This is a genomic window from Pseudoxanthomonas sacheonensis, from assembly GCF_010093305.1.
GTDB classification, from domain to species: Bacteria; Pseudomonadota; Gammaproteobacteria; order Xanthomonadales; family Xanthomonadaceae; genus Pseudoxanthomonas_A; species Pseudoxanthomonas_A sacheonensis.
The window spans coordinates 1-230,686 of record NZ_PDWS01000001.1 but is presented as its reverse complement, the minus strand read 5'-3'; the positions used below and the strand labels follow the sequence as shown (position 1 = coordinate 230,686).

At 64.5% G+C, this 230,686-nt stretch carries 185 protein-coding genes, 1 tRNA gene, 1 other RNA gene, 2 pseudogenes and 1 riboswitch (1 of these 190 cut by a window edge); of the genes and pseudogenes, 93 read left to right on the top strand and 96 right to left on the bottom strand.

Annotation, left to right across the window (positions count from 1 at the left end; translation table 11 throughout):
• The 9 genes from gcvT to CSC73_RS00900 all read right to left on the bottom strand — a co-directional run.
• On the bottom strand, window positions 1-79 hold the 5' portion of the coding sequence (gcvT, locus tag CSC73_RS00940) for a glycine cleavage system aminomethyltransferase GcvT (RefSeq protein WP_163838588.1). Its footprint begins 1,058 nt before the window's first position; only the first 79 of its 1,137 coding nucleotides appear in the window; its start codon is at window positions 77-79; the stop codon falls past the left edge of the window.
• A gap of 174 nt (window positions 80-253) precedes the next feature.
• Window positions 254-763 carry a hypothetical protein gene (locus tag CSC73_RS00935; protein WP_163838587.1) on the bottom strand — a complete coding sequence of 170 codons (510 nt, stop codon included), beginning with the start codon at window positions 761-763 and terminating at the stop codon, window positions 254-256.
• 3 nt (window positions 764-766) lie between these two features.
• Window positions 767-1,198, bottom strand: coding sequence for an NfeD family protein (locus CSC73_RS00930; RefSeq protein ID WP_163838586.1), 432 nt, complete (start codon window positions 1,196-1,198; stop codon window positions 767-769).
• 26 nt (window positions 1,199-1,224) lie between these two features.
• On the bottom strand, window positions 1,225-2,178 hold the full coding sequence (locus tag CSC73_RS00925; protein WP_163838585.1) for an SPFH domain-containing protein: 954 nt from the start codon (window positions 2,176-2,178) through the stop codon (window positions 1,225-1,227).
• A 135-nt stretch (window positions 2,179-2,313) separates the two neighbouring features.
• Window positions 2,314-3,252 (bottom strand): DUF6607 family protein, encoded by a 939-nt coding sequence (locus CSC73_RS00920; RefSeq protein ID WP_163838584.1) that lies wholly within the window; start codon window positions 3,250-3,252, stop codon window positions 2,314-2,316.
• Window positions 3,249-3,893, bottom strand: a complete 645-nt coding sequence (locus tag CSC73_RS00915) for a ChuX/HutX family heme-like substrate-binding protein (RefSeq protein ID WP_163838583.1) — start codon at window positions 3,891-3,893, stop codon at window positions 3,249-3,251. The genes CSC73_RS00920 and CSC73_RS00915 overlap by 4 nt, the downstream gene beginning before the upstream one ends.
• Before the next feature lie 5 nt (window positions 3,894-3,898).
• Window positions 3,899-6,106, bottom strand: a complete 2,208-nt coding sequence (locus tag CSC73_RS00910; RefSeq protein ID WP_163838582.1) for a TonB-dependent hemoglobin/transferrin/lactoferrin family receptor — start codon at window positions 6,104-6,106, stop codon at window positions 3,899-3,901.
• A 148-nt stretch (window positions 6,107-6,254) separates the two neighbouring features.
• A complete protein-coding gene (gene hemP / locus CSC73_RS00905; RefSeq protein ID WP_163838581.1) occupies window positions 6,255-6,470 on the bottom strand; it encodes a hemin uptake protein HemP in 216 nt (71 codons plus the stop codon).
• A 78-nt stretch (window positions 6,471-6,548) separates the two neighbouring features.
• Window positions 6,549-7,523, bottom strand: coding sequence for a potassium channel beta subunit family protein (locus tag CSC73_RS00900; protein ID WP_163838580.1), 975 nt, complete (start codon window positions 7,521-7,523; stop codon window positions 6,549-6,551).
• 305 nt (window positions 7,524-7,828) lie between these two features.
• On the opposite strand from CSC73_RS00900, the gene CSC73_RS00895 reads away from it, so the two are divergent.
• From CSC73_RS00895 to CSC73_RS00865, 7 genes are all read left to right on the top strand, one after another.
• Entirely contained in the window at window positions 7,829-8,398 is a 570-nt protein-coding gene (locus CSC73_RS00895) for a TMEM165/GDT1 family protein (protein ID WP_211840780.1), read from the top strand.
• Between the two features lie 78 nt (window positions 8,399-8,476).
• Window positions 8,477-9,775 carry a NupC/NupG family nucleoside CNT transporter gene (locus CSC73_RS00890; RefSeq protein ID WP_163838579.1) on the top strand — a complete coding sequence of 433 codons (1,299 nt, stop codon included), beginning with the start codon at window positions 8,477-8,479 and terminating at the stop codon, window positions 9,773-9,775.
• A gap of 4 nt (window positions 9,776-9,779) precedes the next feature.
• Window positions 9,780-10,745, top strand: a complete 966-nt coding sequence (locus CSC73_RS00885; protein WP_163838578.1) for a ribokinase — start codon at window positions 9,780-9,782, stop codon at window positions 10,743-10,745.
• A gap of 102 nt (window positions 10,746-10,847) precedes the next feature.
• On the top strand, window positions 10,848-11,183 hold the full coding sequence (locus CSC73_RS00880) for a YegP family protein (protein WP_163838577.1): 336 nt from the start codon (window positions 10,848-10,850) through the stop codon (window positions 11,181-11,183).
• An 86-nt stretch (window positions 11,184-11,269) separates the two neighbouring features.
• Window positions 11,270-12,268 carry a tRNA dihydrouridine synthase DusB gene (gene dusB / locus CSC73_RS00875; protein ID WP_163838576.1) on the top strand — a complete coding sequence of 333 codons (999 nt, stop codon included), beginning with the start codon at window positions 11,270-11,272 and terminating at the stop codon, window positions 12,266-12,268.
• A 211-nt stretch (window positions 12,269-12,479) separates the two neighbouring features.
• The gene (locus tag CSC73_RS00870) at window positions 12,480-13,313 is read left to right on the top strand and encodes a class I SAM-dependent methyltransferase (RefSeq protein WP_163838575.1); all 834 of its coding nucleotides are present in this window, start codon (window positions 12,480-12,482) and stop codon (window positions 13,311-13,313) included.
• A 265-nt stretch (window positions 13,314-13,578) separates the two neighbouring features.
• On the top strand, window positions 13,579-13,941 hold the full coding sequence (locus tag CSC73_RS00865; RefSeq protein ID WP_163838574.1) for a hypothetical protein: 363 nt from the start codon (window positions 13,579-13,581) through the stop codon (window positions 13,939-13,941).
• An 81-nt stretch (window positions 13,942-14,022) separates the two neighbouring features.
• Here the strand turns inward: CSC73_RS00865 and CSC73_RS00860 are convergent, their stop codons facing one another.
• From CSC73_RS00860 to olsF, 3 genes are all read right to left on the bottom strand, one after another.
• Window positions 14,023-15,054, bottom strand: coding sequence for a metal-dependent hydrolase (locus CSC73_RS00860; protein ID WP_163838573.1), 1,032 nt, complete (start codon window positions 15,052-15,054; stop codon window positions 14,023-14,025).
• Between the two features lie 129 nt (window positions 15,055-15,183).
• Window positions 15,184-15,990 carry a UDP-2,3-diacylglucosamine diphosphatase gene (locus CSC73_RS00855; RefSeq protein ID WP_163838788.1) on the bottom strand — a complete coding sequence of 269 codons (807 nt, stop codon included), beginning with the start codon at window positions 15,988-15,990 and terminating at the stop codon, window positions 15,184-15,186.
• Window positions 15,991-15,995: 5 nt separating this feature from the next.
• Window positions 15,996-17,714 (bottom strand): bifunctional ornithine lipid synthase OlsF, encoded by a 1,719-nt coding sequence (olsF, locus tag CSC73_RS00850; protein WP_170299047.1) that lies wholly within the window; start codon window positions 17,712-17,714, stop codon window positions 15,996-15,998.
• 224 nt (window positions 17,715-17,938) lie between these two features.
• On the opposite strand from olsF, the gene metK reads away from it, so the two are divergent.
• The 6 genes from metK to CSC73_RS00820 all read left to right on the top strand — a co-directional run bounded on the left by metK (window position 17,939) and on the right by CSC73_RS00820 (window position 25,464).
• Entirely contained in the window at window positions 17,939-19,150 is a 1,212-nt protein-coding gene (gene metK, locus CSC73_RS00845) for a methionine adenosyltransferase (RefSeq protein ID WP_163838572.1), read from the top strand.
• 221 nt (window positions 19,151-19,371) lie between these two features.
• Complete coding sequence (locus CSC73_RS00840) at window positions 19,372-20,919, top strand: SDR family NAD(P)-dependent oxidoreductase (protein WP_163838786.1); 1,548 nt, start codon at window positions 19,372-19,374, stop codon at window positions 20,917-20,919.
• Window positions 20,920-21,251: 332 nt separating this feature from the next.
• Window positions 21,252-21,878, top strand: a complete 627-nt coding sequence (locus tag CSC73_RS00835; protein ID WP_163838571.1) for a CDP-alcohol phosphatidyltransferase family protein — start codon at window positions 21,252-21,254, stop codon at window positions 21,876-21,878.
• 4 nt (window positions 21,879-21,882) lie between these two features.
• Window positions 21,883-22,476, top strand: coding sequence for a lysophospholipid acyltransferase family protein (locus CSC73_RS00830; protein ID WP_163838570.1), 594 nt, complete (start codon window positions 21,883-21,885; stop codon window positions 22,474-22,476).
• Window positions 22,473-23,462 carry a phosphatidate cytidylyltransferase gene (locus tag CSC73_RS00825; RefSeq protein ID WP_163838569.1) on the top strand — a complete coding sequence of 330 codons (990 nt, stop codon included), beginning with the start codon at window positions 22,473-22,475 and terminating at the stop codon, window positions 23,460-23,462. Before CSC73_RS00830 ends, CSC73_RS00825 begins: the two co-directional genes overlap by 4 nt.
• Before the next feature lie 127 nt (window positions 23,463-23,589).
• Window positions 23,590-25,464: an ATP-binding cassette domain-containing protein gene (locus tag CSC73_RS00820; RefSeq protein WP_163838568.1), complete on the top strand. Its 1,875-nt coding sequence runs from the start codon at window positions 23,590-23,592 to the stop codon at window positions 25,462-25,464.
• Window positions 25,465-26,051: 587 nt separating this feature from the next.
• Here the strand turns inward: CSC73_RS00820 and ppc are convergent.
• Window positions 26,052-28,760 (bottom strand): phosphoenolpyruvate carboxylase, encoded by a 2,709-nt coding sequence (gene ppc / locus CSC73_RS00815; RefSeq protein WP_163838567.1) that lies wholly within the window; start codon window positions 28,758-28,760, stop codon window positions 26,052-26,054.
• A gap of 282 nt (window positions 28,761-29,042) precedes the next feature.
• Window positions 29,043-29,123, top strand: a riboswitch (S-adenosyl-L-homocysteine riboswitch).
• Between the two features lie 35 nt (window positions 29,124-29,158).
• Here ppc and ahcY point away from each other — a divergent pair.
• The 4 genes from ahcY (at window position 29,159) to CSC73_RS00795 (ending at window position 33,305) form a co-directional block, all read left to right on the top strand.
• On the top strand, window positions 29,159-30,589 hold the full coding sequence (gene ahcY, locus CSC73_RS00810; protein WP_163838566.1) for an adenosylhomocysteinase: 1,431 nt from the start codon (window positions 29,159-29,161) through the stop codon (window positions 30,587-30,589).
• 205 nt (window positions 30,590-30,794) lie between these two features.
• Window positions 30,795-31,622, top strand: a complete 828-nt coding sequence (metF, locus tag CSC73_RS00805) for a methylenetetrahydrofolate reductase [NAD(P)H] (RefSeq protein ID WP_163838565.1) — start codon at window positions 30,795-30,797, stop codon at window positions 31,620-31,622.
• A gap of 57 nt (window positions 31,623-31,679) precedes the next feature.
• Window positions 31,680-32,270, top strand: a complete 591-nt coding sequence (locus CSC73_RS00800; RefSeq protein WP_163838564.1) for a hypothetical protein — start codon at window positions 31,680-31,682, stop codon at window positions 32,268-32,270.
• Between the two features lie 123 nt (window positions 32,271-32,393).
• The gene (locus CSC73_RS00795) at window positions 32,394-33,305 is read left to right on the top strand and encodes a branched-chain amino acid transaminase (RefSeq protein ID WP_163838563.1); all 912 of its coding nucleotides are present in this window, start codon (window positions 32,394-32,396) and stop codon (window positions 33,303-33,305) included.
• Window positions 33,306-33,647: 342 nt separating this feature from the next.
• Here CSC73_RS00795 and CSC73_RS00790 read toward each other — a convergent pair whose 3' ends face one another.
• The 9 genes from CSC73_RS00790 to CSC73_RS00750 all read right to left on the bottom strand — a co-directional run bounded on the left by CSC73_RS00790 (window position 33,648) and on the right by CSC73_RS00750 (window position 56,121).
• On the bottom strand, window positions 33,648-34,976 hold the full coding sequence (locus CSC73_RS00790) for a sensor histidine kinase (RefSeq protein ID WP_163838562.1): 1,329 nt from the start codon (window positions 34,974-34,976) through the stop codon (window positions 33,648-33,650).
• Complete coding sequence (locus CSC73_RS00785) at window positions 34,969-35,646, bottom strand: response regulator transcription factor (RefSeq protein ID WP_093282672.1); 678 nt, start codon at window positions 35,644-35,646, stop codon at window positions 34,969-34,971. Before CSC73_RS00785 ends, CSC73_RS00790 begins: the two co-directional genes overlap by 8 nt.
• Window positions 35,647-35,659: 13 nt before the next feature.
• Window positions 35,660-36,145, bottom strand: coding sequence for a hypothetical protein (locus CSC73_RS00780; protein WP_246197252.1), 486 nt, complete (start codon window positions 36,143-36,145; stop codon window positions 35,660-35,662).
• Between the two features lie 331 nt (window positions 36,146-36,476).
• A complete protein-coding gene (gene rimK, locus CSC73_RS00775) occupies window positions 36,477-37,373 on the bottom strand; it encodes a 30S ribosomal protein S6--L-glutamate ligase (protein WP_163838561.1) in 897 nt (298 codons plus the stop codon).
• A 223-nt stretch (window positions 37,374-37,596) separates the two neighbouring features.
• The gene (locus CSC73_RS00770) at window positions 37,597-38,961 is read right to left on the bottom strand and encodes a hypothetical protein (protein WP_163838560.1); all 1,365 of its coding nucleotides are present in this window, start codon (window positions 38,959-38,961) and stop codon (window positions 37,597-37,599) included.
• On the bottom strand, window positions 38,961-42,683 hold the full coding sequence (locus tag CSC73_RS00765) for a hypothetical protein (protein WP_246197251.1): 3,723 nt from the start codon (window positions 42,681-42,683) through the stop codon (window positions 38,961-38,963). Before CSC73_RS00765 ends, CSC73_RS00770 begins: the two co-directional genes overlap by 1 nt.
• Window positions 42,684-42,701: 18 nt before the next feature.
• Window positions 42,702-50,744, bottom strand: a complete 8,043-nt coding sequence (locus CSC73_RS00760) for a DUF7507 domain-containing protein (protein WP_163838559.1) — start codon at window positions 50,742-50,744, stop codon at window positions 42,702-42,704.
• Between the two features lie 547 nt (window positions 50,745-51,291).
• Window positions 51,292-53,136: an NPCBM/NEW2 domain-containing protein gene (locus tag CSC73_RS00755; RefSeq protein ID WP_163838558.1), complete on the bottom strand. Its 1,845-nt coding sequence runs from the start codon at window positions 53,134-53,136 to the stop codon at window positions 51,292-51,294.
• A gap of 93 nt (window positions 53,137-53,229) precedes the next feature.
• Complete coding sequence (locus CSC73_RS00750) at window positions 53,230-56,121, bottom strand: TonB-dependent receptor (RefSeq protein WP_170299046.1); 2,892 nt, start codon at window positions 56,119-56,121, stop codon at window positions 53,230-53,232.
• Between the two features lie 134 nt (window positions 56,122-56,255).
• Here CSC73_RS00750 and CSC73_RS00745 point away from each other — a divergent pair, with 134 nt between their 5' ends.
• Complete coding sequence (locus CSC73_RS00745; protein WP_163838557.1) at window positions 56,256-57,035, top strand: DeoR/GlpR family DNA-binding transcription regulator; 780 nt, start codon at window positions 56,256-56,258, stop codon at window positions 57,033-57,035.
• 142 nt (window positions 57,036-57,177) lie between these two features.
• Here CSC73_RS00745 and CSC73_RS00740 read toward each other — a convergent pair whose 3' ends face one another.
• A complete protein-coding gene (locus CSC73_RS00740; RefSeq protein WP_163838556.1) occupies window positions 57,178-58,302 on the bottom strand; it encodes an amidohydrolase family protein in 1,125 nt (374 codons plus the stop codon).
• Window positions 58,303-58,416: 114 nt separating this feature from the next.
• On the opposite strand from CSC73_RS00740, the gene CSC73_RS00735 reads away from it, so the two are divergent.
• The 5 genes from CSC73_RS00735 to CSC73_RS00715 are packed head-to-tail and all read left to right on the top strand — an operon-like array spanning window position 58,417 to window position 64,836.
• Entirely contained in the window at window positions 58,417-60,513 is a 2,097-nt protein-coding gene (locus CSC73_RS00735; RefSeq protein ID WP_163838555.1) for a glycoside hydrolase family 36 protein, read from the top strand.
• The gene (locus CSC73_RS00730; protein WP_163838554.1) at window positions 60,510-61,436 is read left to right on the top strand and encodes a DMT family transporter; all 927 of its coding nucleotides are present in this window, start codon (window positions 60,510-60,512) and stop codon (window positions 61,434-61,436) included. The genes CSC73_RS00735 and CSC73_RS00730 overlap by 4 nt, the downstream gene beginning before the upstream one ends.
• A gap of 16 nt (window positions 61,437-61,452) precedes the next feature.
• The gene (locus tag CSC73_RS00725; protein WP_163838553.1) at window positions 61,453-62,742 is read left to right on the top strand and encodes a D-tagatose-bisphosphate aldolase, class II, non-catalytic subunit; all 1,290 of its coding nucleotides are present in this window, start codon (window positions 61,453-61,455) and stop codon (window positions 62,740-62,742) included.
• Entirely contained in the window at window positions 62,723-63,889 is a 1,167-nt protein-coding gene (locus CSC73_RS00720; RefSeq protein WP_163838552.1) for an SIS domain-containing protein, read from the top strand. Before CSC73_RS00725 ends, CSC73_RS00720 begins: the two co-directional genes overlap by 20 nt.
• Window positions 63,886-64,836, top strand: coding sequence for an N-acetylglucosamine kinase (locus CSC73_RS00715; protein ID WP_163838551.1), 951 nt, complete (start codon window positions 63,886-63,888; stop codon window positions 64,834-64,836). The genes CSC73_RS00720 and CSC73_RS00715 overlap by 4 nt, the downstream gene beginning before the upstream one ends.
• Window positions 64,837-64,845: 9 nt before the next feature.
• Here CSC73_RS00715 and CSC73_RS00710 read toward each other — a convergent pair whose 3' ends face one another.
• Together CSC73_RS00710 and CSC73_RS00705 are read right to left on the bottom strand one after the other, a co-directional pair.
• Entirely contained in the window at window positions 64,846-66,231 is a 1,386-nt protein-coding gene (locus CSC73_RS00710) for a HAMP domain-containing sensor histidine kinase (RefSeq protein ID WP_163838550.1), read from the bottom strand.
• Between the two features lie 2 nt (window positions 66,232-66,233).
• Window positions 66,234-66,905 (bottom strand): response regulator transcription factor, encoded by a 672-nt coding sequence (locus CSC73_RS00705; RefSeq protein ID WP_163838549.1) that lies wholly within the window; start codon window positions 66,903-66,905, stop codon window positions 66,234-66,236.
• 142 nt (window positions 66,906-67,047) lie between these two features.
• On the opposite strand from CSC73_RS00705, the gene CSC73_RS18385 reads away from it, so the two are divergent.
• The 6 genes from CSC73_RS18385 to CSC73_RS00675 all read left to right on the top strand — a co-directional run bounded on the left by CSC73_RS18385 (window position 67,048) and on the right by CSC73_RS00675 (window position 77,236).
• Window positions 67,048-67,743: a hypothetical protein gene (locus CSC73_RS18385; RefSeq protein ID WP_211840779.1), complete on the top strand. Its 696-nt coding sequence runs from the start codon at window positions 67,048-67,050 to the stop codon at window positions 67,741-67,743.
• Between the two features lie 131 nt (window positions 67,744-67,874).
• A complete protein-coding gene (locus tag CSC73_RS00695; protein WP_163838547.1) occupies window positions 67,875-69,014 on the top strand; it encodes a TolC family protein in 1,140 nt (379 codons plus the stop codon).
• A complete protein-coding gene (bamA, locus tag CSC73_RS00690) occupies window positions 69,011-71,443 on the top strand; it encodes an outer membrane protein assembly factor BamA (RefSeq protein ID WP_163838546.1) in 2,433 nt (810 codons plus the stop codon). The genes CSC73_RS00695 and bamA overlap by 4 nt, the downstream gene beginning before the upstream one ends.
• A gap of 68 nt (window positions 71,444-71,511) precedes the next feature.
• Window positions 71,512-73,020: an efflux transporter outer membrane subunit gene (locus CSC73_RS00685; protein WP_343042669.1), complete on the top strand. Its 1,509-nt coding sequence runs from the start codon at window positions 71,512-71,514 to the stop codon at window positions 73,018-73,020.
• Window positions 73,021-73,067: 47 nt separating this feature from the next.
• Window positions 73,068-74,144 (top strand): efflux RND transporter periplasmic adaptor subunit, encoded by a 1,077-nt coding sequence (locus CSC73_RS00680; RefSeq protein ID WP_211840778.1) that lies wholly within the window; start codon window positions 73,068-73,070, stop codon window positions 74,142-74,144.
• Window positions 74,141-77,236 carry an efflux RND transporter permease subunit gene (locus CSC73_RS00675; protein ID WP_163838544.1) on the top strand — a complete coding sequence of 1,032 codons (3,096 nt, stop codon included), beginning with the start codon at window positions 74,141-74,143 and terminating at the stop codon, window positions 77,234-77,236. Before CSC73_RS00680 ends, CSC73_RS00675 begins: the two co-directional genes overlap by 4 nt.
• 212 nt (window positions 77,237-77,448) lie before the next feature.
• On the opposite strand, the gene CSC73_RS00670 is transcribed toward CSC73_RS00675, so the two are convergent.
• The 6 genes from CSC73_RS00670 to CSC73_RS00645 all read right to left on the bottom strand — a co-directional run bounded on the left by CSC73_RS00670 (window position 77,449) and on the right by CSC73_RS00645 (window position 86,033).
• Window positions 77,449-78,501, bottom strand: a complete 1,053-nt coding sequence (locus tag CSC73_RS00670; protein WP_246197250.1) for an MlaA family lipoprotein — start codon at window positions 78,499-78,501, stop codon at window positions 77,449-77,451.
• A gap of 192 nt (window positions 78,502-78,693) precedes the next feature.
• Complete coding sequence (locus CSC73_RS00665; RefSeq protein WP_163838543.1) at window positions 78,694-79,509, bottom strand: MipA/OmpV family protein; 816 nt, start codon at window positions 79,507-79,509, stop codon at window positions 78,694-78,696.
• A gap of 154 nt (window positions 79,510-79,663) precedes the next feature.
• Complete coding sequence (locus CSC73_RS00660) at window positions 79,664-81,004, bottom strand: sensor histidine kinase (protein WP_163838542.1); 1,341 nt, start codon at window positions 81,002-81,004, stop codon at window positions 79,664-79,666.
• Window positions 80,997-81,677 (bottom strand): response regulator transcription factor, encoded by a 681-nt coding sequence (locus tag CSC73_RS00655; RefSeq protein WP_211840787.1) that lies wholly within the window; start codon window positions 81,675-81,677, stop codon window positions 80,997-80,999. The genes CSC73_RS00660 and CSC73_RS00655 overlap by 8 nt, the downstream gene beginning before the upstream one ends.
• Before the next feature lie 106 nt (window positions 81,678-81,783).
• A complete protein-coding gene (locus tag CSC73_RS00650; RefSeq protein ID WP_163838540.1) occupies window positions 81,784-84,885 on the bottom strand; it encodes an efflux RND transporter permease subunit in 3,102 nt (1,033 codons plus the stop codon).
• Window positions 84,882-86,033 (bottom strand): efflux RND transporter periplasmic adaptor subunit, encoded by a 1,152-nt coding sequence (locus tag CSC73_RS00645; RefSeq protein ID WP_211840777.1) that lies wholly within the window; start codon window positions 86,031-86,033, stop codon window positions 84,882-84,884. Before CSC73_RS00645 ends, CSC73_RS00650 begins: the two co-directional genes overlap by 4 nt.
• 972 nt (window positions 86,034-87,005) lie before the next feature.
• Between CSC73_RS00645 and CSC73_RS00640 the strand changes: the two genes are divergently transcribed.
• Complete coding sequence (locus CSC73_RS00640) at window positions 87,006-87,656, top strand: hypothetical protein (protein WP_163838538.1); 651 nt, start codon at window positions 87,006-87,008, stop codon at window positions 87,654-87,656.
• A gap of 272 nt (window positions 87,657-87,928) precedes the next feature.
• Here CSC73_RS00640 and CSC73_RS00635 read toward each other — a convergent pair.
• A tRNA-Gly gene (locus CSC73_RS00635) sits at window positions 87,929-88,002 on the bottom strand.
• Window positions 88,003-88,091: 89 nt separating this feature from the next.
• Window positions 88,092-89,924, bottom strand: a complete 1,833-nt coding sequence (locus tag CSC73_RS00630; RefSeq protein WP_163838537.1) for an autotransporter domain-containing protein — start codon at window positions 89,922-89,924, stop codon at window positions 88,092-88,094.
• A 148-nt stretch (window positions 89,925-90,072) separates the two neighbouring features.
• On the opposite strand from CSC73_RS00630, the gene thiS reads away from it, so the two are divergent.
• The 5 genes from thiS (at window position 90,073) to CSC73_RS00605 (ending at window position 94,422) form a co-directional block, all read left to right on the top strand.
• Window positions 90,073-90,273 (top strand): sulfur carrier protein ThiS, encoded by a 201-nt coding sequence (gene thiS / locus CSC73_RS00625; RefSeq protein WP_093282836.1) that lies wholly within the window; start codon window positions 90,073-90,075, stop codon window positions 90,271-90,273.
• A gap of 203 nt (window positions 90,274-90,476) precedes the next feature.
• Window positions 90,477-91,271: a thiazole synthase gene (locus CSC73_RS00620; RefSeq protein ID WP_163838536.1), complete on the top strand. Its 795-nt coding sequence runs from the start codon at window positions 90,477-90,479 to the stop codon at window positions 91,269-91,271.
• A 1-nt stretch (window position 91,272) separates the two neighbouring features.
• Window positions 91,273-92,022, top strand: coding sequence for a tRNA (guanosine(46)-N7)-methyltransferase TrmB (trmB, locus tag CSC73_RS00615; RefSeq protein WP_163838535.1), 750 nt, complete (start codon window positions 91,273-91,275; stop codon window positions 92,020-92,022).
• A gap of 129 nt (window positions 92,023-92,151) precedes the next feature.
• Window positions 92,152-94,011 carry an SLC13 family permease gene (locus tag CSC73_RS00610; protein WP_163838534.1) on the top strand — a complete coding sequence of 620 codons (1,860 nt, stop codon included), beginning with the start codon at window positions 92,152-92,154 and terminating at the stop codon, window positions 94,009-94,011.
• Window positions 94,012-94,017: 6 nt separating this feature from the next.
• A complete protein-coding gene (locus tag CSC73_RS00605) occupies window positions 94,018-94,422 on the top strand; it encodes an ACT domain-containing protein (RefSeq protein WP_163838533.1) in 405 nt (134 codons plus the stop codon).
• Between the two features lie 65 nt (window positions 94,423-94,487).
• Here the strand turns inward: CSC73_RS00605 and CSC73_RS00600 are convergent, their stop codons facing one another.
• Window positions 94,488-94,823 (bottom strand): Rieske (2Fe-2S) protein, encoded by a 336-nt coding sequence (locus tag CSC73_RS00600; protein ID WP_163838532.1) that lies wholly within the window; start codon window positions 94,821-94,823, stop codon window positions 94,488-94,490.
• 88 nt (window positions 94,824-94,911) lie between these two features.
• Here CSC73_RS00600 and CSC73_RS00595 point away from each other — a divergent pair, with 88 nt between their 5' ends.
• The 4 genes and pseudogenes from CSC73_RS00595 to CSC73_RS00580 form a co-directional block, all read left to right on the top strand.
• A complete protein-coding gene (locus tag CSC73_RS00595) occupies window positions 94,912-95,196 on the top strand; it encodes a hypothetical protein (RefSeq protein ID WP_163838531.1) in 285 nt (94 codons plus the stop codon).
• Window positions 95,197-95,273: 77 nt separating this feature from the next.
• Entirely contained in the window at window positions 95,274-95,984 is a 711-nt protein-coding gene (locus tag CSC73_RS00590) for a fumarylacetoacetate hydrolase family protein (protein WP_163838530.1), read from the top strand.
• Between the two features lie 62 nt (window positions 95,985-96,046).
• Window positions 96,047-96,448: a large-conductance mechanosensitive channel protein MscL gene (gene mscL / locus CSC73_RS00585; RefSeq protein WP_163838529.1), complete on the top strand. Its 402-nt coding sequence runs from the start codon at window positions 96,047-96,049 to the stop codon at window positions 96,446-96,448.
• Window positions 96,449-96,616: 168 nt separating this feature from the next.
• A pseudogene (locus CSC73_RS00580) lies at window positions 96,617-97,957 on the top strand (M28 family peptidase); the annotation flags it as partial.
• A 199-nt stretch (window positions 97,958-98,156) separates the two neighbouring features.
• Here CSC73_RS00580 and CSC73_RS00575 read toward each other — a convergent pair.
• The 7 genes and pseudogenes from CSC73_RS00575 to cysD form a co-directional block, all read right to left on the bottom strand.
• Complete coding sequence (locus tag CSC73_RS00575; protein ID WP_163838527.1) at window positions 98,157-99,017, bottom strand: TrmH family RNA methyltransferase; 861 nt, start codon at window positions 99,015-99,017, stop codon at window positions 98,157-98,159.
• The gene (locus tag CSC73_RS00570) at window positions 99,007-99,549 is read right to left on the bottom strand and encodes a GNAT family N-acetyltransferase (protein WP_163838526.1); all 543 of its coding nucleotides are present in this window, start codon (window positions 99,547-99,549) and stop codon (window positions 99,007-99,009) included. The genes CSC73_RS00575 and CSC73_RS00570 overlap by 11 nt, the downstream gene beginning before the upstream one ends.
• A complete protein-coding gene (locus CSC73_RS00565; RefSeq protein ID WP_163838525.1) occupies window positions 99,542-102,682 on the bottom strand; it encodes an efflux RND transporter permease subunit in 3,141 nt (1,046 codons plus the stop codon). Before CSC73_RS00565 ends, CSC73_RS00570 begins: the two co-directional genes overlap by 8 nt.
• Before the next feature lie 7 nt (window positions 102,683-102,689).
• Entirely contained in the window at window positions 102,690-103,784 is a 1,095-nt protein-coding gene (locus CSC73_RS00560; RefSeq protein ID WP_163838524.1) for an efflux RND transporter periplasmic adaptor subunit, read from the bottom strand.
• 120 nt (window positions 103,785-103,904) lie between these two features.
• On the bottom strand, window positions 103,905-105,770 hold the full coding sequence (cysN, locus tag CSC73_RS00555; RefSeq protein ID WP_170299045.1) for a sulfate adenylyltransferase subunit CysN: 1,866 nt from the start codon (window positions 105,768-105,770) through the stop codon (window positions 103,905-103,907).
• Window positions 105,763-105,927 (bottom strand): hypothetical protein, encoded by a 165-nt coding sequence (locus CSC73_RS18335; RefSeq protein ID WP_170299044.1) that lies wholly within the window; start codon window positions 105,925-105,927, stop codon window positions 105,763-105,765. Before CSC73_RS18335 ends, cysN begins: the two co-directional genes overlap by 8 nt.
• A 153-nt stretch (window positions 105,928-106,080) precedes the next feature.
• Window positions 106,081-107,004 (bottom strand): annotated as a pseudogene (gene cysD / locus CSC73_RS00550) (sulfate adenylyltransferase subunit CysD); the annotation flags it as partial.
• Between the two features lie 208 nt (window positions 107,005-107,212).
• On the opposite strand from cysD, the gene CSC73_RS00545 reads away from it, so the two are divergent.
• From CSC73_RS00545 to CSC73_RS00525, 5 genes are all read left to right on the top strand, one after another.
• Complete coding sequence (locus tag CSC73_RS00545; RefSeq protein ID WP_163838521.1) at window positions 107,213-109,051, top strand: assimilatory sulfite reductase (NADPH) flavoprotein subunit; 1,839 nt, start codon at window positions 107,213-107,215, stop codon at window positions 109,049-109,051.
• Window positions 109,052-109,180: 129 nt separating this feature from the next.
• Window positions 109,181-110,884, top strand: coding sequence for an assimilatory sulfite reductase (NADPH) hemoprotein subunit (gene cysI, locus CSC73_RS00540; RefSeq protein ID WP_163838520.1), 1,704 nt, complete (start codon window positions 109,181-109,183; stop codon window positions 110,882-110,884).
• Window positions 110,881-111,603 carry a phosphoadenylyl-sulfate reductase gene (locus CSC73_RS00535; RefSeq protein WP_163838519.1) on the top strand — a complete coding sequence of 241 codons (723 nt, stop codon included), beginning with the start codon at window positions 110,881-110,883 and terminating at the stop codon, window positions 111,601-111,603. The genes cysI and CSC73_RS00535 overlap by 4 nt, the downstream gene beginning before the upstream one ends.
• Window positions 111,604-111,950: 347 nt before the next feature.
• Window positions 111,951-113,381 (top strand): MFS transporter, encoded by a 1,431-nt coding sequence (locus CSC73_RS00530; RefSeq protein ID WP_163838518.1) that lies wholly within the window; start codon window positions 111,951-111,953, stop codon window positions 113,379-113,381.
• Between the two features lie 145 nt (window positions 113,382-113,526).
• Window positions 113,527-114,834: an acetamidase/formamidase family protein gene (locus CSC73_RS00525; RefSeq protein ID WP_163838517.1), complete on the top strand. Its 1,308-nt coding sequence runs from the start codon at window positions 113,527-113,529 to the stop codon at window positions 114,832-114,834.
• 45 nt (window positions 114,835-114,879) lie between these two features.
• Here the strand turns inward: CSC73_RS00525 and CSC73_RS00520 are convergent, their stop codons facing one another.
• Window positions 114,880-115,128, bottom strand: a complete 249-nt coding sequence (locus tag CSC73_RS00520) for a DUF1272 domain-containing protein (RefSeq protein ID WP_163838516.1) — start codon at window positions 115,126-115,128, stop codon at window positions 114,880-114,882.
• A gap of 639 nt (window positions 115,129-115,767) precedes the next feature.
• A complete protein-coding gene (locus tag CSC73_RS00515) occupies window positions 115,768-116,751 on the bottom strand; it encodes a LysR family transcriptional regulator (RefSeq protein WP_163838515.1) in 984 nt (327 codons plus the stop codon).
• 169 nt (window positions 116,752-116,920) lie between these two features.
• Between CSC73_RS00515 and cysG the strand changes: the two genes are divergently transcribed.
• Entirely contained in the window at window positions 116,921-118,408 is a 1,488-nt protein-coding gene (cysG, locus tag CSC73_RS00510; RefSeq protein ID WP_163838514.1) for a siroheme synthase CysG, read from the top strand.
• A gap of 21 nt (window positions 118,409-118,429) precedes the next feature.
• Window positions 118,430-119,389 carry a cysteine synthase A gene (gene cysK, locus CSC73_RS00505; RefSeq protein WP_163838513.1) on the top strand — a complete coding sequence of 320 codons (960 nt, stop codon included), beginning with the start codon at window positions 118,430-118,432 and terminating at the stop codon, window positions 119,387-119,389.
• A gap of 62 nt (window positions 119,390-119,451) precedes the next feature.
• Here the strand turns inward: cysK and CSC73_RS00500 are convergent, their stop codons facing one another.
• The 10 genes from CSC73_RS00500 to gap form a co-directional block, all read right to left on the bottom strand.
• Entirely contained in the window at window positions 119,452-120,066 is a 615-nt protein-coding gene (locus CSC73_RS00500) for a ribosomal protein L7/L12 (RefSeq protein WP_211840776.1), read from the bottom strand.
• A 51-nt stretch (window positions 120,067-120,117) separates the two neighbouring features.
• Entirely contained in the window at window positions 120,118-120,504 is a 387-nt protein-coding gene (gene gloA2 / locus CSC73_RS00495) for an SMU1112c/YaeR family gloxylase I-like metalloprotein (RefSeq protein ID WP_163838512.1), read from the bottom strand.
• 246 nt (window positions 120,505-120,750) lie between these two features.
• The gene (locus tag CSC73_RS00490) at window positions 120,751-121,755 is read right to left on the bottom strand and encodes a class I fructose-bisphosphate aldolase (protein ID WP_163838511.1); all 1,005 of its coding nucleotides are present in this window, start codon (window positions 121,753-121,755) and stop codon (window positions 120,751-120,753) included.
• Window positions 121,756-121,936: 181 nt separating this feature from the next.
• Complete coding sequence (gene pyk / locus CSC73_RS00485) at window positions 121,937-123,403, bottom strand: pyruvate kinase (RefSeq protein ID WP_163838510.1); 1,467 nt, start codon at window positions 123,401-123,403, stop codon at window positions 121,937-121,939.
• Between the two features lie 201 nt (window positions 123,404-123,604).
• Window positions 123,605-125,884 carry a tetratricopeptide repeat protein gene (locus CSC73_RS00480; RefSeq protein WP_163838509.1) on the bottom strand — a complete coding sequence of 760 codons (2,280 nt, stop codon included), beginning with the start codon at window positions 125,882-125,884 and terminating at the stop codon, window positions 123,605-123,607.
• Window positions 125,881-127,917, bottom strand: coding sequence for a DUF3857 domain-containing transglutaminase family protein (locus CSC73_RS00475; protein WP_163838508.1), 2,037 nt, complete (start codon window positions 127,915-127,917; stop codon window positions 125,881-125,883). The genes CSC73_RS00480 and CSC73_RS00475 overlap by 4 nt, the downstream gene beginning before the upstream one ends.
• Window positions 127,918-128,026: 109 nt before the next feature.
• Window positions 128,027-129,205, bottom strand: coding sequence for a phosphoglycerate kinase (locus tag CSC73_RS00470; RefSeq protein ID WP_163838507.1), 1,179 nt, complete (start codon window positions 129,203-129,205; stop codon window positions 128,027-128,029).
• A gap of 181 nt (window positions 129,206-129,386) precedes the next feature.
• Entirely contained in the window at window positions 129,387-130,766 is a 1,380-nt protein-coding gene (locus CSC73_RS00465; RefSeq protein WP_163838506.1) for a DUF3999 domain-containing protein, read from the bottom strand.
• Complete coding sequence (locus CSC73_RS00460) at window positions 130,763-133,477, bottom strand: DUF2339 domain-containing protein (protein ID WP_163838779.1); 2,715 nt, start codon at window positions 133,475-133,477, stop codon at window positions 130,763-130,765. Before CSC73_RS00460 ends, CSC73_RS00465 begins: the two co-directional genes overlap by 4 nt.
• A gap of 180 nt (window positions 133,478-133,657) precedes the next feature.
• On the bottom strand, window positions 133,658-134,662 hold the full coding sequence (gene gap, locus CSC73_RS00455; protein WP_163838505.1) for a type I glyceraldehyde-3-phosphate dehydrogenase: 1,005 nt from the start codon (window positions 134,660-134,662) through the stop codon (window positions 133,658-133,660).
• Window positions 134,663-134,850: 188 nt separating this feature from the next.
• Between gap and CSC73_RS00450 the strand changes: the two genes are divergently transcribed.
• The 8 genes from CSC73_RS00450 to CSC73_RS00415 all read left to right on the top strand — a co-directional run bounded on the left by CSC73_RS00450 (window position 134,851) and on the right by CSC73_RS00415 (window position 141,929).
• Entirely contained in the window at window positions 134,851-135,495 is a 645-nt protein-coding gene (locus CSC73_RS00450; RefSeq protein WP_163838504.1) for an OmpW/AlkL family protein, read from the top strand.
• 82 nt (window positions 135,496-135,577) lie between these two features.
• Window positions 135,578-136,420, top strand: a complete 843-nt coding sequence (locus CSC73_RS00445) for a S1/P1 nuclease (protein WP_163838503.1) — start codon at window positions 135,578-135,580, stop codon at window positions 136,418-136,420.
• Between the two features lie 8 nt (window positions 136,421-136,428).
• A complete protein-coding gene (locus tag CSC73_RS00440; RefSeq protein WP_163838502.1) occupies window positions 136,429-137,295 on the top strand; it encodes an MBL fold metallo-hydrolase in 867 nt (288 codons plus the stop codon).
• Between the two features lie 7 nt (window positions 137,296-137,302).
• The gene (locus CSC73_RS00435) at window positions 137,303-137,806 is read left to right on the top strand and encodes a molybdopterin-dependent oxidoreductase (RefSeq protein WP_163838501.1); all 504 of its coding nucleotides are present in this window, start codon (window positions 137,303-137,305) and stop codon (window positions 137,804-137,806) included.
• Entirely contained in the window at window positions 137,803-138,585 is a 783-nt protein-coding gene (gene modA / locus CSC73_RS00430) for a molybdate ABC transporter substrate-binding protein (protein ID WP_163838500.1), read from the top strand. The genes CSC73_RS00435 and modA overlap by 4 nt, the downstream gene beginning before the upstream one ends.
• A gap of 6 nt (window positions 138,586-138,591) precedes the next feature.
• A complete protein-coding gene (gene modB / locus CSC73_RS00425; protein WP_163838499.1) occupies window positions 138,592-139,281 on the top strand; it encodes a molybdate ABC transporter permease subunit in 690 nt (229 codons plus the stop codon).
• On the top strand, window positions 139,281-139,898 hold the full coding sequence (locus CSC73_RS00420) for an ATP-binding cassette domain-containing protein (protein WP_163838498.1): 618 nt from the start codon (window positions 139,281-139,283) through the stop codon (window positions 139,896-139,898). The genes modB and CSC73_RS00420 overlap by 1 nt, the downstream gene beginning before the upstream one ends.
• A 72-nt stretch (window positions 139,899-139,970) precedes the next feature.
• The gene (locus CSC73_RS00415) at window positions 139,971-141,929 is read left to right on the top strand and encodes an acetyl-CoA hydrolase/transferase C-terminal domain-containing protein (RefSeq protein WP_163838497.1); all 1,959 of its coding nucleotides are present in this window, start codon (window positions 139,971-139,973) and stop codon (window positions 141,927-141,929) included.
• Window positions 141,930-142,093: 164 nt separating this feature from the next.
• On the opposite strand, the gene CSC73_RS00410 is transcribed toward CSC73_RS00415, so the two are convergent.
• The 15 genes from CSC73_RS00410 to CSC73_RS00340 all read right to left on the bottom strand — a co-directional run bounded on the left by CSC73_RS00410 (window position 142,094) and on the right by CSC73_RS00340 (window position 161,964).
• Window positions 142,094-143,491, bottom strand: coding sequence for a virulence factor family protein (locus CSC73_RS00410; RefSeq protein WP_163838496.1), 1,398 nt, complete (start codon window positions 143,489-143,491; stop codon window positions 142,094-142,096).
• Window positions 143,488-146,073, bottom strand: a complete 2,586-nt coding sequence (gene mprF / locus CSC73_RS00405) for a bifunctional lysylphosphatidylglycerol flippase/synthetase MprF (RefSeq protein ID WP_163838495.1) — start codon at window positions 146,071-146,073, stop codon at window positions 143,488-143,490. Before mprF ends, CSC73_RS00410 begins: the two co-directional genes overlap by 4 nt.
• A 133-nt stretch (window positions 146,074-146,206) precedes the next feature.
• A complete protein-coding gene (gene tkt / locus CSC73_RS00400; RefSeq protein WP_163838494.1) occupies window positions 146,207-148,225 on the bottom strand; it encodes a transketolase in 2,019 nt (672 codons plus the stop codon).
• A 175-nt stretch (window positions 148,226-148,400) separates the two neighbouring features.
• Complete coding sequence (locus CSC73_RS00395; RefSeq protein WP_163838493.1) at window positions 148,401-149,690, bottom strand: dicarboxylate/amino acid:cation symporter; 1,290 nt, start codon at window positions 149,688-149,690, stop codon at window positions 148,401-148,403.
• Window positions 149,691-149,851: 161 nt separating this feature from the next.
• Window positions 149,852-151,522, bottom strand: a complete 1,671-nt coding sequence (locus tag CSC73_RS00390; RefSeq protein WP_163838492.1) for a BatD family protein — start codon at window positions 151,520-151,522, stop codon at window positions 149,852-149,854.
• Window positions 151,519-153,285, bottom strand: coding sequence for a VWA domain-containing protein (locus CSC73_RS00385; protein ID WP_163838491.1), 1,767 nt, complete (start codon window positions 153,283-153,285; stop codon window positions 151,519-151,521). The genes CSC73_RS00390 and CSC73_RS00385 overlap by 4 nt, the downstream gene beginning before the upstream one ends.
• Entirely contained in the window at window positions 153,282-154,298 is a 1,017-nt protein-coding gene (locus CSC73_RS00380; RefSeq protein WP_163838490.1) for a vWA domain-containing protein, read from the bottom strand. The genes CSC73_RS00385 and CSC73_RS00380 overlap by 4 nt, the downstream gene beginning before the upstream one ends.
• Window positions 154,295-154,747 carry a DUF4381 domain-containing protein gene (locus tag CSC73_RS00375; protein WP_163838489.1) on the bottom strand — a complete coding sequence of 151 codons (453 nt, stop codon included), beginning with the start codon at window positions 154,745-154,747 and terminating at the stop codon, window positions 154,295-154,297. The genes CSC73_RS00380 and CSC73_RS00375 overlap by 4 nt, the downstream gene beginning before the upstream one ends.
• Window positions 154,747-155,655 (bottom strand): DUF58 domain-containing protein, encoded by a 909-nt coding sequence (locus CSC73_RS00370; protein WP_163838488.1) that lies wholly within the window; start codon window positions 155,653-155,655, stop codon window positions 154,747-154,749. The genes CSC73_RS00375 and CSC73_RS00370 overlap by 1 nt, the downstream gene beginning before the upstream one ends.
• A gap of 120 nt (window positions 155,656-155,775) precedes the next feature.
• The gene (locus CSC73_RS00365; protein WP_163838487.1) at window positions 155,776-156,798 is read right to left on the bottom strand and encodes an AAA family ATPase; all 1,023 of its coding nucleotides are present in this window, start codon (window positions 156,796-156,798) and stop codon (window positions 155,776-155,778) included.
• Between the two features lie 157 nt (window positions 156,799-156,955).
• Window positions 156,956-158,854, bottom strand: a complete 1,899-nt coding sequence (locus tag CSC73_RS00360; RefSeq protein WP_163838486.1) for a type IV pilus secretin PilQ — start codon at window positions 158,852-158,854, stop codon at window positions 156,956-156,958.
• Window positions 158,855-158,868: 14 nt separating this feature from the next.
• Complete coding sequence (locus tag CSC73_RS00355) at window positions 158,869-159,411, bottom strand: pilus assembly protein PilP (protein WP_163838485.1); 543 nt, start codon at window positions 159,409-159,411, stop codon at window positions 158,869-158,871.
• Window positions 159,412-159,413: 2 nt separating this feature from the next.
• Window positions 159,414-160,124, bottom strand: a complete 711-nt coding sequence (locus tag CSC73_RS00350) for a type IV pilus inner membrane component PilO (RefSeq protein WP_163838484.1) — start codon at window positions 160,122-160,124, stop codon at window positions 159,414-159,416.
• On the bottom strand, window positions 160,121-160,906 hold the full coding sequence (locus CSC73_RS00345) for a PilN domain-containing protein (protein ID WP_163838483.1): 786 nt from the start codon (window positions 160,904-160,906) through the stop codon (window positions 160,121-160,123). Before CSC73_RS00345 ends, CSC73_RS00350 begins: the two co-directional genes overlap by 4 nt.
• Window positions 160,906-161,964, bottom strand: coding sequence for a pilus assembly protein PilM (locus tag CSC73_RS00340; RefSeq protein ID WP_163838482.1), 1,059 nt, complete (start codon window positions 161,962-161,964; stop codon window positions 160,906-160,908). The genes CSC73_RS00345 and CSC73_RS00340 overlap by 1 nt, the downstream gene beginning before the upstream one ends.
• Window positions 161,965-162,184: 220 nt before the next feature.
• On the opposite strand from CSC73_RS00340, the gene CSC73_RS00335 reads away from it, so the two are divergent.
• The 6 genes from CSC73_RS00335 (at window position 162,185) to CSC73_RS00310 (ending at window position 167,233) form a co-directional block, all read left to right on the top strand.
• Window positions 162,185-164,677, top strand: coding sequence for a penicillin-binding protein 1A (locus CSC73_RS00335; protein WP_163838481.1), 2,493 nt, complete (start codon window positions 162,185-162,187; stop codon window positions 164,675-164,677).
• 138 nt (window positions 164,678-164,815) lie between these two features.
• Window positions 164,816-165,469 (top strand): hypothetical protein, encoded by a 654-nt coding sequence (locus CSC73_RS00330; RefSeq protein WP_163838480.1) that lies wholly within the window; start codon window positions 164,816-164,818, stop codon window positions 165,467-165,469.
• 66 nt (window positions 165,470-165,535) lie between these two features.
• Window positions 165,536-165,889, top strand: a complete 354-nt coding sequence (locus CSC73_RS00325) for a hypothetical protein (RefSeq protein WP_163838479.1) — start codon at window positions 165,536-165,538, stop codon at window positions 165,887-165,889.
• A gap of 67 nt (window positions 165,890-165,956) precedes the next feature.
• Window positions 165,957-166,382: a ribonuclease E inhibitor RraB gene (locus CSC73_RS00320; protein ID WP_211840774.1), complete on the top strand. Its 426-nt coding sequence runs from the start codon at window positions 165,957-165,959 to the stop codon at window positions 166,380-166,382.
• Between the two features lie 45 nt (window positions 166,383-166,427).
• Window positions 166,428-166,697 (top strand): hypothetical protein, encoded by a 270-nt coding sequence (locus tag CSC73_RS00315; RefSeq protein ID WP_163838478.1) that lies wholly within the window; start codon window positions 166,428-166,430, stop codon window positions 166,695-166,697.
• Between the two features lie 113 nt (window positions 166,698-166,810).
• Window positions 166,811-167,233, top strand: coding sequence for a hypothetical protein (locus CSC73_RS00310; protein WP_163838477.1), 423 nt, complete (start codon window positions 166,811-166,813; stop codon window positions 167,231-167,233).
• 85 nt (window positions 167,234-167,318) lie between these two features.
• Here the strand turns inward: CSC73_RS00310 and CSC73_RS00305 are convergent, their stop codons facing one another.
• From CSC73_RS00305 to CSC73_RS00275, 7 genes are all read right to left on the bottom strand, one after another.
• The gene (locus CSC73_RS00305) at window positions 167,319-168,608 is read right to left on the bottom strand and encodes a citrate synthase (protein WP_163838476.1); all 1,290 of its coding nucleotides are present in this window, start codon (window positions 168,606-168,608) and stop codon (window positions 167,319-167,321) included.
• A 225-nt stretch (window positions 168,609-168,833) separates the two neighbouring features.
• Entirely contained in the window at window positions 168,834-169,082 is a 249-nt protein-coding gene (locus tag CSC73_RS00300; protein WP_093283098.1) for a type B 50S ribosomal protein L31, read from the bottom strand.
• Window positions 169,083-169,155: 73 nt separating this feature from the next.
• On the bottom strand, window positions 169,156-170,094 hold the full coding sequence (locus tag CSC73_RS00295; protein ID WP_163838475.1) for a nucleoside hydrolase: 939 nt from the start codon (window positions 170,092-170,094) through the stop codon (window positions 169,156-169,158).
• Between the two features lie 90 nt (window positions 170,095-170,184).
• Window positions 170,185-172,290 (bottom strand): ATP-dependent DNA helicase RecG, encoded by a 2,106-nt coding sequence (gene recG / locus CSC73_RS00290; RefSeq protein ID WP_163838474.1) that lies wholly within the window; start codon window positions 172,288-172,290, stop codon window positions 170,185-170,187.
• Window positions 172,291-172,394: 104 nt separating this feature from the next.
• Entirely contained in the window at window positions 172,395-174,839 is a 2,445-nt protein-coding gene (locus CSC73_RS00285) for a TonB-dependent receptor (RefSeq protein WP_163838473.1), read from the bottom strand.
• Between the two features lie 74 nt (window positions 174,840-174,913).
• Window positions 174,914-176,056 (bottom strand): SO2930 family diheme c-type cytochrome, encoded by a 1,143-nt coding sequence (locus CSC73_RS00280; protein ID WP_163838472.1) that lies wholly within the window; start codon window positions 176,054-176,056, stop codon window positions 174,914-174,916.
• Window positions 176,057-176,062: 6 nt separating this feature from the next.
• The gene (locus CSC73_RS00275; RefSeq protein WP_163838471.1) at window positions 176,063-177,298 is read right to left on the bottom strand and encodes a parallel beta-helix domain-containing protein; all 1,236 of its coding nucleotides are present in this window, start codon (window positions 177,296-177,298) and stop codon (window positions 176,063-176,065) included.
• A gap of 152 nt (window positions 177,299-177,450) precedes the next feature.
• Here CSC73_RS00275 and CSC73_RS00270 point away from each other — a divergent pair, with 152 nt between their 5' ends.
• Complete coding sequence (locus tag CSC73_RS00270; RefSeq protein WP_211840773.1) at window positions 177,451-178,497, top strand: AraC family transcriptional regulator; 1,047 nt, start codon at window positions 177,451-177,453, stop codon at window positions 178,495-178,497.
• A 165-nt stretch (window positions 178,498-178,662) separates the two neighbouring features.
• Here CSC73_RS00270 and CSC73_RS00265 read toward each other — a convergent pair whose 3' ends face one another.
• The 5 genes from CSC73_RS00265 to CSC73_RS00245 all read right to left on the bottom strand — a co-directional run bounded on the left by CSC73_RS00265 (window position 178,663) and on the right by CSC73_RS00245 (window position 183,915).
• A complete protein-coding gene (locus CSC73_RS00265) occupies window positions 178,663-179,043 on the bottom strand; it encodes a RidA family protein (protein WP_163838470.1) in 381 nt (126 codons plus the stop codon).
• A gap of 145 nt (window positions 179,044-179,188) precedes the next feature.
• A complete protein-coding gene (locus tag CSC73_RS00260; protein WP_163838469.1) occupies window positions 179,189-181,357 on the bottom strand; it encodes a RelA/SpoT family protein in 2,169 nt (722 codons plus the stop codon).
• 480 nt (window positions 181,358-181,837) lie between these two features.
• On the bottom strand, window positions 181,838-182,137 hold the full coding sequence (gene rpoZ, locus CSC73_RS00255) for a DNA-directed RNA polymerase subunit omega (RefSeq protein ID WP_093283131.1): 300 nt from the start codon (window positions 182,135-182,137) through the stop codon (window positions 181,838-181,840).
• A gap of 173 nt (window positions 182,138-182,310) precedes the next feature.
• Window positions 182,311-182,922 carry a guanylate kinase gene (gene gmk, locus CSC73_RS00250; protein WP_163838776.1) on the bottom strand — a complete coding sequence of 204 codons (612 nt, stop codon included), beginning with the start codon at window positions 182,920-182,922 and terminating at the stop codon, window positions 182,311-182,313.
• Window positions 182,923-183,054: 132 nt separating this feature from the next.
• Window positions 183,055-183,915: a YicC/YloC family endoribonuclease gene (locus CSC73_RS00245; RefSeq protein ID WP_163838468.1), complete on the bottom strand. Its 861-nt coding sequence runs from the start codon at window positions 183,913-183,915 to the stop codon at window positions 183,055-183,057.
• Between the two features lie 67 nt (window positions 183,916-183,982).
• Here CSC73_RS00245 and rph point away from each other — a divergent pair, with 67 nt between their 5' ends.
• The 14 genes from rph (at window position 183,983) to CSC73_RS00175 (ending at window position 194,883) form a co-directional block, all read left to right on the top strand.
• Window positions 183,983-184,711, top strand: a complete 729-nt coding sequence (gene rph, locus CSC73_RS00240; protein ID WP_163838467.1) for a ribonuclease PH — start codon at window positions 183,983-183,985, stop codon at window positions 184,709-184,711.
• 99 nt (window positions 184,712-184,810) lie between these two features.
• Window positions 184,811-185,203, top strand: coding sequence for a VOC family protein (locus tag CSC73_RS00235; RefSeq protein WP_163838466.1), 393 nt, complete (start codon window positions 184,811-184,813; stop codon window positions 185,201-185,203).
• Window positions 185,200-185,796, top strand: a complete 597-nt coding sequence (gene rdgB / locus CSC73_RS00230; protein WP_163838465.1) for an RdgB/HAM1 family non-canonical purine NTP pyrophosphatase — start codon at window positions 185,200-185,202, stop codon at window positions 185,794-185,796. The genes CSC73_RS00235 and rdgB overlap by 4 nt, the downstream gene beginning before the upstream one ends.
• A 20-nt stretch (window positions 185,797-185,816) precedes the next feature.
• On the top strand, window positions 185,817-186,113 hold the full coding sequence (locus CSC73_RS00225; protein WP_211840772.1) for an antibiotic biosynthesis monooxygenase family protein: 297 nt from the start codon (window positions 185,817-185,819) through the stop codon (window positions 186,111-186,113).
• Window positions 186,083-187,264, top strand: coding sequence for a radical SAM family heme chaperone HemW (hemW, locus tag CSC73_RS00220; RefSeq protein ID WP_163838463.1), 1,182 nt, complete (start codon window positions 186,083-186,085; stop codon window positions 187,262-187,264). Before CSC73_RS00225 ends, hemW begins: the two co-directional genes overlap by 31 nt.
• A gap of 92 nt (window positions 187,265-187,356) precedes the next feature.
• Window positions 187,357-189,792 carry a DUF1631 domain-containing protein gene (locus tag CSC73_RS00215; protein ID WP_163838462.1) on the top strand — a complete coding sequence of 812 codons (2,436 nt, stop codon included), beginning with the start codon at window positions 187,357-187,359 and terminating at the stop codon, window positions 189,790-189,792.
• On the top strand, window positions 189,789-190,136 hold the full coding sequence (locus CSC73_RS00210) for a PilZ domain-containing protein (protein ID WP_163838461.1): 348 nt from the start codon (window positions 189,789-189,791) through the stop codon (window positions 190,134-190,136). Before CSC73_RS00215 ends, CSC73_RS00210 begins: the two co-directional genes overlap by 4 nt.
• A gap of 98 nt (window positions 190,137-190,234) precedes the next feature.
• Complete coding sequence (gene pepQ / locus CSC73_RS00205) at window positions 190,235-191,563, top strand: Xaa-Pro dipeptidase (RefSeq protein WP_163838460.1); 1,329 nt, start codon at window positions 190,235-190,237, stop codon at window positions 191,561-191,563.
• Window positions 191,564-191,573: 10 nt separating this feature from the next.
• A complete protein-coding gene (locus tag CSC73_RS00200) occupies window positions 191,574-191,903 on the top strand; it encodes a low molecular weight protein tyrosine phosphatase family protein (RefSeq protein ID WP_163838775.1) in 330 nt (109 codons plus the stop codon).
• Window positions 191,904-191,999: 96 nt separating this feature from the next.
• The gene (locus CSC73_RS00195) at window positions 192,000-192,455 is read left to right on the top strand and encodes a nuclear transport factor 2 family protein (RefSeq protein WP_163838459.1); all 456 of its coding nucleotides are present in this window, start codon (window positions 192,000-192,002) and stop codon (window positions 192,453-192,455) included.
• Between the two features lie 176 nt (window positions 192,456-192,631).
• Entirely contained in the window at window positions 192,632-193,381 is a 750-nt protein-coding gene (locus CSC73_RS00190; protein WP_163838458.1) for a transglutaminase family protein, read from the top strand.
• A complete protein-coding gene (locus CSC73_RS00185) occupies window positions 193,374-193,652 on the top strand; it encodes a hypothetical protein (RefSeq protein ID WP_163838457.1) in 279 nt (92 codons plus the stop codon). Before CSC73_RS00190 ends, CSC73_RS00185 begins: the two co-directional genes overlap by 8 nt.
• Before the next feature lie 32 nt (window positions 193,653-193,684).
• Complete coding sequence (locus CSC73_RS00180; RefSeq protein WP_246197243.1) at window positions 193,685-194,350, top strand: RHS repeat-associated core domain-containing protein; 666 nt, start codon at window positions 193,685-193,687, stop codon at window positions 194,348-194,350.
• Window positions 194,351-194,352: 2 nt separating this feature from the next.
• Window positions 194,353-194,883: a hypothetical protein gene (locus CSC73_RS00175; protein WP_163838456.1), complete on the top strand. Its 531-nt coding sequence runs from the start codon at window positions 194,353-194,355 to the stop codon at window positions 194,881-194,883.
• Between the two features lie 79 nt (window positions 194,884-194,962).
• Here CSC73_RS00175 and pepP read toward each other — a convergent pair whose 3' ends face one another.
• On the bottom strand, window positions 194,963-196,288 hold the full coding sequence (gene pepP / locus CSC73_RS00170) for a Xaa-Pro aminopeptidase (protein WP_163838455.1): 1,326 nt from the start codon (window positions 196,286-196,288) through the stop codon (window positions 194,963-194,965).
• Window positions 196,288-196,830 carry a UPF0149 family protein gene (locus CSC73_RS00165; RefSeq protein WP_163838454.1) on the bottom strand — a complete coding sequence of 181 codons (543 nt, stop codon included), beginning with the start codon at window positions 196,828-196,830 and terminating at the stop codon, window positions 196,288-196,290. Before CSC73_RS00165 ends, pepP begins: the two co-directional genes overlap by 1 nt.
• Window positions 196,831-197,026: 196 nt before the next feature.
• Between CSC73_RS00165 and CSC73_RS00160 the strand changes: the two genes are divergently transcribed.
• The 7 genes from CSC73_RS00160 to rpiA all read left to right on the top strand — a co-directional run bounded on the left by CSC73_RS00160 (window position 197,027) and on the right by rpiA (window position 202,307).
• A complete protein-coding gene (locus CSC73_RS00160; protein WP_163838453.1) occupies window positions 197,027-199,249 on the top strand; it encodes a putative bifunctional diguanylate cyclase/phosphodiesterase in 2,223 nt (740 codons plus the stop codon).
• Window positions 199,250-199,429: 180 nt separating this feature from the next.
• A complete protein-coding gene (locus CSC73_RS00155; protein ID WP_093283188.1) occupies window positions 199,430-199,648 on the top strand; it encodes a TIGR02449 family protein in 219 nt (72 codons plus the stop codon).
• Window positions 199,645-199,947: a cell division protein ZapA gene (locus CSC73_RS00150; protein WP_163838452.1), complete on the top strand. Its 303-nt coding sequence runs from the start codon at window positions 199,645-199,647 to the stop codon at window positions 199,945-199,947. Before CSC73_RS00155 ends, CSC73_RS00150 begins: the two co-directional genes overlap by 4 nt.
• 125 nt (window positions 199,948-200,072) lie before the next feature.
• Window positions 200,073-200,257: non-coding RNA, 6S RNA (ssrS, locus tag CSC73_RS00145), on the top strand.
• A 208-nt stretch (window positions 200,258-200,465) separates the two neighbouring features.
• Window positions 200,466-201,083, top strand: coding sequence for a 5-formyltetrahydrofolate cyclo-ligase (locus CSC73_RS00140; RefSeq protein ID WP_163838451.1), 618 nt, complete (start codon window positions 200,466-200,468; stop codon window positions 201,081-201,083).
• Entirely contained in the window at window positions 201,076-201,543 is a 468-nt protein-coding gene (locus tag CSC73_RS00135; protein ID WP_093283202.1) for an EVE domain-containing protein, read from the top strand. The genes CSC73_RS00140 and CSC73_RS00135 overlap by 8 nt, the downstream gene beginning before the upstream one ends.
• Before the next feature lie 110 nt (window positions 201,544-201,653).
• Window positions 201,654-202,307 carry a ribose-5-phosphate isomerase RpiA gene (rpiA, locus tag CSC73_RS00130; RefSeq protein ID WP_163838450.1) on the top strand — a complete coding sequence of 218 codons (654 nt, stop codon included), beginning with the start codon at window positions 201,654-201,656 and terminating at the stop codon, window positions 202,305-202,307.
• 291 nt (window positions 202,308-202,598) lie between these two features.
• Here rpiA and CSC73_RS00125 read toward each other — a convergent pair whose 3' ends face one another.
• The gene (locus CSC73_RS00125) at window positions 202,599-202,985 is read right to left on the bottom strand and encodes a transcriptional regulator (protein WP_163838449.1); all 387 of its coding nucleotides are present in this window, start codon (window positions 202,983-202,985) and stop codon (window positions 202,599-202,601) included.
• A 187-nt stretch (window positions 202,986-203,172) separates the two neighbouring features.
• On the opposite strand from CSC73_RS00125, the gene CSC73_RS00120 reads away from it, so the two are divergent.
• The 4 genes from CSC73_RS00120 (at window position 203,173) to CSC73_RS00105 (ending at window position 206,920) form a co-directional block, all read left to right on the top strand.
• Window positions 203,173-203,607, top strand: a complete 435-nt coding sequence (locus CSC73_RS00120; RefSeq protein WP_163838448.1) for a hypothetical protein — start codon at window positions 203,173-203,175, stop codon at window positions 203,605-203,607.
• A 76-nt stretch (window positions 203,608-203,683) separates the two neighbouring features.
• Window positions 203,684-205,174: a DNA polymerase Y family protein gene (locus CSC73_RS00115; protein WP_163838447.1), complete on the top strand. Its 1,491-nt coding sequence runs from the start codon at window positions 203,684-203,686 to the stop codon at window positions 205,172-205,174.
• A 54-nt stretch (window positions 205,175-205,228) separates the two neighbouring features.
• Complete coding sequence (locus CSC73_RS00110) at window positions 205,229-205,675, top strand: DUF192 domain-containing protein (protein ID WP_163838446.1); 447 nt, start codon at window positions 205,229-205,231, stop codon at window positions 205,673-205,675.
• Window positions 205,676-206,074: 399 nt separating this feature from the next.
• Window positions 206,075-206,920 carry a SirB1 family protein gene (locus CSC73_RS00105; RefSeq protein WP_163838445.1) on the top strand — a complete coding sequence of 282 codons (846 nt, stop codon included), beginning with the start codon at window positions 206,075-206,077 and terminating at the stop codon, window positions 206,918-206,920.
• Between the two features lie 94 nt (window positions 206,921-207,014).
• On the opposite strand, the gene CSC73_RS00100 is transcribed toward CSC73_RS00105, so the two are convergent.
• Window positions 207,015-207,206 carry a rubredoxin gene (locus CSC73_RS00100; RefSeq protein WP_093283224.1) on the bottom strand — a complete coding sequence of 64 codons (192 nt, stop codon included), beginning with the start codon at window positions 207,204-207,206 and terminating at the stop codon, window positions 207,015-207,017.
• A gap of 68 nt (window positions 207,207-207,274) precedes the next feature.
• Here CSC73_RS00100 and thiE point away from each other — a divergent pair, with 68 nt between their 5' ends.
• From thiE to CSC73_RS00080, 4 genes are all read left to right on the top strand, one after another.
• Window positions 207,275-207,913, top strand: a complete 639-nt coding sequence (gene thiE / locus CSC73_RS00095) for a thiamine phosphate synthase (protein ID WP_163838444.1) — start codon at window positions 207,275-207,277, stop codon at window positions 207,911-207,913.
• A gap of 179 nt (window positions 207,914-208,092) precedes the next feature.
• A complete protein-coding gene (hemL, locus tag CSC73_RS00090; protein WP_163838443.1) occupies window positions 208,093-209,385 on the top strand; it encodes a glutamate-1-semialdehyde 2,1-aminomutase in 1,293 nt (430 codons plus the stop codon).
• The gene (locus CSC73_RS00085; RefSeq protein ID WP_163838442.1) at window positions 209,382-210,014 is read left to right on the top strand and encodes an HAD-IA family hydrolase; all 633 of its coding nucleotides are present in this window, start codon (window positions 209,382-209,384) and stop codon (window positions 210,012-210,014) included. Before hemL ends, CSC73_RS00085 begins: the two co-directional genes overlap by 4 nt.
• Complete coding sequence (locus CSC73_RS00080; protein ID WP_163838441.1) at window positions 210,004-211,128, top strand: trans-sulfuration enzyme family protein; 1,125 nt, start codon at window positions 210,004-210,006, stop codon at window positions 211,126-211,128. The genes CSC73_RS00085 and CSC73_RS00080 overlap by 11 nt, the downstream gene beginning before the upstream one ends.
• A gap of 138 nt (window positions 211,129-211,266) precedes the next feature.
• Here the strand turns inward: CSC73_RS00080 and CSC73_RS00075 are convergent, their stop codons facing one another.
• From CSC73_RS00075 to CSC73_RS00050, 6 genes are all read right to left on the bottom strand, one after another.
• Window positions 211,267-212,502 carry an acetylornithine transaminase gene (locus tag CSC73_RS00075; protein WP_163838440.1) on the bottom strand — a complete coding sequence of 412 codons (1,236 nt, stop codon included), beginning with the start codon at window positions 212,500-212,502 and terminating at the stop codon, window positions 211,267-211,269.
• 17 nt (window positions 212,503-212,519) lie between these two features.
• Window positions 212,520-213,059, bottom strand: coding sequence for a cysteine hydrolase family protein (locus tag CSC73_RS00070; RefSeq protein WP_163838439.1), 540 nt, complete (start codon window positions 213,057-213,059; stop codon window positions 212,520-212,522).
• A gap of 197 nt (window positions 213,060-213,256) precedes the next feature.
• Window positions 213,257-214,954, bottom strand: coding sequence for a S8 family peptidase (locus tag CSC73_RS00065; protein ID WP_163838438.1), 1,698 nt, complete (start codon window positions 214,952-214,954; stop codon window positions 213,257-213,259).
• Between the two features lie 381 nt (window positions 214,955-215,335).
• Window positions 215,336-215,923, bottom strand: coding sequence for a metal-dependent hydrolase (locus CSC73_RS00060; protein ID WP_163838437.1), 588 nt, complete (start codon window positions 215,921-215,923; stop codon window positions 215,336-215,338).
• Between the two features lie 34 nt (window positions 215,924-215,957).
• Window positions 215,958-216,395 (bottom strand): VOC family protein, encoded by a 438-nt coding sequence (locus CSC73_RS00055; RefSeq protein ID WP_163838436.1) that lies wholly within the window; start codon window positions 216,393-216,395, stop codon window positions 215,958-215,960.
• Window positions 216,396-216,430: 35 nt separating this feature from the next.
• Entirely contained in the window at window positions 216,431-217,249 is an 819-nt protein-coding gene (locus CSC73_RS00050; RefSeq protein WP_093283268.1) for an SDR family oxidoreductase, read from the bottom strand.
• 310 nt (window positions 217,250-217,559) lie between these two features.
• On the opposite strand from CSC73_RS00050, the gene CSC73_RS00045 reads away from it, so the two are divergent.
• A complete protein-coding gene (locus tag CSC73_RS00045; RefSeq protein WP_163838435.1) occupies window positions 217,560-219,575 on the top strand; it encodes a bifunctional DedA family/phosphatase PAP2 family protein in 2,016 nt (671 codons plus the stop codon).
• A gap of 449 nt (window positions 219,576-220,024) precedes the next feature.
• On the opposite strand, the gene CSC73_RS00040 is transcribed toward CSC73_RS00045, so the two are convergent.
• From CSC73_RS00040 to CSC73_RS00030, 3 genes are all read right to left on the bottom strand, one after another.
• The gene (locus CSC73_RS00040; protein WP_425502254.1) at window positions 220,025-220,642 is read right to left on the bottom strand and encodes an LON peptidase substrate-binding domain-containing protein; all 618 of its coding nucleotides are present in this window, start codon (window positions 220,640-220,642) and stop codon (window positions 220,025-220,027) included.
• Between the two features lie 120 nt (window positions 220,643-220,762).
• Window positions 220,763-222,229, bottom strand: a complete 1,467-nt coding sequence (mpl, locus tag CSC73_RS00035) for a UDP-N-acetylmuramate:L-alanyl-gamma-D-glutamyl-meso-diaminopimelate ligase (RefSeq protein ID WP_163838433.1) — start codon at window positions 222,227-222,229, stop codon at window positions 220,763-220,765.
• 137 nt (window positions 222,230-222,366) lie between these two features.
• A complete protein-coding gene (locus CSC73_RS00030; RefSeq protein ID WP_163838432.1) occupies window positions 222,367-222,945 on the bottom strand; it encodes an adenylate kinase in 579 nt (192 codons plus the stop codon).
• Between the two features lie 125 nt (window positions 222,946-223,070).
• On the opposite strand from CSC73_RS00030, the gene CSC73_RS00025 reads away from it, so the two are divergent.
• A complete protein-coding gene (locus CSC73_RS00025) occupies window positions 223,071-224,327 on the top strand; it encodes a 6-phosphofructokinase (RefSeq protein WP_163838431.1) in 1,257 nt (418 codons plus the stop codon).
• A 377-nt stretch (window positions 224,328-224,704) separates the two neighbouring features.
• On the opposite strand, the gene CSC73_RS00020 is transcribed toward CSC73_RS00025, so the two are convergent.
• On the bottom strand, window positions 224,705-226,633 hold the full coding sequence (locus CSC73_RS00020) for a sigma-54-dependent Fis family transcriptional regulator (protein ID WP_163838430.1): 1,929 nt from the start codon (window positions 226,631-226,633) through the stop codon (window positions 224,705-224,707).
• A gap of 245 nt (window positions 226,634-226,878) precedes the next feature.
• Here CSC73_RS00020 and exaC point away from each other — a divergent pair, with 245 nt between their 5' ends.
• Entirely contained in the window at window positions 226,879-228,408 is a 1,530-nt protein-coding gene (gene exaC, locus CSC73_RS00015; protein ID WP_163838429.1) for an acetaldehyde dehydrogenase ExaC, read from the top strand.
• A gap of 82 nt (window positions 228,409-228,490) precedes the next feature.
• Here the strand turns inward: exaC and CSC73_RS00010 are convergent, their stop codons facing one another.
• Together CSC73_RS00010 and CSC73_RS00005 are read right to left on the bottom strand one after the other, a co-directional pair.
• On the bottom strand, window positions 228,491-228,994 hold the full coding sequence (locus CSC73_RS00010; RefSeq protein ID WP_163838428.1) for an REP-associated tyrosine transposase: 504 nt from the start codon (window positions 228,992-228,994) through the stop codon (window positions 228,491-228,493).
• Between the two features lie 755 nt (window positions 228,995-229,749).
• Window positions 229,750-230,686, bottom strand: a 937-nt coding sequence (locus CSC73_RS00005; RefSeq protein WP_163838427.1) for an RHS repeat domain-containing protein, incomplete at its 5' end; no start/stop codon positions are given.

The window sequence follows — 230,686 nt, the reverse complement described above, 5'->3', positions numbered from 1 at the left end:
GCATGTCCCAGCCGCCGAAGTCGACCATCTTGGCGCCGAGCGCGCGATGGGTGTCGTTGAGGATGGTCTTCTGGGTCATGGCGGCGCCTTGTGAAAGATCGCCATTATCCCAGATGGAGCCGACGCCGGGAGCGGCCATGGGAGCGGCGTCCCGCCGCGAGCTTTCGATCTTGCGCCCTCTTCTTGGATATCCCCGAAGCAAAAGCTCGCGGCGGGACGCCGCTCCCACAACCACCCCACCACTGCCCGCAGATTACGGTTCGCCATAGCCTTCGTTGACGCAGTCGACGCGCGTGGGGTCCAGCACGGAGAACTTGCCGCTCTTCAGATCCAGACGCCTGGCCCAGGCGACGTCGGCCAGGTATTCCTCTTCAGCGCCCTGCCGCACCACCGCGATGACCTTGGCGTCGTCCACCTTGTCCACGCGGCAACTGCCGGCCTGCCAGAAATATCCCTTCTCCACCTTGGGATAAGCCTGCGCATCGGTGATCTTCCACAGCGCCAGCGGCCCTTCGCGGCCGGCCATGCGGCCGGCGACGACATAGCGCAGCACAGGCTCGGCGCCGGGGTCGGCACCGGCGTCGGCCAACAGGCCGATGGAGAAATCGCACACGTGCGCCGGGTCGGCCGAATCGGAAAGGCACGAGCCGCCGACATCCCGCAAGCCCGGCGGATACGGCGGCATGGTCTTGCCGACCAGCTCGACCGCACTGGCGGCCATCGGCAGCATCGCAAGCACCAGCGAGACGGCCCGGACAGGCATGGCTCAGGCTTCCTGCACCTTCAGGACCATGCCGTCCACCGCGACGACGCGCACCGGCGTGCCGGCGGGAAGATCGGCGCCTTCCACCACCCAGAACGCATCGGCGATCTGCACGCGTCCGCGGCCATTGACGATGGCCTGGTCCAGTTTGGCCACGTGCCCGACCAGCGTGTTGGCGCGCTGGTTGAGGTGCGGCCGGTCGCTCTGCGGTTCGTTCTTGCGGAACCAGCGGCGGTAGATCTGGATGGAAACGAAACTCAGCACGACGAAGGCCGCCACCTGCGCCAATACCGGCACGCCGGGAATCAGCAGCACGCCGACGAACACCACCGCCGCGGCGAATCCCATCCACAGCATGAACGCGCCCGGCGCCATCGCCTCGGCGGCGAACAACAGCAGCGCGATGGCTGCCCAGCTAACCACATCCCAACGCATGGCGTTCTCTCCTTGGCCCGGATGGCTCAGCGCAGGGCCGGCGGCTTGCCGGCGATCTTGGCTTGCTGTTTCTCCAGCGATTCCTTGGCCAGCTCGGCGATGCCCGCTATCGAGCCGATGACGCCGCTGGTCTCCATCGGCATCATCACGAACTTCGCATTGGGCGCGATGGCCAGTTCGCGGAACGCTTCGACGTATTTCTGGGCGACGAAGTAGTTGATCGCCTGCACGTCGCCCTTGGCGATCGCGTCGCTGACCATCTGCGTGGCCTTGGCCTCGGCTTCGGCCAGGCGCTCGCGGGCTTCGGCTTCGCGGTAGGCGGCTTCGCGCTTGCCTTCGGCCTGCAGGATGGCGCCCTGCTTCTCGCCTTCGGCGCGCAGGATCTCGGACTGGCGCACGCCCTCGGCTTCCAGAATGGCGGCGCGCTTGTTCTGTTCAGCCATCTTCTGCTGCTGCATGGACTGGATCAGGTTCTGCGGCGGCTGGAGGTCCTTGATCTCGATGCGGTTGACCTTCACGCCCCACGGGCTGGTGGCGTGGTCGACCACGCCCAGCAGCTTGGCGTTGATGGTCTCGCGCTGGCTCAGCGACTCGTCCAGGTCCATCGAGCCGATGACGGTACGGATGTTGGTCTGCACCAGCGCGATCATCGCCTGGTCAAGGTTGGACACTTCATAGGCGGCCTTGGCCGCGTCCAGCACCTGGAAGAACACCACGCCGTCCACGCGCACCACAGCGTTGTCCTTGGTGATGACGTCCTGGGAGGGAACCTCGAACACCTGCTCCATCATGTTGACCTTGCGGCCGACGCCGTACATCACCGGAATCAGGAAGTGCAGCCCGGGCGACATGGTGCTGGTGTACTTGCCGAAGCGCTCGACCGTCCATTCGAAGCCCTGCGGCACCATGCGCACCGTCTTGAACAGCACGATGACGCCGGCCACCAGCAGCACGATGGCCAGGAAACCTGTCTCGAACATGCGTTTCTCCCCTTTCCTTAGATAGGGGAGAAGTATAGACGGTAGGTCGGGGCGGCGCCCGACGCTTTCCGGTAGGTCGGGGCTACGCCCCCGACGCACGGAACCCGTGCAAAGCGTCGGCGGCGTAGCGCCGACCTACTTCGCCGACGCCGGCTCCACCCACTCGGCGAACACCTTGTCGATGTCCTGATCGGCGACCTGCTTGCCTTCCTCGAGCTCGCCAGCCTGGGTGAACAAGGGAATGATCATGGCCATGCCGTCGATCTTGGTCTTCAAGTGCACGCCCGGCGGCTTGGACAGGAACGCGTCCCAGCGCATCCGTACCTTGCCCCAGAAATCCCCGGTCGCTTTCCAGTACTTGTAGGCGGGTTTGAAATCGACCTCGGTAGTCTTCTGATAATCGTTGAAGCCGAACTCGCGCGCCAGTTCCACTCGGCTGCCATCGGGCTTGCGCAGCACCTTGGTGTTGAACTGCTCGTGGGTCCAGCCGTTCGGAGTGATCGTATGCCGGTTGATGGCCGATACCGCGTTGTAATCGCTGCGCTTGGTGTACTCGCGGCGCGGCAGCGGACGCCAGCTCAGGTCGCTGGTCCAGGTGGCTATGCCGTTGACGTAGTCCCAGCGCCCCGTGCCGCAATAGCGCGGTGCGTCGCTGACCTCGAACACGCACTGGGTCCAGGCGCCCTTGTTCCTGTCGGCCGGAATCGTGCGCACCTGCCAGGTCTGGTCGGCGCTGAATTCGAAGCGGCTGGACGCTTCGTACACCCAGTCCTGCCGCCAGTGCTTGGTCACATGGCCGCTCTTGCCATCCACCAGGATGTGTTGCAACACGATCTTGGTGGGCGTGTCTTCGACCACGATCACCGTCTCGTTGCCGCTGCTGCGCATCGCCGCGGCGCGTTCGTAGCCGGGCTGCAGCAGCACGGTTTCGTCGAATGCGAAATCGACGATGTACTCGCCTTGCATGGCGAGAATGGACTGGCGGTCGCGGGCGGTATCGGCGGCGGCCTGCGCACAGGCCAGGCCCGCGGGCAGCGACAGAGACAAGGCGGCGATGGCTAGCAGGTTCTTCATGTTTTTTCCCTGGGATTCAACTTGATCAATGGAATTTCGCCCCCGCCGCTGCCGGCGGAACGGGCCCGAATGTTGCGTGCGGCCAACGCCGAGCGGGCGCAACAGCAATCGTCGAATACCGCACTCTCTTCCGCGCCTTCGGCCTCGACGATGCGCCGTGCGATGCTGGCGCCCAACGGAGAAAGCGTCGCGAGGCTGGCAGCCAGCACCGGCTGCCGGGCCGCGGAAGGCAGCACATGCAGCATCAGCACGCAGGCCCGCCACTGCTCGCCCAGCAAGCGGCCCGCGAGCTTGCGCCACAGCCGTTCGCCCACGCCGGTGGCGGGTTCGACTTCCTCGCGCGCAGGCAGGCATGCCAGCAGGCGGTCCCAGGCCAGAAAATCGCTGTCCGGCAACAGGAACAGACGCCAGCAGCAGCGTCCGTTTTCGTCGAAGAAGGCCAGGCTTTCGCGCAGACCGTCGCTGTCCACTCCGGCTTGCGATTCGGCGCAGCTGGCCTGTGCCCAGCCGGAAAGCTCGCCACCGTGCTGCGGCCGATAAAGACACAACACCGTGCCCAGCGCGGCCAGTTGCTGCGCGCGCGGCAGCAGCGGGGCGGCATCGGCCGCTCCGAAACTCCCACGCGTCAGCGCACCGCTCATGCCTGCTACCACTCGACCGACAGACTGGCTGCCAGGCTGCGGCCCGGTCGCGTGTAGCGGTCAAGTACCAGGCTGGTGGCGGCGACGCCGTTGACGTCGGCCCAATCGGTGTACTTCTTGTCGGTGACATTGATCACACCGAAGTTGAATTTGGCGCCCGGCGCGAAGTTCCAGTGCGCGAGCAGATCGATCACACCGTAACCGGCCGGCCGGTAGTAGGTCGCCACGCCCGGCCGCTTCTTCTTTTCGGCGAACGTGCCCACCACTTCGGCGCCCCACGCGTCGCGCTGGTAGCCAAGTCCCAAGGTGCCGCGCAAGGGATCGATCGAGTTGAGCGGAGTGTCGGCCGTCTTGTTGTCGCCCCGGGCGTAGGCCACCGAGCCGCGAAGCGAGAGGCCATCGAGGGACTCGTTCAGCGCACCGAAATCCACGCCGGCCTTGAACTCGGCGCCATAGATGCGGGCGTCGGCCACGTTCTGCGACTGGAACACCATCAACGGCGTCTGCGGCGGCGCGCTGACCAGCACGAACGACTCGATGAAATCCTTGTAGTCGTTGTAGTAGGCGGTCAACCCCGCGTAGAAGGCTTCGTTGGCGAAACGCAAGCCCAGTTCGAAGCCATCGCTGGTCTCCGGCTTCAGATCCGGGTTGGCGATCACCGTGTAGCCGCCCACCAGATTGGTGAAGCCCACATTGACGTCGCCATAGGGCGGCGAGCGGAAACCGTGCGCATAGTTGCCGAACAGCGACCACTGGTCGTTGAAGCGCCAGATGCCGCCCAACTTCGGCGAGACGCTGGTCTCGGTGAGGCCTTCGACCGCAACCCCCGGATTGTCTTCGGCGAAGATGTTGTCCAGGGTCGGGTCGAGCTTGTAGTAATCCACGCGCAAGGCGGGGATCAGGCTGAACCTGCCGTCGGCGAACTTCATTTCATCCTGCACGTAGGCGCCGATCCTGGTGGTCTTGCTGATCGGGAAATCGCGGACCGGAAACAGATCCTGGCCCACCAGCGGCGTGGTGGCGCCGGTGGCCAGGGTGACCGACACGCCGTCGCGCTTTTCCTTGCTGTCGGTGACCGAGGCATCCAGGCCGTAGGTCAAGTCATGGGCCACGCTGCCGGTCTGGAACGCCTTGAAGAACGTTCCCTGCACGCCATAGACGCGCTGGTCGAAGTTGTGTTCCAGATCGCGGCGTGTTCCGTTGCTGCGGGTTTCGAACGTGCGGTTGGTGCTTTCGCTGTCCTGGCGATAGAGCTTCCAGTTCAGGCTGTCGGCGAAGCCGGCTTCGAGACTGTCGATCTCGTGCTCCAGCGAAACGCGGGCACGGGTCTGGTGATCCTTGCCCAACTGGGACAGGACGGTGGCCGTGACGCCGCTCAGCGCATCGACGTCGGCGTAGTCCTCGTTGCCTTCGACGGTCAGCTTGAAACGCTGGCTTCCGCTGGGCGCGTAGACCAGCTTGGTCAGCAGACTGCGGCCGTTGCTGCTGACCGGATTGGAAGCGGTGCGCAACGCGCCCTTGGCTTCGTTCTCGCCCTGGTTTTCGGTTTCCTTGCCCTGGCGATGGCTGACGGCGGCCATGCCGCTCCAGCGCTCGCCGCCGAAAGCGGCCGTAGCGCCGCCGAACAGACCTTCGGATTCGCCTTCGAAACCGAACTTGAGGCCAAAGTAGGCATCCTTGCCGTCCTTCAGATAATCGGAAGGGTCCTTGGTAACGTAGGCGACCACGCCGCCCAGCGCGTCGGAGCCGTACAGCGAACTGGCCGGCCCGCGCACGATCTCCACGCGCTTGAGCGTGTCCAGGTCGACGAAGTTGCGGTTGGCGTTGATGAAGCTGCCAAAAGAGAAGGAATCTGAAACGGCGATGCCGTCGGTCTGGATCAGCACGCGGTTGGCGTCCAGGCCGCGGATGCGGAAACCGCCCAGCCCGTTGAAGCGTCCGAAACCGGAAGTCACCGATACCCCAGGCTCATAGCGCACCAGATCCTTGATGTCGCGGATCAAACGGTCGTCGAGCTGTTCGCGGTCTATCACATCGACGGTATTGGGAACGTCGGAGATCGCGCGTGCGGTACGCGTTGCGGTCACCTGCACGCGTTCCAGTTCGTTGATCGAGGCGCCTGCATCGGCGGAAGTGTCGGCGGCGGTTTTCGCATGGGCGGTGGCGGCGAGCGCGAGCCATAGCGCTGAAACGAGCAAGGTGGGACGGTTCATCGGTTCTACGGGTCCTGTGCAAGGTGTGACCCGGTGAGCTGGCGAACCGATGGCTGGCGCTCGGGTGGAGAGAGGCTTTGGTTTCGTGGTGCGGCAACACACGCCACGATCCCCGCGTGGCGCGATCCTGTGCGGATCGGGAACTGGATTACTTGGTCAGGATCAGCTTGTCGTTGCTGGTATGGCGCAGGCGGTAGACGCGATCGCCATGGCTGATCAGGATTTCGCGCCGCCCGTTGAGCAGAAGTTCGCTGCTGAGGGTTTCTTCCACGCGTACCGGCTGGGAGACGATGCGTTCAGGCGGAACCCCGGTTTCCGGATGGAGATGTCCGGGGCGGGAAAAGAAGACCGGTTGGGCGCTCATCTGGGTAGCTCCTGTGGGAACAGGATTAGATGATAATGATTCTCATTACTACGTCAAGACCCCGCCCTGTAACCTGGCTCATTCGGCCGTAGCCACTTCCAGCCGCGCCCATACCGTATCGTCGTAACGGCCGGCCAGCTCCAGCGCGCCCAGGTTTTCCAGCAATTGCGAGGTGCGGCTGGCGCCCAGCATCACCGTGGACACGTGCGGATTGCGCAGGCACCAGGCGATGGCCAGTTGCGAAGGCTTCTCGCCCAGCTCCGCCGCCACGGCGGTGAAGCGGCGGACGCGGTCGATGCGCCTGCTCCCTTCATCCCCGATCACCATGCGCTGCAACCACGCATTGTCTTTCTGCCCCAGCCGCGATTCCGCGGCCACTCCTTCGTTGTACTTGCCGGTCAGCAGGCCCGAGGCCAGCGGCGACCAGATGGTGGTGCCCAATCCCAGCTCGGAATACAGCGGCGCGTATTCGAGCTCCACGCGCGCGCGGTGCAGCAGGTTGTACTGCGGCTGCTCCATGGTCGGCGCATGCAGGTGGTGCGCACGCGCGATGCGCGCGGCTTCCTTGATCTGCGCGGCGGGCCATTCCGAAGTTCCCCAGTACATCACCTTGCCCTGGCGGATCAGCGCGTCCATGGCCCAAACGGTTTCCTCGATCGGTGTGTCCGGATCGGGGCGATGGCAGAAATACAGGTCCAGATGGTCCACGCGCAGGCGTTGCAATGCCGCATGGCAGGCTTCGAATACGTGCTTGCGCGACAACCCACGCTGGGTCGGCCCGGGATCTTCCACCGCTCCGAAGAACACCTTGCTGGATACGCAATAGCCATCGCGCGGCAAACGCAGGTCGGCGATCACATCGCCCATGACCTTCTCCGCCTCGCCTTTCGCATAGACCTCGGCGTTGTCGAAGAAATTGATGCCGTTGTCGTACGCGGCCGCGATCAGGTTGCGCGCTTCGCTGCGTCCGATCTGGCCGCCGAAAGTGACCCAGGCGCCGAAGGACAGCGCCGAAAGCTGCAGGCCGGAGGAACCCAGGCGTCGGTATTGCATGCGTTTGCTCCAAAGCGTTCTGGCGAATGAGAAGAGTTTACCCATGCCGGGCGGGGCCTCTGTACAATCGCCGCACTTTCCTCCTCCGGGGAGTAGCCCACCCGCCGCGTGCGGGGTCTGCGCGTCAACATACTTGGCCGTGTTCTTGAGGGAATCTCCCGATGGAATCCTCGCCATGGCGCGCAGGGCCGAAGCTTCCGCTTCGTCGCCGGGCAAGACCGTAGGCAGGCGTTGCGCTCACCCGGACCGGGCCGCGCGGCGTTTGCCTTCGCGTCCTTCGCGAATGCCCGGTCCCGGAGTCATGAATGTCCACCCTGCAAGCCCTGCTGGTTTCCACCGGAACGGTGGCGCTGGCCGAAATCGGCGACAAGACGCAATTGCTGGCGCTGCTGCTGGCGGCCCGTTTCCGCAGACCGTGGCCGATCGCCTTCGGCATCCTGGCGGCCACGCTCGTCAATCATGCGATATCGGCCTGGCTGGGCGCCGAACTGTCGCAATGGCTGTCGCCTGAAGTCCTGCGCTGGATCGTCGCGGGCAGTTTCCTGGCCGTGGCTTTGTGGACGCTCAAGCCCGACAAGCTGGACGAAGGCGAGCGGCTGCCGGCGCACGGGGCGTTCATCGCCACCACCATCGCTTTCTTCCTGGCCGAAATCGGCGACAAGACCCAGGTGGCGACCGTGCTGCTGGCGACCAAATATTCGCCCCTGTGGGAGGTCATCACCGGCACTACGCTGGGCATGCTGATCGCCAATCTGCCCGTGGTCTGGCTGGGCCATCGTTTCGCCGACCGCCTCCCGCTGAAACTCGCCCGCAGCGTGGCCGCAATGGTGTTCCTGGTCCTGGCCGTGTGGGTGGCTGTGCGCGGAATAAGCTGAAGCGCGGACTTATTTGCCTTGCCCAGCCTGCTGCCCTGCTCTAGTCTGCTTCGATTCGGGGACTAGGCGGGGCTGCACATGCTGGAAGGTTTGGGGCGAATCGGATTCGGGTTGTTCGGGCTGGCGGTGCTGATCGGCATCGTGTTCCTGTTTTCCAACAACCGGAAGGCCGTCGACTGGAAGCTGGTGGTCACCGGCATCACCCTGCAGATCGGCTTCGCGGCACTGGTGCTGCTGGTGCCGGGCGGACGCGAAGTGTTCGACTGGCTGGGCCAGGTCTTCGTCAAGATCCTGAGCTTCGTCAATGCCGGCTCGTCGTTCATCTTCGGCAGCCTGATGGACGTGAAGACCTACGGCTTCATCTTCGCCTTCCAGGTGCTGCCGACCATCATCTTCTTCGCCGCGCTGATGGGCGTGCTGTACCACCTGAACGTGATGCAGGCCGTGGTGCGCGCGATGGCCTGGGCCATCACCAAGGTCATGCGCGTTTCCGGCGCCGAAACCACCAGCGTCTGCGCCAGCGTGTTCATCGGCCAGACCGAGGCGCCGCTGACCGTGCGCCCGTACATCCCCAAGATGACCGAATCGGAGCTGATCACCATGATGATCGGCGGCATGGCCCACATCGCCGGCGGCGTGCTGGCCGCCTACGTGGGCATGCTGGGCGGCGGCGATCCCGCGCAGCAGGCGTTCTACGCCAAGCACCTGCTGGCCGCTTCGATCATGGCTGCGCCAGCGACGCTGGTGGTGGCCAAGCTGCTGATCCCGGAAACCGGGACGCCACTGACCCGCGGCACGGTGAAGATGGAAGTGGAGAAGACCTCCAGCAACATCATCGATGCGGCCGCCGCGGGCGCCGGCGACGGTTTGCGCCTGGCCCTGAACATCGGCGCCATGCTGCTGGCCTTCATCGCGCTGATCGCGCTGGTCAACTGGCCGCTGACCTGGATCGGTGAAGTCACCGGGCTGCAGGCCATGCTGGGCAAGCCGACCGATCTGGCGCTGATCTTCGGCTACCTGCTGGCGCCGATCGCCTGGGTGATCGGCGTGCCCTGGCAGGACGCCACCACCGTGGGTTCGCTGATCGGCCAGAAGATCGTGATCAACGAATTCGTCGCCTATCTGCAGCTCGCCGACATCGTCAACGGCAAGGTCGCAGGCGTGAGCCTGTCGGCGGAAGGCAAGCTGATCGCCACCTATGCGCTGTGCGGTTTCGCCAATTTCAGTTCCATCGCCATCCAGATCGGCGGCATCGGCGGGCTGGCGCCGGAGCGGCGTTCGGATCTGGCGCGCTTCGGCCTGCGCGCGGTATTGGGCGGCACCATCGCCACCCTGATGACCGCGACCATCGCCGGCGTTCTGTCGCATTTCGGGTAAAAGTATGGCTTCGGTAGTGGTAGTGGGTTCCTTCAATGTCGACCACGTCTGGCAATGCGAAGCATTGCCCGCGCCAGGCGCCACCATTGCCGGCAGTTATGCCAGCGGCCCGGGCGGCAAGGGCTTCAACCAGGCCATCGCCGCCAGACGCGCGGGCGCGGACACCCTTTTTCTCTGCGCGCTGGGCAACGACTCTGGCGGCACGATGGCGCGTTCGCTGGCCGCCGCCGAGGGCCTCGACCTGCGCGATCTGGTGTCGGACCAGCCCACCGGCACCGCCGGTATCTACGTGGATGCGCATGGGCGCAACAGCATCGTGATCGGCGCTGGCGCCAATGCGTCGCTGACGCCCGCCTTCGTGCGCTCGCAAGGCGAAGCCATCGCCGCTGCCGGCGCGGTGCTGGCGCAGCTGGAATCCCCGGGCGAAAGCATCGTCGCCGCGCTGGAACTGGCGCGCGCGCGCGGCGTGGCGACCCTGTTGAACCCCGCGCCCGCCAATTCGGCGACCAGTATCGAACTGCTGGGTCTCGCCGACATACTGACCCCCAACGAAACCGAATTCGCCGCGCTGGTCGCCCGCCACATCGGCGAGAAGATCGAGCCGGACGATGTCGGCATCACCGATGGCGTCAGCCTGCACGCGCTTTGCCGCGAACTGCTGGCCCATGGCACGGTGGTGGTGACGCTGGGTTCGGCGGGCGTGTTCGTGTCGCATCCCGAGGACGCTCTGCGCGGGGACGCCAAACCCCATTACCGCCTAGCCGCCGAGGCCGCCGAAGCGATCGACACCACCGGCGCCGGAGATGCCTTCAACGGAGCGCTCGCCGCTTCGCTGGCGGGCGATGCGGAACTGGCGTTCGCCGACCACGTGCGCTTCGCCAACCGCTATGCAGCGGCGTCCACCGAGCGCGTGGGCGCGGCGCTCTCCATGCCGCGGCTGGCTGAAGTGGAAGAGCGGTTCCCCCGTTAGGACCGCCTGGAAGACCGTCCGACCGGCGGTAACCGCCGCGTAACGAAGAAATACCATCCAACGCCTTACGCTCCTGCCTCCACCCAACCACAGGAAGCGGATATGGCAGGCAAATTCGTGATCGGCAAGCGCAGCAACGGCGAATTCCAATTCAACCTGAAGGCAGGCAACGGTCTGGTCATCCTCACCTCCGAGGGTTACGCCGCAAAGGCCAGTTGCCTGAATGGAGTGGACTCGGTGCGCAAGAACAGCCAGGACGATGCGCGCTACGAGCGCAAGACCGCCAGCAACGGCAAACCGTACTTCAACCTGACCGCGACCAACGGCCAGGTGATCGGCAGCAGCCAGATGTACGCCGACGATGCGGGCCGCGACAACGGCATCGCTTCGGTGAAGAGCAACGCTCCGGATGCCGAACTGGCCGACGAAACGCTCTGACGGCCCCTGCCGGAAGCGCCTGTCGAAGCCCGGCTCCGGCCGGGCTTCCGCGCATCCGGCCAGTCCGCGACGATTACAATAGCGCCATGCGAATCGGGCCCTACCGCATCGAACCCTCGCTGATCCTGGCCCCCATGGCCGGGGTCACCGACAAGCCGTTCCGGCAATTGTGCAAACGGTCGGGCGCGGGGCTCGCGGTGTCGGAAATGACCACCGGCGATCCACGGCTCTGGCATACGCGCAAATCGCTGCACCGCATGGACCACATCGGGGAACCGGCGCCGGTCAGCGTGCAGATCGCCGGCACCGAGCCGCAGGCGCTGGCCGATGCGGCGCGCCACAATGTCGATCACGGCGCGCAGATCATCGACATCAACATGGGCTGTCCCGCCAAGAAAGTCTGCAACGCGTGGGCCGGCTCGGCGCTGATGCGCGACGAAGCGCTGGTCGCGCGCATCCTGGAAGCGGTGGTGCGCGCCGTGGAAGTGCCGGTGACCCTGAAGATCCGCACCGGCTGGAACGCCGAGAACCGCAACGGCCTGAGCATCGCCCGCATCGCCGAGAGCGCCGGCATCGCCGCGCTGGCGGTGCACGGCCGCACCCGCGACCAGCAGTACACGGGCGTGGCCGAGTACGACACCATCGCCGAGATCAAGTCCGCATTGCGTATCCCGGTGATGGCCAATGGCGACATCGACTCCCCGCACAAGGCGGCTTTCGTGCTGCAAGCCACGGGCGCCGATGCCTTGCTGATCGGTCGCGCCGCGCAGGGCCGGCCGTGGATCTTCCGTGAAATCTCCCACTACCTGGCCACTGGCGATCTGCTGCCGGCGCCCACACTGAACGAAGTGCGGGAGATCCTGCTGGGCCACCTGCATGCGCTGCACGATTTTTATGGAGAACACCAGGGCGTGCGCATCGCCCGCAAGCATCTGGGCTGGTACGCGAAAGACCGACCGGAAAACGCGGCCTTCCGCGCGGTGGTCAATCGGGCCGAAAGCGCGGACGCGCAGATACGCCTGACCAGCGATTACTTCGACGCGCTGATCGCCGGCGTCGTTCCCGAGTTGTCGGTGGCGGCGTGAAGAAAACCCGCCATGCAGGATCCGGATCAAGCGGGGACAAGTCCCATATAAAAATCCCGTTCGTGGTGAGCCTGTCGAACCACGCTTTTCACAGGAATATTGACCGGTAATATTTGAAGGAATCCGCCAAGGGCGTGGTTCGACAGGCTCACCACGAACGGGATTATTTTTCAGAGCGTCTTTACTCGTCTGGCAGTTCCCGGAGGAAGCCATGAGCGACCCATCCAGCAGCACCGAATTCCCCTACCTGCACGGATTCTCCGAAGTGGAGCAGGCGCGCCTGGTGAAGCAGGCCCAGATCGCCGAATCGACCATCTTCCACGACATCGATTACGCCGGCGCCGGCCGTCTGCTGGAAGTGGGCAGCGGCGTCGGCGCCCAGACCGAGATCCTGCTGCGGCGCTTCCCCGCGCTGCACGCGACCTGCGTCGACCTGAGTCCCGCGCAGTTGGGTGCCGCTTCCCGGCGGTTGTCGGCGATGCCCTGGCTGGAGGGCCGTTATGCACTGCATCAGGCCGACGCAACCGATCTGCCGTTCGCGCCGCGCAGCTTCGACTGCGCCTTCCTGTGCTGGGTGCTGGAACACGTGCCGTCTCCGGCGCGCGTGCTCAACGAAGTGCGGCGCGTACTTTCGCCGGGCTCGCCGGTGTACATCACCGAGGTCATGAACGCCTCTTTCCTGCTGGATCCGTATTCGCCCAATGTGTGGCGCTACTGGATGGCGTTCAACGATTTCCAGATCGACAGCGGCGGCGACCCGTTCGTGGGCGCCAAGCTGGGCAATCTGCTGCTGGCGGGCGGCTACCGCGACGTGACCACGCAGATCAAGACCTTCCACTTCGACAATCGCGAGCCCGCGCGGCGCAAGACCATGATCGCGTTCTGGGAGGAACTGCTGCTTTCGGCCGCCGATCAGTTGCTGGCCGAAGGCAAGGTCACCGACGAAGTGGTGGAGGGCGTGCGCCGTGAGATGCGCCAGGTGCAGAACGATCCCGATGCGGTGTTCTTCTATTCGTTCGTGCAGGCACGCGCGACCGTGTACTGAACGGCTTTGCCGAGCTTGGCGCGAGTGTTGTCCATGCATGACGGAAACATCGCTGCCAACGATCCACAGCGATAGGAAACGCCTCTTTCCATGGTGCGCGATGCGATTCCATGACATCGCGAAACGACAACCGTGGCATAGGTAACGGTGCTCTCCGGCACTCGTTTTCTCGACGCCTGCGGCGCATAAATGATCCTGCCGGACAACCCTCGCCGGACTATGGACTCCCCCTCTCCACGGATGGACCAGGTTTCAGGAGAACATCATGAAAATAAATCTGCTGGCACTGACCCTGCTCGCCGCGATTGCCGCCCCCGCGGCTGCGCAGGATTCCACCGTAACTTTGTCCCCCGTCCCCGCCGCGTCCGACGACACGCAGCAGGTCACCGTAAGGCAACTGGCGGACGAAACCGGCCTGACTCCGCAACGCGTCCGCATGGTAGTCGGCGCCCGTAGCGGCTACGGCGAATATCGCGTCAATTTCGACCGCGTGCAGAAGCAATTCAGGAACGCGCTGGGCGAGGAGCGCTACAACGATCTGATGGCCGGACGCAGGATCGAGCTGTACAACCAGAGAGCTGTCCATGTTGCCAGTGTCCGGACGGCTTCCGCGATCCAGCAGCCGTAACTCGGCGAGAAAGAGATCGAATTGGAGAGCGCTGCCGGCTTCGGCAGCCGATGAACCGGGTTGCGTGGCCGCAGACGCGGTTCACGCTTCCGGCTGATACCAGATCCTGTGCCACAGCTGGGCCAGCGCATCCTTCAATTTTCCAGACGCCACCGGCGCGCGGTACGCCGCCTGCAGCTGCCGCGGCGGCATCGCACGCCACTGCCCGCCTTCGCGAACGGCGACGGCGAAGTTGAAGTTGTAGTCCGGCTCCAGGCCCATGCGCAGATCGCTGAGCACCAGCTCATCGCCGCGGACTTGCGCGCGCATGAATCCGTGGTTGAACCAGGCCAGCTCCTGCACCGCCTGGATGTCCTTGGCTTCGGCCAGCGCCTGTACGTTCGACTTGTAGCCCTTGAAGCGCATGGCGCCACGGTCGGCCACCAGCGAGCGATCGCCGATCACGTAACCCTCGGGGGTCATGGCCACCACCCGCCACAACAGGGTATTGAACGGCATGGGTACGGAAAAGCGCGGCGCCGCCTGCAGACCCATCGCAGCCAGGGCCCGGTCGGCTTCGTCGTCGATCCTCGCCTTGGCCAGCAGCGACCAGCCCAGGTACGCGGTACTCAGCGCCAGGCCGGCAAGCAGCGCGCGTTGCGCCTGCGATTTTTCACGTGCGAACCAAGCGACCACACATCCCCCGAACAGCCCTGCCGTATACAGCGGATCGATGATGAAAAGGCTGGAGCCCATCACCGGCTGCGTGCGCAGGGGCCACAACAAATGCGTGCCGTAGACAGTGAAAGCATCCAGCAGCGGATGGGCGATCAGCGCCAGCTGGATGGCCCAGAACCATCTGGCCGGCGATTCCGCCACGCGCTTCCCCCGCTTCCTGCACAGCCACCAGATCAGCCAGCCCGGCACCGGCAGCACGAACAGCGAATGACTGAAGCTGCGGTGCACCGTCATCAGCGACACGGGGTCGTCGGTGAACAAAACGATGAACAGCGAATCGAGATCGGGCAAAGTGTTCAGTGCGGCGCCCGCCAGCAGCGCGGCGCGGCGGTGTTGGGCGGGAGCGATTACGGCGGCGATGGCGCCGCCGAGGAACAGGTGGGTAATGGAATCCATGCGCCGATGCTAACAGCCAACAGGATTTCCCGTAGGTGCGTGTAGGAGCGACGCAAGTCGCGAAGGCCAACCGTCGACCACGCACGGAACGGTATCAGTCGCGACTCACGTCGCTCCTACGCCACGGAATCACGCTGCTTTCGGTAGATCCTGCATCATCAGCCGCAACCGCGCCGGCAAGGCCGCCAGGGTCTCGCCGGTGTGCGCGAGCAGGCACAGGCTGCCGTCGGCTTCCTCGCTCAATGCGGTCAGGCTTTCCACCCAGTCGCCATCGTTTGCGTAGATAAGCCCCTCGCGCTGGACCAGCGCCGCGCGGTGGATGTGTCCGCAGATGATGCCGTCCAGGCCGCGCCGGCGCGCATCGTCCAGCCCCGCCTGCACGAAGCGGTTGATGTAGCGTTCGGCGGCGACGCTCTGCCGCTTCAGGTATTCGGACAGCGACCAATAGCGCAGGCCGAAACGCCGGCGCAGCCCATTGACGATCTTGTTGCCGGTCAGGATGCGGTAGTACAGCCAGTCGCCGAAGCGCTCCTGCAGGCCGCCGAAATGGGTGACCGCATCGTAGTCGTCGCCGTGGGTAACCAGCAGGCGGCGGCCGTCGGCGGTGACGTGGATGGCGCGGCGACGCACCTGCATGGCCGGCAGCACCAGCCCGCAGAACCTGCGAATGGGCCGGTCGTGGTTGCCCGGTATGTAGATCAGCTCGGTGCCGCGGCGGCGCAACGCATGCAGTGCCTCGACCACGCGGTTGTGCGCCTGGTTCCAGGCGGCGCGCTTCTGCGCCATCCACCACAGATCGACGATGTCGCCTACCAGGTAGAGCTGGCGGCAATGCAGGTTTTCCAGGAAATCGGCGAATTCCGCCGCATGGCAGTGCTTGGAGCCCAGGTGCACATCGGAAACGAACACCGCACGCCGTACCGGCGGGGCCGCCATCGCCTTCACGCGGTCGCCTCCGCTTGCCGTGCGGCACGCTCGAGGTAGCGGGCGCGTTTCTTCGGGCGTATGCGCTGCAGATCGACCTCGATCAAGCCATCGATGGAATCGCTGAAAGCCGGATCCACGCCGAAGGCCAGGAAACGCGCACCGCCCGGTTCGCACAGCTCGGTATATTGCTTATAGAGCATGGGGATGGTGGCGCTCAGGCTGTCCAGGTTCGCTTTCAGCACGCCGAGTGCGGTCTCGGCATCCAGTTCGCCGAACGAAGGCGGCGCATCGCGGTACTGGAAGGGATGCCGCGACACCGCCCTTCCTTCGGCATCGCCGTGATAGCGGGCGTAATAGGCGACGATCTGCTCGCGCGCGGCCAGCGGCAACGCGGCGCTGAGGGACACCGCGCCGAACAGGTAGCGCACGTTCGGGTGCCGGCGCAGGTAGGCGCCTATGCCCTGCCACAGGTAGTCGATACTGCGGCTTCCCCAGTACTCCTGCGCCACGAAACTGCGGCCCAGCTCCATGCCTTGGGCCAGATGCGGCACGACATCGTCCGCGTAGCGGAACAGCGAAGCGGTATACAGGCTCTTCAAGCCGTGCTCGGCCAGCATCGACGCCCCGCGCGCGATGCGGTACGCGCCTGCGATCTTCATGGCGGCGGCGTCCCATAGCACGATGTGTTCGTAATATCCGTCGTAGGCATCGACATCCAGGGCGTTGCCGGTACCCTCGCCCACCGCCCGGAAAGTCGTCTCGCGCAACCGGCCGATCTCGCGCAGCAGCGGCGAACCGGTTTGCAGGCGGCCCACCAGGATGCGCTTGCCGTCGGTGGTTTCGCCCAGGATCTCCAGCCCCTGCAGGGCATGGGCTAGCACGCGCGGGTCGACAGGCGCTATGAGCGGCTGTTGCGGCGGCGGTGCGTTCTCTTCGGTTTTCCTGCCCAGCGCATACAGCGTGCGGCGCACCTGCGCCAAGGCCGCTTCCGGCTCGGCGGCGCGGTCCATCCGCATCACCGATCCCACGCGCAGAGCGATGCGCCGCCCGCTGCGCTTGAACATCTCGCGCGCCAGCAGCGCGGTCCCTATCGGCTTGGACAATGCCGAAGCGCCATAGAACAGGGCCGAATTGCGCGCCTGTATCCGCACCGGCAACACCGGCGCATCGTTGTCCATGGCGAAACGCAGGAAGCCCCGGCGCCAGCGCGTGTCGGTAATGCCGCGCGCGCCCAGCCGCGACACTTCGCCGGCGGGAAACACGATCACGCATTGCTCGTCGCGCAGGGCCGCGTCGATCGCCGCCAGGCTTTGCGCGCCGGGCTTTCCGCCCAGGATCCGCACTGGCAGCAGTAGTTCGCGCAAGCCTTCGACCTGGCTGAGCAGATCATTGGCCACGATCTTCACATCGGTGCGCACGCTGCCCACCAGATGCAGCAGCGCCAGCGCATCCAGCGCGCCGGAAGGATGGTTGGCGACGATCAGCAGCCTTCCCGTGGAGGGAATGCGGCCCCGCTCCACCTGATCGACGGTATAGCGCAGATTGAGGAATCCGAGCGCGGCCTCGATCAGGGCGAAGCCGGTCAGGTGCGCGTGGCTTTCCAGGAATCCGTAGACATGCTCCAGCCGCGACCACTGCGCCAATCCGCGCAGCAAGGGCCGCGCGACCGCGGCGCGGCGGCCGCGGAACCAGTGCGGATAACGTTCGGCCAGTTGCCGTTCCAGGGTGTTCATGATCTTCGTCCCGCAGCCCGCCCTCGGCGGGTTTCGCCGGCAGCCTGCCCGTGGTCGGCTTCAGGCTGGTTGCGGTTTTGCGGCAGTCAAGTGACAGGCGACACAGCCGGCGCCCCGGATTCCTTAACGCCAATCGCGTCCTGAACCCGGCACAATGCGCGTTCTACCCGGTGCGTGTATCATGCGCACCCATCTTTTCATCTCGATCAAGGGATATAAGTCGAATGTCCAACTACCTCTTCACCTCCGAATCGGTCTCCGAAGGCCATCCGGACAAGGTCGCCGACCAGATTTCCGATGCCGTGCTCGACGCCATCCTGGCCCAGGACAAGCGCGCGCGCGTGGCCTGCGAAACCATGGTCAAGACCGGTGTTGCCATCGTCGCCGGCGAAATCACCACCAGCGCCTGGATCGACCTGGAAGCGCTGACCCGCAAGGTGATCGTGGACATCGGCTACGACAGCTCCGAAGTCGGCTTCGACGGCGCCACCTGCGGCGTGCTGAACCTGATCGGCAAGCAGTCGCCCGACATCAACCAGGGCGTGGACCGCAAGAAGCCCGAAGAACAGGGCGCTGGCGACCAGGGCTTGATGTTCGGCTACGCCACCAACGAAACCGACAGCTACATGCCGGCCGCGATCCACCTGTCGCACCGCCTGGTCGAGCAGCAGGCCAAGATCCGCAAGCAGAAGAATTCCAAGTTGCCGTGGCTGCGCCCGGACGCCAAGTCGCAGGTCACCCTGCGCTACGAAAACGGCAAGGCCGTGGCCATCGATGCGGTGGTGCTGTCCACCCAGCACGATCCGGACGTGAAGCAGAAGGACCTGGTGGAAGCCGTGCGCGAGGAGATCCTCAAGCCGGTGCTGCCGGCCAAATGGCTGCACAAGGGCACCCAGTTCCACATCAACCCGACCGGCAAGTTCGTGATCGGCGGCCCCGTGGGCGACTGCGGCCTGACCGGCCGCAAGATCATCGTCGACACCTACGGCGGCTGGGCCCGTCACGGCGGCGGCGCGTTCTCCGGCAAGGACCCGTCCAAGGTCGACCGTTCCGCTGCCTACGCTGCACGCTATGTCGCCAAGAACGTGGTCGCGGCCGGCCTGGCCGACCGTTGCGAAGTACAGGTCAGCTACGCCATCGGCGTGGCCCACCCGACTTCGATCTCGGTCACCACTTTCGGTACCGGCAAGATCTCCGACGAGAAGATCGAAAAGCTGATCCGCAAGTATTTCGACCTGCGCCCGTACGGCATCCTGCAGATGCTGGACCTGATCCACCCGATGTACCAGCAGACCGCCGCCTACGGCCACTTCGGCCGCAAGCCCAAGGAATTCACCTACACCGACGGCGCGGGCAAGAAGCACACCGCCACTTCGTTCTCGTGGGAGAAGACCGACAAGGCCGATGAGCTGCGCAAGGCTGCCGGTCTGAAGTAACCGACGGGCTGTTGCTCCCTTCTCCCACCGGGAGAAGGTGGCGCGCAGCGACGGATGAGGGCATGGGAATTCCGACCCACGGAAACTTGAAGTGATCCGATAGCCCGCTCCCTCATCCGCCCTTCGGGCACCTTCTCCCGTAGGGAGAAGGAAACTAGGACGGGCCGCTTTTGCGGCCCGTTTCTGTTTCTTCCCACGCATGCTCGCCCAATCGATACGGAATACAAGTCTTGACGACCACGACCACCGCGATACTGGAACTACTCGAGTCGATCGCCGCCGACCGTACCGCTCTCGATGCCTGGCCGGAGGAAGAACGCGTACGCCTGCACAAAGCCATCGCCTCGATCTACCACCCCGAGCCGAAGCTGCGCAGGAAGAAAGCCAAGGAGCTGGAACGCGAACGCCACGCCGAAAAGCTCCGCCGCGCCGATGCGCTGCTGGACCAGACCGGCATCCGCACCCTGCGCCGCGCGCCGGTGTTCACCACGCCCAACTATTTCCCGCCGGCCGGCTTCGTCGCGCAGGACAGCGTGGAAGAGCGGTCCGAGCCGTTGGAATCGCCCGAGTTGCGTCACTGCTACGTGTGCAAGAAGAAGTACACGCAGGTGCATCACTTCTACGACCAGATGTGCCCCGAATGCGCGGAGTTCAATTTCGCCAAGCGCACCGAACTGGCCGACCTGAGCGGGCGCGTGGCGCTGCTGACCGGCGGGCGGGTGAAGATCGGCTACCAGGCCGGGCTCAAGCTGCTGCGCGCCGGCGCGCATCTGATCGTCACCACGCGCTTCCCGCGCGATTCGGCGGCGCGGTACGCGCAGGAACCGGATTTCGAACAGTGGAGCCACAGGCTGGAAGTGTTCGGCCTGGACCTGCGCCACACGCCCAGCGTGGAGGCGTTCTGCCGCGAACTGTCGGCCAAGTATCCGCGCCTGGACTTCATCATCAACAACGCCTGCCAGACCGTGCGCCGCCCACCCGAGTTCTACGCGCACATGATGGAGGCAGAGACCGCCGCGTTGCGCGACACGCCCGAACACGTGCGCAAACTGCTGGGCAGCTACGGAGGCTTGCGCAGCCACGACCTGCTGCCGGAAGCCTCGGCTTTGCAGGTCGCGATCAAGCAGGCTGCAGTCGGTCGAAGTTTTTCGGAAGTCGCCGGCCTCACCCACGCCGCAGAGCTTTCGCAGGTGCCGCTGCTGGCCGAGGAACTGCTGGGGCAGAAGCACCTGTTCCCCGAGGGCCGGCTGGATCAGGATTTGCAGCAAGTGGACCTGCGCGGCCGCAATTCGTGGCGCCTGCAAATGGCCGAGGTGCCGTCGGTCGAGCTGCTGGAGGTGCAACTGGTCAACGCCATCGCCCCCTTCCTCATCAATGCGCGCCTCAAGCCGCTGATGCTGCGCACCGCCGATCGGGACAAGCACATCGTCAACGTGTCGGCGGTCGAAGGGCAGTTCTACCGCAATTTCAAGACCACGCGCCACCCGCACACCAACATGGCCAAGGCCGCGCTCAACATGATGACGCGCACCGCCGCCGCCGATTACCACGGCGACGGCATCCACATGAACAGCGTCGACACCGGCTGGGTGACCGACGAGGATCCGGTGGAGCTGGCCGCCCGCAAGACCGTGCAGGAACGTTTCCATCCGCCGCTGGACATCGTCGACGGAGCGGCCCGCATCGTCGACCCGATCATCCATGGCATCAATACCGGCGAACATGTCTGGGGGCAGTTCCTCAAGGACTACCGGCCGACGGATTGGTAGCTCCACCGCCTGCCTTCCTCAAGAAAAATGGCTTGCCGTAGGTCGGGGCTACGCCCCCGACCCGCACGGTAATGAAGTCGATGCGGCTTTTTCATTGGCGTGCCCCCGATTGACCACCGCCGCAGGTCGGTCCCCCTATCAAGTGCGGGGCAGGCCTACGTGGCCGACGCGCGCAGCGATGGCGTTGATGCGTGCTTCCGAATGCGTCCGCCTCCCCGAGGTCGGGGGCGTAGCCCCGACCTACGTCTACCGGCCGACTGTCTGGTGACGGCGCACGCAGTTCGCTGATCCCGAGGGCTGTCCACGCCCGGGTTCTGCACTACCATTGGCGCATGGGGAAAGACGACAACCGCAGGCCGATAGCCGCGCGAGCCAGTAGCTGGGCGCGTGCGCTCAGTGCGTCCCTGGCGCGCTCTTCCATCACTCCGAACCAGATCTCGATAGTCAGCATTTTCTTCGCGGGCGTCGGCGCGATGATGCTGGTCTGGGGGATTTCGCCGGCAGGCCTGTTGCTTGCGGCGGTTTGCGTGCAGCTGCGCCTGCTGTGCAACCTGCTGGACGGCATGGTCGCGGTGGAAGGCGGCAAGCAGACGCCGACGGGCGCGCTCTACAACGAATTCCCCGATCGCATCGCCGACTCCCTGCTGATCGTGGCGCTGGGCTACGCCGCACTGCACCCGTGGCTGGGCTGGCTGGGCGCGCTGCTGGCCGCGCTCACCGCCTATGTCCGCGTATTCGGCGGCAGTTCGGGCCTGGCCCAGGATTTCCGCGGGCCGATGGCCAAGCCGCACCGTATGGCGGTGCTGACCGTGGCCTGCCTGGTCGGTGCAGCGGAGTGGCGCTGGAATGGAACCCGCCATTGCTTGCTGCTGGCGGCGGCCATCATCGCCGCCGGATCGGCGCTGACCTGCTACACCCGCATCCGCGCGATCGCCGGCCAGCTGCATCAGAAGGGCTGAGGCGGTGTTCTCCCGCCTGCTGGTCTACTTCGTGCATATATTCCTCGGCGCCTATCCGCGCTGGGTCGGCTCCAAACCCACGCGCAAGCAGCGCATCTACTTCGCCAACCATTCCAGCCATGTGGACACGGTGGCGTTGTGGTCCGCGCTGCCGCCGCAGCTGCGAAAACGCACGCGCCCGGTCGCCGCGCGCGATTACTGGGGCAGCGGTCTGCGGAATTTCGTCGCCCGCAACGGTTTCAACGCGGTGCTGATCGAGCGCAACCGCGAACACTGCCAAGGCGATCCGCTGCAACCGCTGTACGACGCGCTGGCCGCAGGAGAATCGCTGATCCTGTTCCCCGAAGGCACCCGCAACAGCGAAACGCGGCTGCTGCCGTTCAAGTCGGGACTGTTCCATCTGGCCACGCGCTTTCCCGACGTGGAACTGATCCCGGTCCATCTGGACAACGCCCGCCGCAGCATGCCCAAGGGCAGCCTGTTGCCGGTGCCGCTGATCTGCACCGTGCGCTTCGGCCCGGCGACGCCGCTGAAACCGGATGAGGGCAAGGAAGATTTCCTGCAGCGCGCACGCGGCGCTGTGGAGGCGTTGGCATGATTACGGATTTTTCGTCCGGAAACCTGTCCCTGGACGGCTTCCTGCAAACCGCCCTGGCCCGCGCGCCGCAGAAATTCTGGTGGGTGATCGCCGGCGTCGTCGGCGTGCTGCTGCTGGCCAGCCTGATCGGCTGGATCCTGTCCAGAAGCAGGCCGGGACCGGTAGTCGAAAACCTCAACGCGCGGGTGCGCGCGTGGTGGGTCATGGTCGGCGTGCTGGCGGCCTGCTTCCTGCTGGGAAAGACCGCCACCCTGGTGCTTTACGCGTTGCTATCTTTCTTCGCCCTGCGCGAGTTTCTGACCCTCACGCCGACGCGGCGCGGCGACCACTGGTCGCTATGCCTGTGCTTCTACGTCGCCATCCCATTGCAGTACTGGCTGATCGGCATCGACTGGTACGGGTTGTTCGTGATGTGCATCCCCGTGTTCGGGTTCCTGCTGCTGCCGGCGGTTTCGGCGTTGTCCGGCGATACCGAGAACTTCCTTGAACGCAATACCAAGGTCCAATGGGGCCTGATGCTGACCGTGTACTGCCTCAGCCATGCACCGGCGCTGATGCTGCTGCGCATCCCGGGCTACGAGGGCCAGAACCTGTTGCTGCTGTTCTATCTGCTGCTGGTGGTGCAGCTGAGCGATGTGCTGCAATACGTCTTCGGAAAACTGTTCGGCAAGCACCTGCTGGCCCCGCTGGTCAGCCCTTCCAAGACGGTGGAAGGCCTGATGGGCGGCGGCCTTTCCGCGGCGGGCGTGGGCGCGGCGTTGTGGTGGATCACCCCGTTCACGCCGCTGCAATCGGCACTGCTGTCGCTGCTGATCGTGGTGTGCGGCTTCCTGGGCGGTCTGGCGCTGTCGGCAGTCAAGCGCAGCCTGGGGGCGAAGGACTGGGGCGAGATGATCGAAGGACACGGCGGCATCCTGGACCGGCTGGATTCGGTGGTATATGCCGCGCCGGTGTTCTTCCACGTAGTGCGCTACCTGTACCAATAGGTATTGGCGATCTGTTGTCCTCTTTGTAGGAGCGGGCCCTGTCCGCGACCGCTCTTCAGGCGAAAAAGCGTCGCGGGCAGGGCCCGCTCCTGCAGTCCGCGCATAAGCTGGGCTGTACAATGGCGCCATGTCCCTCATGCAACTGCAGCGCGTCGATTTCAGCATCGGCGGACCGCTCCTACTCGAACACGTCGACCTCACCCTGGAACCCAACGAGCGCGTCTGCATCGTGGGACGCAACGGCGCGGGCAAATCCACCTTGATGCGGCTGCTGGCCGGCGAGATCACGCCCGACGACGGCGAAGTGCGCCTGCAGAACGGCGTGGTGGTCGCGCGCATGGCCCAGGAAGTGCCGCAGGACACCAGCGGCACCGTGTTCGACGTCGTGGCGGAAGGCCTGGGCGATCTGGGCCACCTGCTGGCGCTGTACCACCACGCATTGCACGACGGCGACATGGAAGCCATGGGCGATGCGCAGGAAAAGATCGAGGCCCAGCACGGCTGGGACCTGGATCTGCGCGTGCAGCAGGTGCTGACCAAGCTGGAATTGCCAGAAGACGCCGACTTCGCCGCGCTCTCCGGCGGCATGAAGCGCCGCGTGCTGCTGGCCCAGGCGCTGGTGCGCAAGCCCGATATCCTGCTGCTGGACGAGCCCACCAACCATCTGGACATCGATGCGATCGCCTGGCTGGAAGGCTTCCTCAAGCAGTTCGAAGGCAGCATCGTTTTCGTCACCCACGACCGCAGCTTCCTGCGCGCGCTGGCCACCCGGATCGTGGAAATCGACCGCGGCCAGGTCACCAGCTGGCCGGGCGACTACGAAAACTATCTGCGTCGCCGCGAAGAGCGCCTGCACGCCGAAGCGCAGGAGAACGCACGCTTCGACAAACTGCTGGCGCAGGAAGAAATCTGGATCCGCCAGGGCATCAAGGCGCGCCGCACCCGCAACGAAGGCCGTGTCACCGCGCTCAAGGCGATGCGCCGCGAGCGGCAGCAGCGTCGTGAGCTGGGCGGCAACGTGCGTATGGAAGTATCGGCGGCGCAGAATTCGGGGAAGAAGGTCATCGAATTCGATCACGTCACCCAGGCCTATGACGGCCGCGCACTGCTCAACGACGTCTCGGCTACGATCATGCGCGGCGACCGCGTGGGCATCATCGGTCCCAACGGCGCCGGCAAGTCCACGCTGCTGAAGATCATGCTGGGCGAACTGCAGCCGCAGCAGGGTGACGTGCAATTGGGCACGGGTCTGCAGATCGCCTACTTCGACCAGCACCGCAGCCAGCTCAACGACAGCTTGAACGCGCTGGAGAACGTGGCCGAGGGCCGCGATTTCATCGAGGTCAACGGCACCCGCAAGCACATCATCGGCTACCTGCAGGATTTCCTGTTCTCGCCCGAACGCGCACGCGCACCGATCACCCGCCTGTCCGGCGGTGAGCGCAATCGCCTGCTGCTGGCCAAACTGTTCGCCCAACCCTCCAACCTGCTGGTGATGGACGAACCCACCAACGACCTGGACGTGGAAACGCTGGAGCTTCTGGAAGAGCTGCTGGGCGAATACAAGGGCACGCTGCTGCTGGTCAGCCATGACCGCGAGTTCATCGACAACGTGGTCACCAGCACGCTGGTGCTGGAAGGCCAGGGCCGCCTGGCCGACTACGTGGGCGGCTACACCGACTGGGTGCGCCAGCGTCCGAATGCGCTTTTCAACGCAGAATCCGCAGCGCCGGCGAAAGCCTCGCCCAGCCCGGTGCAGACCGCCGCCGTGGCCGCCGCGCCCAAGCGCAAGTTGAGCTACAAGGATGCACGCGAGTTGGAGCTGTTGCCGGAGCGTATCGAGAAGCTCGAAGCGGAGATCGCCGCGCGCGCCGACGCCATGAACGAGCCGAAGTTCTACCAACAGGACAGCGCGGCGATACTGGCCTACAACGAAGCTTCCGCAAAGTTGCAGGCCGACCTGGAGCACGCCTACCAGCGCTGGAACGAGCTCGACGCCTGATCACGCACTGGCGTAGGGGCGCACGATGCGCACTTGCGGCTGACAGTGCGCTGCTTCTGCTTTTGCCTTTGATCCTGCACCAAACCCCGTGAGACGCGGCAAGCAGGCCGGGATAAACCCCGCAAGGGCGGCGCACAAGGATGTGCGCCGTTTCCGTAGACACAGAGCCTGCCCTGTACTTGATACAGGGATGTGTCTTACGGAAATTCCCGGCCTGCTTGCGGACCCGGCGGCTTCATCGCCGGGCGCGACGTAGAGCCTGCCCCGTACTTGATACGGGGGCGGCTTTCTTTTGGTTACTTTTCTTTGCCGTTCAAAGAAAAGCATGCCCTGAGCTTGTCGAAGGGTGACTCGCGCAAAACGCGAAACGCTTTTGCTTCGAAGTAAAAATAAAAAAACAAAGCAAGATCAAGAACACCCCTCCTCAATCCTCCCCTGCGCTGCGCGCAAGGGAGGAGGCAGAAGCAAATGCAGAAGCAGGTGCAAAATCAAGATCAAAATGGATCCCAGCTTGCGCTGGGATGACGACTGACGGTATCCCGAGCCTGTTCTGCACGGCAGTACATCGACGTATGCCGGTAGTGACGCTAGCCCGTATTCTGCACACCCTGCGACACGCCATTCACGCTCGCCACCAGCACCCGCAGCAACGCATCGTCGTTGCGCCCGCTTTCGCGCCAGCGCTTCAACAGGTCCACCTGCAGCACACTGATCGGATCCACATAAGGATTGCGCAAGCGGATCGACAGCGCCAGGCGCTGGTCGTTCTGCAGCAGCCACTCGTTGTCGTTGAGCCGCAGCACCCACTTCTTGGTCAACGCCAGCTCGCGTTCGATCAACGGGAAGAACTCGTCGTGCAACGGACCCGCCATGCGCGAGAACATCGCCGCGATGCTCAGATCGCCCTTGGCCAGCACCATGGAAATGTCGTCCAGGAACGTCTTGAAGAACGGCCAATCGCGCGCCATCTCGCGCAGTGTCTCCTCACCGCCGGCCTTGATCACCGCCTGCAGCCCGCTGCCCACCCCGAACCAGCCCGGAATCACCGCGCGCGACTGGCTCCAGGCGAACACCCACGGAATCGCGCGCAGATTGGTCAACGCCGCATCCTCGCCCAGGCGTCGGGAAGGACGCGACCCAAGCGTCATGCGTTCGATCACGTCGATCGGCGTGGCGTTGCGGAAATAGTCCATGAACTTCGGCGCATCCACGAAACCGCGGTACGCCCGCGTGCTTTCCATGGCCACCGTATCCATCGCTTCGCGCCACTTCGCTTCGCGCGGTTCCAGCGGACGCGGACGCAGGCTGGACACCAGCACCGCGCCGGTCGCCTGTTCCAGCGAACGCAGCGCCAGCGCGCGGATGCCGTATTTGCGGTGGATCACCTCGCCCTGCTCGGTCACGCGCAGACGGCCGTCCACGCTGCCGCGCGGCGACGCGTCCACGGCGCGCGTGGTCTTGCCGCCGCCGCGGCTGATGGAGCCGCCGCGGCCGTGGAAGAAGGTCAGCTTGATGCCCAATTCTTTGGCCGCCTGCAGCAGTTCCACCTGTCCGCGCTGCAGTCCCCAGCGCGAAGCGGCGATACCGCCGTCCTTGCCGCTGTCCGAATAGCCCAGCATCACCATCTGCACGTTGTCGCGCGCCTCAAGGTGGGTGCGGTAGACCGGATCGGCTAGCAGGTCGCGCAGGGTGTCCGGGCCATGCTGAAGGTCGTCGACCGTTTCGAACAGCGGAGCGATATCGAGCGGAACGTTCCCGTTCTCGTCCACCAGCCCGCCACGCCGCGCCAATGCGAGCACCGTCAGTACGTCGGCCCGGTTGTGGGCCATGCTGATGATGTAGGCGCCCAGCGCATCGGTGCCGTGCAGCCGCCGCGCTTCGGCGAGCGCGGCGAACACCGCATCCATACGCAGGCCGATCTCGTCGTCGTTGTGCGGCAACGGCGTTTCGCCGCTCGCATACGGTCCCAGCAGGGTTCCTCTTTCCACTGCGTCGCGCGACTCCCAGCCCTCGTCTTTCAACGCGGCGGCGACGGCGCGCGCATGCACGCTGGATTCCTGGCGTACGTCCAACCGCGCCAGGTGAAAGCCGAAACTGCGCACTCGCCAAGCCAGCCGGCGCACCGCGAACCAGCCGGCATGCACGCCGCGGTTCTGTTCCAGGCTGTGCAGGATCAGGTCGACGTCGTCGGCGAATTCGCGCGGCGTCGAATAGCCTTCGGGCGCATCCTCCAGGGTAGCTTGCAGGCGCGCGCGCATCAGATCGTTGAGCAGGCGGTAAGGCTGGTCGGCATGGCGCGGCTTGGAGCGCGCGGCCGCCTGCGGCAGCAATGCACGGTAACGTTCGACCTGCGCTTCGACGTCGGGCGATACGCCGACCATGTCCTTGGACTGGCTCAGGAGCGTGGTCAGCTGGCGCAGCTCCTTCAGGTACAACTGCAGCACGGAACGGCGCTGCGCGCGCAGGGTCGCCGCGATGGTGCTCCCGTCGACATTGGGATTGCCGTCCATGTCGCCGCCCACCCAGGTGCCGAAGCGCAGCAGCCGCGGCACATCGATGGCCTTGCCGAAGGTCTCGAGCAGCGAAGTCTCCAGGGTTTCGTACAACACCGGCATGACCCGGTACAGAACGTTGGTGACATAGAAGCCGACATGCTCGCGCTCGTCTTCCACACCCGGACGCACCGGAGAGGAATCGGCGGTCTGCCACGACGAAGTCAACGCCATGCGGAAACGCGCGATATCGGTGGCGCGCTCGCCCGGCGTGCGCTGGCCGTCCAGGTCGTTGATCAGACTGGCGACCATCAGCTGCTCCTTCTCAAGCAGCGCGCGGCGCACCGCTTCGGTCGGGTGGGCGGTGAACACCGGTTCGATGTCGACGCGGGGCAACCACTCGGCCAGTTCCTCCAAGGTCACGCCCTGCGCTTTCAGTTTGATCAGCGCATCGTGCAGGCCATCGGGCTGCGGCGCGCTGCCGGCACGCTGGTAATCGCGGCGGCGGCGGATGCGATGCACGCGCTCGGCGATGTTGACCACCTGGAAATAGGCGCTGAAGGCGCGGATCAGCGCCTCGGCGCGATGCGGCTCCAGCCCGGCCAGCAACCCCGCCAGCGATGCGGGCGGCTCGTCGCCCTGGCGCCGGGCGATGGCGGTGGTGCGGACCTTTTCCACTTCCTGCAGGAATTGCGGAGACACCTGTTCGGCCAGCATGTCGCCTACCAACGCACCCAGGCGCCGCACGTCGTCGCGCAACGGCAGGTCGGGAGCGGCGAATTCGAGGCTGCGTGGGTCGTTCATCAGCAATTGCGTCTCGCAAAGCAGGTGGGAGGCCGAAGCCTAACCGAAGCCGCGGGCGTTTTGTGCAATGCGGCATCGGGGGCGGCCGCTTGTCCCAGGACAGCAGAATGGGCGCTAGCGTGTCTCTTCCGAGTCACCCAGATATCCCCTACGGGAACCTGCCATTCGGCGACGGTGTCCGCCGGGCTGACCTGACCGGGCAACCGCCTTGGGTCATGGCCGGACACCGCCGCATCTCCCCGTATATCCTTTCATCGCGAATGAGAGATATAATACCCGGCCTTCGCCGAGGGGCGCTGCGACCGAGACCACTGGAGTCCGGCCAGGCTCGGTGGAATGTTCCTGCAACGGCGCCCGGATAACATGCGATCCAAATCGCAAGAACCCGGAGCAATGCCATGAACGCAGTACGCAAATTCTCGACCGACGGCGACTACAAGGTCGCCGACATCTCCCTGGCCGATTGGGGCCGCAAGGAACTGGACATCGCCGAGCACGAGATGCCGGGTCTGATGTCGATCCGCCGGAAGTACGCCGCCGCCAAGCCGCTCAATGGCGTGCGCGTGACCGGCTCGCTGCACATGACCATCCAGACCGCGGTGCTGATCGAGACGCTGAAGGACATCGGCGCCGATGTGCGCTGGGCCTCGTGCAACATCTTCTCCACCCAGGACCACGCCGCCGCGGCCATCGCCGCCACCGGCACGCCGGTGTTCGCCTGGAAGGGCGAGTCGCTGGAGGAATACTGGGACTGCACTCTGGACGCGCTGACCTTCCCGGGCGGCAAGGGTCCGGAGCTGGTCGTCGACGACGGCGGCGATGTCACCCTGCTGATCCACAAGGGCTATGAGCTGGAAAACGGCTCCAAGTGGGTGGACGAACCCGCTTCCTCGCACGAGGAAGGCGTGATCAAGAACCTGCTCAAGCGCGTGGCCAAGGAACGTCCCGGCTTCTGGCACACCGTGGTCAAGGACTGGAAGGGCGTTTCGGAAGAAACCACCACCGGCGTGCACCGCCTGTACCAGATGGTCGAGAACAAATCGCTGCTGGTCCCGGCCATCAACGTCAACGACTCGGTGACCAAATCCAAGTTCGACAACCTGTACGGCTGCCGCGAATCGCTGGCCGACGGCCTGAAGCGCGCCATGGACGTGATGCTGGCCGGCAAGGTCGCCGTGGTCTGCGGTTACGGCGACGTCGGCAAGGGCTCGGCCCACAGCCTGCGCGCTTACGGCGCCCGCGTGGTGGTCACCGAGATCGACCCGATCAACGCCCTGCAGGCGTCGATGGAAGGTTTCGAAGTCAACACCGTGGAAAGCACCCTGGGCCGCGGCGACATCTACGTCACCACCACCGGCAACAAGGACGTGCTGACCATCGAGCACCTGAGCCACATGAAGGACCAGGCCATCGTCTGCAACATCGGCCACTTCGACAACGAGATCCAGGTCGACGCGCTGAACGAGTTCCCCGGCGTCACCAAACTCAACATCAAGCCGCAGGTGGACAAATACACCTTCCCCGACGGCCGTGCGATCTTCCTGCTGGCCGAAGGCCGCCTGGTCAACCTGGGCTGCGCCACCGGCCACCCCAGCTTCGTCATGTCCAACTCGTTCTCCAACCAGACCCTGGCGCAGATCGACCTGTGGGCGAACAAGGACAAGTACGAGCCGACCGTGTACATCCTGCCCAAGAAACTGGACGAGGAAGTGGCGCGTCTGCACCTGGAGAAGATCGGCGTCAAGCTGACCACGCTGACAGCCGAACAGGCCGCGTACCTGGGCGTGAACGTGGACGGGCCGTACAAGCCGGAGCATTACCGCTACTGATCGAAGGGGCGGCGTTCTCCGGTTCGCCGCCCTGTTTTTTGCCGTCTTTGTTCAAGCGTAATTTTTCGGCCGTCATTCCCGCGAAGGCGGGAACCCAGGGACTTTGCTCTTCGGCGAAATGGGAAAGTCGCTGGGTCCCCGCCTTCGCGGGGATGACGATTCGTTCTGGGAGCGACTCCCGACTGCACGCACGCGGACCTGGCCAATGCGCACACCCGTTTCCTTCGAGTTCTATCCGCCCAAGACCGACGAACAACGTTCGCAGTTGGACCGTACTGCGGAAAAACTCAAAGCGTATTCGCCGGAATACGTTTCCTGCACCTTCGGCGCCGGCGGCTCCACGCTCAGCTACACCTCCGAAACCGTCCGCCATCTCAACCAGACCCACGGCTTCGATGCCGCGCCGCATCTTTCCTGCGTCGGCGGCAGCCGCGAGGAAATCCGCGAATTGCTGCGTCTCTACCGCGCCCTGGGCTGCAAGCGCATCGTCGCGCTGCGCGGCGACCTGCCCTCGGGCATGGGCCATCCAGGCGACTTGCGCTACGCCTCCGAACTCATCCAGTTCATCCGTGCCGAGCATGGCGACGCCTTCCATATCGAAGTGGGCGCCTATCCGGAAACCCATCCCCAGTCCGACGACGCGCTGACCGACCTGAAGCACTTCAAGGCCAAGGTCGACGCCGGCGCCGATGGCGCCATCACCCAGTATTTCTACAACGCCGACGCCTATTTCCACTTCGTCGATGCCGTGCGCAAGCTGGGCGTGCAGATTCCGATCATTCCAGGAATCATGCCCATCTCCAACTACACCCAGCTCAAGCGCTTCTCCGAGGCCTGCGGCGCGGAAATACCGCGCTGGATCGGCAAGCGCATGCAGGCCCTGGGCGATGACGCGGACAGCATCCGCGAGTTCGGCGCCGATGTGGTCGCTGGCCTGTGCCAGCGCCTGATCGCCGGCGGCGCCCCGGCGCTGCATTTCTACACACTCAACCTGGCCAAGCCCACGCAATCGGTATTGAGCCGGCTCGACTGAACCGACGCAAAGGTGGTGCTTCCCTCGCCCGATGGCGACGGGTTAGGCTGCACGCCGATGCGTTCGCTCTTGCTCACGGTTTCATTGTCCGGTGCTGCCCTGTTGTATGGCGCGGCGACACCGGCATTCGCGCAGAAAGTACAACGCTGCACCACCATGAGCGGCGAGACCGTCTATACCGACAAGCGTTGCGAGGATATCGGGGCCATGGACCGGTTGCCGCAGGTCACGCCTGGCAGCTCAAGCGGGTCGGGAGGCATCTACCGTGCGGGTTGTTCACGGACGCTGAGCGATCTGGTCTATCAGATCACCTCGGCAGTGGAGAACAAGGACGTCAATCGCCTGGCCAGCGTGTATCAATGGACTGGCGTTTCCAATGCGGCGGCCAACAGCATTCTCGACAAGCTGCAGGCCGTCGTCGATCGTCCGCTGGTGGACATCGTACCGGTGCGCCCCCAGCCGCCGCCCATCGTCGATGCAGACGGGGTGGTGATCGACGACAACAGCGACGGCTACTATCCCCAGACAGCGGCGCCGCGGCGCCCGATCGGTCTGCGGCTGGAGCAGACCTTGAAGAACGGCAGCACCCCCTCGCGCACGGTATTCGGCCTGCACCGCAGCTACAACTGCTTCTGGATCAGCCTGTAGGAGCGGGCCCTGCCCGCGACGCTTTTGGGCACATGCATTGCGCCAAAAGCGTCGCGGGCAGGGCCCGCTCCTACAAAGGCGGCTGCAGCTGGCAGAATAGGAGGAGCCAACAGGAGCCCCCGCATGAAATTCCCCGACAAAATCTGGCACAACGGCGTCATCAAGCCCTGGGCCGAAGCCACCACGCACGTGATGGCGCATGCCATCCACTACGGCTCGTCCGTGTTCGAAGGCATCCGCGCCTACGAGACGCCGAAAGGTACCGCGATCTTCCGCCTCAACGACCATAACAAGCGGTTGTTCCAGTCGGCGAAGATCTACGACATCGATATTCCCTACACGCTGGAAGAGATCAACCAGGCGTGCCGCGAAATCGTCAAGGTCAATGGCTTGAGCAAGGCTTACCTGCGTCCCATCGTGTTCCGCGGCTACGGCGGGGTCGGCATCGCGGCGGATACGCCGATCGACGTGGCGGTGGCGGCGATGGAATTCGGCCGCTACCTGGGTGAGGACGGCATGGAGAAAGGCATCGACGCCTGCGTGTCGAGCTGGCAGCGCTTCGCGCCCAATACCCTGCCGGCGGGCGCGAAGGCCGGCGGCAATTATCTTTCGGGCCAACTGGTCACGCGCGAGGCGCGCCGGCACGGTTATGGCGAAGGCATCGCGCTGGCTTCCACCGGCTTGCTGAGCGAAGGCGCGGGCGAGAACCTGTTCCTGGTGTTCGAGGGCGCGCTGCACACCACGCCCGCCAGCGCTTCGTTGCTTGCGGGCATCACCCGCAATTCGATCATCCGCCTGGCCCGCGACAACGGTATCGAAGTGGTCGAACGCGATCTTCCGCGCGAATATCTGTACCTGTGCGACGAGTTGCTGATGTGCGGCACCGCGGCCGAAATCACGCCGCTGCGCTCGGTAGACGGCAAGCCGGTCGGCGATGGCAAGCCCGGTCCGGTGACCAAGAAGATCCAGGATCTGTTCTTCGGTTTGTTCGAAGGGCGTACCGAGGACAAGCACGGGTGGCTGGATTACCTGTGATCGTCTCGCTGTAGCGCTGGACTTTCCCCGCGCACTGTTCAAAGTTCCAATGGCGGCCCAACCGCGGGAGCGGCGTCCCGCCGCGAGCTTTGCTTTCTTGCAGCCAGAAAAGCAGAACAAGAGCTCGCGGCGGGACGCCGCTCCCACGACTCGTCGGGCAGGATCTTGTGCTGCTGGATCGACGTTTCCCGGCAACTCCAGATTGCCGCCAAGAGCGCTCAGACAAGCTCCGCGCCAAGACCGTGAGTTCAATTCCTGGCGATATCCTTGCAGAGCCGAGCTTGCTCGGCTGCTTTCATTCGCGCACAAAGCAGCCGAGCAAGCTCGGCTCTACAAGGAGAGTCAAGCAGCGGTGAACTTCAACGTGGCGACCACGCCACGTGTTTCGCCCGGCCGTACGCCCACTTGCCAGCCGTAAAGCTCGCAAAGACGGCTGACGATGGACAGACCGATGCCGCCACCCTGCGAATGACCGGCATGGGTGCCGCGATACCCGCGTTCGAACAGGCGGGCTGCGTCTTCAGGGCTCAGTCCCGGACCGGAATCGATGACTTCCACGCTGTCGGCCAGCAGCCGCACCACCACGTCGCCCTCCAGCGTGTACTTCACCGCATTGCCGATCAGGTTGCCAAGCGCCACTGAAACTGCCGATTCGGGCGCATCTACGGTCAATCCGCTCTCGCCTTCCATGCGCAGAGTCAAGGGCTTGTTTCCCAATTGCGCACGGTGCGCATCCAGCAATTGTTCGGCGACGCGCGCCACCAGCGTGTTGCCCTGTCCGCGCTCGTTGCGCGACAGCAGCAGCAGCGATCCGATCAGGTCGGTGCATTGCTGTTCCGCGCGCTGGATGCGATAGAGCCGTTGCTGCACTTTTTCATCCAACCCGGGTCGGGCCAGCAGCAATTCGGTCGCACCGCGTATCACTGCCAGTGGCGTGCGCAACTCGTGGCTGACGTCGGCGTTGAATTCTCGGTCGCGCTGCACTACTTCGGTAAGACGTGCGGAGTAGTCGTCGAGCGCCTTGGCCAGTTCGCCCACCTCGTCTTCGGGGAAATGGGCAGCCAATGGCTTGGGATTGCTGCTGCCACGATAGGAGCGAAGGCGCGCAGCGAGTTCGGAAACCGGACTCATGACCCTTGATGCCGCCCACCAACCGACCACCAAGGAGAGCAGCGTGAAAAATATTACCGACAGATAGATGGCTCGATTGAACTGCTGTTCGCCCCGAATCGACTCACTGGTGTCATAAGCCAGAAAGAACCAAGCAGATGGGGTTTTACGCACTGCCAACTTGTAAGCAAACGGCTTACCTTGCTCGTCGGCTCCTATCAAACTGTGGATACCATCATTGAGGGCATACCACTCCTGTTTGTTCTTGCGTACGGATTCAAATTTGTCCGGCGTGTAAACGAAGGCCCTAATCTGATCAACTGCAAACTGAGGGTTTCCGGGGTCGCGTTGAAACTGCTTCGCAAACTGATCAATGTTGCGGCTCATCAGATCTTCCACCAACTGGCTCTCGACCCTCGTACGGGTCCAGTTGGTGGCGAATGCAAACAGGGCAGTCAGCCCGAAGCCTAGCAGCACGAACGATAGAATGATGCGGCTGCGAAGCCGGCGCCTGAATCGTGCCGGCCGCCGCCGTGTTGAAGTCTCTGTTGTTTCAGGCATCCGGCGCGGCTATCCGGTAACCAATGCCATGCCGGGTCTGGATGAACGGCGTATCGAACGGCTTATCGACCACCGCGCGCAGGCCGTGGATGTGCACGCGTAGCGAATCCGAATCCGGCAGCTCTTCGCCCCACACGCGGGTTTCCAGCTCCTGGCGGGTGACCACCGCAGGCGAGGCTTCCATCAACGCCTGCAGGATCTTCAGCGCGGTGGGATTAAGCTGCAGCAGCTTGCCCTGGCGGCGCACTTCCAGCGTGTCCAGGTTGTATTCCAGCTCGCCCACCTCCAGCACGCGCGTCTGCACGCCCTTGCCGCGGCGCGACAACGCATTCAGGCGGACCTCGACTTCCTGCAACGCGAACGGCTTGATCAGATAGTCGTCGGCGCCCGAATCGAAACCGGCCAGTTTGTTGTCCAGCGTATCGCGCGCGGTGAGCATGAGTATGGGCGTCTGCTTGCGCGCCTCGTTGCGCAGCTTGCGGCAGACTTCCAGGCCATCCATGCCTGGAAGGTTGAGGTCCAGCACGATGGCATCGAAGTCATGCACGACCGCCAAGTGCAGGCCGGTCACGCCGTCGGCCGCGAAATCCACGGTGTGGCCGCGGTCTTCGAGATAGTCCCCGAGATTCGCCGCGATGTCGCTGTTGTCTTCGATAACCAGGATTCGCACTGTTTTTCAGCCTTTATCTTGCTTCAAGGGTGGGGACTCTGATGTTGCGTATCGCACTTTGCGCATCCTCGTGCGCGCGTTTCCGCTCCGCTACTGTCATGCATTGGGTCGTTTGGCGGTGTGAACCCACTTTCTTTTCGCGGCTGCAGACCAGCCGGCTGTCCTCGCCTGCTTTTGTCAGAAGTGTGTTGATCAGCTCCTGATCGTTGAATACCTCCGCCTTTTGCTGTGCGGTCAAACCCTCCACGCCACCGGCCGCCTGGAGCTGGCTGTCTATCCTGTTCAGTGCGTCCCTCACTTTGGCTCGGTTTTCCGCGCTGATTTCGCTATAGGTCTCACCGTCCGCCAATTGCTCGATTATCCGCGCGCTTTGGTCTGCGAAAGCGTTCTTCTCCAAGTTGAGCTCGGACTTCTGTTTGCCAGGTCCGGTCTGGCTGATGCTCGCCTGCGCAAGGGGGAACACTGCGATCAGCAAAGCCGCTGCAACTAATCGGTACATTCTTCCGCTCCATGTTGATGCTTACTCATTAACCGGATCGCCAGACGGCCACCCGGAGCCATTGCCGCTGCCGTGATTCGAGCGCGCGGAGCCTCGATTCTTGCACAGCTGCCAAAGATTGAGCGACCCGGCCCGCAACAAAAAGACCCAAGCGGGTAGACACCCGCTTGGGCCAAAGAGTTGCCCGATTACCGTAACCCTGCTTCCCGTAGCCACTGACGATAGCTTGAGAGCACAGACTTGCGGTCGGCAGACGCTACGCTGGTGGCGATTAAACGGCCGTTAAAAAAATTAGGTTAAGTTGACGTGAAGGCTTGAATTTATATATTAACTAATTGATTTTTAATGAATTACTTTTTCTTGATACCACTATGTGATCGATAATGGCGCCCGCCACATCTTCGGCGCCCACCTGCTCTATACCTTCCAACCCCGGGGTCGAATTGACCTCCAGCACCAGCGGGCCGCGCTGCGCCCGGATCAGGTCCACACCGGCCACGTTGAGTCCCAGGCTACGCGCCGCGCGCACTGCGACGTCCTTTTCGGCCTGACTCGCTTCCACCGGCTCGGCGGTGCCTCCCCGATGCAGATTGGAACGGAAATCCCCTTCCGGCGCCTGCCGCCGCATCGAAGCCACCACCCGGTCGCCCACCACGAAACAGCGCAGATCGGCGCCCTGGGCTTCCCCGATGAATTCCTGGACCACGAAATTGGCGTAGAGCCCGCGTAGCGCCTCGATCACGCTGCGGGAGGCGGAGGGTTTTTCGGTCAGCATCACTCCCGCCCCCTGAGTGCCTTCGTTGAGTTTGATGACGTGCGGCGGCGGTCCCAGCATGGACAGCAGGTCCACGGTGTCGTCCGGATTGTCGCCGAAGACCGTGATCGGCATGCCGATGCCCTGGGCGGCCAACAACTGGTGCGCGCGCAGCTTGTCGCGCGCGCGCAGGATCGCATCGGAAGGATTGGGCGTGTAACTGCCCATCATTTCGAGCTGGCGCAGCACGGCGGTGCCGTAGCGCGTGATGGAGGCGCCGATACGCGGGATCACCGCGTCGTAACCGGCGATCGGTTTGCCCTTGTAATGCATGCTGAAACCATCGCTGGCGATGCGCATGTAACAGCGAAGAGGATCGAGGACGCGCACGGTATGGCCGCGCACGCGCGCCGCTTCCACCAGACGCCTGGTGGAATAAAGCTTGCTGTTGCGCGAGAGAATGGCGAGTTTCATCCATGGCCTGTCTGGCGATCGGGGCCACAGCATGCCACGCCGGCCGCACCTGCGTATGACGGTGGAATCGGCGGTTCATCGCTTCGACATGCACGGCCGCAAAAAAAACGCGCCCCGTGGCCGGACCGCGCACGTCGGGCCGAAGATGGCTGGTCCGGGCATCGCGCATACCTGGGTACGGGCCGCACGCGCTGCCGAGGGCGGATCGAATCTTCCTGCCCCGTTATTGCGCCGTACAGATCAAAGTCACGGTGACCGAACTGTTGGCCGACAAAGCGGGAATGGCCACACCAGCCGCCGATTGCAACTCCGTCACCAGCGCCGCGCCGGTTGCGGCAGGACAGGCCGCGGTTCCCGTAGTCACCGCGCATGTCGCCGTGGTGCAGGTCAGACCGGTCGATACGGGATCCCGCAACCTCGCCCCGTCGGCCGCGTCAGGGCCGGTATTGGCCGCGACGATGCTGTAGGTGGTGGGGACGCCCCGGGTCACTGTGTCCGAGGCCTGATCTATGTCGCCATTCGTCCCAGGTGTGTTGGTCTTTGTGATCATCAGGCCCGAGGCCCTGCGGGTATTGGTATATCTGCAGACAACGGCGGTACCGCTATTGCCCACGACCAAGGTGTTGCCGCTCAATATTCCGTCGCCCGTGCAGGTCAGCGCACCGTTGTACAGACCCGTGTTCGAACCAGCCAAGGTCTCGGCGAGGACCAGCGTTTCCCCGCCGTAGACCGTCACCGGCGTGCTGTCGGTATCGGTTTCGTTTGCCGCGCCCGCATCGGAGACCAGCGTATCGATCACGGTGCCGCCGCGCGAAATGGTCAGCGTGGCATCGTCGCCTGCCGATGCGTTCGACCATGCCTTCACCAGCGTCAACTGTGCGGGAACGCACTGGTTGGTCGAAAAACTCAGGGCCGCCTGATCGAAGTTCGCGTTGTTGTCCATGGAGACCACATAGGAGACCGTGGTTCCGGCAGGGATATCGACGACCCCCGATACCTGCACCCAGGGAGCGGTGCCCGAAGTCACCGGCGGGACCGGCGCCGGGAGGCTTGCGCTGGCCGTTGCCAGGACTGCGCCCGCGGTACCCACGCCCTGCCTGATGGAAATGCTGGCCGTTGCGGCGGACAGGTTGTCGCGCGTCGAGAACCAACCCGAAAAAGCCGCTTGCCGGGTCACGCCCGGCTGCGTTCCCCCGCATGCCGGTACGGTGAAAGACTGATAGAAGTCATTGGACCCGCTGGCGATATCCAGATAGTGCTGCCGAACGCCTACGCCGGTCGCGGGGTCCGCGTCCAGCCTGGGGCCGCTAGTGCCGTAGTTGAAGGTTGCACCGCCATCCACCTTGACCACGTTCGAGCTGTTGCCTGCACCGAGGGTCCACGGCGTGATCGGGTAGCCGATGTTGTTGCCGAACGCCGGGGGAGGATTGGCCTCGAAACCCGGATTTCCGATCAGGTTCTGCGCATCGGCTTGCGAAGAGCAGAACAGCATGGCCAGGCCCAGCAGTCCGCAGAACAACTGACCGACTGAATTCAGCCCGCTACGTGCACGGGCCCGGACGATCCGGATATCCGAATGCGGATTCATCAATAGCTACCCACGATGTTGATGAAGAAACCCTTGTGGTCGTAATCGAAATCGGTGAGGTCGTCGCTGAAATCGGTGAAGTTGTAGCCCACGCCCACGCGGAAGTTCTTGTTGAGGTCGCGGTCCACGCCGACCAGGTAGCCGCTGCGGGTGCCGCCGTCTTTCACGTCCAGCCAGCGATACTCGGCCAACGCGTGCCACTGCGTGCGCAGCTCGTAACGGATCTGTCCGGAGGCGAAGGTAGTGGCCGAGTCCGTCCAGGCGCCGACACCACGTCCGAAACGCACTTCGCCCTCGCGCCGCGCCAGTTTGCCGGCGAACTCCCAGTGCGTATCCAGCTTGTACACGCCTTCCAGCGAGAACACCTGCGAGCGCTGGTCGTAATCGACGCCGTTGATCTGGTCCAGCGTGGACAGATCGTAGAGGTAGGTGTAACGGCCGAACACGCCCCAGCGCGTGCTGTTCCACGGACGCCAAGCGAAACCCACGTTGCCTTCGATGAACTTGGCGCCGGCTTGCGGATTCAGTTCGTCGTCGGTGTCCGAATAGTTCAGGCGTGCGGCGATGCGCCAGCTTTCGTTGAACTTGTGGGTGAAGCGGTTGGTGCTGACCCACTGCTCGCGCTGCTCGGCGCCGGTGTCCTTGCGCCATTCAAGCTTGCTGTTCCAGTCGGTGTCGGGCGAGGTGCGTCCGCCGTTGATGCTGACCGCGCGCCGGTCGACCACGCCCTGCGCACCGGTCAGTTCGCCGGACTGCAGGGTGAAGCCGGTGGTCCAGCCCTGCGACGGATAGAAATCCATGCCGAAGGTGTGGGCCAGGCCGGATTCGGCCGGGGTTTTCAGGAACTGGCTTTCGTTGAACAGATTGACCTGGTTAGACAGGCGCCAACGCTGGCCCAGCGTCCAACCATTCTGCCGGTTCGGATTGAACAGCGAGTCGTAGGCGGTGGTGTCGGTCGAATAGGTGTAGCCGCCGTAGATCGTATGTTCCGGCGCCAGGCGGTATTCCGCATTGACCGTGGCCGCATCGCCGCGATCGCCGGTGCTGATTTCCGCACCGACCGACGACAGATCGCCGAACAGATATTTGCCGCCCAAAGTGAAGGCATCGTTGTCCGCATACTGGCCGCCATCATCGTCCAGCGTCACCTGCGCGGTGCCGTAGACGTCCAGCGACGTGCCGAAACGGTGGGTGTACTTCACCGCACCGAGCGTGCCGGCCACTTCGCCGAGCAAGCGGTCTTCCTCGACCCGGCGGACCTCACCGCTCAGCGTGCTGTGGTCGCTGATGCGCCATTCCGCGGTGACTTGCGCCTGGGTCAGGGTTTCATCGCCGCGTTCCGCCTTGCTGAAGCGCGCGTAGAGGCCGGTGTTGGGCGTGAACTGGCCCAGCACCTCGGCGCCGACTTCGGTGATGTCCAGGCCGTTGTCGTAGCGGCTGATGGAATAGCCGGCGCCGACATCGCGCCACCACGCACCCGCGCTCCAATCCTGTTCGGTCCAGCCGAGTTCCTTGAAGTTGACGCGCGCTTCGACCGACTTGGCCTGGCCTTCGCGCGGACCGACCGGATTGAGCTGGGTGAAGGTGAAACCGCCGTTGTCGGAGAAGAACACCGGTGCGCTGAACGATTCGGTCTGGGTGTATTCGGCCTTGAGGTAGGTGCCCTTGCCCGCTTGCAACGTGATGTCGCCGCTGGCCAGGGTGTAGTCCTCGCCTGCGCGGTTTTCGTCCACGTAAGTGGCGCCCACGCCCAGGTGATCGCCGAACCAGTGCTTGGCGCGCACGCCGGCGGTGACATCGTCCGGATCGAAACCCGACGGTACCCATTCGTAATCCACCACCAGGCGCTGCTCGAAGCCGTCCAGCGGCGTGTCGCGGGTCAAGGTGGGAATGTTGTCGCGGGTGATCTGCAACAGCGGGCGCGTCAGCAGCAGACGGCCCTGCATCTCGTCGATTTCGTAATCGGCACCACGGGTCATCGGGATGCGGTTCTCGACGCGGCCGGTGGTCAGGTCGCGTATTTCCAGCACCACCACGTCCGAACCCGGCAGCACATCCTGATGCTTCAGGTAGTACAGGCTGCCGCCGGTGCCGATGAATTCGCTGTGGCCGGGGGCGGTCTGCGCTTCGGAAGCGAACGCGCGCACTTCGGTGCCCGGATCGCCCCAGGCGTTGGTCGCGCGCGAACGCCAGTTGAGCGCCGCGCCGTACAGCGAACGCACGTACTGCGCGTACTCGGTACCGGTGAAGCCGGTGTAGAAATTGCCCCACAACGCCTGGTTCTTGTCCCAATCCATGCGCAGATAGAAACGGCCCATGGTGTCCACGTCGCGATAGGTCGTGGAGTCGTCGCCGTAGACCGGGTAATAAAGATCCGGATCGAGGCGGCGGAAGACGTCCTGCGGGTCGGCGTTGGTGAAACCGTCGAACAGATGCTCCAGGTCGCGTTCGGTAGTGTCGGCCTGCGCCGTCAGCAGATACTTGCCCTTGAACTTGGCCTTGCCGTAGAACGCCAGGCGGCCATCGCTGATCACATCGTCGTCGTAGCGCGGGTCCACCAGCGACGGATCGGCCGAACCGCCGATCTTGTTCTGGGAGATAGTCACATCGGCCAGGCCGACGCCGAAGAAATAGCGTCCGGTGACATCCACGTTGAGCGTGTGGTGGGCGGTCGAATTCTGCGACGTGGTCGCCGGCGCTCCATCCAGGCGCGGCGCGCCGCCCTGGATCTCGATGTCGAACGCATGCTGCCCGACCGGCACCAGATATTCGGCCGTGAACTTGCGTTCCATATCGACCGGATAGTTGTCGCCGTTGATCTTCAGCGCGTAGCCCTGGGGCAGGTTGCGGCCCTGGATGCGGATGCGCGAACCGTAGATGGGGATGTTCTGCTGGCGCAGCCCGTTCTGGGCGAACGCGTCGTCGATCAGGCTTTGCGTCTGGGCCTGGTCGATGCTCAGCGCGGTGCCAAGATACTTCTCGGTGGTGTCGCGCAGGGCTTGTCCGCCGCGCTCGGCTTCTTCCGGCGAAACCAGTTGCAGCTTGCTGGGATAGGTTTCGTCGAAATTGCCTTCGGCATCGAAGGCGCGCAGCACGTAGACCAGCTCGTCGCCGGCGCGGAAACGGTATTTCGCCGGCAGGGTTCCGTCCCATTCGGCCGATACGATGTTGCCCACGTCCATCGGCAGCGTGACCAGGGGATCGATCAGGTCGGCGTCGCTGGCGCGGTAGATCGTCAGCTGGTAGCGCTTCACGAACGTGGAGTAATTGCTGCGCGTGTAGAACTGCACAGGCTTGGTGATGGCGGTGCCGTCGAACGGCACGATGCCCGGTGCGGAGATCGAGAGCTCGGGCTGGCCAAGCGCGGGATCCTCGGTGGCCCAGATCGCGCCGCCATTGGCCAGTTGGATGGAGAACTTGCCCTTGGCCACGGCTTTGCCGGGTTGTTCCATGGCCACGGTCACGCGGCGATCGGGCTGCAGCGCTTCCGACGATGCGTTTGCGCCGGCGGCAACCACCGGCTTGCGTTCGCCGCGCGTGCGCAACCGGAACAGCAGGCCGTCCTGCGAACTGCAACCGGCGTCGGTGCAATCGACTTCCGGCGTCTGCGCGGCGCCTTCCGTTTTGCCGGCCGCGACCGGAGCCGCCTGCTGCGCAACCGCCAGCGGCGTCATGCCCGCCAGCAAGCTGATCAGGGTGTAGTCGAGTAGTTTCATCTTCATCTTCATGATCCAGCCCCCTTACTTGCCGGTACCGGCAGGGGCTGCCGGATCGTTACTGGACTCGACACGCACCTTGGCGCGCACGGCAGGACTCAACTTGGCGGCAACCGCTTCGTAAACCGCCTTGGCACGACGCATACCCAGCGCCGCGTTGTAGGCATCGGAACCGCGCGGATCGGCATGGCCGACGATCGCTATCGCTCCTCCTCCTTTTTCGTCCAGATAGGCAGCCACCTTGTCCAGGAGCGGCAGGAACTGCGGCTTGACCGTCGATTTGTCGGTATCGAACAGCACCGTGCCCAGCAGCGGGCCGCCTTCGGCGATGCCGACGAGCAAGGACGACGGATCGTCCAGCTCGGTGCGCACGCTGACCGTCAATGCCTTGGCGATGTCGGCGGGCACGTAGCTCACCAGTGCGTCCTTCACCGCGCTGGCGCGATCGAAAGCGAGGCTTTCGGTATCGCCATTGGCGCTGACCAGCACTTCGCCGCCGCGGTACTCGGCCACCTTGGCGGCGATTTGTTCGATCACCGGCAGGTATTGATCGCGCAGCTTGGCGCTGCCCGGAGCGAAGATGACTTCGCCCAGTTCCAGCTCCACCTGCTGTTCGCCGCCCTGCACTTCCTCGACCGGCAGCTTGACGCCGAAGTCGAAACGCACCGGAAGTCCGGGAGTGATGCGGCGCACCAGCGGGTTGTCGGTGGTGAACGCCGTTCCGGCCGGCAATGTCGACGGATCGACCTTGAGGATGAAGTTGCGGCCGCGGCCGCTATCGCCACCGGCGATGCCTTCCAGGTGGTAGCGCCCGAACTGGTCGGTCTCGATCAGCAGGCCTTCCACCGAAGCGATACGCACGCCCGGAACGCCGCGTTCATCGATGCCGAGGTTGCTGATCACGTAATCCACCACGTAACCGCCCTCGCCCTGCGCAATGCGACGCTCCACTTTCGGTTCGGCCGCGTTGAGGCCCTTGGCCGCTTCGCCGCTCTTCTCCACGGTGGTTTTGCCGGCGGCATCCATACGTACGGTGACGCCCTGCGCGCTGGTCAGCACGAAGTCGTTGGTGAAGGCAGGCTGGTTCAGACGCTGGCGGATCACGACCTGGTGGTGTTCGACCGGATCGGCGATCGACTGGCGCGCACCGATGGCGCCCACGTCGATGCCGTGCAGCAACGGCGAACTGGCGTCGGCTTCCGGTTGCGCACCCATGCCACGATCCACGGTGGTCGAGTTGGCCACGTAAGCACCGGAAGCAAAACCGCCCTGCACGCGCACGCCGCTCAGCGCCGCGCTGTCCTGCCAGGTATCGCCGTCGCGATCGTCGAACACGGTGCCGATCAACAGGCTGTCGTCGACCAGCGCATCGGCCACCAGGGTGACCGCAGCGGTGCTGCTGTTGGAGATCGGCGCGCCGCTCTGGGTGAAGGCCTGGGCCAGGTTGCGTTGCACGCCTGGGCGCACGCCCGCGCCCACGCGCATCGCATACATCAGCGTGGCGGTCTGGCCGGGTTCGATATCCAGGCCTTCGAAGCGCAGGGGGCTCTGGCCTACGGCCGTGGCCTGGTTGTCGCCGTCGGTCACGCTCAGCGAACCTTCCACGTAGCTGAAACCAAGCGGCGGCGTGTCCACGATGCTGCCGTTGATCAGCCTGCCGTTGCCCACGTTCTCCACGCTCAACGTGTAGCGGACCAGATCGCCGATCTTCACTTCGCGCACGGCAACGGTCTTGAGGATGCGCAACTGGTAGTCGGACAACACCGGATGCTCGGTGCTGCAAGCCAGCGCGCAGGTCGGCGAATCGGCGCCGGTGGGCACCACTACGTTGCCGACCGTGCCGGTCGCATCGGTATCCACCAGGGTGGTGTACGCAAAGGTGTAGGTGCCAGGCAAAGTGCCGGCCGCGACCGTGCACACCAGGCCGGTCGCACTGGCTGCGCAACCCGCCGGCAACGTGCCGGTAAGCGTCTGGTCGCCGCTGATGGTGTCGGTCAAAGTCACCGCATCGGTGGTGACCGAATTGGCCACGGTCACCGCCAGCGTGTAAGCCAGTGTGTCGCCTGCCGACACCGAAGTGCCGGACGCTGGATTGGAAGTCTTGGACACGGTGATCGCAGTCGCCACGACCGTATGGCTGGTGCTGCAATCGACGCAGGTCGGACCATCGCCACCGCTGGGCACCACCACATTGCCGAGAGTGCCGGTGGCATCGGCGGCAACGCGCGTGGAATACGAGAAGCTGTAGCTGCCCGGCAACGCGCCGGCCGCCAGCGTGCACACCAGTCCGCCGCCGCTCGCCGCACAACCCGCCGGCAACGCACCGGTGAGAACCTGATCGCCACTGATCGTATCGGTCAGGGTGACCGCATCGGTGGTGATGGAGTTGGCCACGGTTACGGTCACGGTGTAGGTCACCGTGTCGCCAGGTGCCACTTCCGCGCCCGATGCTGGGTTGGAGGTTTTGGCCACGGTCACCACCGAGGCGGCAACCGGGTGCTCGGTGCTGCAGTTGGTGCAGGTGGGGTTGTCGGTGCCGCTGGGCACCACGTTGTTGCCCAGCCTGCCGGTCGCATCTGCATCCACCGTGGTGCTGTAGGTGAAGCTGTAACTGCCGGGTTGGGTGCCGGCGGCCAGGGTGCACACCAGTCCGCCGGCGCCACTGGCGCAGTTCGCCGGAAGCGGGCCAGTGAGCGTCTGGTCGCCGCTCAAGGTGTCGGTCAACGTCAGCGTCGAGGTGGTGGCGGCGTTGGCCACGACTACCGCCAGCGTGTAGCTGATGGTGTCGCCCGGTCGCACGGTTTCGCCGCTGGCCGGATTGGAGATCTTGGAAACCGTGACTGCCAGCAGGGGTGTGCTTGTGGTGGACGAATTGCTGGGTACGGCCGGACCCACAGGCGGAGTGCCGGTGGCGGTCGCGGTGTTGTTCACCACACCGGCGGCCACTTCGGCCTGGGTGATGGTGTGAATGCCGGTGCAAGTCGCGATAGCGCCCGGCAGCAGCGTGGTCGCGTCGCATACCGCCGGCGCATCCAGCAGCGCATCGTCGATCACGATGCCGGTCAAGGTCACGTTACCGGTGTTGGTCGCCACGAAGGTGTAGCCGATCGTGCTGCCGGCGATGTTGCCCGAAGGCGCACCGGCGGTCTTGAGCAAGCTCAGGGCCGGGTTGGCGGCGATAGGCGTGGTCGTGGTGGACGGCGGTGAAGTCACCGGCGGACCCACCGGCGGCGTACCGGTCACCGTGGCGCTGTTGTTCGCTGCGCCCGCGTTCACTTCGGCCTGCGTGATGGTGTGCGTGCCGGTGCAAGTGGCGATGGCGCTCGGCAGCAACGTGGTTACATCGCACACCGCTGGCGCATCCAGCTGCGCGTCATTGATCACGATGCCGCTGAGAGTGACGTTGCCGGTGTTGGTTACTACGAAGGTGTAACCGATCGTGCTACCGGCCGTATTGCCCGATGGCGTGCCCGCCGTCTTGGCGATGGTCAGGGCCGGGTTGGAGGCGATCGGCGTCGTGGTGGTCGACGGCGGCGAGGTCACCGGCGGGCCCACCGGCGGTGTGCCGGTAGCGGTCGCGCTGTTGTTCACCGCGCCCGCGTTCACTTCGGCTTGCGTGATCGTATGCGTGCCCGTGCAGGTGGCGATAGCAAGCGGCAACAACGTGGTCGCATCGCACACCGCCGGCGCGTCCAACAGCGCATCGTCGATCACGATGCCGCTGAGAGTGACGTTGCCGGTGTTGGTTACTACGAAGGTGTAACCGATCGTGCTACCGGCCGTATTGCCCGAGGGCGCGCCCGCGGTCTTGGCGATGGTCAGGGCCGGGTTGGAGGCGATCGGCGTCGTGGTGGTCGACGGCGGCGAGGTCACCGGCGGGCCCGACGGCGGCGTGCCGGTGGCCGTGGCGCTGTTGTTCACCGCGCCGTTATTCACTTCGGCCTGGGTGATGGTATGCGAGCCGGTGCAGGTGGCGATGGCGCTGGGCAGCAACGTGGTTACGTCGCATACCGCGGGTGCATCCAACATCGCATCGGTCACAACGATACCGGTCAAGGTCACGTTGCCGGTGTTGGTCACCACGAAGGTGTAACCGATCGTGCTGCCGGCCGTGTTGCCCGACGGCGGGCCTGCCGTCTTGACGATAGTCAGCGCAGGCGCCGTGGTGATCGGCGTCGTGGTGGTGGAAGGCGGCGAAGCCACCGGCGGACCCGAAGGCGGAGTCCCGGTAGCCGTGGCACTGTTGTTCACCGTGCCGGCATTCACTTCGGCCTGGGTGACCGTGTGCGTGCCGGTGCAGGTGGCGATAGCACCCGGCAGCAGCGTGGTTACGTCGCATACCGCCGGCGCATCCAGCTGCGCATCGTTGATCACGATGCCGCTGAGGGTGACATTACCCGTGTTGTTCACCACGAAGGTGTAGCCAAGCGTGCTGCCAGCCGTATTGCCCGACAGCGTGCCTGCCGTCTTGACGAGGGTCAGCGCAGGCGCTGTGGTGATCGGCGTCGTCGTGGTCGACGGCGGCGAAGTCACCGGCGGACCCGAAGGCGGAGTCCCGGTGACGGTGGCGCTGTTGTTCACCGCGCCCGCGTTCACTTCGGCCTGCGTAATGGTGTGCGTGCCGGTGCAGGTCATGTTCGCTCCGACCGCCAGCGTGGTCGACGGGCAGGTAGCTGCCGCGTCGAGCTGTGCATCGTTCACCAGCACCGCCGTCAGCGGTGTGTTGCCGGTGTTGCTCACCAGGAAGCTGTAAGCGATGGTGTCGCCGGCGTCGGTCAGCGTCGAGCTCGTACCCAGCGCCGTAGTGGGCGTACCGGCCGTCTTGGCGATGGTCAGGGTCGAGGTGGTGGTGATCGGCGTCGTCGTGGTCGACGGCGGCGAAGTCACCGGCGGACCCACGGGCGGCGTACCGGTCGCCGTAGCGCTGTTGTTCACCGTACCGGCGTTCACCTCGGCCTGGGTGATGGTGTGGGTACCGGTGCAGTTGGCGATAGCGCCGGGCAGCAATGTAGTTACGTCGCATACCGCAGACGCATCCAGCATTGCATCGGTCACGGTAATACCGGTCAAAGTCACGTTGCCGGTGTTGGTCACCAGGAAGCTGTAAGCGATGGTGTCGCCGGCATCGGTCAGCGTCGGGCTCGCACCCAGTGCCGTGGTCGCCGTACCCGCCGTCTTGGCGATGGTCAGGGCCGAAGTCGTGGTGATCGGTGTCGTCGTGGTCGACGGCGGCGAAGTCACCGGCGGGCCCGAGGGCGGTGTACCGGTGGCCGTGGCGCTGTTGTTCACCGCGCCCGCGTTCACTTCGACCTGCGTAATGGTATGCGTGCCGGTGCAGGTCATATTCGCGCCGACCGCCAGCGTGGTCGACGGACAGGTGGCTGCCGCATCGAGCTGCGCGTCGATCACCGCCACCGCGGTCAGCGGCGTGTTGCCGGTGTTGCTCACCAGGAAGCTGTAAGCGATGGTGTCGCCGGCATCGGTCAGCGTCGGGCTCGCACCCAGTGCCGTGGTCGCCGTACCCGCCGTCTTGGCGATGGTCAGGGCCGAAGTCGTGGTGATCGGTGTCGTCGTGGTCGACGGCGGCGAAGTCACCGGCGGGCCCGAGGGCGGTGTACCGGTGGCCGTGGCGCTGTTGTTCACCGCGCCCGCGTTCACTTCGACCTGCGTAATGGTATGCGTGCCGGTGCAGGTCATATTCGCGCCGACCGCCAGCGTGGTCGACGGACAGGTGGCTGCCGCATCGAGCTGCGCGTCGATCACCGCCACCGCGGTCAGCGGCGTGTTGCCGGTGTTGCTCACCAGGAAGCTGTAAGCGATGGTGTCGCCGGCATCGGTCAGCGTCGGGCTTGCGCCCAGCGCCGTGGTCGCCGCACCTGCGGTCTTGGCGATGGCCAGTTCGGGCAATGCAACCGGCGTGGTTTCGCCGCAGTCGTTGCCCACTGCCGCGCAGCTCACCCCGTCCACGGCAACCGTGTTGACGATGGAAGCGGTGGCGCCGGTCGGGAATGGAGCAACGACCTGCACAACGAAGTTCAACGTGGCGCTGCCGCCGACCGGAATGTTCACCGCATTGGTGTTGGTGCAGTTGCTCGCGGCGCAGGTGAAGTTGTTGCCCGCGGCTACCGCTGTGGTGTTGGCCGGCAGGGTTTCGACCACATCGCCCGCGAACAGAGTCGCGGCGAGGCTGCCGCCGACATGCGTGACCTCGATCTGATAGGTGAGCGTGTCGCCAGCAGCAACCGCTGCACCTGCCACATAGGCCGAACCGTTCACCTGGGCCAAGGTCTTTTCGACCTGCAGTTGTGCCGGCGTGGGCGCAGCGGGGAACGAGCACGAAGCGAGATCGCGGGCCTGATTGGCCGCAGTAGCCGCTACCGGCGCCAGCGTGCCGGTGCTCAGATCGATGCGGTAATAACTGCTTGGCGCCGTGTTGGTGGCGACGTACAGCAGACCGTCGTTGCCATAGGCCACGCCGGCCCATTGCAGGGTGCTGGGCGCGCCGTTGAGCAGCGGCCGCTGCTGGCGGGTGGCCGATACCGCGGCCGTGCTGAAATCGATCCTGTAGAGATCCACGCCAGCGGTCAGCCAGCCATAGCCTGCGCCGTCGAACGCAATATCGCCCGAACTGGCATTGGTGGGCTGGAAGTCGTAGGTCAGGTTGCCGTACGAAGCCAGCGAGTAATTGAAGGCGCCCGAGGGAGTCACTCGCCAGACCGCGGGATTAGCCCCACTGCCGGCCACCAGATAGCCAACGCCCGCCTGGGTCATGCCGGCGCGCGGGAAATCGGGCGTAGCGATCGGACCGGCAGCGGCGTACCAACCGCCGTTCGCAGCATCGTACGCGTACAGCGTCGACTGGCCGCCGCTATAGCTGATGAACAGCAGCCGGTTGTTCACCGGATCCACCATCATCGCATTGAGGTTGGGGGCGACATTCAAGGTCAGCTCGGGCACCAGGACATCGGGCGTCCCGCTGCCGACCGTGTAGCGATAGAACTCGCCGCGGCCGGAGACCTGGGTGACGTTGAAGACCGAATCGACGGCGCAGAAATTGACGCTGGGCACCAGCGTGGTGAGCGTGGTGTCCGGCGGGCTGGTCACCGCGATTCCGCCGGATGTCGAACCGGTGGCGGTGGCGCTATTGCTCACCGATCCGGCGGCGACTTCCGCTGCGGTGATGGTGTGGACGCCGGTGCAAGTGGTCGTGTTGCCGGGCGCGGACGGAGTCAGCGTGGTGCTGCCGCAGGTAGCCGGCGCATCCAGTTGCGCATCGACCACCGCGATTCCGTTCAACGTCACCGCGCCGGTGTTGGTGATCACGAAGGTATAGGCGATGGTGCTGCCCGCGGTGCTGCCCGAAGGAGTGCCCGCCGTCTTGTCGATGGTCAGCGATGCTGCGGGCACGGCGGGCGGATTCACGCACGTGGCGTTGTCGCTGGTGTCCGTTTCCTGACCGGTGGGCAGCGATGCGTTGTTGTACAGACCGCTACCCGGCGTGGGAGTGGCCGCGCAAGTAGTGGGGGCCGAAGCGTCGGTGTAGACGTAGGTGATGCTGACGTCGAAGGTATGGGTGACGCCCGCGCCGATCGCTATGCCGGTTCCGGTCAACTGGTTAGGACCGTCGATCGTCGACGAGCCGCCGGCGGGTGCGCCGGCACCGGAAGTGGTCCAGGCGATGCCGGTGATGTTGGTGTTGGCGGGAAAAACCGGAGTATCGGTCAATGCCCCGTAAGTGCCGGCCGCGCCGCCGGAATTGGTCACCGTGATCGTGTAGGAAACCGTGTACACGCCCAGGGCGTTCGGACCCGACACCCCGACGGCGGACTTGGCGACGTTGATCAGCGGCTCGACTACATCGTCGGTATCGCTCGCGCTGCGCACGCAGGTCGGATTGGTCGCCGCATCGGAGCAGCTCACGCCGCTCGGCGGCGTAACCGTAGCCGTGTTGGTAACCGTCTGCGCCCAGGCCGCAGGAGCGCCGATAAGCGCGCCCGCGAGCGTGAAAACACACAGAGTGAACCAGCGCCGGAAACCAAGCGCATTGCAACGAGACGCGTCAGCCACGTGAATCCCCTAATCCATTGTGTTTCTGATCACCGGCCGCCGGACACCGCAGTGCCCCACCCCCCGGAAATCAATCTCGGTCGCTAGCTGGTTTTCGCCCCCATCGGCCAAAGCCAGGACCGGTGATGCGGGGCATCGCCTGTCGGCACGGCACGGGGGTTGCAGCAAGTAGCGCTTGCGTTAATGGTAGTTGGGTCACAGTTTTGCTGTTTACTGACTCACACAATAAAAGTGACGCATTGCGTCATAGTGTGAGACGAAAACGCATGCTCGCCATACCGACGGCGGCTCCCAATTTTCAGAAAAAACCAGCTATGGCAATGGGTTAGAGCATTCAGCCAGGTGAAGTTGTCGCATGAGCGAGGGCTGGCTCAGCTGATTTGTTATTAGTTTCACAATAGATAATCGGCATCTTTCAACCGACGAACGGAATCCCTGTTACGCCCTGAAATACATGACGGCTGCCACTTCCGCGAAGCTCGCCGAAAACGTTTTCCCGGAAATGCCGCGTATGCGGACTGCGGACCCCCTCGGCGACGTCCTGGCATCAGTCGAACCGCGCGCCGCCCCATGCCGTCACCAGGGAACCCTCCCCGCTTCTGCCGCTTTCGGCGGTCAGCTCCAGGACATCCACGCCCGATACCTCCACATCGATAGCGGCCGGCGCAGCGCCACGCTTCAGCGGCGCGCTTTCGAACAGCAGCCTGCGGTCTCCATAGACGCGGAACACCACCTTGCCGCCGGCATCGGCAGAACTGTCGTCCACGCCCGCCACCGCCGTGAAGCGGGTGAACTGCCGCTGTGCCAGGATCTCCAGCCGCGAGTTCGCCTGGATGCCGATGCCGTAAGGCTGCGGCTGTCCCGCCAGACTGATGGCCTTGCCTTGTGGCGTGAGGTCGGCGCGCGGACCGCCCGAGGCCGCGGTCACGTCCGGGTTGACCGCGCGGGTACCGTCGACGGCGGCGTTGATGCGTCCGGTCATCTCGCTAAGGAAAGCGCCTTTGCCCGCCAGTGGCTTGCCGACGAGCTTGAGCATGCGTGTTTCGCGCGGAGCGACGGAGACCCGCAGCACGTCCACTGCCGGCGCAAGATCGCCATGCGCCCACAGGTCGCGCACGCTGGCGTGGCTGCCGGGCTCCAGTTTCAATTGCCGCCAGGTCACTGCGACTTCGGATTTTTCCGTGCCCCGGTTGAAAACGGCCACGGCCCGCTCTCCGCTTCCGGCCAGGGTTTTCACCAGCACCTGCACTTTGCCGTCGTCGTGCACGATCGCGCCCTGGTTGCCGGCACGATCCTGATTGACCGCGATCACTTCCTGGTTGAGCAGGATCTCGAGGATCGGTTGCGGCGCCTTGTTCAGATCGAAGCCCATCAGCAGCGGTGCCGACAGAATCGACCACAGCGAGAAATGCGTCTTCGCTTCGATCAGGTGATTGCCGTCGAAATCGCCCAGGCCGATGGCCAGCATGTCGGGATCGTTCCAGCGTCCGGGGCCTGCGTACATTTCGCGTTTGGCGGCGCTGTCGAAGTTGTGCAGCAGGCTTTCCCACTTCGGCTCGATGTCGGCGCTGGTACGCCAGAGATTGCCGTGCATGCCGCCCCAGCGGCGCGAATCGGCCTCGCCCCAAACACAGATGGCCAGTACCGGGTCGGCGTCCGGATTGAGTTCCTTCAACAGCCGGCCGATCCTGGCATAGCGCGTTTCCACGCCGTCCAGGTCGGAGCTGCCGGGTTGTCCGCGGGTGAACTGCGGCTTGAATTCCTCGTACCGCCCGGCGACCACGCTTTCGTTGTCGCGCCCGTAGTCGGCCAGTCCGCAGGCATCCACTTTCACGTAGTCGAAGCCCCACTCCTGGAAGTACAGGCGCAGGTCCTGGTATTCGTAGCCATCGAGTCCGATCTCGCGTTCCAGCACCGATCCCTCGGGCAGGTTGGGACTCTGCGGATCCCAGCGCTGCGAGCAGCTGTTCTTGCCCGAATCGGTATAGATGCCCGCCTTGAAACCCATCGCATGCAGCCGATCGGTCAACGGCCGGAAGCTGGTCTGGCCGTCGGGGCCGACGGCGGCGCTTGGAAAGATCGAAGTGCGGATGATCATCCGTCCATCGGCGCCGCGCTTCAGCCACCAGCCATCGTCGAGGTTGATGTAGCGGTAACCGGCGGCGGCCAGACCGGAGCGCTTGATCTTGTCGGCGTTGGCCATGATCTTGCCCTCGTCCACTTCGGTACGGAAAGCGTTCCATGGGTTCCACCCCATCGGCGGAGTGGCCGCCGCCTCGCCGCCGTACACGGAGAACTTTCCGCTGGGTTGGAGCTGGGCGGTTTGCGCGTGGACGGAGAACGACGCGGAGATCGCGGCCACCATCGCTGCGGACAGCATCTTTCGGAACATTTTCTGGCCTCTGCAGGAATCCGGAAAAAATGAAGGCTCCCCTAGCAGGGAGCCTTCGTGTCGTTGCGCTGGGCCGCCACCTTCGACCGCGGCCTAGAACCGATAGCTGACGCCCAGGTTGACCGAGCGGCCATAGCGGTAATAACCCTGCGACAGCAGCGGATTGCCGTTGATGCTGTAGGTCTGTTCGTCGTCCAGCAGGTTCTGGCCTTCCACGCTGATGCTGAACCTGTCGTTGAACTTGTACGACACATGCGCAGTGAGCCAGGTGATGGAGTCGGCCTCTTCGTTGTAACCGGCGCCCAGCACGTTGATCGCGGTGACGAAACCATCGGTATGATCGGCGTTGGCGCCCAGCGACCACTTGCCTTTTTCGTACATCAGGCCCAGCGAATAGGTGGCCGGCGCGATGCCTTCCAGCGGCCGCTTCTCATCGCCCACCCAGCTGTTGGACCAGTTGCGGGTGTACTGCGCGCGCACGCCGAAGCCGTTGTCCCAGAAGTGCTGCAGGCCGAATTCCAGTCCGTGCACCTTGGCGTAGTCGCCGTTGATGGGGCGCATCACGTTGAACAGGGTCGGACCGGTGGTGATCGGGTTGCCGTCGGCATCGACGATGGGACCCACGCCGATGTCCTGGCCCGGCTCCCAGCTGGTGGTGATCTGGTTCTCGATGCGCTTGTAGAACGCGGCGATGTTGATGATGGACTGCTCGGAGAAATACCACTCCAGCGAAGCATCGGCCTGGCGCGCACTGTAGGGCTTGAGGTCCGCATTGCCGCCGTAGATCTGGGTGAACTCGCCCCAGGACACGCTGGCGGTGGTGTTGGTCGGCGCCAGCTTGTCCACCGGCGGACGGGCCATGGTCTTGGCCGCGCCCAACCGCAGTTGCAGCTCGTCGGTGAAGCGCCAGGTGAAATTGGCCGAAGGCAACGCATAGGTGTAATCGGAATCCTGCACGATCGGAGTCGGCTCCGCGTATTCGGCGGTGTAATTGAAGGCGCCGTTCTCGGTGATGCTCAGGATCCGCGCGTCCCAGGCCTGGGCGCGGGTGCTGGTCTTGACCAGCCGCACGCCGACATCGCCGTTCCAGCGTTCGCCGGAGAAATCCGCCTGCACATAGAAAGCGTTGTTTTTCTCGCTGACCCGGTAGCTTTCCAGCGGGTTCCACGCGGGCGCGGCATTGGAAAAGTCGTAGGCGCTGCCGTCGGGACGCAGATGGCCGTCATAGGCTTCCAGATGGGCCAGATAATTGGGTACGTCGAAGCCCAGGAAGCTGCGCGGGAAGCTGCTGCCCACGCCGTCCATGAAGTGGGGGAAGTTCAAGGTGCTCGAGATCACCCCGCCGCCCAGATCGCCCACGTTGATGGCGTTGTCGCCGGAGTAGTAATCGGCGCCGCCGTTGAGGGTGTTGTTGATCAGGTCGCGGGATTTGGTGCGCTCGGTGCGGGTCACCCCGAAATGCAGGTCGTCCAGGTGCCACTTGCCCACGAACAGCTTGCCGGCCAGCGTGCCGCCGGTGATCTTGTCCACGATGTTGTCGCCGCGCAGCTCCATGTAATGAGTGTTGAAGTCCGAGCCGGTGAACTCGCCGTTGGCCAGGCCGGTGATCAGGTCGCGGCCGTCGTCGAAGGTGACGGCCACATTGGGTACTGCGTTCGGGCCGAGAGTGATGCGTGCGGTATTGGGCTGGTTCATGCGCAGGACCACGTAGGTGTCCTGGCCGCCGGAATAGCGCTTGGAAGTGGAGCGGTACAGATCGGCGGTGAGGGTCAGATCGTCGGTGGCTTTCCACTCGCCGTTGACGCCGTACAGGTCGGTATCGACCACCCGGTGCTCGGTCTGGTTGAGCAGTTCCGGGTTGAGCCGCAGTTCCGGATCCGTGTTGTCCATGGTGAAGCCGGTGACGATGCCGTTCTGCACTTCGATGTCGGACCAGCGTCCCGGCGCGAACAGCGGATAGTAGGACTGCTGGTAGGAAACCTGCGGCGAATCCAGACGCGTCTTCAATCCGTCCACGACGACGCGCACGTTGTCGCTGGGACGCCATTCGAGCTTGGCCGAGAACGCCTTGCGTTTCTTTTCCTCCAGGATCGAACCGACCCGGAACTGGCCCGGGCCGATCAGGCCGTATTCGTCGGGATCCAGCTCGCCGTTACCGTTGGGATCGATATTGCCGCCCCACGCATTGCCCCACAGCCAGCTCGGATCGTTGGGATCCGGATTGCGGGTCCAGCCGCCGTCGTTGCCGGCGACGTCGGTGCGGTCCTTGCGTTTGGCGTAGACCACGCCCAGCAGCAGGCCGAAAGTGTTGTCGGCGAAGGTGTTGCTATAGGCGGCGGAGAACTTTTGTCCGTCCAGCTCCGACATCTGGTTGCGGTCGCCTTCCAGGCGCACGATCGCATGTTGGCCGGGATCGTCGAAAGGACTGGCCGAACGCAGATTGATCAGTCCGCCGACGCCGCCCTCGGTCAGCGCGGCCTGCGCGCCCTTGATCACGTCGGCGCCGCTGATCACGTCGGCGGGCAGCACGTCGTAGGCGAAGTCGCGGCCGGCGCCGTCGGTGGCCAGGATGCGGCCGTTGAAGGTGGTCAGGGTGTACTCCGGGCCCAGGCCGCGCACGCTGACCTTCTGGCCTTCGCCGCCGGCGGTGCGGGAGATGGCCACGCCGGTGATGTGGCTGAGCGAATCGGCCACGTTGTCGTCCGGGAACTTGCCCAGCTCCAGGGCGGTGATCGAATCCTGCACGGTGCCGGCTTCGCGCTTGAGTTCTACCGAGCGCGCCAGGCTGCCGCGCACGCCTGTGACCACCACGGTTTCCAGCGTATCGACCTCAGGTTGCTGGGCCGGGCCCGCGTCTTGCGCTGGCTGCGCGGCCGGGTCGGCGCCCTGGGCGGCGAGCTCCTGCGCAAGGCCCAGCTGGGGGATCAGCAGCGCGAGCGCGATGCCACAAAAGAGCGTGTTCCGGTGCGGCTGGATAGACTTCACTGGGATCTCCTCAGGATGGGTGACGGCAAGCATACGCAACAAAACGAAACCAAGGCTATAACACATTTCGTTTCGTATCAATAGCGAAATTTAACGAAATGCCACATACTTTTGTCCAACCGCAAGGAGCACTCATGGTCGCCACCCGCGACACCAGCCAAAGACGCCTGCAGATCAGCGAACTCGTGCGCCAGCATGGCAGCGTGCAAGTGGCCGCACTGGCCCAGCGCTTCGGGGTCAGCATGCAGACCGTACGCAAGGACCTGCGCTACCTCTCCGAGCGCGGCGTCATGGCGCGCGCCTACGGCGGCGCCATCGACAGCGGCGTGGTCGGCGGCACCCTGGCCGAGCCGCCCTACGAAGCCAAGCGCACCGTTTTCCTGGAGGAAAAGCGCCGCATCGGCCTGCGCGCCGCGGCCATGGTCAAGGCCGGCGACACCATCGCCATCGATTCGGGCACCACCGCCATCCAGCTGGCCGAGGCGCTGCCCAACATCGAGGTGACGGTGGTCACCAACGATTTCGGCGTACTGACCGCCCTTACCAAGAAAAGCAACATCAACATCGTCATGCTGGGCGGGGAACTGCGCCGCAAGAACATGGCTTTCTATGGCGGCCTGACCGTGGAAGCCCTCGGCGCGCTGCACGTGGACATGCTGTTCCTGGGCGTCGACGGTTTCGACCTGGAACGCGGCATCACCACCCACTACGAACCCGAGGCCATGCTCAACCGCAAGATGGTCGAGGCCGCGCGCATGGTGGTCGCCATCTCCGACAGTTCCAAGTTCGGCAAGATCTGCCTGCACCGGATCATTCCGGTCAGCGACCTCAATACCCTGATCACCGATACCAACGCACCGGAAGAAATCCGCCAGGCCAGCCACCAACTCGGTTTCGAGCTGCTGCTGGCCTGAGCTGCCGAAGACGTCCATCCCCAGCGAAGGCAGGGTGACGTGGTCGGACCGCGTAGCCTGTTGGCCGTAGGAGCGGCGTAGGAGCGACGTAAGTCGCGAAGCCTTGCAATGTGTTCGCGACTTACGTCGCTCCTACGGCGTCTTACCGCGCCGCCTTCACTGGCGCGAACACGCGCGCTGCATTGGCGTAATAGATTTTGTCCACCACCGCGCGCGGCAGCGCCAGGCCCGGGACCTGGGCATGCAGGACTTCCACTTGCTGGGTTTCGTCCGTGGCCAGATAGCGCCAGTCCGCGGTCCACACCGCGTGCGCTTCGCGCTTGAATCCGGCTGGATCGGCATCCGGGCCGAAGGTCAGGTCGGTGCCGTACAGCAGGCGGTCCTGATAGCGGATGAAGAAGTCGCGCACCTTTTGGCGATCGCGCACCGATTGGTATTGCACCTGGCTCATGCGCGCGGCCAGATCCACGTCGGCGTTGGGGAAACGGTCCAGGAACGCGGCCAGCCGGTCCACGTCGTATTCCAAGCTGCCCATGTGCGCGCCGACGAAACGCAGCTGCGGATGCGCGGCCACGAAGCGGTCGCGCGCGGCGATCTGATCTTCGTAGCTGGGCTGATCCGGATGCAGGTACATGTGGTACTGCGGATGCTTGGCGAAGTACTCGCGGTCGTTGTCGGTAGTCATCCGCTCCAACGGCAGCCAGCAGTTGTGCGGCTCGCCCTGGTGCCCGATCAAGGCCACGCCCAGCGCGCGTATCTGCTCGGCCACCGGCGACAGAGCGGGCGTGTCGAGCATGATCAGTTTGCCGTCGGCGTCCTTTTCGATCATGCCCACGTTCTTCCATATCTTCACCGCGCGCGCGCCCTGCGCGGTGTCGCGGGCCAGGCCCGCATTGACCCGCTCGCTCCAGCCCGGCGCACCGAAGCCCTTCATGGAGAAGGTGGTGGCCCAATGGAAACGCGCCGGATCCCTTTTCGACAGGGCCAGTGCGGCGGCGTGCTGCACCGCCAGACTGGGAAACTCCGGGTAGTCGACGTTGATCGACATCAATTCGAAACCGTCGGCACGGGCCTGCTCGAGGAAAGCGGCATCCTTGCCGTTGGCGTGGACGTGCGCGTCGTACTTGCGCACGCGGCTGAAGTCGGCCATTGCGTAGGTGTCCGGCTCCGCGTTATCCGCTGCGGATTCCGGCAGTCCGCCCCGGGCCGGCGAAGATAGAAAGCCAGCGGCGAGACAGAGCAGCAACGCGCGAAGGGCTGTGGTCATGCAAGGCCTCATGTAACATAACGAAACTTATCGCCACCATATCGCAACAAAACGCTTGCATCAACCGGAGCAACTACCGCAGAATCCAAGGACCTGGACCCGGACCGTCGCCCAATGCCGCCGATCGCACGCCGCACCGTCTTGAAGCTCGTCGCCGGCAGCGTGGCCGGCGGGGTCGCCTGGGCCACCCTGCCATGGGCGCAGTCTGCCTCCCTGCGCAGCAAAGGCGCAGTGGCCGTGGCGCGGGATCCGGTCCTTTCGATCGCCTTCGACCACCGGCTGCACACCGCCCTCGCCTACCAGGGCAAGCCCCTCACCCCTTATCAAGCCAGCGAAAGCCTGCTGCTGGCCGAAGGCGAGGTGCAGGACTTCGCCCTGGCCGGCCGACAGGAACTGCCCATCGACGACCCGCGTCACGGCGCCGGCCATCAACTGATCGTCAGCGGACGCTCGGACCGTGGCATCGAGAAGCAGGTCGCGGTGACTTTCTTCGACGCCCTGCCCGGCCTGGCCGTGCTGCAGACCCGCTACCGCAACCAAAGCGGCACCGCGTTGCAGATCGCCGGCTGGCGCAATTCGGCGCACGAGCTGGCCGACGCCCCGGGCGGGTTCTGGAGTTTCTCCGGCGCCACCCACACCGACCGCCGGGACTGGGTGCAGCCGCTGAAGCCGGATTTCGAACAACGCAACACGCTGTCCATGGACTCCTCCGATTACGGCGGCGGCACCCCGGTGGCCAATATCTGGCGCCGCGATGCCGGTCTGGCCGTCGGCCACGTCGAACCGGCGCCGCGCCTGCTGGACCTGCCGGTGCGCAAGACCGCGGGCGGCGCCAGCATCGCCATCGAATCGCCGCAGGCTTCCGTCTTGGAGCCCGGCCAGACCCTGGTCACCGAGCGCACTTTGCTGGCGGTGCACACCGGCGATCATTTCGCGCCGCTGCAACAGTACCGGCAGTTCATGCAGGACGAAGGCATCGCCGGACCGCAGGCGCCCGAATCGGCCTTCGCGCCGGTCTGGTGCGCCTGGGGCTACGAACGCGATTTCAATGTCGAGCAAATTGTGGCCACCCTGCCCAAGGCGCGCGAGCTGGGCTTCGAGTGGGCCGTATTGGACGATGGCTGGCAGACCAACGAAGGCGACTGGCGTCTGGACCCACGCAAGTTCCCGCGTGGCGACGAGGATATGCGCGCCTTCGTCGAACGGATACGCGCGCACGGCATGCGCCCGCGCCTGTGGCTGGCGCCGCTGGCGGCCGATCCCGGCAGCGATGCGCTGCACGAACACGCGGACATGCTGCTGCTGGACCAGAACGGCGCCTTCCAGACCGTGACCTGGTGGAATGCGCTGACCCAGTGCCCGGCTTATCAACCGACCATCGATTTCTATGTCGCGCTGGTGAAGAAGATCATCGGCGACTGGGGCTTCGAAGGTCTCAAGCTGGATGGCCAGCACCTCAATGGCGTGGCGCCCTGCTACAACCCCGCGCATAAGCATGCGCATCCGACCGATTCGGTAGAGGGCCTGGCCAAGTTCTGGAAGGCGATCTACAAAGCCGCGCACGAAGCCAACCCCGAAGCGGTCGTCGAGCTGTGTCCCTGCGGCACCGCGTTCGCCTTCCACAACCTGCCGGCCACCGATCAGTATCCCTCGTCCGATCCGCTGTCGTCGTGGCAGGTGCGCAGCAAAGGCAAGTCCATCAAGGCGCTGATCGGCAACCGCAGCAGCTATGCCGGCGATCACGTGGAATTGTCCGATGGCCGCGACGATTTCGCCTCCAGCGTCGGCGTCGGCGCGGTGATCTCGTCCAAGTTCACCTGGCCCAAGGACACCGAGCACCCGACCGCTCCGCTGCCGCCGGGTGGATTCGTGCTCAACGCGGAAAAAGAAGCGCTATGGCGCAAATGGGTGGACCTGTACAAGCAGCACATGCTGCCCAAGGGCGAATACCTGGGTGGGCTGTACGACATCGGCTTCGACAAGCCCGAGGCGCACGCCATCCGCAAGGACGGCGCGATGTACTACAGCTTCTATGCCGCCGACTGGAACGGACCGGTGCAGTTGCGCGGTTTGGGTCAGGGCCGCTACCGCGTGCGCGATCTGTTCAACGAAACCGATGTCGGCGAAGTCGATGCGGGCAGCGACACGCTGAAAGTGACGTTCAAGCGTTTCGTCCTGCTCCAGGCCACGCCGATGGAAACCCGCGCATGAGCGGCCCTTCGATCGGCGCCGCCTCCTTGCCGTACAGACGCCCCTGGCTTGTGTTCGCCCTGGCCACCGTCGTTTTGTGGGGCGTGTGGGGCGCATTGGCCGGGCTGTCGGCCCAGCACGGTTTTCCCGACACGCTGGTGTACTGCGTGTGGGCGCTGACCATGATTCCACCGGCGTTGTACATCCTGTGGCGCAACGGCTGGAAACTGGAGCGTTCGCCGCGTGCGGTCGCCTATGGCATGACCATCGGCCTGCTTGGCGCGGGCGGGCAGATGCTGCTGTTCCACACGCTGACCATCGGGCCGGCGTACTTCGTGTTTCCGATCATCTCGCTGTCGCCGGTGGTCACCATCGCGCTATCGTTTCTGCTGCTGCGCGAACGCACGGGTTGGCTGGGCACACTGGGCATCGTGCTGGCGCTGGTGGCGTTGCCGCTTCTGGATCTGTCTTTCGGCCGCGGCGCGACCGAAGGCCTGGGTTGGTTCCTGCAATCGCTGCTGATCATGCTGGCCTGGGGCGTGCAGGCGTATTTCATGCGACTTGCCAACCATACGGTCAGCGCCGAAAGCATCTTCTTCTACATGACCGTGGGCGCGCTGCTGCTGGCGCCGGTAGCGTGGGCGATGACCGACCTCACCCAACCGGTCAACCTGGGTCTTGACGGCCCGTGGATGACTGCAGGAATACAGCTGCTCAACGCCATCGGCGCGCTGACCCTGGTCTACGCCTTCCGTCATGGCAAGGCGATCGTGGTGGCGCCGTTGACCAATGCGGGCGCACCGTTGGTGACTGCCGTGCTCTCGCTGATCTTCGCCAGCGTCGTGCCGGGTCCGTTGAAGATCGTCGGCCTGGTCCTGGCCCTCATCGCCTCGCTGCTGCTGGTGCTCGAACCCGAGCGCGACGTGGCCGCACCCCTTACCTGACCGGATCTCCCTTCGCATGCACGTCCTGCTCGACCTCATCGCCCGCCACAAACAGGGAAGCGCCATCGGTGTGACTTCGCTGTGCTCGGCGCATCCCATCGTCATCGAGGCGAGCTTGTTACACGCGCAGCGCACCGGTCAGGAATTTTTACTGTTCGAAGCCACCTGCAACCAGGTCAACCAGGACGGCGGCTACACCGGCATGACTCCGGCGGATTTCGTACGCTTCGTGCATGGCATCGCCGACCGCGTCGGCTTCGACCGCGCGCGCATCGCGCTGGGCGGCGATCACCTTGGGCCCAATCCCTGGACTTCGCTGGATGCCGCAGCGGCCATGGACAAGGCCGAAGCGATGGTCGCTGCGTACGTCGCCGCCGGCTTCCGCAAGATCCACCTGGATTGTTCGATGTCCTGCAGCCGCGATCCGGAGCCGCTGCCGGAAGCGGAGATCGTGCGGCGCGCAGTACGCCTGTGCCGGGCCGCCGAAACCGCGCATGCGCAAGTCGGCGGCGAAGCGCCGGTCTATGTCATCGGTACCGAAGTGCCGGTGCCGGGCGGCGCTACCGAATCCATAGAAGGCCTCGCGCTGACCACGCCCCAAGCTGCACTGACCACTATCGACGCGCATCGCAACGCTTTCGCCGCCGCCGGACTGGAGACGGCATGGCAGCGCGTGATCGCTTCGGTGGTGCAGCCTGGCGTGGAGTTCGACCATCACAGCGTGATCGATTACCGGTCCGACGCCGCGCAAGCGCTGAGCCAGTCCATCGCAGGCGTACCCGGGATGGTGTTCGAAGCGCATTCCACCGACTACCAGACCCGCGACGCGCTCGCAGCGCTGGTACGCGACCACTTCGCCATCCTCAAGGTCGGTCCCGGGCTGACTTTCGCCCTGCGCGAGGCGCTGTGGGCATTGGATGCGATCGAGCGCGAATGGATCGATGCGCCGCAGCGCGCCAACCTGCGCCAGGTCGCCATCGAACGCATGCGCGAACAACCCGGCCACTGGCGGCGCTACTACCACAGCCAGGGCGATGCGCTGTCCATCGATCTGCAGTACAGCCTGAGCGACCGCATCCGCTACTACTGGCCCGACCCGGCCATCGAACAGGCGCGCCAACGACTGTTCGCCAACCTGCAGGCCAATCCGCCGCCGATCTCGCTGATCGGCCAGTTCCTTCCCCACGCACTGCACGCGCTACGTACCGGGACCGCCAGCAACGATCCGCTGTCCCTGGCCATGGCGCATATCGGTGCCGTACTCGACGACTATTACCATGCATGCCATGACCAACAAGACCACTGAACACCTGGGCGTAGCGGAGGCGGACCTGCTCGCCTCGGGTGCGATCTGGACCGCGCGCGAGATAGAACAGCAGCCGCGCATGCTGCAGCGGACTCACGAGCTGCTTTCGGCCATGCACGACCGGATCCGATCCTTCGTCGCGCCCATCGCCGGCAATTCCGGCGCCCGCATCGTCCTCACCGGTGCCGGCACTTCGTCCTACATCGGCCAATGCCTGGCGCCGCTGCTCGACCGCCAACTGGCCGCGCGGGTGGATGCGGTGCCGACCACAGACCTGGTCAGCGCTCCCCATCTCTATCTCGATCCTGCGCAACCCTTGCTGCTGGTGTCGTTCGGCCGTTCCGGCAACAGTCCCGAAAGCCTGGCGGCGGTGGAACTGGCCGAGTCGCTGGTCCGGGACGTGCGCCACCTGGTGGTGACCTGCAATGCCGAAGGCGCGCTCAACGCCGTTCCGGCGCGCGAGTCGTTGACCTTGCTGCTGCCGGAAGAAACCCACGACAACAGTTTCGCCATGACGTCAAGTTTCAGCTGCATGCTGTACGCCACGCTGCTCGCCTTCAGCGGTGCGCAGGCGCTGGACGACAGGATCGGGCCGATCGCATCGGCGACCGAGCGCGTGATCAACGAGTTCCGACTGTCGCTGCAGCAGCTCGCTTTGCACGGCTTCGACCGCGTGGTCTATCTGGGCAGCGGCCTGTTCCAGGGCCTGGCCCGCGAAGCGGCGCTGAAGTTGGGCGAGCTGACCAATGGCGCAGTCGCCACCTGCTTCGATTCGCCGCTGGGCTTCCGGCACGGGCCCAAGACCTTCATCACCGACAAGACCCTGGTGGTTGCGTTCGTCTCCAACGACCCGCTCACGCGCCGGTACGATCACGACCTGTTGGACGAGCTGCGCCAGGACGCCTGCGCCGCGCGCATCGTCGAAGTCGCCGCACGGAGACGCGAGCCGCAGGCGCCGGACACGCTGCTGGTTCCCGGCATGTCCGCAGCGAGCGACATAGACCTGCTCTGGCCGTATGTGGCCGTCGCGCAGATCTACGCCTTCAACGCCTCGCGCGCGCTGGGCCTGTCGCCGGACAGCCCCAACAAGCAGGGCACGGTGAATCGTGTCGTGCAGGGCGTCAGGATCCATTCGATCGCGCCATGAACGCATCCGATTGCTTCCTTGGCGTGGATGGCGGCGGCACCAAGACGCGCTTCGCGCTGATCGACGGCGAAGGCCGCCTGCTCGCGCAGGCGCAGCACGGCACTACCTACCATCCGCAGGTGGGATTGGAGGGCGTTCGCGAAATCCTCCGCTCCGGCATCGAACAGGTATTGCTGGAGGCGGGCGCGCAAGACAACGCCATCCGCTATGCGTTCTTCGGCCTGCCCGCCTATGGCGAAGACAGCGAGGCGACGGCGAAGCTGCAGGCCATTCCGCGCGATCTCCTCGGCCACGACCGCTACGCCTGCGACAACGACATGGTCTGCGGCTGGGCAGGATCGCTGGCCTGTGCGGACGGCATCAACATCGTCGCCGGCACCGGCTCCATCGGCTACGGTCAGCGCCAGGGCCACGCCGCGCGCTCGGGCGGTTGGGGCGAGGCGTTTTCGGACGAGGGCTCGGCGTACTGGATCGCCGCGCAGGGCCTCAATGTCTATTCGCGCATGAGCGACGGCCGTCTGCCGAAAGGGCCGTTGCATGCGGTATTCAACGAAGAGCTCGGCCTGGGCAACGACCTGGACATCTGCGCCCGCGTGTACGGCGAACAGGCCCTGAGCCGGGGCGACTTCGCCAAGCTTTCGCTGCTGGTGGCCAAGGCCGCGCGCCTGGGCGACGCGAACGCGGCGAACATCTACACGCAGGCCGGAGACGAACTGGCCCAGATCGCCGACTCCCTGCGCCGCGCGCTGGACTTCGCCGCCGGCGAAACCGTTCCGCTTTCCTACTCGGGCGGCGCGTTCAGCGCTGGCGAATTGCTGCTGGCCCCCTTCAAGCAAGCGCTGCGCCTGGCCTGCCCGGCGTTCGAGCTGCGGTCTCCGATACACGAGCCGCACTACGGGGCGGCGCTGTACGCGGCCAAGCTGTTCGGGCGCCCGAACCAAGCCTGACCCGCGCATTCACGCTTGGATAGAAGACCTGTTCGGCAACTGCAACCGCACTTCAAGACCCGAACCCGACGCTCGGTTATTGATCACGACCGTTCCGCCATGCCGCTGGATCGCCGCACGCGTGATCGCCAGACCCAGGCCTATTCCTCTCCGCGCACTGTCCCCGCGCGCGAATGGCTTGAAGAGCTGCTCGATCAGATCCTCGGAAACTCCTTTCCCGTTATCGACGACTTTGATCAACGCGCCATCCCCGTCATGGGAGGCTTCGAACTCGATATCCCCGCCATCAGGAGTATGCCTGAGTGCGTTCCGCAGCACGTTCTCGATAGCACGGCTCAAGAGCTCCCTGTCGCCCACCGTGGAAAGCCCCGGAGCGATGAGGGCCCGGATACGGTGCCCGGAACCCGAGCTCTCCAATCGCGCGTCTTCGACGATCGAAGCCACCAGTTCCGAGAGGTCTATCGTTCGCTCGTTGTCGGGAGGATGGGGCGACTCCAGCCGCGCAAGCAACAACAACTCGCCGATGAGCGCATCCATGCGATCGGCGTCCCGGTCCATTCTTTCGATCAGCTCCTCGGGACTGCGCTGCCCCCGCGCCAACTCCAGCGCGACTTTTATCCGCGCCAACGGCGAGCGCAGTTCATGCGAGAGATCCAGCATGAGCTGCCGCTGCGCCGCCAGCAGCTGGCCGATCTGGTCCGCCATGCGGTCGAAATCCTCGCCCAAGGCGGTGAACTCGTCCTTGCGGGAATCCAGCGCCGCACCGATCCGGTAGTCCAACTCGCCGGAAGCCAGCCTCTGCGCCGCCGACTGCAGCTTCGATATCGGATTGACCAGATACTTCGCTGCCAGGGCGCTGATGACGCCCGCAAGGAATATGGACACGACCACCGGTCCGAACAGTCTTTTCAGAATGAACTTCAGCGGAGGCCCCGGGGGCGGCCTGGAAGTGATAAGGGCCCTGTATTCCCCGCCCGATTTCGTGGTCATGGGAATATCCAACTGCAATTCCGGCCAGCGCCCGGCACCCGGTGGCGGTGGCGGTGGCGGTTCCGCGCGGCCAGGCGATGGTCTTCCTGAAGACAATCTTCCTGGAAAAGCAGCGGACGCATTGCGCCCCAGAATCTCCTCGCCACGCCGATCGAAAAAAAACATCCGCAGGCCCTGGGATCTTTCCAGGTTGGCCAGCAGATCGGAGGTGTCCCTCGCAGAACCCGACTCGTGGACCACAAGCACGGCGTGCGCGGCGGCGATGGCGAAAGGCTGCAGGCTCTGTCTGACGCCTTCCGGCATGCGGCGCTCAATCGTGACCGCAAACAGAAAGGCGGTTCCGACCATGAGCACCGCGCTTCCGAACCACAGGCCCAGGAATATCCTCCAGAACAGTCTGCCCATGATCATTCCTTCAGGAGGAACTGGTAGCCGACACCGCGCACAGTGCAGACCAGGCCTTCTCCGATCTTCCTGCGAATGCTGCTGATGTGCATGTCCACGGCCCGGTCGTAGGACGACATCCTTCGGCCGAGCACATCCCTGGTCAGCTCTTCCTTGCTGACTACGCTGCCCGCGTTCTGCATGAGCCGCTCCAGGACATTGAACTCGGTGCTGGTGAGCGGGATGCTGCTGCTGCCGCGTTTCACCGACCGGGTTCCCGCGTCCAGATCCACGCCGCCGACGCTGAGATAGCGGTCTTTCGCGGCTTGCGGCGATCCGTCGACCCTGCGCTGGATGGCCCGGATCCTTGCGGAAAGTTCGCGCGGATTGCATGGCTTCGGCAAATAGTCGTCTGCCCCCATCTCCAAACCGATGATCCTGTCGACGTCTTCGCCCCTGGCGGTAAGCATGAGAACCGGAACCCTGCTTGCGCCACGGAGGTAGCGCAGGACCTCGAATCCGTTCTTGCCCGGCAACCCGACATCCAGCACCACGAACCCGATCTCGTGCGCCATCGTTTCCCATCGGTCTTCATCGAAGCGGTTCATGACCTCGACCCCGAACCCGTCCTGAACAAGGTAGGTCTTCAAGAGGTCGCACAATTCAGAATCGTCGTCGATCAGCAGCAGCTTCATGCCCGCATTTTCACACGGCGTGCGGCGATTGTTCGGACATTTACGCTTATTTACTGAATGCCCGCATAGATCTGACCAAGCGCCCACGAATACTTGCAGGCAAACCTAGACCATAGGTTTTCCCTCCTCCCACCACGCTGTCATGAAGCTCATTTTTCTCGGCATTTTCACGGCACTCGTCTTGAGCCAGTGCCTGGAGGCAAGCGCGCAACAGGATCTCGGCACGGTAACGGTGCACGGCAAGCCGGATTATTCAGGCGTCTGGACGCCGGATGTGGAGGCCAATGCCCGGCTGGAGCGCGAAATGAGAAAGGCCCTGCGGAAAAAGATGAAGCAGGCCGGCGGCAAAAGCCCCCGCCCCTCCGCATTCGGCCCCGAAAGCGGGGGCCCGCCACAAGGCGGTCCGCCTGACGGCCAATCCGGTGGACCGCCGGCAGGAGCGCCCGGTGACGGCCCGCCCGGCCCGCGAATGGCCGAGCCCAACGCTCATGGCGCCATGCGGCAGGAAATGGATTTCGCCGCGCCCCTGCAAGGCGATCTGGAGATCGCCAGCGGCGAAACCGAATTCCGTATAGGTCGCTCGGGGACTCCCCTCACCCGGCTGGAAATAGGCCGCGGCGCCACCGAACTGGCCGACGGGCATACGCGCGTCTTCGCCACGTGGGAAAGAACGCATTTCGTCGTCGAGTTCAACACCGACGACGGCGCGCAGGTAACCCATACCTACTCCCTCGAAGATCAGGGCAATCGATTGCGCATCCATACCAATGTATCCGGACGCATGTCGCCCATATCGGGCGGGATCGACATGGAGCGTCTATTCGTGCGCAGGCCTTGAAAACCGCCTGGCGCCACAGGCGCCCAGTTTCAGGGCAGACGACACGACTTGCCCGGCGAACGGCTCCATCTTCCTCCCAGCGTCCATGTCCGGCCGTTCGCTTTCTTAATTCTATTGCCCGGTAGCTCGAAATGATCCCCACCTCACTACGAACGCCTTCGGCGGGCCCCTCCGAAAACAGACCCAGCGACGACCGCAAAGTCGCCGGGGCCGCCGCGACCGTCACGCCGCGTTTCTATTTTTCGCCAGGTAATGCCGGCGAATGCGACGAGAGCGTTCTGGCCCGGTGGTGGGAACATGCTGGCCTTGACGGCCTCGGCGAGCTGATAGAAGCGCTTCTCGCGCAGTCCATAGACCTGTCCAGAGCCCGCATGGGAATGGAACAGAAGGTCGCCATCTGCGCTGCGAGCGCGAGTGATGGCGACGGACCCTCGCTCGAACCCGCCATGCATTCGCTGATAAGCCATATGGCCGAATTCCAGCATATTCGGGCCAGCGCCATAGCGAAGCTGTCGGCGACGTACGTACGTTTTCTCATCCTTTCCGAGCGCGTTCGCAACACCGAACATTCCATAGCGCTGCACCAATCCATCGCCGATCGCAAGGCGCATGAGCGTAGCGACAGCGGCGAACGCAGCCATGCCGGCCGCTCGTCCTCTTCGCCGATCGCCGAGCTGCACGCCTTTCGCGAGACGCTGAGCGGCGATCTGAATGCGGCGTTGCTCGCCTTGTCGGAACAGCTCTGCGAGCCGGCGGATGTCACCCGTGCGCGCATGGACGGCCACTGCCTGCCGGCGAACATGGCCTCCGTTCCCAATGTCGGTTCGCCCGCCGCCCTCGCCTCGCGCCGGCCCGACCTGGTGGCGCTGGAGCATTGCGTGCTTCGCCAGGAAAACGGCGGGGAGGGCGCATACCTCGAACTGAGGCTCGCGCAACTCGATTACGAGCAAGCCTGCATCGCTGCGATCACCGCCGTCGATCACGCCATCAACCGCATGGTCACCGCTATCGCCAGCCTCGTTCCGGCCCGCGCGTGCGCGGCCAACGCGGACGCCGGCGCTCGAGCGGCGCAGGCCGAGCTACGCAAGGGCAATAGCGGCATCGAGGCCGTGTCGTACGCCCATGTGGCCAGATTCAACTTCAACGACAGGGAAATCGTCATCAGGGGCGAAACCTACCTGGCGCTCGTCCAGCTCTTTCAAGCCCTGGGCGGCGGCTGGGAAAGCGAGGACTTCATGCTCGGCGAGAACCCGGCGGAAGGCGCCGCATGAAAGCTTCCGGAAAGAGGTCGAAGTTGTTCCTGGCTATTCTGGTAACGATCACCCTGCCTGTTCCGTTGCAGAGCCTGGCACAGGGCGCCGCGACCCAGGAATACGTCATCCAGGACATCCGCATCGACGGACTGCAGCGAATCTCCGCTGGCACGGTGCTCACCTATCTTCCGCTGGAACGCGGCGACGCCTTGGATCCGAGCAAGGCCGGCGAAGCGATCCGCGCCCTTTACAAGACCGGCTTCTTCGAGGACGTGAAACTCGATCGCCAGGGCGACATCCTGGTAATCACCGTCGCCGAAAGACCGGCCGTCAACAAACTGACGCTGGAAGGCAACAAGGACATCAAAACCGAAGACTTGATGAAAGGCCTCCAGGACATCGGCCTGGCCGAAGGCAACACTTTCGACCGTCTCGCCCTGGACCGCGTCACGCAGGAGCTGACGCGCCAGTACAACAACCGGGGAAAATACAACGTGGAGATCGCCCCGGACGTAAAGCAACTCGGCCGGAACCGCGTGGACGTGACCATCAAGGTCAAAGAAGGCAAAGCCGCGAAGATCCGTCACGTGAACATCGTCGGCACGGACAGGTACGACAACAAGGACATCCTGGACGGATGGGAGTCCAAGGAGAGCAACTGGCTTTCCTGGTACCGCCGCGACGACCAGTACTCCAAAGAAAAACTCTCGGGCGACATCGAGAAATTGAACTCGTTCTATCTCGACCGGGGCCATGTCGACTTCGCGGTGGATTCCACGCAAGTCTCGATAAGCCCAGACAAGCAGAACATGTTCATCGTCGCCGGCGTCACCGAGGGCGAAGTCTACAAAGTGTCGGACGTCAAGATCACCGGGGACACCGTGCTTCCGGTCGCCGACATCGAACGGCTGGTGCTGCTGAAGAAGGACCAGACGTTTTCCCGGGCCCTGATCGAATACACCTCCGACGCCATCACCTCCACGCTGGGAAATATCGGCTATGCGTTCTCGCAGGTGAATCCGATTCCGACCGTCGATCGCGAGAGCCGGAACATCGCCATCAATCTGCAGGTCGTACCCGGCCCCAGAGTCAACGTACGCCGCATCGTCTTCAAGGGCAACGCGCGCACGGGCGACGAAGTGCTTCGCCGCGAAATGCGGCAGTTCGAGGGCGCCTGGTATTCGCAGGCCGCCATCGACCGCTCCAAGATACGTCTGCAAAGGCTCGGATTCTTCGAGACGGTGGAGGTCGAGACGCCTCCCGTTCCCGGATCCAACGACCAGGTCGATCTGGTCTTCAACCTCAAGGAGACCAGTTCGGGCAGTTTTTCCTTCGGACTGGGCTACTCCCAGAGCTCCGGCCTGACTACGTCCGTCGACCTCTCCCAGAACAATTTTCTGGGTTCCGGCAACCGGGTTGCCGTCACCGCTTCAAGAAGCACCTATCAGGACAGGTACGGTTTTTCCTTCGCCAATCCCTACTTCACCGATGGCGGGGTTTCCCTGGGCTACAACCTGTCGTGGAGCGAAACCGACTATTCGGACTACAACACCGCTTACTACGCCACCACCAATGCTTCGGCCAGGGCCGTCCTGGGCCTTCCGATCACCGAGAACGACACCGTATCGCTCGCCTTCGGCATCGACTCCAACGAAGTGTCCACCTACAGCGGCTCCACCCCGCAAGCCATCATCGACTACATCGACGCCATCGGGCACCGCACCTTCCATGCCTGGCGCACCGAGCTTGCATGGGCACGTGATTCGCGCAACGACTACTTCATGCCCACCCGGGGCACTTACCAGCGCGTGTCCACCGAGATAACGCTGCCAGGCTCGACGGTCGAGTATTTCAAGCTCAACTACGAGCTCTCCAAGTACATACCGCTCGGTCCCTTTTTCGTTCTGAACTCGCGGCTCGAGTTGGGCTACGGCGACAGTTACGGAGAAGACGTCACCCGGCGGTTCTGCACGGTCCAGGGCAGCGACGTCGTGGTCAAGTCCAGCTCCGAGTGCGCACCCGGTTCCGTCGAAACCGCCTCGGTCACCGCAAGCGGGCTTCCGTTCTATGAGAACTTCTATGCCGGCGGCGTCAGGTCCATTCGGGGATTCAAAGACAATACGCTGGGGCCCCGTTCGGAACCCACCTCCTCCTACGCCGATGGGCAGCCGCTGGGCGGAGCGGTGAAGACCACCGGCTCGCTGGAGATGTACTTCCCGAAGCTGTTCGATTCCAAGGCCGCCCGCGTCTCCGCATTCGTGGATTTCGGCAACGTCTTCGCCGACGTACAGAGTGTGGACGCAGGCGAGTTCCGGGCCTCGACCGGTATCGCCCTGCTTTGGCGCGCGCCCGTTGGCCCTATCTCCATCAGCTACGCATTCCCGCTTCGGCAGAAAGACGGGGATGAAATAGAACGGTTGCAGTTCACCTTCGGCGAAGCGTTCTAGGCGCGTCGCCCGCGTTCCGCGCTGTCTTCCTCATCCTGGCTTGCCTTGGAGCGCCACCGCACCTTTCGATGGCCATGGTTTCCATAGCGTCCTTCCACAAGCATTCACGCCCAATGCCTGAACTCAAGTTCTTACGGACCGCCCTTATCGCCAGCTTGAGCGTGACGCTTTGCGGATGCGCGGTGGGAAGCGACTATCGCGAACCGATTCCTTACGCTGCCAGCGCCTGGAACGCCCCCCTACCCCATGGAGGAGAGCCGGAGGCGATGTCCGACTGGTGGGAGCAGTTCGACGATCCCGTCCTGAACCGCCTCGTCGCCACGGCCGAGGCCAGCAGTCCCAGCCTCGTCAAAGCATGGGCCAATATCGAGAAAGCGCGCGCCACTCTGCGTTCCACTCAAGCCGGCGCGCTACCCGGCTTGAGCGCCAATGGTGCCGTGTCGCGCGGCGAGCAACCGATGCAGTCCGGCAGTACGTCCTCCGTTGCCACCACGCGTAGCGGCGGATTGGACGCATCCTGGGAGATCGATCTGTTCGGAAAGGTGCGGCGCAGTGCCGAGGCCGCACAGGCACGGATCGAAGCGCGCGTCGACGATTGGCACGATGCTCGCGTGTCGCTGGGGGCGGAGGTGGCCGACACCTACGTCCAATATCGTGCGTGCGGTCTATTGGCCGAAGCCTACGAACGCGAACTCGTCTCGATGGTCAAAACCGAGCGCGCGACCAACACGCTGGTTGACGCCGGCTTCAAACCGCCTGCCGATGGCGCCCTCGCCCGCGCCAGCCTTGCCAGCACCCGATCCAGCCTTGCTTCTCAGCGCGGCCAGTGCGAGCTGCTGGTCAAGTCGCTTGTGAATCTGACTGGATCCGAAGAAGACTCGCTGCGTTCGCTGGTGGATAGTGGCACCGGGGATATTCCCCAGCCAAGACTCTTGAAAGTCCACAGCGTCCCTGCCGACGCGCTTCGCCAGCGACCCGATTTGGCCGCCGTCGAGCGCGAGCTGGCCGCTGCCAGCGCCGAGATCGGCGTGGCCCGGGCCGACCTCTATCCCAGCCTCTCCTTGTCCGGATCGTTGACCGTCTCGGCGACCGATCCGATTCCTTCCACGAAATCCTGGTCGTTCGGGCCTTCGCTCTCGATACCGCTATTCGACGGAGGAAAACGCCGGGCTGCCGTCGACAGCGCGCGCGCCGGCTACACCTCCGCGCTCGCCGATTACCGGCAAGGCGTGCGTGACGCGGTCGAGGAGGTCGAGCGGGCCTTGGTGAACCTGGACAGCACCGCCGAACGTGCCGAGCAGGCCGAGCGCGCGGAGCAGGAATACCGCCGCTACTTTCTCGCAACCGAAGCGAGCTGGCGCGCCGGCCGAGAAAGCTTGATCGTCTTGGAGGAAGCGAGGCGCTCGGCGCTCTCGGCGGAGACCCAACGCATCGCGCTCCAACGCGATCGCGTCGAGTATTGGATTGCGCTTTACAAGGCGCTAGGCGGCGGCTGGGAACCGGGAACGCCTGCGACAGCTCCCGGCTCCGAAGCCATATCGCTGCAGTCGATCAACCATCAGTGGGGTGCGTTTTGAGTCGGAAGCTTCGTATCGGATTGATCGCGGCGGCAATCGTCCTGGGCGTGGGCCTGATCGCTTGGCTTGGCCGACCAGATTCGAACGAGAAAGGCGTTGCGGGCCAGGCCGCCAGCGCGCTTACGGTCACTGTGGAGACGCTGAAAAAAGAAACCTGGCCTCAGACGGTTAGAGCCAGCGGGGCGTTCACCGCTTGGCAAGAGATCATCGTCAGCCCCGAAACCGGCGGGTTAAGGATAGCCGAGGTGGTCGTGGACGTAGGTGCGAAGGTAAAGAAAGGCCAGCTTCTGGCCCGATTGGCCGACGACAGCCTGCTGGCCGACCGTCGCAAGCAGGAGGCAGCAGTGGCGCAGGCGCAAGCCAACCTGCAACAGGCCGCTTCCAATTCGAGGCGGGCCAAAGTGGTAGGAGACAGCGGCGCCTTGTCCGAGCAACAATTGGAAGAGTACCGGATCAACGAAACGACGACGCGCGCTGCGCTCGCTTCCGCTCAGGCGGACCTGGAGAGCATCAAGCTCAAGTTACGGCAGACGAGGATCGTGGCTCCCGACGACGGGGTCGTAGCCTCCAAGACCGCGACCCTTGGCGACGTGGTGAATATAGGCGACGAACTTTATCGGATCGTGCGGCAAAACCGCATCGAGTGGGGACCGGAGTTCGACTCGCGCCAGGTAGCCGCTATCAAGACCGGACAGTTGGCGCGCATCGCCTTGCCCAGCGGCGAACAAGTCCAAGGCACGGTTCGCATGGTCGGGCCTACCCTGAGTACCGACACGGGCCGGGCGATCGTCTACGTAAGTCTGCCGGTCGATAGTGCGGCGCGCTCCGGAATGTTCGGAAGCGGCGTAATCGAACTCGATTCGAAAGAGGCAATGACGCTGCCGCAGGCAGCAGTAGTCCTGCGGGATGGACGATCCTACGTCTATGTCGTGGGCAGCGACCAAAGCGCAGTCAGCCATGTAGTGACCACTGGGCGCGGCCGGGACGGTCGAATAGAGGTGCTGTCGGGTATCGACGCACGGCAACGGGTCGTGGCCAGCGGCGGCGCGTTCCTGTCCGAAGGCGCACGAGTCACAGTGATTGCGGCCAATCCGTCCAAATCCAATACCGGAAGCGCCAAGTGAACTTCTCCGCCTGGTCGATCCGCAACCCGGTACCCGCGTTGCTGCTGTTCTTCCTGCTTACCGTGCTGGGCCTGATCGGCTTCAAGCAACTGCAGATACAAGACTTCCCCGAGATGGATCTGCCTACGATCCTGGTTTCAGCGAGCCTGGAGGGCGCCGCGCCATCGCAGCTGGAAACCGAGGTGGCCCGCAAGATAGAGGACAAACTGGCCTCGCTGAACAAGTTGGACCATATCACGACGACCATCACCGACGGTTCGGTGAGCATCAACGTCAGTTTCGATATCGACAAAGACAGCGAAGCGGCGCTCAGTGAGGTGCGTAACGCCGTAGACAGTGCGCGTGCCGAGCTGCCCGCCAGCATGAACTCCCCGACCGTCTCCAAGCTGACATCCGCCGGGTCCGCACTGCTTACCTACTCCGTGCGATCCAGCCGCATGGACGAGCAGGATCTGTCGTGGTTCGTCGACAACGACATCACCAAAGCGCTGCTCGCAGTGAAAGGCGTGGCCTCGGTCGCTCGGGTAGGCGGCGTGGATCGTGAAGTCCATGTGGATCTGGACCCGACTTTGATGGCCGGGCTGGGCGTCACGGCCGGGGACGTCTCTACCCGGTTGAAAGCGGTGCAGAAGGAAAGCTCCGGCGGTGAAGGCCGAATCGGTGGACAGCGCCAGTCCACGCGCACGATCGCCACGGTCGGCACGATTGCAGAGGTTGCGGCGATTTCGATCCCACTGACCGATGGCCGCTACGTGCGGCTAGATCAGATTGCGCGGGTGTCCGACAACCACGCCGAGCCCAGCACCGTCGCTTTTCGCGACGGCCAGCCGGTGATCGGTTTCCAGGTAACCCGCTCGCGCGGCTACTCGGACGTCAGCGTGGCCGAAAACGTCGGAACGGCGATAGCCCGGTTCGCCGAAGCGCACCCGGAAGCGAGCATTTCCGAAGCGAGCGGCACGGTAGCCCCGATCCAGGACAACTACCATGGATCCATGCTGCTGCTGATAGAAGGCGCCTTGCTGGCCATCGTGGTGGTGTGGTGGTTCCTGCGCGACTGGCGTGCCACGGTGATTTCGGCCACTGCGCTTCCCCTGTCCATCATCCCGGCGTTCGGATTCATGGCGCTGGCAGACTATTCACTCAACACGCTCACACTGCTCTCGCTTTCGCTGGTGGTGGGAATCCTGGTTGACGATGCGATCGTGGAGGTCGAGAACATCGAGCGCCATCTCAAGATGGGAAAAAACCCCTATCAGGCGGCCATGGAAGCGGCCGACGAGATTGGACTGGCGGTCATAGCCACTACTTTCGCGTTGGTGGCGGTCTTTCTCCCCACGGCTTTCATGGGCGGGATACCGGGCAAGTTCTTCCGGCAATTCGGCATTACGGCTTCGGTGGCCATCCTGGCTTCGCTGCTCGTAGCGCGCCTGCTGACGCCGATGATGGCGGCGTATCTCCTTAAACCGGCCAAGCACGGTTCCGATGAGGCATCCGCCGATGGTGCGACGATGACTCGCTACCTGGGGTGGGTCCGCGGAGCTCTATCCAAGCGCAGGACAACGGTCGCACTCGCAGCGGCTTTCTTCGCGCTCTCGCTGATGGCGATTCCCTTCATACCAACTGGATTCATGCCGGCGCAGGACAAATCGCAAAGCAGCGTTTCGCTCAAATTGCAACCCGGCAGCACGATCGAAGATACCGCTGCGGCGAGCCAACAGGCGGCCCGGCTGCTACGGAGCCTGCCGGAGGTAAGCGGCGTATTCGTATCAGCGGGCACCGCGACGACGGGCGGCGGGATGAGCGCCGGTTCTTCGGCGGACCTGACCAGCGCAACGCTCACGGTCGATCTGGTACCGCGCGGCGACCGGAAATTTAAACAATCCGAAGTAGAGGCGAAGATGCGCGATCTGTTGCGCGATTTGCCGGGAGTCCGTGTCTCCATCGGCGGCGGAAACAGCGGCGAGTCTTTGGATATCACACTGGCGAGCGACGACGGCGATGCGCTTACCAATACCGCAGCGCAGGTACAGGACCAGCTGCGCACGCTCCGAGGAATCGGAAACGTGACTTCAGGGGCCGCCCTGCAACGACCCGAGATCCAGGTGCGGCCCGACGCAGCGCAGGCAGCCGCCCTGGGCGTAACGTCGGAGGCGTTGGCCGACGCGGTGAGGCTGGCCACCTATGGCGACTATTCGACCGCTCTGCCGAAGTTGAATTTACCGGAGCGCCAAATCCCCATCCGCGTTCGCATGGACCCTGAAGTCCGCGACGACCTGGACGCGGTCTCCCAATTGCGGGTCAAAGGCACCCAAGGGACAGTGAGCCTGGGATCGGTCGCGGATGTCGGCATGGGAAGCGGACCCTCCCAGATCTCCCGTCTGGATCGATCGCGCAACGTTACCCTCAGCGTCGAACTCAATGGCCGTCCGATAAGCGAGGTGCAACGCGAAGCGTTGGCGCTTCCCGCGTTGCGGCAACTTCCTGCGGGCGTGCATCGCGTGGAGCAGGGCGACCTGCAACGCATGTCCGAGTTGTTCCAGAGTTTCGGGGTCGCCATGGCAATCGGCATCTTCTGCATCTATGCAGTGCTGGTTCTGTTGTTCCACGATTTTTTACAGCCCGCCACCATCCTTTGCGCCCTGCCCTTGGCGCTCGGCGGCGCCTTGTTCGCCCTGCTGCTCACCAGCCAAGCGTTCACCATGCCGGTGGTGATCGGCGTCCTGATGCTGATGGGCATCGTGACCAAGAACTCGATCCTGCTGGTCGAATACGCGATCATGGCGCGACGCGAGCGCGGCATGAACCGGTTCGAAGCGCTGATCGACGCTTGCCACAAGCGCGCCCGCCCGATCGTCATGACCACGATCGCAATGGGTGCCGGCATGATGCCCAACGCGCTGGGCCTCGGCGCGGAACCGAGTTTCCGCCAACCCATGGCGATCGTCGTAATCGGCGGCCTCCTGACCTCGACGGTGCTCAGCCTCATCGTCGTGCCGGTGGTATTCACCTATGTCGACGACTTGCTCGAATGGGGCCGCGCCAGGATTGGCCGATGGCGCGGCCATGCCGCAGCCAGCCCCACCCGCGATTAATTTTTCGCACGTCCGTGCAAATCGTGCACGACGACTGTCCTCGCGATGGATCCGGTGGCAGCGGCAGTGTCGGCGAACTTTCCGTACTGCAAAAATCCGTGAGACCGTTTGGCTCCGTGGCTGACGAGAAGCGCCGCTTGCCTGCAAGCGCGCGCTGGCTGGGGAGAGTGGCGCCGTGCCCTGGAAACCCGGCCCTTTGCGGAACCACCCCGCTATTTCAAGTAGTCAGGCAGCGACTCATTGCCATCCGCATCGCCCTTGATCTGGAAATTCCGGCGCTGCGACCACGTATCGCGCACTAGCAGATAGTCGTCGCTGGCTTCTTCCCGCAGCGAATCGAAGGCCATCAGACGCGTTCTCACGTCCACCAGGTTCAATGCCGTCAAACCGATGCGCACCTTGTCCGCCTCCACATGGGACACCGGCTGCAAGGGCGAATCCCCCGCGATGCCGAAAGCGTCGCGCACCGTGCTGGGACCGAAAAAGGGAAGCTCCAGATAGCGGGAGCGCTTCCAGCCCCAAGCGGCCAAGGTCTGACCGAAATCTTCTTCCCGCTCGGGCATTTTCAAGCGGCTGGCCGGATCGAACAGGCCGGCGACCCCGATCGTGCTGTTGACCAGGAATCTACCCATCGCCTGGGCCGAGTGCTTGAACTTGCCTTGCAAGAGCGCATTCACCGCAGTGCCCGGCTGGCCCAGATTGTCGAAAAAATTGCCGACCTTCGAGCGCACGGGCGCGGGCACGGCTTTCACATAGGCCTTGGCCACGGGGCGCGCCACCGACCTGTCGAGCGCGTTGTTGAAACGGTGCATCCGCCGATTGAAGCGCTCCCAGGGATCAAAGACAGCCGGGGACTCTTCCGGAGACGCAGCGGCGCCAGCGGCGGGTTCGTCGCCGGCAGGACCCAGAAGCATGGCTGGCGACCCGATGTCGGCCGCCTCCGCCGAGGCAGCCTCAAGCGACAAAAGATCGATGGACTCAGGATAGGCCTCGATCTCCGCCGGCACCGCGCGCAGTTCCGACGGCAGCGTTTCATATGAAGCTGACGCAAGGGCGGCAGCGCTGTCGAAATGAATACCCTGGGCCTCTGGCCGCTTGTCGGGGACCGACGCGCAACCCACCAGGGCGGCTGCCAGAGCCAGGCACATCCCTGGTTTCCAAACACGAATGTTCATGGGCCGGCAACGCCCAGGCTCGCCCAGGCCGACCGGACGACCAAGGCCAGAGAGACCAACAAGAAACACATGGCCACGCGGCGCAGCCACACACTCTGCCCGCCACGTACGCGGCGGCTGCCCGGTGGGGGCAGATCCGGAAGGTTCTGCAATGCAAACAGGCTTTCGCTTTTTCTCGGCTCGCCCCGGTCTCTAAGATTGAAGGCATGCATGTCAAGTTCCTCGCATGTGGGAAGCACGCTTTGTTGGAGAGACCCGGCCACGGGCCGGATCGACAGCCGCTCAGAAACCGCGCGAGAAGCCGACGAAGATGGTGAAAGTGCCGTCCGTATCGCGCTCGATCAGTGGGCTATCGGTGATTTCATCGGGCAGCAGTTCGTATTTGGCGAACCCGAGCATCGACCATTTCTCACCGACAGGACGGAAGTAGGAAACGCCCACTCCGGGGATGACCACCGATCCAGGCTTGTAATCCACCACGCCTCGCGCCACTTCCTCATCGAGGGTGCCGTAGTAATAATTGGCCGCGTCTTTGGAAAGCCACTTCGCGCTCACATTCGGGCTCAGCTGGCCTTTGCCGACTTCAAAACCGTAGCTGTATTGCAGCGAGACCTCCTGGCCACCGCTAGTGTCCGTCGCATCGGCAAGGACTTCGGTTTCCAGCTCGCCGAAGTCGCCCTTCCACTTGGCGTTCAGGCCAAGATCCAGGCCCTTGTCCCGATCTTCCAAGAGGCGGTAGTCGATACCGTTGGCAGCCAACTCGCTACGACCCAGATCTTTCACTTCGAAACCGTCGAGCTTGCCCTTTGCCACCGCCGCCAACTCGAACGAATCGTTCTCGACGAATTGCCACCCGAACGACAGTCCGCGGAAGAAGAAATGATCGCCTTGGAAGCCAATCAGCGGGATTGGAATAATGCGCGTCCCTTCGCCAGCGTATGGACTGTCATTCATCACTGCGGCGATGCCCAGGCTCCAACGGGGCGGTCCTTGGTGCTGGCCTTCCTCCTCCGGAATACCCTCATCCGGATCAGCCACCTGGGCCATGGCGGTAAACGGAAGAGCCGACAACAACGCAGTCAAAAGGAGTTTTCTCATGGGACGCCAGACCTCTTCAGTGGTGGGGATCTCTTCTTCGCGAGCTTTCCCATGCTTGGCACGAGTAGCTGCGACCATCCCCGCAGGATGACGAGGCGATGTCGTCTAAATGTCGCGTACCCCCCACGAAGCGCTGAATGAAGGCTGTCCGGCTTTAAAAATCGATCACGCTCGCGCAGACGTCCAAAGCGGCCCGGGTGCCGCCGCCGGCAGCCTGCTCGATGGTGAGCTTCCAATTAAACCGGTCGCAGATCCGACCGATCAGGAACAGCCCCAAACCTTGTCCGCGGATGGGGGCGGACTGGCGCAAGTTCTCGCGATATCGGCGTGCCGCCTCGACGGGGTTGAATCCGCTCCCCGAATCGGTAACGCAGATCACGCACGCACGCAGCGACAGCTCTACCTCGCCATCCTCCGTACTCTCCACTGCATTGCGAATCAAGTTGCTGACCGCGATACGAACCATGGCCTCGGGCGCTGCGATAAAGGTAGGCTCCATATCGCCAATACGTAGCCGCGCCGGCTTATCGCCTAAAAGGTGCTCATGGTCTGCCAGCAAGCGAGGCAGCAGATCGTGCAGGACCGTGATCTCCATCGGCTCCGGTTTGGAAGAAGCCTCACGCGCCAGATACAGCAGTGCGACCATGGTTTCCGAAAGGTCCTGCACGGCATGCTCGATGCGACCGAGCACAGGCTTGGAGGCCTCGGGCAGGGATATCTGCTTGAGCACGTCCACTGCCCCGGCGATCACCGCGATCGGCGTGCGGAATTCATGGCTCGCCTGGTCCAGCAAGCTTCGTTCGCGCTCGATGAACTGCTCCACCCGCTCCAAATGCGCATTGCTGGCCTGGGCGATCATCTGGATCTCTTCGCGCTGATAGCCCGTGGGCAGACGGGCGCCCGGAGCACCCGGCACTATCGTTTGCATGCGCTGGGCCAGGTCCCTCACCGGCCTCACCAGATTGATATGCAGCCAGAGGATGACCACTCCGATAAAAACGATGAGGAACGCAGCCCACATGCCGCTTTGCAAGGAATCAAGGTTTTGCTGATCCTCAAGCTGGGCGATGTCGATCATCGTTATCAGCTTTCCGGGCGGCAGACTAACGACCAGTGCGTGGAAGCTGCCATGATTATCAAAGGCATCGCTGTCTTTGAAGGTCCAATATCCGCTCTCGGACGAATACAGCCCCGGCTCCAAATCCGCAAGGTAATCCGGGGCCTCCGAGGCACCGCGCCCGTTCTCCACATACCAAGAGCGAACAATCCCGCTCTTGGGAAGCGAGGACACCTCGCCCGCACGCACGCGAGCCGCGCGCTCGGCAGAAGTGGACTTCAACAGATCCACCCAGAATTTGTGTTCGATCAGGTATTGGCTACCGAAACTCTGCACGCTCAGCGCCGCCACCATCACCAGCCCGAACACCACTAAGGCCACGCTGATCCAAGAATGGACGCTGCGCGGCTTTCGAATGATCTTGGAAAGCTTATTCATTTTCGCAAATCCTGTATCCCGAACCAGGCACCGTATGCAGAAGCGGTTTCTCCGATTCGTTTTCGATCGCCCGGCGCAGCACATGCATATGCGAACGCAGCAGGTCGTTGCCCGGGACGATATCGCCCCACGCCGCCCGCTCCAAGCGCGCCCGGCTCACGACATTCGGACTTTCCCGCATCAGGAGTTCGAGCAGGCGGCGCCCAATGCGGGCAATGGGAACGCTTCTTTCTCCGCGGCGCACCTCCACCTTTCGAATATCGAAATACAGATCGCCGACAGCGAGCACATCGTCCGGCGCGGCCGATTGCTTGAGACGGTTGACCAAGGAGCGTAGCCGAACTTCGATCTCCGGCAAGGCCACCGGCTTGACCAGATAATCATCCAAGCCCCCTTCAAAGCCATCCATCTTGTCGGCCAACTGATCCCGGGCCGTCAGCATGATGATCGGCACTTTCTTCTTGGCATCTTTCCTCAGACGGCGCAGCACCGTCAGGCCGTCGAGCCTGGGGAGATTCCAATCCAGCAAGATCGCGTCATAGTCCCTCGTGGAAGCCAGATGCAGCCCCGACAGGCCATCGGGCGCCGCATCCAGGTTATGTCCGCAAGCGGCGAGATAGTCATATAAATTAGCAGCCAGCTGGGCATTGTCTTCGATGATCAGGATGGACAAAGGTTCGTTATTCATGTGCTTGCCTCCGTCATGCTTGGTAGACATGGAAGATGCTGGCCATCACATAGACAAGCATGGTCAGCGTCAACAGGCCGCTCGCAGGGATTCATGCCCATTTCTCCGAGGCGCCCAGCGCAGAAGACCTGTTCCCCTGCCTGAAGCGGGCTCTGATCGAACCAATGGCATCGTCGATATAGCTGTAAGCCACAGGTACCACCAGCAGGCATAGCACGGTCGATGTAATGAGACCGCCCATCACACCGATGGCCATTGGCGAGCGGAAGCTGGCATCGGCTCCCAGGCCAAGCGCGATGGGAAGCATGCCCGCGCCCATGGCGATGGTCGTCATGATGATGGGGCGTGCCCGCTTTCGGCAGGCGTCGATAATGGCTTCCAGTCGATCCATCCCGTGATCCCGGCGGGCGATGACGACGTAGTCCACCAGCAAGATGGCGTTCTTCGTGGTGATGCCCATAAGCATGATCAAGCCGATCATGGAAGGCATCGACAAGGAAGAGCCAGTGACGGACAACGCGAGGAAGGCACCGGGCACCGAGAGCATCAGAGCCACCAGCACAGTCAGTGGCTGGGCGAAGTCCTTGAGCAGAAGCACGAGCACCATGTAGACGCACAGCACGCCGGCAAGCATGGCCAAGGCAAAGCCGGTGGCCAGCTCGCTCATGTTTTCGGCATCGCCCGTCGAAGCGATCTTCACGCCATTCGGAAGGTTTTCGATGCTGGGCAACGCAGCGGCCGCCTTCTCCACTTCGCCCAATGGCTGTCCGTTGAGTTCCACATTGAGATCGATGTTGCGCATGCGGTCGTATCGCGTGAGCTCGGACGGGCCGCTCAGGATCTGCAGGTCGGCCACGCTTTCCAGGGGCACCGGGCCACGCGCGCCCGGAACCGGCAGGCGCCGCAGGGTTTCCAGATCGTCCCGGCCATGGTCGGCCAGCCTCACCACGATCGGGATCTGCCGTTCGCTGAGATTCAACTTGGCCAGCGCCTGGCTGTAATCGCCGGTGGTCGCCACCCGCAGCGTTTCGGCAATGGCGGCCGAGGTCACGCCCAAATCCGCGGCGCGCGCGAAATCGGGACGCACGATGAGTTCCGGCCTCACCAGACTGGCCGAAGAGGTAACCGCGCCAATTCCGGCGATGGTCCTCAGTTCGCGCTCCACGCGCACCGCATGCTGGGCGAGCAATTGGCTGTCCTCCGAGGCCAAGGCAAGCGAGTAGCCATCGCCCATTCCTCCCATGCCCACGCTGACGCGCGCGCCGGGCAAGACCGATAACGCCTTCCGGAGTTGGTCCTCGATCGCCTGCCGGCTCAATCCGTTCCGCTCGCTCCTGGGCACCAGGTTCAGGGTGAGCACCGCCGTTCCAATGCCCCCTGTCGATCCTGAAGACTCGTCCGGTTCCGATGAACTCGAACCGCCGATGGCGGTGTAGACCGATACCACATGAGGATTTCCACGTACGACGCCCCGCGCGGCCTCGGCCAATGCGCGGGTGTCGGCCAGCGTGCCGCCTGGCGGCAGCAAGAGCGTTGCTTGCGTCTGATCGCCATCGTCGGCGGGAATGAATTCGCCCGGCAGGGTAAAGGCGATAGCCACGCCGCCGAGGATGAGCAGACCGGCAGCGGCCACGGTCGGGCCCCTATGCTGCAAGCACCAACGCACGTATCGCAAATAGGTTTCGATCCAACGCGGATTCCCGGGCTTCTTCTTCGGCGCCTTCAACATGTACGCGGCCATCGTGGGCGTCAGCATCCGGGCGACGACCAGGGAGAAGAACACCGCCACCGCCGCGGTCCAGCCGAACTGGACGAAGTATTTGCCCACCATCCCGCCCATGAGCGAGGTGGGCAGGAAAACCGCAATCAGCGTGAAAGTGGTCGCTATCACCGCAAGACCGATCTCGTTGGCCGCCTCGATGGAGGCCTGCATGGGCGGTTTGCCCATGAGCAAATGCCGCTCGATATTCTCGATCTCGACGATCGCATCGTCCACCAGCACGCCGACCACCAGCGACAAGGACAGCAGCGAGACCGTATTGAGGGTGAAACCCATCAAGTACATCGCCGCGAAAGCCGGCATGGCCGAGAGCGGAAGCGCCACGGCCGCAATGAAAGTGGCCCGCCAATCGCGCAGGAAAAAGAACACCACAACGACGGCCAGGACGGCTCCTTCCAACAGAAGGGTCATCGAGCCGCGATAGTTGTCCACGATAGGATCGACCGAATCGACGGCTTCCGTGAACTCGACTTCCGGATGCGCGGCTTTCAGCTCCTCCATCGCCGCCCTGGCAGCCTCCGCCACATCGATCTCACCTGCGCCCCGTGCGCGAACGACATCGAAACCCACCGCGGCTTTGCCATTGAAGAGCGCCATCGATCTGGGCTCGGCAGCCGTATCCGAAACAGCGGCCACCTGATCCAGCCGGATCCTGCGTCCGTCGCCCAAGGAGATGTCCAGCGCGGCGATGTCCTGTGCCGTGGCCACCGTGGCGATCGTGCGAACCGATTGCTCTCCCCCGCCAACTTCGATGCGTCCACCCGCAGCCTCCTGCTGGATCTCGGCAAGTTGCCTTGAGATGTCCGCCGCAGTCGCATTGAGGGCCAGCAGCTGATCCGGATCCAGTTCAACGCGCACCTCCCGGTCCACGCCGCCCACGCGCGAAACCGCGCCTATCCCCGGCACCGCCAGCAAGCGCTTGCGCACTTCGTTGTCGACGAACCAGGAGAGCGCTTCCTCGTCCCGCCTCGCCGAGGCGACCGTATAGGTCATCACCGGCGTATCGGCCAAAGTGGCCTTGGTGACGACCGGGTCTCGCAGGTCCGCAGGCAAGTCCGAGCGCGTGCTGGACACCGCATCGCGCACGTCGTCCATGGCCTCTTGCACGGGCTTGTCCAGTTGGAACTCGGCCGTGATGGTCGCCGTCCCGTCCGTCAGCGTGCTGCTGATGTGCCGGATCTTCGGGATATTGGCCAGCGCATCTTCGATCTTCCGCGCGACATCGCTTTCGATCTGCGGTGACGAAGCCCCCGGCAGCTCGGCCTTCACCGTGATGATCGGAAAATCGATATCCGGAAAATTCTGCACCTTCATGGCGAAGAAGCCGCCGATGCCGGCGACGGTCAGCAGGATGAAAAGCAGGACGACCGCCACCGGATTGCGGATGGACCAGGCGGAGACGTTGAGATTCATGGAACGCCTCCAGCCCGCGCCGCAGCTTTCGCAGACGCGCCGGCCGCCGCGGCGCGCACCACCCTGACCGTGTCGCCTTCGCTCAGGAAGCCGAGACCCGAGGCGATGACCGGATCGGAGGGTTCGAGCCCGCCGGTGATCTCGACCCGATCGCCCATCCTCCGTCCCACCGAGACCTTGGTCATCAGCACCTTGGATCTTGGGTCAAGGCGCATGACATAGCTGAATCCGTCCCGCAACGTCACCGCCTGATGCGGCACCGTCAGGGCGCGTCCCTCGCCCACTTCGAAGAACCCACGCGCGAGCGCTCCCGCACGCGCTTGGCTGTCGGGCGGCAGATCCACATACACCAGCCCGTTATGGGTCCGGGTATCGATCGAGGGGGCAACGATGCGAAGCCGGCCCTGGATAGGCGTCTGGCCGTGAACGCGGACTTCGGCGACCTGCCCCGGTGCCAACTGGTCCATATCCGACATGGCTACGGTGGCGCGCCATTCCAGACGGCCACCCTTGATAAGACGAAAAAGTTCTTGCCCGCCCGGCATCACCGCGCCCACGGTAGCGGTGCGCGCGGTGATGACTCCATCACTGGGAGCGAGCACGCGCGTCTGCGCCAAACGCAGACGGTTTCGCTGTTCGATGGCCTTGGCCGCATCCAACCTGGCTCGTGCCGTTCGGGCCGCAACCAAATACCCATTGATCTGCTGGGCAGACATCGCGCCCGAGCCATCCAGGCCTCTCGCCCGCTGCGCATTGGCTTCCGCTTCCATCGACTGCGCCTGCGCTTGGGCCACCGACGCCTGGGCCTCCGCCAAATCGGCGGCCACCATGTCCGGCTTGAATACGGCCAAGATCTGGCCCCGCCGGACCCTGTCGCCTACATTGACCTTGACCTCGGTGAGCTGCAGGCCTTCCGCCTCGGTTCCCACGCTGGCTTCCTGCCAAGGGGCGATATTGCCGGTCGCAGGGATTCGCCTTGGAAGCGTCGATACCTGCGCACGCGTCATGACTACCGACAATACCGGTGTCGCCGTCACCTCATTCTCCGGTACGTCGCTCCCGCCACCGATAGCAAGAGCCACCAAGAGCGCTACGACAATCAGGATCGCCGCTCCAATCAGAGCGGTTCGGCGTTGTTTCTTGTCCACCTTTTCCCTTGGCCAGGTTGCCGCGCGCCATGCCGCGCCGGCTGCGATTTCGAGTCTTGGTCGATGATCGACCCTGGATGTCGCGGAAATGTCGTGTGCGGCCGATCTGGTCCTGCCTGGGACGACCATGGATCGACTCCGTCCGAGACGAGTTTCTTCTCGCGGCGGTTCCGCCAGACATCTAGCAGCTATCCAATGAACCCGAGCGTCCCGGGGAGCGCGTCTTGCGCAGATCTTCGTGAGACCTGGACCGGCGGATTCGCATGATCGCCGGGCTCCTTCATGGGTCCATCAGAGGGCATCGCCCCTGGTTTGGTCAGGATATCGATGATCTTGCCGACGCTTTCGGAGAAAGGAGGCAACGGTGTTCGCGTTGCGTTTCTCGAAGCGCTCTAAGCCACGATCGACTGGATCCGTGGAAAGTCGAAATGGCTCGTATTTTTCCTGCCGGACCAAACCTCCTTCGCAAGTTGGCGTATGCGAAGTCGCCAGCAATTACCGCCTTACGACGGACTTCTTCCCCGCCAGGCAACGCCCTGCTGAATACATGCCTATCGGCTGATCTGACTGACATAACCTTACAAATCTTGACCGAAGCTGATTGTTGCCTCCCTACGATAGACGCACCTTCCATCGTGTTAACCCGTCCGCATGCCTCAACTGTTGCGCCAAGCAAACGCACCACCGGATGCAAGCTTGGCCCAAGTCACGGCGCTGCTAGTCGAAATTCTTCAACCCTGGGCGTTAGAACACGTTGCCCTCGGCACAACGAGGTTATTTGTGCAGATCGCTGGTCGTGCGCTTCGTCTGGACGTCTCTCATGCTCCTGGTTCGATGGGAGTTCAAGTTATTTCCAGGCGCGTTCATCCCCATTGCCCGACATTTACAAGCAACAGCCTCCTGATAGCTGGTCCCCAATGCACCCTGCCCCGGCCTAACCGCCACCTTGATCGCTTCGATCGAATCCTCTGCATGACCCTCGTGGAAACGGCCCGCCTCAGTCAGCTTGGTTACCCCACCACCTACCTCGGCTTCACAAGCGGTGATGTGCTAAATCCTTGCGCGGACAGGAGGCGTGAGTTCTTCCACTTCTCCCAACGCAGCACCGCGCATGCGACCCAGATCATTGTCAGGGCGTGGAAGTCCAACCCCCGATGGCCTCGCTTGACGCTTGTGCAACGTCCCGACTTCGCCAGCGCGCCCATAAAGGCAGCAAACATCAATCACCGTCTTGCTTGGTTAGAGGATGCCGCGACCGCGGAACTACAGAACCTTCACCTCTTCCATCTATGTCCGAGCAACACCCGAGGATTTGATCCCCGGGTCATGGAAGCCATGAGTGTGGGAGCCATTGCTTTGACCAATCAAGCCGATCTCGTGAATGAGTGGGACGCTCAGGATTGTGCGATTCTGATGTCTTCGCCTCATCAGGAGCCGAATAACCAGCCGGGTATCGATGAGATAGACGAATGCGACATGGAGCATGCGGTGGAAAAGGCCATGGATTTATCAGATCCAGAGATAACGCGCATGTCCGAAGACGCGCGGGCCTCATTCCGGTTACACGATGAAGCCTTCCGAATGCGGCTTCGCCAGGTGATGCTCGAAATCAGTGCCCTCTAGCCATCGCGGCAGAAGCTTCGGAATCGGGCACCGGTGCATTTCCTATTAATTCGACAATCCAGCTTATCGTCTGCTTCCTGTAGTAATAAGCCGCATGTTCTCAGCGCTCGCCAAAAACAAAGAAATTCATTCGGGAGGTAATAGCGCGAAACTTCGCTGCGCCTACTCAGCACGTCTGGCCGATAACCGCCAGGACCGCGGCGGCCAGTCGGACGGATCCGCTTCGGAATAGCCCTTCAATATTCAGCCACTTACGGGCTAAAACGGCATCTTGGAGCGGGTGAAGGGAATCGAACCCTCGTCAGTAGCTTGGGAAGCTACAGCTCTACCATTGAGCTACACCCGCGAGGCCGCGAGTTTATGCTCCGGCGCCTCGCCCATGCAAACGGGCGCCCTATCCGGGCGCCCGTGGGATCGACAACCACCGGATGGAACTCAGAAGCTACCGCTGAGGGTCGCGAAAGCGCCCGCGTTGGTGCCGCCCTTCTGTCCCACCGTAGTAGTCAGGCCGATATCGGCGGCCAGGCCGAACACCGTGCTGCGCGCACCGAAGGTCAGTGTGGCGTAATCGCGATCCATGCTGAGGCCCGGCACCGCATAAGGCGCCAGACCCGGCATGGATTGCAGCGAAGCGAAGGCTTCTTCGTCGGGCGATTCGAATTCGCGGTCGTAGGTCAGGCGCGCGTACGGGCGCACGTTCTCGTTGATGGCGTAGCTGACCTGCCAGCCCGCGCTGCCGATCAGCGAATCGAAATCCTGGTCCGGGTAAGCCAATGCGGTGGAGCTGGCGTCGCTTTCGGCATAGCCATCGCGTTCGATGCGCTGCGCCAGCACGCTCAGCACAGGACCGTGGCGGAAAGCGTCCTGGCCGAATTCGTAACCGGCGTGCACGCCCAGGCTGAGGTTGGTGCCGTCGGGCGAACCGCTGTGCGTGCGCGTGGCCGGGCCCAGTTGCACGGTGCGGTCCACGTCGTAGGAGATCCAGGTATAGCTGAGCTGCGCATTGACCCAGGCCTGGTCGCCATACCAGCCGACGAAGCCGCCCAAAGTGGCGTCGGACTCGTCGAAGCTGCCAGCGCGGCTGCCGAAGTCGAAGTCGCTGCGGCCGTAACCGCCGAACGCGCCGTACACCATGGAACCGCGCGTCCAGTCCACGCCGAACAGGCCGGCCGGGCCGATACCGTCGTACAGATGGCCGTGGTCGTAACGCAACGAATCGCCGCGCAGATCGCCCCACCAGCTTACGCCGTCGGCTTCGGGCTTGCCGTTGACGTGCAGGCCGACGCGGTCGGCGCGGGCGCGGCCGATCACCGAAGCGGTGTAAGGCAGCAGCGCGATCTGGCGCGGACCCTCGAGTACGGACACTGCATAGTCGGCGAGGATTTCGTGCGCCCGCAAAGAAGGATGCACGCCATCGGCGAATGCATAGGTATAGGGCGCATCGGCACTGGCGTAGTTGGCCGGACCGCAGGTCAGCGAAGAGGCGGTGATCTGCGGATTGCACGCGGTGCCGGTGACGTTGGAAATGCCGTAGGGAGCCGGGTTGGCGACGATTTCCTGCAGCAGGTGGAAGGTGTCGAGTGGAATGATGCGCAGTCCCGCCGCCGACAGGCCACCGAACAAGGCTGTGTTGTAGGTCGTGGACAGCTGCGTGCCGGCTGCCTGTTGCGCAGCGCCGCCCGCACGGAACTGCGGAGTCACGCCCAGGTCCGGAATGGTGGGCACCAGGATGTAGCGGGCGCCGGCGGTCTGCAGCGATCCCACCACGCCCACCTGCGCGGTCACCGCGGCAGTGATGGTGGCCTGCGCCGGTGCGCCGCCCGCGACGGCGAACAGATCGTTGGCCCCGCCCCACACGGTGTAGAGGGCATTGGGGTCTGCGCGGCCGCCGGTGCTCGCCAGGTAATTGGCGGTCTGGGTGGCCAGCGAAGGAATGGGCCCGAGCGCGCCGCTGGTATTGGTGCCGGTACGGGCGCCGCCGACGGCGTAGTTGGTGCCGCCCTGGTTGTCGCTGACCGCACTGGTCCCGTAGAAGTCGGCCACGTACTCGGACCAGACCAGACCCGGATTGGTGGTGAAGCGCCCGATCAGCGCTCCGTTGGGTCCCACCGCCTGGATCAGCGCCGGGCGGAAATGGCCCGAATCGGTGAGGCTGTCGCCGATGAACACCGTCTGCGAATAAGGATGGTTCTGGGCGAGCGCCGGCAAGGCGGCGACGGCCAATGCCACGGCAAGGACGGAACGGACGGGACGGGCGAAGGGCTGCATCTAGTTTCTCCAGGAGGCCAAATTCATCCGTGATCCCAGTGGACACGGCGGAACGTACGGGGGCGTACAGGCGCGCATGGTTTCATTTCGCCCGCCGGCGCTCACGCTGCGTTGCGTCATAGACCGGCCGATACGGCAAAATGCGCTCATGGAAATCCAATTGAACGGCCAGCACAGGACCATCGAGGCAGGCAGCAGCCTGTCGGATCTGCTGCGCTCCGAAGGCCTGGCCGAACGCCGGGTAGCCGTGGAAGTGAACGGCGAAATCGTGCCCCGCGGACTGCACCCCTCGCAGCGTCTGCAGGCAGGCGACCGGATCGAGATCGTGCATGCGCTGGGAGGCGGATAGGGCGGCCAGAGCGTGGGAGCGGCGTCCCGCCGCGAGCTTCTGGCCTTTGGCAGAGTAGTCGAGCAAAGGCAGAAGCTCGCGGCGGGACGCCGCTCCCACGGATTCAACCGGAGTAGTCTCGTCGCAGGGGGTGCACGCAGCCGACGGCGCGCATCTGACGACAATCTCGCCCGGCACCCGCCAACATCGGCGATAATCTTTCGATGAATTCTCCCAGCCTTCACGACCCGCTCGTCATCGCGGGCAAGACCTACCGTTCGCGCCTGCTCACCGGCACCGGCAAGTTCAAGGATTTCGACGAAACCCGCCGCGCTACCGAAGCCGCGGGCGCCGAGATCGTCACCGTAGCGATCCGCCGCACCAACCTGGGCCAGTCGCCCAACGAGCCCAACCTGCTCGACGTGCTGCCGCCGGAACGCTACACCCTGCTGCCCAACACCGCTGGTTGCTACACCGCCGAAGATGCGGTGCGCACCTGCCGGCTGGCGCGCGAACTGCTCGACGGCCATACCCTGGTCAAACTGGAAGTGCTGGGCGACCAGCGCACCCTGTTTCCGGACGTGATCGGCACGCTGAAGGCGGCCGAGCAACTGGTGGCCGATGGTTTCCAGGTGATGGTCTACACCAGCGACGATCCGATCCTGGCCAAGCGCCTGGAGGAAATCGGCTGCGTGGCGGTGATGCCGCTGGCCGCGCCGATCGGCTCGGGCCTGGGTATCCAGAACAAGTACAACCTGCTGGAAATCATCGAGAACGCCAAGGTGCCGGTGCTGGTCGATGCCGGCGTGGGCACCGCGTCCGACGCGGCCATCGCGATGGAGCTGGGCTGCGACGGCGTGCTGATGAACACCGCCATCGCCGGCGCCAGGGATCCAATCCTGATGGCCGGCGCGATGAAAAAGGCGATCGAAGCCGGACGCGAAGCCTTCCTGGCCGGGCGCATCCCGCGCAAACGCTACGCCAGCGCTTCTTCGCCGGTCGACGGATTGATCGGCTGAGATGACCGGCACCGCGCCCAATCCCCCCAAACCCTATACGGTCACCACCGGACATCGCGCCGTACGCAGTTTCGTGCTGCGCCAGGGCCGCTTCACGCCGGCGCAGCAACGCGCGTTCGATGAACTGTGGCCGCGGTTCGGGTTGGACTACACGGGCGTTGCGCGCGATTTCGACCGGATCTTCGGCCGCCAGGCTCCACGCGTACTGGAGATCGGATTCGGCAATGGCGATGCGCTGCGCTTCGCCGCCGCCCGGGATCCGGAGCGGGACTACATCGGCATCGAAGTGCACGCGCCCGGCGTCGGCCGCCTGCTCAATGCGCTGGACACGGACGCGGCGACCCACGTGCGTCTGTACCACCACGATGCGGTGGAAGTGCTGCGCAACGAAGTCGCGGAAGCTTCGCTGGACGAAGTGCGCATCTATTTCCCCGATCCCTGGCACAAGAAGCGCCACAACAAGCGCCGCCTGATCCAGCCCGAATTCGCTGCCCTGCTGGTTTCGCGCTTGCGCGTGGGCGGCCGCTTGCATGCCGCCACCGACTGGCGGGACTATGCCGAACAGATGTGGGACGTGCTGGATGCCACCGAAGGACTGCAGAACCGCGCCGGCACGCGCGGGCACGTACCGCGCCCGGACTGGCGCCCGCAGACCCATTTCGAGACCCGGGGCCAGAAGCTCGGTCATGGGGTGTGGGATCTTGTGTACGACAAGACCAGGGAATCGGAAATGGGGAATAGGGAATCGTAAAAGCATGGCCACCTCGTTCTTCCTCCCGCGACTAGTCACCCGCTCGTTCAACCCCAGTAGCGGATTGCTTGCGGCGCCGGGGATACGCGTTGTCGATTCCCGATTCTCCATTCCCGATTCCCGCCCCTGATGGACACCGCCCTGACGCTGACCAACGACATGAAGCTCGTGCTCGGGCTGGTCGGCTTCACCATGGCGATGTTCCTGTTCGAACGCATCCGCGCCGATGTGGTCGCCCTGATCGTGCTGGTCATCCTGGGCCTGACCGGGCTGGTGGCGCCTGAAGAACTGTTCGGCGGTTTCTCCGGCAACGCGGTGATGAGCATCATCGCCACCACCATCCTGGGTGCGGGGCTGGACCGCACCGGCGCGCTCAACCGGCTCGCTTCATGGCTGTTGCGGCGCGGCCACGGCATCGAGCAGCGGTTGCTGCTGATGACCACCGGCATCGCCGGCCTCAACTCTTCCTTCATGCAGAACCCTTCGGTGATGGCGCTGTACCTGCCGGTCGCCTCGCGCCTGGCCTCGCGCAGCGGACTGTCGCTGCAGCGCCTGCTGCAGCCCATCGCCGCGGCCATCGTCATGGGCGGCGCGCTGACCATGGTCGGCAACTCGCCGCTGATCCTGCTCAACGACCTTCTGGTATCGGCCAACAACAATCTGCCTTCGGGCATGGCCACCCTGGAGCCGCTGCGCATGTTCGCGCCGCTGCCGGTCGGCGTGGCCCTGATCGCCGCTTCCCTGCTGTATTTCCGTTTCTACGGCGACAAAAAGCTGCGCGAAGAAACCGAAACCAACGTGGCGCCGGCGCGCACGGAAAGCTATTTCGCCAGCACCTACGGCATCGAGGGCGACGTGTTCGAAATGACCGTCACCGCCGAAAGCCCGCTGGTGGGCATGTCCCTGGGCGAAGCCGAAGCGATGCACGACGCACCGCTGATGCTGGCTTTGCAGACCGGCAGCGACACCCGCCTGTCGCCGCCGGCCGACATGCGGATCTGGGTGGGCAGCGTGCTGGGCGCGATGGGCGCGCGCCAGGCGGTGCACGATTTCGCGCAGAACCATTTCCTGCGCCTGTCCTCGCGGCTGCGCCACTTCGGCGATCTTTTCAATCCCAGCCGCGCCGGCATTTCCGAGGCGGTCATCCCGCCCACTTCCCGCTACATCGGCAAGACCGCCGCCGAGCTGCGTCTGCGCAAGCAGTCGGGCATCAGCCTGCTGGCCATCAACCGCGACAAGAAGGTCATGCGCGAGGATGTGCGCAAGGTCGCCCTGCGCGCCGGCGACCTGCTGGTCTTCCACAGCATCTGGCAGGACCTGGCGGTGGCCGCCGAAAGCCGCGACTTCGTGGTGGTGACCGACTACCCCAAGGGCGAGCAGCGTCCGCACAAGTTCAAGATCGCGATGACCATCTTCGCCATCACCATCCTGATCGCATTGACGTCGAAACTGCCGGTTTCCCTGACCCTGATGACCGGCGTGGCCGGCATGCTGGTCACCGGCGTGCTGCGCATGGACGAGGCCTACGCGTCGATCAACTGGAAGACCGTGTTCCTGATGGCCGGCCTGATTCCGCTGGGTTGGGCCATGGACAGCAGCGGCGCGGCGGCGTGGGTGGCCGGGCATACGGTGGAAAGACTGCCCGAAGGCATTCCGGTCTGGATGCTGGAAATCGCGATCGCGCTATTGACCACGGCGTTCTCGCTGGTGATCAGCCATGTCGGCGCCACCATCGTGATGGTGCCGCTGGCGATCAACCTGGCGCTGGCCGCGGGCGGCAACCCCACCGCGTTCGCGCTGATCGTGGCGCTGTCGGCTTCCAACAATCTGATGACGGCCTCCAACCCGGTGATCTCGATGATCACCGGACCGGCCAACTACACCAGCCGGCAGCTGTGGCGCGTCGGCGGTCCGCTGTCGCTGGTCTACACCTGCGTGGTGGTGTTGACGATCAACCTGATGTTCTGGTGGGGTGCGCGTGGAGGCTGATCGAGCATGCCGTTGAGTTTGAAACCGGTGGACGGATCGTTCGCGGTGTGCAGGCTGGCGGCCGGTTCGGCGCTGCCGGAATGGTTCCATCCAGGGCCGTTCGCCACGGTTTCCTGGACCGACGATGAGCTCTCGATTCTCTGCCACGATTCGCAGGTGCCCGAAACCGTGCAATGCGAGCGCGGCTGGCGCTGCCTGATGCTGCAGGGGCCGTTCGCGTTCGATCAGACCGGCATCCTGCTGCAGGTGTTGCAGCCGCTGGCCGAAGCGAAGATCGGCATCTTCGCGTTGTCGACGTTCGATACCGATTACGTACTGGTCAAGGACCACGCCTTCGAAGCGACGCTGCAGGCATTGGTCGCAAGCGGATTGACGGTGGAGCGGGACAACCCCGACACCAGTAGATCGTAGGTCGGGGCTACGCCCCCGACGCGCATGAGCCCCGACACCACGCGTGTCGGGGGTGTAACCCCGACCTACAAGGGCGGCGCGCTTAACACCACCTCACCGTCGCGCACTTCCACGGCGACGCTACGCAGGGAATCCCCACGGCAGGGGCCGGCGACGCAGTCGCCGCGCTCGAGTTCGAAGGAAGCGCCGTGCGCCGCGCAGACCAGATGTCCTTCCTTGCTTTTCAAGAACTTACCGGGCGCCCAATCCAGCCGCCGTCCCGCATGCGGGCAGACGTTGAGCCACGCGCGCGCGTTTGCACCAATACGATGCACGATCAGCGATTCGGCATCGCCGCCGACCAATGCTTCGACTTCGGCGAATCCGCCGTCCTCGATTGACTCCAATGCGATCAGGGACATGGGTTTAACGAAGTTCTCACACTGTCATGTTTCGGTCATCCGATACTGCGCCACCGGCTTGCGCCGCATTCTGTCACGACTACCGCCGATGTTCGCCAAGAGTTTCCGTTTCGACAGCTCCCGCCTGCGTTCCGCTTTCGCTCCGCGCAAGCCACGCCATCCCTTGCTGCGCCTGGCGTTCGGCATCGTCGGGCTGGGCCTGCTTTGCCTGTTGATCTTCTTCAGCGTGTTCGTGGGCGCGGCGATGATCGTGGCGGGCGTGGCCTGGAAGCTGCTGAGCCAGCGCGGCAAGCCCGTCGCCGTGCGCGACGCCAACGTGGTCGATGGCGAATTCCGCGTGGTCCGCAAACCGGTGCTGCCGCTGTCGCATTGAGGTACCGCGATCGGCGCGCTCCGCGCCCAACGCGCTCCGCTTAAACTGTCGCGTCCGAAAACCTTGGCGCGAACTTCATGACCGACCTCATCCCCACGCCCGCGCAGGCGCGCGTTCCCGTCCGCGGCGGCGGCACCTTTCCCGTGCGCCGCATCTACTGCGTGGGGCGGAATTTCGCCGATCACGCCCGTGAAATGGGCGCGGTGGCGCCGGCTTCCAAAGCCGAGCGTGGCCAGCCGGTATTTTTCCTCAAGCCTGCCGACGCCGTGGTGACCGGCGGCGCCGACGTGCCCTATCCGTCCGGCACCCAGGATCTGCATCACGAAGTGGAACTGGTGGTGGCGCTGGGCAAGGATGCGCCCGCGGGCGTACTGGCCGCCGAAGACGCCGATGCGCTGATCTTCGCCTACGGCGTGGGCCTGGATCTGACTCGCCGCGATCTGCAAGGCGCGGCCAAGGCCAAAGGCCTGCCCTGGGATATCGGCAAGGGCTTCGATCATTCGGCGCCGATCAGCGAACTGGTGCCGGCCGGCGAAGTCGCCGCTTTGGAAACCCGCGGCCTGAACCTGCAGGTCAATGGCCAAACGCGCCAGCACGGCGCCTTGGCCGACCTGATCTGGGACGTGCCAGACATCCTGCACGAGCTGTCGAAATTGTTCGCGCTGAAGGCAGGCGACCTGGTGTTCATGGGTACGCCGGCTGGCGTCGGCCCGATGGTGGCGGGCGACGCCTTCGTGGCCACGCTCGAGGGCGTCGCCGAACTGCGCGGACGCATCATCGCCGCGTGAAGGCGGCCGCGTTATAGTCGCCCGCACGGGCGTGTTGGCGCCTATATCCACAAGGAGAACCCATGGGCATGATCAGCGAATTCAAGGAATTCATTTCGCGTGGGAACGTCGTTGACCTTGCGACGGCCGTCGTGATCGGTGCGGCGTTCGGCAAGATCGTCACCGCGATGGTCGATGGCATCGTAATGCCTGTAATCGGCTTCCTGACCGGCGGCGTCAGCGTCAGCGACTGGAAATACGTACTCAGCCCGGCTACCGTGGACGCGGCGGGCAAAGAGGTGGCCGAAGTCGCGATCCGATACGGCGCCTTCATCCAGACCATGATCGATTTCCTGCTGATCGCGCTGGTGATCTTCCTGATCCTGAAGGCTTACAACCGCGTCCGCAAACCGGTGGAAGCGCCCGCTGCGACTCCCGAAGACGTGCTGTTGCTGCGCGAGATCCGCGATTCGCTGAAGAAGTAGCGATTTTCCTTCTCCCACCGGGAGAAGGATTACGACTAAGCCGCGGGCTGCTAAGCTCGCGGCTTCCTTGGTTTTCCGGACCACGATATGCGCTTGGTGCCTCTGCTGCTTGCCCTTTCCATTTCGACAAGCCTGTTTTCGACAACCTCATCCGCCGCAGAACGCGAAACGCGCATTCCCGAATCCGCACTGGCCACGGCCGCGACCTTGCGCGAGCAGGCGCTGGCCGACGGCACCGGCTGGAACACGGTCGAATCGCTGACCACCGAAGTGGGCCCGCGCCTGGCCGGCAGCGAAGCCGATGCGCGCGCGGTGGCCTGGGCGCAGGCCAAGTTCAAGGCCTTGGGTTTCGACAAGGTCTGGACCGAAGCGGTGACCTTCCCCAAATGGGAACGCCGCAGCGAAACCGCCGCGATTCTGGACGCGCACGCGCAACCGCTCACGGTCACCGCGCTGGGCGGCAGTCCGGGCGGGAAACTGCAAGCCGAGGTGGTGCGCTTCGCCGATCTGGCCGCGCTGGAAGCCGCTTCCGAAGGATCGTTGGCCGGCAAGATCGCTTTCGTCGATTACCAGATGCAGTCCGCGCGCGACGGCAGCGACTACCGCAATGGCGGGGCGATCCGTTCCAAGGGTCCTTCGGCGGCCATCCGCAAGGGCGCGATCGGCTTTCTGATGCGTTCGGCCGGTACCGACCACCACCGCGTCGCCCACACCGGCATCACCCGTTTCGATGAGGGGCTGACTCCGGTGCCATCGGCTGCGCTCGCCATTCCCGACGCCAACCAGCTGGCCCGGCTGCTGGCGCTGGGTCCGGTGCGCGTGTCCGTTGCGCTGGATTGCGGTTGGAACGGAGAAGCGACTTCGTACAACGTCATCGGCGAGATCACCGGGCGCGGCAAGCCGCAGGAAGTGGTGTTGATCGGTGGGCACCTGGATTCGTGGGACCTGGGCACCGGCGCGATCGACGACGGCGCGGGCGTGGCCATCACCATGGCGGCGGGGCACTTGATCGGCCAGCTGAAGCAGGCGCCCAAGCGCACCATCCGCGTGGTCGCTTTCGCCAACGAAGAACAAGGGCTGTATGGCGGCAAGGCCTACGCGGTCAAACATGCTGCGGATGCGGCCAAGCATCAGCTGGGCGCGGAAAGTGATTTCGGCGCAGGCCGCATCTATGCCTTCAACACCGGCGCGCCAGAGCACGCCAAGGCGGCAACCCGCCAGATCGCCGAGGCGCTGAAGCCGCTGGGCATCGAATACGCGCCGGACAAGGGCGGCGCGGGCCCTGATATCGGCCCCATCGCGGAGAAAGGCGCTACCTGGGCCTGGCTGGCGCAGGACGGCAGCGATTATTTCGACCTGCACCACAACGCCGACGACACTCTGGACAAGATCGACCCGAAGGCTTTGGCGCAGAACGTCGCGGCTTATGCGGTGTTCGCTTATCTGGCGGCGGAGGCGGACGGTGATTTCGGGAGTGCGGTGAAGGCGGCGGAGCCTTCCCACGAGTAAGGCATCACCGTTCTATCGTCATCCCAGCGAAAGCTGGGATCCATTTTGACTTTGCTTTTTGACTTTCAAGGAGCCAAAGCAAGATCAAGATGGATCCCAGCTTTCGCTGGGATGACGACGGACTTTTTTGGTTCCTGCAAGTTTTCGTTGCAATGTGCTTCGGACGGTAAAGCAGCCGAGCAAGCTCGGCTCTACAACGTCAACGATGCCATTGCGCCAGAAACACCGCGGTGGCCGCGGCGACATTGAGACTTTCCACAGCACCGGTGCCGGGAATGGACAGTTGCAAGTCGCAGGCCCTGGCGAGAGCGTCGTCCATGCCCTCGCCTTCCGCGCCCATTACATAGACCAGTCGCTGCGGCAATCGGGCGGCGAACAGATCGGCGCCGCCCCGCACGACCGTGGCCGCCAGCTTGAAGCCGGCCGCACGCAGCGCGGCCAACGCCTCATGGCGATCCTGCATGCGCACCAGGGGCACTCGCTCCGCACCTCCTTCGGCCACCCGCGCGGCGGCGCCGGAAACAGCGAGCGTCGAATCCTGCGATTGCAGGATCGCGCCCACGCCGAAATGCGCAGCCGAACGCAGGATCGCGCCGAAGTTGTGCGGGTTGCCCACGCCGTCCAGCCACAAGGCCAGCACCGGTCCTGGCGCCAGCGATTGCAGCCAGGCCGACAGAGCCAGCGGTTCGACGCGCAGCACATCGGCCACCACGCCTTCGTGATGCGAACTGGCGGCCAGCTTGCCCAGGTCCGCTTCCTCGACCACGCGATAGCCGATGCGGTTCTTGACGCACCAGGACAACAGCGGCTGCAGCTGCGGAATGCGCGCTTCGGAAAGATAGAGCTTGCGGATGGCTTCGGGACGTTGCGCGAACACCGCTTGCACGGCATTGAGCCCGTAGTAGCGCAGCTCCTGCTTGTTGCCGCCCTCGGGCCTGACCGCCGGACGTGGCTCGCGCGGCGGCGCCGCTTCCTGGCGCCTGCCGATGTTCTCGCGTTTGCGCGCATCGTCGGTACGGATGGCGGCCTTGTCCCAGGGGGATGGCGGTTTAGTGGTCATCGTCCAGATTCCTGCGCACTTTGGCGAACACGCGCAGATCATGCAGCACTCCGCGCTTGAATACAGCAGCGCGTTGCACGCCTTCCTCCAGGAACCCGTTCCTGCGCAGCACCTGCGCCGAGCCGATGTTGAACGCCAGCACGGTCGCGTACAGCCGGTACAGCCGCAATTCCCGCATCGCCCAGGGGGCGAATACGGAGACCACGCGGGTCATGGTGCCCTTGCCCCAGTGCGCGCGGCCCAGCCAGTAGCCGAATTCGGCCGAATGCACGCGTTCGCCCTTGCCGGGATGCGCGCCGATGCCGCCGCAGGCTTCGCCGTCGATCTCGATGGCGAATACCGGATCGTCCAGGTCGATCACGCGTCCGGACAGGAACGCCTCGCCATCCTCGCGCGTGTAAGGCGAAGGAAAACGATCGCTCACGCCGCGCGACACCTGCGCATCGTCGGCATGCCGCACCAGGCTGTCCAGATCGGAACCGCGCCAAGGACGCAGGAGGAAACCTTCGCCTCGCAACGTCGTCTCAGCCATGCCCGCCCACCGATGGAGTCTGGCCCTCGAGTTTCTCCAATTCGTGCGCCACGGCTTCGGGCGATTTGGTGAACGGCGCCAGCAGCGTGTAGGCCGCCGGCACCACCAGCAGCGACAGCACGGTGGAGAAGGCGACGCCGAAGATCACCACCACGCCGATGGTCGCGCGGCTGGCCGAGCCCGGCCCGCCGGCCAGCACCAGCGGCACGGCGCCCATGATGGTGGCGATGGAAGTCATCAGAATGGGCCGCAGGCGCACCGAGCACGACTCCAGGATCGCGTCGTGCACGCTGCGTCCTTCGTCGCGCAGCTGGTTGGCGAATTCCACGATCAGAATGCCGTTCTTGGCCGCCAACCCGACCAGCATGACGATGCCGATCTGGCTGAACAGGTTCATGGTGCCGCCGGTGATCCACAGGCCCAGCAACGCGCCCAGTACGCCCAAGGGCACCGTGAGCATGATGCCGAGCGGATGGATGAAACTCTCGAACTGCGCGGCCAGCGCCAGGTACACGATCAGCAGCGCCAGCGCGAAAGTGAACAGCACCGCGCCACCGGCCTCCTGGAATTCCCGCGACTCGCCCTTCCAGTCGATCTGCGCGTGCTCGGGCAGTTCTTCGGCCACGACCTGCTGGGTCCAGGCGATCGCCTCGCCCAGCGGATAGCCCGGCGACAGTCCGGCCGAAATGGTGATCGCACGCAGGCGGTTGAAGCGGTTGAGCGTGCCGGGTTCGGCCAGTTCGCTCAAGGTCACCAGATTGGACAGCGGCACCAGTTCGCCGCTGCTGGAACGCACCTGGATCGCCTGCAGATCGGCGGGACTGGCGCGGCCGGCGCGGTTGGCCTGCACCAGCACGTCGTATTCCTCGCCGCTGTCGACGAAGGTGGTGACCTGGCGCGAGCCCATCATGGTTTCCAGCGCACGGCCGATCTCGGTCACCGACACGCCCAGGTCGGCGGCGCGCGCGCGGTCGATGTTCACCCGCATCTGCGGACGCGTTTCCTTGTAATCCGAATCCGGACCGACGAAACCCGGATTGTCCTGCATGCGTTGCAGCAACAGATCTCGCCATTGCGCGATCTCCGCATAGTCGGGTCCGCCCAGCACGATGTTGAAAGGCTGGCCGCGCGAGCGCACCAGACCGCCGCTGACCTGGGTGCGCGCGCGCACGCCGGTCAGCACGGACAGCTTCTTCTGCACGTCGGCGGCGACTTCGGCGGTGCTTTCGCTGCGCTTGTCCCAATCCTGCAGGAAGATGGTGGCGCGACCGGTGTGCATTTCCTCGCTGGCGCCGAAGCTTCCCGGCACGCGCGGGTTGGCGCGCTGGATGGGCTGGTCGCCGCCGATCATCGGCGCCAGGATCTTCTCCACCTGCTGCATCTGCCCGACCGTGTAGTCGAAACCGGCACCTTCCGGCCCGTCGATCATCACCTGGAAGGAGCCGCGGTCTTCAGCGGGCGCCAGTTCCGAAGGAATGAAACGGAACAGGACCACGGCGCAGACCATCGCCACAACCATCAGGCCGCCGAACATCCAGCTGCGGTGCACGGTCTTCTGCAGCACGTGGCCGTAGCCGCGGCTGAGTTTGTCGAACTGGCGGTTGACCCAGCTGTGTACGCGATTTGGCCGTCCTTCAACAGCATTCCCCTTCGCATGCGGCTTGAGCAGCTTGGACGACATCATCGGCGTCAGCGACAGAGCCACGAAGGCGGAAATCGCCACCGCTGCGGCCAGCGCCACCGACAGTTCGCGGAACAGTCGGCCGGTATTGCCTTCCAGGAAACCGACCGGCAGGAACACCGCGATCAGCACGGCCGTAGTGGCCAGTACGGCGAACGCCACCTGCGCGGTGCCGCGCTTGGCCGCCACCAGCGGCGGTTCACCCAGGTCCACGCGGCGCTGGATGTTCTCCACCACCACGATGGCGTCGTCCACCACCAGGCCGATGCAGAGCACCAGGGCAAGCAATGTCAGCAGATTGATCGAGAAGCCGAAGGCGTACAGCGCGATGAAGGCGGCGATCAGACACACCGGCACCGTGACCGCCGGAATCAGCGCAGCGCGCACGCTGCCCAGGAACAGCCAGATGACCAGCAGCACCAACACGATGCCTTCCAGCAAGGTTTCGTAGACGCGATCGACCGCCGCATCGATGAAGGTGGTGGTGTCGAAGGCGACGAAGATCTGGGTGCCCTTGGGCAGGCTCGAACGGATCCGGTCGGCCTCTTCGCGCACCGCGTGGGCGACATCCAGACTGTTGGCGGTGGAAGTCTTGACCACGCCCAGGCCGACATTGGGCACGCCGTTGCTGCGGAAATAGGCGCGCCTTTCTTCCGAACCCAGCTCCACCTTGGCCACGTCGCCCAGCCGCACCACGTAACCGTCGGCGCCCTTGCCAAGCGGGATCTGGGCGAAATCCTCTGGCTTCTGGTAGTTGCGCGTCACCCGCAGGGTGAAGTCGCGGTCGGCCGATTCAATACGGCCGGCCGGCGGCTCCACGTTCTCGCGCGACAGCGCGTCTTCCACGTCGCTGACCGCCAGGCCGCGCGCGGCCAGCTGGTCGCGGTCCAGCCAGATCCGCATGGCGTAGCGCTGCTGGCCGCCGATGCGCACCTGCGCCACGCCGTCGATGCTGGAAAGACGGTCGGTGATGTAGCGCTCGGCGTAATCGCTCAGCTGCAGCGTGTCCATCGTGCTGGAGCTCATGTTGAGCCAGATGATGGGGTCGGCGTCGCTTTCCACCTTGGCGATCTCAGGCTGCTCGGCCTCCTCGGGCATGCGGCTGATAACGCGGCTGACCGCGTCGCGCACGTCGTTGGCGGCGGCCTCGATGTCGCGCGACAGGTTGAATTCGATGCTGATGTTGGAACGGCCGTTGGCGCTGCGCGATTCGATGGTGTTGACACCTTCGATGCCCGACAGCGCGTCCTCCAGCACCTGGGTGATGCGCGTTTCGACCACTGCCGCCGAAGCGCCGCGATAGTCCACCGACACCGACACGATGGGCGGATCGATCGCCGGCAGTTCGCGCAGGGTCAGGCGGGTGAAGGACATCACGCCCAGCACGATCAGCAACAGGCTCATCACCACGGCGAACACCGGGCGCTTGATCGAAAGATCGGAAAGCTTCATCGGCGTGTCAGCCTTGCGCGCGGGCCGGCGCTTCGGCTGCGGGGACGGCGCCGGCCTTGCCCTCCACCACCTTGCTGCCGGGCCGCAGCTTGCCCGTTCCGTCGATCACGATGCGGTCGCCCGCCTTGAGCCCCGACAGCACCTCGGCCTTGCCCGAACTGCGCGCGCCCACTTCAACCTTGGGTTGTTCGACGCTGCCATCCGCCTTGACCCGGAACACGAAAGTATCGCGCCCCACCTGCACCAGGGCGATTTCCGGCAGCACCAGCGCCTGGCGTTCCGGCCGCGACAGTCGCACCTGCATCAACATGCCCGGACGCAGCACGCGATCGGGATTGGGGAAGTCGCCGCGTACGGTCACCGCCCGGGTAGCGGCGTCGATGCGCGCATCGATGGTGCTCACCTTTCCTTCGAAGTCGCGGTCCGGATAGGAATCGCTGCGCGCACGGATCGACTGGCCGATGGCCAAAGTGGCCAGTTGCGCTTCGGGCACCGGGAAATCCACGTAGACGCGCGAGATGTCGTCGAGCGTGGCGATCACCGTGGTCGGAGTGATCAGGGCGCCGGGACTGACCTGGCGGATGCCCAGCACGCCGGAGAACGGCGCACGCACATTGCGGTCGCCGATGTCCGAGCGCATCTGCTGCACGCGGGCCAGCGCAGCGTCGCGGATGGATTTCTGCGTATCCAGCGAAGCGCGCGCCACCAGTTGCTGATCGGCCAGCGAAACCTGCCGTTTGTACAGCTGGTCGGCTTCGGCGAAAGTCGCCTGCGCCGCGACCAGCGCGGCCTGCTGCGAATCGCCGCGCAGAGTGATCAGCGGCGCGCCGGCTTTCACTTCCTGGCCGCTTTCGAAATGCACCGCCTGCACCGCTTCGCTGACTTTGGAAGTGAGGGTGACCGATTCGCGCGCCTTGGCCGTGCCGATGGCCTGCAGGGTGTCGGTCCAGGCCGAGGGCTGCAGCACCAGCGTGGTGACCGGGACCGGCGCGGAAGCTCCCGCGTCGCCGCGCGCGGCGGCTTTGTCCTTGCCGCAGGCAGCGAGCAGCGGAACCATCATGGCCAGCAGCAGCACAATGCGCGCGCCCGGTCGGATCGGCATGTCTTTTCCGTGATCGTGGTTATTTCCGGAGTTTACCGGTCCACGGTTAACGCTTGTGGCAATAACGGGTTGACGGGGGTATGACTAAAGACCCTTGCGGCCGGGCACGGCGCGGCCGCATCACTGCAGGCCCAGCTTCTCCAGCACCTGCGCAGCGAGCTTTTCGGGACTTTCGCTGCCCGCATCCAGACGCAGTTCGGCATGCTCGGGGACTTCGTAGGGCGAATCGATGCCGGTGAAGTTGGGAATCTGCCCCGCGCGCGCCTTGCGGTACAGGCCCTTCACGTCGCGCTGTTCGGCCAGCGCCAGCGGCACGTCGACGAAGATCTCGATGAACTCGCCGTCCTCGAAACGCGCGCGCGCCATCTGGCGTTCGGCGCGGAACGGAGAGATGAAACTGACCAGCACGATCAGGCCGGCTTCGGTCATCAGCTTGGCCACTTCCGCCACGCGGCGGATGTTTTCCACGCGGTCTTCGTCGGTGAATCCGAGGTCGCGGTTCAGGCCATGGCGCACGTTGTCGCCGTCCAGCAGAAACGTGTGGTAACCCAGCGCATGCAGGCGCTTGTCCACCAGGTTGGCGATGGTGGACTTGCCCGCGCCGGACAGACCGGTGAACCACAGCACGCGCGGCGACTGGCCCTTGATGCGCGCGCGCGCGGCCTTGTCCACGTCCACGTGCTGCCAGTGCACGTTGCCGGCGCGGCGCAAGGCGAAATCCAGCGTGCCGGCGGCGACGGTGTCGTTGCTGTGGCGGTCGATCAGGATGAAACCGCCCAGCGTGCGGTTTTCGGCGTACGGCGCGAAGGCAATCGGCTCGTCCAGGCTGAGGTTGACATAAGCCACCTCGTTCAATTCCAGCCGCTTGGCCGCCAGGTGTTCCTGCGTGTTGACGTCGATGCGGTGCTTGATCTCGCTGACCGTCGCTGCGACAGTGCGCGCGCCGATCTTCAACCAGTACGGACGGCCCGGCAGCAAGGCGGCATCGTCCATCCACAGCAGATGGGCGGCGAACTGGTCGGCCACTTGCGGCGGATCGCCGGCGGCGGCGATCACGTCGCCGCGGCTGATGTCGATCTCGTCGGTCAGCGTCAACGTCACCGCCTGTCCGGCGCGCGCGCTTGAAGTTTCGCGGTCGCCCACGAAAACCTTCGCTATCCGCGAGCGGCGGCCGGAAGGCAGCGCCACCACTTCGTCGCCGGTGTTGGCGACGCCCGCGGCGATGGTGCCGGCGAAACCGCGGAAGTTCTGGTGGGGGCGGCTGACGAACTGCACCGGCAGGCGCAGGCTTCCGTGGGCCTCGTGGGTCGGCACCTCGACGGTTTCCAGATGTTCGAGCAGGCTCGGCCCCTGGTACCACTGCATCGCATCGGAATGGGTGGACAGGTTGTCGCCATTCAAGGCCGACAACGGAATGAAAGTGACCCGTTCGATGCCCAGCTGCGCCGCCAGTGCGCGGTAACCGGCGACGATGTCATCGAACACGGCCTGGTCGTAACCCACCAGATCCATTTTGTTCACGGCCAGCACCACGTGGCGGATGCCCAGCAGCGACACGATGTAGCTGTGTCGGCGCGTTTGCGTCAGCAGGCCCTTGCGCGCGTCCACCAGCACCACCGCCAGATCGGCGGTGGAAGCGCCGGTGGCCATGTTGCGGGTGTACTGCTCGTGGCCCGGGCAGTCGGCGACGATGAACTTGCGGCGCTCGGTGTCGAAATAGCGGTAGGCCACGTCGATGGTGATGCCCTGCTCGCGTTCTGCGGCCAGGCCGTCGAGCAGCAGCGCATAGTCGATGTTCTCGCCCTGGGTGCCATGGCGCTTGCTGTCGGCGCTGAGCGCGGCCAGCTGATCGTCGAACAGGCGCTTGCTGTCGTACAGCAAGCGGCCGATCAGGGTGCTCTTGCCGTCGTCCACGCTGCCGCAGGTGATGAAACGCAGCAAGGGCTTTTCTTCGTGCTGCTTGAGGTAGCCGGCGATGTCAGACATTGGATTCCCCTCTTTGAAAAAGGGGGGCCAGGGGGGATTTGCTTTTGATCTTGATGTTGCTCTCCAGCAGGCTCCCCGCGAACAGCAAATCCCCCTCGATCTCCCTTTTGCAAAGGGAGAGGCAGAAGCGGGAGCCACCGCGCAATAAATCAGACATGGCATTCCCCCCTTTGAAAAAGGGGGGCCAGGGGGGATTTGCTTTTGATCTTAATGTTGCTCTCCAGCAGGCTCTCCGCGAAGAGCAAATCCCCCTCGATCCCCCTTTTGCAAAGGGGGAGGCCAAAGCAGGCACGCGCGCGAACTGCAGCCATCAGAAATATCCCTCCAGCTTCTTCTTCTCCATCGACGCGGTGGGATCCTGGTCGATCACCCGCCCCTGCCGCTCGGAACTGGTGGTCACCAGCATTTCCTGGATGATCGCCTCCAGCGTATCGGCTTCCGATTCGATGGCCCCGGTCAACGGATAGCAGCCCAGGGTGCGGAAACGCACCTTCTTCAGCTGCGGCGTTTCGCCGTCGCGCAGCGGCAGACGTTCGTCGTCCACCAGGATCAGCGCACCGTCGCGTTCCACCACCGGGCGCTCGGCGGCGAAATAGAGCGGCACCACCGGAATGCCCTCCCGATAGATGTAGAGCCAGATATCCAGCTCGGTCCAGTTGGACAGCGGAAAGGCGCGCACGCTCTCGCCCCTGTCGATGCGCGCGTTGTAGACGTTCCACAACTCCGGGCGCTGCCGCTTGGGATCCCAGCGGTGCTTGTCGTTGCGGAAGGAGAACACGCGCTCCTTGGCGCGCGATTTTTCCTCGTCGCGGCGCGCGCCACCGATGGCGGCATCGAAACCGTACTGGTCCAGAGCCTGCTTCAGACCCTGGGTCTTCATCACGTCGGTGTGCACGGTGGCGCCGTGGCTGATGGGACCGATGTCCTGGGCGATGCCGTCGGGATTGATGTGCACGCGCAGCTCGGTGCCGGTCTCGGCCACGCGGCGGTCGCGGAAGGCGATCATCTCGCGGAACTTCCAGCGTGTGTCCACGTGCAGCAGCGGGATCGGCGGCGGCGCGGGGGCGAAGGCTTTGAGCAGCAGGTGCAGCAGCACCGAGCTGTCCTTGCCCACCGAGTACAGCAGCACCGGATTGCGGAATTCGGCCGCGACCTCCCTGAGGATGTGGATGCTCTCCGCTTCCAGGCGGTCGAGGTGGGACAGGGAGGGAACGGAACTCATCAAGGATTTCGCGGACGTGGAAGGGGCGGGAACCGGTTCGGCAGAGTATCAGCTGCCCCGGAAGGCAGGCACGCCCCCGGGAGGCCGGCGAGTATTCGGCTTGCAGACGGCGCCGCAGAAATAAGCGCAGGGCATAACCCCATAACCAGATGTCGTTTCTGAATGGGTTAAGCCCTCCCTAACATCGGTCGTCCTAACAGCTATACCCGCGAGTCAAAGCATGACCGCTGCACCGCCCGCGTTGGCTCCCAGTCCCTTGCCCGAGGAGCGCAAGGCGCTGCTGGCGCGAGTCGTGGAAGGACTCGATCAACCCAGCCTGTGGTGGCTGTCCGGCTATGCCGCCGGCCTGGCCCAGGGTAATCCGGCCCCGCATCTGGCCGTGCTTCCCGGCGGTGCCGCCCAGGCCAGCCAGCGGCTGACCATCGTCTACGGCAGCCAGACCGGCAACGCCCGACGGGTGGCCGAGGCCTTGATGGGAGAAGCCGAGGCCGCCGGCCTCAACGTACGCCTGCTGCGCGCCGACGCCTACCCGCAGCGCGAACTGGCCAACGAACGCCTGCTCTACGTGGTCATCAGCACCCAGGGCGAAGGCGACCCGCCCGACGACGCGATCGGCCTGGTGGAATTCATCGCCGGCAAGCGCGCACCCAAATTGCCGGAGCTGAAATACGCCGTACTCGGCCTGGGCGATTCCAGCTACGCCGATTTCTGCGGCATCGGCCGCCGCCTGGACGCGCGCCTGGCCGAACTCGGCGCCAGCCGTCTGTTCCCCGCCGGCGAAGCCGACCTGGACATCGACACCGTCGCCCTGCCCTGGCGCGAACAGGCCCTGGGCCACGCCAAGACGTTGTTGAAGACCACGACCGCGCCTTCGGCCACTGTCACTCCCTTGCGTCCGGCACCCAGCGCACCGGCCTGGACCCACGACAAGCCTTTCGCCGCTGAGCTGCTGCTCAACCAGCGCATCAGCGGGCGCGAATTCAAGGGCGTCGGTTTCCTCAAGTACGGCGGCGTCGGCAAGGACGTGCGCCACCTGGAGCTTTCGCTGCAGGGCTCGGGACTTCATTACGAACCCGGCGATGCATTGGGCGTCCGCCACCGCAATCCGTCGCTATTGGTGGAGGGTGTGCTGCAGGCCCTGGAACTGGACGGCGACGCGCCGGTGCAGGACAAGGACGAATCGCTGCCGCTGCGCGAATGGCTGGCGGCACGCCGCGAACTGACCAAGCTCAGCCGTCCGTTCCTGGCCAGCCACGCCGCGCAGTCGCGTTCGGAAGAGCTCAACGATCTGCTCGCCCCCGCGCGCAACGCCGACTTCGCCGCGCTGCTCAATACCCACCAGTTGGCGGATGTGCTGCGCCGCTGGCCCGCGCATTGGGAACCACAGGAGCTGGTCGCCGCGCTGCGTCCACTGACCCCGCGCCTGTATTCCATCGCCTCCAGCCGCAAGCGCGTGGGCGAGGAAGTGCATCTCACCGTCGACGTGCTGGATTACCAGGCCTTCGGCCACGCGCATGTCGGCGCGGCGAGCGGTTTCCTCTCGTCATTGGGCGAAGGCGACCATGCGCCGGTCTACATCGAGGCCAACGAGCGCTTCCGCGTTCCCACCGATGCCAGCCGCGACATCATCATGGTCGGCCCCGGCACCGGCGTGGCGCCGTTCCGCGGCTTCGTGCAGGAACGGGCGGAAACCGGAGCCAGCGGCCGCAACTGGCTGCTGTTCGGCGCGCGCCACTTCAATACCGATTTCCTCTACCAGGCCGAGTGGCAGGACGCGCTGCGCACCGGCGAACTGCATCGCCTGGACGTGGCGTTCTCCCGCGACCAGGCCGAGAAGATCTATGTGCAGCAGCGGCTTCGCGAACGCGGACGCGAGGTCTACGACTGGCTGCAAAGCGGCGCGCATTTCTATGTCTGCGGCGCCATCGGCATGGGCAAGGACGTGCATGCGGCGCTGCTGCAGATCGTTTCCGAACAGGCGGGCGTCGATGCCGAGGCCGCCGCCGAATATCTGAGCAAACTGCAAGCGGAGGGCCGCTACAGCCGCGATGTCTATTAAGCCAGCACTGTAGGAGCTGCGTAAGCTGCGACCGGAAATTTTCCTTTGAAAGGAGATCCCCCAACTCGCAAGCAACAGTCGCAGCTTACGCAGCTCCTACGCATACACCGGCACCGCGCCAAGCACGTCATGACTACCCACTCCGTCGAAGACATCAAATCCGAAAGCAAGCGCCTGCGCGGCGCCTTGCTGGACAGTCTTGCCGATCCGTTGACCGGCGCGCTGCGCGAGGACGACACCACCGTCATCAAGTACCACGGCAGCTACCAGCAGGACGACCGCGACCTGCGCGACGAGCGCCGCCGGCAGAAGCTCGAACCCGCCTACCAGTTCATGATCCGCACGCGCACCCCGGGCGGCGTGGTCACCCCGCAGCAATGGCTGAAGCTGGATGCCATCGCCACCCGCTACTCCAACCATTCGCTGCGCATCACCACCCGCCAGGCCTTCCAGTTCCACGGCGTGATCAAGCGCGAACTGAAAGCGACCATGCAGGCGATCAATGCGACGTTGATCGACACCCTGGCCGCCTGCGGCGACGTCAACCGCAACGTGATGGTCGCGGCCAATCCGCTGGAATCGGCCGCGCACGCCGAAGTGCAGGACTGGGCGGCGAAGTTGTCCAGGCATTTCCTGCCCAACTCGCGCGCCTACTACGAGATCTGGCTGGACGAGGAGCTGGTAGCCGGCAGCGGCGAGGAGGAAGAACCGATCTACGGCAGCACCTACTTGCCACGCAAGTTCAAGGTCGCTTTCGCTGTGCCGCCGGTCAACGACGTGGACGTGTTCGCCAACGATCTTGGCTTCATCGCTGTGATCGAGGACGGAGCGCTGGCGGGCTTCAACGTCAGCATCGGCGGCGGCATGGGCGCCAGCCACGGCGATGCGGAAACCTATCCGCGCGTGGCCAACGTGGTCGGCTTCGTCACCCCCGACCAGGTGATCGCCGTCGCCACTGCCGTGGTCACGACACAACGCGACCGCGGCAATCGCGCCGTGCGCAAGCGTGCGCGTTTCAAATACACCATCGACGACCATGGCCTGGACGCCATCGTCGCCGAGATCGAAAGCCGCGCCGGATTCGCGCTGGCCCCGGCGCGCGCTTTCCGCTTCGAGCACAGCGGCGACCGCTACGGCTGGGTGCAGGGGGAGGACGGCCACTGGCACCTGACCCTGCATCTTTCCGCCGGCCGCATCGCCGACCGCCCCGGCGCGCCGCACCTGACCGGGCTGCGCGAGATCGCCAACGTGCACCGCGGCGAATTCCGGATGACGCCCAACCAGAATCTGGTCATCGCCGGCGTGCCCGACAGCGAACGCAAGCGCATCGACGCGCTGGTGCACTCCCACGCGCTGGATGCGGGCCTGCGCAACGGCACTGCCCTGGCCCGCGCGGCGCTGGCCTGCGTGGCATTGCCCACCTGCGGTCTGGCGATGGCCGAAGCCGAACGCTACCTGCCCGACTTCACCGGCAAGCTGGAACCGTTATTGGATAAACACGGCCTGCGTGACGCGCCGATCCTGTTGCGCATCTCCGGTTGCCCGAACGGTTGCTCGCGCCCGTACCTGGGCGAGATCGCGCTGGTGGGCAAAGCGCCCGGCCGCTACAACCTGATGCTGGGCGCCGACCATCGCGGCCAGCGCCTCAACACGCTGTATCGCGAAAACATCGCCGAAAGCGAAATCCTGGACGCCCTGGATCCACTGTTCGCGCGCTATGCCGGCGAGCGCGAAACGGACGAAGGCTTCGGCGATTTCCTGCACCGCAGCGGCGTGGTCGCCCTGCCCCCTTACCCCACACACCGACAGATTCCGCTGGAGCTGCATCCATGAGTGCCCTGAACATCGATATCGCCGCCAACGAACCCGAGTCGCTGGAAGAACTCAACGCCTCGTTGGAAACGCGCACCGCCGAACAGCGCGTGGCGTGGGCGCTGGAAAACGGGCCGGCCAATGCCGCGCTTTCCTCCAGCTTCGGCGCGCAGGCCTCGGTGATGCTGCACATGCTCAGCGTGCAGAAGCCGGATATCCCGGTGATCCTGATCGACACCGGCTACCTGTTCCCCGAGACCTACCGCTTCGCCGACGAATTGCAGGAACGGCTGAAGCTCAACCTGCAGGTATTCCGCCCGCTGGTCAGCCGCGCCTGGATGGAAGCGCGCCACGGCCGCTTGTGGGAACAAGGCGTGGTCGGCATCGACCAGTACAACGGCCTGCGCAAGGTGGAGCCGATGAAGCGCGCGCTGAAGGAGTTGGGGGTGGGCACCTGGTTCACCGGCCTGCGCCGCAGCCAGTCCAGCAGCCGCAGCCAGACCCCGGTGCTGCAGCAGCGCGATGGGCGCCTGAAGGTGAACCCCATCGTCGACTGGACGGACCGTGACATCTGGGTCTACATGAAGAAGCACGGCCTGCCGTACCACCCGCTGTGGGACGAAGGTTATGTGTCCATCGGCGACTTCCACACCACTTCGCGCTGGGAGCCGGGCATGAGCGCGGAAGACACGCGTTACTTCGGGTTGAAGCGGGAGTGCGGCATCCACGTAGAGGTCTAAGTAGGTCGGGGCTACGCCCCCGACGCACGGATCTGCACCACCTCTCCCCTTGCGGGAGAGGTCGACGCGCTTGCGCGGCGGGAGAGGGGGTGAGCGGAGTCGTTGCGTTGCCGATGAATGCACTCTTGAAAACATTCGTCATTCGCGCCTGATCGTTTTAACGTGAACCGATAGACCCTCACTCCGCTCTCCCCTCTTCCGCCCCTTCGGGGCACCTTCTCCCACAAGGGGAGAAGGGGTAAGCCCATCGCCTCTCTCTTTCTAGTTCCCGAGCTGCGCCATGCGACGCCTTCACGATTCGTGAGCGACAATAGCGTCCACCCGCCTGCCGGACCCGCTTCGCCTCCGTGAGAAAGGAACGTCTCCTCCCGCTCATCGTCGCGACCGCACTGTTCATCGAGAACATGGATTCCACCGCGATCACGACTTCGCTGCCGATGATCGCAGGCGACCTGGGCGTGGAACCGGTGGCGTTGAAGCTGGCCCTCACCACCTACATGCTGGCGCTGGCGGTGTTCATTCCCATCAGCGGCTGGGTCGCGGACCGTTTCGGCGCACGTCCCACTTTCATGGCCGCCATCGGCGTGTTCCTGCTGGGATCCATCGGCTGTGCCGCGTCCGATTCGCTGGGCACACTGGTGGCCGCGCGATTCCTGCAAGGGACGGGCGGGGCGATGATGGTGCCGGTCGGCCGCCTGGTACTGTTGCGCACCGTGCCCAAGGCGCAACTGGTGCAGGCGCTCAGCTGGCTGACCATTCCCGCCCTGCTGGGTCCGATGCTGGGGCCGCCGCTCGGCGGCCTGATCACCACCTACGGCAATTGGCGCCTGATCTTCCTGATCAACCTGCCGATGGGTTTGCTGGGCATCTATCTGGCGTGGCGGCATATTCCGATGCTGCGCGGCGGCGCGCGTCCGCTGGACTGGCGCGGATTCGCGCTGTCGGCCACGGGCCTGGCGCTGACCATGTTCGGATTCGCCAGCATGGGCCGGCACCTGGTCAGCACGCCGATCGCCGCCGCCTGCCTGTTCACCGGCGCGGGGCTGCTTGGGGTTTACGTGGTGCATTCGCACCGCCATCCGCACCCGCTGATCGATCTGGGATTGATGAAGCTGCCGACGTTCCGCATCGGCGTGCTGGGCGGTTCGCTGTTCCGCATCGGTATCGGCGCCACGCCGTTCCTGTTGCCGCTGATGCTGCAGCTGGGTTTCGGCCTCAATCCGCTGCAGTCGGGATTGATCACTTTCACTTCCGCGGCCGGTGCGATGTTCATGAAGACCCTGGCCGGGCGCATCCTGCGCCGCTGGGGATTCCGCAAAGTGATGATCGCCAACGCGATGATCGCCTCGTTGCTGCTTTGCTGCTTCGGCCTGTTCCGCGCGGACACGCCCTACCCGCTGATCATCGGCGTGCTGCTGGTCAGCGGTTGCTTCCGCTCGCTGCAGTTCACCAGCCTCAACGCCATCGTCTATGCCGAAGTGGAACCCGCGCGCATGGCCCAGGCCAGCAGTCTTGCGGCGATGGCCCAGCAGGTGTCGCTGGCCATGGGCATCACTATCGGCGGTTATGCGCTGAGCGTGGCCAGCATTGCCACCGGCGAACCAATGACGGCAGTGATCAATTTCAGCTTCGCCTTCCTCACCGTAGGACTGATCTCGGCCAGCTCGGTGTGGATGATGCTGCGGCTGGCGCCCGATGCGGGCGCGGAAATGTCGGGCAAGGCCGAACCCGGCAAGGAAGTGACCGAGCCCAAACCGGAGCAGCGGCCGGGCAATTGAGGTGCGCTTGGTGATCCATCACATGCGATGGACCTGCTCGAAGCCATCGCCCTGAACGGACCTTTTTATCCCTGGGCCGGGGGATTGACCGGCGAAGCGATAGGCCCAACAATCGTGACTACACTTGTAGTCAGACTGGATCACCATGAAATACCGCCTCGCCCTCCTGCTTCTCCTGCTCGCCCTGTGGACGACGGGCAAAGCCGCCGAGCCCGCGGGCCAATGGCTGGTCACGACCGACTTGTGGGGCAATGCCGTCTACCAGCTGCTCGAGCTTCCGGACGGCGACGGAGCGTTGGTCGGCGTATTCGACGGCGATCCGCTGAAAGGGAGCCGCAAAGGTCAGGCGCTCGAATTCGTGGTCACGGGCCAGGACGCCGCCGTGTACCGCTTCAGCGGCGTGCAAACGCAGGAGGAAATCACCGGCACCGCCGACTACCCCGACACCAACAACAAGGACCAGCGCGCGACGCATTCGTTCTCCGCGCGACGCCTTCCGCAACGCAAGGACGACTCGCCGCAGCGGCACGAGTTCGTTCCTAGCGACTATTCGAACGAATTTTCTCCCCACCGCGCTCCTGTGCTGACGATCTGGCCGGGCGATACCGTTCACACCACCACGCTCGACTCCGGCGGCGTGAATCAGCATGGCAAGACCCAGGCGCTTTTCGGCAACCCGCAGACGGGCCCGTTCTACGTCATGGGCGCCGGGCCCGGCGATGTGCTGGCTATCCGCATCAAACGGCTGCGCTTGAATCGCGACTATGCCGACAGTCTGGACAGCGTAGTGGGCCGTGCGCTTTCGCCCGCGCTTGCCGCAAAGGCGACGGAGCTGGGCAAACCGGTGCGGTGGAAACTGGATCGCGAGCGCGGCGTGGCGCGCCCGGAATCACCATCGCCGCAGCTGCGGGATTTGTCGGTGCCGCTACGCCCGATGTTGGGAGGTTTGGCGGTGGCGCCAGGATTCGGTTCGGCACCGATCTCGACCGGCGACACCGGCCGGTTCGGCGGCAACATGGATTTCAACGAGATCCGCGAAGGCGCCACGGTCTACCTGCCGGTATCGCAGCCCGGCGCGCTGCTGTACCTGGGCGACGCGCACGCTTTGCAGGGCGACGGGGAGACGTCGCAGTACGGGTTGGAAACGTCGATGGACGTGGAATTCAGTGTGGATGTGCTGCACAAGAAAAATATCTCCGCGCCGCGCGTGGAATCGGACACGCAAATCATGGTGTTGGGCCAGGCAGGTTCGCTGGACGATGCGTTGCGCTCGGCGACGACGGGCATGGTGCAGTGGCTGCAGCAGGATTACGGCCTCACCGTGTCCGAATGCGCGCAGGTGATGGGCAGCTCGGTGCATTACGTGGTGGCCAACCTGGCGGGGCGGAGCGTCGGCCTGGCGGCCAAGCTGGACAAATCCGTGTTGCGGACGCTGTCGCCGAAGTCTCCGTAGCTCGGGGGCCGCCGGAGCTTTCAGAGCGGCGGGCTAGAGCCCACCCTACGCCGGTTTCCTGCAACCTTCGGGTTTGAACACCCGTTCGGTCGATGCAGGATATTTCGCCAACAGGTGCGGCGCCCGTGTCGGCCGCGCGGTGAAATCTCCGCCGCAGTTCGGACACTTTCCGTGCAGCACCGAATCGACGCACGACGCGCAGAACGTGCATTCGAAGGAACAGATCCGCGCCTCGGTGGAATCGGGAGGCAGGTCCGCATTGCAGCATTCGCAGTTGGGGCGTAGTTGAAGCATGGCTTTCTCCTAAGTTGCGATGATCAAGACATCCCCAGATCAGCGACCGAGTCTACGCCTGCCGATTGGTCCGATCACAATGCAGTCACCGGAACTCCTCAGGAATAAAAACCAAGAGAGCGAAAGCATGATTTCGCAACGAAAAACACAAATGTGAGACCTCTCGCAAAATAATTCGCGCTTAAATTGCTTTCGAACATCAACTACGTTCCAGCTATTCCACCATAGACAAAAGATATGGCAGCGAAGGACAACGCGCAGCAATCTTGACGCGCTAAAAAAGCGTCCGCATACAACGTGCAGGCGCTATTGCACATCAGATCGAACCGGTTGAAAGTAGGTGTCCGTCCCTCCAAGCGGGCAAGATTATTCCATCTCCCGCGACATTGAGAAATGACTATGGCAAAGACAAGAAAATCGATGCTCTTGACCTTGGTGGTCTCCGTTCCAATTCTGCTCCTGCTGGCCTTTGGCTATCAGGCAGGCAAGTCCATGGCCAAATCGGACAATGCGAAAGTCGAGACACCTGAAGCACGGAAATAGCCGGGCTTACGGGAACTCTCCAATGTCCGCATAGCGTCGTGTGGATGCGGACACTGACTACTAAGAGATCGCGCACTCTAAAAAGCAGGCGATCAATCAGCTCGTAATCGTCTGCGTCAACGATTCCCACGTAGGCGGCACCGGCCAGTCCGCTGCCTGATTGCCGTCCAGCACGCGACGCAGATCGCGGCGATCCACTTGCGGCGCCAGCACATGCACCAATTCCAGTGCGTAGTCGCGGAGTACGCGTTCGCGTGGCAGTACCGCCCAGGCGATGCATTCGTTGATGGCCGAAGGCGCGGCCCAGGCGCGCAGATCGGTGTCGGCGGAAGTCACCGCCATTTCCGCCAGCAGGCCCACGCCCATGCCGGCGCGCACGTAGGTCTTGATGAGATCGGCGTCCAGCGCGGTCAGCGCGATGCTGGGCTGCAGGCCGGCGCCGGCGAAAGCGCGCTGCAAAGACGACTCCGGCCGCGTCGAGGATTCGTAGCTGATCAACGGCTGGGTGGCGAGGTCGGCCATGGTGGGAACGGCATCGCCTTTGTCCAGCGCGTGGCCGCGCGGCACCAGCACCAGCCGCCGCCAGCGGTACAGCGGCACGGCGATGCCGGCCTGCGGCTCGTCGCCGGCGGTGCTGATGATGGCGATGTCCGCATCGCCTTCGCTCAACAGATCCAGCGCGGCGCTTTCGCCGGCCTGCTGCAGATGCACGCTGACCTGCGGATAGGCGCGCTTGATCTGGCCGATGGCCGGCGGCAGCACGAAGCGCGCCTGGGTGTGGGTGGTGGCCAGGATCAGCTGACCCTGGCTTTCGCGGCGCTGGTTGGCCGAATAGGTGCGGATATTGTTGGCTTCGGCCAGCACTGCGCGCGCGCGCAGGATCACTTCGCTGCCAGCCGGAGTGACCGCTTCCAGGCTGCGGCCCTTGCGCACGAACAGCAGGAAGCCCAGCTCGTCCTCCAGCTGCTTGAGCTGCTTGGACAGCCCTGGCTGGGTGGCGTGCACGCGTGCGGCGGCCAAGGTGATGTTGAGGTCGGCGTCGGCGATGGCCACCAGGTAGCGGAGTTGGGTCAACGTCATCGGCGGTCTCGAAGCCTGGCGGCTCCCGGGGCAAAGGGGCGGAAGAGCGAATGTAGAGGATTTCCGGCCCACATCTTATAACCGCCCGTCATATGCAGCGGGCGGCAAGTCATTTCCTGCTGCATATAACCGGGCGTTAGGGTCATCAACCGTTCCTGATGCCACTGCCGTGACCGCTTCCCTGTTTCCCCTGTTCGCCGATCTGCGCAACCGGACTGTCCTGGTGGTGGGCGGTGGCGCGGTGGCCGAACGCAAGGTCGAGGCGTTACTGCAGGCCGGCGCCTTGCCTCAGGTGGGTTCGCCGGACTTGAGCGAGGGGCTTCGCCGCTGGCTCGAGGCAGGCCGCATCCGCTGGCGCGCCGGCACCTTCGACGAGGAATGGCTGGACGAAGCGTGGCTGGTGATCGCCGCGACCGACGACAGCGCGGTAAACAGGCAGGTCTACGACGCAGCCACTTCGCGCCGGATCCTGGCCAACGTGGTCGACGATGCCGAACTGTGCAGTTTCCACTCCCCGGCGGTGGTGCAGCGCGGCCTGCTGCAGGTGGCGATCTCCAGCGGTGGCGGCGCGCCGATGCTGGCGCGGCATGTCCGTCGCCAGCTCGAGACCCTGCTGGACGATTCGCTGGGCACGCTGGCCGAAGTGCTGACCCGTCAGCGCGACGCCATCCGCGCGCGCCTCCCCGACCTGGGTCTGCGCCGCCGTTTCTTCGAGAAGCTGCTGGCCGGTCCGTTGCCGCGACTGCTGCGCCGGCAACTGGACGCTACCCAGGCCGACGCTTATCTGCACGGGTTATTGGAAAAGGAAAACCCGGCATTGCCGGCAGGTTCGGTGGTGCTGGTCGGCGCGGGCCCCGGCGATCCCGGCCTGGTCACGCTGAATGCATTGCGCGCGATGAACGAGGCCGACGTGATCCTGCACGACCGTCTGGTCAGCGCCGAAGTGCTGCGCTTGGCGCGCCGCGACGCCATCCGCATCGAAGTGGGCAAGTCGGCCGGCCGCCACAGCACGAGCCAAGACGAAATCCATGCGCTGATGCTGGAGCACGCGCGCCAAGGCAAGCGCGTGGTGCGGTTGAAGGGCGGCGACCCGTTCGTATTCGGGCGCGGCGGCGAGGAGCTCGAATTCCTGCGCGCCCACGATGTCCCCTTCGAGGTGATCCCCGGCATCACCGCCGCCGTGGCCTGCGCGGCCTACGCGGGCATTCCGCTGACCCATCGCGACCACGCGCAGTCGCTGCGCCTGGTCACCGCCCATTGCAAGGATTCGCTGAGCGCACTGGATGAGGGCGGCGTGGACTGGAGCGCCATGGCCCAGGAAAAGCAGACCCTGGCGGTCTACATGGGCGTGGCGGGGCTGGAAAAAGTGCGTGAACAGCTGTTGTTGGCCGGTGCCGCCCCCCACCTTCCGTTCGCTTTGGTTGAGAACGGTTCGCGGCCGCAGCAGCGGGTGATCACCGGCACGCTGGCGTCGCTTCCGGAAAGCGCGCGCCATCATCGCGTGCAATCGCCTGCGCTGCTGATCCTCGGCGAAGTGGCCGCCCTCGCGGACTCGCTGCACTGGTTCGGCGCCGCCCCCTTGGCTGCGCCAGAGCTGTCCGCAAATCCGCAACATTCCGACAACCTGGGCGCGCCTACACTCCCGCAGGCCGCCTGACGCTTTCTTACGGAGAACCCCATGGCAATCTACGACAGTATCCTCGACACCATCGGCCGCACCCCGGTGGTCAAGCTGCACCGCGTCGCGCCCAAGCACGTGAGCCTTTACGCCAAGGTCGAATCGTTCAACCCCGGCGGCTCGGTCAAGGACCGTCTGGCGCTGGCCATCGTGCTGGATGCCGAAGCTAAGGGCCTGCTCAAGCCCGGCGATACCATTGTGGAAGCGACTTCCGGCAATACCGGCGTGGCGCTGGCGATGGTGGCCGCCGCGCGCGGCTACAAGTTCGTGGCGACCATGGCGGAAACCTTCTCCATCGAACGCCGCAAGCTGATGCGCGCCTACGGAGCCAAGGTGATCCTGACGCCCGCCGCCGAACGCGGCAGCGGCATGGTGCGGCGTGCCGAAGAGCTGGCCGCCAAGCACGGCTGGTTCCTGGCGCGGCAGTTCGCCAACCCCGCCAACCCTGCCTATCACCGCCAGACCACGGCGGCCGAAATCCTGCGCGATTTCGCCGGCTTGAGGTTGGACCATTTCGTCACCGGCTGGGGCACCGGCGGCACGCTGACCGGCGTGGGCGAGGTGCTGAAAGTCGCGCGTCCCGAAGTGAAGATCACCACCGCCGAACCCGCCGTCGCCTCGCTGCTGCGCGGCAACGAATGGTCGCCGCACAAGATCCAGGGCTGGACGCCGGACTTCGTGCCGGAAGTGCTGAACCGCGAGGTCGCCGACCAGATCCTGCCCATCGCCGACGTCGACGCCATCGCCACCTCGCGCCGCCTGGCTGCGGAGGAAGGCATCTTTGTCGGCATCTCCGCCGGCGCGACCGTGGCCGCGGCATTGCAGGTGGCCGAAACCGCGACCGAAGGCTCGGTGTTGCTGGCCGTGCTGCCCGATACCGGCGAGCGTTATTTCTCCACGCCGTTGTTCGAAGGCGTCAACGAAGGCTCCGACGACGAGTGGCTGGCCGGGCTGCCCTGACGTAGGGCGGGCATTGCCCGCCTTCCATACACATCGCGAAACGCCGGCGGGCAGTGCCCGCCCTACGACATTCGCGCGAACCAGAAATACCCGGCCGCGATAACGGCCAGCAAAGCCAGTGCCCACAACCAACCATACCGGTTGGTTTCCCGACTGACCGTATTCGCGCCACGCGCCGTGCCCACTGCATGCGGAGCCGACTCCTTGGCCTGCCGCACCAAATTCAGCGCGGTCTTCAGGTCGCCGCGTTCTATCGCGGTCAGGGCGGCTTCCGGCAGCTTCATGCCGTGCTTGCGGGCTACGCCTTCCAGTTTCGCCCGCATCGCATCGTCGCGCGCAGGCGACTGCGCGTCGCGATGGCGCTCCACCAGATCCTTGGCCTCCTTCAACCCGAGCCCGGTGGCTGCACGGGCGATCTTGATCGCCTCGATCAGCTGGCCGCGCGACAACGCCGCCAGCGCTTCCGGCGGTAAGCCTTCGAAAGACGCGGTGACGGGAGCTAAAGGCGGATCGACGGAGAAATGGTGCTTGCCCGATGCAAAGGCATCCACGGCTTCCATCGCTCCGCGCAGATCGACGCCATGATTGGCCTCGCGCACCCGCTTGATCGCCTCGATGCGCAGTCCTTTCGCCAGGGAGGCCACGGCTTCTGCAGGAATGCGTATTTCACGGGACATGGGCGGACATCGGCCGGAAGATGCCGACACCATAACGCATCGATGCGGCGGCTAGACCTCGTACAACTCCAGCGGCAGCCCGTCCGGGTCGGCGAAGAAAGTGAAACGCTTGCCGGTGTATTCGTCGGTGCGAACGGCTTCCGCCTCGATGGAGTTATCCCGCAAGCGGGCGATCGCCCGCTCGATGTCGGGCACCACGAAAGCCAGATGCCTGAGGCCGCAGGCTTCCGGGCGCGAGACGCGCGGCGGCGGCGAAGGAAACGAGAACAGCTCGATCTGCACGCCGTCGGAAACGCGCAGATCCAGCTTCCAGGAATCGCGTTCGCTGCGGTAGACCTCGGCGAGGATCTCCAGGTCCAGCACTTTGGTGTAGAAGCGTTTGGAGCGCTCGTAGTCGGAGGCGATGATGGCGATGTGGTGGATGCCTGAGATTTCCATCGTTACGTTCCTCAATGGAAACGCCGGCGCATGGCCGGCGTCTTTTAACCCTTCTCCCATCGGGAGAAGATGCCCCGAAGGGGCGGATGAGGGTACGGCAGAGTGGGGTCAATGGAACAATCAGAACGGTGAAAAAATGCGCAATCCGCATCTGTCACCGAACAGATCGTTCGCCTGCATTACTTCGCCGTACCCTCACCCCAACCCCTCTCCCGATGGGAGAGGGGCTCAAGCGCTTTGGCCGTCTCAACCTTCCCACTGACCCAGCGCAGCCAGGCCATTTTCTTTCGCACGCGCATGCACGATCGTCTGCGCCTTGCCGAAATTGCCGACCAGATCCTGCGACCACAGCTTCAATGCCGCCGACTGCATGGCGCGGCCGTAGGAGAACGACAGCGGCCACGGCAGATTGCCCAGGCGGTTCATCGCATCCAGGTGCGCGGTGGCGTCTTCGTCGCTCTGGCCGCCGGACAGGAACACGATGCCCGGCAGGATCGCCGGCACGGTGCTCTTCAGGCACATGACCGTGGCTTCGGCGACTTCATCGATGCTGGCCTGCTCCTCGCAGTCCTTGCCGGCCACGACCATCGAGGCCTTCAGGATGGTGCCTTCCAGCATCACGTTCTGCTCGTACAGCGCGCCGAACAGCGCACGCAGTGTGGCTTCGGTCACTTCGTAGCAGGTCTCGATGTCGTGGTCGCCGTCCATCAGCACTTCCGGCTCCACCATCGGCACCAGACCGGCTTCCTGGCACAGCGCCGCGTAGCGGGCCAGCGCATGCGCGTTGGCTTCGATGCAGGTGCCGGAGGGAATGTCGTCGCCGATATTGATCACCGCGCGCCATTTGGCGAAACGCGCGCCGAGGGCGTAGTACTCCTTGAGGCGGTCGCGCAGGCCGTCGAGGCCTTCGGTCACCACTTCGCCCTGGCAGCCGGCCAGCGGGTGGGTGCCCTTGTCGACCTTGATGCCGGGGATGATGCCGTTGGCGGCCATGTACTTGGCGAACGGCACGCCGTCCTTGGTGGACTGGCGCAGGGTTTCGTCGTAGAGGATGGCGCCGGAGATGTGGTCGCTCAGCTTGGGCGTGGTCAACAGCATCTCGCGGTAGGCGCGGCGGTTTTCCTCGGTGTTGGGAATGCCCACGCTTTCGAAGCGCTTGGCGATGGTGGCGGTGGATTCGTCGATCGCGATGATGCCCTTGCCCGCGGCGACCATGGCCTGGGCGGTTTCGGCAAGCTGTTCGATGCTCATGAGGTTCCTGGGGCGCGGCTGGGAAAGGGGCCGAATTATAGCCCGGGCGGCTGCGCCCTCCCTTCACCGGATGCTTGCAACCGGTTTCACCTCGCTATTCATCGCGGGAGCGGCGTCCCGCCGCGAGCTCTTGCCCCCAAGCCAAAAGAGCTCGCGGCGGGACGCCGCTCCCGCGAGAGTCCTACAGTTCGCCCAGCCCTTCTGCCTTCCCATCCGCACCGATCTGCAGCAGGCGCAGGGTGTTGGTGGCGCCGTGCTGTTCCATGTGGTCGCCGCTGGTGAAGATGACGCGGTCGCCCGGCATGAGACGGTTGAGGTCGCGCAGGATACGCAGCGAATCGCGCGCGGCCTCGCGCGGAGCCAGGCCGCGGCTGTCGAAGGCGATGGGGAACACGTCGCGGATCATCGCCATCCTGCGGCGCGCGCCGTCGTGGCGCGAGAACGCGTAGATGGGCGCATTGGAACGGAAACGCGACAGATAGCGTGCGGTGCCGCCCGATTCGGTCATGGCCACGATGGCGCGCACGCCGATGTGCTCGGACAGGAACATGGTGGCCATGGCGATGGCCTGGTCGGCGCGCTCCAGGTTGCGCGGCGCTTTCTCGAAATCGGTGTCCATCTGGAACTGCTTTTCGGCGCCAAGGCAGATGCGCGCCATGGCTTCCACCGCCTTGACCGGGTACGCGCCGGCGGCGGTTTCGGCCGACAGCATGACTGCGTCGGTGCCGTCGATGACCGAGTTGGCCACGTCCAGCACCTCGGCGCGCGTGGGGATGGGGCTTTCGACCATGGACTGCAGCATCTGCGTGGCGGTGATCACCACTTTGTTGCGCGCCAGCGATTCGCGGATGATCTTCTTCTGCAGGCCGGGCAGTTCGGCGTCGCCGATCTCCACGCCCAGATCTCCGCGCGCCACCATCACCACGTCGCTGGCGTCGATGATCTCGGCCAGGTTCTCGATGGCCTCGGTGCGTTCGATCTTGGAAACCAGCGCGGCGTCGCAGCCGTGGCTCAGCGCGATGCGGCGCGCTTCGTTCATGTCTTCGGCATTGCGGCAGAACGACACGGCGATGAAGTCCACGCCGATCTTGGCCACGATGCCGATCAATTCCTTGTCGCGTTCGGTCAACGCGCCCAGCGACAGACCGCCGCCCTGCTTGTTCAGCCCCTTGCGGTCGGAAAGCATGCCGTCGTTCAGCACGGTATTGACGATACGCTCGCCTTCCACCGATTCAACGCGCAGCTGCATCAGGCCGTCGTCCAGCAGCAGTACGTCGCCTGGCTGCACGTCGCCGGGCAGGCCCAGATAGCTCACGCCGACCTGATTGACATCGCCCAAAGGCGCATCGGCATTGGCGACCAGATCGAAGCGGTCGCCGGTCTTCAGCCTGACTTTGCCTTCGGCGAATTTTTCGATTCGGATCTTGGGACCTGGAAGGTCGGCCAGGATGCCGACCTCGGCACCGGCCCGCTGCGCGGCGGCGCGTACGGCGGCGGCGCGCTTGGCCTGGCCGGAAGGATCGCCATGGGAGAAGTTGAGACGCACCACGTTGACGCCCGCGCGGAACAGGTCATCCAGCACGCCCGGCGGGTCGGTGGCCGGCCCCAGGGTGGCGAGGATTTTGGTGCGGCGTTGGCGATCGGTCACGGCCTGGGGCTCCCTTACTCTAATGAGCTCCGGAAATTAGCATATCCACGAGACCACTACGATGCCATTCCAAAACGAAATCGGCAGCCGGCCAGATTGCCTCCAGTAAATCCGCTTTGCATCTCACATATTGGTATCCAACTGGTTACTTTGATGTGACTTTGCCGATGAGCGCGGCAACATGAATCCGGGCAGATCCGCTCAGGCCTCCGATTCCGAGAGCCGTTTGTCGATGTAAGGCTTGCCCTGCTGATAGAGCTTGAGCCGACTTGTGAAGCCGTCTTCTTCCTTGGCGTCGAAGTCTTCGGCTCCGGGACCCCAATAGGCGACGAATTCGGCGATCGCCCTGCGCTGCGTCTCCACTGCGTGCGGATAGTCCCCCGCAGCGGCCTGACAGGCGGCCACCGTATCCAGAAAGGCCGCCGAGATATCCGGCTTTTCCAGCATCGCCTTCGCCAGCTCAACGCCGCGCCCGGCATCGCGCCCGGCGGGCTCGGCCGCCGTGCAGAAGGCCCAGGCCATGTTGTTGACTGCCCAGGTATCGCCTGCCTTGTCCAGCTCTTGCCACATGCGCACGGCGCGCGCGCGGTCTTCTGTCTTGCCGCTGCGGTGATAGAGCCATTCGGCGTAGGACGATTTGGAATCGATGTCCTGCGACGCCATGACGCGATCGGCCCAGACCTGTCCCTTGTTGCGCTGATCGTCGCCGAAGTCGCCGTTGAAGTAGGCCAGCGCCAACTGGATCTGCGATGCCGCATCACCGGCTTCGGCGTCCTTGGTCAGCCATTGCAGCGCCTTGGCCGGATCCTTGTCCGTTCCCTTGCCCTTGATGGCAAGACGCGCCGCGCGGCGTCGCGCTTCGGGGATGTTGTCGGAATCGGCCATCAACACATACCAATCGAATGCCTGCTTGGCAGTCTGCCCGGCATCCTGATGGTCCTCTTCGTATAGACCCGCAAGCTGGAGCATGGCATCGCTATCGTTCGTCGTGACCGCCGCCATCAGCCAGCGTGCCGAGGATTTCCACTCATGCCGGATGAACTCCTGCTGGGACAAGTACCTCATGGCGGCCGCGTTGCCGCCCAAGGCCGCAGTCCGCATCAACCGTTGCGCCTGCTCGGCTTCTGCGGCCGAGGCGCCTTCATCCAGCAGATGGAATGCGTAAGTGCCCTGCGCGAATACATCGCCCTGCTCGGCGGCCAGCCCCAACGAGGCCAGGGCCAGGTTTTCGTTGCCCAACTGACGCCAGTACTCGGACAGCCACGCCTGGCCGGTACCCAGGCCATTGCTGCCCGGCGCCGCCAGCGCCTGCAGCTCGGAGGCGGAAAGTTCTTTTTCCTTGCCGGCGACGCGCTTGGCCGCCTTCACCGCCAGCACCGCCGGCTTGCGCATCGCCTCGGCCAGCACTTTTCGGTCGGCCGCCTTGGGGCGTTCGGTCATGTTGGCTAGGCTCAGGTATTCGATGGCCACGCCCTCCACGTTCCATAGCCGCATCGCTGCGGACAGCAGCTGATCGGCCAGCGCGGAGTCGCGCTTCACGCCGATTCCTTCGGCCTGCACGAACGCCAGCATGGCCATCGGCGCGGCCTGCTTTTGTTCCGCCAGCCCCAGCAGGGTGTCGGCCAGTCCGTCGGTACAACCTTCGAACGGCGAGGTGGCGCAAAGGGTGATCCACAACCGCAGCGACTGGATGCCGCCGTACCCGGCGCTGATGCGCACGGCCTTGACCTTGTCCTCTGCTCTGCTGGTTTGCGCAGCTGCCGCTAACGCGCGCGCATCGAACGCCCCCAGCTGTTTGGCGTCGGCCTGAGCGCCCAGGAAGAAATCCACCAGCAAATTCCGGTAGTACGGGTAACCGGCGAACTCGTTCGCGTTCTTGAGAGTGGCGACCGGGTCCACGTAATCGAACACCAGATGCACTTCTTTACCCTGCTCTTCGTCCAAGGCCGCTACCACCAAGGGGTAGTAGCGTTCCGGCTTGAGGAGTTCGAAATATTCGTAACTGACCTTCAGCCCCGACATCTGCACCAGGGCATAGACGTCGGACGGGCCCAGGACGCGGATCGGCTTGGGCCATGGCTGCTGGCGGCCGTTCTTCTTCAGAGCTTCGGTGGAAAGGGCTAGCAGCGCTTCTTCGATGTTCTGCGCTTTCTCCGCCTCGCCTGCCGCCTCGGCGCAGAGCATGGCTCCACGCAAGACCGCCACGCTCACCGGCGCGTTCCGTACCGCCTCGTCGAGCCCGTCGCGATGCTCGCGGCAGGCTTCGACCTTCACCCCCTCGGGGGAATAACCGACCTTGTCCAAGATCGCGTACGCCGAGTAAGCGCGATCGAATTCGCTGGCGCTCAGGAATTCCTCCCAGGCTTCCGCAGGCGCTTGCGCGACCCGGGCGAGGGTCACCGAGGGAACTTCGGCGGTCGCTGCCGACGGCAACGCCAGCGCCATGCACAGCAACCAGCGATAACCCGGCGTCGCGCTCATTTGGATTCCCCTTCGGTACCGATCGTGCGCAGCAACGCCTTGATCCGTTGTTCTCTTTCCTTCCCGCTGACGGGCGTGTCCATCGAGAAACCGAGACGCGCCGAAAGATCCTCGCGGACCATGCGCATCTGGTCGATATGCGCCGACGTCTCTCCGCTCGCGAGCTCGCGCCGCTTGACGTTCAACTCGTACTTGACGTCCACCTGGTCGGGCGCGATGGTGACTTTGCGTTCGTAGTCGAACGCACTGGACGAGTGCCTGGAAACGTCGCCTACGAACGTGGGTTTCCATCCCTTGGGATAGACCACTTTGATCTCGTGCGAATAGCTTCCGGGCATGGCGAAATCCAGCGGGCCCTTGCGTGCCATCGAAGACGGCAGGGCGGAAACGGCCTGCATGGATTCGGCATACAGGTCGATGGCTTTGGTCGCCCCCACGTCCTGGAACGGGGCCTTGAGCAAGTAGGTTTCGTTGAGCTTTATGCGGTTGGCCTTGCGGTCGTCTTCGACCATGGCGCCCGACAGTACCGACAATTCTCCAAAACGCTTGCGGTAATAATCGGAATAGCGGCGCGCCATTTCATCGGCCCGCTCCGAAGCGAACGAGTGCCGCACGTAGTTGGCCGAGGCGCCCTGGTACACGGTCTCGATGGAGAGTTTCACCTCGGTGCCGCTCTTGGGGATTTCATAGCGCTCCCGCACGGCCGTCGATTTCAACACGACCTGCGGCGGCTCCACCGCCTGCAGCGCTGTGCTGCCCGGCGCCAGCGGCAGCACCATACCGTAATTGCTGAGGTCCACCGTCGCCGGGTCGCCGCCTTGCTGGGTCAGGGTCGGGTCCACCCACACGGTGCTGCCTTCCTTGAGTTTGGCGCGCACGATCACATGGTCGAAATCCGAGGCCGAGGGAATGAAATCGGCCACGGCGCGGCCACGGTCGATCGATACCAGCGCGGGCGCCGCTTCGATGCCCATGCGCTGCAACAGCGTGGCCAGCAGATAAGCCTTGTCCTTGCAGTCGCCGTACCGCCTCTGCCACGTTTCCGATGGGGACGCGGGACGATGGGTGTTCTCGCCCATTTCCACGCCGAAATAGCGGATCTGGTCCTGCACCGTGCGCAAAGCGGCGTCGAGGCGTTCGTTGTCGTTGGGCAGGGCGCGCCATTGCTCGAGCTTGGATTCCAGCTCCGCCGGAATGTCCTCTACCGGCGGGTACAGCGGCAATCCCCACGCCACCACATCGGCCCAGCTTTGGTCCAAGGCCACCTGCGCCTGCGGATAGGGTTGGTACCAAACCGGATAGTTTTCTTCGTCGACGACCGTCCCGACACTTGCGGCACGCATCAGCACTTCCACCGAGGACGCGGTCTTGCGGATGACCGGTTCCGGAGATCCGCTGCTGCGGTAGATGCGTGGACGCGCATCCGGCCCCAGCAACACGCGCAAACTGGATTCCAGCATGGGATTGGTCCAGGCGAACCGCATCCAGTCCGAATCCTGGCCGGCCATCACCGGGTTGCTGCCTATCACCGAATAGGAAATCCGTACCACGTCGCCCACGCGCACGTCCTCCAGCACGACCAGGGCGGTGACCACGCCATCCGAAATATCCTTCTCGAAACCCGCTTCGCGGCGCGCCAACGACACTTTGTCGGCGGCCAGTCGATCGCTCCAGCGTCCGTCCCGGCGCAGGTCGGCGCGGTGGACGACCAGCCTCTGGTACTCGGGGTTGAACGAAATCTTGAAGCGCCCAGCATCGCCCAGGTGGGCGGCGGAAAGCGCCTCGTAGGCGTAGTCCACGTAGACTTCGTCGCGCCCGTCGCGCCGATCCGACTGCAGGTCGTAACGCCAGTAACGCCAGCGCTTCTCGTCGGCGCCCGGCGCCTTGGCGTCCCATCGGTCGGGAATGGGCTTGCTTACGACGAAATCGGGAGCCGGCCCCACTTCGAACTGGAAATCGCCCCGGCGATGGATCTCCGTCGCCTGCGCCGTCGCCGCTGCCCACAGCAGCATCGCCATAATGATCCGTTGCATTTTCCCCTGCCTTACCCGAAGCAATTCAAAAAAAACGCATCGCATCGCCGGCACGCTTGCCCCCAAGCGTCGGCGCGCCATAACGATGGCTTAGGCTAACGTTTCTCCTTCAACCGGCCGCCCGCTTCTGCAATGCGGCCACCGCCGGCAGTTCCTTGCCTTCCAGGAATTCCAGGAAGGCGCCGCCGCCGGTCGAGATGTAGCTAATGTCGCCCGCGATGCCGTACTTGTCCACTGCCGCCAGGGTGTCGCCGCCGCCGGCGATGGAGAAGGCCTTGGAGGCGGCGATGGCGCGGGCCAGGGTTTCGGTGCCTTTGCCGAAGGCGTCGAATTCGAATACGCCCACCGGGCCGTTCCAGACCACGGTGCCCGCATCGGCGATCATTGTGGCGTAGCGTGCGGCGGTGTCCGGACCGATGTCCAGGATCATGTCGTCGGCGCCGACTTCGGCGACCTGTTTGACCGTGGCTTTCGCGTCGGCCTTGAATTCGGGCGCCACCACCACGTCGGTCGGCACCGGGATGTCGGCGCCGCGCGCCTTGGCATCGGCGATGATCTTGCGTGCGGTCTCCAGCAGATCGTTCTCGACCAGCGACTTGCCTACGCCGTGGCCTTCGGCGGCGATGAAGGTGTTGGCGATGCCGCCGCCCACGATCAACTGATCGACCTTGCCGACCAGGTTGGACAGCAGCTCCAGCTTGGTCGACACCTTGCTGCCAGCTACGATGGCCAGCAACGGGCGCGCGGGTTTTTCCAGCGCCAACGCCAGCGCATCCAGCTCTGCCATCAACAGCGGACCGCCCGCGGCCTGCCTGGCGAAACGGATCACTCCGTGCGTCGACGCCTGCGCGCGGTGCGCGGTGCCGAAGGCGTCCATCACGAACACGTCGCATAGCGCCGCGTACTTCTTCGACAGGGCTTCATCGTCCTTGCCCTCGCCCACGTTCATGCGGCAGTTTTCCAGCAGCACGATGTTGCCGGGGGCCACTTCCACGCCGCCCACCCAGTCCTTGACCAGCGGTACGTCGACGCCCAGCAGCTCCGACAGGCGCGCAGCGACCGGCGCCAGCGAATCGGCTTCGCTCCACACGCCTTCCTTGGGCCGGCCCAGGTGCGAGGTGACCATGACCGCGGCACCTTTCTCCAACGCCAGCTTCAAGGTAGGCAGCGATGCGGTGATGCGCTGTTCCGAAGTGATGCGACCGTTCTCGATCGGAACGTTCAGATCCTGGCGGATCAACACGCGCTTGCCGGAAAGGTCGAGGTCGGTCATGCGGAGGATGGACATGGCTTGGTTCCGTGTGCGGGTCAGGCCACCATTGTCCGGGCTGGGGCGGTGCACGGCAACGCACAACCTCTCAAACACATGCACCGAAGCACGTGGGAGCGGCGTCCCGCCGCGAGCTTTTCGCTTATTTCCGCGAAGAGCAAAAGCTCGCGGCGGGACGCCGCTCCCACGTTTCTCCCGATTAATCGGGTTTGTTGCCAGCCGGCTTCTTCAACAGACTGAATGCGAATCCCGCGACGATCAGCGCGCCGGCGGCCAGAAGTCCCCACAGCAACCAGGCTTTCCAGTCGCGTTCCACCGGTGCGGGCGTCAACGCACTGGCGCCGGCGAGGGACTGCGCGGCTCCAAGCGCGGCGCTGGCCGGCTGCCAGTCCTGCCCGCGCTGCGCACGCAGGGCATCGACCAGTTGCGGCAGCGGCGACTCGGCGCGCTTCCCACGCGCACTGCCAGCAAGCAATGCATAAGGCGTCTTGCCCTGGGCCAGGAACACAAGCACTTCGGGGCGATAGCCCAGCCTCAGCGTCGGTGCGGCTTCATTGGGGTTGTTCCTGGGGATCAACCGCCAATAGTGGTCGCGGTTCAACTGCTGCAACGCTTGCGGCGGCGAGCGGTTGGAAACATTGCCCCCTTCCAATTGAAAAGCCATCCACGGCGCGGCGGCGAACCGCCACTCCGATTCCTCGCTGTCGCGCGATTTCAGGATCCATTCGTTGGAACTATTGCCTGGCAGCGCCACGTCGGCGCGCTCGAACGGAAAGCGCCCTTCGACCCGATACTCGAAGGAAACCGAACCGTCCTTGTCGACGATGCGCTTGCCGCTTATTTCCTCCCACTGCCAGTCCTGTACGACCTGCGCCGGCGCGAACTCGGCAGTCACCTTGGTCAAGTTCAGCGCTCGCTGGTCTTTGCGCAACGGCTCCAGGCGCAGGTATTTCGCCTTCACGCCATCCAATGCGATGCGGTTCTCGAAAATGCGCGCCCCGTTGTTCTGCAGTTCGACCAGATGGCCTTCTTCCTGCACGGTGCGCCAGCTCTTCAGATCGTCGGAAGCGGTGACCCGGTAAGGCCGGTCGAACGGCGCCTGCCCCGCGGCCCAGACGATCCGCAAAGCCCGCACGGGTTCGCGCAAGCGGCTGGTGTCGAGCAGGTATTCGTTGCTGGAAGCCTCCGTCGCAGTCCCGGCACCGCTCATCACTACCCGGCGCAGACTGCCGTCGGCGGCGATCTCGCTGATCGAGGCGATATCGCGCGATTGCGAGGCATTGCCGGAAGGCAGCGGGAACCACGGCACCTCCACACCATTGGCAGGTCTGGCCAGCGGCTGTTCGGCATCGAATAAAGAGGCCGCCATCTCCGAACCATCGGCATTCACCACCACCAGATCCTTCAACGTGGGCGACTGCAGCTGCCGATAGACCGTTCGGTCCAGCACTACGCGGTAGGCGCCGGCGTCCTGCTCGGCCAAAGTCAGCGGCCATTGCTGCGCATAGTCGTCGCGCGGGCCGGCGACAGCCGCCAGCGGCAACAGGGCAAGCGATGCGATCAGGGCGAAACGTTTCATGCGTTGGCTTCCTCGGTTGCGGTGCGCGGCGGTGCCGGCGCGAAATAGCCGACCAGCGTGCACAGCAGGCCGTAGGCGACGAAGGAACCGATGCCGAGCAGATCGCCCAGATTCTGGCGGTCGACGAATACCAGCTTGGCCAGCACCACGCCCATCAGTACCGCACCCGCCAGCCACAACCCGCGATGGCCGCGACGCGAACCGATCACCCAGCCCAGCACGCCCAGCACGCTCCACACCACAGTCAGGCTGGTCTGCGCCAGACTGGTGGAAAGCATGTCCGTCCCCCACTCCACGCCGCCCCAGTGATGCACGGCGCGCAGGGTGATGAAGGTGACCATCAAGAAGCCGGCGCTGGACGTCTTGAAGATGCGCAGGCTCTGCAATAGCCGCGGAGCCTGCTCCGACCACAGCCAGCGGGCAGCGAGCGCGAGCACCGCCAGTTGCGCCAGCTCCATCGGATTCAACACCGGCACCCATGCCAGCGGCGCGCTATCGCCCGCCTGGAACAAGGCGATCAGCCACCACAGCCCCAGCAAGGTGAAATACACCGTCTGCAAAGCGGTTCGATAGGGATCGAAACGCTCGCCCTGCGGTGCGGCCAGCCAGCTCCAACGGAACAGCGACAGCGTCGCCGCCGCCAACCACGGCAAGACCAGCAGCGCGATCCGCCAGCCTTGCGCCAGTTCGAAGCGATCGGCCGACCATGTGAACAGCAGCGCGATCACCGTGGGCCAGACCAGCCACCAGGCGAACTGTGCCCAACCGGCAAAGCGATCGGCATTGGTCCGCAGGCATAGCAGGCTGCGGATACCCAGCACGGCGAACAGCAGCCACGCCCACGCGCCGTAACCGGCGAACGGCTGCACATGCGCATCCATCTGCGCCAAAGCCAACGGAATGGCGGCGACGAAACCACCCAACGTAGTCAGCGCCAGCGCGGCCGCGGGTCGCCGGCGATGCACTTCCGCGGCCAGCCAGCCGGTCGCGGCAGCGAAGGCGAGCAATGCGTCGGCGCGCGTCGCCGGAGCGACGAAGGCTTCGATCTCGTTGACCGCATTGCCGCACCACCACAACAGTCCCCACAGGTAATACAGCAGCGCCACCTGCGATTTCCCTTCGCGGCGGTACGCCCATGCGCTGGCCAAACCCGCCAGTGCGATCAGCAGCGCGCCCATGAAGGTCGGATTGGCGATGGCCTGTTCGTTCGGCCAGTACTCCGATGCGCCGATGAAGAGCGCAGCAGCAGCGGCCAACTGCAATCCCGCCCCGGTGAGCTGCGGCAGCCAGCGTTGCTGGCGCAGGCCCAACCAGGCCAGCGCCGCACCTTCCAGCGCGAACACCGATGCGGTGGCGCGTGCCGACAACGCCAGGGGCACGGCAAGCGTGGCGAAGCCGACGGCGAGCAGCGCATATGAAGCGCCCAACGCGGCGTAACGCTCGCGATGGATGAACAATTTCGCCAGCACCGCGTACAGCGCACCCAGTCCCAGTGCGCACCAGGCCAGCGGCATGCGCGGGCTTTGATCGGTGGGCATCAGCAGTGCCGCCTGCAACGAGAACACGATCAGCGGCGTGCCGAACACCAGGCAGCCGTCGATGAAGTCGCCGCGGCTGGCCGGCTGCTTGCGCGCGTACAGGATCGGGATGATCAGGTAGAAGGCGAAGAACAGCAGCAGGAAGGGTTCGGTGCTGGCGAACTTGTCGGCGTTGTACTGCAGCACGCCCCAGACCGTGCCGATGCCGAAGGTGAAGACGAAGCCCAGCAGGTTGAGCACGCGCCACGGGCGCCACCAGGCGATAGCCAGGATCGCCGCGTTCAATACCGCGTAATAGGAGAACAGGGCGACATGGTTGCCGCTGCCCGTGGACAGCCAGATCGGCGCCATGAAGCCGGCCAGGATGCCGAGCACGGCCAGCGTCTTCGAGTTCTGCGCCACGGCCAGCACGCCGACGCCGGCGATCAGCACCACGCTGAGTCCGAAGGCCGGAGCAGCCTCGATCAGGCCGTACATCTTGAACGCCGCGAATACGGTCAGCAGCAGCACGCCGATGGCCCCGCCCTGCACCGCCAGCGCGAACGAACGCTTGCTCTCGCGCTGGCGCCAGCCGAACACCAGACCCGCGAGCGCGGCGGCGGAAATACCGGCCAGCCGCAATTCGATCGGCACGGTCAGCCAGCCCTGGTCGCTGGCGTATTTCAGCAGCGCGGCCACGCCGGCCAGCAGCACCAGCATGCCGATCTTCACCGGCACGTTGCCCACGGTGAACCAGCGTTTGATGGCGCGCGCGGCAACGGTGAACACGTCCGGCGTGGAGGGTGGCGGCGGTACCGCGCGACGCGGTGCGGCGGGAGGCGCTGGCGGCAACGGCGGCGGCAATGGCGCGGCCGTAGGATCGGGCACTCGCGCCTGCCTGATTGGGGCGACCGGTTCCTGCACGGTCGGCGTGCGGGTCAGCTCGGCAAGCGTGGGCTCGCGCTCGGTCTCTGGCGGTACGAAGGCTTCTTCGTCCGTCGTTGGCGCGTAAGGGGGACGATAGGCGGACTCGGGACGGGACGGCGCTGGTGCGATGCCTGGTTGCCGGCGGTAGACCGTTTCTTCCAGTTCGCCGACGCGCCGCTTCAGTCCGCTGATGGAAACCAGCGCCATGATCAGCAGGATCGGTACGGCCAATACCACCAGACCAAGCAGAATCAGAATGCCCGCCAGATCATCCATGTGTACTTCCCCTATGCGTGTGCTTGCGGAGCCTCAGTCAAACCCGGCGTATTTGCAACACGGCTCCCCCAGGTGCCGTGCCGCTCGACCCACAGTAGCGGATTGTTGTACCCAAACGACAGGAGCGCCACTCGGGCGCTCCTGTAAACATTCCGTTGGCCGTACCGCGGCTTACTTGCCCGCGACCACCCGCACCATTTCCAGGCACTTGTTGGAGTAACCCCACTCGTTGTCGTACCAGCTGACCAGCTTGACGAAGGTGCTGTCCAGCGCGATGCCGGCATCGGCGTCGAAGATGGAGGTGCGGGTATCGCCGCGGAAATCGGTGGCCACCACCTTGTCTTCGGTGTAGCCAAGGATGCCCTTCAGCGCGCCTTCGCTCTGCGCCTTCATCTCTGCCTTGATTTCTTCGTAGGTGGCGGGCTTCTCGAGTTCGGCGGTCAGATCCACCACCGACACGTCGCTGGTCGGCACGCGGAAGCTCATGCCGGTCAGTTTCTTGTTCAATTCCGGAATCACCACGCCCACCGCCTTGGCCGCGCCGGTGCTGGAGGGAATGATGTTCTCCAGGATGCCGCGCCCGCCGCGCCAGTCCTTGTTGCTGGGACCGTCCACGGTCTTCTGCGTGGCGGTGGCCGCGTGCACGGTGGTCATCAGGCCGCGCTTGATGCCCCACTTGTCGTGGATGACCTTGGCCAGGGGCGCCAGGCAGTTGGTGGTGCAGCTGGCGTTGCTGATGATCGCTTCGCCGGCGTATTTCTTGTCGTTGACGCCGAACACGAACATCGGCGTGTCGTCCTTCGACGGCGCCGACAGGATGACTTTCTTGGCGCCTGCATCCAGGTGCTTCTGCGCGGTGGCCTTGTCGAGGAACAGACCGGTGGATTCGATCACCACTTCGGCGCCCACGGCGTCCCATTTCAGGTTGGCCGGGTCGCGCTCCTGGGTCAGACGGATGCGGTTGCCGTTGATGACCAGGTGATCGCCATCGACCGAGACTTCCCCATCGAAACGCCCGTGCACCGAGTCGTACTTCAGCATGTAGGCCAGGTAGTCCGGCTCCAGCAGGTCGTTGATGGCCACGATCTGGATGTCGCTGCCGAAATTCTGCACGGCCGAACGCAGCACGTTGCGCCCGATGCGGCCGAAACCGTTGATGCCCACCTTGATCGTCATTGCTCGAAACTCCTGCGGCCGCATGCTGCGGCGGGTTGACGGGACGGCCATTCTAGCAGCCAGCGAAGTGCCGCCTGCAGCCGGAGCCGGCTCAGCGGCAAACAAGGCACCGGCGATTGATCGAGATCAAGGCGCTTGCGTTAAGAAATTGGAAAACTGCATGCACTCCCCAAAACGAAGAGAACGACATGCCCAAGATTTCCCCTCTTATCCTCGCCGGCCTTGCCGCCGCCATCGCGACGGCCGCCACGCCTGCCTTCGCCCAGTCCAAGGGCGACTGGACTCTTGGCGTGGGCGTGCACCAGGTCAACCCCAAATCGGACAACGGCGCCCTCGATGGCACGGCGCTGGGGCTGGGTCGCCTGCCCGTGGAAGTGGACAGCGACGTCTCGCCCACCGTCACTCTTGAATATTTCATCGCCGACGACATGGGCATCGAAGTGCTGGCCGCCCTGCCTTTCAAGCATGGGATCAGCATCGACGGCGTCGGCACCGTCGGCGAAACCAAGCAACTGCCGCCCGTGGTGTCGTTTCAGTACCACTTCAACAGCGCCGGCAAGGTCTCGCCGTTTCTGGGCGCGGGCATCAACTACACCGCGTTCTTCAGCGAGGAGAGCAAAGGCGCATTGGCCGGGACCCGGCTGAAGCTGGAGGACTCCTGGGGCCTGGCGGCGCATGCCGGCCTGGACTTCAAGGTCGGCGACCGCAGTGCGGTGCGGGTGGACGTGCGCTGGGCCGATATCGACGCGAAGGTCGAGGTGAACGGCGCCAAGCTGGGCAGCGTCAGCATAGACCCGCTGGTGTACGGCGCGGCCTACGTCTGGAAGTTCTGAGGCAGCGCATCGCATGATCCGTGGATCATGCCGGTTAGAATTTCCGGCCGGTCAGAATCTCCGACCAGTTAGAATCTCCGGCATGATCCGAATTTCCCTACTGCTGCTCGCCTGCATTCTCCTGTGCCCTCAGCGCGCCCTGGCTTGGTCCAACTCCGGCCATCGCATGATCGGCGATATCGCCCAACGCCATCTCACGCCCGTAGCCAGCGCCCAGGTCGCCTTGCTTTTACAGGGCGAAGCGGAGCCCAGCCTTGCCGGCGTGGCATCGTGGGCCGATACGCTGCGCAAGAGCAATCCGGAAAGCTACAAGAAGACCGAGCGCTGGCACTACATCAATTTCCCGGCCGGAACCTGCGCCTACCGTCCCCAGCGCGACTGTCCCGACGGCAACTGCGTGGTGGGCCAGATCGAACGCCAGCGCGCCATCCTGGGCGATCGCGCGCAACCGCTGCAGGCGCGGCGGGAAGCGCTGAAGTTCCTCGTGCATTTCGTCGGCGACGTGCACCAGCCCCTGCACGCCAGCAATCGCAAAGACAAGGGCGGCAATGATTTCCAGATCAGTCTGCGCACCGACCTGCAGCCGGAAGCCTATGCGCAGAAGAACTACGTCGACGGCGTGATGGGTACCAACCTGCACTCCATCTGGGACTATTACATTCTGGCTTCGGAAGGCCTGTCCACCCCGCGGTACGCCGACCGCCTGTCCGCATTGCCCTGGCCGCCCAAGCTGCCGGGCAAATCCGCCAACCCCGCCGATTGGGCCAGCGAATCCTGCAAGCTGATCGATTCGCAGCATCTTTATCCCAAGCCGCACAAGATGGACAGCCGCTATCTGGATGCGCAGCGGCCGCTGGCCGAACGCCAGCTGCGCATCGCTGCGAAACGGCTCGCCGACCTGCTAAACGCCACGCTTACCGACTGACGCACGCCATGCGACCCGCTGTCCATCCCCTGCACCATGCCGATACTGGCACCTGGAGCTACGCGGTCGCGGACCCGACCACGCGGATGGCGGCGATCATCGACCCGGTGCTGGACTTCGACGCCAAATCCGCACGCATCGCCCACGTTTCTGCGCAAAAGCTGCTCGACATCGTGCAGCAGCACGGTTACGACGTGCGCTGGCTGCTGGAAACCCATGCGCATGCCGACCATCTGTCGGCGGCGGACTGGCTCAAGCAGAGACTTCCCGCCGCCACGCTCGCCATCGGCGCAGGCATCCGCGAAGTGCAGAAGACCTTCGCCTCCAAGCTGGACCCGGCTGGCGCGCTGGATACCGACGGTTCGCAGTTCGACCGGCTTTTCGGCGACGACGACCGTTTCGAAGTGGGCACGCTGCAGGCCCGCGCGATTCCCGTGCCCGGCCATACGCGCGACAGCCTGGCTTATCTGATCGGCGATGCCCTGTTCACCGGCGACTCGCTGTTCATGCCGGACGCCGGCACCGCACGCTGCGATTTCCCGGGCGGCGACGCGGCGACGTTGTACCGCTCGATCCGCCGGCTTTACGATGGGTTGCCGGACGACACAAGGATGTTCGTCTGCCACGACTACGGCCCTGGCGGCCGCGAAGCCGCCTGCGAAACCACCATCGGCGAACAACGGCGCAGCAACATTCACGTTCGCGACGGCGTGGACGAAAACGCCTTCGTAACATTGCGCAAGGCGCGCGATGCGACACTCGCTATGCCGGCTTTGATCCTGCCTTCGCTGCAGGTCAACCTGCGCGGCGGCGCCTTGCCGGAGCCCGAAGGCAATGGCGTGCGGTACCTGCGGATTCCCCTCGATTCGTTGTGAGAAAGCCATGACCGTTTTTCCAGCGTATTGCAGAGTCGCGATAGCCCTCGTCCTGCTTGGCGCCGTTCCATCGTTGCGCGCCCAGGATCACAGTCACGCCTCCGACCCTACCTCTCCTTCACCGCTGTCGGTGCCGGTGGACGAAGCGACGCTGGCGACGCTTCCACGCACGGCCGTAGCCGTCACCACACAGGGTAAAACCGTCACCTGCACAGGCGTCAGGCTTTCGATCCTGCTGACCCGCGCCGGAGTGCTGTCGGCGGAGCATCTGCGCGGACCCGCGCTGGCCAGCTACGTACTGGTGACTGCCCGTGACGGCAATCGCGTGATCTATTCGCTGGCCGAACTGGAGCCTACGCTCGGCAACAACAATGTGGTGCTGGTGAATCAGTGCGACGGCAAACCCTTGCCCGGCGACAGCGGCCCCTTGCGCTTGATCGCGCCGGCGGAATCGCGGGCCGCGCGCTGGCTGCGCCAGGTGCAGTCGATCACCGTGGTGGCCGCGCCATGAGCGGCCGGATTCTCAAGGCATGGGGCTGCCTGCTCGCATTGGTCCTGTCCGGCGGCGACCTGCGGGCGGCGGAGAATGCCGAACCGCTCACCGTGTTCGCCGCCGCCAGCCTCAAGGAATCGCTGGACGAAGCCGCCGTTGCATACCGGAAAGCCAGCGGGCAGACGGTACGCGTGTCCTATGCGGCCAGTTCGGCGCTGGCGCGTCAGATAGAACAGGGGGCGCCGGCCGACGTGTTCCTTTCCGCCGATCTTGAGTGGATGGATTATCTGCAGCAGCGCCGCCTCATCGATCCCTCGACCCGGCGGAACCTGTTGGGCAACACGCTGGTGCTGGTGGCGCCGGCCACCGGCAATCTTGCGCCGGTGGATCTGAAACCCGGCGTCGACCTGCTTCCGCGGCTGGGCGAAAAAGGCCGCATCGCGCTCGGCCTGACCGCCAGCGTGCCTGCGGGCAAATACGCGAAGGCGGCTTTCGTTTCGCTGGGCGTCTGGAAATCGCTCGAACCCCGCGTGGCCGAAGCCGAAAGCGTGCGCGCGGCGCTGATGCTGGTCGCGCGCAGCGAAGCGCCGCTGGGCGTGGTCTACGGCAGCGATGCGCGGGCCGAACCGAAGGTCCGGGTGATTGCGGTATTCCCGGAAGACACGCACGCACCCATCGTCTATCCGGTTGCGCGTATCGCGGCGGGCAAGCACCCACGGGCCGCCGCGTTCGCGCGCTGGCTGTCCACGCCCGCGGCTTCGAAGATCTTCCGCGCGCACGGCTTCAAGGTGCTCTAGAGCCGCATGCCGCTCTTCACCGCCGACGAACTCACCGCGATCGCGCTTAGCCTCAAGGTCGCCAGCGTGGCCGCGCTGACCAGCCTACCGTTCGGCATCGCGCTCGGCTGGCTGCTGGCGCGCAAGCGCTTTCCCGGAAAATCCCTGCTCGATGCGCTGGTGCACTTGCCGCTGGTGCTGCCGCCGGTGGTCGTGGGCTACGTGCTGCTGGTGAATTTCGGCAACCAGGGTGCGATAGGCAAATTCCTGGCTTCCTTCGGCATCGACTTCGCTTTCCGCTGGACCGGCGCAGCGCTGGCCAGCGCGATCATGGGCTTTCCGCTGATGGTGCGCGCGATCCGGCTTTCCATCGAGGCCGCCGACCGTCGCCTGGAACAGGCGGCGGCCACCCTGGGCGCCAGTCCCTGGCGCGTTTTCCGCACGATCACTTTGCCGCTGGCCTGGCCGGGCATCGTCGCCGGCGCAGTGCTGGCCTTCGCCAAAGCACTGGGGGAATTCGGCGCCACCATCACCTTCGTTTCCAACATCCCGGGCGAGACGCAGACGCTTTCGTCGGCGATCTACGGGCTGCTGCAGGTTCCCGGCGGCGAGTCGGGAATCTGGCGCCTGGCGATGGTGGCCGTTGGCATCTCGCTGCTTGCGCTGTTGCTGTCGGAGTGGCTGACCCGCCGTCAGCGCGAGGACGAGGTGCACTGATGCTGTCGCTGGATCTGAAGCTTCGCCGCGGCTCCTTCGAGCGGCACGTGCGCATAGAAGATGCCGCCCGCGTGATCGCGCTCAGCGGCCATTCCGGCGCCGGCAAGACCAGCGTGCTGCATGCCATCGCAGGATTGGTGAGGCCGGTGTCCGGGCATATCGAAGTCGATGGCCGGCGCCTGTTCGACAGCGCACGCGGCATCGACGTCGCTCCGCATCGCCGCCGCGTGGGTTATGTCTTCCAGGACACCCGCTTGTTCCCGCACCTCGACGTAAGGCGCAATCTGCAGTACGGACGCCATCAGAACGGAGCCGCCGACGCGTTCGGTTTCGATGCGGTCGTGGCATTGCTCGGAATCGAACCGTTGCTGGATCGCCGCATCGCCAATCTTTCCGGCGGCGAAAGCCAGCGCATCGCGTTGGGCCGCGCCCTGCTCTCGCAACCGGCGCTGCTGCTGCTGGACGAGCCCCTTTCGATGCTGGATCAGGCGCGCCGCGAGGAACTGATTCCCTATCTGCAACGCGTGCGCGACGAAACCACTTTGCCCATCGTATACGTCAGCCACTCCGCCGACGAGGTGAAGCGGCTGACCGATGCGGTGCATGTGCTGGATTGAGCCGGCTGCCTGTTATCGGAGAATCCAACCCGCTATATAGTGTGGCGGTCGCCGGACGGCTAGGCTTTGCCCATGACCATACACCTGACAGACCTGGATGAGGCCGTCGCCCTGCTCCTTCGCCGTATTCCCGGCACGCTGCGCATCGCCGCCCCTCTTGCCATCGGCAAACCGCATCGTTTGCTCAACGCCCTGTATCGGCGGGTGGAGAAAGATCCCTCGCGTCCGATGCAGATCTACACCGCGCTATCGCTCGACCCGCCCGCTGCGGGCAGCGATCTGGAACGGCGCTTTCTGGCGCCCTTCGCCCAACGCCACTTCGGCGACGATTTCCCCGTGCTTCTCTATGCGCAGGCGATGAAACGCGACGCCCTTCCGGCGCACATCCAGGTGGAAGAGTTCTACATGCAATCCGGCGCGCTGCTGAAGTCCTCGCAGGCGCAGCGCGCCTACACCAGCCTCAACTACACCCAGGCCGCGGCCGGTGTGGCGCAACGCGGGGCCAACGCGATTCTGCAGAAGGTCGCGCGCGAACCCGATGGCACGCGGTTATCGCTCTCGTGCAACAACGACACCACCCAGGACACCATCGATGCGATCCGCGCGCTGGGCCTGCCGCGCCCGTTGATGGTCGCGGAAATCGATCCGCAGCTGCCGTGGATCGGCGGCACCGCGGCGGTGGAAGAAAGCTTCTTCGACATCGTGATAACGCCGCCCGGCCCATATCCGAAACTGTTCGCACTGCCGCGCCAGCCGGTGGGCGACGTGGACTACGCCATAGGCCTGTACGCCAGCACGCTGGTGCGCGATGGCGGTACATTGCAGATAGGCATCGGCGCGCTGGCCGATGCGCTGTCGCATGCGCTGGCGCTGCGCCATACCGACAACGAAAAATACCGCGAAGTGCTGCATGCGCTGGACCCGGAACTGGCGCACCACCCGGCAGTGATCGCCAGCGGCGGCATGGATCCGTTCGCCATAGGCCTGTACGGCTGCAGCGAGATGCTCAACGAAGGCTTCAAACGGCTGGTCGAGGCCGGCGTCATCCGCCGCAAGGTGGTGGACGACGAGGCGCTGATGACACGCATCGCCCAAGGCACCGCCAACATCGGCGACCAGGCGCGATTGGAACGCGACGGCGAATATCTGCACGGCGCCTTCTATCTGGGTTCGCCCGCGTTCTACGACTGGCTGCGCCATCTTCCCGACGACCAGCGCCGCAGCATCGGCATGCGCCGCATCAGCGAGATCAACCAGCTCTACGGCGGGCACGAGTCGCTCGAACGCCTGCAACGCAGCGGGTCGCGCTTCTTCAACACCTGCATGATGGCTACCGCCTTGGGCGATGCGGTGTCCGACGGGCTGGAGGACGGGCGCATCGTGTCCGGCGTGGGCGGGCAGTACAACTTCGTGGCCATGGCCCATGCGCTGGAAGACGCGCGCAGCGTGCTGATGTTCCGCTCGCAGCGCGGCGAAGGCGGCAAGGCCGAATCCAGCGTGCGCTGGAATTACGGCCACACCACCATCCCGCGCCATCTGCGCGACATCTACGTCAACGAGTACGGTATCGCCGATCTGCTGGGCCAGACCGACGAAGACTGCGTGATCGCCATGGCCGGCATCACCGGCGTGCAGTTCCAAGCCGGTTTGCTGGAGAAGGCAAAGCACTCGAAGAAACTGCGCACGGATTTCTCAGCCGAACCGGAATGGGCGCGGAACACGCCGCAACGGTTGCGCGACGCGCTGGCCCCGTTCCGCAGCGACGGTACGCTGCCGGACTATCCGCTGGGCAGCGACTTCACCGAAGTGGAGCAGAGGTTGGTGAAGGCCCTCGGCTGGTTGAAAACCGAGACGGACACGCTGCCGGGAAAACTGCGAACCCTCTGCAGTGCGCTGATCACCGGCGGGCATGCGGATACTGAAGCCTTGCAACGCATGGCGCTCGACCGACCCGCCAGTGCGGGCGAATGGCTGTACTCCAGGCTGGTTTTGCACGCCTTGTCGAAAACCCTATCCCGACCAGCAGATTAGTGCTGCTTGAGGCGACAAGGCACTGCAGATTGCAAGAACGGCCCAGGTTAGCGGTAGGTCGGGGCTACGCCCCCGACGCGCGTAATGGCCAGGTTTTCCGTACGTCGGGGGCGTAGCCCCGACCTACCTTACGGCTCTTGCCGCTTTTATGGTTTTGGCTGATTTTACGGCAGGCCCTGGGGCTCCGCGATGCGTTGCACGATGAGCTCGGCGAGTTTGTCGTAGGCGCCGTCGAAATGATGCCCGCCCGGCAGCGATTGCGCATGCACGTGTCCGGGCGGAATATCCGGGCATAGCGAATCGTCCTCGTCCTCGCCGTAAAGGCACAGCGTGTCCGCATCGCTCAACTTCAGCGTCTCCGGCAGGATCGGCAGGCCGTCGTCCTTGCCGATCCAGTTGGCCAGATGGAATTCGAAGGAAGCGTTCTGCCCCAGGCCCATGAGCACGGTCTGCGCCACTCGTGCACGGGAGGCGTCGGGCAGCCGGTTCACCGCGAAGGGCAATACGTCGGCGCCCTGCGAGTAGCCGATCAGCACGACCCGTTTCTTGCCCCAATGCTTGGTGTAATGACGCACGATCCGGTCGATATCGGCGGCCAGCTCATCGGGTTCGCGCGCCTTCCAGAAATAACGCAAGGAATCGAAACCGACCACGGCAATTCCCTTGGCGACGAGTGCGTTCGCCACTTCCTTGTCCAGTCCGGCCCAACCGCCGTCGCCGCTCAGCAGGATGGCGAAGGTGTCGTCGTCGCCAGCGGCCGGCACTTCTATCAAAGGCAGGTCGATCAGTTTCGCCGGTGGTGGTGGCAGCGCTATGCCGCGCCCCGCGGTCAATACGCGGTAACTGGCCAGGAGCGCTGGCAACGCGCCTTTGTCCGTCCACGGATCCCTACCGCGGCCGGGCAGCGCCGATAGCGCGGCGCCACGGGTGCGGCCGACGAAATCGCGCACGCTGGCGACTGCACAACGATCGTCATTGGTTTGCTGCAGCACGACCCAGGGTTGCGGCAGCTCCGATACGGGCGCGAGGATCGAAACAGCGCCCTTCGCGCCCTCGAGGAAGTGCTTGTCGGCGCGCTGGCACAGCGGCTTCCCCAGATCCAGCCGTGGACAGAACGACAACGAGATCGTCCCGGCGAAAGTGTCTTGGTCGGTGACCGCCTGCATCGCGTAAGCGAGCGCGGCGCCGGACCCGTAGCCGACCAGCAAGGGCGTGCGGTAAGTGGGCTGCTGCGCGTAGCCTTGCAGGTAGTGCGAAAGGTTTTCCAGGTCGCCGTCCGGCAGCACGCAATCGTCGCCGTCTTTGGCCAGGGCGGTGCGCAGCTTGGGCATGTCGATGCCCGCCACCATCGCGCCTTCCTTGACCAGGGCACGGGCGGCAGTATCCATTGTCCCGTCCCAACCCCTCTCGCCGGAAAGGAACAGCACGAACTGGTTGGCTTCCCCTTGCGGCCGATACAACGCGACGCGGTCGAAGGAACCGTGCGAGATGCGCTCCTGCGCATGCGCAGGCAGCATGGACAGAAACGCGACCGACAGCGAAACCACGAGACGTTTGATCATTTTGCGATGACACCCTTCAAACCGCCGCTGATCAACGCGGCGATATCGGCCAGCAGGAGCAACGGGACGACACCGCCCGGCGATGCCAGGTAGCGCGCTTCCCATTGCGGATCGAATTTTTCCTTGAACGCGCGCAATCCGCGGAAATTGTAGAAATTCTCGCCGTGCGCGAACAACAACCGGCCTCCGCGGTGCCAGAACGGGGCAAGCGAATGCTTGGCCATGCCCGACAGCGGCGCCATGCCCAGGCCGAACCGCTGGAATCCGAGTCCGCGCGAATGCAGCATCAGTTCGGCGAACAGGAAATCCATGGTGCCGTAAGGCATCTTCGGCAGGTGCCGCATCAGATCGACGGTGGCCTCGGCCTTGGTATCGGTGGTCAGCAGCGTGGCGAAGGCGACGATGCGGCCCTCGTGACGTACTACGGCTACCGGCTGTCTCAGCACATAGTCGTCGATGAAAGCGCCTACCGAGAAGCGTTTCTCCGCCGCCCGGTGTTCGGCCAGCCACGCATCGGAAACGGCGCGCAGCTCATCGAGGATCGCCGGCACTTCTTCCACCGGCACCATCCGGAATTCGGCGCCTTCGCGTTCGGCGCGCTTGATGCTGTAGCGCAGGTTGGAACGGCGCTTGCCTTCCAGGGAGAAATCGGTCAGCGGCACATAAGCGTATTCGCCCAGCTTGAACAGGCGCATGCCCGCGTCCAGATACATCGACAACGCTTGCGGACGCACCTGGTAGAAACAAGCGCGCCCTCCCGCCTCGCGTGCGCGCTCCACCAGGCGCCATACCAGCTCCGCCTGTTCGTTTTCCGGCCCCAGCGGATCGAACAGGCCGATCCACGAGCGCCGCTGGCGCCCGAACATCACCATGGCGTTGCCGGTTTCCGAGAACAGAAACTGCTTGTCGCCGGTCAGCGCCAGAAAACCGTCGGCGTTGTCCTGTCGGCGGACGATCGAATCCGCGCGCGCCAGTGCGGCCGCGTCCGGCGGCTCCGGCGCCGACGAGGCAGGGCGCAACAGCTGGCGCACCGCCAGCACCAGGGCCAACAGGGCGATACCCACCAGCGCACGCAACGAACGCGGCGCATGCCCGTTGAACTCGAACTGCCACCACAACTCATGGGTGTAGTCGATGTCCTGGTAGGCGAAGAACAGCAACGCGATCAACGCGGCGAAGATGGCCGCGACCGCCAGCAACCAGCCGCCGGTGAACGGCACCGACAGCAGTGAGGCCTTGCGCGTGAACTGTTTCCGCGACAAGGCCAGCGCGGTCACCAGCGAGACCAACAGCACCGCTTCCGATACGGCAATGCCCTTGGGCAGCGCCATCAACAAGGTCATCCCCGCCAACCCCAACCCCGCCCACCATGCCGCGTCCAGCCGCGACAACATGCCGCGCGCGACGAACAGCAGCGCCAATCCGGCGACGCTGCTGAGGAAATGCGACGCTTCCACCAGAGGCAGCGGCACATGCAAAGCCAGCAACTCGGTGGCTTCTTCGGTGGCGGGCGTGACCCCCGATACCAGCACCACCACCGCCACGACCAGCGTATAGGCGGCGAGCAGAAGGGGTGCCAAACTGCTGACCGCCCGGGTCAACGGCGCCGCGACTCCGCTGCGCAGTTCGTACAGCATCATCAGCAGCATGGCCAGCAGCAACGGCAGCACGTAGTAGACGAGGCGATAGAGCACCAGTGCTCCGGCCAGCGCTTCGGCGGGCACCCGTCCGCCGAGCGCCACCAGCATGACCGCCTCGAACACGCCCAGTCCGCCCGGCACATGACTGATCACGCCCAGCACCAGCGCCGCCGCATAGAAGCCGATGAAGACCGGGAAGCCGACCGCGCCGTCGGGCAGCAGCACCCACAGCACCGCGCCCGCAGCCAGGATATCCAGCACCGACCACAACAACTGCCGCAGCGCCAGCGAGGCCCGCGGCAAGCGCAGGGGCAAGCGCCCGAACAAACGGCGTTCGCGGCCGTCGCGGCACCACACCAGCAGGGCGCCGATAGCGGCCAGAACCAGCCAGGCACTGATCGACAACAGCCAGGCGGGTACATGCACCAGTGGGGCAAGTACTTGCACGTCCCACAGCAAGCCCAGCGCTCCCACCGTACCGACACCCAAGCCGAAGGCCACCGCATTGAAAGCGATGGCCCGCGAAATCAGCCCGGCTTCCACACCGGCGGCCCCGTACAGGCGCATGCGCACCGCACCGCCGGTGAACACGCCCAGGCCGATGGTGTTGGTCAACGCGTAGGCGATGAAGGAAGTCTGCGCGACCACCCGGTAGGGCACCGACGCACCCACGTAGCGAAGCGAGGAGTGGTCGTAACCGCTCAACGCCAGGTAGCTCACCGCCGTGGCCAGCAAGGCCAACGCCAGATCTCCGGTGTCGACGCCTCGTACCGCCGCCACGACCTGGTCGTAGCTGATTTCCTGCCACAGGCCCTTGAACGCGAACGCAAGCAATCCCGCCAGCGCGATCACGCCCGCCGCCAGCAACCAGGGCTTGCCCCGCTGCAGCAAGGGCAACCACGATGCCGCCTTGAAATCGATGGTCCGCTGCCTGCGCGACATGGCCCCTAACCGCCGTTGAACGCCTCTATGCGACAGGTTTCCATTCGCCGCAGTTCCCCGCCTTTATCGCGCAAGCGGCGAGGCGTCGCCGTGAAGGCGATGCGGACGCCGCTGCACTCCGTGCGCGCGGGCCTCAGCCCAGCGCTTTGGCCGCTTCCACCACTTTCTCGGCGGTGATGCCGAAGTACGGGTACAGCGCCTCGGCCGGAGCGGATGCGCCGAAGGTATCGATGCCGATCACCGCGCCGTCCAGGCCTACGTACTTGCGCCAGAAATCGGTGACCGCCGCTTCCACCGCCACGCGCTTGCGCACGGCCTTCGGCAGGACCGATTCACGGTACTCGGCCGGCTGGCGGTCGAACACGTCGGTCGAAGGCATGGACACGACGCGTGTCTTGATGCCCTGCGCATCCAGCGTCGCCTTCGCCTGCGTGGCCAGACCGACTTCGGAACCGGTAGCGATCAGGATCACGTCCGCGTTGCCGCCTTCGGCATCGGCCAGCACATAGCCGCCGCGCGCGATGTTGGCGACCTGTGCTTCGTCGCGCGGCTGATGCGGCAGATTCTGGCGGCTGAAGACCAGGCAGCTGGGACCGTCCTTGCGTTCGATGGCGGCGCGCCAGCACACCGCCGATTCCACCGCATCGCACGGACGCCAGACGTCGTTGTTGGGAATGTAGCGCAGCGAGGCCAGGTGCTCGACCGGCTGATGGGTCGGGCCGTCTTCGCCCAGGCCGATGGAGTCGTGCGTGTACACGTGGATCGCATGCGCCGGGTTGAGCGCGCTCATGCGCACCGCATTGCGCGCGTAATCGCTGAACACCAGGAAGGTGGCGTCGAACGGAATGAAGCCACCATGCAACGCCAGGCCGTTGCTGATCGCGGTCATGGCGAATTCGCGCACGCCGTAATAGACGTAGTTGGCGTTGGGGTCGTCGGTGGCCACCGACTTGCTGGCCTTCCACAGGGTCAGGTTGGAATGGGCCAGGTCGGCCGAGCCGCCGATCAATTCCGGCAGCAGCGGCGCGAAGGCTTCGATGGCCATCTGCGAGGCCTTGCGCGAGGCGATCACGGGACCCTCCGCCTGCAGTTTCGCGATGAAGGCATTGGCCGATTCGACAAAACCTTCCGGCAGGTCCCCGTGCGAACGACGCGACAGCTCGGCCGCTTCACTGCCGAAGTGGGCGGCGTACTGGTCGAACAGCGCGTTCCACTGGTCTTCGCGCACCGCACCGGTTTCGCCGGCGCGCCAGCCGGCATAGATTTCCTCGGGAATTTCGAACGGGCCGTACGGCCATTCCAGCTGCACGCGCGCGGCCGCCAGTTCGTCCTTGCCCAGCGGTGCGCCGTGCGAGGATTCCTTGCCCTGCTTGTTGGGCGCGCCAAAGCCAATCGTGGTGCGGCAGCAGATCAGGGTCGGCTTGTCGGTGGCCTTGATCGCGGTGTCGATGGCGCTCTTTATTTCCACCGCATCCTGGCCGTTGACGTTGCGGATCACCTGCCAACCGTAGGCCTCGAAGCGCGCGGGCGTGTCGTCGGTGAACCAGCCGTCGGTATTGCCGTCGATGGAGATCTTGTTGTCGTCCCAGAACGCGACCAGCTTGCCCAGGCCCCAGGTGCCGGCCAGCGACGCGGCTTCGTGCGAGATGCCTTCCATCAGGCAGCCGTCGCCCATGAACACCCAGGTGCGGTGGTCGACGATCTGGTATTCGGGGCGGTTGTAGCGTTGCGCCAGCAGTTTTTCGGCCAGCGCGAAGCCGACCGCATTGGCGAAGCCCTGGCCCAGCGGGCCGGTGGTGGTTTCCACGCCGGGAGTTTCGCTGTGCTCCGGATGGCCGGCGGTCTTGCTGTGCAATTGGCGGAAGTGCTTCAGTTCTTCCAACGGCAGGTCGTAGCCGCTGAGGTGAAGCAGGGCGTACTGCAGCATCGAGCCGTGGCCGTTGGACAGCACGAAGCGGTCGCGGTTGAACCACTTCGGATTCTTGGGGTTGTGGCTGAGGTAGTCGTTCCACAGCACTTCGGCGATGTCGGCCATGCCCATGGGCATGCCGGGATGGCCGGACTTGGCGGCTTCCACCGCATCGGCGGCGAGGAAACGGATGGCGTTGGCGAGCTGGCGGCGGCCAGGCTTGTTGGAGGCGGGCGTCGTCATGGGGGCGATTTTCAGTGAGGTCGCCCGTAGCTCGGGCGGCCTATTGTCCCATGGCGAACGGGGGAACGCATGCTCTTGCCCCCTTTGCAAAAGGGGGTATGGGGGATTTGCTCTTGGCGCGAAAAGCAAATCCCCCTCAATCCCCTTTTTCAAAGGGGGAAACCTTCGGAAGGCTTCAGTCGGTTTTCTCACCATGGGCCACCAGCGTGGCCAGGGTCAGGTCGCCGGTCACGTTCAGGGTGGTGCGGCACATGTCCAGGAAGTGGTTCACGCCCAGGATCATGCCGATGCCGACCGGGTCCACCCCGACCATGGCGCAGATCAGGGCGACCACGGGCAAGGACCCGGAAGGCACGCCGGCCGTGCCGATGCCGCCCAGGATGCAGACCAGCATCACCATCACCTGTTGCCAGATCGTCAGGTCCACTCCGAAGAACTGCGCCAGGAACAGTACGGTGACGCCCTCGAACAACGCGGTGCCGTTCTGGTTGGCGGTGGCTCCCACCGTCAGCACGAAGCGCGAGACCCGATTGGGCAGGCGCAGCTTTTCTTCGGCCACGCGCAGCGCGGTGGGCAAGGTGGCGTTGCTGGAGGCGGTGGAAAACGCCATTACGCTGGCTTCCTGGGTGGCGCGGAAGAACGCCAGCGGCGACTTGCCCACGGTCTTCAGGGCCAGCGAATAGACCACGAACATGTGGAAAGCGAGCGCCAACACCACCACGCCCACATACGCGCCCAGCCGCACCAGCAGGTCGAAACCGAAGATGGCGGCCAGATTGAACATGAAGCATGCCACCGCATACGGCGCCAGCCGGATCACCAGCCCGATCAGGGTCATGGAGATTTCGAACACGCCTTCGATGCCGCGCTTGAGGATGGAGGTGTTCTCGCTTTCGGTCAGCACCAGGCCCACGCCGAACATGACCGCGAAGAACATCAGCGCCAGGATGGAACCGTTGTTGCCGGCGGCGCTGACCACGTTGTCGGGCACGATCGACAGCAGCATGTCCAGGCCGCGCGGTTGCTTGTCGACGCTGGCCACGATTTCCTTGGCGCGCTCGGCGTTGTCGGTCAGCAGGCTCTGTGCGAGCGCCGGATCCACGCCGGCGCCGGGCTTGAGCAGGTTGACCAGCACCAGGCCGATGATCACCGCCACCGAGGACAGGATCACGGTATAGGCCAGCGTCTTCCAGCCGATGCGGCCCAGCGCGCGGATATCGCCCATCTCGGCGATGCCCACCACCAGCGCCGAAAACAGCAGCGGCACGATGAGCATGAAGATGAGATTGAGGAAAACCTTGGAGAATGGGGTGGTCACGTAAGCGGTGACCCACTTGACCCATTCCGCATCGCCGCCGCCGGTCGCATGCACCACCAGTCCCAACAGCAGGCCCAGGCCGAAGCCGATGGCCATCTTCCAGTGCAAGGGAAGCTTCTTCCTGCCGGAAACGGGCGTATCGCTCATGCGGTGGTTCCTCTACGGACAAGGCCGCAGCTTAGCAAACCTCCCAAGGGAGGCCGTAGGAACGACGTAGGAGCGACGTAAGTCGCGATGAACCGTCGGAGACAACATGCCTTCGCGACTCACGTCGCTCCTACATCGCTCCTGCACGCCCCCCCGAACCATCAGGTCGGATACAACGGCGGAAGGATTTCCTTGGCGGGCTTGGCCGTGGCCCTCCAAACAGGCCCGTCCCGGAACGCTTCGCGCAATGCCGTACGTGCGGCAGCGCCGTCGCCATCGGCCCATCGCGCCCGGCGCAACTGCTCCACCGCATCGCGTTGCCCAGGCGATTCCAGCCTTGCGATCAAGGCATCCAGGTCGGCGCTCGGCGGTGTGGACATGCCGCACAGCACATCGCCCACTTCCTCCAGATCGCCGCTATCCAGCGCACGCTTGAGGTCGGCCCGCGTCTGCGTGGGTGGCGACTCCGGAGATTCTTCATCCATGCGCGCAGGCGAACGCCGTGCAATGGGTGCGGCGCTGCGGCGCTGCAACGCCCAGATCAAGGTGACCAGCCACAATCCGGCGAACGCCACCGCCACCCAGACCCAGAGGCTGTCGGGCAGACGCCCGCGTTCGCCGGTGGCCTGCAGGGAGCTGTCGCCGGCGGCGGTTGCGTCGGCCGTCGCGGGAAGCGTCGAGCCTGCGAATCCGCCGGCGCCGGGTGCGACCTGCAGGGTCAGATCGGGCAGGCTGGCGGTCTTCGCCGCGCCTGCGCGCACGTCCCACCACGCCATCTTCGCTCCGGGTACGACCAGTTTGCCGGCGCCGTTGGGCACCAGCGAATAGCGCCGGGTCAGCTTCACCTGCGGGGATCCGGCGTTGAAGGTCTCATCGTATTGCGGCGGTTCGGCGAACACCTGCGCGCCGGCCACCGATGGCGCGGGCAGTTCGGGCATCTGCGCCTGCGTGGCGCCCTGCGCGATGATTTCCACCACCAGCGTCGCCGCTTCGCCCGCGCGCAACGATTGCGGGGCGCCGACGTAGCGCATGCGCAGGTCGCGCAACGGCAGCCAGGGCTGCGGCGCATTGGCCGGCTGCGCGCGCACCTCCAGCGTGCGGGGCGCGCCGTTGGCGCGCATCTCGCGGCTGTTGCCGCCCAGCAGGTCGTCCATCCAACCGCCCACGCCGCGACCGGCGAACCGGGGGCCGGGAAGCACCAGCTTGCCGCTGCGCTCGGGCACCATCATGAAACGCCGTTCCACCACGTTGTAGCGGCGGCCGTTGAGCTCGCGCACCGATTGCACGTCGTCGCCCACGCGCTGCAGGGAGGCGCCGTCGGGAGCGTCCAGGTCGAGTTGGCCCGAAGCCAGCGGCACTGCGTAGAACAAGCGCAGGGTGACGCCGACGGATTGCTGCACGTAGGGATTGGGATCGTCGACTTCGGTTTCCAGAAATGCGGTCGCGTTGCCGCGCGGCGATACGGGCGCGGAAGCTTCGACTACCAATGCCAGCGGTGGGCTGCTCTGGGCGCCGACGCGCAACGCGGGAATGGCCAGCGTACCGGCACGACGTGGAGAGAGGTTGACGACGTAAACGACCTTGGCCGTCACCGCGCCGTTGATCATCTGCACCTGGCGGCTGCTGGACTGGCCGCTGAGATCGAAATCGGCGCGCAGCGGAGAAAAGTCCGGAGTCGCGGCGGCCTGGTCGGTTTCGATGTTGAGCGTGGCCGATTCGCCCAGCGCTATCCGATTGCTATCCAGCCAGGCACGGGTCGCGGCCTGCGCCGCCTCCGCTCCCATGGCCGAAGCAAGCAGGCAAAGCAGCGCCAGGATCAGGTTGCGTTTCATTGTCCCTCCTTCTGCCGGCGTTCGTATTCCAACTGGAATTTCGTTTTCAGCAAGCCGCCCGGCTCATCGGGCACGCGCCGCAGCCAGGCTTCGACGGCTTGCCTGCGCTCGCGCTGCTCGGGGGTTTCCGTAGCCCGGGCCGCCTGCGCATCGTCCTTGCCTGCTTGCGCGGATTGCTTGCCTGCCTGGGCCATGGCCTGTCGCATGCGTTGGCGCTGCGCCGCATCGGCGGCCTGCTGCGCTTTGGCGTCGGCAGCCTGTTGTTGCGGGGTACGCGGTTGTTCGGGCGTTTGCCCCGCGCCGGTCTTCGGCGGAGTCTGCTGCGGATTGCCCGCCTTGTCCTGTGCGTCGGAAGACTGTTGCTTGGGCTCGGTTTTTCCGTCGCCCGTTTGCCCGCTCTTCTGTTGCTGGTCTTTCTGCTTGCCCTGGCCTTGGTTTCGATTCTGGTTCTGCCCGCCTTGCGGTTTGCGCTTGCGCGCCGCGTCCACCACTTTGCGGTTCTCGATCGCGTCTTCCATTTTCGGTTGCCGCTTCAGCGCCTGATCGTAGGCGGCGATCGCTTCGTCGTATTTGCCCTGCTTGGCCAGCGCATTGGCCTGGTTGTACCAGGCGTCGGCGCTGTCGATGCCCGTGAAAGCCTGCTCGGCGGCGGCATAGTCTCCTTTGCGGTAGGCATCGGCGCCGCGTTCGATGCGCGCATGCTCCTGTTGGTCCGTTCGCTGCCACCATTGTTTTTCCGCGGCCTGTGCCGTTGTCGGCATAGCCAATGGCAGGCACAGGCACAACGCGACCGCGGCGAACGCGCCACCGCGGCGGAACGCGAACAACGCCAGCAGCATCAACGGCGGCAGCAGCCAGTAGCCTTCGTCCTGCCACGCCAGGCCTTTCTTGCCGCGCGCAGCACTGGCATCGGTTTCGCGCGGCGCCAGAAGTTCCAATGCTCGGAGATCGGAGTCGTTGGTGGCGATAGTCTGGTAGCGGCCGCCGCCCGCAGCACTGAGCGCCCGCAGCGTTCCCGCCTGCAGGCGCGCCTGCGCGATGCGGCCTTCGGCGGTGCGGTATGGCGCGCCCGCCGCGGTACCAAGTCCCAGCGCCGATACGCGGTAACCCTGGCGCAACGCTTCGGCCGCGGCGCGGTTGGCGGCGGCATCGGCGTGGTCGGTGACCAGCACGATATCGCCGCGTTCGAAGCCGGCCTGCTGCAACAAACGCACCGACCAGGCGATGGCCTTGCCGGGCTGTTGCCCATCCACCGGCATCACGTCGGGCTCCAGCGCATCTAGGAACAACGCCACGTTGGCCGCATCGTCGGTGAGCGGCGCTACGGTGAAAGCCTCGCCCGCATAAGCCACCAGCGCTACTTGCCCGCCGGCGCGCTCGCGCAGCAAGGTGGCCAGCTTGGCGCGCGCCTGCAACAGGCGCGACGGCGGCAGATCCGAAGCGGCGATGCTGCTCGACAGATCCAGCGCGATCACCAGCGGCGAGTGCGATTGCCACAATGGCTGCTCGCCCTGGCGCCAGCTGGGCCCGGCGAGCGCAAGGATGGCGATGACATACCCCAGCGCGCCGATCCACAGTGCGCCGCGCACGGCCTTTCCGCCTTGTTCCAGCAGATGCGGCAGCAGATGCGCATCGACCACTCCCTTCCATACGTTGTCGTTGCGTCGGCGCATGCGCCACAGCGCCCACAAGGCAGGCAAGGCCAGCAATGCCCACAGCCAATGCGGGCGCAGCAGGTGCAGCGAGCCCATCCAGCCGCTCATTGCAACCGCCTCGGCAACAGGAACGCGAGCAGCGCGACCAGCAAGGCGGCCGCCAACGGCCACGCGTAGCGTTCGATGCGCGGACGCACACGCGCTCCTTCCTGCCGCACCGGTTCGATGCGGTCGAGTTCGGCGTAGATGCCGGCCAGCTGTTCGGTATCGCGCGCGCGGAACGATTGCCCGCCGGTTTCCTGCGCGATCCTCTTCAGCGTTTCCTCGTCTATCTCGTCCCCGCCGCCGGATATGGGCACGGTGAGGCCGAAAATGGAAAAACCTCCGCCCGATCCGCCGAAGGCGATGGTGTGGATGCGTACGCCCTCGGCCTTGGCCAGTTCGGCCGCCTTGAGCGGATCGAGTACGCCGGCGGTGTTGACGCCGTCGGTAAGCAGGATCAGTACCCGCTGGTCCTTGGGCTGATCGCGCAGGCGCTTGACCGCCAGGCCGATGGCATCGCCGATGGCGGTTTCGCGTCCGGCCAGGCCGGCGACGCTGTCGCGCAACTGGTCGCGCACCGAATCGCGATCCAGGGTCAGCGGCGTCAACGCGTAGGCGCGCTGGCCGAACACCAGCAGCCCCACCCGATCGCCCGTGCGGCGATCCAGAAAATCCGCCAGCACCGCCTTGGCTGCCGTGAGCCGGTCGACCACATTGCCGCCCAGCTCCATATCCGGTTCGCTCATGCTGCCGGACAAGTCCACCGCCAGCATCAGGTTGCGGCCGCTTTGCGGCGGCGCCACCGCTTCGCCAAGCTGCTGCGGGCGCGCCGCGGCGGCGCAAAGCAGGAACCACGCCAGCCACGCCAGCGCTGCGATATGCAGACGGCGCGGGCGTCCGCCGCGCGTGGCGATGGCATCCAGCCGCCTGCCGTAAGGCACTTTCAGCGAAGCCGAAATATTGCGATGGGGCGGCAACAGCCAGCCGGCCAGCCAGGGCAGCGGGAAAGCGAGCCACATCCACGGCCAGGCGAAGCCGCCGAACGCGATCTTCAGCGTCTCGAGCCAGGAATCGATCATCTCCGGCCCGCCATCAATTCGAGGAAGCGCGCACGCGCCAGCGTTTTGACTGCCGCGAACTCGCCCGCCGGCACTTCGCGGCGGTATCCTCCTTCCAGCAACAATCGTCCAACGCCTTCGCTGAAGGCCTTCTGCTTCTTCCCATCGAGCAGGCGCAACCAGTCTTCGTTCTGCAGACGGTCCGCCTGCTTGTCCACGCGCCGCGCCGCGCGACGCAGCAGTTCCGACATGGCCGCGATCTGCGCGGCCGGCGCGCTGTCGCCGCAAGCGTCATCGAACAGTTTCTGCCAGGCGAGCGTCCGATGCCGGCGCTGTCGCCCGACCCACCACAGAATCGCGAATACCAGCGCTATCGCACCGGCCACCAGCCACCAGCCCGGCGCCGGCGGCCACCACGAAGGCGCTGGCGGCACGTGCACGTCGCGGAGCACCAGTTCCTGCGCCTGCATCAGGCCACCTGCGATTGCGAGCGGCCGAGCAGCGGCAACCAGGATTCGCTGGGCGCATCGCCTTGCAGCGAATACGCGCGCACGCCGCGGCGCGGCAGGTTCTCCAGCGCGCTTTCGACCGGGCGGCCGAATTCCTGCTGCCAGCGTTGGCGTTGCGTAGCGTTGCCCAGGTCCAGTTCGACCCGATGGTCGCCGAGCGAGAACGGCAGCAATGCGTGGGGAGGCTCGGTTTCCAGCGCATCGGTCAACAGCAGCACCACCACTTCGTGGTGCATGGCCAGCGCGGGCCAGCGCGATTCCGGAACAGCCGCGATGCTGCGCGGATCGGCCAGTACGATCAGCCGCGAGCCGGGACGCAACAGGCGCGCGGCGCTATCCAGGGCCGAAGCCAGCCCCGAATCGTCGATGGGCGGCCGCGAGTACCAGCGCACCAGCGCGTCCAGCACGCGCAACGCGCCGCGCGGACCCGACGCAGGAGGCACCGGCGCCTCCTGCCGGCTGCCGCGCAAAATGGCGACACGGTCGCCGTCGCGCACTGCCGCCCACACCGCCACCGCCGCCGCCCGCGCGGCCTGCACCGATTTGTAGCGGACGCGCGTACCGAAATACAGGGCCGGAGAAGTATCGGCCACGATCAAGGTCAGCCGCTCGCGTTCGGCCTGGAACAGCTTGGTATGCGTGCGGCCGCTGCGCGCGGTAAGCCGCCAGTCGATATGGCGCACATCGTCGCCGGCCACGTATTCGCGCGATTCGGCGTACTCCATCCCGCGCCCGCGCGCGCTGGATTGCGCCGGGCCTGCGGCGTTGTACCGGCCCTTGCGCGCTGGTGGGCGGCGTTGCGCCGTGGCGCGCAGGGCCACCAGCTCGGCGAGCGTAGGCCTGATTCCGTCGCTGGCGAAGTCGGTCATGGCACCCGATTCCCGGCAATCAACGCGTGTGGCGGGCACTGCCCGCCACGCTTTCCGAGCAAGCGAGCGGAAGGGTGTCGCTCCCGACGGACAATGTCCGCCCGACAGGATTCGTCTCCATCACGGTAGCGGTACTTTCTCTATCAGAGCCGCGACCAGCCTGTCGCCGTCCCACCCTTCCGCGGTGGCTTCGTAACTTGGCAGCACGCGATGACGCAATACGTCCGGCGCAATGGCGCGCACATCGTCAGGGGTGACGTAATCCCGCCCCGCCAGCCAGGCGCGCGCGCGCGCGCAACGCTCGAGCGCGATCGAACCGCGCGGGCTCGCGCCCCATGCGATGCGCCGCCCCAACTGCGCGTCGTAGCGCTTGGCGTCGCGGGAAGCCAATACCAGTTCTATGAGGTAGCGTTCGAGTTGCGGCGCCACGTGCAGATCCAGCACGGCCGCACGCGCGGCGAAGACGTCTTCGATCGGCAACCGCGATACCGCTTCGGCGGTGTGCTGCAGGGTGTCGCGCGCACGTTCGCGTGCCAGCCGCAGGATTTCCGCTTCGGTCGCCGCTTCCGGGTAACCGATGCGCACATGCATCAGGAAGCGGTCCAGCTGCGCCTCCGGAAGCGGGAATGTGCCCTCCTGCTCGATGGGATTCTGCGTGGCCATCACCAGGAACAACTGCGGCAACGGATAGGTGTGGCGGCCGACCGTCACCTGGCGCTCGCCCATCGCCACCAGCAAGGCGGACTGCACCTTGGCCGGCGCGCGGTTGATCTCGTCCGCCAGCAGGATGGGATGGAAGATCGGACCGGGCTGGAACTCGAAGCGGCCGTCCTGCGGGCGCCAGACCTCGGTGCCGGTCAGATCGGCCGGCAGCAGGTCCGGGGTGAATTGCACGCGGGCGAAATCGGCCTGCAGGCGCGAGGCCAGCGCGCGGATCGCAGTGGTCTTGGCCAAGCCAGGCGCGCCTTCCACCAGCAGGTGGCCATCGGCCAGCAACGCGATCAGCAGGCGCTCCACCAGCGCGGACTGGCCGACGATGGTTTCGGACAGGCTTTCGCGCAACAGGCTGAAGGCTTGGTGCAGGCGGGGGCTGTCGCTGCCCACGGCTTTATCGGCGGAAATGCCGGCGGTCTGGCTATCCATTGTCGCGTCGTCGGAATCGGAGATCGATCGATTCTGACCGATCGGAGAACGGATGGTTCACTTGATCGCCGACCCTGTTCCGTGTCGTTCAGCCATGGCCAGCCAAACGGAAACGGGGCCCAAAGGCCCCGTTTCCGGTGTCGCAACGACACAGCGATCAGCGCTTGGCGACCGAGAGTATCTTCGGCGTTATGAAGATCAGCAGTTCCGCCTTTTCCTTCGACCGGCCCTTCTTCTTGAAGAGATTGCCCAGGAAGGGAATATCGCCGAGGAAAGGAACCTTGGCCAGGCTGCTGCGATCCGTGAATTCGTAGACGCCGCCGATCACTACGGTCTGCCCATCCTCGACCAGCACGGCAGTCGTGATCTCGCGCTTGTTGATCTGCGGGACTGCGCCGTAGTTGCCGATATTGATGAAGCTGTCGATCTCGTCTTTTTTGACATTGAGGTTCATGAACACGCGACCGTCATCGGTAATGGTCGGGGTCACCTTCAGCTCCAACAACGCTTCCTTGAATTGGACGCTGGGCGTCGATGCAGCGCCGGAAGTGCCGCCCGTAATGGTCACGTAGCCGATTTCCCTACCCTGGCGGATCACTGCTTCGCGCTGGTTGGCGGTAACCAGGCGCGGATTGGAGATCACTTCTCCGCGGCCTTCTTCCTGCAAGGCCGACAGCTCGAGATCGAGCGAGAAATTACGGCCCAGCAGCGTATAGGCCAGCGCGCCAGCGGCATTGTCGATGAAACCAGATGCAGGCAAATCGACGTTCAATCCACCCGGCACCGTGGTCTGTCCATCGTTGATGATGTCGGCGTTGTTCTCCAGCGATCCGCTGATCGCGCCTGTGTTGGTGCCCGTCCGGCGCCCGGCGATGCCGAAACGCGCGCCGAGATCGCGGGCGAAGGTGTCGGTCGCGATCACGATACGGCCTTCTATCAGGACCTGGTCGACCGGGCGGTCGATCACGTTGATCAGCTCGCGCATCTGCGCGACTTTCTTGGGAATGTCGCTGATCATCAGCGTGTTGGTCCGCTCGTCGGCGACCAGGCGGCCTCGCGGCGACAGGAAGCCGTTTTCCTGCTCACTGCCACTACCGCCACCGCCTTGGTTGCCGATGCCTTTGGCTTCCGTCAGTGCCTTGAAGATCGCGGTAGCGCTGTGATAGTTGATCTGGACGTAATCGGTCACCAGGTCCACGCGGTTGTCGATGGCGATGCGCGCGTCTTCCTTGTCCTGTTCGAACTTGGCCAGCTCCGGCTGCGGGGCGACCCAGACCACGCCGCCTTCGCGGCGCTGGTCCAGTCCTTTCGCGCGCAGAACGATGTCCAACGCCTGATCCCACGGCACGTTGACCAGGCGCAGGGTTACGTTGCCCTGGACGGTGTCGGAAGCCACGATGTTGAGGCTGGATTCCTCCGCTATCAGCTGCAGCACGGTCCGCACCGGAACGTCCTGGAAATTGAACGTGACCGGGCGGCCCTTGTAGGCGCGCGGGGCGGCGGCCACGCTCGCCGAACCTGCGGCGACCGAGGACGAGGCCGAAGCGCCCATCGCCGATTGGGCCGCGCGCGGCACGATTTCCACGATGTATTCGTTGCCGGTCTGGTAAGCGAGGGACTCGAACGCACCGTTGGTGCTCAGCACCACCTGGGTGCCGCTGCCCGAAGCGTGCGCGTCGACGCGTTGCACGGGCGTGGCGAAATCGACGACGTTCATCGGCCGCTGCAGGGCGGCGGGAAGGACGGCATTGCCGACGTCCACGACCACCGAAGATCCCTGGTTGCGCAAGTCGGGCATCGCCCCTTTGCCGTTGAAACGGACGATCAGCCTGCCCGCTCCTCCATCGCCCCGCTTGAAGTCGATGTTGGCGATCTCCAGCTTGCCGGTCGCTTGCCGGCCGGGATCGGCCTTGCCCGCCACTGCGACGGGGGCCGGCGCGGCGGCGGTGGCTACGCTGGCCACCGCCAGCAAGCCGATCGCGAGTCCGAGGCAGCAGACCCCATGGGTGGCCAAGCGCCGGAAGGGCAACGGGCTGTGAACGTTCGAAGCGGTCATCGTGTATCCCCTAATCATTGATCTTCAAGCGCAATCGACGCAGGCCTTTCCAGCCAGCCGCCCGCACCATCCGGCACAAGTTCGACAAGTTCAATGCGATCTTCATGGACGCCGGTGATGCGGCCATCGCTTTGCCCCAAATAAGCGCCCGGGCGCACCCTGTAGGTGACCTTGTCCGGCGCCATCACCAATGCAATCAGTCCCGCGCCCTTGCCGATCGTGCCGACCATGTCCAGGCTGTCCAGCGGATATTGCTCCAGCGTTTCCTTGCGGCGGTTCGGGTCGGGACGCAGGCCACCGCTATCGGCATTGCTCCAGGCATCGCTGAAGGGATCGCGAAGGGTCTGCGCGGCGTATTCGAAGGTCTCGAACTGCTGCATGACCGGCAAAGGCTCCAGCGCGGGCGCCGGGCGCGCCTGCACATCGGCGACCCATTTCTCAAGATTGGGCGCCTCGCCAGGCGTGCTGGTGACGCTGCGTGCGCAACCGGTCGCCGCTACCGCGATCAGCAGCACGCAGAGCCGGCGGGAAAAGCGATTCGGTTTCTCGAGAGCCATGCTCATGCTCCACCACCGGCGGCTGGCGCTGGCGTTGCAGGCGGGGCCGCACCGCCGGCGGCCTTGGCCGCTTCGGCAGCCTTCTTTTCCTGCGCAGCGGTTTCTTCTTCGTCCAGGTACCGGTAGGTCTTGACCGTGCCGGACAGCTCCAGAGCGCTGTTGTCGGTGATCCGGCCCTTCACGTCCCGGGGCTTGAGCGAAATGTCGTGCATGGTCAGGATCACCACGCGCGGCAGCGACGCCACGCCGCTCACGAACGCGCCGAACTGGTGGTAGCTGCCCACCATGCGCAGCGCGATCGGTTTCTCGGCGTAGAACTCCTTGGGAGTTTCGGGACCGGGCTGGAACAGTTCATTGGCCAGGCCGCTGGACAGGGCGGTCTGCGAAATGTCCACGATCAGGTCCGGCATTTCCGTCTTGCTGGGCAACTGGCGCAGCATCTGCTGCAGGACCTGCTCCATCTGGGCCAACTGCTGCTTCAACGGTTCCAGATTGGCGGCGCGGCCGGCCTTGTCCTCGAAATCGCGGCGAAGGTCGGACTCCTGGTTCTCGAGCGTCTGCAGTTCCTCGCGCTTGCCCTTGATCAGCAGGAAATAAGCGAGCAACAGGATCAGCAGGCCCACCAGCACGCAGAACCCGATCTTGTAGTTCCGCGGCCAGTTGCCGATGTTGTTGAAATCGAGGTCGCTGAGTTTGACTTTTTTCTGGCTCATGACGCCGGCCTCCCCTCGTTCGTCGGCGCTGGCTTTTCAACCGGTGTGTTGGATGGAGCGGCTGCGGGCGCGGCGGCGGGCGGCGTCGCGCCTGGCGCTGGCGCCGCATTGGCGGGCGCCGGAGCCGGGGCAGGCGGGGCGGTGACGTTGCCGGATACCGGGGGGGCGGGCGGAACCGCCACATTGCCTTCGGCATCGGGCGCGTTGGGATTGGCCAGCTTGACCTGCAAGGTGAAGGCGTACGGAAGCGCGCGCGCCGTAGGGGTCACGACTGCCGCTCCAGCCGCCTTTTCTTCCGCCTTGGCCTCGATGATCGACAGGTCGGGGTTGGTCATCCAGCCCGAACCTTCCAGGTTGCGCATGTAGTTGCTGACCCGCGCGTTGGACTGCGCGCGGCCTTCCAGGGTGAGGATTTCGCCTTCCTGCTTGATGCTGGACAGGGCCACGCCATCGGGAATGGTGCGCACCAGCGAATCGAACAGATGCACCATCTGCGAGCGGTTGGCCTGCAGTTGCTCGATCACTTTCTTGCGCGCCAGCAGGCGGTCTTTCTGCTTGTCCAGGGCCTCGATCTCCTTGATCTTGCCCTCCACTTTCTGGATCTCGGCCTGCAGGAACTGGTTGCGGGTGTTCTGGCCGCTGATCTGCTGGCTGTAGTGGAACCAGATCAGGAACGACAGCACCAGCCCGCCCGCGGCCGCCAGGCCCAGCATGCCGTAGAACTCTTTCTGTCGGTTGGCGCGCCGTTCGGCGCGCCAGGGGAGAAGGTTGATCCTCGCCATCAGTCGAAGCTCCTCAGGGCCAGGCCGGTGGCGATCATCAGCGCCGGGGCGTCCTGGGCCAGCGCATGCGCCTGCACGCGCGGGCCGAGTGTCATCTGCGCCAGCGGATTGGCTACCACCGTCGGCACGCCGAGCTGCTCTTCCACCATCTCAGGCAGGGCCGGCAGCGCGGCACAACCGCCGGCCAGCACGATCTGGTCGACGCGATTGAATTCGCTGCCTGCGTAGAAGAACTGGAGCAGACGGCTGATCTGCTGCACGGTGGCTTCCTTGAAGGGCTCCAGCACTTCCACCTCGTAGCTCTCGGGCAGGCCGCCCTGGCGCTTGGCCATGCCGGCTTCTTCGTAGGTCAGGCCATAGCGGCGCATCACTTCGTCGGTGAGCTGCTTGCCGCCGAATACCTGTTCGCGGCTGTAAAGGCTGCGGCCGGAGCGCAATACGTTCAACGTGGTCATGGTGGCGCCGATGTCGACCAGGGCCACTACGCCGTCGTGCGGAATCGGCAGTTCGCTGGACAACAGGGCGAAGGCGTTTTCGACCGCGAAAGCTTCCACGTCCATGATCCGGGCGGTCAGGCCTCCCAGCTCCAGCGCCGATTGCCGCAGCTCCACGTTCTCCGAGCGCGAGGCCGCCAGCAGCACCTGCACCATCTCGGGATTGTTGGGCATCGGACCCAGCACCTCGAAGTCGAGGTTCACTTCCTCGATCGGGTACGGGATGTAGTTGACCGCCTCGAGCTCCACCTGGGCTTCCAGGTCGTTCTCGTCCAGCTCGGCGGGCATGGGAATGATCTTGGTGATCACCGCCGACCCGGCCACCGCGGCAGCGGCGTACTTGGTCTTGGTCCCGGCGCGGGTCACGGCGCGGCGGATCGCTTCGCCTACCGCCTCGACCTCGACGATGTTCTTCTCGACCACCGCATTGGGCGGTAGCGGCTCCACGGCGTAGTGGTCTACGCGGAAGCGATTGCCGACCCGGGAAAGCTGCAGCAGCTTTACCGCGGTCGAACTTATGTCGACGCCAATGAGCGGCGACTGGCTTTTAGGTATAAGCCCCACGGTATCTCCCCTTCCGACAGGCACGACAAGCAGGTCAAGCCTCGCCTCACATTAATAACGAAGTTTTCACCACTTGCAATAGCCGTTAACCAGCCTGTGCGGCTTGTCACGGTTCACTAAAGATGTCGGGCAAGTCACTGTTTCCCCCCGGAACGTAACCGCCCTACCCCGAGTCATCTATACTCCCGCGCCACGTATTCTGCAATCGGAATCTGACCGGATGTCCCGTTTCCGCCGCCTGCTGCGCTGGGCATTTTTCACCTTCACAGCCCTGTTCCTGCTTGGCGCCATAGGTCTGGGAATCCTCTATTACGTGGTCTCCTCGAAGGTGCCGGACATCCAGTCCCTGCGCACGGTCGAACTCCAGGAACCCCTCTACGTCTATGCCAGCGACGGGCGTCTGATCGGGCTTTTCGGCGAGACCCGGCGCTACCCGGTCAACATCGAGAACGTCCCCAAGCAGGTCCAGGACGCGTTCATTGCCGCGGAAGACTCGAATTTCCGGTCCCACAACGGCATCGACCCGAAGGGCATCTCGCGCGCGCTATGGCAGACCGCCACCCTCAAGGAAGGTCGCGTGGCCGGCGGCAGCACCATCACCCAGCAGGTGGCCCGCCAGTTCTTCCTGAGCTCGGAATACAGCTATACCCGCAAGCTGGTCGAAATGATGCTGGCGATGAAGATCGAGGGCATGCTGACCAAGCCCCAGATCCTGGAGCTCTATCTCAACAAGAGCTTCTTCGGCAATCGCGCCTACGGCGTGGCCGCCGCGGCCGAGTACTACTACGGCAAGCCCCTGGACCAGCTGACCCTGGGCGAGACCGCCACCCTGGTCAGCGCGCTCAAGTTCCCCTCCAGCGGCAATCCCATCAGCAATCCCGAGCGCAACCACCAGCGCAGCGTCTATGTCATCGAGCGCATGCTGGAGGACAAATACATCACCCCGGCGCAGGCCGCCGAGGCCCAGGCCGAACCGATGCACGCCAAGCCGCATGAGCGTCCGGTCGAGGTCTATGCACCCTATGTGGCCGAAATGGTGCGCCAGGAAATGATCGCGCGCTTCGGCGGCGAGGTGCTGACCAAGGGCTACCACGTCACCACCACCATCGACCCGGTCATGCAGATCGCGGCCGATATTGCGGTACGCGACGGCCTGCGCCTGTACGACCACCGCCATGGCTGGAACGGCGTGGAAAGGCATTTCGAGGTCACCGCCGATGCCGATGCCTCCGCCCTGGCCAGCCATCTGGCCGGCATCCCGGTGCAGAACGGACTGATTCCCACCGTAGTGGCGCGCACCAACGCAGACGGGGGCATCACCGTCGTGCTGGCCGACGCCAGCGAAGTCGCCCTGCCGGCTTCGGCCAGCAAATGGACCGGCAAGAGCGCGGCGGCGCTGGTCAAACGCGGGGACCTGGTCCGCATCAAAGCCGACGCGCCGAAAGCGGTCCCGACCAAGCCCGGCGAAACCGCGCCGGCCGTAGCGGCGGGGCCAGTCACCTATCAGATCGACCAGATCCCGCGTGGCCAGGCCGCCCTGGTATCGCTGGACGCCAGCAACGGCGCAGTGAAGGCGATCATCGGCGGCTACAGCTTCGCCGGCAACAAGTTCAACCGCGCCACTCAGGCGCGGCGGCAGCCGGGCTCCAGCTTCAAACCGTTCCTGTATGCGGCGGCGTTCGAGCGCGGCTTCAATCCGGCCTCTATCGTTCTGGACGCACCGGTGGTGTTCCGCGACCGCCGCGGCCACATGTGGAGGCCGCAGAACGACGGCGGCGGCTTCCGCGGACCCATGCGCCTGCGCGAGGCGCTGGTGCAGTCGCGCAACCTGGTGTCGGTGCGCCTGCTGGACAGCATCGGCGTGGATTTCGCGCGCAAGTACATCAGCCAGTTCGGTTTCAACGAAGCCGAACTGCCGCCCAACCTGTCGATGTCGCTGGGTACCGCTTCGCTCACGCCGCTGTCGATGGCGCGCGGTTATGCGGTGTTCGCCAACGGCGGCTCGCGGGTGACGCCGTGGTTCATCGATGAGATCAAGGACCGCGAAGGCAACGTCGTCTTCAAGGAAAAGCCCGCCACCGCCTGCCGCACCTGCGGAGGCGGCGGTGTCGCCGGCGCTCCCGCGCAGCAGGCCAGCACCGTGGTGGATGGCTTCGATTTCGGTCCCGCCCAGGACGGCAAACCAAAAGCACCCGCCGAAACGACTCCGAAGAAGCCCGTCGCGGCACCCAAGCCCGTCGACCCCAACCTGGTGGTCGCCCCACGCGCCATCGACGAACGCACCGCCTATCAGCTGGTCTCGATGATGCGCGATGTCGTCCTGCGCGGTACCGCCACTGCGGCCAAGGTCCTCAACCGGGAGGATGTGGGCGGCAAGACCGGCTCCACCAACGACCACCGGGATGCGTGGTTCGGCGGCTTCGGCGGCCCCTACTCCACCGTAGTGTGGGTGGGCCGCGACGATTTCCGCAGCCTGGGCTACCGCGAGTACGGCGGCAAGGCCGCGTTGCCCATCTGGATCGACTTCATGCGCGAGGCGCTGAAGGACCAGCCGATCGCGCAGAACGATCCGCCGGAGGGCATGGTGCAGGTGACCAGCAACGGTGCGACCGAATGGGTCAAGGCCGAGGACCTGGATCGCATACAGAGCGAAGAGTTCTTCAATACCGACGACAACGCCGCCGCCGACGAAGCCGCCTTCGACATCTTCTGACCCTTGTAGGAGCGCCCCCTGGGCGCGAGCTTTTGCTCTGCGAGATCTCCGGCAAAAAAGCTCGCGCCCAGGGGGCGCTCCTACAACCGCAACACGGCATCGGGTACAGTTAGGGCTGGTCAGATGCGGAGGGAGCCCATGCACCACGCGCGCCAGCATGCCGAAACCCGCACCCGCGAACGCCGCCACCGGTTGGCCCACGAAGCGGCCCGGCTGATGGCCGAAGGCGGCTTCCGCGATTACCACCAGGCCAAGCTGAAAGCCGCCGAGCGCCTGGGCATCCACGACGACGCTTCGTTGCCGCGCAACCGCGAGATAGAGGACGCGCTGCGCGAGTACCAGCGTCTGTTCGTCGGCCAGCCGCAACAGCAGGCGCTGCGTCTGCGCCGCGATGCCGCTTTGCGGGCGCTGGAGTTCTTCGCCGGTTTTTCCCCGCGCCTGGCCGGTCCCGTGCTGGAGGGAACCGCCGACGCCAATTCATCGGTGCATCTGCAGCTGCACACCGACGACGCCGAAGCAGTGCCGCGCTTCCTGGAAGAACACCGCATTCCCGCCGACGCGCGCACGCGCCATCTGCGGTTGGACCGCGAACGCAGCGGTGATTTTCCGGTATGGGTGTTCAGCGCCGAGGATCTGACCTTCGACGTGACCGTGCTTCCGCACGATGCCTTGCGGCAAGCGCCGCTGTCGGGCGTGGACGAGCGGCCGATGAAAAGGGCGTCGTTGGCGCAGCTGCGGCAGTTGCTGGCCGATGAGGAGATTGCTGGGTACGAGCTAAGTGTTTCTCGCTAAGAAGCGATGAGACTAGAAGCCAACAATAGAGGCCCTTATATGCGTATGTGCGCTGGCGCCGCCGTCATGCTTGTCATCACTATCGCAGTTGGTAGCGCCTTCGACTTGCTTGTCACCGCGGCGGCATCAGCCGTCCATGCCTCATTGCAACCTGCTACGGCACTAGTCGGCATGCTCGCGGCTGCCTGCGGGGCATTCGTTGCCAAGCGCGGCTTCGTTCCAACCGCTATTGGTGTGTGCGCCGCTTTCTGGGCGCTTGCGCTTTACCATGTGCATAAATTCTCTTTCGGCCTGACCTACGCAGACCTTATTTCCAGCAATGCTGCGCCTATTGCGCTGTCTCTTGCTTGTGCTGCAGTCGGAGCGCTCCTCGGGCAGTATCTCGCACGTGCCGGAAAGGTCCATCGTGCGGTGGCGTAGCAGCTCATTAGCCGAACTTGCTTCGCGGATCGGATTTACTCAGGCGTTATACGGCTAGACACACACCATGTCGAAGAATATTAAGATCGTCTTTCTGATTTTTTTGCTAACCGCCTGTGGTCAGACAGAAGACAGAAACATGATTACGAAGGATCAGCTTATTGAAATGTTCGACAGCATGTCTCAGGACAGTTCTTGGGACTTTTCTAAGCCCATGGTTTGGGGCTATTTCTTCACAGACAACTCCAAAGAACGACTCCAAGCAGCCAAGCCGGCCTTGGAATCTCAGGGCTACAGGTTCGTGGACTTGTATCTCGCCGAGAAAGAAAGCCCTAAAGATCCCGATCTGTGGTGGCTCCATGTCGAAAAGGTCGATATTCATACCCCAGATTCTCTCGACCAAAGAAACAAGGTTTTGTACAAGTTTGCGGATGATCACGGCCTTGAGTCGTATGACGGCATGGATGTAGGACCCATCAATGCAAAGCACTAACCTGACATGATGAAACGAAGTTGCCCAGCGTGCGGGCGATCGACAGTGAGCGTGTGGCAACTGTTTCTGTTGGGCGGTCTTCGTGCCGTTGATTGTGCAAATTGCGGCGCAAGGATAGGTGTCTCGCGGCTCAGTTATCTTGTCGTGCTGACATTTGGCACATGGACTCCGGTTGCAGGGGCAGTTATCGGCGCCATAACGGCTTCCGGAATTACCGGAAACAATATTCTCATCGACGCCACTGTAGGAATCGTGCTGGGCGGGATACTTTCCGTCGCACTTTACTTCCGCGGCGCGAAGCTCGTTGTGATCTGAAGCATGCCTAACATCTTCGATTGAGAGGCCATCTCTTATAGCGTGGGCATGTACTTAGCAATTCATTCAAGCCGAACCCGCTTCGCGGGCCGACTCAACTCAGGTGCTGACCAATGGACGGTTTCTGGTTTCAATCCAGTATGTTCGATATCGAACCTGGAGAGGATCAGGAGATCAACCCCCGGATGTACGGTCGTCAGCTTGCCAATTGGCTGAAGGAACAGCTGGAGCTACGCGGCTACGACGTCGAGCCGGTGATCAATGAAGATTGGGGAAGATGCCTCATGTGTTCCAGAGATCCATTCATGCTTTGGGTGGGCTGCGGAAACGTGACGGATTATTCCACCGCCCAAGAGAGCGATCCGCCGCCGCCCAAGGAACATATCTTCTGGCACTGTTTCGCCGTAGCGGAGATTCCGCTCCTCAAAAGACTATTCAATAAGTCCGACACGGGCCCGGCACTCCTGAAGCTCAATGCCGACCTATCTGACATCCTTTCTAGCGACCCGCGCATTGTTATAACTGAAGAACCGTAGTCGAACGCATGTCTTTGTCCGAAAACATTAAGACAAAAAAAAGCCCCGCAATGCGGGGCTTTCTTGTTGCACGAAACGGAACCGATCAACGCTGATCGATGCCCTTGTAGTCGCGCTCGGCGTAGCCGGTGTAGATCTGCCGCGGGCGGCCGATCTTGGCTTCCGGGTCGACCTGCTGCTCCAGCCAGTGCGCCACCCAGCCTGCCGTGCGGGCGATGGCGAACATCACCGTGAACATCTCGGTGGGGATGTTGAGCGCCTTGTAGATGATGCCGCTGTAGAAGTCGACGTTGGGGTACAGCTTGCGCTGCACGAAATAGTCGTCCTTCAGCGCGGCCTCTTCCAGGCGCAGCGCCACTTCCAGCATCGGGTCGTTGACGCCCAGTTCGGCCAGCACTTCGTGGGTCATCTCGCGGATGATCTTGGCGCGCGGATCGAAATTCTTGTACACGCGGTGGCCGAAGCCCATCAGGCGGAAACCCGATTCCTTGTCCTTGGCCTTGTCGACCGCCGAGCTGACGTTCTCCGGCTTGCCGATCTCGGCCAGCATCTTCAGCACGGCCTCGTTGGCGCCGCCGTGCGCCGGACCCCACAGCGCCGCCACGCCGGCAGCGACGCAGGCGTACGGATTGGCGCCGGTGGAACCGACCATGCGCACAGTGGAGGTGGAAGCGTTCTGCTCATGGTCCGCGTGCAGGATGAACAACAGATCCAGCGCCTTGGCGGCGACCGGATTGAGATCCAGCGGCTCGCTGGGCACCTCGAACATCATGTGCAGGAAGCGGTCCACGTAGGCGTGGTTGTTGCGCGGGAAACGCACCGGCCAGCCGATCGAATAGCGGTAGCAGGCTGCCGCGATCGTCGGCACCTTGGCGATCAGGCGGATCGCGGCCAGGCGGCGCTGCTCGGGGTCTTCCAGATCCAGCGTGTTGTGGTAGAACGCGGCCATCGAGCCGACCATGCCCACCATCATCGCCATCGGATGCGCGTCGTGGCGGAAGCCGCCGAGGAAATTCTTGAAGGCCTCGTGCATCATCGTGTGATGCGCGACTTCATGGTCGAACTTGGCGAATTCGTCCGCCGTGGGCAGCTCGCCGCTCATAAGCAGATAGGCCACTTCCAGAAAGCTGGACTGCTTGGCCAATTGCTCGATCGGATAGCCGCGGTACAGCAGCACGCCGGCGTCGCCATCGATGTAGGTGACTGCGGACTTGCAGCTGGCCGTGGCGGTGAAGCCGGAATCGTAGGTGAAAAGACCCGTTTCCTTGGTCAGCTTGGAAATGTCGACACAACTATTGCCGAGCGTGGGTTTGAGTACCGGCATGACCACCGATTTTTCGCCGGCGGTCAATGTGGCCTGGTCGAGTTCTGACACAGTGCGCTCCTTCGTGGGGATGCGCCGGTCGGCGGTGCCGGCGGCGCGGGACGGGAGTCCAGGCCGTGTTGACGCTGGATGGCCGAATTATCGCACACGCGTTTTGGAGCCGTCGCTCAAAAGAACGCGGAGTTCAGACCAAAGGATAAGGAACGGACCGTTCGGCCACCGCAACGAAAACGGCCGCGCTGGGCGCGGCCGTCCGGTACAACCGAGCTGCAGGAATTACTTCGCCTGCTGGTAGCGCTTCTGGAACTTGTCGATGCGGCCGCCGGTGTCCATGACCTTGTGCTGGCCCGTGTAGAACGGGTGCGACGAGGAGGAGATTTCCACCTTGATCAGCGGATACTCGTTGCCGTCTTCCCACTTCACGGTCTCTTTGGAGGCCAGGGTGGAACGGGTCAGGATCTTGAAATCGGAGGTGACGTCCTGGAAGACGACGTCGCGGTATTCGGGATGGATGTCGGCCTTCATGGCGGCACCAGATATCTAGGGAAGTGAAGAGCGGCATTTTAGCCCGCCGCGCGCCTCCTGTGCAACCCGGTTCTCAGCCGGCCGCCAGGGCGGCCTGGACCAGGGCCTCGAAACGGGCCTGGTCGTAGCGCATCAGCAGGGTCGCGTTGTCCGGCCTGCCGTGCTGGCGGTTCCAGTCCACCACGGTGGCGCCGCGGGTCAGGGTGCCGGCCAGCTCCACCGCCACCGGGCGGTCCAGCAGCTCCTGCGCCCCTTGCGGCTGCAGGGCATAGGCCATGGCCAGGGCGTCGGCGGAATGCCAGTGGTCGCCGCGGCGGTCGGCCGACCAGTTGCGGGTCTGCAGGGAGATCCGGTCGTAGAAACGGGCCCGCGGAGAGTCCGCCTGCAGCCATTGCTCGGCCTTGCTGTGCAGGAAACCGTGCGCCATCACCGCCTCCCAGTCGGCCAGGTCGATATGCGGGAACCCCTGGAAAACGATATGCGCCGCTTCCGGATCGAAGGCGACGTTGAACTCGGCCGCGGCGGTGATGTTGCCGTGGGCGCTGACCGCCCCGCCCATGACCACGAAGCGCTTGATGCGCTGGGGCAGCGTGGGGTCCAGCTTCAGCGCCAGCGCGATATTGGTGAGCGGGCCGAGCGCGACCAGCAGCAATCGGCCGGCATGCTGGTGCGACAGGCGCAGGATCGCCAGCGCGGCGTGCTCGCCCTCGGCCTCGCGCGTGGCGGGCTCGAAGCCGATATCGCCGAAGCCGTCGCGCCCGTGCACATGCGCGGCATCGACCGAGGGATGCAGCAGCGGATCGGCGCAGCCGGCGTAGACCGGCACGTCCTGGCGCCCGGCGATCTCGCAGAGCTTGAGCGCGTTGCGCACGGTGTAGTCCAGGCCGACGTTGCCGGCGGCGATGGTCAGGCCGACCAGCTCATGATCGGGATCGTTGAACGCCATCAACAGGGCGAGAGCGTCGTCTACGCCGGGGTCGGTGTCGATCAACAGGGGAATCTTGTCGGTCATGTTTCGTCTTCCAATTCGATGACGGAGTTTCGCACGTAGGTCGGGGCTACGTCCCCGACGGGCGCAATGCGTCGGGGACGTAGCCCCGACCTACGCCGACGCGTATCTGGCGGCGCCGCCCACCCAGCGCGCGACGATCCGGTCGGCGACGTCCGGCGAATCGGCCAGCAACCGGTCCGCCAGTTCGCGCACCAGCGGCAGCATGCCGGCATCGCGCGCGAGGTCGGCCACGCGGAAGGCGGCCAGGCCGGTCTGGCGCGTCCCCAGCAACTCGCCGGGGCCGCGCAGCTCCAGATCCTTCTCGGCGATGACGAAGCCGTCGTTGGTTTCGCGCATCGTCGCCAGTCGCTGCTTGGCCATCAGCGACAGCGGTGCCTGGTACAACAGCACGCAGTTGGAAGCCGCGGCGCCGCGTCCTACCCGTCCGCGCAACTGGTGCAGTTGCGCCAGGCCCAGGCGCTCGGCGTTCTCGACGATCATCAGCGAGGCGTTGGGCACGTCCACGCCTACTTCGATGACCGTGGTCGCCACCAGCAGGTCGATGTCGCCGGCCTTGAAGGCGCGCATCGTGTCCTGCTTTTCCGCCTGCTTCATGCGGCCGTGGACCAGGCCCACGCGCAGGCCGGGAAGCTGCGCCGACAAGGCTTCGTAAGTACCCTGCGCCGCCTGCGCTACGACTTCGTCGCTGTCGTCGATCAGCGTGCACACCCAATACGCCTGTCGTCCCTCGGCGCAGGCCGCGCGGATGCGTTCCACCAGTTCGGGCCGCCGTTCGCCGCTCAAGGCGATGGTCTGTACCGGCGTGCGCCCGGGCGGAAGTTCATCGATGGCGGACACGTCCAGGTCGGCATACGCCGCCATCGCCAGCGTGCGCGGAATGGGCGTGGCGGTCATGATCAGCTGGTGCGGCACCGATCGGCCGGAAGCGCCTTTGTCGCGCAGCGCCAGGCGCTGGTGCACGCCGAAACGGTGTTGTTCGTCGACGATGGCCAGGGCCAGATCGTGGAAGACGACCGCTTCCTGCATCAACGCATGCGTACCGACCACCACTTGCGCCGCGCCGGAGGCGACTTCCGCCAACACGCCGGTACGCGCCTTGCCGGTGACCTTGCCGGCCAGCCACGCCACCCGGATGCCCAGCGGCTCCAGCCATTGGCGCAGGTTGGCCAGGTGCTGCTCGGCCAGCAATTCCGTCGGCGCCGCGAGCGCGGCCTGCTTGCCCGCTTCCACCGCGAGCATGGCCGCCATCGCCGCGACCACGGTCTTGCCGCTGCCCACGTCGCCCTGCACCAGCCGCATCATCGGCGAGGGTTGCGCCAGGTCGTGGCGGATCTGCGCGAACACGCGCTGTTGCGCGCCGGTCAGCGAAAACGGCAGTGCCGATTGCAGTTGCGAAGCGAGCTTGCCTTTGCCGGCCAGCGCCGGAGCGTGGTGACGCTGCAAGGCGATGCGCTGCCGGCGCAGGCTCAGGTTGTGCGCAAGCAGCTCTTCCAGCGCCAGGCGGCGCTGTGCGGGATGGGTGCCGGTCGCCAGCGCGGCGACGTCGGCATCGCGTGCGGGCCGGTGCATGCCCAGCAGGGCCTGGCGCAGCGAAGGCAATCGCAGGCCGCGCAACATTTCGGGCGGCAGCAGTTCCAATGAAGCTTCATCGGGCAGGCGATCCAGCGCCTGCCCGATCAACTTGCGCATCGAGGCCGGGCCGATGCCTTCGACCGCCGGATAGACCGGGTCCAATTCTTCGCCCAGCGATGCGGCGTCGCCTTCGCCCAGCACCCGGTAGCTGGGGTGGACGATTTCCAAACCGTTCTGCCCCGGCTTGGGCGTGCCGTAGCAGCGGACCAGCGCACCCGGTGCGAACTGCGCGACCTGTGCGGCGCGGAAATGGAAGAAGCGCAGCACCAGGGTGGCGTGCGATTCATCGCCGATCGCCACGCGCAGCAGCGGGCGATAGCGGAAGCCGCGCTCCACCGCTTCCACCCGGCCCTCCACCTGCGCCGGCACGCCCGGCTGCAGGGAGCGGATGGGCGTGAGCTGGGTGCGGTCTTCATAACGCAGCGGCAAGTGCAGCCACAGATCCTGCAGCGTCAGCAGCCCGCGCGCCGCCAGTTTTTCCGCCACACGCGGACCCACGCCGACGAGTTGTCCGGCGATGGGCTGGTTGAAGGCGGGTTCTTCGCTGCGTGGTGCGGACGGCATCTGACTAGGATGCCGACCGCACCGGATTAACGCCAGTCAGGATTCGCCGCGCCGGCGTGTCAGAAAGGCGCTCCAGGCTTTGGAAGCGCCGGGATCTCCGCAGGTCAGAACTTCACCCCTACTTCCATCCCGTAAGTGCGCGGCTCGCTGACCACCGCGCCTACGGTGCCGAAGGCCTCGCGACCGTACACGTTCAGCTGGCCGACGTACTGGTTGTCGAACACGTTGTTCGCGTACACCGCCCAGTTCCAGTGGCCGCGGGCCGAAGACCAGCCCAGACGGACGTCGGTACGGTTCTGCGATTCTCCGGTGGAGAAATTGGGCAGGCTGGTGCAGTCGCCCGAATCGCGGTTGTAGTCGTTGCTGCGGCAAGCGCCGCGATAGGCGTGGCGCAAGGCCAGGCGCAGGTCGCCGCCATCGCCGAGGTTCCAGGTGTAGTGGCCGCCCAGCGCCGCCGACCAGGACGGTTCGCCCGTGGGCTGCCCATTGAGGTCCAGCAGCCCGGCGGCCGTATTGACGCTGTAGTCCTTGTACTCGGAGTTGATGTACTCGGCGTTGAAATCGATGCCGAACGCATTGCTGACCTGCCAGCGCAGGTCGAAGTCCACGCCATAGGCCTCCACGTCACCGGTATCCACGACGAATCGCGGAATGGTGCTGGTGTTGTCCAGGCGGATCGACTGGCGGTTGTCGTAGCGGTAGAAGAACACCGAAGCGTTGTAGGCCAGGCGCGCCTCGGGCAGGGTGTGCTTGAATCCCACTTCGGCGTTCCACACGTCTTCGTTGTCGAACTCGCTGCCGATCTGCAAGGCGTTGTAGCCGCCGGCCTTGTAGCCCTTGGCCAGCGAGGCGAAGCCCATCAGGTTTTCGCTGAAATGGTAGTCGGCCACCAGGCGCGGGCTCCAGTCGCTCCACGATTTTCTGGCGCGGGTGGTCGCGCCCTTGTTCATCATCGCCGGCGGATCGACGAAGGCCAGGTCGAAGATGAAGGTTTCCTTCGGCACCCCGGCCAGGGCGAAGAATCCGGCCGCGTCCAGCGCATCGAGCGTGGCGTCCAGGGTCGGTGCGTTGCGGATGTCGTTGAACCAGCTGAAATCCTTCTCGTCGCGCGTGTAGCGCAGACCGAAGGTCAGATTGAGTTTGTCGTTGACGTGCCAGATCACGTCGCCGAAGCCCGCGTAGGATTTCGTCTTCAACGTGTTGTAGAACTGCTCGTTCCAGGCATGGTCCATGAGCGTCAACGGGATGCCGAAGGAGGCCAGCACCTGCGAGAAATATCCGAACAGCGTGCCGTCCGGCGTCGGCGCCAGACCCAGATTGGACACCGCCGTATCCACTGCGGTAGTAGTGGTGTTGATTTCGCTGGTCTGATTGGCTTCCTCTTCGTAGTAGCTCGCTCCCGCCACCCAGTCGAGCCGGTCGGTGGCGCCGCTGAACTTGAATTCCTGGTACCTGGTCTCGTTGGACTCGCTGTTGGTGGAATCCAGGTACAGGTTGGGCCGGTTGGTACCGTCCTCTTCCACGCGGTTGAGCGCGTCGAACTGGCGCCAGGCGGTGGTGGAAGTCAGGTGGCCCCATTCGAAGCCGTGATCGACGATCAAGGTGACGCCATCGAAGGTGCGCCACTCGGCGCTGGCGGCGGTATCGTTGAAAGTGTCGATGTCGCGCGGATCCAGGTAGGTCAGCGGGTCGGCGGGTGCGACCGGCAAACCCGGCGCCGCGGGCAGCGGCACGATGCCGGTGGTGGGCCGCCCGAGTTGATCCAGGCTTTCGTGATCCCAACTCAGCAGCGCCGTGGTGTTGTCGGTGATGCCCAGTTGCAAGGCCGCGCGCGTGGCCCAGACATTGTCGCCGCCCAGGTCCTTGCCGGTGGCGCCGTCCTGCAACCAGCCGTCGCTGGTGTTTAACAGGCCGTTGAGGCGCAGCGCGGCGCGGTCGCTGAGGGGGATGTTGGCCATCGCTTCCAGATACTGCTTGCCGTAGTTGCCGAGCCTGAGCTTGGCCGCGGCCTCGGTTTCGTTGCTGGGCCGTTTGGTGATCACCGATACCGCGCCCGCAGCCGTGTTGCGGCCGAACAAGGTGCCCTGCGGACCCTTCAATACTTCAATGCGCTCCACATCGGTCAGCGGCAGCAGGATGCCGCCGCTGCGCCCGGTGTAGACGCCGTCGATGAACACGCCCACCGCCGGGTCGGTGCCGATGCCGAAATCGTCGGTGCTGATGCCACGCAGCGCGATGGAGGGTTGGGTGGGCTGCACGCTGTTGATCTGCAGACCCGGCACGAAGCTGTCCAGGTCGCCCAGGTCTTCGGCCGCCACGTCCTGGATCATGCGGTCGTCCAGCACCTGCAGCGCGATCGGCACGTCCTGCAGTTCCTGGGTGCGGCTCTGCGCGGTGACCAGGATGCGGTCCAGCGTGGTCGCATCGGTTTCTGCCGGCGCCGCCTCGGCCTGCTGCGCCCAGGCCGTTCCCGTCGATGCCGCCAGCAGGCATCCGCCGAACAAGGCGCGCCGCATTCCCACTACCAGTCCACGTTGGATCAACTTCATCGCTCTCTCCCCGTTTGATTGCTATGCGGCGAATCGTCGTTGAGATATCGCCACGCCGATGGTCCTTCGCTACCTCATGTATCGCATGCGCCCTGCTGCGCGTTTATCCATTCCCGTATCAGCTCCACGCCTTCGCGGTGGACGACCGAGCGCCCCAGCTCCGGCATCATCACCGAAGGGTCGTCGCTGTCCATGCGGAACACCAGTACCGAAGCATCGGCCTGGCCGGGCGCGATGTCGTACAGGCGATTGCCGGTGCCCTTGCCCGCCGCCACCGGTTGTTTGCAGAAACCCAGCTTCAGTCGATCGTCGATGGCCGCGTCCAGCCACATGCCGGAAGTGATCGCCGGGCCGGTCTGGCTGTGGCAATGGCCGCAGTTGACGTCAAGGTAGGCGCGCGCGCGATCCTCGAGCTTGGCGTGAGCGGCGTCCTGCCAATTCGCATTACGCGGTGCCTGGGCGGGATCGGGCGCACCGGTCAGGTAGCCGACGCGTGCGAGATGCGCGATCTGGTTCTCGCTACCTGCCGCATAGGCGAAATCGCGATTGAGATTGCGCGCCTTCGGTCCGATGGGATGCAGTGCGCGGGTCTTGTTGTCGGTGGCATGGCAGCTGGCGCACTGGTTCTGGTCGGGCACTTGGTAGTCCACCGCTTCGCGGCCGCCATCGCCGTCCACCAGCTCGAGTGAGATCAAGTCGCCCGCGCGTTTAAGGGTGGCTTCGGTCTGCGCCTCGTTCCAGACATAGGGCATCGCTTCCCAACCCCCTTCGCGGCGAACCAGCAGCCGGGTTTCGATCAGGCGCACTTTCGAAAGATCCAGCGTCTCGTTCCGAAGATCGTCGTTGCCGACGGTGCGCGCCACCGATTTGCCGTCCCATTTTCCGTCGCCGGGCAACGGGTAATAGAACGTCTTGCTGATGATGGTGCCCACCGGAAAGGCGAAACTGTTCTGCGCCGCGTACGACGCGGACTTGCCCTTCGGCATCCAGACCGTGCGCAGCTTGTGCGCATAATCGCTGAACAGCGGCGTGTTGAGATCGTACGGCACTACGCCTTCGTTCAACGACAGACGTCCATCTTCGATCTTGAGCACGCGCCATTCGCTCAACGCCTTGGGCTGTCCCTCGGCGAAGAAACGCACGCCGGCATCCTCGCCTCCGCACGCCGATAGCAGCAGCACCAAGACAAGCAATACGAAACCACGCAACTGCATCATCCGACCTCAGCCGCGCCCCAGATCCACCGCCGGCAGCCGCGGCAGGTCGCACTCGAAAGGCTTGGCGTCCTTGCTCGGATTCTTGTAACCGCCCGGGCCGTCGGCATTGACCACACCGCTGACATCGCGCAGGCAGATTTCCGGCCCCGTAGCGGCCTTACCACCGACTTTGCGGTCCTTGTTGTAGTAACCATCCCACAGCACGTCGGGAAAGCTTCCGCCCAGTCCGAACATCGCCACCTTCAGCGCTTTCAGGTCCAGCCCGTCGGGCGAATCGCCGCCGCCGCTGACTTTGTTGCCGTGCACGTAGATGCGTTCCGGATACGGATCGAAATCCTTGGCCATGCTGGAATCTTTGTAACCGGTGGAATACACGCTGGAAATGATGAAGTTGGCGGTGGCGTTGTCGGAAATCTCGTTGTCGAAGATCTCCACGTCGTCGTTGGCGTTCACCACCATGCCAGAGCCGGCCGGCACGCTGGCCACCGGCGTGCCCTTGGCGCCGAAATTCCCGGTGTTGTTGGCGATCACCTTGTTGTTGAATACGCGGATGTTGCCGCCCTGCTGGGTCAGGTTGGGCATGTTGAAGACCAGGATGCCGCCGGTGTTCTGGGTCGCCACGTTTTCGTACACGTCGGCGTTGATGGTGTTCTCAATCTCGATACCGGCCACGTTGGATTCGGCGCGGCTGCGGCGCACGATCACGCCGTCGGACTGGCCCACGTAGATGCCGGCGTCGGAAGCGCCGATGGCCACCGAATCCTCGATCAGCACGTTTTTCGTCAGCACCGGATACAGGCCGTAGGCACCGTTCTTGGTGCTGGGGCCGCCGGTCCACTGCACCTTGACCTTGCGGATGGTGACGTTCCTGGATTCGCTGATCTTCAGGCCATCGCCCTTGGAATCTTCGATGGTCAGGTTTTCGATGGTGAAATCGTCGCCGTTGACCAGCAGCCCTTCGGCGCCGGCTTTCTGGCCCTTGAAGCTGAGCACGCTCTTGTCCATGCCGGCGCCGCGAATGGTCACTCCATTGGCACGCAAGGTGAGGCTGCGGTCGAAAGAGAACTTGCCGGCGGGTATCTCGATCACCTCGCCCGGTTTGGCGTCCAGCAGGCGCTCGTGCAGGGTGGCGGCGAAACCGGCATCGCCGGCGGCGACGGCCGCGCTTGCCGGCGCGGTTTCGTTTTTCTGGCAGGCGGCCAGCGCCAGCAACAAGGCGGCTACCACGACGTGTTGTCGCATCTGGAATCTCCAAGAGTATCGGCGGTGGCGGCGCATACGGCCGCGTATCCACACGGAGGTGGTGATGCAGTCTCGTTCGCCGTCCTTGACGGGAGTGAGGGCAGGAGCGGCATACTTGGGGGGGCAAAGCGGACAAGCTGGAGGGGGCTTCGATGCGCATTACCTCAGACCCGGCCAACGAAACGCGGCTGGCAGCGGCAGTCATTCCGACCAACATGCTGTGCCATCTGGTGCAGCTGGCGCGCGAGCAGGGAATGGACAGCACCCCCTGGTTCAAAGGCATGCGCCTGGACCCGCAGGAAATCGACGACCCCGCCACCCGGGTGTCCTATCGCCAGGCCAGCGAAATCGTGGCGCGCGCACTGGCGGCGTTGGCCCAGCCCGATCTGGGGCTGCAGGTGGGCTGCCGGCAGAACGTCGGCAATTTCGGCCTGCTGGGGTTGGCCATGAAGACCGCACCGACCTTCGGCGAAGCGGTGCTGCTGGGCATGACCTACCAACGCACCACCGGTGCCATGCTGGATATCGATACCGAGACCAGCACTGACGGCGAAGTGGCGATGACTGCGCGCGCGCCTGTCGTGGTGCCGGCGATCTTGCCATTCCTGTGCGAGGAGATGTTCGCCAGCTCGCTGATGGTGGCGCGGGAACTGATCGGCCCCCAATTCCGCCCCTTGCGGCTGGAGCTGGTCTACCCGGCGCCCACCTATGCCGACAAATACGCCGAGCTGTTCCAGTGCGAGTTGCATTTCGATCGCCCGCGCAACCTGATGGTGATCGACAGCCAGTGGATGGCGCTGGAATTTCCCACCTACAACGCGGTCAATGCGCGCCAGGTGCTGGAGCTGTGCCAGCGGCAACTGGCCGATATCGCCTCACCGCAAAGCGAACTGTCCGCGACGGTGGAACGCTTCCTGCGCCAGCACGTGCGCGAGAATCCGCCGCTTTCCGCCATCGCCGGGGTCATGCACCTGAGCGAACGCACGCTGCGCCGTCAGTTGGCCGCCGACGGCATCAGCTTCAGCCGGCTGCACGACCGCATCCGCACCGAGCGCGCGCTGGAACTGCTGCACGACCACAACCTGACCATCAGCCAGGTCGGCACCAGCATCGGCTTCGCCGACGCGCGCGAATTCCGGCGCGCGTTCAAGCGCTGGACGGGACACACGCCCAGCGAGGCGCGCGAGCAGATGGCGTGAACGGAAAGCAAGTAACCAAGCGTGGGAGCGGCGTCCCGCCGCGAGCTCTGCTCTTTTCTGTGCTCTTGCGACCAGCTTGTGAAGCAGGAGCAGAAGCTCGCGGCGGGACGCCGCTCCCACGTTGCCGTCGGGTCAGGCGCGTCGGGGGCGTAGCCCCGACCTACGTCAGAGCACCATCACCGCGTCGACTTCGAACACCGCACCCTTGGGCAGCGCCGATACTTCGACGGTGGAGCGCGCAGGAAACGGCGCATTGAAATATTCCTGCATCACCGCGTTCACCGCGGCGAACTGGCCCAGGTCGGTGAGGTACAGGCCCAGGCGGACGATCTGCGCCAACGAACCGCCGGCCGCTTCGGCCACCGCCTTGAGATTGTCGAACGCGCGACGGGCCTGCACCGCGATGTCGCCTTCCACCAGATTGCCGGTGGCCGGATCCAGCGGAATCTGCCCGGAGAAATAAACCGTGTTTCCGCTGCGCACCGCTTGCGAATAGGGGCCGATGGCGGCGGGAGCATGGTCGGTCTGGATGATCTGGCGGGTCATGGCGGTTCCAAGAGCGGGGTCGATTCCGATTCTAGCGTGCCCCGCGTTTTTGTAGAGCCGAGCTTGCTCGGCTGCTCTGGCGGTTGATCATGCGTTGGCCGGCAAAAAGCAGCCGAGCAAGCTCGGCTCTACAAAGAATGCGGGTTTATTGGCGGCGTACGCCGTGGACGACGCCAAGGCGGCGCAACCTGCGCATCACTTCGGCCAGATGGTTGCGGTCGCGCACCTGGATGGAGAAACGCAGCACGGCCGCGTTGATGTCGCGCTCCAGGTATTCCACCCGGTCGATGTTGGACTGGCTCTGCGCCACCGCGGCGGCGACCTGGGCCAACACGCCCGGACGGTTTTCCACATCGATCAGCAGCGAAGCGTCGTAATCGCCGGTGACGTTGGTATCCCAATCGATGGGAATCCAACGCTCGGGCGATTTGCGGAACTCGACCACGTTGGGGCAATCAAGACGATGCACCACGATACCCTTGCCGGCGGTGTGGTAGCCCATGATCTCGTCGCCAGGAATGGGCTGGCAGCAGTTGGCGAAACTGACCACGCCGCGCTCGGTGCCGTTGATCAGGATCTTTTCCTGCGAATGCTTGGAATGGCCGCCGCCGCGCAGCTCGGCATAGGCGGTCAGCGCCTGCGCGGCCTGGGTCGGCATCCAGTTGCCCAGGGCCACGTCGGCCAGGAACGCTTCCAGGCGCGGATAGCGGTGCTCGGCCAGGAACGCTTCCAGCCGCTGCTGCGGCAGACGCTCCAGCGAACTGTCCAGGTCTTCCAGCGCACGGTCCAGCATGCGGTGGCCCAGTTGCACCGCGTCCTCGTGCTCCAGTTGTTTGAGCTGGTGGCGGATGGCGGTGCGCGCCTTGCTGGTGACCACGAATTCAAGCCACTGCGGTTTGGGCAGTGCGGACTTGGCGGTGATGATCTCCACGCTCTGGCCGCTGGCCAGCTTGGTGCGCAACGGCACCAGCTTCTTGTCCACGCGCGAGGCCACCGCCTGGTTGCCCACATCGGTGTGCACGGCGTAGGCGAAATCCAGCGCGGTGGAACTGCGCGGCAGCGACAGGATCTTGCCCTTGGGCGTGAACAGGTAGACCTCGTCCGGGAACAGGTCGACCTTTACGTTGTCCAGGAATTCCAGCGACGAGCCGGCGGCCCGCTGGTTCTCGATCAGCTCCATGATCCAGGCGTGCGCGCGGCTCTGCGCGCTGTTGGGCGTTTGCGCGCCGTACTTGTAGGTCCAGTGCGCGGCGATGCCGCGTTCGGCGATCAGGTCCATTTCCATGGTGCGGATCTGCACTTCGATCGGCGACCCATAGGGCCCGAACAGCACCGTGTGCAGCGACTGGTAGCCGTTGGCCTTGGGAATGGCGATGAAATCGCGGAAGCGCGCGTCCAGCGGCTTGTACTGCGCGTGCACCGATCCCAGCGCCTGGTAACAGTGCGGCACGCTGTCCACCACCACGCGGAAACCGAACACGTCCATCACCTGGTCGAAGCTTTTGCCTTCGCCGTGCATCTTGTTGTAGATGCTCCAGGGCGTCTTGATGCGGCTGACCAGACGGTGTTCCAGCCCATCGCGGGTCAGGCGCTGCGACAGGTGCGCTTCGATCTGCGCCATCGACTCGCGCCGCACCACCGGCTGGCTGCGGATGTGCTTGTCGATGATGGCGTGGCGCCATGGATACATGGCGCGGAAACCGAGGTCCTGCAGTTCGGACTTGACCAGGTTCATGCCCAGCCGCTGGGCGATGGGCGCGTAGATGTCCAGGGTTTCCTTGGCGATGCGCTTGCGCGCCTCGGGATTCTGCGCGCCCAGCGTGCGCATGTTGTGCAGCCGGTCGGCCAGCTTGATCATGATCACGCGCAGGTCGCGCGACATGGCCAGCAGCATCTTGCGGAAACTCTCGGCCGCCGCTTCCTGACGGTCGCGGAAATGCAGCTTGTCCAGCTTGGTGACGCCGTCCACCAGCTCGGCGACCGATTCGCCGAAACCTTCGGCGATCTCCGCATGGGTGAGCGGCGTGTCCTCGATGGTGTCGTGCAGGATCGCAGCGATCAGGGTTTCGACATCCAGCCCCAGTTCGGCCAGCACTTGGGCTACGGCCACCGGATGGGTGATGTAAGGCTCGCCCGACTTGCGGGTCTGCCCCGCGTGCGCGGCGGCGCCCACTTCCCAGGCGCGGCGCAGCAGCGGCAGTTGCTCGGCAGGCAGGTAGCTGGCCGCACGTTCCAACTGGCGCAGATATTCCGGCACCCCGTCATCCGGGGAGGGGGAAGCAGAGACAGTCTTGGCGGTGCGGCTGGGGGACATGCTCCAAGCCTATGCCAGCGGGCATATAACGGCAAATTAATGTGAAACGGCGAAGCAAGAGCAGTTGGCCGTTGCCGTTGCTGTTGCTTTGATGCCCCGTGAGGCGCGCTTGCGGACCCGGCAGCTTCATCGCCGGGCGCGCCGTAGGGCGGCTTTCTTTTGGTTACTTTTCTTTGCCGTTCAAAGAAAAGTGACTCGCGCGTAGCGCGAAATGCTTTTGCTTCGGAGAAAAATTAAAAGCTAGAGCAAGATCAAGAGCACCCCTCCTCAATCCTCCCCTGCGCTGCGCGCAAGGGAGGAGGCAGAAGCAAACGCAGAGCAGGAGCAAAGGCAAGATCAAGATGGATCCCAGCTTTCGCTGGGATGACGACTGCATGGGTGCATCGCGATGAACCATCGTCGATGCGCGCAGTACCCCCGAAAAGCAAACGGCCCGCTTTCGCGGGCCGTTCGATAAGCAGCTGAAGATCGAAGAAACGATCAGTCGTCGCCCTTGGACAGGTCGTCGTCGGCGACCACTTCGGCAGCGGCCCATTCCAACGCCTCGCGCTCGGCGCGTTCGCGCTCGGCCTTTTCGACCCGGTCGATGAGCTCGTTGTCGATCTTGCGCGCGGCGATCTCGCGCAGCGCCAGCACGGTCGGCTTGTCGCCGCTCTCGTGGTTGTCGATGGTCGGCTCGACGCCGTTGGCCAACTGGCGGGCGCGCTTGGCGGCCATCATGACCAGCTCGAAACGGTTGTCGACGACTTCCAGGCAATCTTCTACGGTAATGCGGGCCATGCGGGCTCCCGGCGACCCGGGGGGCCGCGCGATTAATACAGAAAGGGGCGCGGATTGTAGGGCCGGAGCCGGACGGATGCAAGCATTCGGGTCTTTTCACCCTTTCTAATCAATAACTTGGCAAAGGAAGCGACCCCGACCTGGCCCCATGGCGCAAGTGGGACGGCCCTACCCTATCCCAGCAGGGTCTGGATCAGCCCGGCGTGCCGGGCCACCTGGGGCTCCTTGCGCAGACGGCTGGCGGTGAAGATGGCGCACATCTCCTCCACCGCGGTGTCGAAGACCTCATTGACGATGACGTAATCGAATTCGCCGTAGTGGGACATTTCCTCGCGTGCGGCAGCCAATCGCTGCGCGATCACCGCCTCGCTGTCCTGGCCCCGGTTGCGCATGCGCTGCTCCAGCGCCTCGCGCGAGGGCGGCAGGATGAACACGCTGACCGCATTGGGCACCTTGGCCCGTACCTGGCGCGCGCCCTGCCAGTCGATCTCCAGCAGCACATCCTTGCCGGCATTCAACTGCGGCTCCACCGACTGGCGAGCGGTGCCCTTCCAGTCGCCGTGCACTTTTGCGTACTCGAAGAAATCGCCGGCGTCGATCATCTGCTGGAAGTCGTCGGCCGAGACGAAATTGTAGTGCTGCGCATGGCGTTCGCCCGGGCGCGGCTGGCGCGAGGTGAACGAGATCGACAGCGCGATCTGCGCATCGCGCGCCAGCACCGCGTTGACGATGCTGCTCTTGCCGGCGCCCGAGGGTGCGGCGACTACGTAAAGAGTTCCGCGCATGGTCATGACGGGAATAGAGAATGGGGAATGGGGAATGGAAAAAGCATATATCCGAACTCCACCCGGACAGCGGCGAGCACGGAAAGCACGGGGCTTTTTCCATTCCCCATTCCCCATTCCCCATTCCCGGCCCTATTCAATGTTCTGCACCTGTTCGCGGATCTGGTCTATCAGCACCTTCAACTCCACCGCGATATTGGTGGTGCGCACGTCGACCGATTTGGAACCCAGCGTATTGGCCTCGCGATTGAACTCCTGCAACAGGAAATCCAGGCGGCGGCCCACCGGCTCGGTCTGCTTCAGCACCCGGCGGATTTCCTTGATGTGGCTGTCCAGGCGGTCCAGCTCTTCGTCCACGTCGAGTTTCTGCAGCCACAGCACCAGTTCCTGCTCCACCCGACCCGGATCGGCCGCCTGGGCCAGGTCCGCCAGGCGCGCGTCCAGTTTCTGGCGCTGGCCGGCGCGGATGACCGGAATCAGTTCGCGCACCTCGGCCGCGCGCGCGGCCAGCGCATCCACCCGCTCCCTGATCGCCGCCGCCAGTTTTTCGCCCTCGCGCTCGCGCGCGCCGACGAACTGGTCCAGCAGCGTGTCCAGCAGCGCCAACGCTTCGGCTTGCAGGAACTCGGCATCGGTCGAGCGCGCCTGCAGCACGCCCGGGTATTGCAGCAGGTCGATGAACTCGGTGCGCAGCGCCGGGAAGCGCGCGGTCATGTCCAACGCCAGTTCGGACAACTGCCTCACCAGCGTTGCGTTCAGCTGCAGCCCACCCTCGCCTTCCGGCGAACGCAGGCGCAGCGAGAAATCCAGCTTGCCGCGGGCGATGCGCGCGGAGATACGCTCGCGCAGCGCCGGTTCCAGCACGCGCAGCTCTTCGGGCAGGCGCAGGCCCAGCTCCAGGAAGCGGTGGTTCACCGCCCGCAATTCGCACGCCAGGGTGCCGCCCTCGGTGGCGCGCTCGGCGGTGGCGTAAGCGGTCATGCTGCGGATCATGGTTGAGGCCGGGCCGTGCTGCGGGAGGCGAATGGTAACCTAGCCCGCCCTTTTTACGGATTCGCGCATGACCGTCGTTCGCCCCAGTGGCCGCCTCCCCGAGCAGATGCGCGAAGTCCGCATCCAGCGCGGCTACACCCGCCACGCCGAGGGTTCGGTACTGGTGTCGTTCGGCGAGACCCGCGTGCTGTGCACGGCCAGCGTGGAGAACCGCGTGCCGGGCTTCCTGCGCGGCAAGGGCGAAGGCTGGGTCACCGCCGAATACGGCATGCTGCCCCGCTCCACCCATACCCGCAGCGACCGCGAAGCCTCGCGCGGCAAGCAGGGCGGGCGCACGCTGGAGATCCAGCGCCTGATCGGCCGCGCGCTGCGTGCCTGCGTGGACCGCAACGCCCTGGGCGAACGCACCATCACCCTGGACTGCGACGTGCTGCAGGCCGACGGCGGCACCCGCACCGCCGCCATCACCGGCGCGTACGTGGCGCTGGTCGATGCGGTCAACTGGCTGAAGGCGAAGAACGAAATCAAGCGCGACCCGATCCACGGCGCAGTCGCCGCGGTGTCGGTCGGCATCTATCGCGGCGTGCCGGTGCTGGACCTGGACTATCCGGAAGACAGCGACTGCGACACCGACATGAACCTGGTGATGAACGACGGCGGCGGTTTCATCGAGCTGCAGGGCACCGCCGAAGGCCACGCGTTCCGCCGCGACGAACTCAACGACCTGCTGGCACTGGGCGAGAAAGGCATCGGCGAATTGTTCGCCGCGCAGCGCACTGCGCTGGCCGGCCAATAATTCCTGTAGGAGCGGGCCCTGCCCGCGACCGCTCTTCGCAACGAACAGGAAAAGCGTCGCGGGCAGGGCCCGCTCCTACAAACCGCTAGGCATCGATACATGAAACAAACCCTCAGCCTCATCACCCTGGTCGTAGACGACTACGACACCGCCATCGCCCACTACACCGGCGCGCTCGGCTTCGCGCTGCTGGAAGACACCGACCTGGGCAACGGCAAGCGCTGGGTCCGCGTGGCGCCACCGGGCAGCAGCGAGACCGGCCTGTTGTTGGCCAAAGCCAGCGACGACGCCCAGCACGCACGCATCGGCGATCAGACCGGCGGACGCGTGGGATTCTTCCTGCAGACCGACGATTTCTGGCGCGATCACAAGGCGATGACGGCCAATGGCGTCGAATTCCTGGAAAACCCGCGCGAAGAGAAATACGCCACCGTCGCTGTGTTCCGCGACCGCTACGGCAACAAGTGGGATCTGCTGGAACCAAAAGCATGAAACTGGTGCTGGCCTCCTCCAACCAGGGCAAGCTGCAGGAGTTGCGCGAACTGCTGGCGGGCGACGACATAGAATTGCTGGCCCAACCCGACCTGGGCGTCGAGGACGCCGACGAAACCGGCAGCACTTTCGTGGAGAACGCGTTGATCAAGGCGCGCCACGCGGCGCGAATCACCGGTCTGCCGGCCCTGGCCGACGATTCCGGGATCTGCGTGGACGCGTTGAAGGGCGCGCCCGGCCTGTATTCGGCGCGCTACGCCGGCGAGCACGGCAACGCCTCGCGCAACATCGACAAGCTGCTGGAGGTGCTGCGGGGCACGCCCGACGACCGCCGTACCGCGCATTTCTATTGCGTACTGGTGCTGTTGCGCCATCCCGACGATCCGCAGCCGCTGATCGTGGAAGGCCAATGGAACGGCCGCATCCTGCACGGGCGTCATGGCAATGGCGGACATGGCTACGATCCGGTGTTCTTCGATCCGCGCCATGGCCAGTCCGCGGCCGAAATGGAGCCGGGACTGAAGAACCGGCTGAGCCATCGCGGCCAAGCCCTTGCGCTATTGCGCGAACGCCTGCGATCGGCGCTAGGGTAGGCCTTCTTGGGACAGGCATGATGTTCGTGGTGATTTGGAAATACGCGGTACGCCCGGGATCGGAATCCGCTTTCGAGGCCCTGTACGGCCCGCAAGGGGCGTGGGTCGCGTTGTTCCGCGAGTATTCCGGCTACCTGGACACCGAACTGCTGCGCAGCCACGAAGCCGGCGCCTACCTCAGCATCGACCGCTGGCTCAGCGAAGCGCACTACGATGCGTTCCAGCGCGCCGCCGCGCCGCGTTATGCGGAAATCGACGCGCTGGGCGATACGTTGACCTTCGACGAATGCCGCATCGGCCGTTACACCGTCCCATGATGATCCCGCCTCCGCTGTCGCTGTACGTGCACCTGCCCTGGTGCGTGCGCAAATGCCCGTACTGCGATTTCAATTCCCACGAAGGCAAGGGCGCGCTGCCGTTCGCAGGTTACGTGGATGCGCTGATCCGCGACCTGGACCAAGATCTGCCGCTGGCGTGGGGGCGCAGCATCCACTCGGTGTTCTTCGGCGGCGGCACGCCCAGCCTGTTCCCGCCCGAACAGATCGACCGTTTTCTGCAGGCCGCCAGCAGCCGTCTGCGGTTCGCGCCGAATGTGGAAATCACCCTGGAAACCAATCCGGGCACCGCCGAACACGGGCGCTTCGATAAATACCGCGAGGCCGGCGTCAACCGCATCAGCTTCGGCATCCAGAGCTTCGACGACGGCTGCCTCAAACGACTGGGCCGCATCCACGACAGCGCCGAAGCCGAGCGCGCGGTGAAGCTGGCGCAGGACGCGGGCTTCGACAATTTCAACCTGGACCTGATGTACGCCCTGCCCGGCCAGGATCTGGCGATGGCCGAATACGATCTGCAGCGCGCCTTCGCCCTGCAGCCTGCGCATATTTCGCATTACCAGTTGACCCTGGAGCCGAACACGATGTTCTTCGCCCGGCCGCCCAAGGGCCTGCCCGACGACGACAGCGCCTGGGACATGCAGGAACGCTGCCAGGCCCTGCTGGCCGACGCTGGCTACGCGCAATACGAAGTCAGCGCCTACGCGCGGCCCGGACGGCAGTGCGCGCACAACCTCAACTACTGGCGTTTCGGCGATTACCTGGGCATCGGCGCGGGCGCGCACGGAAAGCTCACGCTGGGCGCGGAACAGGACATCCTGCGGCGCTGGAAGACCAAGCATCCCACCGTTTACCTGGCCGAAGCCGGCACCCCGCAATCGCTGGGCGGCGACGAACGCATCGCGCCCGGGCGGCGTCCGTTCGAGTTCATGCTCAATGCGCTGCGGCTCAACGAAGGTTTCGCGCTGGGCGATTTCGAAGCCTGGACCGGTCTGGAGCGCGATCGCATCGCCGGCCCTCTGGCGCAGGCCGGTGCGCGCGGCTGGCTGGCGATCGCGGAGAACCGGGTGGTGCCCACCGAACTTGGCCGCCGCTTCACCAACGATGTGGTGGAGTTGTTCCTGGAGGCCTAGGGCCTGCGGCAGTAACCGGAGCTACAGACCCGTCCCGTCGCGCTGGCCGACAGGGAATGTGTTAAAACCGGCATCAGGGGAGTCAATCAACAATGTCCAGCGTACCGCCCGTCCTGCCTTCGTCCACGCCGGCAACGATCGCGCAAGCGTTGTCGCTGCCGCCGCGCGTGCGCAAGATCCTGGGCGTCTTTTTTGGCCGGGTCTCTCTGGATCTGAGCGAACGTATCGGCCAGATGCTGGTCGAATCCGAACAGCAGCTGTTCAAGCTGGCCGAACGCGCGCGCAGCAACGAAAAACAGGCCGAGCAGTTCGCCAACCTGCACGGGCTGCGCAAGAGCCGCGCCGATCTGCTGCCGATGTTCCTGGCCGGACTGGAAGGCGAGTTCGCCGCCATCCGCCTGCCGCGCGCCGCGCCGGCCAAGGACGCGCACGAGCGCATCGAATACCAGACCATGACTCTGGTCGAAGACGCGGAGATGGATCAGGACATCGTGCTGCGCGAAATCGCCCGGCGCCACGACGCGCGTGCGCGTACGCCGCTCTATCTCATGGGCCAGCGTTTCGGGGTGCTGGCCGGTTCGCCTGCATTCGACGCCGCGCAGCTGCCGGTCGGCCCGCAGACCTTGTGCAAGGTATTGCGCGCCTCGGTCGCCGCGGCTTTCAAGATCGATCTGGATTCGCAGTTGTTGCTGTACAAGGCCTTCGATCAGAAGGCCCTGGCCGATTACGCCGGCTGGATGGAGATACTCAACACCCTGCTGGCCCAACAAGGCGTATTGCCGGGTCTGGTCTATGCGCCGCAACGCGCGCGTAGCGACGAAGGAAGCCGCAGGCCAGGGATTGGCGGACCCCATCCATCGGAAGGCGCGCCGCGTCCCATGACCGATTGGTACGGGCATTCCTCGCCTTCGGCCTGGTCGGCGTTCGGTCAGCAGGCCATGGCCTCGGCCGTTGCGGCGCCGGTTTCCGGCCATGCCGACGCGGCGCAGGCCATCGCGGGTATCGGCAAAGCCGGCGCAGAGCAGGCGGGCAGCGATGCGTCTTCTTTCGCCACCTTGCAGCAGCTGCTGCAAGGGCGCCGTGCGGCGATGTCGCCTGGTTCGACGGGACCGGCATCGACGGGTCCTGCCGGACAGGCCGGCGCCAGACCGTCAGGCGCCGCAGTCGCTTCTTTCGCGACCGGGACACACGCAACCGGCACCCCGCTTCCCACCCACGACGTACTGAGCACGCTGCGCTCGCTGCAGGCCGCCGCCGTACCGGTTAACCCCGGACAGCCGCGCCGCACCATGCAGGATGTGCAGAAGGCCATGCTGGAGCAGGTCCGCGAACAGCACGGTCCGCAGGCCGCGCTGGTGCAGCAGGATGCCGACACCTTCGAACTGCTCGGCCTGCTGTACAACGAAATAGAACGCGAAGTGCAGCGCGACGCGCCGGCGGCGGACTTGCTGGTGCGCCTGCAGGTGCCGGTGGCGCAGGCGGCGCTGCACGACCGCGAATTCTTCCTGCGTCCCCAGCACCCCGCGCGCGAATTGCTGAACTCGGTGGCCGAATCCGGCGCCGCCTGGCTGGGCGAGGACGAGGCGGACCCGCAGCTGCTGCAGAAACTGCACCACGCCGTGGAACGGGTGGTCACCGACTACAACGGCGACGACGAAGTTTTCGAGAGCGTCAACAACGATGTGCAGGCGCACTTCCGCGCGATGGCGCGCAAGGCAGAAGTCACCGAGCGGCGGCACGTGGAAGCCGCGCGCGGCAAAGACCGCCTCGAGATCGCCAAGCAGCGCGCCGCCGAAACCATCGACACCGCTCTGCAGGGCCACGTGCCGCCGAAATTCGTCCAGGCTCTGTTGAACCAGGCCTGGGCCGACGTGCTCACGCTCACCCAGCTGCGCAACGGCCAGGATTCGGAAGAATGGCGCGAACAGGTGGAACTCACCCAGCGTATCGCCACGGTCACCGGCGGCGATAGCGAAGCGGAAGGCGCCACGCTGAGCGATGGCGAACTCACCCCGAAGATCGAAGCGGCTTTGTCGCAAGTGGGCTACCACCCCGACGAAGCGGCGGCCATCGCCCGCCGCTTGTCCAGCGCCGAGGACGACGAGACCACTTCGCGGACCGAGCTGACCGCGCGCCTCAAAGCCCGCGCGCGTTTGGGCGAGCAAGTGGAGATCCCGAAGAAAAAGCATATCGAGCGCACGCCCAGGGAGCAGGAGTGCCACGATTACCTGCGCACGCTGCCGTTCGGCACCTGGTTCGAGTTCGTCAAGAACCAGCAGGGCGACGTCACCCGCCAGCGCCTGTCCTGGTACAGCCCGGTCACCGACCACGCGCTGTTCGTCAACCAGCGCGGCCAGCGCATCGGCGAGCAGTCGATGGACAGCCTGGCGCGGCTGATGGCGCTCGAGCAGGTGCACGTGGTCACCCAGGACAAGGGCCGCCTGATCGATCGCGCCTGGCGCGCCACGATCAGCGCATTGCGCAGTTTCACCAGCGCCCCCGCGGCGGGTCAGGGAGCGAACGCATGAGCAACGATTCGCGCCGCACCCAGCGCCGCAACGTGCACGAGCCGGTGATGGTGGTCGACACCATGTCCGAGCAGATCATCGGCCGGCTGGGCAATCTTTCCGAATCGGGCATGCTGCTGGTGGCAAACGCGCCCCTGGTGGAGGATGCGCTGTACCAGCTGCGGTTCCAGATCGCCGACCCGGCCGGACGGGCGGTCGCGATCGACGTGGGCGCGCACCTGATCTGGGTGGGCAGCGCCAACACGCCCGGCCAGAGCTGGGCGGGCCTGCGTTTCCTGACCATCGACGAAGGTCAATTGTCGGCGCTGCGCCAGTGGATCACGCGCCCCGAAGCAAGGTCGTAGGTCGGGGCTACGCCCCCGACGCGCGTGAACCAGCCCCGACCTACAGCGCGGAAACGCCAATTACGGCAAAATTGCGGCATTCCAGACGAGTAGCCGCAATGACCCAGCCCGACTTCAACGCCCTGTACGCCGACCACCTGGCCACGATGAAACGGCGCGCGGACGAGGCTTTGTCGCGCGGCGGCTTCGACCATCTGGTCGTGCCCAGCGGCACCCAGCACTACCAGGTCTTCGACGACCGCGATTACCCGTATGCGGTCAACCCGCAATTCAAGGCCTGGCTGCCGCTGACCCGCGTGCCCTACAGCTGGCTGGTGCACACGCCGGGCCAGCGCCCCCAGGTGATCTTCTACCAACCTTTCGACTATTGGCATGTGGTGCCCGACGCGCCCAGCGGCTGGTGGGTGGAGCATTTCGACATCCACATCATCCGCAAGCCGGAAGAAGCGCTGGCGCTGCTGCCCAAACCCGCCGCGCGCTGCGCGACCCTGGGCGAGCCGCAGAGCGCGCTGGGCGACTACGCTCCCAACAACCCGGCCGCGGTGGTGGATTACCTGGAATACCAGCGCTCCTACAAGACCCCGTACGAAATCGCACTGATGCGCCAAGCCCAGCATTTGGCCGTGCGCGGCCATCGTGCCGCCGAAGCCGCCTTCCGCGAGGGCAAGAGCGAATTCGCCATCCACATGGCCTACTGCAGCGCCGTGGGACAGGACCTGGGCGAACTTCCCTACAACAACATCGTGGCTTTGAACGAACACGGCGCGGTGCTGCACTACACCGAGCTGGGCCGTACCGCGCCCACCCCGTCGCGCAGCTTCCTGATCGATGCTGGCGCCAGTTTCCACGGCTACGCCAGCGACATCACCCGCACCTACGCGGCCGACAAGTCGGGCGAGTTCCAGGCGATGATCGATGCGGTGGACCGCGCGCAGATCGAAATGGGCAAGGGCGTGCGGGCCGGCGTCGATTACAAGCAACTGCACATCGATGCGCACCTGGCCTTGATGGGCATCCTCAAGGATTTCGGGGTGATCAGGGTTTCTCCCGAAGCCGCCCTGGAAACCGGCGTCAGCGCCGCCTTCTTCCCGCATGGTCTGGGTCATCCCATCGGCCTGCAGGTGCACGACGTGGCCGGCTTCGCCGAAAGCGACCGCGGCGGCAAGATTCCGCGCCCGCCCGGACACCCCTACCTGCGCATGACCCGTGTACTGGAACCGGGCATGGTGGTGACCATCGAACCAGGTCTGTATTTCATCGACATGCTGCTGGACGAAGTGAAGAAGAACGGCCATGCCGACAGCGTGGATTGGGCACGCGTGGAGTCGTTCCGCCCCTATGGCGGCATCCGCATCGAGGATGAGGTGATGTGCACGCAGGGCGATGCGGACAACCTGACCCGGCCCGCGTTCGCGGCCGCGGCCTGAGCCGACGACGATCAGGAACGTTCTATTCGTATGCAGCCGCAACCGGTTGCGCAGTCCGACCGCCGAACAGGTGTTCGCGTCGTGGCCGGGCATCGAAACCGCTTCGGCGGGCACCAATCGCGATGCGGACAATCCGGTGACGCCGGAACTGTTGCAGTGGGCCGACCTGATCCTGGTCATGGAACGCATGCATCGCTCGAAACTGTCGGCGAAGTTCAGCGCGCAACTGGCCGGCAAGCGCGTGGTCTGCCTGGAAATCCCGGATGACTTCGACTACATGGAACCGGCGCTGGTGGCGCTGCTGAAAGACCGCGTTCCCAGGTATCTGCCTGCCTCGTAAAGCGGCTTCAGCGGCAGGGTGACCTTGTCCGAAAACGGCGAGCTTCGGGTCCAGGCAGGCCATAGTCTGGAGGCCTTCCAACAACCGGAATGCCTCGTGAAAATTCAACCGTCACGCATCGCCACGTTGCTCCTTGTGCTGGCCCCGTTCGCGGCACAGGCCTCGGAAAGCGACGACATCGCCGCCGTCGCCGCGCTCGATACGCAATACCAGGCCGCCGTGAAAGCCAACGATGCCGCCGGCATGGCGAAAATACTCGCCGACGATTTCATCCTGGTCATCGGCAACGGAACGGTGTCGACCAAGGCGGATCTGCTGAAAGAAGCCGAGGACCGCATCCGCGAATACACGCACCAGGAAGACAGCGAGCAGACCGTGCGCGTGTGGGGCGATACCGCGGTGGTCACCGCCAAGCTGTGGATGCAAGGCAAACGCAAGGACGGCACGCCGTTCGACTACCAACTGTGGTTCAGCGATACCTACGTGCGCACCAAGGACGGTTGGCGCTACGTGTTCGGACAGGCTTCGTTGCCGTTGCCCAAAGGCTCCTGATCACCATGCAGGGACCGGCGTTAGCCTCAGCCGGTAGCCAAAAATGACTTTGCCTCATCGGTGCTGTGCGCCGACTCACATAAATCATGTTGTCATCAACGGTTAACTCCTCGCAATTGCCGATGTGAGTGGAGTGTCGTATCGTCAATCAGGAACAACTCCACGGAATGGGGCTTATGTTGACGCAAGAGATCAACAATAGATTTCAGAAAGCATTTTTACTGACATTGGTCGGCCTGCTTAGCGTAACCAACGTCGCGTACTCCAGCCCCTCCGACCCTGATTCTATCCGGCAGGTGCGAGATTTTATGGCCAAGTCCGCAGCAGATTTGGATTTGGCTCAGGCCAAACTTACAATCGACCGATTGATAGATCCGAGTATCGACACTGCGGCAACGATGCGACAGTTGGACGAACTGGCAACCATCGTTCGCTCTGGTTTTCCGCCCAACGCCAGTAACCGCCAGAAGCTGGAAGCACTGCTGATCTTCCTATACCAGCCCGGCCCATGGAATGAGAGCCAGCCGTTTACCTACGACCTGACTGATCCGCTCGGGGAAAATATACGCAACAAGCTACTGCCTACCTACTTAACCACTCGCAAGGGAAACTGCGTTTCGATGCCCATTCTGGTCGCCATATTGGGTCAGAAGCTGGGGCTTCCTGTCACTTTGGCGACAGCACCCGAGCATGTACTGGTGAAATATAGAGACGACGGCGGGGAGTGGTTGAACGTCGAGGCCACGGCCGGGGGTTACGAAACCAATGCCGGCTACGAACGCAGAACTGGCATCTCGAAAAAAGCCATCGCCAACCAGATTTACTTGCGCCCGCTCGATCAACGTGAAGCAGTGGCGGTTATGCTCAGCATTGATGGAGTTCTATCGCAGGCATGGCCAAATCACACAAGAGATAGCCGTGGCTGATTTTGCTTTAGAAGCGAATCCGAAGGATGTGGTAGCTATGCTACATAAGGGCTCCGGCTATTACATGCTGCTGCAAGAGCGCTACGTTAGCCGCTATCCAACGCCGGCCGACATTCCAATCGACCAGCGCCAGGACCACATAATGTTGAGCCAAGAAAACTTACGGCTGTTTGCTCAGGCCGAAGCGCTGGGATGGACCGAGTCCACGCAGTTGAAGGACGAAAATTACCTTCAAACCATCGAACGCGAGAAAGCGCGCAGGGGGAAATGATGCGATACAACCACAAAACCGCGAGGGCAATAATGATGATGCTGGCGCTGCCTATTGCGCTAGCCAGTGGTTCAGCGGCGGCACGGTTCGTTTCGGTGGATCCCGTGCGGACCAATCCGAATAACGGCCAAAATTTCAATCGCTATAACTATGCGAACAACAACCCATATAAGTTCATTGACCCCGATGGGCGCGTTGCCATTATTACAAGAATGAAAGATGGTTCAATTCAAGTTGATTTCCCATCAAAATTCAGCGGCACCGGGGCGTCGGAACCAAATATTGCAGCGGTTAAGAGTCAAGTCGGGGCATTATCAGGAACCTACCAAGTTGACGGAAAATCCACACAAGTAAACTTCCGGGTAACCGAAATAACCAAAGACACGCCACGGGCTGCTCGAAACTCGATAAAGCTTACCGATGGACCAACGGCACGACGCGATGGACTTAGCAATGCCGATAAAGGTGGAAAGCGTGCAGAAATAGATATCAATGACCGATTTGTCAATGGCGGGACTCCTTCTCATGAATATCTGCATTTAGCCGACGCTGATGACAAATACGATGCAACTTCCAGAAAGTCAGACCCCGCACGGGGGAAGAACATTATGAATGTCGTGCCGGGGGTTCTTGAGGACACCAATGTTCAAGAAATTATGGACAGCAACAAAAACATCCAACGAGAAGAAGGAAAATAAAAATGATCTCGATGAGAATTTTTAGCTTGGCAGCTCTGTCACTTTTACTGCTAGCCGCCCCTTTTTGCTGGGCAAATGACTTATCGAAGTATTCATGCACCGTCTTTAGTTCAAATATTTGCTTCCGCCTACCTACCGGCACACAAGTTGCTTATTCAATCCCTGTCGATTTCCACTTGTTCGTTATTTCGAAGAGCTCAGAACCAGTTGCAACAGTCTATGTCGGAAATGCGCCTCAGAAAGAGATGGGCGGCGAACTTATCCTCCAGAGCAAGAGCAAAAGTGGAGTTTTAGAGGCATTTAGCAACAAATCATCGGAAGTTAATAAGCTCGACATCTATATCACCCCGAATGCGCGTAATGCTTCAGTTATACACATTCATGCCGAAGGCAGTTCGTCTACACACGATGAGCTACAAGAGCTTCTATCTAGCTTTCGCCCTTGTACGCCCATAAGGTCGGGAGGTCAGAAATGTCCAGTAAACGATGTATGGAGCCAGGAGCTAGCTAAGATTTTGGCACCCAGCCAATAAGATCAACTGCGTGCGCAGAGCGCCGTGTCGGGCACATCCATGGGCGTGCTATCGGGCGCAGCCTTAGGAAAAACATAGATCACGACCCCGCCATCAAGGCTTCTATCTCATCCGCACTACGCGCCAGCTTGTCGGTCAGCACCCGATTGCCGTCCGCAGTGATCAGCACATCGTCTTCGGTGCGGATGCCGATGCCGCGCCACTTCGCATCGACGGTGTTGTCGTCGGACGACACATAAAGGCCGGGCTCGATGGTGAACACCATGCCCGGCTCCAATAGGCGCGATTCGCCGGCCAGGCGGTATTCGCCCACGTCGTGCACGTCCAGGCCCAGCCAGTGGCCGGTCTTGTGCCGGTAGAAGCGGCGGTACTGGCCGCTGGCGATGTTCTTCTCCAGCTTTCCCTTCAGCAGACCGAGTTGCAGCAGACCTTCGGTCAAGGTTTCCACCGCTGCGTTGTGGCCGGCTTCGTAAGGCACGCCCGGCCTGGCCTGCGCCAACGCGGCTGCCTGCGCGGCGCCGACCAGATCGTGCAGCGCGCGTTGCGCTTTGCTGAAACGGCCGCCGACCGGGAAGGTGCGGGTGATGTCCGATGCATACCCGCGGAACTCGGCGCCCGCATCGATCAGCACCAGATCGCCTTCGGCGGCGCGCGCGTTGTTGGCGCGGTAATGCAGCACGCAGGCATTGGCGCCGGCGCCGACGATACTGCCGTAGGCCGGCCAGGCATCGTTGGCGCGGAACACGCGCTCCAGATCGGCCTGCAGTTCGTATTCGTGGATGCCTGGCCGGCACGCGCGCATCGCCGCTTCATGCGCCTGTACGCTGATGTCGGCCGCGCGCTGCATCAGCTTCAGTTCGTCCTTCGACTTGAACAGGCGCAGCTCGTGCAGCAGATGGCCGAGTTCCAGGAATTCGTGCGGCGGCTGCGCGCCGTGACGGACCTGCTCGCGCACACGGTTGACCCAGCCGATCAGCTTGAGGTCGAACTCGGCGTCGCGGCCGAAGTGGTAATAGACGCGCGACCGGCCTTCCAGCAATCCGGGCAGGATCTCGTCCAGATCCTCGATGGGATAGGCATCGTCCATGCCGAACTGTTCGACCGCCCCTTCCTGGCCCGCGCGCGGACCGTCCCAACCCTCGCGCTCAAGATTGCGTTCCCGGCAGAACAGCAGCGCCTCGCCGTGCTTGCGTCCCGGCACCAGCACCAGCACCGCTTCGGGCTCGTTGAATCCGCTGAGATACCAGAAGTCCGAATCCTGCCGATACGGGTAATGCGTGTCGTGGCTGCGCACGCGCTCGGGCGCGGCGGCCAGGATCAGGATCGCGTCGTCGGTGGACATCCGCATCAGCTGCTTGCGGCGCCGCGCGAACTCGGCGGCGGCGATGCCCGTCGACGCTTTCATCAGTTCAGGCTCTGGCGATGGCGCGGCGCCAGTACGCAGTCCCCATGCAGCAGCAGAACCGCGACGCGGACGAATTCCTCGATCTCGGCCAGCGCGTGCTCGTCCTCGTCGTCGTCGCTGCTCTCCGGCGCCGCCTGGGCCAGCCGCGCCAGATCGTGCAGGGCTTCCTCCGCTTCCTCGGACAACGGCGGACGCGCGCCCGCCGCCAGGCCGAAACCGCCGAGAAACCCGCGGCACCAGTCGAACAGCGCATCGGCGCGGGCGTTGAGCGAATCGTCTATTTCCGGAAGCAGCAGTTCGAAGCCGAAACCGCGGTCGTCCAGCTGGGCGACGCTGGCTTTGCGCAACTGATCCAGCGCGCTGTCCGCTTCCGGTGCGGGCAGACTTTCGTCGGCCAGCACCCGCGCCGGCCAGTTCGCCGCATTCTCGCCGCCGCCGGACAACCAGCCGCACAAGGCGCCATGCAACTCGGAAGGTTCCGCAGCCAGCCCGGCGCGCCGGGAAGCCTGGGCCACATCATCGATGAGGGGGAGCTCGGCCATTCAACGTATTCCGTAAAGCAATTCGGACAGCGACAGCCCGGGCGGAAAGTGTAGCAACGAAAACCCGTGCGGACCGCTTGTTGTCCGGTCCTCGGCGTGCCTACACTCGCCAATCCGCCGGCCGCATTCCGCGCGGCGAGGACCCGCAGACCCCGTCATGCCATTCGCATCCGCCGCCGTTACGGTCGCAACCGCCATGCCAGCAACCCTTCCGGGTTCGCGGATGGTCGCGATACTGGCGGCCTTGCTGGTGCTGGCGGTGGTGCTGGCCATCGCCGCGCGACGCCACTGGCAGTCCAGGTGGCAGCAGACCTTCGATCCGCCCAGAACCGAATCGCAACGCGAGCGCGACGAGCACCTGAAACTGGCGCTGTGGGCCTCCGGCGAACATTTCTGGGACTACGACCTGATCAGGCGCCGCCTGCACCACATGCGCGCGGACGAGAGCACCGCGCATTCGGCGGAAATCACCGTGCTGACCCGGCAGGGCGACGTCCCGCCGATCCACGAACTGGACCTGCCGCTGGTGATGGAGCAATTGCGCAGCCATCTGCAGGGCGAGACTCCCTTGTTCATGTCCGAACACCGCATGGACCTGGGCGGCAACGGCACCTGGGCCTGGGTGCGCGCGCGCGGCCGGGTGGTCGAACGCGACCTGCAGGGACGACCGCTGCGCATCGCCGGCACCGCGCGCGACATCACCGCCAGCCGCAACGCCGAATACGAACACCGCATCGCCAGCGAAGTCATGCGCAGCATGAGCGAAGCGGTGGCGGTGCTGGACTGGGACTACAACTTCATCGCCGTCAACCAGGCCTTCACCCGCATCACCGGCTACGCCGACGCCGAAGTCATCGGCAAACCCGTGGAGATGCTGGACAGCGGCCAGCAGGACGCCGTGCTGCACCAGCGCATGCGCGAAGACATCGGCCGCGACGGCCGCTGGTCCGGCGAAATGTGGCGGCTGCGCAAGGACGGCGAGGAAATCCTCTGCAAGGTCGAGACCAACGTGGTGCCCGACGCCAGCGGCCAGCGCAATCTGTACGTGCAGGTGCTCAACGACATCACCGAACAGAAACGCGCCGAGCAGGAACTGCGCTACCTGGCCAACTACGACACCCTCACCAGCCTTCCCAACCGCTCGCTGTTGTCCGAGCGCCTGTCGCGCGCCATCGTGCGTGCGCGCCGCGAGAACGGCAAAGTCGCCGTGCTGTTCATCGACCTGGACCGTTTCAAGGACATCAACGACTCCCTGGGCCACGCCACCGGCGACCGCATCCTGCGCGCCGCCGCCGCGCGCGTGCAGCAGACCGTGGGCGCGCAGCACACCGTGGCGCGGCTGAGCGGCGACGAATTCACCGTGGTACTGGAGGACGTGGGCTCGATGGAGGACGCGGAAACCATCGCCCAGCAGATCATCGACGCCTTCAAGCTGCCGCTCAGCTTCGGCGAGCGCCTGGAACTGTCGGTATCGCCTTCCATCGGCATCAGCCTGTATCCGGACCACGCCCAGGTGCCTACCGACCTGTTGAAGCACGCCGATACGGCCATGTACCAGGCCAAGGCCGCCGGGCGCCACACCTACCAGGTGTATTCGGAAGCGATGGACGAGAAGACCCGCCACCGCGCGATCCTGGCCAGCGCCCTGCGCAGGGCGCTGGAGCGCGACGAACTCACGCTGGTGTTCCAGCCGCGCCTTTCCCTCAGCAAGCACCGCATCACCGGAGTCGAGGCGCTGCTGCGCTGGGAAAGCAGGGACTTCGGCGAGGTTTCGCCCGGCCAGTTCATCCCGCTGGCCGAGGAGTCGGGCCTGATCCTGGAAATCGGCTCCTGGGCGCTGCGTCAGGCGCTGATGACCGTGCACGACTGGCACCAGCAAGGCCTGCCTGGCCTGACCGTGGCGGTCAACGTATCGGCATTGCAGCTGCAGCGCGGCGATCTGTCCGACGTGGTGGCGCGCATCCTGGCCGAGACCGGAGTATCCGCCCACTGCCTGGAGCTGGAATTGACCGAAAGCGTGATCATGGCCAACCCCGAAAAGAACGCCGACACCCTGCGCGCCTGCCGCCGGCTGGGCGTATCGCTGGCCATCGACGACTTCGGCACCGGCTATTCCTCGCTGGCCTACCTCAAGCGCCTGCCGCTGACCACGCTGAAGATCGACCAGGAATTCGTCGGCGACCTGACCCACGACACCGACGACGAAGCCATCACCAGCACCATCATCAACATGGGCCACTCGCTTTCGCTCAATGTCATCGCCGAAGGCGTGGAAACCGCGGCCCAGCTGCAGTTCCTGCGCGACCACGGCTGCGACGAGATCCAGGGCCACTGGATTTCCCACGCCCTGCCCCCGGACGCCTGCCTGCGCTTCATCCGCGAATACGGCATGGGCCACGAGATCGCGGTCGCTTCCTGAGCGCGGCTTGTGGGAGCGGCGTCCCGCCGCGAGCTTTTGCGGTCTTAAATCTGAAAGACGCCGGAAACCATCGGCAAAGCTCGCGGCGGGACGCCGCTCCCACAAGCTTTCACGACGTTCCAGCCGGCTCCTGCAGGCGCAGCTTGACCGCCTGCCCGGCGCACCCCTATCGTGGCCGCCATGGACAACGACGCCATCGAACAGCTCCGCACCCTGGCCGCGCGCGTGCAGGCGCTGGTCGAACGTTGCCAACGCCTGGCGGACGAAAACCGCAGCCTGCGCACCCAGCAGGAACAACTGGTCGGCGAGCGTTCGCAGCTGCTGGCCAAGAACGAACAGGCGCGCTCGCGCGTGGAAGCCATGATCACCCGCCTGAAGTCGCTGGAGCAGCACACATGAGCGCCGGCAGCGAACCGGTCAGCGTGCACATCCTGGACCGCGAATACACCGTGGGCGTGGAAGCGGGCGAGCGCAGCAGCCTGATGGCGGCGGCCAAACTGCTGGACAGCAAAATGCGCGAGGTGCGCGGCGGCAACAAGATGGCGGCGGTGGACCGCGTGGCGGTGCTGGCCGCGCTCAATCTGGCGCACGAATTGCAGCAGTTGCGCGACGAGCGCAGCGCGCGCGACCGCGAACTTTCCAACACGCTGGACGATCTGCACCGCAAGCTGGACAGCGTGCTGGAATCGCCGCGCTGATCCTGTTTCACGGTCGGCGGCGACCGCGTGGAACAAACGCGGATCACGGCGATGCACACTGCAGAATGAATTTCGACCGACGAACGGACTTTGCATTTCCGCCGGCGTCGCTATACTGATCCCCGCATCCTCTGCCGTGAACGACGGCGTGCAAAACATTCGCCTTGTCCCTTAAATACGACCACGGGAAGGGAACGGAAGCCGGGAGTGCATGTCCGCCTCGCAGCGGAAAGCCCGAAGGCCCCCAACTCTTCCCACTTGAACCCCGGGTTCAAGGTCGTTTCGCAAGCATCGTCATGGCGGAGGATGTATTTCTTCCTCGCGCGAGCAGTGGCCTCCCTGTTCATCGCGATTCGACGGGTCTCCGTCGAATTGGTAATCCGGTTAGTAATCCGGATTCCCGATCGCGCCATCCGTCCGGCACGGTGCACCTCTCTGGTTTTCCGCCACGGCATTCGGCCGTCAGGCCCGGCTTGGCTTAGAATTCCGCACATGAATTTTCCTGCGCGGCTTGCCCCATGATTCAAGACCGCGCCCGCCTGCGCAGCGAACTGCGCTCGCAACGCCGCGCCATTCCCGCCCCGCAGCGCATCGCCGCGGCCGACGCGCTGGCCAACCGCCTGCTTTCGCTCGCTTTCGCGCCCGCCTCCGGCTACGTCGCCGGGTACTGGGCCATGGACGGCGAGATCGCGCTGCACAGCTGGCAACTGCGCCTGCCACGCGAACTGGTCTACTGCCTGCCCGTGCTGCATCACGAAAACCAGCTGCGGTTCGCGCCGTGGCGGCCGGGCGATGCGCTGGTGACCAATCGCTTCGGCATTCCGGAACCGGACGTGGAGCCGGCCTCGGCGCTGCCGCCCGAAGCGATGTCGCTGGTGGCCATGCCCCTGGTCGGGTTCGATGGCGCCGGCCGCCGCCTGGGCATGGGAGGCGGCTGGTACGATCGCAGCTTCGCCTTCCGCAACGCCTCGATGCCGCCGCCCTGGCTGGTCGGCGTGGGCTTCGACGCGCAACGCGTCGACCGGCTCGCCGCCGAAGCCTGGGACGTGCTGCCCGACGCGATCTGCACCGAAACCGGAACCCTGCTGGCCGAGCCCCGCGAATACACGCCCAATGAGTGCACGCCCCATGAGTAGCCGCAAACGCTATTGGCTGATGAAGTCCGAACCGGACGCCTTCTCCATCGACGACCTGCAGAAAGTGGGCGTGGAACCCTGGAACGGCGTGCGCAACTACCAGGCGCGCAACCACATGCGCCAGATGCAGGTCGGCGACGGCGTGCTGTTCTACCACTCCAGCTGCGCGGTGCCCGCGGTCGTAGGCATCGCCAAGGTGGCGAGCGTGGCGTATCCGGACCCCACCCAGTTCGATCCCAAGTCGGACTACTTCGATGCCAAGAGCACGCGCGAGGAACCTCGCTGGTCGCTGGTCGATGTCGCTTTCGAGCGCAAGCTCAAGCGCGCGATCCCGCTGGAAGAGATCAAGCAGCACGCCGATGCGCTGGGCGAAGGCTTCGCGCTGACCCAGCGCGGCTCGCGCTTGTCGGTATCGCCGGTCAGCGCCGCGCAGTGGAAGCTGCTGCTGTCGCTGGAATGAATCACCCCCTGTAGGAGCGGGCCCTGCCCGCGACGAAGCTTTACCGGTAGAGCCTGTCGCGGGCAGGGCCCGCTCCTACAGTCGCAGATACGATCAACAGGAAATCCGACATGTCGCAGAACGAAGCAAAACGCCTGGCCGCCGAAAAAGCCATCGAATACGTGGAAGACGGCATGATCGTCGGCGTCGGCACCGGCTCCACCGTGGCCTTCTTCATCGACGCGCTGGCCCGGATCAAGCACCGCATCGCCGGCACCGTCTCCAGTTCCGACCAGAGCACCGAACGCCTGCGCGCGCACGGCATCGAGGTGATGGAACTCAACAACACCGGCGACCTGGCCCTGTACGTGGACGGCGCCGACGAATGCGACCCGCACAAGCGGCTTATCAAGGGCGGCGGCGCTGCGCTGACCCGCGAGAAGATCATCGCCGAGGCCAGCGCGAAGTTCGTCTGCATCATCGACCCGGTCAAGCAGGTGCCGGTGCTGGGCAAGTTCCCGCTGCCGGTGGAAGTGATCCCCATGGGGCGCAGCCTGGTCGCGCGGCGGATACTGGCGCTGACCGACGGCCAGCCGGTGTGGCGCGACGGCGTGGTCACCGACAACGGCAACGCGATCATCGACGTGCACGGGTTGGCCATCGTCGACCCGGTGGCGATGGAGCGCGAGTTGTCGCAGATTCCCGGCGTGGTCTCGGTGGGCCTGTTCGCGCGCCGCCCGGCCGACGTGGTGATCATCGGCGGCGAACCGCCCACAGTCCTGTAAGGCCTCCCCCTTTGCAGCGCTTTTCAACAGCCGAATGGCTGGTCAAAAGGGGGATTGAGGGGGATTTGCTTTTGACTTTTTTTTGCTCCCAAAGCAAGAGCAAAAGCAAATCCCCCGTAGTCCCCTTTTGACCAGCCATTCGGTTGTTGAAAAGCGCTGCAAAGGGGGCAAAGCGAAGCCGAGTAGGTCGGGGCTACGCCCCCGACGCCATGGGCTAAGCGACCAACGGCGCACTTGTCGACACTCTGGAGCGTCGGTCACGTAGGACCGACCTACCCGCTACCCAGAGCTTCAGGTCTTGGTCAACGCCTTGACCAGTTCGCCCACCAGCTCGCGCCGCTTCGGCGGCAATGCCAGGAACGCTTCGATCACCTGACGCTCGCGTGCCCCGGTCCCGCTTGGCCAGACCGCCTGCGTCTCGGCCACCCGGTGTTTGGACTCTTTGCCGAAACGCAGCACCTGCGGCTCGATGCCGAACAGCGCGGCCAGCACTTGCAGCTTGTCCTGCTCGGGCATGGAGCTGCCGCTCAACCAGCGCGAGGCGGTCTGGAAGCTCACCGAGCGGCCGCGGTACTTGGCATTGAACAGACGGAACAGCACCGCCGGGCGCGGCTCGTAGCCGAGCGTACGCATCGCCTCGGCCAGCCGTAAGGAAAACTGATAACGCTCGTCGCTCATGACCGGGGAAGTTACTGGCGCGCATGACCCCCTGATTCACACTTAATGTTCATTGACATGAACTTATGAGGTTAATACAGTGATTCCAAGGCGATACGACGGGACGCCAAGCATCGCATTCCCCGTAGGCGCTTCGCCATTGCCATGCCGGATCGGCCTGGTTCTTGATGACAGGGAGAGATTGCCGATGAGCCTGCCGTTGCCGGGCGAACCGGGCGGGGAACCTTCCACGGAAACCCCGCCCCAGCCCGTTGCTGCGCACACCAGCCTGGAAAGCCTGGTCCACCTGCTGCAGGGCAGTTCCCGGCCGAACCTGGCCGATGTCGGCATCACCACCCTGCCCCAGGCCCAGCTGGACCGGCTTCACAGCAGCGCCCGGCAGGAAGCGGAACTTTGCCAGGACCGTTCGGAACTGTTCCTGGAATTGCTGGAGCATTGCGTGGAACACAACGCCACCCCGGAACCGGAAACCCTGCTGCGCATGACCCGGCAACTATTGAGATTGGCGCGCGACCAGCGCCGCTGGCACGACCTGGCCGACAACGCGGCCTACTACCGCGACAACGTGCAGGTCGCCGCCCGCATTTCGAGCTATCTGTTTCCGCGCGATCGCTGCGACTGAACAGGCGTTGCGGCAAAAGTATCTCCCGCGCTGAGACGGCGCGGCGCGATACTTCTCCCTCAAGGGAAGCCTCGCCATGACCCTGCGCTGCCTGTTCGTCGATTTCAATTCGTTCTTCGCCTCGGTCGAGCAATACGACGACCCGTCGCTGCGCGGCCGTCCGGTGGGCGTGGTGCCGGTGATCGCGGCCACCACCTGCTGCATCGCCGCCAGCGTCGAAGCCAAACAGCACGGCATCGGCACCGGTACGCTGGTATGGGAGGCGATGGAGAAATACCCCGACGTGAAATTCGTGGAAGCGCGCCCGGCCCGCTACGTGGAACTGCACCACGAACTGATGGCCGTGATCGCGGACTGCATCCCGCACGGCAAGGCCGAATCGATCGACGAAGTGCCGTGCTACCTGATGGGCCGCGAACGCCAGCGCGGCAACGCCGAAGCCATCGCCCGCACCATCAAGGCCAAACTCGCCGACCGCTACGGCGCGGCCATCCGCTGTTCCATCGGCATCGCGCCCAACAAGTTCCTGGCCAAGACCGCTTCGGACATGGTCAAGCCCGACGGCCTGACCGTACTGGAAATGGACGACCTGCCGCACAAGCTGCACGCGCTGGAACTGCGCGATTTCTGCGGCATCGGCCCGTCCATGGAACAGCGCCTGCACAAGGCCGGCATCCGCACCGCACAGCAGCTGTGCGCGGCCACCCGCGAGCATCTGCGCGCGGCCTGGGGCAGCCGCGAAGGCGAACGCTTCTGGATGCAGCTGCGCGGCTTCGAGGTGCCCGACCGCATCACCCAGCGCGGCTCCATCGGCCACTCGCACGTGCTGGGCCCGGAACTGCGCAGCTTCGAAGGCGCACGCTCGGTGCTGTTCAAGCTGCTGGCCAAGGCCGCGATGCGCCTGCGCAAGGACCAGTTCCTGGCCAGCGGCCTGGCCATCCGCATCCGTTTCGTCGGCCAGGACCAGCGGTTCGAACGCGATCTTTCCTTCGCCCCGGTCGACGATACCCCCAGCTTCCTGCACCTGCTGGGCGAACAGCTGATGCAGCTGGAGGAAGCGGCCAAGCGCGGACGCTGGAATCCGCGCCGCCATCCGCCGCTGTCGGTGGCGGTCACCCTGGTGGGGCTGGAACAGGCCGGCAGCGTCACCGGCGAACTGATGGAACAACGCCAGCGCGGCCGCGACATGAGCCGCGTGGTGGACCGGATCAACCAGAAATATGGCAACAACTCCGTCTACTTCGGCGCCATGCAGCAGGCGTTGGCGCAGGATGCGGCGCCCATGCGCATTCCGTTCGGGCAGATCCCGGAAACCGCGCGCGAAGAAGACGTGCCCGGCAACCGCAGGGGCGCGGCCCGGCAAGCGGAAACCATGGACGAGCTGTTCCTCAAACGCGAGCGCCAGTTCAAGGTGATGGCCGAAAACGCGCACCGCGAATCGCAGAAACGCAAGGACCACCCTTCCGATGCCGGCGGCGAAGCCTTCAAGGCCGGCGCCGGCGGCTGGCGGTCCGGCAGGAAGCGCAGCACCGAACCCGAAATCGGGGAAACCCGGCCGCTGTTCTGAACAGCAGCGGCTTGCCGATACACTAGCGGCCCGTCCCGTCTTCCGGAAACCGGCATGTCTTCGATCCGTCCTTCCCTGCTTCTCGTGATGCTGATGCTCAGCGGCTGCGCCAGCGCCAGCAGTTGGGTGGAACTGGGCGGTCAGCGCTACGAAGTCGAAGTGGCCGACGACGACGCCGAACGCGCGCGCGGATTGATGTTCCGCGACCAGCTGGCGCCCGGCACCGGCATGATCTTCCTGCACGACCGCGAAGAACCGCAGGCGTACTGGATGAAGAACACCAAGATCGCGCTGGACATCCTGTACTTCGACAACGCGCGCAAACTGGTGGCGCAGCAGCGCGACGTGCCGCCCTGCTCGGCGGGCAACGCCTGCCCACCGTATCCCAGCAACGTACCGGCCCGCTACGTGCTGGAACTGAACGCCGGCGAAGCGGCGAAGCTGAAGCTGCAGAACGGCGCCGAGCTGAAATTCAGCAGCGATATCCCAAAGCTGCCGTAGGTCGGGGCTACGCCCCCGACGCGCTCGTGGTGAGCCTGTCCAAGATCCCGTTCGTGGTGAGCCTGTCGAACCACGCCTTTCGAGATGGTCCCAACATTACGAAAACTTATACAGGCCGGACCTAGATCGCCGACCCGCAGGCGGGTTCAGCTTCCTTGCGTCGGGGACGTAGCCCCGACCTACATGATCCCGTTCGTGGCGAGCCTGTCGAACCACGCTCTTGGCGGGATTTTCCAGATAGCGGCGCTTCAAATATCAGCGAAAAGCGTGGTTCGACAGGCTCGCCACGAACGGGTCAATGGCCGGTTCTCTGCGGCTATGGATCGAGCGATGAATCGACTACGCCCGAACCGCTTTTCAGGGCTTGATTGTGGCGGCGTTTGACGCCAATCTTGGGCCATGGGGGTAAGACTGACATTGCCGGAATGGAGTTCGCTGGCGGCGCAGGCCGACGAATCCGTGCCCTTGCTGGAAACCGCGCTGCTGATCGCGCGCGACGAATATCCCGACCTCGACGCCGATCTCTACGACACCCTGGCGCAAAGCCACGCCGAGCATCTGCGCCCGGAGATCGAGGCCATCGACGCCTGGCCGCTGAAGATGGCGGCCATCAACCGGCACCTGTTCGACGAACTGGGCTACACCGGCAACCACGACGAATATTACGACCCGCGCAACAGCTATCTGAACGAGGTGTTCGAGCGCCGCCTGGGCAACCCCATTTCTTTGGCGATGGTGCAGATGGAAGTCGCGCGCCGCCTGGGCGTGCCGCTGGACGGCGTGTCCTTCCCCGGACATTTCCTGGTGCGCCTGCCGGTGGACGACGGCATCCTGGTGATGGATCCCTTCAACGGCGGACGCCCGCTGGGCGCGGACGAACTGCGCGAACGCGCCAAACCGCATCTGGGCGGCGACATTCCCGACGACAACGCGCTGATGCATATCCTGGACCCGGCCTCGCACCGCGCCATCCTGATCCGCATGCTGCGCAACCTGCACGGCGTGTACGCCGAACGCGACGAATGGGACCGCGCCGCGCGCAGCGCCGACCGCGTACTCAAGCTTTCGCCGGAACAACCCGAAGCGTTACGCGACCGCGGCCTGGCGTACCTGAAAATGGACTACAAGCAAGGGGCGCGGCACGACCTGGCGCGTTACCTGCACGTGGCCCCGGAAGCGGCCGACGCGCATGCCCTGCGCGAGCGCCTGGTGGAATTGAACACCAGCAAATCGCGGATGCACTGACCGCTTGTAGAACCCGCCGTTGTAGGAGCGGGCCCTGCCCGCGACAGGCTCTACCGGTAAGGCTTCGTCGCGGGCAGGGCCCGCTCCTACAAGATCAATCGACTTCGACCATCTCGAAATCGTCCTTGGTCACGCCGCAGTCCGGGCAGGTCCAGGTGTCAGGGATGTCCTTCCAGCGCGTGCCGGGCGCCAAACCTTCTTCGGGCAGGCCCTTGGCTTCGTCGTAGATGAAGCCGCACACCACGCACATCCAGGTCTGGTAACGGCTGTCGTCGGCGTCGGTCATCGGGGGGATAATGGCGGGGAAGCGGGCGCCTATTGTCCCATTCCCCACCCCGCACCGGAAGTTTGCCGATGAATTCCCGCTGGCCGCAGCCCGGCTCCGCACCCCGCGGCCTGTACCTGATCACCCCGGACGAGCCCGATACCGCGCGGCTGCTGGCCCGCACCGCGCCGTTGCTGGCGCAGGGCGCGGCCTGGCTGCAATACCGCAACAAGAGCGCTGGCGGCGCGCTGCGGCACGAACAGGCTGTGGCGCTGCAAGCGCTGTGCGCAAACGCCGGCGTACCGTTGATCGTCAACGACGACGTGCGCCTGGCCAAGGCGGTCGGCGCGGCGGGGGTCCATCTGGGCGAAGACGACGGCGATATCGCCGCAGCGCGTGCGCTGCTAGGTACCGAGGCCATCATCGGCTCGTCCTGCTACAACCGATTGCAATTGGCCGAAGCCGCCGTCGCTGCGGGCGCGGATTACGTGGCTTTCGGCGCCTTCTTTCCCACCCGCAGCAAGACCGGGACTCGTCAGGCCACGGTGGATCTGTTGTCGCGGGCCGCCTCGCTGGGCGTGCCGCGGGTGGCGATAGGCGGCATTACCCCGGACAATGCGCATTCGCTGATCGAAGCCGGAGCGGACCTGGTCGCGGTGATTTCCGGCGTCTACGATGCACCGGACCCCGCAGCCGCCGTACAGGCCTATTGTCGATGTTTTTTGTAGGAACGAGCTCTGTGCTGCGACGCTCCACTGCTTTGTAGATCCGAGCTTGCTCGGATGCTTTTCTACACGACTCGATCTTGTAGGAGCGGACCCTGCCCGCGACAGGCTTTACCGTTAAAGCCTGTCGCGGGCAGGGCCCGCTCCTACAACCCCCCTCGCAATCACAGGCAAAATAGGCCATGAACCACGAAAAATCCCACGCCCTGTTCGCCCGCGCCCAGGAGCTGCTGCCTGGCGGCGTAAATTCGCCCGTGCGCGCCTTCAAGTCGGTGGGCGGCGAACCGTTCTTCGTGCAGCGCGCCGACGGCCCGTACCTGTTCGACGTGGACGGCAACCGCTACATCGACTACGTAGGCTCATGGGGCCCGATGATCGCCGGCCACAACCATCCGGCGGTGCGCGAAGCGGTGCAGCGCACGATCGGCGACGGCCTGTCGTTCGGCGCACCCTGCCCGGCCGAAGTGACCATGGCCGAAACTCTCACCCGGCTGGTGCCTTCGTGCGAAATGGTGCGCATGGTCAACTCCGGCACCGAGGCCACGCTGTCGGCGATCCGGCTGGCGCGCGGCGCGACCGGGCGCATGCGTATCGTCAAGTTCGAGGGCTGCTACCACGGCCATGGCGATTCGTTCCTGGTCAAAGCCGGCTCGGGAATGCTCACTCTCGGCGTGCCGACCTCGCCGGGCGTACCAGCAGGCTTGAGCGAGCTGACTTCCACGCTGAGCTACAACGATTTCGATGGCGCCACGGAATTGTTCGACTCGCTGGGCGGAGAAATCGCCTGCGTGATCGTGGAACCGGTGGTCGGCAACGCCAATTGCCTGCCGCCGCGCGAAGGCTACCTGCAACATCTGCGCGAACTGTGCACCAGACACGGTGCGCTGCTGATCTTCGACGAAGTGATGACCGGCTTCCGCGTCGCGCTCGGCGGCGCGCAGGCGCATTACGGCATCACTCCCGACCTCACCACTTTCGGCAAGATCATCGGCGGCGGCATGCCGGTGGGCGCTTACGGCGGCCGGCGCGAGCTGATGGCGCAGATCGCACCCAGCGGCCCGATCTACCAGGCCGGCACGCTCAGCGGCAATCCGGTGGCGATGGCGGCCGGCCTGGCCATGCTGGAACTGGTGCAGGCGCCGGGATTCCACGACAGGCTGACTGCGGCCACGCATGCCTTGTGCGACGGACTGGAAGCAGCCGCGCGGGAGGCCGGCGTCGCCGTCAGCACCAATCGTGTCGGCGGCATGTTCGGCCTGTTCTTCACTTCCGAAAAAGTCGACACCTACGCCCAGGCCATCGCCTGCGACACGGCCGCGTTCAACCGCTTCTTCCACGCCATGCTCGAACGCGGCGTGTACCTGGCGCCGTCCGCATACGAAGCCGGCTTCATGTCCAGCGCGCACGATGAGGCGATCATCGCGCAAACCCTCGCTGCGGCGCGCGAATCCTTCCAGGTCGTCGCCGCAGGATGAGCGCGCCGGCGCTGGTCCTGTTCGACCTGGACGGCGTACTGGCGCACTACGATCACGCGCCGCGGCTACGCGTGCTGGCCGAGCGCACCGGCGCCAGCGAGCGAGCGGTTTCCGCGGCGTTGTTCGAATCGGGCCTGGAACAGGAGGCCGATCTGGGTCTGCACGATGCCCAGGGCCACGCGAAGGAATTGGCGAGACGGTTGGGTGCGCCGGTTGCCATTGCCGACCTGGTCGCCTCGCGCGCGGCGGCGATGACCGCGAATGCAGGCATGCTGGCGATGGCCAAGCAGGTGGCGCGCAAAGCGCGCGTCGCCATCCTGACCAACAACAACCTGCTGCTGCGGGACAACCTGCCCGTCATTTGCCCGCCGTTGTTTCCGCTGTTCGAACAACGCGTGTTCTGCTCCGCGCAGTTCAGGCTGGGCAAGCCCGACCCCAAGGTGTTCCTGCTTTGCCTGGAGGCGCTGGGTACGCCACCGGAAGCCTGCTTCTTCATCGACGACAAGCCCGAAAACCCCGAAGGCGCGCGCGCCGCCGGACTTTCGGCGCACCACTATCTCAACGACACCCTGCTGCGCGCGGAATTGCTCCAGCGCGGCCTACTGGAGGAACGACCCGATGCGCCTTGAAACCCTCGCCATCCATGCCGGCGGCGAAAGCGATCGCGAAACCGGCGCGCTGGCGCCGCCCATCCATCTGGCCACCACCTTCAAGCACGGGCCCGCGGGCGAACGCATCGCCGACTACGAATACCAGCGCGAAAGCAATCCGACCAACGACCGTCTGCGCGAGGCGATCGCCGCGATGGAAGGCGCCGCCACGGCGCTGACCTTCGCATCGGGGATGGCCGCGGTCACCACCTTGCTGGAATCGTTGCCGTCCGGCACGCGCATCCTGGTCCCGGACGACTGCTATTCCGGCGTCCGCATGCTGGCGACGGAATTCCTGCCCGAACGCGGCATCGAGGTCCGGCGCCTGGACATGGCCGACCTGGCGGCCGTGCGCACCGCCTGCGCCGAAGGCGTGGGCCTGATCTGGGCGGAAACGCCTTCCAATCCATTGATGAAGGTCAGCGACATCGCCGCGCTGGCGGTGCTAGCGCACGAACACGGCGCGCTGCTGGTCTGCGACAACACCTTCGCCTCGCCGGTACTGCAGCAACCGCTGGCGCTGGGGGCGGACATCGTCATGCATTCCACCACCAAATACTTCGGCGGCCACAGCGACGTGCTGGGCGGGGCGCTGGCGTTCAAGCGCGACGACGATTTCTGCAAACGCGTCGCCCATCGCCTGCACATCACCGGCGCGGTACTGGCGCCGTTCAGCGCCTGGCTGACGTTGCGCGGCTGCCGTTCGCTGCCGGCGCGCATGGCGCTGCACTGCTCCAATGCGCGTCGCGTCGCCGAATTTCTGGAAGCGCAGCCGCAGGTGGAACGGGTGAACTATCCGGGCCTGCCTTCGCATCCGGGACACGCACTGGCCACGCGCCAGATGCGCGATTTCGGCGGCATGCTCAGCGTGCAGCTGCGCGGCGGCCGTGAGGCGGCGCTGGCGATGGCCGGCAGGCTGCAGCTGTTCACCAATGCGACTTCGCTGGGCGGCTGCGAATCGCTGGTGGAGCATCGCGGGTCGGTGGAAGGGCCGCATACCACTACTCCGCAGAATTTGCTGCGGCTGTCGGTGGGGTTGGAGCATGTGGACGATTTGATTGCGGATCTGCAGCAAGCCTTGCAAGAAGCTTGAGCGCGCTGTTCAACCCTTCTCCCGTCGGGAGAAGGTGGCGCGTAGCGCCGGATGAGGGTACGGCGGAGTCAGGATCGTTCACCATCATGGACTTCGCCGCACCCTCACCCCAACCCCTCTCCCGGTGGGAGAGGGGCTTTAAATCGCTGACATCTTCTTCGCGAAAACCGACAAAGCCGAGCGCAAGCGCGCCATACCATCAGCCACTTCCGCTTCGGTGATATTCAACGCCGGCACGAACCGCAACACATCAGGTCCCGCCTGCAGCAGCAACAGCCCTGCAGCAGCGGCGTGATCGAGAATCTCACCGGCACGCCCCGCGAGCTCTGGTTTCAGCACCGCGCCCAGCATCAAGCCACGGCCGCGAACTTCCGAGAAAATTCCGAATTCCGCGTTCAGCGAATCCAGGCCATCGCGCAATGCCTGCGACTGTCTCTGCACATTCGCTGCAATTTCTTCCGAACCCAGCTTGCGCAACGCCACCCGCGCCACCGCAGCGGCCAACGGATTGCCGCCAAAGGTGGTGCCATGCGCGCCGAACTGCATCACCTCGGCGACCTTGGGCCCTGCCAACATGGCGCCGATGGGAAAACCGCCACCCAGCGCCTTGGCCAGGGTGACGATGTCGGGCGTGATGCCTTCCTGCCAATGCGCGAACAAAGTGCCGGTACGGCCCATACCGCACTGGATTTCGTCCAGCGCCAGCAGCGCGCCATGGCGGTCGCAGAGCTCGCGCACGCCACGTAGGAAGCCTTCGGCCGCCGGCATCACTCCGCCTTCGCCTTGGATAGGCTCGACCAGCACTGCGGCGACATCGCCAGCAGCCATAGCCGTTTCGAGTTGCCCCAGATCGTTGAAATCTACGTAGCGGAAACCGCCCGGCAGCGGCTCGTAGCCTTCCTGGTATTTCGGCTGCGCGGTCGCGGTGACCGCCGCCAGCGTGCGCCCATGGAAGCTGCCGCGGAAGGTGACGATGACGCGGCGATCCGGCGCCCGCCCCTGTGCGGTGGCCCACTTGCGGATGAGCTTGATCGCCGCTTCATTTGCCTCGGTTCCCGAGTTGCACAGGAACACGCGCGAAGCGAAACACGAGGCGGTGACCAGTTCTTCGGCCAGGCGCAGCGGCGGTTCGCTGTAGAACACGTTGCTGGTATGCCACAGCTTGCCGGCCTGTTCGGTCAGCGCGGCGACCAGATCGGGATCGTTGTGGCCCAGTCCGCAAACGGCGATGCCGGCCGACAGATCCACGTATTCGTTGCCGTCGCGGTCCCAGACGCGCGCACCCTGGCCGCGCTCCAGGATCACTTCGCGCGGACGGTAGACGGAAAGGTAGTAGCGCTGGCCGGCGGCGAGCAGGTCGGTGGTGTCGGACATGGAATCAGGGAGAGCGGTCAGGAGCTGAAACGGATCTGTTCCGACGGCAGCGCTTCGATCACCGGCCCGAAGCTGCTGATTTCGGGCAGGGTCGCATTGTGGTGCGTGCGGATCTGGGCGGCGGTGGCGTGCGGCTTGTCCTGGGTGGTGTGCGCGTCGGCCGCCAGGATCACCGCATAGCCGTGGGCGGCGGCGCTGCGGGTGGTGGTGTCCACGCAGAATTCGGTGGCGTAGCCGCAGATCACCAGTTGTTCGACGCCGGAAAACGCCAGCACTTCGTCCAGGCCGGTGCGCAGGAAGGAATCGGGGGTGGTCTTGCGGATGCGGTGGTCGGCCGGCTGCGCCTGCAGGCGCGAATCCAGCTGCCAGCCCGGCGCGCCCTGCTGCAACTGGGTGCCCGGCACCTCATGCTGGACCAGGATCACCGGCACGTCGCTGGCGCGTGCTCGCCCGGCCAGGGCGTTGATGCGTTCTATCACGGCATCGGCCTCGGCCGGGGCGGGGGTTTCGTCGAACAGGCCTTGCTGGACGTCGATGATCAACAGCGCGTTCTTCATTGAGAGATTCCGGCAAAAGGAGCGCAGCACGCGATCGAATGGCTGTGTTGGTCATTGTACAGATGCGAACACCGGGTCGCAGCCGCATCGGCCTTCCATGCTCAATGCGTGCGGCGTATCACGAGCCGTGCGCCAGGAAACGAAAAAGCCCCGGCGCAAACCGGGGCTCAAGACGTGCCTGGGCGTGGAGAACCCGATCAGTTGAAGGTCATGCCCCAGCCGAGCATCGGGGCCGTGGTCGAGGACGTGTTGTTGACGAGCAGCTTCCAGATGCCTTCGCGCGCTTCGCCGGACAGGTTCAGCGTGAACGGCTGGGTGCCGAAGCCGCCCAGCGACGGCAAGGGGTAGATCGTTCCGTCGGGCGCGACCAGTTGCAGCTGCAAGCTGCCAGGACTAGCCGGGTTGGCGCTCACGAAGATCTGCGTGTTGCAGGACGCGTTGCCCGGTCCCGGAGCGAGCAACGTACGCACGCCCACCGTCTGGGCGGCAACGGCGCCGCCGTTGCCGCTAACGCTCAGCGGCACGCTCAAGGCGACGTTGACCGCGTTCTGGGCATTCACGATGCCTGTACCGATGGGTTGCGAAGGTGTCGATGGGAACGGGGTGGCCGTGCACTTGACCAGGGCTTCGACTTGCGCCGGAGTCTTGGGTATCGCCGCAACTGACTGGATCAGCGCCGCCACACCAGCCACGTGAGGGGTCGACATCGACGTTCCGCTTTTTGTCCCATATGACTCGGCCACCGGAACGGTGGTGCCTGAGTTTTGTGTTGAGAGGATGCCTGAACCGGGCGCGGCCAGGTCGACCGCCGGACCGTAATTCGAGTATTCAGCCCGTGCTCCAGTCTTGGTCGTCGCACCCACGGTGATGACGTTATTGCAGTTGGCCGGCGAGAAACCCGAGGCAGGTGCGTTGTCGTTGCCTGCAGCGACCACCAGCGTAGCCCCCAGCCCGACCGCACCATTGATGGCGCTCTGTGTGGTGGAGCCGCAGGCGCCTTGTCCGCCCAGGCTGAGGTTGATGACCTCCGCTGGATACGGGTTTGCCGGCACGCCCGGAACGCTGCCGCCGGCAGCCCAGATGATCGCATCGGCGATGTCCGAATCGTAGCCGCCACAGGTGCCCAAGGCACGCAATGGCACCACCTTGGCCGCCGGAGCGACACCAGCGACTCCCTGTCCATTGTTCATCACCGCCGCCACCGTGCCGGCGACATGAGTACCGTGCCAACTGGAATTTCGTGCCGGATGCGAACCACCGCACTGATTGGCGGCAATCCAATCGCCAGGGTCGTGCGCATCGCTATCGCGCCCGTCACCGTCATTCGACACGGCCACCTCATCGATGAAGTCGTAGCCAGGCAGGATGTTGGCGTTGAGATCGCTGTGGTCGGTGATACCAGTGTCGATCACCGCCACCACCACACCGGCGCCCTGAGTGACGTCCCAAGCGTTATTGGCGCGGATGCCGTAGGTGTCGTACATGTCCCATTGGCGTGGCAGGTAATAGGTATCGTTCGGAGTGAAGAACGCCTGCATGCGCCGATCTACTTCGACGTACTCCACATCCGGATCGGCGGCGATCTGGCGCATCAGCGATTCGGCTTCCACCCGGTCCAGCTTGCGGTCGATGCGCACCACGTCCGATCCGATGCCCATGCGGCGCAGATGCTTGAGCGCCAGCGCCTTGCCGCCTACCTGCGCCGATGCGGCGCGCGCCAGCGACTCTTTCGCCCTGGAAACGCTGCCGCGCTCCGGACTGCCGCTGCGATAGCCGACGATGAACTGGTCATAGGTCTGCCCGGAACCCAGACCCGCAAGGTCGACCTTGCCGGCCATGGCGGGCGCGGCGATCAGCGAGACCGCAACGGCGGTGGCGAATGACAATGCATGCATACGCATACGACGATTTGATACAAACGACATAGGTTTGCTCTTCCTTGTGAAGGGATGGAATCCGTCCTGAAGGATGACGGAACGACGCGCGTCGAAGACGCGTCACGAGCCTACTACGCCGCATGTGTGGTTTGAGCAGCGCGGTACGCGTTGCGATGCAAGTGTGCTGCGACTTACAGATACATCACGATTGTTAGATCGTCGTATCACGAATCTGATTGCCTATTTTTTGCCTTGTTTTCAGCTGTATTTAACGACATCAATTCAGCAGTCAGGCAGAGCGCTCACTGGAAAATTAAAATCGTGAGCTGCCTTACATTTGTTCGGCGCAGACGGATCGGGATAGACGCTCGCGCGATTTTCAATCGAACTGCTTTGTGGTCAACGCTGAAGCGATACCGACCATGCCAGCATCGCCAGCCACAACGGAAGAACGAAGACTGCATTGCGCACAAGCACGCGTGGCGCGGTGCCGCGTGCGACGGCCACCAGCAAGCCGAGCAGTGGAACCAGAATGCCAAGTTCAATGAGCAGATTGCGCCACAGGTAGTAGTTTCCCAACGCCAATCGGCCCGCACTTGGAAGCAGGCCGAAGGGCAACGCCACTTGCCGATCGGCGAAGGGCCACAGCAACGGCAGTCCGTGCGCTCCGACCAGCAAGTCCAGCAGCGGATGCGAAACGCTGGCGAGCAGCAGCGCTGGAAACGGGACGCTGGCAACCGCCTCGATGCGCAGCTCGAAGGATAGGAACCACATAAGCAGGCTTGCCGCCAGTGCGAACGCCAGCGTGTGCGTCAACCGCAACGTCGGCTGCGCATGCCACCACCAGATCGCCAGGTAGTCCAGGTCAGGACAAACGACGAGAAACACGAAAGCGGGCAGGGCCCAGAGCGCACGTTGGTCCCCTGCCCGATTGCAGGCCAGATAGACCGCGACTCCCGCCAATCCGTGGCCGACTATCGATGACATCTGCTTGGGCGATCGCTCGCTTTTCCTTGCGGTGTCACCAAACGCCGGTATTGGCCATCGACAGCCACGGCTCCTGCGGCGGCAGGCGTCCGCCTTTTTGCAACAATTCGATGGAAATCAGGTCGGGCGTGCGCACGAACGCCATGCGGCCGTCGCGCGGCGGACGGTTGATGACGACGCCTTGCGATTGCAGGTGCGCGCAGGTGGCGTAGATGTCGTCGACTTCGAAAGCCAGGTGGCCGAAGTTGCGCGCGCTGCCGTAGTCTTCGGTAGGCGAACCGTCGGCGGGCGGCCAGTTGTAGGTCAGTTCGATTTCGGCTTCGGGATTGGCGGGCGCGCCGAAATAGACCAGGGTGAAGCGTCCGCCTTCGTTTTCGATGCGGCGGGTTTCGGCAAGGCCCAGGCCTTCGGTGAAGAATTTGGCGGTGGCGTCCAGGTCGTGGACGCGGATCATGGCGTGCAGGTATTTCATCGTGACAGGGGCTCCGATGGCGTTGAGTCGTCTGCTCAATCGAGGAACAGATCGGGGTAAAGCGGTTTGGAAGGATCGACTGCGTAGTTCGAAAGATCGGTGACGCCGGCTTCGGCCAATACTTCGTCATCGATCAGGAAATTTCCGGAGAATCCTGCGGCCCCGCGCGTGAGTACGGCGTGCGCGGCGTCGGCCATTATTTCCGGCTTGCGGCCGTTGGCGGCGTCCACGCCGGGAATCATGTTCAGCGCTTCGGTGGCGATCAGCGTGCGCGGCCACAGCGCGTTGACCGCGACGCCTTGCGGCCCGAACTCCGCCGCCAGCCCCAGGGTGACGAAACTCATGCCCATCTTGGCCAGCGTATAGCCGGTGTGCGGTCCCCACCACTTCGGGTCCAGCGATGGCGGCGGCGCAAGCGTCAGGATATGCGGATTGGGCGCCGCCAGAAGATGCGGAAGGCAGGCCTGCGCGCACAGGAAACTGCCGCGCGAATTGACCTGGCTCATCAGATCGAAACGCTTCATCGGCGTATCCAGCGCGCCACGCAGCCAGATGGCGCTGGCGTTGTTGACCAGGATGTCGATGCCGCCGAACAGATCCACCGTGGCGGCGACCGCGGCTTTGACTTCGTCTTCTTCGCGTATGTCGCATTTGAGCGCCAAACCCTGGCCGCCTGCGGCGTTCACCGCTTCGGCGGCGGTGTGGATGGTGCCCGGCAGCTTGGGATTGGGCACCGACGACTTGGCCGCGATGGCCACGTTGGCGCCGTCGCGCGCGGCCCGCAGCGCGATGGCCAGGCCGATGCCGCGCGAGGCGCCGGTGATGAAGAGGGTCTTGCCTGCGAGGGTGGTCATGCGAGGTCCTGTGGCGCACTTGTGGTGGGGCGGCACGCCCAAACGGTTGCGCCGTTTGTCAACATTCTGTCGTCATCCCAGCGAACGCTGGGATCCATTTTGATTTTGCTCTTATTGGTTCTACTTTCAACCCAGCGAAGATCAAGATGGATCCCAGCGTTCGCTGGGATGACGATAACCGGGGTTCGGGCTCCAATTCCGACTCGAAGGAACCACCACCCACGCATCAATGTCCCATACCCGACGCCTGGTCACAGTCTAAACCCACACTCCAGGTTCGGCCTGGGCGCGCACCTTATAATCGGCGGCAATGAATCCTTCCTGGTTCGACAACCTGCTGGCCTGGATCACTGCGCATCCCGTGGCCGCGGGGGCCGTGATCTTCGCCATCGCGTTCTGCGATGCGTTGATCGTGCTGGGCGCGATCGTGCCGGCGCTGCCGCTGTTGTTCGCCGTGGGCATGCTGATAGGCCTGGGCGAACTATCCGGGCCTTATGCGGTGGTATCTGCGGCGGCAGGTGCGTTCGCCGGCGATGCGATCAGCTTCCAGATCGGCAGGCGCTGGGGACCGCAGCTGCGCAATCACTGGCCGTTCCGCAAGTATCCGCAGCTGCTGGACCGCGGCGAGACCATGTTCCGCCGCAATGCGCTCAAGAGCATCCTGATAGCGCGCTATGTGGGGCCGATCCGCCCTTTCGTGCCGGCGATCGCGGGGATGTTGGAAATGCCCTGGCGCCGCTACCTGCCGGCCAGCCTGATCGCCGCGCTCAGCTGGGCGGTGCTGTTCCTGGCCCCGGGATGGGTGCTGGGCGAGGCCTACGATGCGGTGGCGGCGGTCGCCGGACGGCTGGCACTGGTGTTGGCATTGGTGCTGGTAGTGATCGCCGTAGCCTGGGCGGGTGTGCTGTACACCTATCGCTGGTTCGCCGCGCATGCCGACTCGTTGCTGGCGCGCGCGCTGGCGTGGTCGCACGAGCACCCGGTGCTGGGGCGTTATTCGATGGCCGTATTCGACCCGCAACGGCGCGAATCGGTGCCGCTGGCCTTGCTGGGCGTGATGCTGCTGGCCATGGGCTGGATCTGGTTCGCATTCCTGGCGCTGGTGCTGGGGCATGGCGAGCCCCTGGGCGTGGACCTGGCCATCCACCAGGCGATGCAGGCCTTGCGCAATCCGCTGGCCGATTACCCGCTGGCCGCGCTCGCCTCGCTGGGCGATTGGGAAGTGCTGACCCCGGCTGCGGCGCTGGTGCTGCTGTATCTGGCCTGGCGCAAGCGCTGGATGGCGGCGGCGCACTGGCTGGCGGCGCTGGCCTTCGGCCTTGCCTTGACCGCCTGGTTGGGTGTGTCGGTGGATTTTCCGCGCCCGCCCGCGGTCGGCGGCGGTTTCAGTTTCCCTTCGATCACCATCACCATGGCCACGATCACCTTCGGCTTCTTCGCCGTGCTGATCGCGCGCGAGCTGCCGGGGCGCCGGCGCATCTGGCCTTATCTGGTGTCGGGCCTGGTGGTGGCGTTGATCGGCTTCGCTCGCATCTACCTGGGCGCGCACTGGCTGAGCGATGTCATCGGCGGAATGCTGTTCGGCATCGTCTGGCTGCTGGTGCTGGGCATCGCCTACCGGCGCCGCACCGTCCGCTCGCTGTGGATGAAGCCGCTGGCGTGGCTGTTCTACAGCGCCATCGCCGTGGCCGCGCTCTGGCACGCGCCGCGCAACATCGCGCCGCTGCTGGCGCAATTCGAAGTGGAGCAAACCATCGTTTCGCTACCGCTGGAACGCTGGTGGGAAAACGACTGGCAGCAGCAGCCGGCGCGGCGCAACGAGTTCGACGACGAACAGCGCTGGCCGCTGGATGTGCAGGTCGCCGGCCCGCTGGCTCCTCTGCGCGCGCAGCTGCAGGCGAAGGGCTGGCGGACGCAGGACCAAGCCGGTTGGGAACAGGCCCTCAACCTGCTGGACAGCGATCTTCCCGAACAACGGCAGCCGGTGCTTCCGGCCACGCTGGATACCCGCGCGGAAAGCCTGCTGATGCTGCGCGACGGACCGCAGCCCGGCGAGATGCTGGCGCTGCGGTTGTGGGCAACGCCTGTGGCGTTGTCGCCGGACGGCCCGGGCAAGAAGGCGCTACCGCTATGGATCGGCAGCGTGCAGACGCTACAGCACCAGCGCGCCTTCGAAGTGGTCGGCATGTGGCGGCCGTTGCGCGAGGCCGGCTCGTCGCTAGAAGCGTTGACCGAAGCGACCGAGGGGATGGAGCAGCGGGTCGCTTTGCATCCTGAGTCGCAGGTGCCTGTGTTGCGGATCCGGACGGATCGCACTGCGAAATAGAACCATCTGCGGACTTCCACGCAGTGTTTCGAACGACGGCATCTTTCAGAACGCCTTGCTTTGGCTTTGGCTTTGGCTGTTACCAACAGAACCCGTGAGGCGCGGCAAATGAGGCGGGATAAACCCCGAAGGGGCGGCGCACAGGGATGTGCGCCGTTTCCGGAGGCGCAGGATGCGCCTTCCGGAAATTCCCGCCTCATTTGCGAACCCAGCGGCTTCATCGCTGGGCGCGCCGCTAGGGCGGCTTTCTTTTGGTTACTTTTCTTTGCCGTTCAAAGAAAAGTGACTCGCGCAACGCGCGAAACGCTCTTGCTTTGATCGGATGGACTACGCCAAGAGCGCCCCCATCCGCCTTCGGCACCTTCCCCCGCAAGCAGGGGAAGGGTTCAACTGCCTGACCGAACCGACTTCCGAATTTTCAATATCCTGCACTCGATTTACGCAATCGTTCAAGGCATCATCCGCAACAGCATCGACAAGCGTTCGTGCGCATCGTCTTCCTGCAACACCGACAATCGCTGCGCATCCTCGAGCGGCAGGAATTCGGCCAGCCGCCATCCCACCCAGGCCGCATCGTCGAAACGCGCGTTGCTGACCTTGCTGTGTTCGCCGCCGATCTTTTCCAGGAAATGCTGCAGCACCGTGGCCAGCAGCGCGTGTTCCGGGCGCAGCGGATCGTCCAGATCGGCCTCGCGCCATTCCACCTCGCCCATGATCAATCCGTTATCGCGCACACGCGTGCGGTTGACATGGAAACGCCGCGCGCCGCGCACCTGCAGAGTGAGCAATCCATCGTCGCCGGTATCGAAATCCTCGATCAGCGCTTCGGTGCCGAAGGCGACGGGCGAGGCCGGTACCCCGGCCTCGTTGCCGGCCAGGATCATGCACACGCCGAAGCCGTGCCCATTGCGGCCGCAATCGCGCACCATGTCCAGATAGCGGCGCTCGAACAAGCGCAAGCCCAGCGACGCGCCCGGCAACAGCACGGCATGCAACGGAAACAACGGCAGCGATTCGGTCATGCATGTCATCGGTAGGGTGGGCCTTGGCCCACCATTGCCATGCATTGAATTGCGATGGCGTTGGAACGGAAAGGCGGTGGGCCAAGGCCCACCCTACGACCCACCATTACCATGCACAAGGTTGCGATGGCGTTGAAACGGAAAAGCGGTGGGCCAAGGCCCACCCTACGTGGATTTTTGCAACGCCGCCAGAAAACGCCGCGGCGCTCCATCGAAGCCGCCGTTGGACATGAACACCACGTGGTCTCCGTCGCGAACCAGCGAGCGCAACGCATCGATCAAAGCACCCACGTCGGCGACGGTGCGCGCGTCGCCGCGGATCGCGGCCACTACCTTGCCCGCGTCCCACGCCAATTCCGGACGATGCAGGAACACCACCGCATCGGCGCCGTCCAGCGAAGGCGCCAGCGCGTCCGAGTGCGCGCCCAGTCGCATGGAATTGCTGCGCGGCTCCATGGCTACGACAATCCGCGCATCGCCGACCTTCGCGCGCAAGCCCTGCAGCGTGGTCTGGATGGCGGTGGGGTGGTGGGCGAAATCGTCGTAGATGGTGACGCCCTCGGCCTGTCCGATGACTTCCAGGCGACGCTTGACGCTGCGGAAGTCGGCCAGGGCCGGGATCACGGCGGCGATATCGACGCCTACCGCATTCGCCGCGGCCAGCGCCGCCAGTCCGTTCAACACGTTGTGGCGGCCCAGCATGGGCCAACGCACCACGCCAATCTCGTTGCCGTTGTGGAGCACGGCGAATGCGCTGCCGTCTTCGTTGAGCAGGCGCGCACTCCATTCCAGCGACGCATCGGGCACATCGTTCTGAAGCCCGAAGCGCTCGACCGGCGTCCAGCAACCCATCGCCAGCACTTCGGCAAGGCGCTCGTCCTCGCCGTTGACGATCAGCCGCCCGCGTTGCGGCACGGTGCGCACCAGATGGTGGAACTGGCGCTGGATCGAGGCGATGTCGGGGAAGATGTCGGCGTGGTCGTATTCCAGGTTGTTGAGGATCGCCACCAGCGGCCGGTAGTGCACGAACTTGCTGCGCTTGTCGAAGAACGCGGTGTCGTATTCGTCGGCCTCCACCACGAATGGGGAATCCGTTGCCATAGGCAACGACGGGTTCCCTTCTCCTGCTTGCGGGAGAAGGTGCCCCGAAGGGGCGGATGAGGGAGAGCGCCGATGTCCCCCGACGCGCGCGGACACGCCGAAATCCTCGGCCACGCCGCCGATCAGGAAGCCCGGATTGCGGCCGGCCGCTTCCAGCAGATAGCTGAGGATGGTGGTGGTGGTGGTCTTGCCGTGGGTGCCGGCCACGGCGATGGTGTCGCGGCCGGGCAGTACGTGCTCGGCCAGCCATTGCGCGCCGGAGGTGTACTTGCGGCCCGCATCCAGCACCGCCTCGACCGCCGCGTTGCCGCGCGAGAGCGCGTTGCCGACCACGATTTCGTCGCAATCGGGGGAAATGTTCTGCGGCAGGTAGCCTTGCGAGAAGGCGATGCCCAGCGTTTCCAGCTGGGTGGACATGGGCGGATAGATGGCCTGGTCGCTACCTTCCACGGCATGGCCCAGCTCGCGCGCCAATGCGGCGACGCCGCCCATGAAAGTGCCGGCGATGCCGAGAATATGGAGTTTGCTCATGGCGCAATTGTCGCCGGTTTACCCGCGGCAACGAAAGCGCGATGTAGGAGCGGGCCCTGCCCGCGACCGCCTTTGGCGCGGTCTACGATGGCAAGTGCGGTCGCGGGCAGGGCCCGCTCCTACAGAAAAACGTGCGCTCAGCCGACCTCTTTGGCCGGCGATAGCGCTTCGACCAGGCGGCTGAACACTTCGTCCAGCGAGCCCACGCCGTTCACCACGGTCAGCTGGCCGTGTTGGCGGTAATAATCGATCACCGGCGCGGTCTGGCTGTCGTAGACCTTGAGCCGGGTGCGTACGGATTCGGGGGTATCGTCGGCGCGTCCCTCGGCGGCGGCGCGTCCGGCAATGCGTTCCACCAGCAGCTCGGTGGGCACTTCCAGCTGTACCGCATAGTCCATGGGCTTGCCCATCTTCTGCAGCAGCACGCCCAGCGCATCGGCCTGCGCCTGGTTGCGCGGGTATCCGTCCAGGATGAAGCCGTTGGCGGTGTCGGCCCGGCTGAAGCGCGACTCGAGCATTCCCAGCAGGATTTCGTCGCTGACCAGATCGCCACGGGCCATCACTTCCTTGGCCTGCATGCCCAGCGGGCTGCCGGCGGCGACCTCGGCCCGCAGCAGGTCCCCGGTGGAGATATGCGGAACCTGCAGATATTCCTTGAGGCGCGCGGCCTGCGTGCCCTTGCCCGACCCGGGCGGGCCCAGTAGAACCAATCGCATTACTGACTCCCAAAACCAAAAAATGACCGGATGGCGGACGGCGGCGCTAGACTTCGCTGCGCCAGCGCGGCCCCGCGCTATGGCCCAAGCTTACCGCATCCCACCAATCCGGAACGACCTAGACCATGGCCGCAGGCACCCTCCTCTATGCTCAATCCGGCGGCGTCACCGCCGTCATCAATGCCTCCGCTTCGGCCGTCATCACCGAGGCCAGGGCCCGAAAAATCAAGGTTCTGGCCGCCCGCAACGGCATCCTGGGCGCCCTGCGCGAGGACCTGATCGATACCTCGAAGGAATCGGCCGCCGCCATCCGCGCGCTGGCCCACACTCCCGGCGGGGCGTTCGGTTCCTGCCGCTACAAGCTCAAGTCGCTGGAAGCCGACAGCGCCAAGTACGAGCGCCTGCTGCAGGTGTTCAAGGCCCACGACGTGCGTTATTTCCTCTACAACGGCGGCAACGATTCGGCCGATACGGCGCTGAAGGTGTCGCAGCTGGCCAAGGCCTACGACTATCCGCTGACATGCATCGGCGTGCCCAAGACCGTGGACAACGACCTGGCCGTGACCGACACCTGCCCGGGCTTCGGTTCGGCCGCCAAATACACGGCGGTGTCGGTGCGCGAGGCCGCGCTGGACGTGGCCGCCATGGCCGAGACTTCCACCAAGGTGTTCGTCTACGAAGCCATGGGCCGGCACGCGGGCTGGCTGGCCGCGGCCGCGGGCCTGGCCGGCAAGAATCCGGACGACGCCCCGCAGATCATCCTGTTCCCCGAGCGCGCTTACGACGAGGCGGCGTTCCTGGCCCAGGTCAAGAAAGTGGTGGCCAAGGTCGGCTGGTGCGTGGTGGTGGCCAGCGAAGGCATCCAGTACGCCGATGGCCGCTTCGTGGCCGATGCCGGCGGCGGCAAGGATTCCTTCGGCCATACGCAGCTGGGCGGCGTGGCTTCGTATCTGGCCGGCCGGGTGAAGAACGAACTGGGCATGAAAGTGCACTGGACCCTGCCCGACTACCTGCAACGCTCCGCGCGCCATATCGCCAGCAAGAGCGACTGGGACCAGGCGCAGGCGGCGGGCAAGGCGGCGGTGCAGTTCGCGCTGAAGGGCCAGAACGCGGTGATGCCGGTGATCGTGCGCACTTCCGATTCGCCCTACAAATGGAAGATCGAAGCCGCGCCGCTGACCAAGGTGGCCAACCACGAAAAGAAGATGCCCAACAACTTCCTGCGCAAGGACGGCTACGGCATCACCGAAGCGGCGCGCAAGTATCTGGAACCGCTGATCCGCGGCGAAGCCTATCCGCCGTACGGGCGCGATGGTCTGCCCAACTACGTGTCGCTGAAGAACGTGGCGGTGAAGAAGAAGCTGCCGAAGTGGGAAGGTTGAGCGCGTAGGGTGGGCCCTGGCCCACCGCTCTTCGCTCCGAAGCCATCGCAATCGGATGCATGGCAATGGTGGGCCGGGGCCCACCCTATGATCCCGATCGCATCGGAACCCCGTAGGGGTCTCGGGATGACAGGCTTTCAGCAAAAAACGGCAATCAGCGGGGGCAACCCGCCGTTCCGGGGTTGCCTGCCGCTTTTCTCGGCAGGCGTCGTTGGACGGTCGGGCTGAAGGCGTCGCCGAGCGTTTCGATGCATAAAGCCGAACATTTACCAGGGCCCGTTAACGCTATTGGGATTGGTCCCGCCGTGCCTGGGCGCGTGCGGGGCAAGAATGCCGAAGCGGCACGAAATGGATTCGTAAAATCATGCGGCGTAAAACTACTGTAGACGCCGCGGATCCAGTCCACGCGGGTCGCTGCCCAGGCGCCGGTAGAGAGTACTGCGGCTGATGCCCAAGCGCTTGGCGGCCTGCGCGACGTTGCCGTGGCACATGACCAGAGCCTCGCGCATGACGGTCTGAGTGATGGCGTCAAGGTCGTTGATGGCCCCGCCTGCGGCCGACGCGGCTGCCGGCACCGGCACGGGCGCCGTAGTTCCAGCGCGCTCGGCACAGCGCAGATAGGCGGGCAATAGTTCCACGTCGATACGCTGATCGGGTTCGCTCAATGCCACCAAGGTGCGCAGGCACGCGGCCAGTTGACGCAGATTGCCGGGCCAGGGATAGGCCGCCAGCCGCGCCAGTGCGGCCTCATCGAGCTCGCGCCCAGCGGCAACGCGTTGCCACAGCGCTGCAACCAGTTCCGTACATTCGCCGGCCTCGCGCAGCGGCGCGATCCGCACGCCGTGGTGAGCAATGCGGTAAAACAAGTCGGGACGGAAGCGGCCCGCCTGGATCGCCTCTTCCAGGTCGCGGTGAGTGGCGCAGATCAGGGCGAAGTCGAGTTTGAGCGGCTTGCCGCCGCCCAACGGGGTCAACTCGCGTTCCTGCAGCACGCGCAGCAGGCGCGGTTGCAAGGCCAGCGGCATATCGCCTATTTCATCGAGAAACAAGACGCCGCCATCGGCCTGGCGCAGCAAGCCGGGGTTGCCCTGGCGGCGGGCGCCGGTGAAGGCGCCGTCTTCGTAGCCGAACAGTTCGGCTTCGATGAGGCCTTCGGGCAAGGCCGCGCAATTGACTGCGACGAAGGGCTTGCCGGCGCGAGCGCTGCGGCGGTGCAGTTCGCGGGCGAACACTTCCTTGCCGGTGCCGGTTTCGCCCTGCACCAGCACCGGCAGGCCGGCGTCGAGTACGCGGCAGGCGCGTTGCAGATCCGTTTCGAGCGCGGCATTGAACAGCGGCGCATCGGCGCCCAGGCCGCGCGCCGCCGCCGACACCGTGATCGGTGCGCGTGTGGGCGGGCGCTTGGGACGCTGGCTATCGTCGTCATCGACGCGGCCGTGCAAGGCGCGGCCTTGGCGGTCGAGCAGCATGCCGTCGTCGCGCAAACGGGTGAGGGCTTCGGCGAACAATTGCGGGTATTGGGTGCGGCCCAGGTCGCCGCGCTCCAGCCCGAACAGATGCAGGCCGACACGGTTGGCGGCAACGAGTCTGCCGCCGCGAAACGCCAGCAGACCTTCGCGTGCGGTTCCGAGCAGGGCCGGAGCATGGTGCAGGCGCAGCAGTTCGCAGCCCTTGATGCCATCGTCGAAATAACGGTGTTCGATATTGGCCACCGCCAGCCGCGCCAAGCCAAGCGCATGCAACTGGGGCACGCTGGCGTCGCCGGAAATATCGAGCACGCCGACCAACTGCCCAAAAGGATCGAAGATCGGCGCCGCCGAGCAGCTCAAGATGCCGTGCGGGTCGAAATAATGCTCGCCGCCGCGCACTTCCACGCCGCGGCCTTCCACGATGGCGGTGCCGATGGCATTGGTGCCAACGCGGTTTTCGCTCCAGCAGGCGCCGGGCATCAGCGCCACCCGTCCGGCCTTGTCGAGAAATCCGGTGCTGCCTTCGGCGTCGAGAATCCAGCCCTCATCGTCGGTGAGCAGGACAATGCTGCCCGTGGCCACGGCGTCGCCGCGCAGGCCGTCGAGTTCGGCGCGCGCCAGCCGCCACAGCTTTTCGTGACGTTCGCGCATTTCGCGCAGGCGCAAGTCGGGTACCGGTTCCATCGCCGGCTGGTTTTGCGCGGTCAATCCCAATTGCTGGCAGCGCCGCCAGGATTGCAGGATGGTGTCCGGCACCTGGCCGACGGGCGCGGCTCCGCGTTCGAAGAATGTGCGCCGTGCCTGGCCCAGCCGCTGCTTGGAAGTGAGTTGCGCCACCGATCGCCTCCTGTCGCGTTTTGCGACAGCTGTTGCGTGTGCTGTCCCGATTAACAGCACGATCCGTGCGACGATGCAAGCTGCATTTCATGCGGCATCGCAACAAGTTCCGGTCGGCTTCATTGCGGCGTCTGGCTGCAGTGTTGCCGCATTGCAGCACCCGTGGTTTGGCACAGCGCTTGCGCTTTGAATCGGTACCCGCAGGGATCACCCCGCAGGGCCTTCTAGCCAACCGGGAGCACACCATGAACGCCGTCGTTACCGCCAAGCCGCACGCCACCGACCCGCGATCCATCTTCAAGCCGCAGTACGAGAATTTCATCGGCGGTCGCTGGCTTGCCCCCAAGGGCGGCAAGTATTTCGATTGCATCACCCCAGTCACCGGCAAGCCGTTCACCCGCGTTCCGCGCTCGCAGGCCGAGGACGTGGAAGCCGCATTGGATGCCGCCCATGCCGCCAAGGACGCCTGGGCCAAGACCAGCGTCACCCAGCGCGCCAATCTCCTCAACCAGATCGCCGACCGCATCGATCAGAATCTCGAACTTCTGGCCTATGCCGAAACCTGGGACAACGGCAAACCGATCCGCGAAACCATGAACGCCGACATACCGTTGGCGGCCGATCATTTCCGCTACTTCGCTGGCGCGGTGCGCGCGCAGGAAGGTTCGATCAGCGAGATCGACGAGAACACCATCGCCTATCACTTCCACGAACCGCTGGGCGTGGTCGGGCAGATCATTCCGTGGAATTTCCCGATCCTGATGGCGGCCTGGAAACTGCCGCCGGCGCTGGCCGCCGGCAACTGCGTCGTGCTCAAGCCGGCAGAGCAGACCCCCGCCAGCCTGCTGGTGCTGATGGAGCTGATCGCCGACCTGCTGCCGCCGGGCGTGCTCAACATCGTCAACGGCTACGGCCGCGAAGCCGGCATGGCGTTGGCCGGCAGCACCCGTATCGCCAAGATCGCCTTTACCGGTTCCACCGCCACCGGCCGCCTGATCGCCCAGGCCGCGGCCGGCAACCTGATTCCGGCCACGCTGGAGCTGGGCGGCAAGTCTCCGAATATCTTCTTCGAAGACGTCATGGCGGCCGACGACGATTTCCTCGACAAGGCGGTGGAAGGTTTCGTGCTGTTCGCCTTCAACCAGGGCGAGGTTTGTACCTGCCCATCGCGGGCGCTGATCCAGGAGTCGATCTACGAGCGGTTCATGGAAAAGGCGCTGGCGCGTGTAGCGCTGATCAAGCAGGGTAATCCGCTCGACTCCAACACCATGCTCGGCGCGCAGGCCTCGCAGGCGCAACTCGACAAGATCCTTGCCTATATCGACATCGGCAAGGCGGAGGGCGCCGAAGTGTTGATCGGCGGCGAACAGAACAAGTTGGGTGGCGATTTGCAGGGCGGTTACTACGTCAAGCCGACGGTGTTCAGCGGCCACAACGGGATGCGCGTGTTCCAGGAGGAAATCTTCGGGCCGGTGGTCAGCGTGACCACCTTCAAGGACGAGGCCGACGCCATCGCGATCGCCAACGACACCGCCTACGGTCTGGGCGCCGGCGTGTGGAGCCGCGATGGCGCGCGCCTGTACCGCGTAGGCCGCGCCATCCAGGCCGGGCGAGTGTGGAGCAATTGCTACCACGCCTATCCGGCGGCGGCGGCTTTCGGTGGCTACAAGCAATCGGGCATCGGCCGCGAAAACCACAAGGCCATGCTAGACCACTACCAGCAAACCAAAAACCTGCTGGTGAGCTATTCGCCCAAAGCCTTGGGCTTCTTCTGAGCCTTGATGTCCATCCGGCCCGCACACCCTCGGCTTATCCAGGGAGTGGGCGGGCAGCGGCAATGGTGGGCCAAGGCCCACCCTACATGTCTGCGCTCCGGTTTCCTGGCAGGTCACCACGCGCGATGTAGGCATGCAGCGAGGAGTACGGCCATTCGCTCGCTTGCTTCACATAGCCATGCTTTACCGGATTGAAGTGAATGTAGTCCACGCGTCGCCGCAGATCGGTTCCGTCGCGTATGAGGTGTTCCCAGTACCGTCTTTGCCAAATACCACGTTCACGTTTGGCGATTCGCGAGGGTCTTCGGTGTTCGCCGACGGCGATACGCCTGGAGAATCCGGCCTTGATATGGCTCCAGCGAATCGAGAATGCGTCATCGCCCGGCGGCAGCGTCCATAGGCAATGCATGTGATCGGGAAGTACGACGATAGCGTCGATGCGGAAAGGGCGAACCTTGTGTGCAACGCGAAATGCATCGCGTAGTTCGTCAATACGGTCGGTCAGCAGGGTTCGCCGCCTTTCGGCAATGGCGACCGTGAAGAAATAGGTGCCACCCGGCACCCAGACGCGTCGATAGTCAGGCATATCGAAAGCATCCGGACGATGGCACGCCTCCGCTATCGTCCCGTCACCCAACAAACCATAAGGAAAACCCTACCGTAGGGTGGGCCTTGGCCCACCATTACAATTTTTCAGGTTGCGATGGCTTCGAATGGGGCCCACCATTGCAATTTTTCAGGTTGCGATGACTTCGAATGGAGAGGTGGGCTGAAGCCCACCCTACGGGGCCTTCGGATGGAGAGGTGGGCTGAAGCCCACCCTACGGAGCTCAACCCATCCTACGAGGCTACGCTGGCTCACCGCACTCTACGATCGCTTAGTTCTTATAGATCCCGATGTAAACCATAGAATTATCATCGTTGTGCATTACGTAGATGCTGCATTCCGTCGAGTCGCAGGAGCTACCTTCACCCAATCTGAGCTCGGCTCTATCCAAGACAAACTCGCCCTCTTTATTGTCCAGAAGCTTGTTGCGAACTAGCCGCTCCTTAAAGTAATCAAGGTCTTCCCGATCAGCCCTTTGAAACGAGCCGTTTGTAAGAGAGATGACTCCCTGGCTGCCCTTCAATCGAAGAACCCACTCCCCTCCGATGTCCGTAAGGGAGTCATTCTTCGCGTGCTTTAAGATTTCATGCTCAGGCAAATAGTCATTCGCAAATCGTTGAATTGAAACATTGAGTTGATCTTCCTTCTGTGAGCACGCGCATACTCCACACGCGATCAAGAGGAGCGCTGTTAGCCTAATCCGAGTATGCATTGTTATATTCCTTATTCTGCGATCAGCGGCCGCAACAGTGCCTGCCAGAAATTTTCCAAGAACCCATTCTTACATTTCTCTCTTTAAATCCTGGAATTCTATTGTCTCCCGTGTTCTCAGAAACGTACATGCTGGCCCCGTATGAGAAACAGGAAGAACACATGTTAGGCGGATTATCCCACCTAATAGAAACGTTCGATGTCTGGATCTGGAAGGCACCGATTTGAACGTTTCTCTCGTACCAGCTCTGCGGCCTGTCGCCAAATCTCGCCATGTCTGGCTGAACGTCTATGTCGTCCGCACCACTATTGAGGGCGGGCAGCTGAGAGGCGTTGTTTCCGAACTTATCGCATATTTTCTTCAGTATTCGATTCTTAAGTATCTGCGCAGCGCCAGCCATAGTCTTGGGGAATCTAGAATCGAAGTAATTCGTGTAATCCTTGACGCCGTCTCCTCGTATGCCACCCGGATTGATTTGATCACCAAAACCAGGTCTACCGTCTAGTCCGAAGTGATCGGCAATCCCCGTAGGATTTCCGAAGCCATAAAGATAGGTCGCTACCCCACCATCGAGGCCTAACGGATCTGACTCAATGTATCGGCCCAGTGCAGGGTCGTAGTTCCTGAAGTAGTTGTAATTCAGTCCGGTGTTCGCGTCGTACTGCTGCCCCGGGAACCGCATATCAAATACCAGCGGAGTGGCGTCCCCATCCGGATCCTGAGCCGGCACGCTGTTGCCGAACGCCTCGCTCTTCAGGTCCCACGTCCACACCGGCACATTGCGCGCCACTTCGATGACCACGCGCGGGGTGCCCAGATGATCGGGTTCGACGTAGTGCAGCTGGTTGCCGTTGGCGATCAGGCCGACCGGCAGATCGTCCAGCCAGATCGCTTGTTGTAGCGCCGCCCCGGTGTTGTCGTAGTCGCCCAGCCAGTGGCCGGCTTCATCGTAGAGCGTG

Excerpts from the sequence above, each read along its gene's own strand:
- CSC73_RS00935 (WP_163838587.1), bottom strand. The coding sequence starts at position 763 with ATGCCTGTCCGGGCCGTCTCGCTGGTGCTTGCGATGCTGCCGATGGCC.
- CSC73_RS00930 (WP_163838586.1), bottom strand. The coding sequence starts at position 1,198 with ATGCGTTGGGATGTGGTTAGCTGGGCAGCCATCGCGCTGCTGTTGTTC.
- CSC73_RS00925 (WP_163838585.1), bottom strand. The coding sequence starts at position 2,178 with ATGTTCGAGACAGGTTTCCTGGCCATCGTGCTGCTGGTGGCCGGCGTC.
- CSC73_RS00920 (WP_163838584.1), bottom strand. The coding sequence starts at position 3,252 with ATGAAGAACCTGCTAGCCATCGCCGCCTTGTCTCTGTCGCTGCCCGCG.
- CSC73_RS00915 (WP_163838583.1), bottom strand. The coding sequence starts at position 3,893 with ATGAGCGGTGCGCTGACGCGTGGGAGTTTCGGAGCGGCCGATGCCGCC.
- CSC73_RS00910 (WP_163838582.1), bottom strand. The coding sequence starts at position 6,106 with ATGAACCGTCCCACCTTGCTCGTTTCAGCGCTATGGCTCGCGCTCGCC.
- hemP (WP_163838581.1), bottom strand. The coding sequence starts at position 6,470 with ATGAGCGCCCAACCGGTCTTCTTTTCCCGCCCCGGACATCTCCATCCG.
- CSC73_RS00900 (WP_163838580.1), bottom strand. The coding sequence starts at position 7,523 with ATGCAATACCGACGCCTGGGTTCCTCCGGCCTGCAGCTTTCGGCGCTG.
- CSC73_RS00895 (WP_211840780.1), top strand. The coding sequence starts at position 7,829 with ATGTCCACCCTGCAAGCCCTGCTGGTTTCCACCGGAACGGTGGCGCTG.
- CSC73_RS00890 (WP_163838579.1), top strand. The coding sequence starts at position 8,477 with ATGCTGGAAGGTTTGGGGCGAATCGGATTCGGGTTGTTCGGGCTGGCG.
- CSC73_RS00885 (WP_163838578.1), top strand. The coding sequence starts at position 9,780 with ATGGCTTCGGTAGTGGTAGTGGGTTCCTTCAATGTCGACCACGTCTGG.
- CSC73_RS00880 (WP_163838577.1), top strand. The coding sequence starts at position 10,848 with ATGGCAGGCAAATTCGTGATCGGCAAGCGCAGCAACGGCGAATTCCAA.
- dusB (WP_163838576.1), top strand. The coding sequence starts at position 11,270 with ATGCGAATCGGGCCCTACCGCATCGAACCCTCGCTGATCCTGGCCCCC.
- CSC73_RS00870 (WP_163838575.1), top strand. The coding sequence starts at position 12,480 with ATGAGCGACCCATCCAGCAGCACCGAATTCCCCTACCTGCACGGATTC.
- CSC73_RS00865 (WP_163838574.1), top strand. The coding sequence starts at position 13,579 with ATGAAAATAAATCTGCTGGCACTGACCCTGCTCGCCGCGATTGCCGCC.
- CSC73_RS00860 (WP_163838573.1), bottom strand. The coding sequence starts at position 15,054 with ATGGATTCCATTACCCACCTGTTCCTCGGCGGCGCCATCGCCGCCGTA.
- CSC73_RS00855 (WP_163838788.1), bottom strand. The coding sequence starts at position 15,990 with ATGGCGGCCCCGCCGGTACGGCGTGCGGTGTTCGTTTCCGATGTGCAC.
- olsF (WP_170299047.1), bottom strand. The coding sequence starts at position 17,714 with ATGAACACCCTGGAACGGCAACTGGCCGAACGTTATCCGCACTGGTTC.
- metK (WP_163838572.1), top strand. The coding sequence starts at position 17,939 with ATGTCCAACTACCTCTTCACCTCCGAATCGGTCTCCGAAGGCCATCCG.
- CSC73_RS00835 (WP_163838571.1), top strand. The coding sequence starts at position 21,252 with ATGGGGAAAGACGACAACCGCAGGCCGATAGCCGCGCGAGCCAGTAGC.
- CSC73_RS00825 (WP_163838569.1), top strand. The coding sequence starts at position 22,473 with ATGATTACGGATTTTTCGTCCGGAAACCTGTCCCTGGACGGCTTCCTG.
- CSC73_RS00820 (WP_163838568.1), top strand. The coding sequence starts at position 23,590 with ATGTCCCTCATGCAACTGCAGCGCGTCGATTTCAGCATCGGCGGACCG.
- ppc (WP_163838567.1), bottom strand. The coding sequence starts at position 28,760 with ATGAACGACCCACGCAGCCTCGAATTCGCCGCTCCCGACCTGCCGTTG.
- ahcY (WP_163838566.1), top strand. The coding sequence starts at position 29,159 with ATGAACGCAGTACGCAAATTCTCGACCGACGGCGACTACAAGGTCGCC.
- metF (WP_163838565.1), top strand. The coding sequence starts at position 30,795 with ATGCGCACACCCGTTTCCTTCGAGTTCTATCCGCCCAAGACCGACGAA.
- CSC73_RS00800 (WP_163838564.1), top strand. The coding sequence starts at position 31,680 with ATGCGTTCGCTCTTGCTCACGGTTTCATTGTCCGGTGCTGCCCTGTTG.
- CSC73_RS00795 (WP_163838563.1), top strand. The coding sequence starts at position 32,394 with ATGAAATTCCCCGACAAAATCTGGCACAACGGCGTCATCAAGCCCTGG.
- CSC73_RS00790 (WP_163838562.1), bottom strand. The coding sequence starts at position 34,976 with ATGCCTGAAACAACAGAGACTTCAACACGGCGGCGGCCGGCACGATTC.
- CSC73_RS00780 (WP_246197252.1), bottom strand. The coding sequence starts at position 36,145 with ATGTACCGATTAGTTGCAGCGGCTTTGCTGATCGCAGTGTTCCCCCTT.
- rimK (WP_163838561.1), bottom strand. The coding sequence starts at position 37,373 with ATGAAACTCGCCATTCTCTCGCGCAACAGCAAGCTTTATTCCACCAGG.
- CSC73_RS00770 (WP_163838560.1), bottom strand. The coding sequence starts at position 38,961 with ATGAATCCGCATTCGGATATCCGGATCGTCCGGGCCCGTGCACGTAGC.
- CSC73_RS00765 (WP_246197251.1), bottom strand. The coding sequence starts at position 42,683 with ATGAAGATGAAACTACTCGACTACACCCTGATCAGCTTGCTGGCGGGC.
- CSC73_RS00755 (WP_163838558.1), bottom strand. The coding sequence starts at position 53,136 with ATGTTCCGAAAGATGCTGTCCGCAGCGATGGTGGCCGCGATCTCCGCG.
- CSC73_RS00745 (WP_163838557.1), top strand. The coding sequence starts at position 56,256 with ATGGTCGCCACCCGCGACACCAGCCAAAGACGCCTGCAGATCAGCGAA.
- CSC73_RS00740 (WP_163838556.1), bottom strand. The coding sequence starts at position 58,302 with ATGACCACAGCCCTTCGCGCGTTGCTGCTCTGTCTCGCCGCTGGCTTT.
- CSC73_RS00735 (WP_163838555.1), top strand. The coding sequence starts at position 58,417 with ATGCCGCCGATCGCACGCCGCACCGTCTTGAAGCTCGTCGCCGGCAGC.
- CSC73_RS00730 (WP_163838554.1), top strand. The coding sequence starts at position 60,510 with ATGAGCGGCCCTTCGATCGGCGCCGCCTCCTTGCCGTACAGACGCCCC.
- CSC73_RS00725 (WP_163838553.1), top strand. The coding sequence starts at position 61,453 with ATGCACGTCCTGCTCGACCTCATCGCCCGCCACAAACAGGGAAGCGCC.
- CSC73_RS00720 (WP_163838552.1), top strand. The coding sequence starts at position 62,723 with ATGACCAACAAGACCACTGAACACCTGGGCGTAGCGGAGGCGGACCTG.
- CSC73_RS00715 (WP_163838551.1), top strand. The coding sequence starts at position 63,886 with ATGAACGCATCCGATTGCTTCCTTGGCGTGGATGGCGGCGGCACCAAG.
- CSC73_RS00710 (WP_163838550.1), bottom strand. The coding sequence starts at position 66,231 with ATGGGCAGACTGTTCTGGAGGATATTCCTGGGCCTGTGGTTCGGAAGC.
- CSC73_RS00705 (WP_163838549.1), bottom strand. The coding sequence starts at position 66,905 with ATGAAGCTGCTGCTGATCGACGACGATTCTGAATTGTGCGACCTCTTG.
- CSC73_RS18385 (WP_211840779.1), top strand. The coding sequence starts at position 67,048 with ATGAAGCTCATTTTTCTCGGCATTTTCACGGCACTCGTCTTGAGCCAG.
- CSC73_RS00695 (WP_163838547.1), top strand. The coding sequence starts at position 67,875 with ATGATCCCCACCTCACTACGAACGCCTTCGGCGGGCCCCTCCGAAAAC.
- bamA (WP_163838546.1), top strand. The coding sequence starts at position 69,011 with ATGAAAGCTTCCGGAAAGAGGTCGAAGTTGTTCCTGGCTATTCTGGTA.
- CSC73_RS00685 (WP_343042669.1), top strand. The coding sequence starts at position 71,512 with ATGGCCATGGTTTCCATAGCGTCCTTCCACAAGCATTCACGCCCAATG.
- CSC73_RS00665 (WP_163838543.1), bottom strand. The coding sequence starts at position 79,509 with ATGAGAAAACTCCTTTTGACTGCGTTGTTGTCGGCTCTTCCGTTTACC.
- CSC73_RS00660 (WP_163838542.1), bottom strand. The coding sequence starts at position 81,004 with ATGAATAAGCTTTCCAAGATCATTCGAAAGCCGCGCAGCGTCCATTCT.
- CSC73_RS00650 (WP_163838540.1), bottom strand. The coding sequence starts at position 84,885 with ATGAATCTCAACGTCTCCGCCTGGTCCATCCGCAATCCGGTGGCGGTC.
- CSC73_RS00640 (WP_163838538.1), top strand. The coding sequence starts at position 87,006 with ATGACCCTCGTGGAAACGGCCCGCCTCAGTCAGCTTGGTTACCCCACC.
- CSC73_RS00630 (WP_163838537.1), bottom strand. The coding sequence starts at position 89,924 with ATGCAGCCCTTCGCCCGTCCCGTCCGTTCCGTCCTTGCCGTGGCATTG.
- thiS (WP_093282836.1), top strand. The coding sequence starts at position 90,073 with ATGGAAATCCAATTGAACGGCCAGCACAGGACCATCGAGGCAGGCAGC.
- CSC73_RS00620 (WP_163838536.1), top strand. The coding sequence starts at position 90,477 with ATGAATTCTCCCAGCCTTCACGACCCGCTCGTCATCGCGGGCAAGACC.
- trmB (WP_163838535.1), top strand. The coding sequence starts at position 91,273 with ATGACCGGCACCGCGCCCAATCCCCCCAAACCCTATACGGTCACCACC.
- CSC73_RS00610 (WP_163838534.1), top strand. The coding sequence starts at position 92,152 with ATGGACACCGCCCTGACGCTGACCAACGACATGAAGCTCGTGCTCGGG.
- CSC73_RS00605 (WP_163838533.1), top strand. The coding sequence starts at position 94,018 with ATGCCGTTGAGTTTGAAACCGGTGGACGGATCGTTCGCGGTGTGCAGG.
- CSC73_RS00600 (WP_163838532.1), bottom strand. The coding sequence starts at position 94,823 with ATGTCCCTGATCGCATTGGAGTCAATCGAGGACGGCGGATTCGCCGAA.
- CSC73_RS00595 (WP_163838531.1), top strand. The coding sequence starts at position 94,912 with ATGTTCGCCAAGAGTTTCCGTTTCGACAGCTCCCGCCTGCGTTCCGCT.
- CSC73_RS00590 (WP_163838530.1), top strand. The coding sequence starts at position 95,274 with ATGACCGACCTCATCCCCACGCCCGCGCAGGCGCGCGTTCCCGTCCGC.
- mscL (WP_163838529.1), top strand. The coding sequence starts at position 96,047 with ATGGGCATGATCAGCGAATTCAAGGAATTCATTTCGCGTGGGAACGTC.
- CSC73_RS00575 (WP_163838527.1), bottom strand. The coding sequence starts at position 99,017 with ATGACCACTAAACCGCCATCCCCCTGGGACAAGGCCGCCATCCGTACC.
- CSC73_RS00570 (WP_163838526.1), bottom strand. The coding sequence starts at position 99,549 with ATGGCTGAGACGACGTTGCGAGGCGAAGGTTTCCTCCTGCGTCCTTGG.
- CSC73_RS00565 (WP_163838525.1), bottom strand. The coding sequence starts at position 102,682 with ATGAAGCTTTCCGATCTTTCGATCAAGCGCCCGGTGTTCGCCGTGGTG.
- CSC73_RS00560 (WP_163838524.1), bottom strand. The coding sequence starts at position 103,784 with ATGCCGATCCGACCGGGCGCGCGCATTGTGCTGCTGCTGGCCATGATG.
- cysN (WP_170299045.1), bottom strand. The coding sequence starts at position 105,770 with ATGTCTGACATCGCCGGCTACCTCAAGCAGCACGAAGAAAAGCCCTTG.
- CSC73_RS18335 (WP_170299044.1), bottom strand. The coding sequence starts at position 105,927 with ATGTCTGATTTATTGCGCGGTGGCTCCCGCTTCTGCCTCTCCCTTTGC.
- CSC73_RS00545 (WP_163838521.1), top strand. The coding sequence starts at position 107,213 with ATGACCGCTGCACCGCCCGCGTTGGCTCCCAGTCCCTTGCCCGAGGAG.
- cysI (WP_163838520.1), top strand. The coding sequence starts at position 109,181 with ATGACTACCCACTCCGTCGAAGACATCAAATCCGAAAGCAAGCGCCTG.
- CSC73_RS00535 (WP_163838519.1), top strand. The coding sequence starts at position 110,881 with ATGAGTGCCCTGAACATCGATATCGCCGCCAACGAACCCGAGTCGCTG.
- CSC73_RS00525 (WP_163838517.1), top strand. The coding sequence starts at position 113,527 with ATGAAATACCGCCTCGCCCTCCTGCTTCTCCTGCTCGCCCTGTGGACG.
- CSC73_RS00520 (WP_163838516.1), bottom strand. The coding sequence starts at position 115,128 with ATGCTTCAACTACGCCCCAACTGCGAATGCTGCAATGCGGACCTGCCT.
- CSC73_RS00515 (WP_163838515.1), bottom strand. The coding sequence starts at position 116,751 with ATGACGTTGACCCAACTCCGCTACCTGGTGGCCATCGCCGACGCCGAC.
- cysK (WP_163838513.1), top strand. The coding sequence starts at position 118,430 with ATGGCAATCTACGACAGTATCCTCGACACCATCGGCCGCACCCCGGTG.
- CSC73_RS00500 (WP_211840776.1), bottom strand. The coding sequence starts at position 120,066 with ATGTCCCGTGAAATACGCATTCCTGCAGAAGCCGTGGCCTCCCTGGCG.
- gloA2 (WP_163838512.1), bottom strand. The coding sequence starts at position 120,504 with ATGGAAATCTCAGGCATCCACCACATCGCCATCATCGCCTCCGACTAC.
- CSC73_RS00490 (WP_163838511.1), bottom strand. The coding sequence starts at position 121,755 with ATGAGCATCGAACAGCTTGCCGAAACCGCCCAGGCCATGGTCGCCGCG.
- CSC73_RS00480 (WP_163838509.1), bottom strand. The coding sequence starts at position 125,884 with ATGAGCGCGACGCCGGGTTATCGCTGGTTGCTGTGCATGGCGCTGGCG.
- CSC73_RS00475 (WP_163838508.1), bottom strand. The coding sequence starts at position 127,917 with ATGCAACGGATCATTATGGCGATGCTGCTGTGGGCAGCGGCGACGGCG.
- CSC73_RS00470 (WP_163838507.1), bottom strand. The coding sequence starts at position 129,205 with ATGTCCATCCTCCGCATGACCGACCTCGACCTTTCCGGCAAGCGCGTG.
- CSC73_RS00465 (WP_163838506.1), bottom strand. The coding sequence starts at position 130,766 with ATGAAACGTTTCGCCCTGATCGCATCGCTTGCCCTGTTGCCGCTGGCG.
- gap (WP_163838505.1), bottom strand. The coding sequence starts at position 134,662 with ATGACGATCAAGGTGGGCATCAACGGTTTCGGCCGCATCGGGCGCAAC.
- CSC73_RS00450 (WP_163838504.1), top strand. The coding sequence starts at position 134,851 with ATGCCCAAGATTTCCCCTCTTATCCTCGCCGGCCTTGCCGCCGCCATC.
- CSC73_RS00445 (WP_163838503.1), top strand. The coding sequence starts at position 135,578 with ATGATCCGAATTTCCCTACTGCTGCTCGCCTGCATTCTCCTGTGCCCT.
- CSC73_RS00440 (WP_163838502.1), top strand. The coding sequence starts at position 136,429 with ATGCGACCCGCTGTCCATCCCCTGCACCATGCCGATACTGGCACCTGG.
- CSC73_RS00435 (WP_163838501.1), top strand. The coding sequence starts at position 137,303 with ATGACCGTTTTTCCAGCGTATTGCAGAGTCGCGATAGCCCTCGTCCTG.
- modA (WP_163838500.1), top strand. The coding sequence starts at position 137,803 with ATGAGCGGCCGGATTCTCAAGGCATGGGGCTGCCTGCTCGCATTGGTC.
- modB (WP_163838499.1), top strand. The coding sequence starts at position 138,592 with ATGCCGCTCTTCACCGCCGACGAACTCACCGCGATCGCGCTTAGCCTC.
- CSC73_RS00420 (WP_163838498.1), top strand. The coding sequence starts at position 139,281 with ATGCTGTCGCTGGATCTGAAGCTTCGCCGCGGCTCCTTCGAGCGGCAC.
- CSC73_RS00415 (WP_163838497.1), top strand. The coding sequence starts at position 139,971 with ATGACCATACACCTGACAGACCTGGATGAGGCCGTCGCCCTGCTCCTT.
- CSC73_RS00410 (WP_163838496.1), bottom strand. The coding sequence starts at position 143,491 with ATGATCAAACGTCTCGTGGTTTCGCTGTCGGTCGCGTTTCTGTCCATG.
- mprF (WP_163838495.1), bottom strand. The coding sequence starts at position 146,073 with ATGTCGCGCAGGCAGCGGACCATCGATTTCAAGGCGGCATCGTGGTTG.
- tkt (WP_163838494.1), bottom strand. The coding sequence starts at position 148,225 with ATGACGACGCCCGCCTCCAACAAGCCTGGCCGCCGCCAGCTCGCCAAC.
- CSC73_RS00395 (WP_163838493.1), bottom strand. The coding sequence starts at position 149,690 with ATGAGCGATACGCCCGTTTCCGGCAGGAAGAAGCTTCCCTTGCACTGG.
- CSC73_RS00390 (WP_163838492.1), bottom strand. The coding sequence starts at position 151,522 with ATGAAACGCAACCTGATCCTGGCGCTGCTTTGCCTGCTTGCTTCGGCC.
- CSC73_RS00385 (WP_163838491.1), bottom strand. The coding sequence starts at position 153,285 with ATGAGCGGCTGGATGGGCTCGCTGCACCTGCTGCGCCCGCATTGGCTG.
- CSC73_RS00380 (WP_163838490.1), bottom strand. The coding sequence starts at position 154,298 with ATGATCGATTCCTGGCTCGAGACGCTGAAGATCGCGTTCGGCGGCTTC.
- CSC73_RS00375 (WP_163838489.1), bottom strand. The coding sequence starts at position 154,747 with ATGCAGGCGCAGGAACTGGTGCTCCGCGACGTGCACGTGCCGCCAGCG.
- CSC73_RS00370 (WP_163838488.1), bottom strand. The coding sequence starts at position 155,655 with ATGACCGACTTCGCCAGCGACGGAATCAGGCCTACGCTCGCCGAGCTG.
- CSC73_RS00365 (WP_163838487.1), bottom strand. The coding sequence starts at position 156,798 with ATGGATAGCCAGACCGCCGGCATTTCCGCCGATAAAGCCGTGGGCAGC.
- CSC73_RS00360 (WP_163838486.1), bottom strand. The coding sequence starts at position 158,854 with ATGACCGCTTCGAACGTTCACAGCCCGTTGCCCTTCCGGCGCTTGGCC.
- CSC73_RS00355 (WP_163838485.1), bottom strand. The coding sequence starts at position 159,411 with ATGGCTCTCGAGAAACCGAATCGCTTTTCCCGCCGGCTCTGCGTGCTG.
- CSC73_RS00350 (WP_163838484.1), bottom strand. The coding sequence starts at position 160,124 with ATGAGCCAGAAAAAAGTCAAACTCAGCGACCTCGATTTCAACAACATC.
- CSC73_RS00345 (WP_163838483.1), bottom strand. The coding sequence starts at position 160,906 with ATGGCGAGGATCAACCTTCTCCCCTGGCGCGCCGAACGGCGCGCCAAC.
- CSC73_RS00335 (WP_163838481.1), top strand. The coding sequence starts at position 162,185 with ATGTCCCGTTTCCGCCGCCTGCTGCGCTGGGCATTTTTCACCTTCACA.
- CSC73_RS00330 (WP_163838480.1), top strand. The coding sequence starts at position 164,816 with ATGCACCACGCGCGCCAGCATGCCGAAACCCGCACCCGCGAACGCCGC.
- CSC73_RS00325 (WP_163838479.1), top strand. The coding sequence starts at position 165,536 with ATGCTTGTCATCACTATCGCAGTTGGTAGCGCCTTCGACTTGCTTGTC.
- CSC73_RS00320 (WP_211840774.1), top strand. The coding sequence starts at position 165,957 with ATGTCGAAGAATATTAAGATCGTCTTTCTGATTTTTTTGCTAACCGCC.
- CSC73_RS00310 (WP_163838477.1), top strand. The coding sequence starts at position 166,811 with ATGGACGGTTTCTGGTTTCAATCCAGTATGTTCGATATCGAACCTGGA.
- CSC73_RS00300 (WP_093283098.1), bottom strand. The coding sequence starts at position 169,082 with ATGAAGGCCGACATCCATCCCGAATACCGCGACGTCGTCTTCCAGGAC.
- CSC73_RS00295 (WP_163838475.1), bottom strand. The coding sequence starts at position 170,094 with ATGACCGACAAGATTCCCCTGTTGATCGACACCGACCCCGGCGTAGAC.
- recG (WP_163838474.1), bottom strand. The coding sequence starts at position 172,290 with ATGCCGTCCGCACCACGCAGCGAAGAACCCGCCTTCAACCAGCCCATC.
- CSC73_RS00285 (WP_163838473.1), bottom strand. The coding sequence starts at position 174,839 with ATGAAGTTGATCCAACGTGGACTGGTAGTGGGAATGCGGCGCGCCTTG.
- CSC73_RS00280 (WP_163838472.1), bottom strand. The coding sequence starts at position 176,056 with ATGATGCAGTTGCGTGGTTTCGTATTGCTTGTCTTGGTGCTGCTGCTA.
- CSC73_RS00275 (WP_163838471.1), bottom strand. The coding sequence starts at position 177,298 with ATGCGACAACACGTCGTGGTAGCCGCCTTGTTGCTGGCGCTGGCCGCC.
- CSC73_RS00270 (WP_211840773.1), top strand. The coding sequence starts at position 177,451 with ATGCGCATTACCTCAGACCCGGCCAACGAAACGCGGCTGGCAGCGGCA.
- CSC73_RS00265 (WP_163838470.1), bottom strand. The coding sequence starts at position 179,043 with ATGACCCGCCAGATCATCCAGACCGACCATGCTCCCGCCGCCATCGGC.
- CSC73_RS00260 (WP_163838469.1), bottom strand. The coding sequence starts at position 181,357 with ATGTCCCCCAGCCGCACCGCCAAGACTGTCTCTGCTTCCCCCTCCCCG.
- rpoZ (WP_093283131.1), bottom strand. The coding sequence starts at position 182,137 with ATGGCCCGCATTACCGTAGAAGATTGCCTGGAAGTCGTCGACAACCGT.
- gmk (WP_163838776.1), bottom strand. The coding sequence starts at position 182,922 with ATGCGCGGAACTCTTTACGTAGTCGCCGCACCCTCGGGCGCCGGCAAG.
- CSC73_RS00245 (WP_163838468.1), bottom strand. The coding sequence starts at position 183,915 with ATGATCCGCAGCATGACCGCTTACGCCACCGCCGAGCGCGCCACCGAG.
- rph (WP_163838467.1), top strand. The coding sequence starts at position 183,983 with ATGACCGTCGTTCGCCCCAGTGGCCGCCTCCCCGAGCAGATGCGCGAA.
- CSC73_RS00235 (WP_163838466.1), top strand. The coding sequence starts at position 184,811 with ATGAAACAAACCCTCAGCCTCATCACCCTGGTCGTAGACGACTACGAC.
- rdgB (WP_163838465.1), top strand. The coding sequence starts at position 185,200 with ATGAAACTGGTGCTGGCCTCCTCCAACCAGGGCAAGCTGCAGGAGTTG.
- CSC73_RS00225 (WP_211840772.1), top strand. The coding sequence starts at position 185,817 with ATGTTCGTGGTGATTTGGAAATACGCGGTACGCCCGGGATCGGAATCC.
- hemW (WP_163838463.1), top strand. The coding sequence starts at position 186,083 with ATGCCGCATCGGCCGTTACACCGTCCCATGATGATCCCGCCTCCGCTG.
- CSC73_RS00215 (WP_163838462.1), top strand. The coding sequence starts at position 187,357 with ATGTCCAGCGTACCGCCCGTCCTGCCTTCGTCCACGCCGGCAACGATC.
- CSC73_RS00210 (WP_163838461.1), top strand. The coding sequence starts at position 189,789 with ATGAGCAACGATTCGCGCCGCACCCAGCGCCGCAACGTGCACGAGCCG.
- pepQ (WP_163838460.1), top strand. The coding sequence starts at position 190,235 with ATGACCCAGCCCGACTTCAACGCCCTGTACGCCGACCACCTGGCCACG.
- CSC73_RS00190 (WP_163838458.1), top strand. The coding sequence starts at position 192,632 with ATGTTGACGCAAGAGATCAACAATAGATTTCAGAAAGCATTTTTACTG.
- CSC73_RS00180 (WP_246197243.1), top strand. The coding sequence starts at position 193,685 with ATGATGATGCTGGCGCTGCCTATTGCGCTAGCCAGTGGTTCAGCGGCG.
- CSC73_RS00175 (WP_163838456.1), top strand. The coding sequence starts at position 194,353 with ATGATCTCGATGAGAATTTTTAGCTTGGCAGCTCTGTCACTTTTACTG.
- pepP (WP_163838455.1), bottom strand. The coding sequence starts at position 196,288 with ATGAAAGCGTCGACGGGCATCGCCGCCGCCGAGTTCGCGCGGCGCCGC.
- CSC73_RS00165 (WP_163838454.1), bottom strand. The coding sequence starts at position 196,830 with ATGGCCGAGCTCCCCCTCATCGATGATGTGGCCCAGGCTTCCCGGCGC.
- CSC73_RS00160 (WP_163838453.1), top strand. The coding sequence starts at position 197,027 with ATGCCAGCAACCCTTCCGGGTTCGCGGATGGTCGCGATACTGGCGGCC.
- CSC73_RS00155 (WP_093283188.1), top strand. The coding sequence starts at position 199,430 with ATGGACAACGACGCCATCGAACAGCTCCGCACCCTGGCCGCGCGCGTG.
- CSC73_RS00150 (WP_163838452.1), top strand. The coding sequence starts at position 199,645 with ATGAGCGCCGGCAGCGAACCGGTCAGCGTGCACATCCTGGACCGCGAA.
- CSC73_RS00140 (WP_163838451.1), top strand. The coding sequence starts at position 200,466 with ATGATTCAAGACCGCGCCCGCCTGCGCAGCGAACTGCGCTCGCAACGC.
- CSC73_RS00135 (WP_093283202.1), top strand. The coding sequence starts at position 201,076 with ATGAGTAGCCGCAAACGCTATTGGCTGATGAAGTCCGAACCGGACGCC.
- rpiA (WP_163838450.1), top strand. The coding sequence starts at position 201,654 with ATGTCGCAGAACGAAGCAAAACGCCTGGCCGCCGAAAAAGCCATCGAA.
- CSC73_RS00125 (WP_163838449.1), bottom strand. The coding sequence starts at position 202,985 with ATGAGCGACGAGCGTTATCAGTTTTCCTTACGGCTGGCCGAGGCGATG.
- CSC73_RS00120 (WP_163838448.1), top strand. The coding sequence starts at position 203,173 with ATGAGCCTGCCGTTGCCGGGCGAACCGGGCGGGGAACCTTCCACGGAA.
- CSC73_RS00115 (WP_163838447.1), top strand. The coding sequence starts at position 203,684 with ATGACCCTGCGCTGCCTGTTCGTCGATTTCAATTCGTTCTTCGCCTCG.
- CSC73_RS00110 (WP_163838446.1), top strand. The coding sequence starts at position 205,229 with ATGTCTTCGATCCGTCCTTCCCTGCTTCTCGTGATGCTGATGCTCAGC.
- CSC73_RS00105 (WP_163838445.1), top strand. The coding sequence starts at position 206,075 with ATGGGGGTAAGACTGACATTGCCGGAATGGAGTTCGCTGGCGGCGCAG.
- CSC73_RS00100 (WP_093283224.1), bottom strand. The coding sequence starts at position 207,206 with ATGACCGACGCCGACGACAGCCGTTACCAGACCTGGATGTGCGTGGTG.
- thiE (WP_163838444.1), top strand. The coding sequence starts at position 207,275 with ATGAATTCCCGCTGGCCGCAGCCCGGCTCCGCACCCCGCGGCCTGTAC.
- hemL (WP_163838443.1), top strand. The coding sequence starts at position 208,093 with ATGAACCACGAAAAATCCCACGCCCTGTTCGCCCGCGCCCAGGAGCTG.
- CSC73_RS00085 (WP_163838442.1), top strand. The coding sequence starts at position 209,382 with ATGAGCGCGCCGGCGCTGGTCCTGTTCGACCTGGACGGCGTACTGGCG.
- CSC73_RS00080 (WP_163838441.1), top strand. The coding sequence starts at position 210,004 with ATGCGCCTTGAAACCCTCGCCATCCATGCCGGCGGCGAAAGCGATCGC.
- CSC73_RS00075 (WP_163838440.1), bottom strand. The coding sequence starts at position 212,502 with ATGTCCGACACCACCGACCTGCTCGCCGCCGGCCAGCGCTACTACCTT.
- CSC73_RS00070 (WP_163838439.1), bottom strand. The coding sequence starts at position 213,059 with ATGAAGAACGCGCTGTTGATCATCGACGTCCAGCAAGGCCTGTTCGAC.
- CSC73_RS00065 (WP_163838438.1), bottom strand. The coding sequence starts at position 214,954 with ATGCATGCATTGTCATTCGCCACCGCCGTTGCGGTCTCGCTGATCGCC.
- CSC73_RS00060 (WP_163838437.1), bottom strand. The coding sequence starts at position 215,923 with ATGTCATCGATAGTCGGCCACGGATTGGCGGGAGTCGCGGTCTATCTG.
- CSC73_RS00055 (WP_163838436.1), bottom strand. The coding sequence starts at position 216,395 with ATGAAATACCTGCACGCCATGATCCGCGTCCACGACCTGGACGCCACC.
- CSC73_RS00050 (WP_093283268.1), bottom strand. The coding sequence starts at position 217,249 with ATGACCACCCTCGCAGGCAAGACCCTCTTCATCACCGGCGCCTCGCGC.
- CSC73_RS00045 (WP_163838435.1), top strand. The coding sequence starts at position 217,560 with ATGAATCCTTCCTGGTTCGACAACCTGCTGGCCTGGATCACTGCGCAT.
- CSC73_RS00040 (WP_425502254.1), bottom strand. The coding sequence starts at position 220,642 with ATGCATGGCAATGGTGGGCCAAGGCCCACCCTACCGATGACATGCATG.
- mpl (WP_163838433.1), bottom strand. The coding sequence starts at position 222,229 with ATGAGCAAACTCCATATTCTCGGCATCGCCGGCACTTTCATGGGCGGC.
- CSC73_RS00030 (WP_163838432.1), bottom strand. The coding sequence starts at position 222,945 with ATGCGATTGGTTCTACTGGGCCCGCCCGGGTCGGGCAAGGGCACGCAG.
- CSC73_RS00025 (WP_163838431.1), top strand. The coding sequence starts at position 223,071 with ATGGCCGCAGGCACCCTCCTCTATGCTCAATCCGGCGGCGTCACCGCC.
- exaC (WP_163838429.1), top strand. The coding sequence starts at position 226,879 with ATGAACGCCGTCGTTACCGCCAAGCCGCACGCCACCGACCCGCGATCC.
- CSC73_RS00010 (WP_163838428.1), bottom strand. The coding sequence starts at position 228,994 with ATGCCTGACTATCGACGCGTCTGGGTGCCGGGTGGCACCTATTTCTTC.